At 47.3% G+C, this 230,686-nt stretch carries 209 protein-coding genes, 4 tRNA genes and 1 pseudogene (1 of these 214 cut by a window edge); 139 read left to right on the top strand and 75 right to left on the bottom strand.

What is annotated here, in order from left to right; all coding sequences use genetic code 11:
- From BMW65_RS17120 to BMW65_RS17100, 5 genes are all read right to left on the bottom strand, one after another.
- Positions 1–2,935, bottom strand: the 5' portion of a protein-coding gene (locus BMW65_RS17120; RefSeq protein ID WP_177181184.1) for a sensor histidine kinase. The gene continues 833 nt to the left of window position 1, outside the view; the window shows 2,935 of its 3,768 coding nt (coding positions 1–2,935); it begins with the start codon at positions 2,933–2,935; its stop codon lies off the left edge, out of view.
- 138 nt (positions 2,936–3,073) lie between these two features.
- Positions 3,074–3,844 (bottom strand): succinate dehydrogenase/fumarate reductase iron-sulfur subunit, encoded by a 771-nt coding sequence (locus BMW65_RS17115; protein WP_218145443.1) that lies wholly within the window; start codon positions 3,842–3,844, stop codon positions 3,074–3,076.
- Positions 3,845–3,947: 103 nt separating this feature from the next.
- Positions 3,948–5,879, bottom strand: a complete 1,932-nt coding sequence (locus BMW65_RS17110) for a fumarate reductase/succinate dehydrogenase flavoprotein subunit (RefSeq protein ID WP_090607204.1) — start codon at positions 5,877–5,879, stop codon at positions 3,948–3,950.
- Positions 5,880–5,940: 61 nt separating this feature from the next.
- A complete protein-coding gene (locus tag BMW65_RS17105; protein ID WP_090607203.1) occupies positions 5,941–6,714 on the bottom strand; it encodes a succinate dehydrogenase cytochrome b subunit in 774 nt (257 codons plus the stop codon).
- A 173-nt stretch (positions 6,715–6,887) separates the two neighbouring features.
- Complete coding sequence (locus tag BMW65_RS17100) at positions 6,888–7,484, bottom strand: porin family protein (RefSeq protein WP_090607346.1); 597 nt, start codon at positions 7,482–7,484, stop codon at positions 6,888–6,890.
- A 151-nt stretch (positions 7,485–7,635) separates the two neighbouring features.
- Between BMW65_RS17100 and BMW65_RS17095 the strand changes: the two genes are divergently transcribed.
- From BMW65_RS17095 to msrA, 6 genes are all read left to right on the top strand, one after another.
- A complete protein-coding gene (locus tag BMW65_RS17095; RefSeq protein ID WP_090607201.1) occupies positions 7,636–7,851 on the top strand; it encodes a hypothetical protein in 216 nt (71 codons plus the stop codon).
- A 5-nt stretch (positions 7,852–7,856) separates the two neighbouring features.
- Positions 7,857–8,195 carry a tRNA-binding protein gene (locus tag BMW65_RS17090; protein ID WP_090607200.1) on the top strand — a complete coding sequence of 113 codons (339 nt, stop codon included), beginning with the start codon at positions 7,857–7,859 and terminating at the stop codon, positions 8,193–8,195.
- A gap of 7 nt (positions 8,196–8,202) precedes the next feature.
- Entirely contained in the window at positions 8,203–8,676 is a 474-nt protein-coding gene (locus BMW65_RS17085; RefSeq protein ID WP_090607198.1) for a nucleoside deaminase, read from the top strand.
- 94 nt (positions 8,677–8,770) lie between these two features.
- Positions 8,771–9,379 carry a superoxide dismutase gene (locus BMW65_RS17080; protein WP_090607196.1) on the top strand — a complete coding sequence of 203 codons (609 nt, stop codon included), beginning with the start codon at positions 8,771–8,773 and terminating at the stop codon, positions 9,377–9,379.
- Between the two features lie 145 nt (positions 9,380–9,524).
- Positions 9,525–10,523 (top strand): alcohol dehydrogenase catalytic domain-containing protein, encoded by a 999-nt coding sequence (locus tag BMW65_RS17075; protein WP_090607195.1) that lies wholly within the window; start codon positions 9,525–9,527, stop codon positions 10,521–10,523.
- Positions 10,524–10,621: 98 nt separating this feature from the next.
- A complete protein-coding gene (gene msrA / locus BMW65_RS17070) occupies positions 10,622–11,269 on the top strand; it encodes a peptide-methionine (S)-S-oxide reductase MsrA (RefSeq protein ID WP_090607193.1) in 648 nt (215 codons plus the stop codon).
- A 33-nt stretch (positions 11,270–11,302) separates the two neighbouring features.
- Here msrA and BMW65_RS17065 read toward each other — a convergent pair whose 3' ends face one another.
- From BMW65_RS17065 to BMW65_RS17050, 4 genes are all read right to left on the bottom strand, one after another.
- Positions 11,303–13,942, bottom strand: coding sequence for a carboxypeptidase-like regulatory domain-containing protein (locus BMW65_RS17065; RefSeq protein WP_177181183.1), 2,640 nt, complete (start codon positions 13,940–13,942; stop codon positions 11,303–11,305).
- A 64-nt stretch (positions 13,943–14,006) separates the two neighbouring features.
- Positions 14,007–14,924 (bottom strand): GLPGLI family protein, encoded by a 918-nt coding sequence (locus BMW65_RS17060; RefSeq protein ID WP_177181182.1) that lies wholly within the window; start codon positions 14,922–14,924, stop codon positions 14,007–14,009.
- Between the two features lie 15 nt (positions 14,925–14,939).
- Positions 14,940–15,275 (bottom strand): hypothetical protein, encoded by a 336-nt coding sequence (locus BMW65_RS17055; RefSeq protein WP_177181181.1) that lies wholly within the window; start codon positions 15,273–15,275, stop codon positions 14,940–14,942.
- Positions 15,276–15,369: 94 nt separating this feature from the next.
- Positions 15,370–16,461, bottom strand: a complete 1,092-nt coding sequence (locus BMW65_RS17050; protein WP_177181180.1) for a DUF4221 family protein — start codon at positions 16,459–16,461, stop codon at positions 15,370–15,372.
- 194 nt (positions 16,462–16,655) lie between these two features.
- Between BMW65_RS17050 and BMW65_RS24270 the strand changes: the two genes are divergently transcribed.
- Complete coding sequence (locus BMW65_RS24270) at positions 16,656–16,811, top strand: hypothetical protein (protein WP_177181179.1); 156 nt, start codon at positions 16,656–16,658, stop codon at positions 16,809–16,811.
- A gap of 611 nt (positions 16,812–17,422) precedes the next feature.
- On the opposite strand, the gene BMW65_RS24705 is transcribed toward BMW65_RS24270, so the two are convergent.
- Both BMW65_RS24705 and BMW65_RS17045 read right to left on the bottom strand, forming a co-directional pair.
- Positions 17,423–17,548 carry a hypothetical protein gene (locus tag BMW65_RS24705; protein ID WP_262497337.1) on the bottom strand — a complete coding sequence of 42 codons (126 nt, stop codon included), beginning with the start codon at positions 17,546–17,548 and terminating at the stop codon, positions 17,423–17,425.
- Positions 17,549–17,923: 375 nt separating this feature from the next.
- Entirely contained in the window at positions 17,924–18,373 is a 450-nt protein-coding gene (locus BMW65_RS17045) for a GNAT family N-acetyltransferase (RefSeq protein ID WP_090607185.1), read from the bottom strand.
- Between the two features lie 187 nt (positions 18,374–18,560).
- Between BMW65_RS17045 and pruA the strand changes: the two genes are divergently transcribed.
- Entirely contained in the window at positions 18,561–20,195 is a 1,635-nt protein-coding gene (gene pruA, locus BMW65_RS17040) for an L-glutamate gamma-semialdehyde dehydrogenase (RefSeq protein WP_090607183.1), read from the top strand.
- Positions 20,196–20,256: 61 nt separating this feature from the next.
- Here the strand turns inward: pruA and BMW65_RS17035 are convergent, their stop codons facing one another.
- From BMW65_RS17035 to BMW65_RS17025, 3 genes are all read right to left on the bottom strand, one after another.
- Positions 20,257–20,919: a carbonic anhydrase gene (locus tag BMW65_RS17035; protein ID WP_177181178.1), complete on the bottom strand. Its 663-nt coding sequence runs from the start codon at positions 20,917–20,919 to the stop codon at positions 20,257–20,259.
- Positions 20,920–20,926: 7 nt separating this feature from the next.
- The gene (locus tag BMW65_RS17030; protein ID WP_090607182.1) at positions 20,927–22,570 is read right to left on the bottom strand and encodes a SulP family inorganic anion transporter; all 1,644 of its coding nucleotides are present in this window, start codon (positions 22,568–22,570) and stop codon (positions 20,927–20,929) included.
- Between the two features lie 163 nt (positions 22,571–22,733).
- Entirely contained in the window at positions 22,734–23,006 is a 273-nt protein-coding gene (locus BMW65_RS17025; protein WP_143053912.1) for a hypothetical protein, read from the bottom strand.
- Between the two features lie 311 nt (positions 23,007–23,317).
- Here BMW65_RS17025 and BMW65_RS17020 point away from each other — a divergent pair, with 311 nt between their 5' ends.
- The gene (locus BMW65_RS17020; protein ID WP_090607179.1) at positions 23,318–25,186 is read left to right on the top strand and encodes a glycoside hydrolase family 2 protein; all 1,869 of its coding nucleotides are present in this window, start codon (positions 23,318–23,320) and stop codon (positions 25,184–25,186) included.
- A 24-nt stretch (positions 25,187–25,210) separates the two neighbouring features.
- Here BMW65_RS17020 and BMW65_RS17015 read toward each other — a convergent pair whose 3' ends face one another.
- From BMW65_RS17015 to BMW65_RS24265, 3 genes are all read right to left on the bottom strand, one after another.
- A complete protein-coding gene (locus BMW65_RS17015) occupies positions 25,211–25,996 on the bottom strand; it encodes a response regulator transcription factor (RefSeq protein ID WP_090607178.1) in 786 nt (261 codons plus the stop codon).
- Positions 25,971–29,120 carry a two-component regulator propeller domain-containing protein gene (locus BMW65_RS17010; RefSeq protein ID WP_090607177.1) on the bottom strand — a complete coding sequence of 1,050 codons (3,150 nt, stop codon included), beginning with the start codon at positions 29,118–29,120 and terminating at the stop codon, positions 25,971–25,973. Before BMW65_RS17010 ends, BMW65_RS17015 begins: the two co-directional genes overlap by 26 nt.
- A 189-nt stretch (positions 29,121–29,309) precedes the next feature.
- Complete coding sequence (locus tag BMW65_RS24265) at positions 29,310–29,474, bottom strand: hypothetical protein (RefSeq protein ID WP_177181177.1); 165 nt, start codon at positions 29,472–29,474, stop codon at positions 29,310–29,312.
- Between the two features lie 232 nt (positions 29,475–29,706).
- On the opposite strand from BMW65_RS24265, the gene BMW65_RS17005 reads away from it, so the two are divergent.
- Together BMW65_RS17005 and BMW65_RS24470 are read left to right on the top strand one after the other, a co-directional pair.
- Entirely contained in the window at positions 29,707–30,870 is a 1,164-nt protein-coding gene (locus tag BMW65_RS17005; protein ID WP_245747673.1) for a glycosyl hydrolase, read from the top strand.
- A complete protein-coding gene (locus BMW65_RS24470; protein WP_218145442.1) occupies positions 30,867–32,852 on the top strand; it encodes a family 43 glycosylhydrolase in 1,986 nt (661 codons plus the stop codon). The genes BMW65_RS17005 and BMW65_RS24470 overlap by 4 nt, the downstream gene beginning before the upstream one ends.
- Here the strand turns inward: BMW65_RS24470 and BMW65_RS16995 are convergent.
- Positions 32,846–33,748 carry an AraC family transcriptional regulator gene (locus BMW65_RS16995; protein ID WP_090607175.1) on the bottom strand — a complete coding sequence of 301 codons (903 nt, stop codon included), beginning with the start codon at positions 33,746–33,748 and terminating at the stop codon, positions 32,846–32,848. The two genes, BMW65_RS24470 and BMW65_RS16995, sit on opposite strands and share 7 nt — an antisense overlap.
- Before the next feature lie 130 nt (positions 33,749–33,878).
- On the opposite strand from BMW65_RS16995, the gene BMW65_RS16990 reads away from it, so the two are divergent.
- The 13 genes from BMW65_RS16990 to BMW65_RS16930 all read left to right on the top strand — a co-directional run bounded on the left by BMW65_RS16990 (position 33,879) and on the right by BMW65_RS16930 (position 53,888).
- Positions 33,879–37,259 carry a PVC-type heme-binding CxxCH protein gene (locus tag BMW65_RS16990; protein WP_177181176.1) on the top strand — a complete coding sequence of 1,127 codons (3,381 nt, stop codon included), beginning with the start codon at positions 33,879–33,881 and terminating at the stop codon, positions 37,257–37,259.
- A 17-nt stretch (positions 37,260–37,276) separates the two neighbouring features.
- Complete coding sequence (locus BMW65_RS16985; protein ID WP_218145441.1) at positions 37,277–37,993, top strand: ThuA domain-containing protein; 717 nt, start codon at positions 37,277–37,279, stop codon at positions 37,991–37,993.
- A gap of 38 nt (positions 37,994–38,031) precedes the next feature.
- Positions 38,032–39,141 carry a Gfo/Idh/MocA family protein gene (locus tag BMW65_RS16980; RefSeq protein ID WP_090607172.1) on the top strand — a complete coding sequence of 370 codons (1,110 nt, stop codon included), beginning with the start codon at positions 38,032–38,034 and terminating at the stop codon, positions 39,139–39,141.
- A gap of 20 nt (positions 39,142–39,161) precedes the next feature.
- On the top strand, positions 39,162–40,004 hold the full coding sequence (locus BMW65_RS16975) for a sugar phosphate isomerase/epimerase family protein (protein WP_090607171.1): 843 nt from the start codon (positions 39,162–39,164) through the stop codon (positions 40,002–40,004).
- 8 nt (positions 40,005–40,012) lie between these two features.
- Entirely contained in the window at positions 40,013–41,557 is a 1,545-nt protein-coding gene (locus BMW65_RS16970; RefSeq protein ID WP_090607169.1) for an MFS transporter, read from the top strand.
- Positions 41,558–41,602: 45 nt separating this feature from the next.
- Positions 41,603–42,811 (top strand): enolase C-terminal domain-like protein, encoded by a 1,209-nt coding sequence (locus tag BMW65_RS16965; RefSeq protein WP_218145440.1) that lies wholly within the window; start codon positions 41,603–41,605, stop codon positions 42,809–42,811.
- A gap of 92 nt (positions 42,812–42,903) precedes the next feature.
- On the top strand, positions 42,904–46,044 hold the full coding sequence (locus tag BMW65_RS16960) for a SusC/RagA family TonB-linked outer membrane protein (protein WP_090607168.1): 3,141 nt from the start codon (positions 42,904–42,906) through the stop codon (positions 46,042–46,044).
- A gap of 32 nt (positions 46,045–46,076) precedes the next feature.
- On the top strand, positions 46,077–47,909 hold the full coding sequence (locus tag BMW65_RS16955) for a RagB/SusD family nutrient uptake outer membrane protein (protein ID WP_090607167.1): 1,833 nt from the start codon (positions 46,077–46,079) through the stop codon (positions 47,907–47,909).
- 17 nt (positions 47,910–47,926) lie between these two features.
- The gene (locus BMW65_RS16950; protein ID WP_090607165.1) at positions 47,927–48,601 is read left to right on the top strand and encodes a DUF3823 domain-containing protein; all 675 of its coding nucleotides are present in this window, start codon (positions 47,927–47,929) and stop codon (positions 48,599–48,601) included.
- 91 nt (positions 48,602–48,692) lie between these two features.
- Positions 48,693–50,246, top strand: coding sequence for a TlpA family protein disulfide reductase (locus tag BMW65_RS16945; protein WP_090607164.1), 1,554 nt, complete (start codon positions 48,693–48,695; stop codon positions 50,244–50,246).
- Positions 50,247–50,324: 78 nt separating this feature from the next.
- A complete protein-coding gene (locus BMW65_RS16940; RefSeq protein ID WP_090607162.1) occupies positions 50,325–51,869 on the top strand; it encodes a sulfatase in 1,545 nt (514 codons plus the stop codon).
- Positions 51,870–51,941: 72 nt separating this feature from the next.
- Complete coding sequence (locus BMW65_RS16935) at positions 51,942–52,787, top strand: alpha/beta hydrolase (protein ID WP_090607161.1); 846 nt, start codon at positions 51,942–51,944, stop codon at positions 52,785–52,787.
- Positions 52,788–52,790: 3 nt separating this feature from the next.
- A complete protein-coding gene (locus tag BMW65_RS16930) occupies positions 52,791–53,888 on the top strand; it encodes a glycoside hydrolase family 43 protein (RefSeq protein ID WP_218145439.1) in 1,098 nt (365 codons plus the stop codon).
- Here the strand turns inward: BMW65_RS16930 and BMW65_RS16925 are convergent.
- Positions 53,885–54,205, bottom strand: a complete 321-nt coding sequence (locus BMW65_RS16925; RefSeq protein ID WP_090607159.1) for a hypothetical protein — start codon at positions 54,203–54,205, stop codon at positions 53,885–53,887. The two genes, BMW65_RS16930 and BMW65_RS16925, sit on opposite strands and share 4 nt — an antisense overlap.
- Before the next feature lie 16 nt (positions 54,206–54,221).
- Here BMW65_RS16925 and BMW65_RS16920 point away from each other — a divergent pair, with 16 nt between their 5' ends.
- A complete protein-coding gene (locus tag BMW65_RS16920; protein WP_090607158.1) occupies positions 54,222–55,769 on the top strand; it encodes a helicase HerA-like domain-containing protein in 1,548 nt (515 codons plus the stop codon).
- A 70-nt stretch (positions 55,770–55,839) separates the two neighbouring features.
- Positions 55,840–56,751, top strand: coding sequence for a nucleotidyltransferase family protein (locus tag BMW65_RS16915; protein ID WP_090607156.1), 912 nt, complete (start codon positions 55,840–55,842; stop codon positions 56,749–56,751).
- A 77-nt stretch (positions 56,752–56,828) separates the two neighbouring features.
- On the opposite strand, the gene dnaK is transcribed toward BMW65_RS16915, so the two are convergent.
- Positions 56,829–58,745 (bottom strand): molecular chaperone DnaK, encoded by a 1,917-nt coding sequence (gene dnaK / locus BMW65_RS16910; RefSeq protein ID WP_090607155.1) that lies wholly within the window; start codon positions 58,743–58,745, stop codon positions 56,829–56,831.
- 235 nt (positions 58,746–58,980) lie between these two features.
- On the opposite strand from dnaK, the gene BMW65_RS16905 reads away from it, so the two are divergent.
- The gene (locus BMW65_RS16905) at positions 58,981–59,343 is read left to right on the top strand and encodes an MmcQ/YjbR family DNA-binding protein (protein ID WP_090607153.1); all 363 of its coding nucleotides are present in this window, start codon (positions 58,981–58,983) and stop codon (positions 59,341–59,343) included.
- Positions 59,344–59,421: 78 nt separating this feature from the next.
- Positions 59,422–60,000, top strand: a complete 579-nt coding sequence (locus tag BMW65_RS16900; RefSeq protein WP_090607152.1) for a thioredoxin family protein — start codon at positions 59,422–59,424, stop codon at positions 59,998–60,000.
- Here the strand turns inward: BMW65_RS16900 and BMW65_RS16895 are convergent.
- Positions 59,975–60,904 carry an isopenicillin N synthase family dioxygenase gene (locus BMW65_RS16895; protein WP_090607150.1) on the bottom strand — a complete coding sequence of 310 codons (930 nt, stop codon included), beginning with the start codon at positions 60,902–60,904 and terminating at the stop codon, positions 59,975–59,977. The two genes, BMW65_RS16900 and BMW65_RS16895, sit on opposite strands and share 26 nt — an antisense overlap.
- A 150-nt stretch (positions 60,905–61,054) precedes the next feature.
- Here BMW65_RS16895 and BMW65_RS16890 point away from each other — a divergent pair, with 150 nt between their 5' ends.
- Genes BMW65_RS16890 through BMW65_RS16875 form a run of 4 tightly spaced genes read left to right on the top strand, consistent with a single transcriptional unit; the run spans position 61,055 to position 66,902 of the window.
- Positions 61,055–61,489 carry a MarR family winged helix-turn-helix transcriptional regulator gene (locus BMW65_RS16890; protein WP_090607148.1) on the top strand — a complete coding sequence of 145 codons (435 nt, stop codon included), beginning with the start codon at positions 61,055–61,057 and terminating at the stop codon, positions 61,487–61,489.
- 3 nt (positions 61,490–61,492) lie between these two features.
- Positions 61,493–63,922, top strand: coding sequence for a 3-hydroxyacyl-CoA dehydrogenase/enoyl-CoA hydratase family protein (locus BMW65_RS16885; RefSeq protein ID WP_090607146.1), 2,430 nt, complete (start codon positions 61,493–61,495; stop codon positions 63,920–63,922).
- A 3-nt stretch (positions 63,923–63,925) separates the two neighbouring features.
- Positions 63,926–65,101: an acetyl-CoA C-acyltransferase gene (locus BMW65_RS16880; RefSeq protein WP_090607145.1), complete on the top strand. Its 1,176-nt coding sequence runs from the start codon at positions 63,926–63,928 to the stop codon at positions 65,099–65,101.
- Between the two features lie 10 nt (positions 65,102–65,111).
- Positions 65,112–66,902, top strand: a complete 1,791-nt coding sequence (locus BMW65_RS16875; protein ID WP_090607143.1) for an acyl-CoA dehydrogenase family protein — start codon at positions 65,112–65,114, stop codon at positions 66,900–66,902.
- Position 66,903: 1 nt separating this feature from the next.
- On the opposite strand, the gene BMW65_RS16870 is transcribed toward BMW65_RS16875, so the two are convergent.
- The 3 genes from BMW65_RS16870 to BMW65_RS16860 all read right to left on the bottom strand — a co-directional run bounded on the left by BMW65_RS16870 (position 66,904) and on the right by BMW65_RS16860 (position 69,639).
- Complete coding sequence (locus tag BMW65_RS16870; protein ID WP_090607142.1) at positions 66,904–67,539, bottom strand: YceI family protein; 636 nt, start codon at positions 67,537–67,539, stop codon at positions 66,904–66,906.
- Between the two features lie 78 nt (positions 67,540–67,617).
- Complete coding sequence (locus tag BMW65_RS16865; protein WP_090607336.1) at positions 67,618–69,003, bottom strand: hypothetical protein; 1,386 nt, start codon at positions 69,001–69,003, stop codon at positions 67,618–67,620.
- Positions 69,004–69,042: 39 nt separating this feature from the next.
- Entirely contained in the window at positions 69,043–69,639 is a 597-nt protein-coding gene (locus tag BMW65_RS16860; RefSeq protein ID WP_177181175.1) for a YceI family protein, read from the bottom strand.
- 299 nt (positions 69,640–69,938) lie between these two features.
- On the opposite strand from BMW65_RS16860, the gene BMW65_RS16855 reads away from it, so the two are divergent.
- Positions 69,939–70,535 (top strand): RNA polymerase sigma factor, encoded by a 597-nt coding sequence (locus tag BMW65_RS16855; protein ID WP_245747672.1) that lies wholly within the window; start codon positions 69,939–69,941, stop codon positions 70,533–70,535.
- Positions 70,532–71,185 (top strand): hypothetical protein, encoded by a 654-nt coding sequence (locus BMW65_RS16850; RefSeq protein WP_090607139.1) that lies wholly within the window; start codon positions 70,532–70,534, stop codon positions 71,183–71,185. Before BMW65_RS16855 ends, BMW65_RS16850 begins: the two co-directional genes overlap by 4 nt.
- Positions 71,186–71,209: 24 nt before the next feature.
- Here the strand turns inward: BMW65_RS16850 and BMW65_RS16845 are convergent, their stop codons facing one another.
- From BMW65_RS16845 to BMW65_RS16820, 6 genes are all read right to left on the bottom strand, one after another.
- On the bottom strand, positions 71,210–71,779 hold the full coding sequence (locus tag BMW65_RS16845) for a nitroreductase family protein (RefSeq protein WP_090607137.1): 570 nt from the start codon (positions 71,777–71,779) through the stop codon (positions 71,210–71,212).
- A gap of 62 nt (positions 71,780–71,841) precedes the next feature.
- Positions 71,842–73,104 carry a peptidase T gene (gene pepT, locus BMW65_RS16840; protein ID WP_090607136.1) on the bottom strand — a complete coding sequence of 421 codons (1,263 nt, stop codon included), beginning with the start codon at positions 73,102–73,104 and terminating at the stop codon, positions 71,842–71,844.
- Between the two features lie 130 nt (positions 73,105–73,234).
- Positions 73,235–74,065, bottom strand: coding sequence for a universal stress protein (locus BMW65_RS16835; protein WP_090607134.1), 831 nt, complete (start codon positions 74,063–74,065; stop codon positions 73,235–73,237).
- Positions 74,066–74,069: 4 nt separating this feature from the next.
- Positions 74,070–74,831, bottom strand: a complete 762-nt coding sequence (locus BMW65_RS16830) for a DUF4197 domain-containing protein (RefSeq protein WP_090607132.1) — start codon at positions 74,829–74,831, stop codon at positions 74,070–74,072.
- Between the two features lie 88 nt (positions 74,832–74,919).
- Entirely contained in the window at positions 74,920–75,756 is an 837-nt protein-coding gene (locus tag BMW65_RS16825; RefSeq protein ID WP_090607131.1) for an endonuclease/exonuclease/phosphatase family protein, read from the bottom strand.
- Between the two features lie 4 nt (positions 75,757–75,760).
- Positions 75,761–76,546, bottom strand: a complete 786-nt coding sequence (locus tag BMW65_RS16820; protein WP_090607129.1) for a glycerophosphodiester phosphodiesterase — start codon at positions 76,544–76,546, stop codon at positions 75,761–75,763.
- A gap of 161 nt (positions 76,547–76,707) precedes the next feature.
- Here BMW65_RS16820 and BMW65_RS16815 point away from each other — a divergent pair, with 161 nt between their 5' ends.
- From BMW65_RS16815 to BMW65_RS16805, 3 genes are all read left to right on the top strand, one after another.
- Complete coding sequence (locus BMW65_RS16815; protein WP_090607127.1) at positions 76,708–77,289, top strand: HdeD family acid-resistance protein; 582 nt, start codon at positions 76,708–76,710, stop codon at positions 77,287–77,289.
- 62 nt (positions 77,290–77,351) lie between these two features.
- On the top strand, positions 77,352–77,702 hold the full coding sequence (locus BMW65_RS16810) for a DUF2752 domain-containing protein (protein ID WP_090607126.1): 351 nt from the start codon (positions 77,352–77,354) through the stop codon (positions 77,700–77,702).
- Positions 77,671–78,030, top strand: a complete 360-nt coding sequence (locus BMW65_RS16805; RefSeq protein WP_090607124.1) for a TM2 domain-containing protein — start codon at positions 77,671–77,673, stop codon at positions 78,028–78,030. Before BMW65_RS16810 ends, BMW65_RS16805 begins: the two co-directional genes overlap by 32 nt.
- Here the strand turns inward: BMW65_RS16805 and BMW65_RS16800 are convergent.
- Positions 78,027–78,680 carry an HD domain-containing protein gene (locus BMW65_RS16800; protein WP_090607333.1) on the bottom strand — a complete coding sequence of 218 codons (654 nt, stop codon included), beginning with the start codon at positions 78,678–78,680 and terminating at the stop codon, positions 78,027–78,029. The two genes, BMW65_RS16805 and BMW65_RS16800, sit on opposite strands and share 4 nt — an antisense overlap.
- Positions 78,667–79,848: a THUMP domain-containing class I SAM-dependent RNA methyltransferase gene (locus BMW65_RS16795; protein ID WP_090607123.1), complete on the bottom strand. Its 1,182-nt coding sequence runs from the start codon at positions 79,846–79,848 to the stop codon at positions 78,667–78,669. The genes BMW65_RS16800 and BMW65_RS16795 overlap by 14 nt, the downstream gene beginning before the upstream one ends.
- Positions 79,849–79,924: 76 nt before the next feature.
- Here BMW65_RS16795 and BMW65_RS16790 point away from each other — a divergent pair, with 76 nt between their 5' ends.
- Positions 79,925–80,314: a DUF3127 domain-containing protein gene (locus BMW65_RS16790; RefSeq protein WP_090607121.1), complete on the top strand. Its 390-nt coding sequence runs from the start codon at positions 79,925–79,927 to the stop codon at positions 80,312–80,314.
- 74 nt (positions 80,315–80,388) lie between these two features.
- On the opposite strand, the gene BMW65_RS16785 is transcribed toward BMW65_RS16790, so the two are convergent.
- The 4 genes from BMW65_RS16785 to BMW65_RS16765 are packed head-to-tail and all read right to left on the bottom strand — an operon-like array spanning position 80,389 to position 84,257.
- Positions 80,389–80,922, bottom strand: a complete 534-nt coding sequence (locus BMW65_RS16785; RefSeq protein ID WP_090607120.1) for a fumarate hydratase — start codon at positions 80,920–80,922, stop codon at positions 80,389–80,391.
- A gap of 5 nt (positions 80,923–80,927) precedes the next feature.
- Positions 80,928–82,325 (bottom strand): class II fumarate hydratase, encoded by a 1,398-nt coding sequence (gene fumC, locus BMW65_RS16780; RefSeq protein ID WP_090607118.1) that lies wholly within the window; start codon positions 82,323–82,325, stop codon positions 80,928–80,930.
- Between the two features lie 31 nt (positions 82,326–82,356).
- A complete protein-coding gene (locus tag BMW65_RS16775; RefSeq protein ID WP_177181174.1) occupies positions 82,357–83,604 on the bottom strand; it encodes a hypothetical protein in 1,248 nt (415 codons plus the stop codon).
- 44 nt (positions 83,605–83,648) lie between these two features.
- Positions 83,649–84,257 (bottom strand): Crp/Fnr family transcriptional regulator, encoded by a 609-nt coding sequence (locus BMW65_RS16765; protein ID WP_090607113.1) that lies wholly within the window; start codon positions 84,255–84,257, stop codon positions 83,649–83,651.
- A gap of 299 nt (positions 84,258–84,556) precedes the next feature.
- Between BMW65_RS16765 and BMW65_RS16760 the strand changes: the two genes are divergently transcribed.
- The 15 genes from BMW65_RS16760 (at position 84,557) to BMW65_RS16690 (ending at position 98,905) form a co-directional block, all read left to right on the top strand.
- Positions 84,557–85,045 (top strand): c-type cytochrome, encoded by a 489-nt coding sequence (locus tag BMW65_RS16760; RefSeq protein ID WP_090607111.1) that lies wholly within the window; start codon positions 84,557–84,559, stop codon positions 85,043–85,045.
- Positions 85,046–85,090: 45 nt separating this feature from the next.
- Positions 85,091–87,073 carry a Sec-dependent nitrous-oxide reductase gene (gene nosZ, locus BMW65_RS16755; RefSeq protein ID WP_090607109.1) on the top strand — a complete coding sequence of 661 codons (1,983 nt, stop codon included), beginning with the start codon at positions 85,091–85,093 and terminating at the stop codon, positions 87,071–87,073.
- A gap of 11 nt (positions 87,074–87,084) precedes the next feature.
- A complete protein-coding gene (locus tag BMW65_RS16750; RefSeq protein WP_177181173.1) occupies positions 87,085–87,681 on the top strand; it encodes a hypothetical protein in 597 nt (198 codons plus the stop codon).
- A complete protein-coding gene (locus tag BMW65_RS16745; protein WP_090607108.1) occupies positions 87,678–88,124 on the top strand; it encodes a nitrous oxide reductase accessory protein NosL in 447 nt (148 codons plus the stop codon). The genes BMW65_RS16750 and BMW65_RS16745 overlap by 4 nt, the downstream gene beginning before the upstream one ends.
- 8 nt (positions 88,125–88,132) lie before the next feature.
- Positions 88,133–89,383 carry a nitrous oxide reductase family maturation protein NosD gene (locus BMW65_RS16740; RefSeq protein ID WP_090607106.1) on the top strand — a complete coding sequence of 417 codons (1,251 nt, stop codon included), beginning with the start codon at positions 88,133–88,135 and terminating at the stop codon, positions 89,381–89,383.
- The gene (locus BMW65_RS16735) at positions 89,380–90,108 is read left to right on the top strand and encodes an ABC transporter ATP-binding protein (protein ID WP_090607105.1); all 729 of its coding nucleotides are present in this window, start codon (positions 89,380–89,382) and stop codon (positions 90,106–90,108) included. The genes BMW65_RS16740 and BMW65_RS16735 overlap by 4 nt, the downstream gene beginning before the upstream one ends.
- Positions 90,105–90,872 carry an ABC transporter permease subunit gene (locus BMW65_RS16730; protein WP_090607103.1) on the top strand — a complete coding sequence of 256 codons (768 nt, stop codon included), beginning with the start codon at positions 90,105–90,107 and terminating at the stop codon, positions 90,870–90,872. Before BMW65_RS16735 ends, BMW65_RS16730 begins: the two co-directional genes overlap by 4 nt.
- Before the next feature lie 103 nt (positions 90,873–90,975).
- Positions 90,976–91,917, top strand: coding sequence for an iron-sulfur cluster repair di-iron protein (gene ric / locus BMW65_RS16725; protein ID WP_090607101.1), 942 nt, complete (start codon positions 90,976–90,978; stop codon positions 91,915–91,917).
- Between the two features lies 1 nt (position 91,918).
- Positions 91,919–92,764, top strand: a complete 846-nt coding sequence (locus tag BMW65_RS16720; RefSeq protein ID WP_090607100.1) for a DUF2249 domain-containing protein — start codon at positions 91,919–91,921, stop codon at positions 92,762–92,764.
- Positions 92,765–92,778: 14 nt separating this feature from the next.
- Positions 92,779–94,056, top strand: coding sequence for a hypothetical protein (locus BMW65_RS16715; protein WP_090607099.1), 1,278 nt, complete (start codon positions 92,779–92,781; stop codon positions 94,054–94,056).
- The gene (locus BMW65_RS16710) at positions 94,040–94,369 is read left to right on the top strand and encodes a metal-sulfur cluster assembly factor (RefSeq protein ID WP_090607098.1); all 330 of its coding nucleotides are present in this window, start codon (positions 94,040–94,042) and stop codon (positions 94,367–94,369) included. The genes BMW65_RS16715 and BMW65_RS16710 overlap by 17 nt, the downstream gene beginning before the upstream one ends.
- Positions 94,370–94,532: 163 nt before the next feature.
- A complete protein-coding gene (locus BMW65_RS16705) occupies positions 94,533–96,656 on the top strand; it encodes a ribonucleoside triphosphate reductase (protein WP_090607097.1) in 2,124 nt (707 codons plus the stop codon).
- Complete coding sequence (gene nrdD, locus BMW65_RS24700) at positions 96,634–96,816, top strand: anaerobic ribonucleoside-triphosphate reductase (protein ID WP_090607095.1); 183 nt, start codon at positions 96,634–96,636, stop codon at positions 96,814–96,816. The genes BMW65_RS16705 and nrdD overlap by 23 nt, the downstream gene beginning before the upstream one ends.
- Positions 96,797–97,474, top strand: coding sequence for an anaerobic ribonucleoside-triphosphate reductase activating protein (locus BMW65_RS16695; RefSeq protein ID WP_090607094.1), 678 nt, complete (start codon positions 96,797–96,799; stop codon positions 97,472–97,474). The genes nrdD and BMW65_RS16695 overlap by 20 nt, the downstream gene beginning before the upstream one ends.
- 396 nt (positions 97,475–97,870) lie before the next feature.
- Positions 97,871–98,905, top strand: coding sequence for a zinc-dependent alcohol dehydrogenase family protein (locus tag BMW65_RS16690; protein ID WP_090607092.1), 1,035 nt, complete (start codon positions 97,871–97,873; stop codon positions 98,903–98,905).
- Between the two features lie 68 nt (positions 98,906–98,973).
- Here the strand turns inward: BMW65_RS16690 and carB are convergent, their stop codons facing one another.
- On the bottom strand, positions 98,974–101,790 hold the full coding sequence (gene carB / locus BMW65_RS16685; RefSeq protein ID WP_090607091.1) for a carbamoyl-phosphate synthase large subunit: 2,817 nt from the start codon (positions 101,788–101,790) through the stop codon (positions 98,974–98,976).
- Positions 101,791–102,130: 340 nt separating this feature from the next.
- On the opposite strand from carB, the gene BMW65_RS16680 reads away from it, so the two are divergent.
- Positions 102,131–102,643 carry a hypothetical protein gene (locus BMW65_RS16680; protein ID WP_143053910.1) on the top strand — a complete coding sequence of 171 codons (513 nt, stop codon included), beginning with the start codon at positions 102,131–102,133 and terminating at the stop codon, positions 102,641–102,643.
- 84 nt (positions 102,644–102,727) lie between these two features.
- Positions 102,728–103,282: an AAA family ATPase gene (locus BMW65_RS16675; RefSeq protein WP_090607088.1), complete on the top strand. Its 555-nt coding sequence runs from the start codon at positions 102,728–102,730 to the stop codon at positions 103,280–103,282.
- Positions 103,283–103,344: 62 nt separating this feature from the next.
- On the opposite strand, the gene ahcY is transcribed toward BMW65_RS16675, so the two are convergent.
- Entirely contained in the window at positions 103,345–104,658 is a 1,314-nt protein-coding gene (gene ahcY, locus BMW65_RS16670) for an adenosylhomocysteinase (RefSeq protein ID WP_090607086.1), read from the bottom strand.
- A gap of 205 nt (positions 104,659–104,863) precedes the next feature.
- On the opposite strand from ahcY, the gene BMW65_RS16665 reads away from it, so the two are divergent.
- On the top strand, positions 104,864–105,274 hold the full coding sequence (locus BMW65_RS16665; RefSeq protein WP_090607085.1) for a BrxA/BrxB family bacilliredoxin: 411 nt from the start codon (positions 104,864–104,866) through the stop codon (positions 105,272–105,274).
- 93 nt (positions 105,275–105,367) lie between these two features.
- Here the strand turns inward: BMW65_RS16665 and BMW65_RS16660 are convergent, their stop codons facing one another.
- Entirely contained in the window at positions 105,368–106,933 is a 1,566-nt protein-coding gene (locus tag BMW65_RS16660; protein ID WP_177181172.1) for a Do family serine endopeptidase, read from the bottom strand.
- A gap of 199 nt (positions 106,934–107,132) precedes the next feature.
- On the opposite strand from BMW65_RS16660, the gene dapF reads away from it, so the two are divergent.
- From dapF to BMW65_RS16615, 9 genes are all read left to right on the top strand, one after another.
- Positions 107,133–107,924, top strand: coding sequence for a diaminopimelate epimerase (gene dapF / locus BMW65_RS16655; RefSeq protein WP_090607083.1), 792 nt, complete (start codon positions 107,133–107,135; stop codon positions 107,922–107,924).
- 1 nt (position 107,925) lies between these two features.
- Positions 107,926–108,315 carry a hypothetical protein gene (locus tag BMW65_RS16650; RefSeq protein ID WP_090607082.1) on the top strand — a complete coding sequence of 130 codons (390 nt, stop codon included), beginning with the start codon at positions 107,926–107,928 and terminating at the stop codon, positions 108,313–108,315.
- Positions 108,316–108,329: 14 nt separating this feature from the next.
- Positions 108,330–109,415, top strand: a complete 1,086-nt coding sequence (atpB, locus tag BMW65_RS16645) for a F0F1 ATP synthase subunit A (RefSeq protein ID WP_090607080.1) — start codon at positions 108,330–108,332, stop codon at positions 109,413–109,415.
- Positions 109,416–109,458: 43 nt separating this feature from the next.
- Positions 109,459–109,668: an ATP synthase F0 subunit C gene (gene atpE, locus BMW65_RS16640; protein WP_090607078.1), complete on the top strand. Its 210-nt coding sequence runs from the start codon at positions 109,459–109,461 to the stop codon at positions 109,666–109,668.
- A gap of 94 nt (positions 109,669–109,762) precedes the next feature.
- Positions 109,763–110,263, top strand: a complete 501-nt coding sequence (locus BMW65_RS16635; RefSeq protein ID WP_090607077.1) for a F0F1 ATP synthase subunit B — start codon at positions 109,763–109,765, stop codon at positions 110,261–110,263.
- Positions 110,264–110,293: 30 nt separating this feature from the next.
- Positions 110,294–110,842, top strand: a complete 549-nt coding sequence (gene atpH, locus BMW65_RS16630) for an ATP synthase F1 subunit delta (RefSeq protein WP_090607075.1) — start codon at positions 110,294–110,296, stop codon at positions 110,840–110,842.
- A gap of 117 nt (positions 110,843–110,959) precedes the next feature.
- The gene (gene atpA / locus BMW65_RS16625; protein WP_090607073.1) at positions 110,960–112,534 is read left to right on the top strand and encodes a F0F1 ATP synthase subunit alpha; all 1,575 of its coding nucleotides are present in this window, start codon (positions 110,960–110,962) and stop codon (positions 112,532–112,534) included.
- A gap of 33 nt (positions 112,535–112,567) precedes the next feature.
- The gene (atpG, locus tag BMW65_RS16620) at positions 112,568–113,452 is read left to right on the top strand and encodes an ATP synthase F1 subunit gamma (protein WP_090607072.1); all 885 of its coding nucleotides are present in this window, start codon (positions 112,568–112,570) and stop codon (positions 113,450–113,452) included.
- Between the two features lie 313 nt (positions 113,453–113,765).
- Positions 113,766–115,706: a polysaccharide biosynthesis protein gene (locus BMW65_RS16615; protein WP_090607070.1), complete on the top strand. Its 1,941-nt coding sequence runs from the start codon at positions 113,766–113,768 to the stop codon at positions 115,704–115,706.
- Between the two features lie 7 nt (positions 115,707–115,713).
- Here the strand turns inward: BMW65_RS16615 and BMW65_RS16610 are convergent, their stop codons facing one another.
- Complete coding sequence (locus BMW65_RS16610; protein ID WP_177181171.1) at positions 115,714–116,760, bottom strand: 3-oxoacyl-ACP synthase III family protein; 1,047 nt, start codon at positions 116,758–116,760, stop codon at positions 115,714–115,716.
- A 77-nt stretch (positions 116,761–116,837) separates the two neighbouring features.
- Here BMW65_RS16610 and BMW65_RS16605 point away from each other — a divergent pair, with 77 nt between their 5' ends.
- Both BMW65_RS16605 and BMW65_RS16600 read left to right on the top strand, forming a co-directional pair.
- Positions 116,838–117,119, top strand: a complete 282-nt coding sequence (locus BMW65_RS16605; RefSeq protein WP_090607067.1) for an ATP-dependent Clp protease adaptor ClpS — start codon at positions 116,838–116,840, stop codon at positions 117,117–117,119.
- A gap of 196 nt (positions 117,120–117,315) precedes the next feature.
- Positions 117,316–119,730: a TonB-dependent receptor gene (locus BMW65_RS16600; RefSeq protein ID WP_245747671.1), complete on the top strand. Its 2,415-nt coding sequence runs from the start codon at positions 117,316–117,318 to the stop codon at positions 119,728–119,730.
- A gap of 25 nt (positions 119,731–119,755) precedes the next feature.
- Here BMW65_RS16600 and BMW65_RS16595 read toward each other — a convergent pair whose 3' ends face one another.
- Complete coding sequence (locus BMW65_RS16595; RefSeq protein WP_090607330.1) at positions 119,756–120,448, bottom strand: YjjG family noncanonical pyrimidine nucleotidase; 693 nt, start codon at positions 120,446–120,448, stop codon at positions 119,756–119,758.
- A gap of 160 nt (positions 120,449–120,608) precedes the next feature.
- Between BMW65_RS16595 and BMW65_RS16590 the strand changes: the two genes are divergently transcribed.
- From BMW65_RS16590 to BMW65_RS16570, 5 genes are read left to right on the top strand one after another with little or no spacing between them, the layout of a single operon-like run.
- Positions 120,609–121,490, top strand: coding sequence for a sensor histidine kinase (locus BMW65_RS16590; RefSeq protein WP_090607064.1), 882 nt, complete (start codon positions 120,609–120,611; stop codon positions 121,488–121,490).
- Entirely contained in the window at positions 121,477–122,193 is a 717-nt protein-coding gene (locus BMW65_RS16585; RefSeq protein WP_090607063.1) for a response regulator transcription factor, read from the top strand. The genes BMW65_RS16590 and BMW65_RS16585 overlap by 14 nt, the downstream gene beginning before the upstream one ends.
- Positions 122,190–122,705 (top strand): hypothetical protein, encoded by a 516-nt coding sequence (locus BMW65_RS16580; protein WP_245747670.1) that lies wholly within the window; start codon positions 122,190–122,192, stop codon positions 122,703–122,705. The genes BMW65_RS16585 and BMW65_RS16580 overlap by 4 nt, the downstream gene beginning before the upstream one ends.
- A 3-nt stretch (positions 122,706–122,708) precedes the next feature.
- Positions 122,709–123,746, top strand: coding sequence for a uroporphyrinogen decarboxylase (gene hemE / locus BMW65_RS16575; RefSeq protein WP_245747669.1), 1,038 nt, complete (start codon positions 122,709–122,711; stop codon positions 123,744–123,746).
- Positions 123,746–124,282, top strand: a complete 537-nt coding sequence (locus tag BMW65_RS16570) for a CopD family protein (RefSeq protein ID WP_090607059.1) — start codon at positions 123,746–123,748, stop codon at positions 124,280–124,282. The genes hemE and BMW65_RS16570 overlap by 1 nt, the downstream gene beginning before the upstream one ends.
- Here the strand turns inward: BMW65_RS16570 and BMW65_RS16565 are convergent.
- Positions 124,279–125,709 carry an NAD-dependent succinate-semialdehyde dehydrogenase gene (locus BMW65_RS16565; protein WP_090607057.1) on the bottom strand — a complete coding sequence of 477 codons (1,431 nt, stop codon included), beginning with the start codon at positions 125,707–125,709 and terminating at the stop codon, positions 124,279–124,281. The two genes, BMW65_RS16570 and BMW65_RS16565, sit on opposite strands and share 4 nt — an antisense overlap.
- A gap of 197 nt (positions 125,710–125,906) precedes the next feature.
- On the opposite strand from BMW65_RS16565, the gene BMW65_RS16560 reads away from it, so the two are divergent.
- From BMW65_RS16560 to BMW65_RS16515, 10 genes are all read left to right on the top strand, one after another.
- On the top strand, positions 125,907–127,373 hold the full coding sequence (locus BMW65_RS16560) for a flippase (RefSeq protein WP_090607056.1): 1,467 nt from the start codon (positions 125,907–125,909) through the stop codon (positions 127,371–127,373).
- Complete coding sequence (locus tag BMW65_RS16555; protein WP_090607054.1) at positions 127,363–128,319, top strand: glycosyltransferase family 2 protein; 957 nt, start codon at positions 127,363–127,365, stop codon at positions 128,317–128,319. Before BMW65_RS16560 ends, BMW65_RS16555 begins: the two co-directional genes overlap by 11 nt.
- Positions 128,320–128,331: 12 nt before the next feature.
- Positions 128,332–129,450 (top strand): EpsG family protein, encoded by a 1,119-nt coding sequence (locus tag BMW65_RS16550; RefSeq protein ID WP_177181170.1) that lies wholly within the window; start codon positions 128,332–128,334, stop codon positions 129,448–129,450.
- Between the two features lie 2 nt (positions 129,451–129,452).
- On the top strand, positions 129,453–130,637 hold the full coding sequence (locus BMW65_RS16545; RefSeq protein WP_090607051.1) for a glycosyltransferase family protein: 1,185 nt from the start codon (positions 129,453–129,455) through the stop codon (positions 130,635–130,637).
- Positions 130,634–131,512, top strand: a complete 879-nt coding sequence (locus BMW65_RS16540) for a glycosyltransferase family 2 protein (RefSeq protein ID WP_090607050.1) — start codon at positions 130,634–130,636, stop codon at positions 131,510–131,512. Before BMW65_RS16545 ends, BMW65_RS16540 begins: the two co-directional genes overlap by 4 nt.
- 2 nt (positions 131,513–131,514) lie before the next feature.
- Positions 131,515–132,666, top strand: coding sequence for a glycosyltransferase family 4 protein (locus BMW65_RS16535; protein WP_090607048.1), 1,152 nt, complete (start codon positions 131,515–131,517; stop codon positions 132,664–132,666).
- A 58-nt stretch (positions 132,667–132,724) separates the two neighbouring features.
- Positions 132,725–134,455 carry a capsule assembly Wzi family protein gene (locus BMW65_RS16530; RefSeq protein ID WP_177181169.1) on the top strand — a complete coding sequence of 577 codons (1,731 nt, stop codon included), beginning with the start codon at positions 132,725–132,727 and terminating at the stop codon, positions 134,453–134,455.
- Positions 134,456–134,480: 25 nt separating this feature from the next.
- A complete protein-coding gene (locus tag BMW65_RS16525; RefSeq protein ID WP_090607045.1) occupies positions 134,481–136,184 on the top strand; it encodes a capsule assembly Wzi family protein in 1,704 nt (567 codons plus the stop codon).
- A gap of 156 nt (positions 136,185–136,340) precedes the next feature.
- Positions 136,341–138,866: a polysaccharide biosynthesis/export family protein gene (locus tag BMW65_RS16520; protein ID WP_090607044.1), complete on the top strand. Its 2,526-nt coding sequence runs from the start codon at positions 136,341–136,343 to the stop codon at positions 138,864–138,866.
- 79 nt (positions 138,867–138,945) lie between these two features.
- Positions 138,946–140,037: a GumC domain-containing protein gene (locus tag BMW65_RS16515; protein WP_090607042.1), complete on the top strand. Its 1,092-nt coding sequence runs from the start codon at positions 138,946–138,948 to the stop codon at positions 140,035–140,037.
- Here BMW65_RS16515 and BMW65_RS16510 read toward each other — a convergent pair.
- Genes BMW65_RS16510 through BMW65_RS16500 form a run of 3 tightly spaced genes read right to left on the bottom strand, consistent with a single transcriptional unit; the run spans position 140,015 to position 143,206 of the window.
- Positions 140,015–141,235, bottom strand: coding sequence for a bifunctional 3,4-dihydroxy-2-butanone-4-phosphate synthase/GTP cyclohydrolase II (locus BMW65_RS16510; RefSeq protein ID WP_090607041.1), 1,221 nt, complete (start codon positions 141,233–141,235; stop codon positions 140,015–140,017). The genes BMW65_RS16515 and BMW65_RS16510 overlap by 23 nt on opposite strands.
- A 39-nt stretch (positions 141,236–141,274) precedes the next feature.
- Positions 141,275–142,786: an LptF/LptG family permease gene (locus BMW65_RS16505; RefSeq protein ID WP_090607039.1), complete on the bottom strand. Its 1,512-nt coding sequence runs from the start codon at positions 142,784–142,786 to the stop codon at positions 141,275–141,277.
- A 42-nt stretch (positions 142,787–142,828) separates the two neighbouring features.
- Positions 142,829–143,206, bottom strand: a complete 378-nt coding sequence (locus BMW65_RS16500; protein WP_090607037.1) for an START-like domain-containing protein — start codon at positions 143,204–143,206, stop codon at positions 142,829–142,831.
- Between the two features lie 100 nt (positions 143,207–143,306).
- On the opposite strand from BMW65_RS16500, the gene BMW65_RS16495 reads away from it, so the two are divergent.
- From BMW65_RS16495 to BMW65_RS16475, 5 genes are all read left to right on the top strand, one after another.
- Positions 143,307–143,380 (top strand) — tRNA-Met (locus BMW65_RS16495).
- Between the two features lie 367 nt (positions 143,381–143,747).
- A complete protein-coding gene (locus BMW65_RS16490; RefSeq protein ID WP_090607036.1) occupies positions 143,748–144,560 on the top strand; it encodes a hypothetical protein in 813 nt (270 codons plus the stop codon).
- A 1-nt stretch (position 144,561) separates the two neighbouring features.
- Positions 144,562–145,662 (top strand): Rv1355c family protein, encoded by a 1,101-nt coding sequence (locus BMW65_RS16485; protein ID WP_090607034.1) that lies wholly within the window; start codon positions 144,562–144,564, stop codon positions 145,660–145,662.
- An 11-nt stretch (positions 145,663–145,673) separates the two neighbouring features.
- The gene (locus BMW65_RS16480) at positions 145,674–147,827 is read left to right on the top strand and encodes a sensor histidine kinase (RefSeq protein ID WP_177181168.1); all 2,154 of its coding nucleotides are present in this window, start codon (positions 145,674–145,676) and stop codon (positions 147,825–147,827) included.
- Between the two features lie 78 nt (positions 147,828–147,905).
- The gene (locus tag BMW65_RS16475; protein WP_090607031.1) at positions 147,906–148,991 is read left to right on the top strand and encodes a hybrid sensor histidine kinase/response regulator; all 1,086 of its coding nucleotides are present in this window, start codon (positions 147,906–147,908) and stop codon (positions 148,989–148,991) included.
- 16 nt (positions 148,992–149,007) lie between these two features.
- On the opposite strand, the gene BMW65_RS16470 is transcribed toward BMW65_RS16475, so the two are convergent.
- The 5 genes from BMW65_RS16470 to rplM all read right to left on the bottom strand — a co-directional run bounded on the left by BMW65_RS16470 (position 149,008) and on the right by rplM (position 152,535).
- Complete coding sequence (locus BMW65_RS16470) at positions 149,008–149,469, bottom strand: response regulator (RefSeq protein ID WP_090607030.1); 462 nt, start codon at positions 149,467–149,469, stop codon at positions 149,008–149,010.
- Positions 149,470–149,827: 358 nt separating this feature from the next.
- Complete coding sequence (gene tsf / locus BMW65_RS16465) at positions 149,828–150,667, bottom strand: translation elongation factor Ts (RefSeq protein ID WP_090607029.1); 840 nt, start codon at positions 150,665–150,667, stop codon at positions 149,828–149,830.
- Positions 150,668–150,800: 133 nt separating this feature from the next.
- The gene (rpsB, locus tag BMW65_RS16460; protein ID WP_090607027.1) at positions 150,801–151,673 is read right to left on the bottom strand and encodes a 30S ribosomal protein S2; all 873 of its coding nucleotides are present in this window, start codon (positions 151,671–151,673) and stop codon (positions 150,801–150,803) included.
- Positions 151,674–151,693: 20 nt separating this feature from the next.
- On the bottom strand, positions 151,694–152,080 hold the full coding sequence (gene rpsI, locus BMW65_RS16455; RefSeq protein WP_090607026.1) for a 30S ribosomal protein S9: 387 nt from the start codon (positions 152,078–152,080) through the stop codon (positions 151,694–151,696).
- Between the two features lie 11 nt (positions 152,081–152,091).
- Positions 152,092–152,535: a 50S ribosomal protein L13 gene (gene rplM, locus BMW65_RS16450; RefSeq protein ID WP_090607024.1), complete on the bottom strand. Its 444-nt coding sequence runs from the start codon at positions 152,533–152,535 to the stop codon at positions 152,092–152,094.
- A 156-nt stretch (positions 152,536–152,691) separates the two neighbouring features.
- Here rplM and BMW65_RS16445 point away from each other — a divergent pair, with 156 nt between their 5' ends.
- The 5 genes from BMW65_RS16445 to BMW65_RS16425 all read left to right on the top strand — a co-directional run bounded on the left by BMW65_RS16445 (position 152,692) and on the right by BMW65_RS16425 (position 158,514).
- Complete coding sequence (locus BMW65_RS16445; protein WP_177181167.1) at positions 152,692–154,383, top strand: tetratricopeptide repeat protein; 1,692 nt, start codon at positions 152,692–152,694, stop codon at positions 154,381–154,383.
- Positions 154,361–155,152, top strand: a complete 792-nt coding sequence (locus tag BMW65_RS16440; protein ID WP_177181166.1) for a lipoprotein insertase outer membrane protein LolB1 — start codon at positions 154,361–154,363, stop codon at positions 155,150–155,152. The genes BMW65_RS16445 and BMW65_RS16440 overlap by 23 nt, the downstream gene beginning before the upstream one ends.
- 129 nt (positions 155,153–155,281) lie before the next feature.
- Positions 155,282–156,526, top strand: a complete 1,245-nt coding sequence (locus BMW65_RS16435) for a murein hydrolase activator EnvC family protein (protein WP_245747668.1) — start codon at positions 155,282–155,284, stop codon at positions 156,524–156,526.
- Positions 156,527–156,662: 136 nt separating this feature from the next.
- Positions 156,663–156,845, top strand: coding sequence for a twin-arginine translocase TatA/TatE family subunit (gene tatA, locus BMW65_RS16430; RefSeq protein WP_090607020.1), 183 nt, complete (start codon positions 156,663–156,665; stop codon positions 156,843–156,845).
- A gap of 244 nt (positions 156,846–157,089) precedes the next feature.
- Positions 157,090–158,514, top strand: coding sequence for a LysM peptidoglycan-binding domain-containing protein (locus tag BMW65_RS16425; protein ID WP_090607018.1), 1,425 nt, complete (start codon positions 157,090–157,092; stop codon positions 158,512–158,514).
- Positions 158,515–158,570: 56 nt separating this feature from the next.
- Here the strand turns inward: BMW65_RS16425 and BMW65_RS16420 are convergent, their stop codons facing one another.
- Entirely contained in the window at positions 158,571–159,083 is a 513-nt protein-coding gene (locus BMW65_RS16420; protein ID WP_090607016.1) for a phosphoribosyltransferase family protein, read from the bottom strand.
- Positions 159,084–159,265: 182 nt separating this feature from the next.
- Positions 159,266–159,850: a C40 family peptidase gene (locus tag BMW65_RS16415; protein ID WP_090607014.1), complete on the bottom strand. Its 585-nt coding sequence runs from the start codon at positions 159,848–159,850 to the stop codon at positions 159,266–159,268.
- A gap of 434 nt (positions 159,851–160,284) precedes the next feature.
- On the opposite strand from BMW65_RS16415, the gene thrA reads away from it, so the two are divergent.
- Genes thrA through thrC form a run of 3 tightly spaced genes read left to right on the top strand, consistent with a single transcriptional unit; the run spans position 160,285 to position 165,045 of the window.
- Positions 160,285–162,732 (top strand): bifunctional aspartate kinase/homoserine dehydrogenase I, encoded by a 2,448-nt coding sequence (thrA, locus tag BMW65_RS16410; protein WP_090607012.1) that lies wholly within the window; start codon positions 160,285–160,287, stop codon positions 162,730–162,732.
- Between the two features lie 44 nt (positions 162,733–162,776).
- Positions 162,777–163,733, top strand: coding sequence for a homoserine kinase (locus BMW65_RS16405; protein ID WP_245747667.1), 957 nt, complete (start codon positions 162,777–162,779; stop codon positions 163,731–163,733).
- A 4-nt stretch (positions 163,734–163,737) separates the two neighbouring features.
- Positions 163,738–165,045 (top strand): threonine synthase, encoded by a 1,308-nt coding sequence (gene thrC / locus BMW65_RS16400; RefSeq protein ID WP_090607009.1) that lies wholly within the window; start codon positions 163,738–163,740, stop codon positions 165,043–165,045.
- 4 nt (positions 165,046–165,049) lie between these two features.
- Here the strand turns inward: thrC and BMW65_RS16395 are convergent, their stop codons facing one another.
- Positions 165,050–165,691 carry an ABC transporter substrate-binding protein gene (locus BMW65_RS16395; protein WP_090607008.1) on the bottom strand — a complete coding sequence of 214 codons (642 nt, stop codon included), beginning with the start codon at positions 165,689–165,691 and terminating at the stop codon, positions 165,050–165,052.
- 27 nt (positions 165,692–165,718) lie between these two features.
- Positions 165,719–165,898 (bottom strand): hypothetical protein, encoded by a 180-nt coding sequence (locus BMW65_RS16390; RefSeq protein ID WP_090607007.1) that lies wholly within the window; start codon positions 165,896–165,898, stop codon positions 165,719–165,721.
- 222 nt (positions 165,899–166,120) lie between these two features.
- Between BMW65_RS16390 and BMW65_RS16385 the strand changes: the two genes are divergently transcribed.
- The 4 genes from BMW65_RS16385 to BMW65_RS16365 all read left to right on the top strand — a co-directional run bounded on the left by BMW65_RS16385 (position 166,121) and on the right by BMW65_RS16365 (position 171,194).
- Positions 166,121–167,137, top strand: coding sequence for a sensor histidine kinase (locus BMW65_RS16385; protein ID WP_090607006.1), 1,017 nt, complete (start codon positions 166,121–166,123; stop codon positions 167,135–167,137).
- 18 nt (positions 167,138–167,155) lie between these two features.
- The gene (locus BMW65_RS16380) at positions 167,156–167,872 is read left to right on the top strand and encodes a LytR/AlgR family response regulator transcription factor (protein ID WP_090607005.1); all 717 of its coding nucleotides are present in this window, start codon (positions 167,156–167,158) and stop codon (positions 167,870–167,872) included.
- Positions 167,873–167,975: 103 nt separating this feature from the next.
- Positions 167,976–168,052: transfer RNA gene (locus tag BMW65_RS16375), tRNA-Pro, on the top strand.
- A gap of 619 nt (positions 168,053–168,671) precedes the next feature.
- Positions 168,672–171,194 (top strand): tetratricopeptide repeat protein, encoded by a 2,523-nt coding sequence (locus BMW65_RS16365; protein ID WP_090607003.1) that lies wholly within the window; start codon positions 168,672–168,674, stop codon positions 171,192–171,194.
- A 249-nt stretch (positions 171,195–171,443) separates the two neighbouring features.
- On the opposite strand, the gene BMW65_RS16360 is transcribed toward BMW65_RS16365, so the two are convergent.
- A complete protein-coding gene (locus BMW65_RS16360; RefSeq protein ID WP_090607002.1) occupies positions 171,444–171,887 on the bottom strand; it encodes a hypothetical protein in 444 nt (147 codons plus the stop codon).
- A 2-nt stretch (positions 171,888–171,889) separates the two neighbouring features.
- On the opposite strand from BMW65_RS16360, the gene BMW65_RS16355 reads away from it, so the two are divergent.
- From BMW65_RS16355 to BMW65_RS16290, 13 genes are all read left to right on the top strand, one after another.
- A complete protein-coding gene (locus BMW65_RS16355) occupies positions 171,890–172,879 on the top strand; it encodes a bacteriophage abortive infection AbiH family protein (RefSeq protein ID WP_090607000.1) in 990 nt (329 codons plus the stop codon).
- 85 nt (positions 172,880–172,964) lie between these two features.
- The gene (locus BMW65_RS16350) at positions 172,965–173,891 is read left to right on the top strand and encodes a bifunctional helix-turn-helix transcriptional regulator/GNAT family N-acetyltransferase (RefSeq protein WP_090607327.1); all 927 of its coding nucleotides are present in this window, start codon (positions 172,965–172,967) and stop codon (positions 173,889–173,891) included.
- Between the two features lie 149 nt (positions 173,892–174,040).
- Positions 174,041–174,114, top strand: a tRNA-Pro gene (locus tag BMW65_RS16345).
- A gap of 451 nt (positions 174,115–174,565) precedes the next feature.
- Positions 174,566–174,886, top strand: a complete 321-nt coding sequence (locus tag BMW65_RS16340) for an ArsR/SmtB family transcription factor (protein WP_090606999.1) — start codon at positions 174,566–174,568, stop codon at positions 174,884–174,886.
- A 1-nt stretch (position 174,887) separates the two neighbouring features.
- Entirely contained in the window at positions 174,888–175,391 is a 504-nt protein-coding gene (locus BMW65_RS16335; RefSeq protein ID WP_090606997.1) for an SRPBCC family protein, read from the top strand.
- Positions 175,392–175,459: 68 nt separating this feature from the next.
- Positions 175,460–175,810 (top strand): cupin domain-containing protein, encoded by a 351-nt coding sequence (locus BMW65_RS16330; protein WP_090606996.1) that lies wholly within the window; start codon positions 175,460–175,462, stop codon positions 175,808–175,810.
- 675 nt (positions 175,811–176,485) lie between these two features.
- Positions 176,486–177,790: an ethanolamine permease gene (gene eat, locus BMW65_RS16320; RefSeq protein ID WP_090606994.1), complete on the top strand. Its 1,305-nt coding sequence runs from the start codon at positions 176,486–176,488 to the stop codon at positions 177,788–177,790.
- Entirely contained in the window at positions 177,787–179,145 is a 1,359-nt protein-coding gene (locus BMW65_RS16315) for a glutamine synthetase family protein (protein ID WP_090606993.1), read from the top strand. Before eat ends, BMW65_RS16315 begins: the two co-directional genes overlap by 4 nt.
- 15 nt (positions 179,146–179,160) lie before the next feature.
- Complete coding sequence (locus tag BMW65_RS16310; RefSeq protein ID WP_090606992.1) at positions 179,161–180,309, top strand: iron-containing alcohol dehydrogenase; 1,149 nt, start codon at positions 179,161–179,163, stop codon at positions 180,307–180,309.
- Positions 180,306–181,025, top strand: coding sequence for a gamma-glutamyl-gamma-aminobutyrate hydrolase family protein (locus tag BMW65_RS16305; protein WP_090606990.1), 720 nt, complete (start codon positions 180,306–180,308; stop codon positions 181,023–181,025). The genes BMW65_RS16310 and BMW65_RS16305 overlap by 4 nt, the downstream gene beginning before the upstream one ends.
- Positions 181,012–182,382 carry an aldehyde dehydrogenase family protein gene (locus BMW65_RS16300; protein ID WP_090606989.1) on the top strand — a complete coding sequence of 457 codons (1,371 nt, stop codon included), beginning with the start codon at positions 181,012–181,014 and terminating at the stop codon, positions 182,380–182,382. The genes BMW65_RS16305 and BMW65_RS16300 overlap by 14 nt, the downstream gene beginning before the upstream one ends.
- Before the next feature lie 65 nt (positions 182,383–182,447).
- Positions 182,448–184,088, top strand: a complete 1,641-nt coding sequence (locus BMW65_RS16295; protein WP_090606987.1) for a TldD/PmbA family protein — start codon at positions 182,448–182,450, stop codon at positions 184,086–184,088.
- A 28-nt stretch (positions 184,089–184,116) separates the two neighbouring features.
- Positions 184,117–185,454 carry a TldD/PmbA family protein gene (locus BMW65_RS16290; protein ID WP_090606986.1) on the top strand — a complete coding sequence of 446 codons (1,338 nt, stop codon included), beginning with the start codon at positions 184,117–184,119 and terminating at the stop codon, positions 185,452–185,454.
- On the opposite strand, the gene BMW65_RS16285 is transcribed toward BMW65_RS16290, so the two are convergent.
- Together BMW65_RS16285 and abc-f are read right to left on the bottom strand one after the other, a co-directional pair.
- Entirely contained in the window at positions 185,429–186,520 is a 1,092-nt protein-coding gene (locus tag BMW65_RS16285; protein WP_177181165.1) for a radical SAM protein, read from the bottom strand. The two genes, BMW65_RS16290 and BMW65_RS16285, sit on opposite strands and share 26 nt — an antisense overlap.
- Positions 186,521–186,540: 20 nt before the next feature.
- On the bottom strand, positions 186,541–188,130 hold the full coding sequence (gene abc-f, locus BMW65_RS16280) for a ribosomal protection-like ABC-F family protein (protein WP_090606984.1): 1,590 nt from the start codon (positions 188,128–188,130) through the stop codon (positions 186,541–186,543).
- 201 nt (positions 188,131–188,331) lie between these two features.
- Here abc-f and BMW65_RS16275 point away from each other — a divergent pair, with 201 nt between their 5' ends.
- The 5 genes from BMW65_RS16275 (at position 188,332) to BMW65_RS16255 (ending at position 191,702) form a co-directional block, all read left to right on the top strand.
- Entirely contained in the window at positions 188,332–189,036 is a 705-nt protein-coding gene (locus BMW65_RS16275; protein WP_245747666.1) for an O-methyltransferase, read from the top strand.
- Between the two features lie 93 nt (positions 189,037–189,129).
- Positions 189,130–190,059: a hypothetical protein gene (locus BMW65_RS16270; protein ID WP_143053909.1), complete on the top strand. Its 930-nt coding sequence runs from the start codon at positions 189,130–189,132 to the stop codon at positions 190,057–190,059.
- A gap of 12 nt (positions 190,060–190,071) precedes the next feature.
- Positions 190,072–190,542 (top strand): DUF4199 domain-containing protein, encoded by a 471-nt coding sequence (locus BMW65_RS16265; protein WP_090606982.1) that lies wholly within the window; start codon positions 190,072–190,074, stop codon positions 190,540–190,542.
- Between the two features lie 133 nt (positions 190,543–190,675).
- Positions 190,676–190,984: a YbaB/EbfC family nucleoid-associated protein gene (locus BMW65_RS16260; protein ID WP_090606980.1), complete on the top strand. Its 309-nt coding sequence runs from the start codon at positions 190,676–190,678 to the stop codon at positions 190,982–190,984.
- Positions 190,985–191,018: 34 nt separating this feature from the next.
- Positions 191,019–191,702, top strand: a complete 684-nt coding sequence (locus BMW65_RS16255) for a metal-dependent hydrolase (protein ID WP_090606979.1) — start codon at positions 191,019–191,021, stop codon at positions 191,700–191,702.
- 249 nt (positions 191,703–191,951) lie between these two features.
- On the opposite strand, the pseudogene BMW65_RS16250 reads toward BMW65_RS16255, so the two are convergent.
- From BMW65_RS16250 to BMW65_RS16240, 3 genes and pseudogenes are all read right to left on the bottom strand, one after another.
- Positions 191,952–193,472 (bottom strand): annotated as a pseudogene (locus tag BMW65_RS16250) (IS1182 family transposase); the annotation flags it as partial.
- 129 nt (positions 193,473–193,601) lie between these two features.
- Positions 193,602–194,456 (bottom strand): N-acetylglucosamine kinase, encoded by an 855-nt coding sequence (locus tag BMW65_RS16245; protein WP_090606977.1) that lies wholly within the window; start codon positions 194,454–194,456, stop codon positions 193,602–193,604.
- Between the two features lie 148 nt (positions 194,457–194,604).
- Positions 194,605–196,227, bottom strand: a complete 1,623-nt coding sequence (locus BMW65_RS16240; protein WP_090606976.1) for an MFS transporter — start codon at positions 196,225–196,227, stop codon at positions 194,605–194,607.
- 418 nt (positions 196,228–196,645) lie between these two features.
- Between BMW65_RS16240 and rho the strand changes: the two genes are divergently transcribed.
- From rho to purS, 3 genes are all read left to right on the top strand, one after another.
- A complete protein-coding gene (gene rho / locus BMW65_RS16235) occupies positions 196,646–198,145 on the top strand; it encodes a transcription termination factor Rho (protein ID WP_090606974.1) in 1,500 nt (499 codons plus the stop codon).
- Positions 198,146–198,190: 45 nt separating this feature from the next.
- Complete coding sequence (gene pssA, locus BMW65_RS16230; RefSeq protein ID WP_090606973.1) at positions 198,191–198,868, top strand: CDP-diacylglycerol--serine O-phosphatidyltransferase; 678 nt, start codon at positions 198,191–198,193, stop codon at positions 198,866–198,868.
- A gap of 70 nt (positions 198,869–198,938) precedes the next feature.
- On the top strand, positions 198,939–199,190 hold the full coding sequence (gene purS, locus BMW65_RS16225) for a phosphoribosylformylglycinamidine synthase subunit PurS (protein ID WP_090606971.1): 252 nt from the start codon (positions 198,939–198,941) through the stop codon (positions 199,188–199,190).
- Here the strand turns inward: purS and BMW65_RS16220 are convergent, their stop codons facing one another.
- Positions 199,191–199,553 (bottom strand): Hpt domain-containing protein, encoded by a 363-nt coding sequence (locus BMW65_RS16220; RefSeq protein ID WP_090606969.1) that lies wholly within the window; start codon positions 199,551–199,553, stop codon positions 199,191–199,193. It lies immediately after the preceding gene.
- Positions 199,550–200,059 (bottom strand): 2-amino-4-hydroxy-6-hydroxymethyldihydropteridine diphosphokinase, encoded by a 510-nt coding sequence (gene folK, locus BMW65_RS16215; protein WP_090606968.1) that lies wholly within the window; start codon positions 200,057–200,059, stop codon positions 199,550–199,552. Before folK ends, BMW65_RS16220 begins: the two co-directional genes overlap by 4 nt.
- A 162-nt stretch (positions 200,060–200,221) precedes the next feature.
- Here folK and sppA point away from each other — a divergent pair, with 162 nt between their 5' ends.
- The 3 genes from sppA (at position 200,222) to BMW65_RS16200 (ending at position 204,115) form a co-directional block, all read left to right on the top strand.
- Complete coding sequence (gene sppA, locus BMW65_RS16210) at positions 200,222–201,994, top strand: signal peptide peptidase SppA (RefSeq protein ID WP_090606966.1); 1,773 nt, start codon at positions 200,222–200,224, stop codon at positions 201,992–201,994.
- Complete coding sequence (locus BMW65_RS16205; protein ID WP_090606965.1) at positions 201,994–202,848, top strand: hydroxymethylglutaryl-CoA lyase; 855 nt, start codon at positions 201,994–201,996, stop codon at positions 202,846–202,848. Before sppA ends, BMW65_RS16205 begins: the two co-directional genes overlap by 1 nt.
- A gap of 76 nt (positions 202,849–202,924) precedes the next feature.
- Entirely contained in the window at positions 202,925–204,115 is a 1,191-nt protein-coding gene (locus BMW65_RS16200) for a phosphoglycerate kinase (protein WP_090606963.1), read from the top strand.
- A 24-nt stretch (positions 204,116–204,139) separates the two neighbouring features.
- Here the strand turns inward: BMW65_RS16200 and BMW65_RS16195 are convergent, their stop codons facing one another.
- Positions 204,140–206,815 carry a hypothetical protein gene (locus BMW65_RS16195; protein WP_143053908.1) on the bottom strand — a complete coding sequence of 892 codons (2,676 nt, stop codon included), beginning with the start codon at positions 206,813–206,815 and terminating at the stop codon, positions 204,140–204,142.
- A gap of 779 nt (positions 206,816–207,594) precedes the next feature.
- Here BMW65_RS16195 and mgtE point away from each other — a divergent pair.
- From mgtE to pstB, 9 genes are all read left to right on the top strand, one after another.
- Positions 207,595–208,971 (top strand): magnesium transporter, encoded by a 1,377-nt coding sequence (gene mgtE / locus BMW65_RS16190; protein WP_090606960.1) that lies wholly within the window; start codon positions 207,595–207,597, stop codon positions 208,969–208,971.
- A complete protein-coding gene (locus BMW65_RS16185; protein ID WP_090606959.1) occupies positions 208,968–209,618 on the top strand; it encodes a hypothetical protein in 651 nt (216 codons plus the stop codon). The genes mgtE and BMW65_RS16185 overlap by 4 nt, the downstream gene beginning before the upstream one ends.
- Positions 209,615–210,697 carry a WD40/YVTN/BNR-like repeat-containing protein gene (locus tag BMW65_RS16180; RefSeq protein ID WP_090606957.1) on the top strand — a complete coding sequence of 361 codons (1,083 nt, stop codon included), beginning with the start codon at positions 209,615–209,617 and terminating at the stop codon, positions 210,695–210,697. The genes BMW65_RS16185 and BMW65_RS16180 overlap by 4 nt, the downstream gene beginning before the upstream one ends.
- A gap of 140 nt (positions 210,698–210,837) precedes the next feature.
- Positions 210,838–210,911 (top strand) — tRNA-Asn (locus tag BMW65_RS16175).
- A 226-nt stretch (positions 210,912–211,137) separates the two neighbouring features.
- On the top strand, positions 211,138–211,314 hold the full coding sequence (locus tag BMW65_RS16170; protein WP_090606956.1) for a histone H1: 177 nt from the start codon (positions 211,138–211,140) through the stop codon (positions 211,312–211,314).
- A gap of 738 nt (positions 211,315–212,052) precedes the next feature.
- Positions 212,053–212,883, top strand: a complete 831-nt coding sequence (locus BMW65_RS16165) for a substrate-binding domain-containing protein (RefSeq protein ID WP_090606954.1) — start codon at positions 212,053–212,055, stop codon at positions 212,881–212,883.
- Between the two features lie 15 nt (positions 212,884–212,898).
- Positions 212,899–213,789 carry a phosphate ABC transporter permease subunit PstC gene (pstC, locus tag BMW65_RS16160; protein ID WP_090606953.1) on the top strand — a complete coding sequence of 297 codons (891 nt, stop codon included), beginning with the start codon at positions 212,899–212,901 and terminating at the stop codon, positions 213,787–213,789.
- Positions 213,786–214,628, top strand: coding sequence for a phosphate ABC transporter permease PstA (gene pstA, locus BMW65_RS16155; protein ID WP_090606951.1), 843 nt, complete (start codon positions 213,786–213,788; stop codon positions 214,626–214,628). Before pstC ends, pstA begins: the two co-directional genes overlap by 4 nt.
- Complete coding sequence (gene pstB / locus BMW65_RS16150; protein ID WP_090606950.1) at positions 214,625–215,386, top strand: phosphate ABC transporter ATP-binding protein PstB; 762 nt, start codon at positions 214,625–214,627, stop codon at positions 215,384–215,386. The genes pstA and pstB overlap by 4 nt, the downstream gene beginning before the upstream one ends.
- Here pstB and BMW65_RS24255 read toward each other — a convergent pair.
- The 9 genes from BMW65_RS24255 to BMW65_RS16110 form a co-directional block, all read right to left on the bottom strand.
- The gene (locus BMW65_RS24255) at positions 215,383–215,544 is read right to left on the bottom strand and encodes a hypothetical protein (protein WP_177181164.1); all 162 of its coding nucleotides are present in this window, start codon (positions 215,542–215,544) and stop codon (positions 215,383–215,385) included. The genes pstB and BMW65_RS24255 overlap by 4 nt on opposite strands.
- An 11-nt stretch (positions 215,545–215,555) precedes the next feature.
- The gene (locus tag BMW65_RS16145; RefSeq protein WP_090606948.1) at positions 215,556–216,389 is read right to left on the bottom strand and encodes a universal stress protein; all 834 of its coding nucleotides are present in this window, start codon (positions 216,387–216,389) and stop codon (positions 215,556–215,558) included.
- A gap of 280 nt (positions 216,390–216,669) precedes the next feature.
- The gene (locus BMW65_RS16140) at positions 216,670–216,942 is read right to left on the bottom strand and encodes a Txe/YoeB family addiction module toxin (protein WP_090606947.1); all 273 of its coding nucleotides are present in this window, start codon (positions 216,940–216,942) and stop codon (positions 216,670–216,672) included.
- The gene (locus BMW65_RS16135) at positions 216,933–217,139 is read right to left on the bottom strand and encodes a DUF2683 family protein (protein WP_090606945.1); all 207 of its coding nucleotides are present in this window, start codon (positions 217,137–217,139) and stop codon (positions 216,933–216,935) included. Before BMW65_RS16135 ends, BMW65_RS16140 begins: the two co-directional genes overlap by 10 nt.
- A gap of 103 nt (positions 217,140–217,242) precedes the next feature.
- The gene (locus BMW65_RS16130) at positions 217,243–217,497 is read right to left on the bottom strand and encodes a DUF2442 domain-containing protein (protein WP_090606943.1); all 255 of its coding nucleotides are present in this window, start codon (positions 217,495–217,497) and stop codon (positions 217,243–217,245) included.
- A gap of 19 nt (positions 217,498–217,516) precedes the next feature.
- Complete coding sequence (locus BMW65_RS16125; protein ID WP_090606941.1) at positions 217,517–217,789, bottom strand: type II toxin-antitoxin system RelE family toxin; 273 nt, start codon at positions 217,787–217,789, stop codon at positions 217,517–217,519.
- Positions 217,779–217,979, bottom strand: a complete 201-nt coding sequence (locus tag BMW65_RS16120) for a hypothetical protein (protein WP_090606940.1) — start codon at positions 217,977–217,979, stop codon at positions 217,779–217,781. The genes BMW65_RS16125 and BMW65_RS16120 overlap by 11 nt, the downstream gene beginning before the upstream one ends.
- A gap of 339 nt (positions 217,980–218,318) precedes the next feature.
- On the bottom strand, positions 218,319–218,975 hold the full coding sequence (locus tag BMW65_RS16115; RefSeq protein WP_090606938.1) for a hypothetical protein: 657 nt from the start codon (positions 218,973–218,975) through the stop codon (positions 218,319–218,321).
- A 40-nt stretch (positions 218,976–219,015) separates the two neighbouring features.
- Positions 219,016–219,591 carry a hypothetical protein gene (locus BMW65_RS16110; RefSeq protein ID WP_090606936.1) on the bottom strand — a complete coding sequence of 192 codons (576 nt, stop codon included), beginning with the start codon at positions 219,589–219,591 and terminating at the stop codon, positions 219,016–219,018.
- Positions 219,592–220,139: 548 nt separating this feature from the next.
- Between BMW65_RS16110 and BMW65_RS23925 the strand changes: the two genes are divergently transcribed.
- Genes BMW65_RS23925 through BMW65_RS16095 form a run of 4 tightly spaced genes read left to right on the top strand, consistent with a single transcriptional unit; the run spans position 220,140 to position 226,133 of the window.
- Positions 220,140–220,508: a hypothetical protein gene (locus tag BMW65_RS23925; protein ID WP_143053906.1), complete on the top strand. Its 369-nt coding sequence runs from the start codon at positions 220,140–220,142 to the stop codon at positions 220,506–220,508.
- Positions 220,463–221,503 carry a TlpA family protein disulfide reductase gene (locus tag BMW65_RS16105; RefSeq protein WP_090606935.1) on the top strand — a complete coding sequence of 347 codons (1,041 nt, stop codon included), beginning with the start codon at positions 220,463–220,465 and terminating at the stop codon, positions 221,501–221,503. The genes BMW65_RS23925 and BMW65_RS16105 overlap by 46 nt, the downstream gene beginning before the upstream one ends.
- Before the next feature lie 18 nt (positions 221,504–221,521).
- The gene (locus BMW65_RS16100) at positions 221,522–224,713 is read left to right on the top strand and encodes a SusC/RagA family TonB-linked outer membrane protein (protein ID WP_090606933.1); all 3,192 of its coding nucleotides are present in this window, start codon (positions 221,522–221,524) and stop codon (positions 224,711–224,713) included.
- Between the two features lie 28 nt (positions 224,714–224,741).
- On the top strand, positions 224,742–226,133 hold the full coding sequence (locus tag BMW65_RS16095; protein WP_090606932.1) for a RagB/SusD family nutrient uptake outer membrane protein: 1,392 nt from the start codon (positions 224,742–224,744) through the stop codon (positions 226,131–226,133).
- Between the two features lie 94 nt (positions 226,134–226,227).
- Here the strand turns inward: BMW65_RS16095 and BMW65_RS16090 are convergent, their stop codons facing one another.
- From BMW65_RS16090 to BMW65_RS24695, 3 genes are all read right to left on the bottom strand, one after another.
- Positions 226,228–226,554 carry a hypothetical protein gene (locus BMW65_RS16090; protein ID WP_090606930.1) on the bottom strand — a complete coding sequence of 109 codons (327 nt, stop codon included), beginning with the start codon at positions 226,552–226,554 and terminating at the stop codon, positions 226,228–226,230.
- A gap of 155 nt (positions 226,555–226,709) precedes the next feature.
- Positions 226,710–227,174 carry a MauE/DoxX family redox-associated membrane protein gene (locus BMW65_RS16085; RefSeq protein ID WP_090606929.1) on the bottom strand — a complete coding sequence of 155 codons (465 nt, stop codon included), beginning with the start codon at positions 227,172–227,174 and terminating at the stop codon, positions 226,710–226,712.
- A gap of 15 nt (positions 227,175–227,189) precedes the next feature.
- Entirely contained in the window at positions 227,190–227,318 is a 129-nt protein-coding gene (locus BMW65_RS24695; protein WP_262497335.1) for a hypothetical protein, read from the bottom strand.
- A 280-nt stretch (positions 227,319–227,598) separates the two neighbouring features.
- On the opposite strand from BMW65_RS24695, the gene BMW65_RS16080 reads away from it, so the two are divergent.
- From BMW65_RS16080 to cas6, 3 genes are all read left to right on the top strand, one after another.
- Positions 227,599–228,177: an RNA polymerase sigma factor gene (locus BMW65_RS16080; RefSeq protein WP_177181163.1), complete on the top strand. Its 579-nt coding sequence runs from the start codon at positions 227,599–227,601 to the stop codon at positions 228,175–228,177.
- Between the two features lie 38 nt (positions 228,178–228,215).
- Positions 228,216–229,526: a FecR domain-containing protein gene (locus BMW65_RS16075; protein WP_090606926.1), complete on the top strand. Its 1,311-nt coding sequence runs from the start codon at positions 228,216–228,218 to the stop codon at positions 229,524–229,526.
- Between the two features lie 162 nt (positions 229,527–229,688).
- A complete protein-coding gene (cas6, locus tag BMW65_RS16070) occupies positions 229,689–230,492 on the top strand; it encodes a CRISPR-associated endoribonuclease Cas6 (RefSeq protein WP_090606924.1) in 804 nt (267 codons plus the stop codon).
- Positions 230,493–230,686 lie beyond the last annotated feature (194 nt).

The following is a 230,686-nucleotide window of genomic DNA, read 5'->3' as shown; positions in this document are numbered from 1 at the left end:
TTTTTGCAAGGCTACGTTGCACCAGTGCGAGTGGAGCTGTGATTTTGTTGGCCACGAATACCGCAAATAAACCCAGCACCAAGATAATCAAAGCATAAATATTGACCAGCGTATTAAGCAGCAGCCCTACGTTTTGGTCAAATTCTTTTTGATAGCTGTAGTGGGGCAAGCTCAAAAAGGCCACCGGCTGGTATTCATCGTTTCTGATGGGGGCGTAAGCCGCAATGAAGTTTAAACCACCGATATGCTCGTGTTGCAAAAACTCCGATCGCTGATATCGTGCAATGTGCAGCCATGCCTGCGGATTGATGTAGCGGGATGTCAATTGGAGATCATATATGCGTGGCTGCGTGGAATAAATCAGCTGGCCATCAGTGCCGTAAAGGTTCAAATCAGAAGCAATGGACTCTGCAATAATGTTGAATTGCTCGTCCGTGGATATCCCACGGTTGGTATTGGATTCCTTAAGTATCCTTGACTCGTATCTTCCCGCAATATCCACTACATATTTCAGCACACCATTTTCTTGCTGTTTTTTAAACTGGCTGCTTATACTAAAGAAAGTGATGACACCTACGACAATCAAGGTAAATATTACGGCTACGACGATAAATGTTTGGATGCGCGTGCTGTATAAGACTTTATTTGTGAGGATCAAGAAACTCCATTTAAGATTCCTCAAACTGAAGTCGTTGCTGTTTAGCGTCAAGACCAACCACCGGGAAATAAAGGCCAGCATGGCGAACAGCAAGAAAACGAGAAAAATGAAGGACAACGCTGCCAATTGCATCCAACTGTTCTGCTGGCGCTGGCTGAGCACAATCAACGTTCGGCTGTTTGGACGGTACATCATGTGTTCAAATCCACCCTCGTCGCCAAGTGCGATATATTTGCGTTGTTCCGTAGGATAAGTCTCGCCGGACAATGGATACACATAATCACCGTACTGGCTTACCAAGTTGCCGTCCCGATAAAATGCATAAGCATACCGAGTGATCAATTCTGTTTGTTGCTGGTCTATCCTGCTGTCTGCAAGAATATCGGGGTATGCAGCCAATTGGCTGAATGATCGGTTTTGCAGTTCGATAAGCAAGGTGCCTAATGGATTTCCATCTTCTTCCACAGGAAGCTGGGCGAAATATTCAAAATTTCCGAATCGACTATTGCCGCGATAGAAATTTTCTGATACTTTGATGGCACCTGATATCACTTTTTCACGATAAGCTTCCCGTTTACTTGTAGAGCTTGCCCCGATGGGGAACCAATTGGTATCGTATTCATTGGCTACAAATTCATACCTGGAGAGGTAGCCACTTAGATAAGTACGTTTTAGATGTTCATTAAGCAGTTCTTGGTTTTCGCCTTTCGGTTGCTTGAAATAATCAATGAGAACGGGATCTTTGACAATTTCCTTTTCCAAATCATGGAACAACGAAAGCGCATTGGCATCATCCACCGCCTCCAGTTTCGAAATGGCTATCTTTTGTTCTTCTTCTTTTTTATATTGCTGAAATTCGCCATGTTTTATAGCTGTTATTGCCGCAAGTAATAGCAATGTGGAGATGAAGATGGCTAAGTCGAATTGGCCTTTTCGTTTGAAATACCAAGCGCGTAGCCCAATTAATATGCTGAGTAAAACGAACGTTATTGGAAAATCAACAAGTGAAAGCGCACCGAAGTAAACATAGATCCCTGCTGAGCAAAAGACAATAGCCGCCCCAATGAAAAGTAGCCTGCGCGAATCGGGAATCAGGGTGTGGGCAAGCTCTACCAATAGGTCGATAAGCAAGAGGAGAGACATGATACTCAGACACAAAGCAACTATTCCTATCCAGCTATATGCGCTGAGGCTCAGGATATTCGTTACGTCAAAATTAATGTCTGAGTTGGTGACAAGGCCAGAAAATACTTCGGATATGGCATGGCTCACAAAATAAATCAGCAAACCAAATAGGAATATAATGGCAAAGCTCCCTGTTTTGGAATAACCAATGGTCGGGATCTTCAGTCGGTACCTGAAGGTGTATAAATATCCCGTGAACCAAGTGAAAGCAATGATATTGAGCAGGAAGCCACCTAAATGTGGGAAAAGAAAGCTGGAAGCAAAATTCCTCGGATCAAAGATTCCAGTATAAAAATGGGAAGCCAATAAGCCATAGTGCAGATCCAGGTAACGGACGCCAACCAGACAGCACGCAAGGAACAGGACAGAAGACCAAACCCATCCCTGTTTGGCAAGCCAGATACAGATGATGTTGAACAAGAGGATGACCGAAAATCCTGCAAGCATCCACATAGCCAGTTCCAGTTTGGAAAAAAACGTGTCGTGATGCCCATCACGGAGTTTGACGGAAAGCAGGTATTCCCCCGTCACGCTTCTGATGTTGTAGATGAGCTGATCAGCATATTCGGCTATCTCGAGGTTATTCGTTTCGATGAGGTCTTTCGAAAACGTATTCTGTAGGTATTCATTATTCTTCTGGAAATCTGACTTGATTGGGATTAAAAATAGCGCAGAAAAATTGCCGACGTTTTTTTTAATCGATTCGTACCAGCCATTGTCGGCTTTAATGATATCAACACCGTTGCGTATGCCCGCGTCGGTCTTGGGGACGAACTTATCTGTCCCCCAAATCACCAATTCATTATTTATATAAACGAATGGGTAAATTTCATGCTTGTTGACGAGGTAGTTGAGCATATACTCGGTATGCTTAACGTCCGTGTCCAATGTTTTAAGCGCTTCGAAAAGAGCTGTGTCATTAAGGAAATTGTAAACGATTTGCTCCTTTTTGTGCAGGTTGCTTTGGAGTGTGTGAGCATCGAGGAGAAGGACTTCTTCGTCATTGAACGTGAGGTTAATGGTGATGGCCGTGCCTATGAAGCATAACGTCAACACCATCAACAACAACCTTATTTTGACAACTGTACTCACGAGTTACACGATGATTCCCACGTAAAAATAGAAAATATCCCCGATACCGGGGGTGCTTCCGCACCGGATAATAAAAAAAACCTCCCACAATTGTGCCATTGTGAGAGGTACATTAGAAGAAGATGGGCCGTATTTATATCAGTGGGCTTCCTCTTCTTTAAAAAGTTTAGCTGTGAGATACTCGCGGTTCATCCGGGCAATATTCGTCAGCTTGATACCTACTGGGCATTCTGCTTCGCATGCACCGGTATTGGTGCAGCTGCCGAACCCTTCGGTATCCATTTGGGCCACCATAGCCTGTGCTCGGCTGTAGCGCTCGGTTTGTCCTTGGGGTAGCAATGCGTATTGCGAAATCTTGGCCGATACGAACAACATGGCCGATGCATTTTTGCATGCCGCCACGCAGGCGCCGCAACCAATGCATGTTGCGGATTCAAATGCTTCGTCAGCCACCACTTTGGGAATAGGAATCCCGTTGGCATCCGGTACACCGCCGGTGTTTACATTGACGTATCCACCAGCCTGTTGGATGCGATCAAATGCCGTACGATCTACCGCGAGATCTTTAATTACAGGAAATGCAGCAGCGCGCCAGGGCTCAATGACGATGGTCTGCCCATCATGGAAGCTGCGCATGTGTAATTGGCAGGTAGTCGTGCCTTGTTTCGGGCCGTGCGGTCTCCCATTGATATGCAGCGAGCACATACCGCAAATGCCTTCCCGGCAATCATGGTCAAAGTGGATGGGATCCTCGCCCTTACGTACCAGTCCTTCATTGACAACATCCAGCATCTCCAAAAAAGACATATCCGGTGATATGCCGTTGGCCTGATAGGTGATGAATTTACCCCTGGTTTTGTCATTCTTTTGACGCCATACTTTCAACGTCAGGTTCATGTTTCCACTCATGATTATATTCCATTTACGATGTTAGCTATATGATTTACGATGTTGCGTAAATCCGCTGATTTGTATCGACCAAAGTCAGCAATCTAAAATCTACAATCTAAAATTACTTATAGCTCCGTTGTGTCAATTTCACGTTTTCAAATTCCAACGCTTCCTTGTGGAGCGTTTCGGGCTGATCTTCACCCTGATACTCCCAGGCGGCCACATAACGGAAATTTTCGTCGTCACGCTTAGCCTCGCCCTCATCCGTTTGGCTTTCTTCGCGGAAATGCCCGCCGCAGGATTCACGGCGGTTAAGCGCATCGTCCACCATCAGTTCACCCAATTCCAGGAAATCGGCCACACGGCCAGCTTTTTCAAGCGATTGGTTCATTTCCTCATTCTCACCCAGTACGGTCACGTCGCTCCAAAACTCTTTCTTAAGCGCTTGGATAAGCCCTTTGGCTTTTATCAGCCCGGCTTCATTACGCGCCATACCGCAGTACTCCCACATGATGTGGCCGAGTTTTTTATGGATATCATCCACTGTTTTGCTTCCCTTAAGGGAAAGCAGCTTATGCACGTTGTCTTCCACCTGCTTGCGCGTCTTTTCAAAGTTGGGGTGGTTTTTGTCTACCGGGTCGAAGCCCAGTCCGGCAAGGTAATCGCCTACGGTATAAGGAATCACGAAATACCCATCGGCAAGTCCCTGCATCAGCGCTGACGCACCCAAGCGGTTGGCACCATGGTCAGAGAAGTTGCACTCACCTAATGCATATAACCCGGGTACCGTAGTCATCAAGTTGTAATCAACCCAAAGACCGCCCATGGTATAGTGTACCGCAGGGTAGATGCGCATGGGTTGCTTATAGGGATTTTCGTCCGTGATTTGATAATACATGTCGAAGAGGTTGCCGTACTTGGCCCGTACTGCGTCTTCGCCCAGCCGTTTGATGGCATCTTCGAAATCGAGGAATACGGCAATACCGGAGGCACCGACCCCGCGGCCTTCATCTACGACCTCCTTGGCGTTGCGTGATGCCACATCGCGCGGCACCAAGTTGCCAAATGAAGGGTATTTGCGTTCCAGATAATAGTCGCGATCTGCTTCCTTGATATCGGATATTTTTAGCTCTCCCTTGCGCAGCTTCTGCGCCAGCTCAACGGTCTTCGGTACCCATACACGCCCGTCATTGCGGAGCGATTCGGACATCAGCGTCAGTTTTGACTGGTGGTCGCCCGTTACGGGAATACACGTAGGGTGTATTTGCGTGTAGCACGGATTGCCGAAGAAAGCACCCCGTTTGTGCGCGCGCCAAGCGGCGGTAACGTTACAGCCCATGGCATTGGTAGAAAGGAAGAAGACGTTGCCGTAGCCACCTGTGCAAAGCAGCACGGCATGGCCTTCATGGGATTCGATGGCGCCGGTTACCATATTGCGGGTGATGATGCCCCGGGCATGCCCATCAATGGTCACCAGATCCAGCATTTCATGCCGGTTGTACATTTTCACCTTACCATTGTTGATTTGGCGGTTCAATGCCGAATAGGCACCAAGTAGCAGTTGTTGCCCCGTCTGCCCACGGGCATAAAATGTACGGGATACCTGTGCACCACCGAATGAACGGTTATCCAGCAAGCCTCCATATTCCCTCGCAAATGGGACCCCTTGCGCAACACACTGGTCAATGATGTTTACCGATACTTCGGCAAGGCGGTGCACGTTGGCTTCGCGAGCGCGGTAATCGCCCCCTTTGATGGTATCATAGAACAGCCGAAATACACTGTCACCATCATTTTGATAGTTTTTGGCAGCGTTGATCCCCCCTTGGGCAGCAATGGAGTGTGCGCGCCTTGGGCTATCCTGATAGCAAAACGCCTTGACGTTGTAGCCCAATTCGGCAAGGGATGCGGCGGCGGAAGATCCGGCCAATCCGGTACCTACCACGATGATGGTGTATTTCCGCTTATTGGCAGGGTTGACCAATTTGAGGTTAAACTTATGTTTCGACCACTTTTCGGCCAACGGCCCTGCTGGTACTTTTGAATCTAACATACAAATAAATCTCTGTTGTATCATGAAGCTTCCGCGAAAGCGCGGCAGCGTCGTAAATAGCTTAGCTGAAAAAATAAAAATAAATGGGCATAGCTGCAAACCCGATGGGAATGGCTATCCCGAAAAACCAGATACCGACAAACCGGATAAGGGGGGCATACCGCTTATGGTCAAAGCCCAATGTCTGGAATGCACTTTTGAATCCGTGGATGAGGTGGAACGAAAGGGCCGCCATTGAGATTACATATAATGCCACCAACCCCCAGTTTTTAAAAGCAAACTGGACTTGCCGGTATAAATCCCTTGCTTTGGTGATTTCGACGCCGTTGTCCGTATATTTGGTATATTCGCTGAATCCGTCGGCAGTCAATTCGGTGGCTGTCGTTTCCTGCGTGGACAAGTCGGTACGGTATTCGATGTAAGGCACATCATCATTATGGTATTTCCACCAGAAGTTGCTCATGTGTGTCACGATGAATACCAGCAATACCGTGCCGAGTATTCCCATGTTGCGTGAGTTCCAGGCACTGTTTGCAGCGCCGTTGGTCATGGCGTATCGCACAGGACGTGATTTCCGGTTGTGGATGGTCAGTATCAGGGCGTAAATCGCATGTATGATAATCGAAGCATACAATAAATAGGAGACGGCCTTGATAGGTGTGAAATGGGTCATGAAATAAGCATAGTCATTGAAAGCCTTGCCCTGATCATGGTAAAATAGCTGTAAATTACCAATCAAATGGACAATTAAGAACGTACACAAAAACAGACCTGTTAAACTCATTATCAACTTCTTCCCCAGTGATGAAGAAAGCAGATGTTTGGACTTACTCATTCTCCTCGATTATTTTAAATTTGGTAAGCAAATCTACCAATAGATTTAATATCGGTGAAAACAAACAAGGAAAATCGGTAATTTAGAACTGTTCTAAGTTTTGGCTGGATAATAAAATGCCATGCCGTTTATCGGCATGGCGTAGATGGAGTAATGGGATACTTTTCTGTTCGTCAGAACAAGCGGTATCCAATTCCGATAGTCCAAAGGTTGAGCTTTTGGGGAGCGGCGTCATTTTTGCTCAGTTCGCTTAGCCCATGCTCATAGCGCAAGTCTGCGCGGAAGTTGCTGATATCGAGCCCTAAGCCTCCCGTGACTGCCCAAGCCTGGTTTTTATACTCGCTGAATTCGGTCACTTGTCCCAATGATTCACCAATACTTTTATCCACGACAAACGAAACCACCGGGCCGGCATGAATACGTAGCCCAACAGGGCCCAAGCCAATGCGCGTGCCCAATAATAGCGGCAAATCCAACGAAGTAAACGTTACTTTGCCCTCTTCGTCCGTGCCTACCAATTTGGCTTCCGAACTTTTGCCCGTGACGTAAAGCTCCGGTTGGAAATGCACGCCGGCACCACCAATCCGTGCCCAAATACCGGCTTGGTAACCCGTACGTGTGCTTGCGTCCAGCCAACCGCCGTCTTCCGACTTCAGGCTCGAGAAATTGAGCCCTGCCTTAAGACCAAATTGGACACTTGGCAGCAATTGCGCGTTAGCACCCAAAATTGTCGATGTCAAAAAGAAAACAAGAATAAAACACTTTTTCATAACTTCAATCATTTTAGTTCATATCAAGGCAATTCTTAAATCACCTGACTGAAATGAAGGTTAGCAAAATTCAAGCCGAAAATGATTCGTACATAACAAACTTGGTCAGGACAGACGGAATCCCTACTTTTGTGGGAAAAACAACTAAGATATGGCAGCTATCAAAATAACACGGGAAGAATGGGACGTATTGAAGAAAAAATTCCTTCGTAAATACAATCACCTATCTGATGAAGACCTGGCTTTCGAAGAAGGCAAAGAGGATGAGTTAGTCAATCGGTTGGCCAACCGCGTGCGGCGCAATCGGGATTATGTGTTGTTCACCCTTCAGAAAGGCTTAGCGGATTTGAAAAGCAATCGGTTATAAGCATTATGGAAGAAATAGCTTGGCAGGACTTTGAGAAAGTGGAGCTGCGTGTGGGTACTATCATCGATGTTGCAGATTTTCCAAAAGCAAGGAAACCAGCTTACAAACTTCGCGTTGATTTTGGCGAGGTGATAGGTGTCCGCCAAAGCAGCGCACAAATTACGAAACATTACAGCAAAGACGAATTGATTGGCAAGCAAATAATCGGCGTGGTCAATTTTCCGAAGAAGCAGATTGCTGATTTTATGTCAGAATGTTTGATTACCGGCTTTGCCGATGAAAACGGTGATATTGTACTCAGTGCCATCGAGCGCCGGGTACCCAATGGAACCAAGTTGATTTAACTATCAAATGAAATACATCAACTTTGAAGATGCGAGCGACGCCGTCTCTGACGAGATCTACATGAAAGAAGCATTAAAAGAGGCACAGAAGGCCCTGGATCAGGACGAAGTGCCCATCGGCGCCGTGATTGTATGCAACGGAAAAATCATCGGACGCGGGCATAATCTGACGGAGCGGTTGAATGATGTCACCGCGCATGCAGAGATGCAAGCCTTTACGGCAGCAGCCAATTACATTGGTGGGAAATATTTGCAAGATTGTACATTGTATGTGACCATCGAGCCTTGTGTGATGTGCGCAGGGGCGGCCTACTGGACGCAGATTACCCGTATCGTTTTTGGAGCGAACGATCGAAAAAGGGGATTTTCAATTCATGGTAATGACTTATTACACCCCAAAACAACAGTGATAAGCGGCGTTTTGGAAAACGAATGCGCAGCACTTGTAACGTCATTTTTCCGTAATAAACGGAATAAGTAATCAAGCGTTAATATTTCGGTAAACAAAATTGGGTTGATAATCGTTATATTTGTCCAACACATTAACTAATTTTTAATTTAAAACAATACATATTATGGCTTTTGAATTACCGGCGTTACCTTACGCCACCGATGCATTGGAACCTCATATCGATAAGGAAACCATGGAAATCCATCATGGTAAACACCACCAAGCTTATGTAGACAATTTGAATAAAGCCATTGCGGGCACGGATGCGGAAAACCTTTCCATTGAAGAAATCTGTGCAACCATTTCAAAATATCCCGCTGCGGTACGCAACAATGGAGGTGGGCACTATAACCACTCTTTATTTTGGACCATCCTGTCGTCGAATGGCGGGGGAGCCCCCACCGGCGATTTGGCGGCCGCTATCGATGAAGCTTTCGGTTCATTTGACGAACTGAAAAAGAAATTGCAGGAAGCTGGTGCCACCCGTTTCGGCTCGGGCTGGGCTTGGTTAGTGGTAGATGGTTCCGGCAAATTGCAGGTAACCTCCACTGCCAATCAGGATAACCCATTGTTTGATATCGCCGAGGTGAAGGGCACGCCGATATTGGGTATTGATGTGTGGGAACATGCTTATTACCTGAATTATCAAAATAAGCGCCCCGCCTATTTGGAGGCTATTTTCAATGTCATCGACTGGAATGCAGTAGCCAAGCGCTACGCAGATGCGAAATAAAAGCTGAATATCACATGTCCGGTGACTACGGCAGACATGACGAGATGTAGCAGCTGTAGTGCGGGGCAATATTAGCAAAAAAGCGGCCATATGTATATGCATAAGCCGCTTTTTTGCTGGCATCTGGTGTCTCAAATCTCAACTAATGAAAGCAATCGTTCTGAATGGAGTCAAAGAACCATTGGTATTAAAAGAAGTGCCCATTCCCAAGCTGGAAAAAGGAGAGGCGTTGGTACGTATCAGAGCCGCTGCATTCAACAGGCGGGATTGGTGGATACAGCAGGGCCAATATGCGGGGTTAAAATTTCCCATCATACTGGGTTCGGATGGAGCGGGCGTCGTTGAAACGGTAGAAGAGGAAGCCGATCAGGCGTGGGTAGGCAGGGCGGTGGTCATCAACCCCTCGATTGCGTGGGGCGAGCACGGGTCGTTTCAAGAAAAGACATTTCATATCTTGGGGTTGCCCCAAGATGGTACATTTGCGCAATACGTACGTGTGCCAGTCGCCAATCTATATGAAAAGCCATCGCATCTTTCCTTTGAGGAGGCTGCGGCGTTGCCCCTTGGCGGTCTTACGGCATACCGTGCACTTTTTACCCGTGCACATCTGAAAGCCGGAGATAAGGTATTGGTGGCGGGAGCGGGAGGAGGTGTAGCCACGTTGGCTTTGCAATTGGCATTGTATGCCGGTTCGGAGGTGTATGTGACATCCAGCAAGGTACCAAAGATCGAGCAAGCCGTTGCATTAGGCGCCAGAGGGGGAGCGCTGTATACTGATGGCAATTGGGCCCAGCAGCTTGTAGAAAAAGCAGGGGGCTTTGATATCATCATCGATAGCGCCTTGGGCGAAGGGTTTGCCCATCACCTTGATTTGGCCAATCCCGGAGGACGCATTGTTTTTTTCGGTGGCACGGCAGGCAATATTCCCGAACTCAATGGACGCAAGCTATTTTGGAAGCAGCTGTCCTTATTGGGTACGACCATGGGATCGCCCGCCGACTTCCACGATATGCTGGCGTTCGTTAAAAACCATCGCATCAAACCGGTTATTGATAGCATCCACTCCGTGCAGGAAGCGCAGCATGCGTTACAGAAAATGAGCGGTTCAACACAGTTTGGGAAAATTGTGTTAAAGCTGGAGTAATTCTTTGCTATGGAGAAAATACCTAGTTTGGTGTATTTTGGGGATTATTCGTGAAAAAGCCAATAGCCTTTGTACTTTTGTAGTGAAGGAAATTCAAAATGAAGATATTATTCTTTCTTAGTAGTGCCATATTGTATGTGGCCTGCCTACAGTCTACAGGTACCCATACTTCCCAAGCCTATGTCCGGCCGATCGGCGGGAATGCAGGTGGAGCGGTGGATACGGCCACATTCGCGGGCGGATGTTTTTGGTGCACGGAAGCGCAATTCCAGCAATTAGCAGGGGTTGATACGGTGATTTCAGGTTATACAGGCGGGTCGGTAGCCAACCCTTCCTATAAGCAGGTTACGACAGGGAGGACGGGCCATGCGGAAGCTGTCAATGTGATTTATCGGCCGGATGTCATTACCTATGATGAATTGCTCGAAGCATTTTTTATCGCCCATGATCCGACACAACTCAACAGGCAGGGCAATGATATCGGCCCACAATACCGTTCAGCCATTTTCTACCATGATGAAGGAGAGCGAGAAAAAGCTGAATACTACATCCGGCGGTTGAATGAAGAGAAGGTGTATAATCAGCCGATCGTAACGACCTTGGAACCCTATACAGCCTTTTACATAGCCGAGGATTATCACCAGAATTATTTTAACCTAAATCCCAATCAAGCCTATTGCCAATACGTCATCGTGCCTAAGTTGGAGAAGTTTAAAAAAGTATTCAAAGAGCGGCTTAAGCAATGAGCATTGTGCTGTATGCCAGCCTTTTTACGGGCGTCAAAATGTAAAGGCTGCCTTGACGAGTGCCATACGGCCACGGATTTGATAGCGATTATTATGCCGTGAGTTCGTTGTCAACGCGATGTACTCAAATGTCTTGATGTTTGCGATATTGAAAAGGTCAAATTCAAGCACTATCCGCCACGTTGGGATTTTATAACGAGCATTGGCATCCATGAAAAAATAATTGTAGTTGGCCTGTTCTCTTTGTTTGGTGTATAACTGCTGGCCTTTAAGCCCGATATCCAACATTGCTGATGGAGAATAGTAGAGTTGGACGGACTGGCTGAACGTTACTAATCGCTGTGAAAAAGGGAGCCCCCGCTGCCGGGGTTCATTGTGTAGCCAAGACCAATTACCTATGTACGCTACGTTTATACGCCCGAGGAGCTTTGCATTCAAATCAGGGCTCAACGAAAACATGCGATTCCGGTAGGGTAGCAGCGCATCGTTGACAAGTTGGTTGTCGTTTGTTAATGACCATTTGGCTGTTATACCCGATTTAACGCCCAAGAAAAACAAAAATTTACTGATACCTGCGACGGCGTTGTGCTGGGTTTGTCTATTGGTGAGCGGAAGTGCCACCACACTTGTCAATTGTTCGGTGACCTGATAAGACATCATCACATTGGACGCTACATGAGCGTAGTCATACCCCAGATTAACAAATAGCATATCCGGAGCGTTTGCCAGCTTAACCGCAAAACCTGCATGGTGGCCACGGTTTCGCTGCAATACCGTGTCGTTGGCAAGCAGTGTCCGGTAGTTGGTCATGATGGCACCCTGATAGATATTTTGCATGTTACCAAACGTGTTGCTATAGCCGTAGTGTCCCGCCACTTCATGTTGTTGCCCTATTTTTTTGCTTATCTCGAGTGATGGATCAAATAACCAGTCGACCTGTCCGCGATTCAACGCAAACTGCGCATCATCGTAGCTGATTTGCTGCAAACGCAGGGGTAAGGTAGCAGAAAGCGTGAAATTACTTCGTTTGATCTCATATGTGCTTCCTAGGAGTGCATATGACCTTCGCCATTGCAAGGCATTTCCAGTAGTTATTTCGTCAAGAACCTGTTCACCTTCGATTGGGTTCAGTGAAGAGTGCAAAGACTGCCATTCGCTAAATGCCTGCAAATTGTAGCGGTGGGAAAACCACGTAGGTTTCAATAAGTATTCGATATTTAGTTCGGCATGGGTCGTTCTCGTGGTGACCCGTTGTCGCAGCCATGATAAGGACATCGAAGGGACGTCAACAATCGGCTTCTGCGGAGAAGCCAACACCAGTTGCTCGGGAGCCTTATTGGTTGCAACCCTTCCCGAAAACTTCAGCACGTCCTTGCCCTTCAACATGGGGAAGTATTGGAAATGATTGTCAAAGAACCACTGCTGTTGTTTTAAACGTTGGTCAATCAACTGCTCATCACCACTAAGTTCTGCTGCTGAGTAGTCTCTGGAATAATTGAATTTCAGCAAATTATTCAGGTAAGTCTTTTTGGTGTTTTTATGTACACGTAAGCTTCCCTCGGTTAAAAACGGCTTGTTGACCCGATACAGTTGTTCGGTAAAAGAAATTGAATCCATTTCGCCGAAAATCATGTTTTGATTGTCGTATATGAGTTTGTTCCGGTCGGCAAAAAGGTCTATGTTCGCACGGACTTGCCAATCAGCGTCCAGAGTTACCAGGTGGTGCGCAAATAAGCCCACGCTGTTATTCAGGTAGTGCCGGGCTTTGGGGAGGTTGGGCGCGCCGGCAGTGCCGGAAGACAGCAATGGCTGGCTATGGCGTTCGAGATTCGTAGCCGCTTGGCCTGTCAGGTCTTGAAGGTCTTCCCTAATGTCGATGCCCGCATTGTTACCCTTAAGCGCATCCAGCATCTTGATTTTGTCATTGAATACGATGGCGTTTAATTCGCTAACATATTGTTCAGGCCATCCCCCACCCAATTTTGCTTCGCCATTTAGCCGCATCTTCGCTTTATCCGCTATGACCAGGTTAATTGTAATGTCGCGCGACACAACCCGGTCTTGGAGCACTTTGATGTCTTGATGATTTTTATAGACTTCCACCCCCTGTACGATAGCATGCGGTATTGCCCGGGTACCGATTCCGTACTTCCCTTCCAATAAATCGTCGCCATCGATGTACAGGTGCGAAATAGCCTGCCCTTGGTAAAGAATACGCCCGTTTTGTTCGACCTCGAAGCCCGGCATACGTTTTAAGGCATCTCCTACACTACGGTCGAGCTGGGTGGCGAAAGAGTTGACGTCATAGCGGATGGTATCGCCCGAAGCGTTAATGCGCGGCTTTATACCTACGGATACCTCATCTAAGTGAACACGCTGCCGGCTCAGCCTGATTTCGTAAAAATTCTTGCCTTTTTCGAGTTCAATTTTTATCGTACGATAGGATACGTGGGTAACCTCCAAATAGAAGTAGGTAAGTATGGTTTCACTAGGTAGATTCAGGACAAAAGCGCCATTGTTATCCGTTGCTTTGAAGTAAAGGAGTTTTTCGTTTTTCCGTTGCTTGATGAGTACGTTGGCCAGCGGAACGGGGACTCCCTGCTCATCGCTAACCGTGCCTGCTAACGAGATTTGTTGCGCGGTGGCAGATATGGACAGCGACACTAGTAACATAACCTGTACGGTGACTAGTTGTAACAAGTAAGCAGACATGATCCGGCTGAACATGGATTGTGTGCTAGTCTATCAAAGCGATTGGATTGGTGATCGGTGGTCTGGATATCCATAACATGCCGAAAAAAGTTTTGTAATCAACAAACTTAAACCAGTTTTCTGGTAACGATGAGAGAAATGCCCTCGGGCTGGCTAACGCTTTTTGTTTCATTCGCTCGAAATTTTTTCGTTGTGTGGGTATGGCAATATCGGTCGGCAATTGGATGGTGGCGCCGACATACAAAGCCAGAGCCGGATCATTTGTAACGGCTTCAGCCGTATGGTGCTCAATAGCTTGCAAGGAGAACACGACCTCCCTGCTAAGGTCATTGGCTTCGACAATCAGGCCCGGCAGTCCATGCAGCAGCCAGGGGCCGGATTGCAACGGGATTTTGGGCGTATACCAAGCTACCCAATCCCGCCCACCGAATGTTGTTGTCGCTTTCAGGCACGGTAGTCCCAATATCTCCTTGCTTTCATCGGATATTGTCCAATTTTGAGTAGGATAATCGCTATTATACAAATAGACACCTTGTAGGTAGTCGACGACGTAACAGGTTTGGGCGCGATGATCAAGAAAATATTCATCGAGTGTACACTGACTTTGCGGGAGCTTTATCCTAAACGGTTCATCGCCAATTTTAGCGTTGCTTTGCTCCTCCGTCACTCGTTGCTGGTATTCGGCACCAAAGCATAGTTTGTCATAGCTTGTGTATCGACTCGCCCGTTGCCCCACGAGCAACAGCATGCGGTCTTTTAATATAAAATCTGGCTGGTCTTTATTCGTAATATGGTTTAGTTCATAATAGACCTGGTATAAGATGGAATCCGCTGGGATAGATTGTGCAGACACAGGGACATTCGATGTACATAAGACAATTATTTCCACTAACAGGCAACATTTGTGCAGTAGCATGAATGCTGAGGTCGTACGTTTAGTCATGATCATAGATTTTCGTCAAAACGGAACTAGGGCAATATATTCGTTGTCTTCACCTTTCAGGACACAGGGGTATTGTGAATGAAAGCCTAGTTTAGGCAATTGACCCCGTTGGTCAACAATCACATTGTCATTGCTGATGTAAGGGCCTATACGGCCCGATTCGAATAGCTTGATATCCGATATCAAGGTAAAGATAAAGAGAATTTTCTGGTCATTATACTGTTCCAGGAAAAAGGATTCGGCTCTGGAAATACAGCCGGTGCAGCCTGCGTTTGGGATCACCAAAATGCGGGTATAATCGGATTTAGACTTGCCGTTATCTTCTAAAAAGCTTTCAAAACTTGTTCTCACAATTTTTAAGGTATTCTCTGTACTAATCGAACCGTTGTTTTCGCATGCCACCAAGCTGAAAGCCAATACTAATACTAAAATTGATGTCCGCATTTCATTCAAATAAGAGTGTGTCAAATACGAGTTGGTCATAATTGTTCAAATACTTATCATAATCCAGTAAGTTCAAACCATGTTCATCGATAAACGCTCCATCCAATCGATATCGCATCGGTATCGTATGGGTCGACAACCGCTCCAAGTACTTATCGAGAACAATCAGTTTAGTTTCGTGTTGGCCGGCGCGATTTTTAGGTAAGATAAGAAAGCGGTAATATCGATCCCGGAAATGGTCGTACATAATACCAACAAATTGCGCATTGGTATAATAGTGCTTCAAGATTGCGGGGTCCTTTAATGAGATATATTTTTTCCAGCTTGCGATAGGCTGAATTAACTCGTTATATAACGTGTCTTTGATGTCTGGATAAAAATGATAGTTGTTTTTGAGATTGAGTACCAACAGTTCGGTGGAAAACGCAGGCGAGATGACCAAGTGGTCTTTTGCCCGTGCATAGCTGTACCGATTGATATACCCAAAATTGTGCTTTAGGCTTTTAATGGTATTAGTAGCGGCCCACGATACGTGATTGGATCGAGTGTCAAAAACGCGTACCATCCCTTGGTTTTGGAATCGGGACGACCTAGGTTCAACCTTTTGATCATAGATAAAAAGCGCGGAAACACAGTATATTCTGCCATCATAGAATGTTAGTGGATTGAATTGCCAATCAGGATAGGTCGCGGCTAGTTCACCATCGTACTCCTTATCCATTTCATCCACAGCTTTTATGATAGTTCCGCTGCTATCCACAAAAAGGTATCTTCTTTTATAGCTATCAAAAATCCACAGCCTATCGTCCGAAACCCTGACAAACGCACCTAGTTTTTGAGCCTGTACCGGAATGCGTTGTTTTAATTTCCCATCGTTTAAATTATAAATTTCTAAGCTCGGCCTTGGTAAGCTGATTGTCCGCAGATATTCACCGCGCTGGAGATCAACAGCGGAAGCGTTTGGTTGGAACCCACTTGATTTAGGCAAATAAAAGGTATAACTATTCTTTTTAACAAGCTGTTGAGCGGAAGTGGGAATCGATAGTTGGCTTAATAGGAAAGGCCATAGCAATAACAATTGGTATTTTAACATAGTATAGATCTTTTTGTCAAGGGATGACATTTCATTTGATATGAGAATATGACGGAAGAATGGCGTATCTTGAAGTAGATCGTATTGCCAGTACTTTCAGGCGTGCTAAATTCAATGAAAAGGAATAGGAAGAAAACCTAATTTTCGCTTCCCATTCCTCGGCTGATTCTAATAAGTGCCCCTTTGGCTAAACAATGGAAATTGGATTAATTTCCTTATATTATTCGGGATATATCGGTGTACTGACGTCTCCCGAGCAATTGTGGAAAGGGCCACTTGTGCACATCATTCCATCGTTAGGGAAATATGCCGGAACACACCAACCGCTGCTTCCGGGTATGCAAGCATAATAATCTTGTGCGCTCAAATAAGCTATTGGGAGGGTTGCTAACGCGATGCCAACCAACAAACAAAGTAGGCCTCTTTTTTTTCTTTGAATAGGTGATTTCATGATATGTGTTAGGTTAAATATACTATAAATATGTGAAAAATAATAAATTTAATTCCATGATATTGTTATATTTCAAGTGAATCCATATAAATATTTGATTTTCATGACTATTAAGTATTATTTATTGGTTTTTGTGATGTTTTGTATGGAATAACTGGTGTTATTTATTTGTGTTGATGTGTTTTTTTGTATAAACGTTGAGTAAATTTATGGATTTGTGTTGGTAAATGCAAATTTTTTAAGAAAAAAGTGGCGAATTGAAGTTGGTTTCATACTGAGTTATGGAGTGCTGGATGTGAGCTATAGATATTGGTTGTCTGAAGAAATATATATGAGGCCCTATACGACCTTCATGTAGGTGAAGTTTGCCCTACCCTTTGTAAAAAATATAATCCGTCAGTAACGGCGCTATTCCGTGCTGTCTGAACAGCAGGGCAATTTGTTCATGGACCACCTCGTTATATTTATATTAATATACTATCCTTTAGCCGATCCGGATTCGATTCGCCACTATCCAGCATGGATGGGAAGCATAGACATTCCCGGTAGCTTGTGAAAATACCGCATCGGCGGCAGCTTTATCATTGCGGTAGTTTCAGCGACGACGTATCCTTCCTTAGCCGCGAATAGTGCCATGGCAGATCCAATTCCTCAGCTTGCTCCTGTTATCAGGATGATTTTCATCTCGAAATGTATTGTTCAATGCAAATCTGTGCAAAAATATCTTTTCAATATAGATACAATTTCACTAGTGACCGGATAAATAAAAAGGGAGTAAGCCGGATTCTGCCCACCCCCAGGCAACCCTGGTGCGTATCCACCTGATCGGTCTGCTGGATGTGAATCAGCTGCTGAAAAGCGAAAACCGGCACTACAACGCTCACGACGGGCCGCCTGAAACAGGCCAACTGGCGCTGTTTTGAGTTGCCTCAGGGGGGAAGTCTTTTTTGATAAAGGAGAAAAAACGACCTTAAAGGCCAATTAAATGCTTAAATGTAAACAACCCCGACTTTAGATTCCTTTTTCAAAGCACACACTGTTTTCAATGCCCGCATATTGACCATAGTTCGGAATCAATTTGTACCGATGCTTTTTATATAGGCTGATGGCCTCAGGTTGTTTTTTGCCCGTTTCCAAAATACACTTTTTATAAGACAGCTCGGCCGCCCATGCTTCCAGCGCCGCCAATACCGTGCTTGCTACCCCTTTCCCGCGGCCTTCGGGGAGGGTATACATCCGTTTGATTTCCATTGTATCGGACGAATAGGCTTTCATTGCGCCGCAGCCGATTGGCGTACCGTTTCGATAAGCAACGATGGCATGTTTGATGTGGTCAATTTTGTTGAACTGGTTATAAAAAGCATGTTCATCACCATCCCTTTGTGCCAGGTCAGTATCAAGAAGCTTCACTAATGCGATAAAATCCACATCACTTGAATCGGTTTTTTTGATTGATACCATGATCCAATAAAATTAAATGCTGTTGTACTTGGTTAATATCCGGTTAAACTTAGTCAAAATTCGCAAACCTACGTAAAAAAATGGCTAAAGAAGGTGCCTGCGTACTGTTTTCATGTGAAATAAATTGCAGAGCCGTGGGGGTTTTGGTAGCTTTGTGCACGCAAAAGCAAAAGAAAGAAATAACGCTATGTTAAAAGGATTTTTCAAAGTACCAGAACCGGTAAACGAGCCGGTATTGTCATATGGAGCGGGGAGCCGCGAGCGGGAACTGCTGCGGGGAGCGCTGGAATCGGCGCTTTCGGCAGAGATTGACATCCCGATGTACATCGGGGGAGAGGAAGTCCGTACGGGGAGGAAGTTTGCCGTACGTCCGCCCCATCGGCACGGTGATGTACTGGGATATTACCATTATGGAGACAAAAGCCATGTTGAAGCAGCTATAGCAGCGGCGCTTTCGGCGAAGGCTGCTTGGGAAGATTTGGCGTGGGAGCAGCGCGCAGCGATATTTTTGAGGGCTGCGGATCTGATAGCTGGTCCATACCGGTATAAGCTGAATGCGGCGACGATGCTTGGCCAGTCCAAGAATGCCTACCAAGCTGAAATCGATTCAGCGTGCGAGATTGTGGATTTCCTGCGGTTCAACGTGAAATACATGGCCGAAATATATAGCCAGCAACCCCCCGTTTCACCGCGTGGCAACTGGAACCGTGTTGAGCAACGGCCGTTGGAAGGGTTTGTCTTCGCGCTGACGCCGTTTAATTTCACAGCGATAGCGGGAAACCTGCCAACGTCGGCGGCGATGATGGGTAATGTGGTGGTGTGGAAGCCGGCCAATACGCAGGTTTATTCGGCGCACGTGCTGATGGAAGTGTTCCGTGAGGCAGGCGTTCCGGCGGGGGTCATCAACCTGGTTTTCGTAGATGGCCCGGAAGCCGGGGATGTGATATTCAAGCACCCGGACTTCGCGGGGATACACTTCACAGGTTCGACGGCGGTCTTCCAGAACATCTGGAAGACGATAGGGGAAAATATCCACCGTTACCGCTCCTACCCGCGCATCGTAGGCGAGACGGGCGGTAAGGATTTCATCCTGGTGCATGCATCAGCAGATGTGAAGGCTGCAAGTACGGCCATTGTTCGAGGAGCGTTTGAATACCAGGGGCAGAAATGCTCAGCGGCATCGCGGGTTTATATCCCCAGCTCCCTATGGCCAGCGCTGAAGGCACAGATTATAAAAGATGTTTCATCATTCAAGGTAGGTCCGGTAGAGGATTTTGGCAATTTCATCAATGCAGTGATAGACGAAAAATCGTTCGATAAGCTTGCCAAATACATCGATGCAGCGCAGTCGGATCCCGATGCGGAAATCATCGTAGGTGGCACATACGACAAGAGCGAAGGCTATTACATCCAGCCCACGGTCATCGTGGCCCAGCGCCCGGACTATGTGACGATGTGCGAGGAGCTTTTCGGGCCGGTACTTACGGTATATGTATACGAAGATGAAAAGTGGAAGGAGACATTGGATGTCATCGATAGCACATCCATCTATGCGCTTACGGGGGCGGTCATTGCACGGGATCGTTACGCCATCGGCGAAGCTACGCAAGCGCTGCGCCATGCCGCGGGCAACTTCTACATCAATGACAAGTGTACAGGAGCGGTTGTAGGCCAGCAGCCATTTGGCGGCGCGCGCGGATCGGGTACAAATGACAAGGCGGGCTCGATGATCAACCTGCTTCGGTGGGTATCACCACGGACCATTAAGGAGACGTTTGACCCACCGACGGACTACAAGTATCCATTCTTGGAACAGGAATAAAAAAAGCCGTCCCGATGCATATCGGGACGGCTTTTTTTATTCCATTATGCCTTCGGGTGCGCTACGCGAATGCCAAGACCTTTCCCAATCCTTCCGAGTCGGTGAATGTGATGTCAAGGTCTATGATTTGTCCGGTGGCAATGTCAATCACAACGCCATGCACGGCCAGATCGTCCCGTTCTTTCCAGGCGTTTTGGATAATTGATGTGGCACATAAGTTGGACACCTGCTCAGCCACATTGAGCTCAACAAGCCTGTTTACCTTTTGCTCTTCATTCTCAATAGCGTCTATCTCTTCGCTGTGGAAGCGATATACATCTTTGATATGGCCGAGCCAATTATCGATAAGGCCATATTGTTTGCGGCTGAGCGCCGCGGCGACACCGCCGCAACCATAATGGCCCGCTACGATGACATGTTTTACCTTCAGTACATTTACGGCGTAGTCCAGCACACTCAGCATGTTCATGTCCGAGTGCACACATAGATTGGCAATGTTACGGTGCACAAACACTTCGCCCGGCAGCGTATTCGTAATCTGGTTTGCGGGCACGCGGCTATCCGCGCAACCGATCCATAGGATTTCCGGGCTTTGTCCCTTTGCCAATTGCTGGAATCTGCCGGTGGTATCTTCTGAGACCAACTTTACCCATGCTTTATTTCCTTCTAATATTTTTTCGAATCCTGCTTGCAGGTCCTGATTTTCGATGTGTTTCTTATACATATGCTTTCTATTTTGCTATTGTTTCAGATGGTTGTTTTATTGGTTTCCGTTTTAATGAATCGTTTTTCAGAATACTCTGTGTAAAACGTTTAATGTTCGGTACATTCTTTTTGTTTACAATACCCACCAATTCGATGGTTTTTCCTTTGCTCACCGCGTTCTGCTCGAAATCCTTGATGACCTCGATGACGTCTTTATCAATAAACCGGCTATGCGAGCCATCGATGACAATTTCATTGATGCGTCTCGGAAGGCTATATAGCGCTTTCTGTATGGCCGCTTTGTTGAGGAACGTTACTTCTTCTGCTAAGGTAAAAGTTATTTTGGCTCCATCCTCATTTTCCTCCACATCATATTCAAAAGCATTGGACAGGCTGTTCCGGAGAATATAGAACATAGCGACCAATAAACCTATCCCTACACCGGTGAGCAAATCGGTGAGCACCACAGCGACAATGGTCACAATGAACGGGATGAATTGATCGAGACCCTTGTGCCACATTTGCTTGAAAATTTCGCCTTTGGCCAGCTTATAGCCCGTATGGAGCAAGATGGCAGCCAGGCAAGACAGCGGAATCAGGTTGATGATGCCGGGAATAATTATCACTGCGAGCAATAGCCATATGCCATGCAAGATGGCGCTTTGCCGGGTCCTTCCCCCGGAATTGACGTTGGCAGACGAACGGACAATCACGGAAGTCATCGGAATGCCTCCGAGGAGTCCGCTTGTGGTATTGCCAATGCCCTGGGCCAACAGCTCCCGGTTGGTGGGAGAATTCCGTTTAAACGGGTCTATTTTATCCACGGCTTCAATGCTCAGTAGTGTCTCCAAGCTGGCAATAATGGCAATTGTAAAGGCTATTACCCAGACATCTTTGTTTAAAATTTGTGTGAAATCGGGAAACGTAAACAAGCCCACAAATTCGCCGAAAGATTGGACTACCGGGATGGTTACCAAATGGTCGCTTCCCAATGCCAGATCGGATCCCAAAAACGCTTGGCTTAGCGCCACGCCAACGACGACGACCACCAAAGGAGCAGGCACCGATTTCAGCTTTTTGAATTTCGGCCATAAAATAAGTATGGCCAGCGATACTGCGCAGATGATGAATGCCCCATAGTTGATCGCGTCAAAGGCCTTCTGCAAGGCCGTAAACGTATTATCTTGGTCACGTTGGGCGAAGCTTTCCTCACCGAAGAAAGCCGAATCATACCCTACTGCGTGGGGGAGCTGCTTGAGAATAATGGTAATCCCGATCGCCGCCAACATACCGATGATAACGGCCGAAGGGAAATAATTACCAATCATCCCTGCTTTAATGATTCCCAATACTACTTGGATTAAGCCAGCGATCACTACAGCCAATAAAAACGTTTCATAAGCTCCTAATTGCTCAATAGCGCCCAGTACAATAACGGTAAGTCCCGCGGCAGGACCACTCACACTCAATTGCGAGCCACTGAATGAGGCTACGACAATGCCACCGATAATTCCTGTTAACAATCCTGCGAATAAGGGGGCTCCAGAAGCCATCGCAATTCCCAAACACAACGGCAAGGCTACAAGAAAAACCACCACACTTGCCGGTAAATCATATTTTAAATCCCGTTTTGATAGCTTCAAAAACGCAGATACACGTGTACCAAACATATTGATAAATGTTATGAACTGACTATGTTAAGTTATTTTATTAGCCATTGACATATTAGTAATTGCCAGATGTGCCCATGTACACCTTGGTCAAATAAGATCAACAATATGCTAATGACTAAAAGGCCAATAGGATGCTATTGGCATAAAGTAGATCGGCAAGCTAACAATTAGGAGGCGGGGTAGGTACTGCGGGATAGAATGCACGGAAGTGCCGTTCGTCGTCTGCAATATAATTCGTCTGGATAGTAAACTCGGTCGGTGGCTGGAGAAAACTGAAATAGCTTATCGCCTTCGTGTAATCCTTTGCAAAGCAATCCTGATCGCCAAGACCTGATTTACCATTATTATTTTCAATCTCAAGCTGCATCACCACTTGCAGTAATGCTGCCCGGTCAAACCCATGCATAAAAATAGGCGCAGTGGAAATAAACATCTTCGAAAAAAAGATGGCAAAAAACAATTTTGCGTATATTTCCCTTTTTATCCTGGTCGACATAATTGATACCGTCTGACTGCGTTGCACAAAAATATGTAAAAATTTGCGTGTAATTGTAACTATCAATTGAAAATGTTACAAAAACCATACACAACATAACACTGCATTAACAAATTGACATTTTGATGATTTAGTAGCCGAAATAAGGGGCCGATAAGACAATATGAAGAAATAATGAGACAAAAAGCAGAAATGAAATCAATTATTATCAGTTGTTTTACCCAGTTATAAACGTTTAAAAACACCGTATGGAAAAGCCGAAAAGAATAAAAAACGCATTGATTTTGTTATGCTTATATGGATTACAACTTGGACAGCTTGATGCACAGGAATCCAGCCTTTGGCAACCCGTTGGCGACAAAATAAAATCGCCATGGGCCGACCAAATAACCGCCACCACGCCGCTTCCCGAATACCCACGCCCACAGCTGGTGCGCGGGGGCTGGCAAAACCTGAATGGCCTATGGGATTATGCAATCGTGCCCGGGAAATTGGATGAGGTGCCTGCCGCTTATCAGGGCAAGTTATTGGTGCCCTATGCCGTGGAGTCGGCACTTTCCGGCATAGGAAAGACCGTAGGCAAAGACAGTTCATTATGGTATCACAGGCGCATCGCCATTGATAAAAAAATACGCAAACAGCGTATACTCCTGCATTTCGGCGCGGTAGATTGGCAGTGCAAGGTGTATGTCAATGGCCAATTGGCGGGGGAGCATGAAGGGGGGTTCGATCCCTTCACGATTGACGTCACCCCCTATTTAGGGAAAGGAGTTGATCAAGAGATTGTGATAGGCGTATGGGATCCCACGGATGAAGGCCCTCAGCCCAATGGCAAGCAAGTGGTAAAGCCGCGCGGGATATGGTACACGCCCGTCACCGGTATCTGGCAGACGGTGTGGCTGGAGGGCGTGCCCGAGACCTATATTGCATCGACCAAGCATACACCAGATATTGACAAGGGCTCATTAGCCGTGGAGACAGTCATCCAGGGGCTTATGGAAGGCGACGAAGTGCGCGTTTCCGCATGGAAAGGAGCCGAGAAAGTTGCGGAAACGACGGGCGAAGCCGGGGCTGCCGTAGCACTGCAACTGGACAACCCCGAGTTATGGTCGCCCACCAATCCGTTTCTGTACGATTTGAAAGTGACCGTATTGCGCAAAGGAAAGATCGTGGATGAAGTATCTTCTTATTTCGCCATGCGTAAGATTGCCGCGGGCAAAGATGCCAAGGGCATCCAACGCATGCTGCTCAATAACAAGTTTGTTTTCCAGTATGGACCGCTTGATCAGGGCTGGTGGCCAGATGGCCTATATACGGCACCTACGGATGAAGCATTGCGGTTTGATGTAGAAAAGACGAAAGCCATGGGCTTCAATATGATTCGCAAGCACATCAAGGTAGAGCCCGCCCGGTGGTATTACTATTGCGATAGCATCGGATTGCTCGTGTGGCAGGACATGCCGAGCGGCGATTTAGGGGGCAACCATTGGGATATGCGGCCCGGCATCACTTCCGGAAAGCAGCATGACAAAGACCGTTCCGCCGCGTCGGAAGCCATCTACCGCAAAGAGTGGAAGGCCATTATGGACGCCCTGCACAACTTTCCGAGCATCGTGGTATGGGTGCCATTCAATGAAGCATGGGGACAGTTCAAAACCAAGGACATCACCGAGTGGACCGCAGGCTATGACGCATCCCGTCTGGTCAATAGTGCGAGCGGAGGCAATTTCTTTCCGGTAGGGCACATCCTGGATATCCACAACTATCCCGATGCCGTGATGCCACGGCCTGAGCTGTTCGGGGCCGACCGAATCCTCGTACTCGGCGAGTTTGGCGGATTGGGTTTGCCTGTAGAGGGACACACCTGGCAGAATAAGGACAATTGGGGGTACCAAAGTTTCAAGAATGCAGGCGAACTGAAAAACCGTTACCAAGGATTGGTGAATGATTTGGCGCGTTTGATACCATTGGGGCTGTCTGCTGCGGTATATACCCAGACTACGGATGTGGAGGTAGAGACCAATGGGCTCATGACTTACGACCGGAAGGTAGTAAAGATGCCCGAAGCCGAGTTGAAAGGGTGGCACCAGCGCCTATACGATATCCGGGTGGATTGAGCAAGGGGGCGATAAGCCCCTTTTTTATTGCCGATGCTGCGCGAGGTATTCGCTTGGCGGCATCCCAAATTGCTTCTGGAAATTCCGCCCGAAATGAGTCTGCGAGCTGTAGCCCACCTGATCCGATATTTCATAAATTTTGAGCTGCCCTTCACGGAGCAGCTCGGCAGCCTTTTTCAGGCGGGCCACGTTGATAAGGTCATTGGGTGTCAAATCAGATATGGCCTTGATTTTCCGGTATAGTGTAGGACGGCTCATATTCAGCTGTTCGGCCAAGTGCTCCACATCAAAGTTTACCTCGGCCATATGGTCATGGATTACCGCATTTAATCGTTCCAGGAAGCGTTCATCAGCCTTGGTATGGGCCATGGATTTGATATGCACCAGCGGCGAGCTGGCAAAGTACTCGCGTACTTTGTTCCTGTTTGATAGGAGGCTATTGATTTGTGCATGCAGGTGATCCGGCGAAAAAGGCTTTTCGATATAAGCATCGGCGCCTTGCTCCAGTCCCTGTATTTTTGATTGCAACGTATTCTTCGCCGTCAATAGGATTACGGGAATGTGGCTGTGTGCCACATCCGACTTGATGAGGCGGCAGAGCTCGTACCCATCCAGTTCGGGCATCATGATGTCACTTACCACGAGCTGCACGGCGTTGCCCGCCAATGTTTCGAGGGCAAGCTGGCCGTTTTCAGCTGTCAAGACCTCATAATCTTCGGCCAGATCATCGGCGATGAAATCGAGGATCTCCGGATGGTCATCCACCACCAGTATCACTGGTTTTTCAGTCCTTGGTAATTCCTGCGCCATAGCAAGGTTGTTGAAATTGTTGTTCAAGAGGCAATGTCAGTATAAATACATTCATCCCATTTTCGGGTATGGCCAGCTGGAGGTTGCCCTTATGCAATTGGGCGAGCGATCGGGCAAGGGCCAAGCCCAGCCCCACCCCTTGCTGCGTTTCTGTCGCTTTTAGCCGCACAAACGTTTCGAAGATCTTTTCCCGCATATCCGCAGGAATGAGGTAGCCGTCATTTTTGACCGATATGGTACACACCCGGTCGTCGGATGCGCAGACCAGCAACGCCACCTCGATATGCCGCTTGGCATATTTGAGCGCATTACCCAGCAGGTTGCTGATGATCTGTGTCACGGCCTCCTTATCCACTGTAGCTATGCAAGGTGTATCGGGCAGCGTATAGCGGAGCCGTATGTTTTTCGGGGCGGTCAGCAGCTTAAAACCAAGGAGGCTCTCGCGGAGCAGCCTGTTGATATCCAAAGGCATGAAGCGTAGCTGATACCCGGTGACCTCCGCTTTCCGGAAGTCAAGTAGCTGGTTGGTCAGTTCCAGCAATCGCTCGGTATTGCGTTCCATCGTTTGTAGGTGGCGCTTTACTGTCGGCAGTTCTTCCGCTTTTTTCATTACCTTCTCCAGCGGAGCCTTGATGAGGGTGAGCGGAGTGCGGATTTCATGTGTCACGTTGGTGAAAAAATCAATTTTGGCCCGGTATAGCTCTTCTTCCTTCCGGTGCCGTATCAATTCCAGTTTCCGTTTATTTTTTTCCCTGACACGACGGTGGTAGCTCCGGATGGCATACCAAGCCGTGGCAGACACCAGCAGTATATACAGCACGTAGGCAGGCTGGCTGGCCCAAAATGGCGGCAGGATGCTAATGCGCAATTGTGTTTCTTTTCCTATGAATCCGCCATGGCTGCCTGCTACATTCACCCTGAAGAGGTAATCCCCCGGAGGTAGTTCGGTAAAATAAACTTTCCGGTTGGTACGGATATGCGTCCATGCCTTGTCCAGTCCTTCCATCTTATAAGCGTATTCCGTCATGCCGGGCGAGACAAAGCTCAGCGCGGCAAAGTCGATGCTGAAGGAAGATTGGTTGTGGTTGAGTTCGATATGATCCGTAAATGTGATTGATTGGAGCAGGGGTGATCCCTTCTTGCTGATTTCCAGTTCGTGGTTATATACCTGCAATCCGGTGATGTATACCGGTGGCTGGAAAGTACTTTCCCGGTAATTGGCCGGATTGAACTTTACCAAGCCCTTTACGCTGCCGAAATAAAGCGTTCCATCCGGCGATTTGTAAGCCGAGTTATAGTTGAATTGGTCACTCAGCAGGCCGTTGGCTTGGGTAAAGACGTTGATTTCCCCGGTGGCCGTGTCGAAGCGTACGAGGCCCTTGGAAGTCGTCACCCAGAGCCTGCCGTCGTTGTCTTCAAGGATGGTCAGTATCAGGTTGCTTGGCATACCCTGCCGTGTACCATACCTACGGAAGGAGCCCGGCGCATCGAGCCTGCATAGCCCGCCTTCGGTAGCTACCCAGATGGTGCCCCGGCTGTCTTCGTATATCCGGTTTACGCGGTTGCTGCTCAGGCTGTTCGCTATATGTACATGATGAGAAAATGACCCCTTTTCGCCTGTTTCAGGGCGGGCATAATACAGGCCATCACGCCAAGTGCCGGCCCATATCGTCCCGTTGCTGTCTTCAAAGAGCGTGGTATAGAAAATATGGGCCGGAAATTCACGTACGATCCGGAACCGTTGGGTTGCCCATACATATTCATATAGCCCCCTTCCGGTTGCCAGCAGTATCCGTCCGTTGCTGGTTCTGTAGATATTGAAGATAAAATTGTTTTGTAATGTCCCGTCCTTACCTTCTGCATCGTAGTGGCGCATTACCTTGGAGGTATTTACATTCAGGAGGTCGAGCCCATGTTGGAAGGTGCCCACCCAGAGCGTGTCACCGGTGAGTAGCAGGCCATGGATGTTTGAATAGGCCAAGCCATGCGCATTGCTGGTGGGCTGGTAGCTGGTCATCCGGCCTGTGGAAATGTCCATTTTATTCAGCCCTGCGTCTTCCGTGCCAATCCATAAATCCCCCCGCTCATCTGCGCAAATCTCCCTTACCGCATTGCCCGAAATGGTATTGGTGTCATCACCCAATGGAAAAAACTTTTCGAAAAATGCATTGTCCAGCGCGTAGTGATTGATCCCCCCGAAGTAGGTGCCTGCCCAGATGCCGTGCTCCTTGTCTTTGCAAAAGGTATAGACCGCATTGTCCGATAATGCCCAGGGATTGCCCCGTTGCTTCCTGAGGTTGGTGCACTGTCCGGTGCCATAGTGGTAGATGAAAATACCCGACTCCGTGGCAAACCAGTATTCGTCCTTTTTATTTTCAATGATATCCCTTACGAAGATGTCCGTTCCATATTCATCATGGGTCAGCAGATCCCGGTACGTGCCCGTGCCCGTATCGAAAGCCTTCACGCCCTGCTTGGTGGTACCCACCAGGAGGATCCCCCTATCGCTGCAATATACATTTTCGATCCGTTGAGAAACCACGCGTGGCGAATGGTCGAATAATGCATATCGGCCTTTTGTACCTTGGGTAGGGTGGTATTGAATCAACTCACCATTGACCGTACCTATCCAGAGGTCACCGCTTGCAGCTATGCCAAACGAGCTTGCCTGGGATTGTACATCGGTGATTGGCGTCAATTGGTCTGCCTTGGCGGCATACCGGTACAACGTACGGTTGTCAATAAACCAGACATTGCCCGCCCGATCGCCTTGTATATGCAAGATTTCATTGGTGATAGAGAGGTGAAACAGCGAAAACGTTTCGGATTTCGGGTTGAAGATGTAGATACCCTGGTCAGTGCCCACCCAGATGCGATCGGTTTGGTCTACAAACAATGCCCGGATAAAATTGCTTCCCAGCCCATTGGAATTGTCGGGATCACTGTGGAAGGCCTTGAAGGAATATCCATCGAAGCGGTTGAGGCCATCCTTGGTGCCAAACCAGATAAACCCCATCCCATCCTGCGCACTGCATAGCACGGCATTGTTCGACAGACCGTTTTCCACCTGATAGTGGGTGAAATAGTAAGGTCGATCCTGCGAATAGCCAACTAGTGCAAGCAAACACAAAACCGATATAAACAAAGCCAGTCTCACTGCAAAGGCACCTTGGTGAGCCAAAGATAGGGGGAAAATTTAAGAAAAACCTCACGTTTCCGCGGTTTTATGGAAATACCTAAAGACCTACCGGATTCAGAGTTGAATACCTTGCTAAATCAAGATAGCCAAGCTGCATTTACGGAGATCCGTGCGCTATTGGGATAAGTTGTTTGCCGTGGCAGTAAATCGTTTGGGCGCGATGAGCAGGATCATCGGCCGCAGTGTATCGCGCAAGCGCTTGGCAGCCGCTACGCCCGCGCCAAATTCGGCATTGTTTTCACGCGTGCGCTGGTAGTTCGGATCCGTGGCGATACGCATAGAGTCTACGCCCTATCCCGAGCATATCCCGTATATCGTCGGTATAACGCCGTGAAAGCAATCCAAACACGGTGTTTTGCCGGGATAATATCGGCAAGGCATCGGGCAGGAATAGGCGGCCTATGGTGGTTTGAGACAAAATAAAGAAAGATTGAAACAAAATGGTATCGCTTGCAACAATCCTAATGCCGTCCTTTGCAATAGGGAAGGCCTCGCGCTGATTTGATGACCAATGATGAAACCAATAGCTATGCGGATTTTCAACACCTCTTTGTTTTGTAGTGCATTACTTCTTTTTTTATGGTACGGCTGCGATAGCCACCGGGCAGCAGAAACCGGCGCCACCGACCCAAAACGAAACACCTGGACAGCGGAAGAAGCCAATGCCTGGTATGCCCGGCAGGGATGGCTTGTAGGCTCGAACTACATTCCGGCTACGGCCATCAACCAACTGGAGATGTGGCAGGAAGATACCTTTGATCCGGAGACCATCGATAAGGAACTGGGCTGGGCTGCAGCACTGGGCATGAATACCGCCCGCGTGTACCTGCATGATTTGCCGTACGGGCAAGATTCATCGGGCTTCTTAAACAGGGTAGACCAATTTTTAGGGCTAGCCGAAAAACATGGCATACGGCCGCTGTTTGTAATTTTCGATTCCTGCTGGGATCCGTTTCCGGCATTGGGCAAACAACGTGCGCCCAAACCGCATGTACACAATTCCGGATGGGTGCAGAGCCCGGGGCAGCGAGCGCTGAAAGACAGCACACAGTATCCCCGGTTGGAGCGCTATGTCAAGGGCGTAATCGGACATTTCGCCGACGACGGCCGGATTTTGGGCTGGGATGTATGGAACGAGCCGGATAACATGACGGGGCCGTCATATGAGGCCGTCGAAATCAAGGACAAGGTGTCCTATGTATTGCCGTTGTTGGCCGAGGCATTCGAGTGGGCAAGGTCGGCCAATCCAGTGCAGCCGCTTACTTCCGGCATATGGGCGGGCGACTGGTCGGCAGACAGCACGTTGAAACCCATCGAACGCCTGCAAATCGAGCAGTCGGACATCATCAGTTTTCACAATTACGATACACCGGAAGACTTTGAAAAGCGCATCCAGCAGCTTCAGCGGTACGGTAAGCCCCTGTGGTGCACCGAATACATGGCACGGCCTAATGGAAGCACCTTCGCGGGATTCCTGCCCATCGCCAAAAAATACAACATAGCGATGTTCAACTGGGGGTTTGTGGATGGCAAAACGCAGACCATCTATCCGTGGGATAGCTGGACGAAGACCTATACTGCCGAGCCTCCGGTGTGGTTCCATGATATTTTCAGGGGCGATGGCACGCCATACAGGCAAGAGGAAGTGGATGTGATTAAGAGCCTGGCACGATGATACGGCGTATTACCTGTTCTTTGCTCCTTGTGGGCCTGCATGTGCTGCATTTGCCTGCGCAGGAAAAGCGGGAGCTATTTTTTGCAGACCCAACGATATACGTTGCCGATGGTAAATATTACCTGACCGGGACGGGAGGGAACAGCCGGGAGGCACCGGGTTTTTTCGTGTTGGTATCCGACGACCTGAAAACCTGGGCGCCACCTGCTGGAGCAAGGGACTCGGCATACCTGATCCTGGCCAAGGGGGATCAGGCCTTTGGCACCGAGGGCTTCTGGGCACCGCAGCTACTCAAGGCAAAAGATACGTACTACCTCACGTATACCGCCAATGAGCAAACCGTACTCGCGCAGTCATCGGCTTTGCCGGGGCCCTATCGGCAAAAGGAAGTTGCCCCCATTGACGGTGCTGAAAAAAATATAGACTCCTACATTTTCAACGATGATGATGGCAAGTATTATCTTTACCATGTGCGGTTTGATGATGGCAATTACTTGTGGGTAGCCGAGTTTGATTTGGAGAAAGGGAAGATCAAGCCTGAAACGCTCAAGAAATGCTTCGGCCAAACCGAGCCTTGGGAGGCTACCCCTGCTTATGAGTCGTCACCGATCATGGAGGGGCCCACCGTTATCAAATTAAAAGGCAAATACTACCTGTTTTATTCGGCCAACCACTTCCGGAATATCGACTATGCGGTTGGCTATGCGGTTGCTGACTCGCCATATGGGCCTTGGATCAAGCAAAAAGGTAGCCCAATCCTTCATCGTACTATCGTTGGCGAAAATGGCTCCGGGCATGGCGATTTATTCGAAGGATTGGACGGCCAATTGTATTATGTATATCACGTCCACTTTGGCCAGCAACAGGTAAGTCCGAGGAAGACGCGCATCGTCCCGATTACGATGCAGTGGGATCCGGAGGCTGGCCTGTATACATTCAGTGTGAATAGCGAGGAAATCATTGAGCCCGTACTGGCCGATGCCGGACGCGGGGTATCACCGCCCGCCCGTAAGGAGGGCACCTACACCAACCCTGTTTTCGAGCCTATCCTCGCCGACCCGTCGGTCATCCGCGATCCGCAATCCGGGCTTTTTTATGCCTATGGCACACAGGACGATTGGGGTGATGGGCAAGGTAGCCGCTTGGTTCCCATTTTGCAATCGGCCAACCTGGTCGACTGGCAAGTCGTGGGGCAGGCATTTTCCAGCAAGCCGGCATGGAAAAGCAGTGGCGGCATCTGGGCACCCGATGCCAACTACGTAGATGGCCGGTACTACCTCTACTATGCTTATTCTACATGGGGAGATCCCAATCCCGGCGTGGGCGTGGCAGTAGCGGATAAACCGATAGGCCCGTTTGCCGACCGGGGCAAATTGTTTACCAGCGAGGAGGTAGATGTACCTAATTCCATCGATCCGTTCTTCATGGAAGAAGCGGGCGAAAAACACGTGTTTTGGGGTAGTTTCAGCGACGCACCGACGCAGGGCACGTATGGCATCAGGCTGGCTGATGATGGCTTGTCCGTGCCTGACTTATCCCGGAAAGTGAAGATAGCCGCTGGCGATTATGAAGCGGTGATGATCCATAAACGGGATGGGTATTACTATTTCTTCGGCTCCAAAGGCAGCTGCTGCGAGGGAGCCAATAGCCAATACCACGTGCTGGTGGCCCGATCCGCGCACTTGATGGGCCCTTACCTCGATAAGGAGGGGAGAGCGATTACGGAGCGCGGCAATGGGACGTTGTTTATCAAAGGCAACGAGCTGTTCGTGGGGCCGGGGCACAACGCACGGCTGATTGCCGATGACGAGGGAACGGACTGGTTTATCTACCATGGGATTGATCGTTCCAAAGGAACGGTGCCGACCGGCGCCAGCCGGCGGATGCTGATGCTTGATAGGGTGATCTGGCGGGATGGCTGGCCGGAACTGGCTGACGGGACACCCAGTGCCAAACCGCAGCAAGCACCGGTATTTCAATGATAATGGTGATAAGCATCCAGCGCCACCTTCTGGTATTCATTTCGGTATTGGTGCGGTTGTTTGCCGACGACCGCCTTAAACTGCTTGTTGAAATTGGTCAGGGATTGGAATCCGCATTCGTAGCCAATGCGGTCGATATTCATCTTGCCTTCTTTCAGGAGCTTGCAGGCATATTCAATGCGGATCTCCTTCAGGAAGTCTGAGAAAGATTGGTTGACACGCGATTTGAAATACCGACTGAATGATGTGCAGGTCATGCTGGCAATGGAAGCAACTTCCTCCAAATGGATTTTGCGATGAAAATTTTTCATGATAAATGCGTAGACTTTGTTCATCCGGTCTGTCTCGGCCTCGGTATTGTAGGATTTCGAGTGGGTGCCCGTTATTAAGTGGCATTCCTCCGAGAGCGCAATCGTATTTAATATCTTCAGCAGTTGGATGATGCTGTCCGTACCCTTTAGTTCCAATAGTTCCACCATCAATTGGCTTACGCGCCTCTGCGTGTCACCGGCAATCTCGATGCCGCACTGTGATCGCTGAAACAGGTGTTTGATGCTTTCAAATTCCGCTTTCTCGTGAATGGTCTCACCCAGGAAATGATCATGGAAGTAGATGACAATGACGGTCGTGCTTAATGGGCTGTCTTTTTCAAAATAAGCATTGTCATTGCGCCATACATGGGGCAGATTGGGGCCTATTAAGACCAAATCATTTGCTTTAAAGGGCTTGATACTATCTCCTACAAACCGGTTTCCTTCCCCTTCCATGACATAGGAAATCTGGAATTCGGGGTGCAAGTGGAAGGTCGGATCGAAGTAAGGTTCAATTTGTTTACGCACGACGAAGGATCGGTTTTCCGGGATGAGCGCCTTGGGAATGATATGGGTTTTCTTCATGATTTATCTTTTGTTGTCTGTAAATATAATAAATGGTGATATAATTTGACTATAAAGGGATAACATATCGTGGTTTTCCTGTGGCTTTGCGACCTACTTTTGTATGTCGACAATTATAGAACTATATTTTATGAGAATAATTTCCTACTTGTATATTGTCTTTTTTTGCCTGTTTCTTATCCAATGTACCCATGACAATCGCGACTATCCGCGGCGAGCTGAGGTCTTGTTTTTCGAAAGCGCCGACTCATCTGATGCATTGGGGGCGTCCGGCAAGTACGCGTCTTGGTTGGCTATTGAACTTTTCAAAAGTGGTATCAACCTGACCTACACAACGGATGCCGCTGACTTGAACGAGAAAAACCTCCGCTTATATGACGGATTGGTGTTATTTACGGTGCCAGACGCCATTTTATCTGGTCAGGAAAGCGCGTTAGCGGGATTCGTGGATGGTGGCAAAGGGTTGATCGTACTCGGCGCACAGCCTTCGGGCACCAGCCCGGCGTGGTTTGCAAAGACACTCGAAGGCGGCACGCCTGTCACAGACACCTTAGCGACTGACTTGGCACACCGGCTTAACAAGGGGAAAGGCCGTGTATTTTATACGGAGCACGGTAGCGATGAATCAACCTGGAAAAACCTGGATTTTCTGCGATCCATCAATAAAGGCGTGCAATGGGCAATAGGTGACCGGGTGATGGGATTGGTCGCGCAATTGAAGATTCCAAGTGTGAGCATCTATGAAGATACCATCGCTGATTTCACTGCACGGCATTTTGTGCCGAAAATGCAGGAGCCGCTCTCACCGGAAGAATCAGCGAAACTGATACAAGTTCCCGTTGGTTTCGAGTTGAAGCTATTTGCTTCTGAACCAGATATCGTTAATCCCATAGCGATGAGCTGGGACGAAAAAGGGCGACTGTGGATCATCGAGACCGTCGACTATCCCAATAATTTCGTGGAGTTGAAAGGGGAGGCAAATGACCGGATCAAGATATGTGAAGATACCGACGGGGACGGCGTGGCGGATAAGTTTACGGTATTTGCCGACAGACTGAATATCGCCACCAGCCTTACGTTTGCCAATGATGGCGTAATTGTGGCCATGGCACCGCATTTCATCTTTATGAAAGACACGGACGGAGATAACGTCGTTGATGTGCGGGATACGATAATGACAGGCTGGAATAAGAATGATACGCACGCTGGGCCTTCCAATCTGCAGTATGGGTTTGACAACAAGATTTGGGGTGTCACCGGTTATGCAGGATTTAATGGACACATCAATGGCAAACGGCTGGCTTTTGGCCAGGGTGTGTATCGCTTCAGGCCGGACGGCACAGATTTCGAATACCTGGCGACCACCAGCAATAACACGTGGGGGTTGGGCATGACTGAAGACAACAACGTCTTTATTTCTACAGCCAACAATACCCATAGTGCGTATTACTCGATGCCTGAACAATTGGTACAGCGCCAGTTCAAGGAGGACGATCAGAGGCCCGCTATCAATGCCGTTCAGAAAATCGATGGACATTATGACGTGCATGCCATGACACCCAACCTCCGGCAGGTGGATGTGGTCGGCGGCTTCACATCGGCCGCAGGGCATCAGCTCTATACCGCACGTGACTATCCCCAAACATATTGGAATAAGGTCGCCTTTGTAACCGAACCGACGGTACGCTTGATACACAATGCCGTCATCGAACCTGACGGCGCCGGCTTCAAGGAGCACGATGGCTGGAACCTGGCAGCTAGTTCAGACGAATGGTTCGGCCCGATCCACGCTGAAGTCGGTCCTGACGGTGCCGTTTGGATACTCGACTGGTATAATTTCATCATTCAACACAATGTATTCGTACCGGCGCAGGCCCCTTCGGACAAGGTATTGCCGTTCATTGAGCAACCGCATGGCCCAGGAAATGCATTTGAGAGCGACCTACGCGATAAAAAATACGGCCGTGTTTACCGGTTAGTATATACCGATGCAAAACATAAAACCTCCCATAAGCTTTCCAAGGACGACACAGGCGGCCTGTTAAAGGCGCTGAAAAGCGACAATAAATTCTGGCGGATGCATGCCCAGCGGCTGCTGGTGGAGCGGCAACAGGACGATGTTGCGGATGAACTAATCCGGATTGCATCGGACCAAAAGGTTGATAAAATCGGACTGAATGCTCCGGCTATCCATGCCCTTTGGACGTTGCAGGGGCTAAACCTGATCGCCGAGCGGCAGGACGTATTCGACGCCGTCGTAAAAGGTTTCAAGCATCCCTCGGCAGGTGTGCGGAAAGCAACTGCCCAAGCGCTTCCGGTAGACGACCGCTCCCGCGATGCATTGCTGAACAGCGGTATCTTGGCCGATACCAACCTGAATACCCGTATGGCAGCTTTCGTGAAGCTTGCCGAGTATCCGGCGTCGGAAGCTGTTGCCAAAGCCCTGCTTGAAGCGACCGGTGACCCAGCCAACGAAAACGACAGGTGGCTATCGCAAGCCCTGTTCGCAGCGATTGCACGTCACGAAGACGCATTTTTTAAGTTAGCGTCTACGCGAACTACGGGCAACTTCGCCCGGCGTATCCTCGAATCGTTGGCCAATGAACAGTATACGCTCGGCCGCCGTAGTCGTTTCCCCTTCTCACCGGATGTCTCAAACAAGAAAATCCATATCCAGACGGAAGTCCGCAGGCGGGATAACCAACCCTACAACGGATTGATTGTGGGGCAGGGTGACAAAACTGCTGGCTACGCACTTTACACCAAAAATAATCGGCTATTTTTTGAAGTCTACCAGCATGGCCAGACGGCCACCGTCTCCTCGCGTGGCAACCTACCCAGTGAATTTGTGGCCGACGCGCGGGTGACGGTGGATGCTTCAATTGAGCTATCCATAAATGGTACCAGCCAAGGCAAAGCCAAGATCATGCACTTGTTTGCCGAGCCGTTGGCGCTTAACCTACGTTCGGGCGAGGACTTCGATGAGACCTATGCGTTCACGGACTACGGTGGCGCATCTGGATTCACGGGTAATATCAATAACACTGTCGTGAGGTTGTCCAAAGCGCACCAATCTGCCGCATTTGCCCATGGCGGGGCAGCAATGGTGGCGGATCCCAAGAGCAGCGTGCCATCGGAGCGCATTGAACTGAAAGCGGTCAAAGACATCATGCAATATGATAAAAAGTTGATTACCGTACCCGCTGGCAAGCGAATTACACTTGTCTTTGAAAATCCGGACGGTATGCAGCACAACCTGTTAATCATCCAGCCCGGAACGTTGGATATTGTCGGCAAGGCGGCTGATGATATGTTGCGATCGTCGGAAGCATTCGAGCGCCAGTATGTGCCTGCGATTCCTGAGGTATTGCACCACACGCCGCTGGTAAACCCGGGCGAAAGTTTTACGCTGGAGTTTACCGCGCCCGAGCAACCAGGTGACTATACGTATGTCTGTACGTTTCCCGGCCACTGGCGGGGGATGAACGGGACCATGCGCGTTGTCAGGTAACGATGAAACTTAATTATATGAAGATGAAATACACGATGAAGTTATTTGCAGGCCTTATCCTGGGGGTAATGGTTATTGGCACAGCGCTCGGCCAAACCAAACCGGTTCGAATATTGATGGTAGGCGGCGGCGGATCCCATGATTTCGGCCGGTGGTACGGTCAGGAAGATACGAAGACGCTTGAATCGACCGGGTCTTACCGTGTCATGTATACCGAGCGGCCGGATTCCATACCGGCCTATCTGAAAAATACCGACCTCCTGATCCTGGCCAACAATCAGCCCATCGACTCGAAAGGACAGGCTGCCATTACCAAATTTGTTGAAAAGGGGAAGGGCTTACTGCTGCTTCATGCCGCAGTATGGTACAATTGGGCGGATTGGCCGGCTTACAACCTGAATTATGTAGGGGGCGGCAGCAAGAGCCACGAAAAATTTCAGGAATTCAAAAACTATGTGGTCAATCCCGCACATCCCATCACGCAGGGAGTAGCTGCAACATTCGAGTTCAAGGATGAGTTTTATCGTCAGATTCCCGACCCAGCTGCAAGGGGAATTGAAGTGCTGGTCATCGGCCAGTCCAAAGAAACCGATGCGGTTTACCCGGTCGTATTTACCGTGAAGCATCCGAAAGCGAAAATCGTGGGAATTACCCTGGGACATGACGAGCACAGCCATCAGCATGAGGCCTACAAGGCCTTGCTTATCAATGCGGTGAATTGGGCGGCAAATTAATAAATCGAAAAAATATAACTAGCTAATAAGAATAGAACATGTCAAAAATCACTGTCGTTATTGTTGGTATGGGATTTGGAAAAGAGTTCATTCCCATTTATCAGAAGCATCCGGATATCAAAGCAGTCGGCATCTGCACGCGAAACGAAAACACACTTAATGAATTGAAAGCCAAGTTTAACTTGGATGAAAACCTGGTCTTTACCGATTTCGAAGACGTGGTGAAGCGGGAGGATGTGGATGCCATCCACGTTGTGACCCCCGTTCCTGAACATGCCCGCATGACCTTAGCGTCACTGAACGCGAACAAACACACGGCCTGTACCATACCGATGGCGATGACTGTGGAAGACTGCAAAGCGATTGTGGAGGCTAAGCGTCGCGCCGGGAAGGTGTACATGATGATGGAAACGGCACTTTATACCCGGGAATTTCTATATGGATTGAAGCTGGCGGAAAGCGGCCAACTGGGTAAAATCCAATTTGTTCGCGGATCGCATATCCAGGACATGAGCATGGAAGGGTGGGCCGAGTACTGGAAGGGATATCCGCCGATGCTAAACGGTACCCACGCGATATCCCCGTTGTTGCGCATCAATAACACGATCGCGGAATCGGTGGTTTGCCACGGATCAGGCCGGCTATCCGATGACTTGGCCAGCCGGTATAATGCACCCTATGCCGTAGAAACTGCAACATTTAAGTTAAAGGATTCGGATGTAGTGGCAGAAGCGACCCGCTCATTGTTTGACGTGGTACGCCAGTACCGGGAAAGCTACGATGTCTACGGCACCAAGATGTCCTTTGAATGGGAACAACTGCAAGACGAAGAACACGTCATCTTTGACGGTGGTGAAAATGCCCGGCGCATCGATGTGCCCGATACGGACGAGCTACTCATACCGGAAATCGCAGATTTTACGAAACGCGAGCGGATAGACGATCCGAACCACGTGTCTTTCCTGCAAGGTGCTGGCCATGGTGGTTCGCATCCCCACCTCGTGCAGGAATTTGTGGCGGCTATCGTGGAAGGGCGCGATTCGGCGGTGGACGCAGCATTGGCCGCCAACTACACCTGTGCGGGAATATGTGCCCATGAATCAGCCATGAAAGGCGGAATTCGTATTGAAATACCAAGTTTTGAATAAGTTAATGTTGATTGGTTGCGATGAATATAGGAATAAGCACGTTTGTTTGGGTTTCGCCGTTTTCAACGGCTTCTTTTGACGTCTTGCGCAAAGTCAAAGATATAGGCTATGACGTGGTTGAGATTGCTGTGGAATACCGGGACTTGATTGATTGGGCTGCTTTAAAGCGAATTTGCCGGGATCTGGCGCTGAACATAACGGTTAGCGGTGCCTTCGGCATGGATCGGGATATTTCCAGTGAGCGGCCTGAAATCCGGGCCAACGGGCTTTCCTATATCATCGACTGCCTCGAAATTGCCAGCGAACTGGAAAGCCCCGTGTTCGGGGGGCCGCTCTACTCCGCAGTAGGCAAGACGCGGTTGGTTTCCGAAGCGCAGAAACGTCAGGAACGCCAGTGGTGCCTTGAAAACCTGCATCAAGCGGCGAGGCGTGCGGAAGCGTTAGGCGTGACCTTAGCGTTGGAACCGCTAAATCGATTTGAAACCGATATGGTCAATACGGTTGACCAGGCTATTGAATTGGTGGATGAGGTGGGGAGTGAGCGGCTGAAGATCCTGCTGGATACCTTCCACAGCAATATCGAAGAAAAAAACATTCCCAAAAGCATTACCAAATTGGGGGGGCGACTGGTCCATGTTCAAGCCAATGAAAACGATCGGGGAACGCCCGGTACGGGACATCTCGACTGGATTGGTATCTGCGATGCCCTTCGGGCGATTGGCTATCGGGGAAGCTTGGTCATTGAAACATTCGGTGAACCCTCCAAAGAATTGGCGCGGGCGGCCAGTATATGGCGACCATTGGCAGCCAGTGCCGACGAACTGGCCGAGGAAGGCTTTGCCTTCCTGAAGAAGACATTTTAGCTTAACGTATGAACGCCACTATACAAATCACCCAGCACCCCGAAGCACCCAGTAAAAAACTTTTCTGGGGATGTTTCGTCGTGTTGGTCGCTTCGGCCTTCGGATTCGTGTTCCGGTCTTACCTGATGCACGAATGGGGCATCCGCTTTGACCTGAGCAAGACCCAGCAAGGACAGATTTTCGGGGTTAGTTTCTGGCCGTTTGCGTTGAGCATTGTACTGTTCAGCTTGGTAATCGATCAGATCGGCTATAAAAAATCGATGATTTTTGCCTTTATCTGCCATGCGGCTTCCGTGTTGCTGACCATTTTCGCCGACGGCTACTGGATGCTTTATTTCGGGACGTTCCTGTTTGCGTTGGGCAACGGGGCTGCCGAGGCCGTCATCAACCCGGTGGTGGCCAGTATGTATCCGCGGGAAAAAACCAAGTGGCTGAATATCCTGCATGCCGGATGGCCGATGGGTATCGCCATCGCCGGACTATTTGGTATTACGCTACTCCATTTCGAGGTTGACTGGCGGATCATGATGCTATTTATTCTATTGCCCACGATTGCGTACGGTGCATTGATATTCAACGCGCATTTTCCGGTCAATGAGCGTGTGAAAGCGGGGGTGAAGTACGTAGACATGCTTCGCGAAGTGGGCGTGTTGGGTTTCCTCATTATCACGAGCCTCTGTGCCTTCGAGCTGGGCAATTTGCTGGGTTGGGGCACACCGGTCAGCATCCTGGTCATCGTGGCCGTGGTAGCTTTTGTAGCGTTTTACCTCAAAGCACTGGGCAGGCCGCTGTTTGTTTTGTTGCTACTCGTGATGGTGCCCTTGGCTACCATGGAACTGGGCACGGATAGCTGGATCACAGACCTCATGACGCCCGAAATGCAGAAACTCGGTTTTCAAGGAGGATGGGTGTTGGTGTTTACCGCCATCATCATGACGGTACTGCGCTTATATACGGGAGTAGTTACAAAACGCATTTCGCCGCTGGGTATCCTTGCGTTCAGTGCATTGATATCAGCCATAGGCTTGCAGTGGCTGTCTTTTTCTGCCGGGGCGACCATTTTGCTGGCGGCCGGATTTTATGCCCTGGGTAAGACCTACCTGTGGGGCACGATGCTGGGCGTGGTATCCGAGCAGTTTCCCCGGGGCGGGGCCTTGGCGCTGAACATCACCAGTGCGGTAGGGCAACTGGGTGTAGGCATTATCGGCGCCGTCTTTTTAGGAGCCGTGCAGGACAGCGAAATCGATTCGAAATTACAGGTATACGATCTGGAACACCATACCACGTATCACGGTGAATATGTTACGGAAGTCAAGCGGAGCATCTTTGGCGAATACAACGCCCTGAATCAGGACAAACTTTTGCTGGCGGATGCCGAGACACTGGGCGTCATCGCTGGGGTCGAAAATGAAGCAAAAAAATCCGCACTGTCTACCGTGTCGATACTGCCGATGGGTATGTTTTTGTTTTTCCTCGGGCTCATCCTGTATTTCAGGGCAAAAGGGGGGTATAAGCCTGTCGTCCTTGAAGGTGCACCGGAAAGCCTCCATTAGGAAAAACCGATAATTAGTACAAACCAATGATAAAAACAACCAATTATGATGAAAAGAAGGGAATTTATTTACACACTCAATGCTGGTGCCGCGTTGGGTTTGATGTCGAAGACGGCGTTTGCCGGATGGTTTCCAGACGGCCGGACCGCGCGTATGCAGAACGAACTGGCTTATCACACCATCCGGTCGGTGACGTTTGAAGACGTACGGCTGCAATATCCGCGTTTTGTTGGCAAAAATGCCCGGTTGGATGTGCATGGATTCGGGCCACGTTTGACCATTTGCAAGATTGCCACCGATAAAGGAGCCAGCGGTTGGGCGTCATTGCGGAGCAGTCGTGGTGAAGCGCAACGCATCGTCCCGGAGTTGGTGGGAAAGAAATTGTCCGATGTATTTCAAGTATCGGTAGGCATTACGGATGAGCGGTATCTCCCGTTCGATATCGCGCTGCATGATTTGGCTGGGGTAGCGCTGAATAAGCCCGTATATGCATTGCTGGGACGCGAAGAGCCGTTTACCACCAAATACTACAGTGGCATGATCTACTTCGACGATCTGGAGCCTGCTCATGCACCGGGAGGTATCGACAAGGTCCTTGCCAACTGCCGTTACGATTACGAATACGGATACCGGCAATTTAAGCTGAAAATCGGTCGCGGCAACCGCTGGATGTCACAGCAGGATGGATTGGCGAGGGATATCGAGGTGACCAAGGCCGTAGCGGCGGCGTTCCCGGACTGCGATATATTGGTAGACGGCAACAATGGCTTCACCGTAAATGAGTTCACGGCTTACCTGAAGGGAATAGGCGATACGCCGCTATTCTGGATCGAAGAGCCTTTTCACGAAACGGTAGAAGACTACCGGAAGCTGCGGGATTGGATGCAGCATGCTGGTGTAAGCAGTTTGCTTGCCGATGGCGAGGCTGACCCCGATCCCGCGTTGCTGGACGAATTGATGGAGCAGAAGCTTATGGATGTGCATCTTACCGACATTGAGGGGCTTGGATTTACCAACTGGCGGAAACTTATGCCAAAGCTGGTCCAATACAATGTGCAAGCATCACCTCATGCCTGGGGTTCGTTGCTGAAATCTTACTATACGGCTCATTTGGCGGGAGGTCTTGGAAATACGGTGACGATTGAGGGTGTCACGAGTACGTCAGATGATGTAGACCTTAGCGGCTACACGATCAAAGACGGGCGTTTGGTTCCACCAAATGCGCCGGGATTTGGCATGGCATTGTTGCGTTGAGGTAACTAAAAATCTTCATTTTTCGGATTTCGGATAGCGTGTCCGAAATCCAGTTAACCAATACAGTTATAAACAATTAAAACAAAACAATTATGAGTAAAGCTTTACTTGTAGCGTTGCTATGGTGCGTTGGACTATCCATAGCAATGGCCCAAACCCGTTCCATCACGGGGACGGTAAGGGATGCAGCGGATCAATCACCGATCGGCGGGGCTACTATCCGAGTGTTGAGTAGCCAGCGAACCACCTCATCCGGGGCGGATGGGATGTTTTCCATTGAAGTGGCTTCGGGGAGCGACTCCCTGCTGGTCTTTTTTCTCGGATATGAGGACGCACGGGTTGCTGTGGGATCCACGCAGAATACGGTGTCAATTGCCCTTACGCCTTCGTCCGAATCGCTGGATGAAGTGGTGGTGACGGGGTTTGGTTTGACACAGAAGAAAGAGTCGTTGACCGGTTCGATCTCGGTCATTGGTGCGGAGGATATTAGCCGTTCATTGGCGTCTACCACTTCGGGTGCCTTGGTCGGAAAGATCCCCGGCTTAAACTTTCGCCAAAACGATGGGAGACCCGGAGCGACGACCAACATCCAAATCCGTAACATGGGCACTCCCCTATACGTTATTGATGGGGTGCAAAAAGACGCCGAGCAATTCAATAACTTGGATTTCAATGATATAGAATCCATTTCCGTATTGAAAGACGCCTCGGCGGCGATTTACGGGGTACGTGCGGCAAATGGCGTTATCGTCGTAACCACCAAGCGTGGACGGCAAAATACGAAGAATACCATCAGTTTGACTTCTAATTATGGGTTTCAAAATTTATCGACATTTCCGAAGCCTGCAGATGCGGCAACCTATGTCGAAAATTACATCCAATCTGAAACCGTTCAGGGAGCGACTAATTACCGATATGATGCGGATGATCTGGCGAAATGGCGTCAAGGGACAGAAAGGGGTTATGTGCCGTTTGATTGGTATGATTACATTTGGGAGACTTCTCCCCAGGTTTATCTCAATGCAAATGTGTCGGGTGGATCCGACAAAATTAATTACTATTTCAGTCTGGGCCACCTCAACCAGAACGACGTCATTGTGAACTACGGTGGTTTCAAACGAACAAATGTGCAAATGGGCATCACATCTGATATTTCCGATCGTTTTCGTGTAGGGGTTACTTTTAACGCCCGGCACCAACAAAAATTGAACCCTGGAGTACCTGGCGGAGACGATTTATGGCTTCCCCGGTTCGGTACGTTCCGCAACTTGCCCACAGTACGTCCGTTTGCAAACGATAACCCTGAATATCCAACACTAACGTCGAATGACCCTGGTACAAACTTCGGCTGGCTAACCTACGACTTGTCAGGTAAATTTCAGGATACTAAGCGTGTGGCCCAGTTAAACTTTGACGCTTCATACGACATTATTGATGGATTGACCGCGAGGGCGTTGGTTGGCTACTTTTTTGAAAACCAGCGATTGGATAATCACGAATTTACCTATAAATTGTACAACTATGACGAGGCTACGGATACCTATCCCGTAATCTTCGAAAACAATAACCCGTGGCGGGAACGTCGCATGGGGCATAAGGAAGAGATGACGTCCAATGTACAATTGAACTACGTCAAGTCATTCGGCGATCATAATCTTGCCTTGGTTGGTGGTGTGGAGACTATATTGAGGAAGGAGCCTACCACGTGGGTACACTCTATACCGACTTCCAATGCGTTAGGCTTGATCGACTACGAAACGATGGATACCTATGATGATGTCGGGGAGAATCCGCAGGCTCGCGTTGGTTACATTGGAAAAGTCAACTATGATTATGCGGGTAAATACCTAATAGAGTTTATCGGACGGTATGATGGTTCCTGGAAATTCCCGCCCAATGATCGTTGGGGCTTCTTCCCCGGCGTGACAGGTGGTTGGGTGGCTTCCGAAGAGTCATTCTGGAAAGATAGCAAGCTTGGAAGCGTAGTCAATTATTTGAAGTTGAGGGGATCATATGGCCTGGTGGGAGATGACAACACGCCAGGTTATAATCCGTTCGACTACATGAGCGGTTATAATTACAAACGATACCGTAATGCCAATGGCGATTGGGTAAACGTCGCCTCTTCGGTAATTGATGGTGCATATGTTGTTGGTACACAGCCTCGGGGACTTCCGGTTACCACGCTATCTTGGTTACGTGCCAGAATGGCCAATATTGGTTTTGATGCCGGCTTTCTCCGTAATCGATTGACCACAACAGTTGAGTTTTTCCAACGTAAACGTACAGGCCTTCCAGCGGCACGGTATGACGTTTTGTTGCCCAATGAAGTCGGTTTTGGTTTGCCGAATGAAAACCTCAATTCTGATATGCATCGTGGTTATGAAGTGGCGGTGCGTTGGAATGACCGTGCGGGGGAATTGACCTATTCATTGGCAGGCAACGTTACATTTTCCCGTTTTTATGATTGGGAAAGATACAAGCCCCGCTTCAGCAACTCATGGGATGTGTATCGTAATTCGATTGTGGAAAGATTTGGCTACCTAAACTGGGGACTCCAATCCGATGGACAATTCCAAAGCTGGGAAGAAATTGCCAGTTGGCCGATCGATAACGACCGCCAAGGTAACCGCACGTTGCGCCCCGGTGATGTCAAGTATAAAGACTTAAATGGCGATGGTGTGATCAACGGACTGGACGAACGTCCAATTGGATATCGCCAAGATTCTACTCCGGCACTCAATTTTGGTTTAAATTTTTCATTCGCTTATAAGGGATTCGATTTGTCACTCGATTTTTCCGGCGGAGGTATGTTTACTTTCTACAAAGAATGGGAAATGCGTAACCCCTTCCACGATGGAGGGAACAACCCGCAATATTACTTCGATGATGCCTGGGGATTATCCGATATCTGGGATGCCAATAGTGAGTTGATCCCGGGTAAATATCCTATGCCCCTGATTGGTAACAGCGCGCACAGCAACTATTGGAATAGCGATTTTTGGAAACAGAGTATTCGGTATATTAAACTCCGAAACTTGGATTTTGGCTACTCGTTGCCCGCGCGTATTCTTGAGCCACTTTCAATTACTGGCGTAAGAGTATATTTCTCTGGCCAAAATCTATATACGTTGACGAACCTGATTGGCATCGATCCAGAAATGGATTCCACAAACGGATTGGGATATCCCACGTATCGGATTATGAATTTTGGACTCAACGTCAGGTTTTAGTAGGTTGAACATATTTAAAGAAAGAAAGCATTATGAAAAAGTCAAGCATATTCAAAGTGTTGTTGTTGGCCGGAGGACTGTCGTGCTTTAGCAGCTGTTCGGAATTCCTTGAACGCGAACCCGACGAAATTCTAACGGATGATCAGGTGTTTAGCGATGCCGTCATGATCGAATCCGTGTTGGCTAACTTCTATGGTCGTGTGACCTGGAGTCAACATATTGGTGACTGGATTCAGTACACTGTATTGGACGAAGCTGGCAAATCCGATGGAGGGCCAGATAATATTCAGAATTACAGCAATGAGCAATGGCGGGTATATGATTATACTTTAATCCGTAACATCAATCAGTTTCTTCAAAGCCTTCGTGCCACTACGGTGATTACTGACATTGAGAAGCAGGTATATGAGGGAGAAGTCCGATTCCTTCGGGCATGGACCTATTTCAACATGGCCCGTGGATTAGGGGGGATGCCCATTGTAGGCGACGAGGTGTTCGATTATGAAAGCGGTATGGATATTACCACATTGCAGTATCCGCGTTCCACAGAGGCGGGGATATATGACTATATCATTGAAGAATGCGAGGCGGTGTCAGCCATGCTCGACGATGTGAAGACTGTCAATTCTGCAAGAGCCAATAAATGGGCAGCGCTGATGTTGAAAGCCCGTGCGGCCATTTATGCAGGATCATTGGCAAATTATAACAACAAAATGAATAGCCCGATTCGTACTGCGGGCGGTGAAGTTGGTATTCCCGCAGAGCGAGCCAACGGGTATTATGAACAAGCGTTAGCCACAGCACAGGACATTATCAATAACAGCCCTTATGAACTACAGCTAAACAAGCCTGATGATTTGGAACGTAATTTTTACGAGGCTTTGAGTGTAAAGGACAATAATACGGAGGTAATATGGGCAAGGGATTATCGTTATCCGGGCCAAACCGTTGGTTTTACCACACAAAATATCCCAGGATCACATGCAGAGGATATTGATCGTGCTGCTGCGGGACCAATACTCAATCTGGTCGAGGACTTCGAATACGTAAACGACAGGGATGGTTCGATTCACATTCGGGATAATCAGGGAAATTATGTTTTCTATGACGATCCGGCTGATGCGTTCGCCAATAAGGATGCGAGGCTGGGCGGGTCAGTAATCACGCCTAATGCGATATTCAAAGGAACTCCTGTTGTATTGCAAGCTGGCCAGAAAGTTTGGACGAATGGCGCTTGGCAGACGATTACCGGACAGCCCGGTGAGCGGGATAGCCAAGGCAGGCTGATTACCTCATCTAATGGTCCGAATCGTTCTAATGAGCAGTATATTAATAAAACAGGCTTTTTCTTCCGTAAGTTTTTGGACGAGGCCGCTGGGGCATCCACCCGTGGTCGTAACAGCGAAATGTGGTTCCCCCGCTTCCGTTTTGCCGAAGCGGTATTGATTGCTGCCGAAGCCGCGATGGAATTAGGCCAGCAATCTGTAGCGGTTGGTTACATCAACCAAGTGCGCGAGCGTGCTGGGATACAGCCGCTGACCTCCGTGACGTTGGACGATATCGTGCAAGAACGCCGGGTGGAATTTGCATTTGAAGATCACCGCTATTGGGATTTGAAACGTTTCCGTTTGGCCCACATTGTATGGAATGGTGTAGTGAATAGCCCAACGGCCCAACAATGGGCTTTATTCCCCTACTTGGTGGTCGCTCCCGGCACACCGAATGATGGGAAATATGTGTTCGATAGGCTAACATTTAGCAATTCCTTGCATCCCCGGTTCTTTGAGTTGAGGAACTATTATAACTTCATCGATTTGGCGTGGCAGAATGCAAATCCGAAGATTGTGTTGAATCCGTTTCAGTAAATTTTAGTTGAAAGAAAATGAGAAAATATTTGAATATGTTGCTGTTTCCAGCGGTAGTTGTGGTAAGCAGTTGCGGATTGGATAATTATGACGCTCCAGAATCGACCATATATGGACGCGTCGTCTACAATGGTGAGCCGGTCGGCGTGCGGGGTACGGGAGAGGCGGTACAGCTTCAACTATATCAAGATGGTTACGAATTACGTAATCCCATCCCGGTCTACGTAGGGCAGGATGGCACCTTTGAGGCGAAAGTATTTGACGGTGAGTACAAACTGGTCACTCGCGACAACAATGGCCCGTGGGTAAACGATCGGGATACTACCGTGATTAACCTGAGCGGTACAACCAATGTAGATGTCGAAGTTACGCCGTTCTATACCTTGTCGAATGTACAGCTGTCACTGAGTGGCAATAGTGCTAACGCCTCGTTTCAGATCAACGAAGTGGCGGGTGGTAGGGATATCGAGTATGTAATGATTTTGGTGGGCAAAACGTCCTTCGTCGATGATGTGTCATATACCGCTCGGCTCGATATCAATGGCGTGACCGCAGGAAATACCGTCACAGGGGCACTTGACCTCACGAATAATGCCGACTTCAACTCAGGTAGAGCCTTGTTCGCCCGTGTGGGATTACGCCCAGCAGGTAAGGATCAGGCAATTTATTCGCAGGTAGTGAAGTTGCGATAACTTGTTTGTTTCTTATAATTTTACCGCTATCGTCGATTGGGGCGGTAGCGGTTATTTTTATAGTTGAAGAGGTGGTGTCAAGTCATATTTTATGAAAGTCTTTTTTATTATCTTGTCGATTTCCTCCTTAATGTTTGTTTCCTGTTTTTCACGGGAGGAATCAAAACATTCCAAGACGGAAAATCATGAACAAGACATACTTCAAGCGTCACTTTCCATATCCTTAAAGCCCGGCGAAAGGGCCATATTCAATGTCTTCGATGTGTACCGCCGTAGCATTGCCCTTAAAAATGCTACGACAAAGGACTCCTTATTCGAAGAAAAAATATGGATTGATAAGCCGTTGCTTTTGGTTTCTGGAAATGTTTTGGTCGTCCCGGACGGCGATCCGATACTTCGGATATATGGCCTGCTACTAAGTCCCGGCGACAGTGTGGTATTGGATAGGCACGATGACGGTGCGCTTTCCATGCACTATTCGTCCGGGTTGCCAAACTTCGTTGATAGCTTGATTGTCGTACCGAAAGATTTTTACGAACACGATGGTAAGCGACAGCAAAAACGCCTTGCGGAAATAGGTGTAGCGGGTATAACGCAAGATATTGACGCAGCGTTTCAGAAAAACGAAACCGCTATTGCCGCCCTCGCTATGCCCGAAGTAAAAGCCCGCTTATTAAGTAGCCTGAACAGCAACATCAAATATACGGCCATCGCGCATTTGTTAGCCGATCCGGCTGTAGCCAGCTCCGGATTGACGGATAGTTTATACGAAGATCTATTCCAACACATGGATGAAATCCGCTCGATTGACGCAACAACCAAGGGAACTATTTTTGGGGCACTCATTGCGTACAATGCCAAGAAACAACATGGAGACGTGGATAAAACCGATATGTGGGAAGCTGCTGCTTATGCGGACCAGCAGTTGAAACAAACTGATATGTATAAGCAACACCTTGTTTCCGCCGTCGCCGGAACCTTTGTTCATTCGCCTAAAGAGATAACAGCTATCAATAAGGAGCTTCAATCCATACATACACAAGATCCATTTTTAGATACGCTCTATCAACTGACAAACATTTTGTCAGCAACCTTTACCGATTTCAGCCAGGCAAAAGCAGCGTTAAAAGCTTTTGCGGGTGGCCGCTATCGCTTTATCATTGAAGATAATGAGCAGTCGGCGAACCACGAAATGAAAGTCATAACTGATTTGCCTCCGGTTGAGTTGCATGATTTCGCAGGAAACAAATCTGATTTCAAGCGTATTGTCATGAACAAGGACTATATGTTAACGTTGGTTGATCTCTGGGCAAGCTGGTGCGTACCCTGTATTATGGAGATGCCCGATTTGAAAAAAACAGCGGAAAAGTTCCGGGATAAGCCTATCCGATTTCTGGCAATCAGCATAGACAAGGAAGAAGATGTTGATAAATGGGTTGCAGTTGCAAAAAAGAACGCAATTTATAACAAACCTAATCAATATCGATTAGCGAACTTTAGGGAATCCCCATTAACCAAATTATTGAACATACGGAATATTCCCCGGTATTTGGTGATCAATAATGAAGGGAGGGTATTGGATGAGGATTTTTACAGGCCGAGCGAAAGCAGTTTTGAATTGGAATTGCTGAAGCTTTTGGATTAATCGCAATACAATTATAATGTTAATCGTTTGTAGCTTTAGGACCGCTTTTGAATGGCAAAATCAAGATATAAAACAGTAATGACCAGACGTAACCATAAACCAAGACACAGACAGACCAAATGGACGACGGTATATGTCCTTGTTGGGCTTTGGGTTGGCATTTCTTGTACTACGGCGCACAAACCGGACAAGCCCAATGTATTACTGATCCTGGTCGACGATCTGCGTCCCGCAATCGGTGCCTATGGAGACTCCATAGCCATTACGCCCAATATGGATAAGTTGGCTGCAAAAGGCCTGCTGTTTAAGCGAGCATATTCCAATCAAGCCGTTTGTGGCCCTTCCCGGTATAACCTGTTGCTCGGCAGCCGGTCCACGTCATCAGGAATCTATAACTTCGGGAGTGATTTCCGCGACCATTACCCCGATGCGGTGACACTGCCGCAATATTTTAAGCAACACGGCTATCATGCGGAATCGATGGGCAAGGTGTTTCATGTGGGGCACAACACGTATGACGATACGGCCTCTTGGAGCGTACCGCACTACAAAGATCGGGTTATCGAGTATGTGGATTCGGCCAGTAAAAAAGAAGGATTTACCCGCGAAGAGGCGTTGTTTTCCAATATGGAGTGGGGATACGCGCGATCGCTGCCCAGGGGATTGGCCTGGGAATCACCGGATGTCGCCGACGATGCGTATGCAGATGGGCGTATTTCAAATCGGGCCATCGAGCGGCTTAGGAACTTGAAATCGAATCCGGATCGCCCATTTTTCCTTGCCGTAGGTTTTGCTCGGCCACACCTTCCCTTTTCGGTGCCGAAAAAATATTGGGATATGTATGACGAAAGTGCACTCCCGTTGCCGCAACATACCCGCCGACCGGAGGGGGCACCGTCGTATGCCGTGAAATATGGCGACGAAATCGATCAGTATATTCCGATCCCAACGACCGTGACCGAAGCGCCATTTCCGGATAGCCTCTCCCGTAAGTTGATTCATGGTTATTATGCCGGAGTCAGCTATGTCGATGTCCAAATTGGTAAGGTGTTGAATGAATTGGCCGCGCTTGGACTCGACGATAACACGATCGTGGTGCTTTGGGGCGACCATGGTTATATGCTCGGAGAGATGGGTATGTGGACCAAACACGTCAATTATGAGCTGGCTAACCGTATCCCGTTGATCATCGCAGCGCCGGATATGGGTTCTAAGGGGGCGCATACCACGCAGCTGGCTGAGACCGTGGATATCTATCCTACCTTGGCGGATCTCGCCGGTCTTCCTGCTCCCGAGGTAACGCAGTCGCTTGACGGATTAAGCATGGTATCGGTGCTCAACAATCCGGAGGCACGGATACGCGACCATGCTTACCATAGTTTTCCAAGGGGTGGTCGATTGGGAAGGGCTATCCGCACCGACCGCTACCGCTTGGTGGAGTGGACGAAAATCGATGACCCGGCGGAAGCCGCAGCATATGAATTGTATGACTATCAAAATGGCCCGATGGAGATAACGAACATCGCCGATGAACAGCCGGAGGTAAGGGCTACGCTTCAGTCAATTCTTGGACGACACCCGGCAGCGATGCCCCCGCGGCCACAAAGTCCGCGACGAGAGTAGGTTTTCCATTTTCGGCAGCATTGTGTACCTTAGCAATTCGATATCGAAAAGTTAGAATCAACATAGTTAGGTATGACTATAAATAGAAAAAGGTACTATCCCTTAGTAATAGGCTGGTGCTTGGTCGCTTTTGTGCTTGCCGCATATGCACAACAAGGTACTACGCCCGTTACCTATCAGCTCGTGCAGAACATCAACTACCGTCCGGATGTCGCCGATGACGACTATATCCGCGAGCGTTGCGTGCTCGATATCTACTATCCCGAGCAAGCGAAAGATTTCCCCACGGTGGTATGGTTCCATGGCGGCGGCTTGACCGGGGGCGAGAAATTTATTCCCGAAGAACTTCAGGAAAAAGGCATTGCCGTGGTAGCCGTTAATTACCGATTTAGTCCGAAAGTCAAAAACCCGGCCTATATCGATGACGCTGCCGCAGCGATAGCTTGGGTATTTCAGCACATCGGCGAATATGGGGGAGATCCGGGCAAGATATTCGCTACCGGACATTCCGCCGGAGGTTACCTCGCGGCGATGGTCGGATTGGACAAGTCTTGGTTGCAACGGTATGGCGTGGATGCCGACCAGCTGGCAGGTATCATCGATTTCAGCGGCCATGCCATTACGCATATGACTATCCGAGCAGAACGTGGCATAAAAGATACGCAACCCATCGTGGACGAATATGCCCCACTGTACCACGTGCGCAGCGATGCACCGCCACTGGTGTTGGTGTCGGGCGACCGCGAGCTGGAAATGCTCGGTAGGTATGAGGAGAGCGCCTATTTCTACCGAATGATGAAGGTTGCAGGCCACCAACAGGTGTATTTGTACGAGCTGGATGGCTTTGACCATGGCGCCATGGCCGCACCCGGATTTCACATCCTGTTGCATCATGTAAACGAATTGACAAAGAAATAGAATATGATGAAATTCAGTATAATTATTGCCGCCGTTTTATTCGCAATGCCGCACGTCGGTAATACACAGGAAGCCCTGTCGCTACCCAATAACCCACTGGATGTTGCCTTCGGCGATCCGTACGTCATTTATGACGATGCGACGGATCGCTATTACATGTATGGTACCGGAGGAGGTGCCAAGAACGGTTTCGCGGTCTATTCCGCTGTTGATCTGGCGAACTGGAAGAACGAAGGTCAAGTTTATGATGCCAGCAACGAAAATGGCTGGAGTGATTCCACCGCTGCATGGGGTGGAGCATACTGGGCACCTGAAGTATATGCGCATAAGGACAAATTTTATATGTTCTATAGCGCGCAATGGAAAGACAATCCCGGTAAGGAACTGGAAAACTTCCGTATTGGCGTTGCCGTGGCCGACAAGCCCACAGGACCTTTTATCGACCTGCAAAACCACCCGATATTCGACCCCGGGTATCCCATTATTGACGCCAATGTTTATTTCGCCGAAGATGGGAAGCTCTACCTGTACTATTCCCGTTGCTGCTACAAACATCCCGTGGAGAGCGAAGTGGCTGATTGGGCACGCAACAAAGGGTGGTTTGAGGAAATCGAAGAAAGTTGGGTGTATGGTGTGGAGCTCAAACCGGACTTTTCAGGCGTCATCGGGGAGCCTGTATTGCTCTTACGTCCGCCTGTCACGATGGACGATGCCCAGGCCGAATGGGAGAGCCGCTCGGTGACTAGCCGCGAGGTCAACCGCCGCTGGACGGAAGGCTCCTTTACGTTCAAACAGGACGACACGTACTACCTGATGTATTCGGCCAACCACTTTGCGGGGGAAAATTATGCGGTGGGTTACGCCACTGCAAAACATCCCTTGGGACCGTATACCAAGGCGGCCAATAATCCGGTGCTGGAGAAAAATACAGCAAAGGGTGGTGATGTGACGGGTACGGGCCACAATAGTGTGGTATTCCTGCCGGATGGCCGGATGTGGTGTGTATATCACGGCCGTACCAAAAAGACCGGCGACGACCGGATGGTTTTCATCAATGAAATGGAAATAAACGACAAGGGAATATTGCGTGTATTGCCTTAAATCTTTTCATAACCCCATTCCTGATCTTCCCTTAGCTCCGGCCCATCATAGTGGCCATAGCGGATGATGGTATATACCATCCAGATTACCAGCAATGGGGATAATGAATACATGGCGAACAATAAGGAAGGATCGGGGTACAGCCTGGTCATTGCCACAAAAATTATCAAGTAAGCCGTTACTGCTATTATGGCGAATGTAGGGTTCTTCAACATGACTTTTATTTTGATAACCCCTAAGGGATAATTTTGTTCGATTTCAGCAAAGTCTTCCTTAATTTGGATTTCCCCGAGGAAGTATGTACTTTCACCCATCATATTCGTGGTACGCTTTATGGGAACTCAAGCCGAATTTATTGAAAAAATAGTTGCCTCCTACAATCCAAAGGGGGCTTTTATTTTCCTTGGGGCGGGATTACTCGACGGAAAAGTTGTGGCCCAGGCAAAAGTAAACCTCGCCTTAAAAATGATGAACCGCCACGGCTTGATTGCGGGGGCTACAGGTACGGGCAAAACCCGTACGCTGCAACTGATTGCCGAACAACTTTCTGATGCGGGCGTGCCGGTATTCTTGCTGGACGTAAAGGGCGACCTATCCGGCTTGCATCAGCCCGGCGAATCCAACCCTGCGTTGGTGGAGCGGGGGGAGGCTTTGGCATGGCCTTTTGCACCATCGGGCTTCCCCATAGAACTATTTTCGCTATCTGGCAAAATAGGTAACCCCATGCGGCTCACGGTGGAAGATTTCGGGCCGGTGATGCTGGCGCGCATCTTGGAGCTGAACGATACGCAAACGGGTGTACTGGCTGCGCTGTTTAAGTATGCGGAAGATACCCAACTGCCGTTGGTGGATTTTGCAGATTTGAAGAAGCTGCTCAGCTACCTCACGGACGGGCCGGGTGCCGAGGAAATCAAAGATAGTTATGGCCGTATCAGCGGAAGTACATCAGGAACAATATTGCGTAAGCTGGTCGCGCTGGAACAACAGGGGGTATCCGATATCTTTGGTGAAAAAGAATTTGATATCAACGACCTGTTTGAACGGGTGGATGGCAAAGGGGTCATCAGCTTGCTGAACATCTCGGATATTCAAGACCAACCGGTATTGTTTTCGACATTTTTGCTGAGCTTGCTGGCGCAGCTATTTAAACAGCTGCCCGAAGTGGGCGACTTGGATAAACCGAAGTTGGTTTTTTTCTTTGAGGAGGCCCACCTGCTATTCAAGGATGCATCCAAAGCATTCCTCACCCAGGTAGAACAGATCGTGCGGCTCATCCGCTCTAAAGGCGTGGGGGTCTTTTTCTGCACGCAGGCCCCCACTGATATTCCCGAAAGTGTGCTGGGACAGTTGGGCAACCGCGTGCAGCATGCATTGCGGGCGTTTACGCCGAATGATGCTGATGCATTGCGAAAAACCGTCAAGACGTATCCGAAATCAGATTTTTATGAGATAGACCGGGTGCTGACGGCAATCGGTACAGGGCAAGCCCTCATCACGGTACTCAATGACAAGGGGATCCCTACGGAGGTGGTGGCCACGCACCTTATTCCACCACGTGCTGTAATGGGCCCTGTGGATGCACACACGTATACGCAATTGGTGAATAGCTCGCCTTTTTATGCCAAATACCACCAGCCTGTGGATAGGCGGAGCGCGGCCGAAATATTGGAAGATAAGCTGCAGGCGCATGCTGCGCAGCAGGCTAGGGAGGAAATTGACCGGAAAAAGACAACAACTCGCACCGGCCGGACAAGTACCCGGCAAACACCCCTCGAAGCGGCGCAAAAAGCGGCCACGACAACGCTGGCAAGGGAAGGCGTGAAACTATTGGGTAAGATTGCCAGCGGGATATTGGCTGCCATGTTTCGAAGAAAACGTTGAGATAACATAGAAGTCGTATATTTGGCCGTATCGAGCATTTATTTCAGTAACTATAAATTATTTTCCAACGATGAGTAAACCCACCTTGTTGATTCTCGCGGCCGGAATGGCCAGCCGCTATGGAAGTATGAAACAAATTGACCCTTTTGGGCCCAATGGCGAAACAATTATTGACTATTCCATCTATGATGCCATTCGGGCAGGGTTTGGAAAAGTAAGTTTCATCATTCGCGAAGAATTTGCTGATAAGTTCAAGTCGATTTTTGAACCAAAGCTGGCAGGGAAGATAGCTACGGATTATGTGTTCCAAAGTTATGACCTTTCACCGTTTGGCATCGACCGGGAGATCGAACGCTCCAAACCCTGGGGTACGGCGCATGCGGTATTGGCTGCTCGCAACCAGGTAAATGAACCGTTTTGTGTGATCAATGCGGATGATTTTTATGGTTATGAGGCATTCGAAAAGATGGCGGAGTTTCTCAACGAAGAGGTTACGGACAATAAATTCTCGTTGATGGGCTACCAAATCGACAAAACGTTGTCAGAACATGGGTCTGTGTCGCGCGGTGTGTGTAAGGTGGATGACAATGGCAACATGACCGAGATTAATGAGCGGTTGAAAGTGTATTTCAAGGAGGTAGCGGGCGAGAAACGTATTTTCTTCGAAGAAGATGGCGTGGAAACGGAATTGCCGCAGAGCAGCCGTGTTTCCATGAATTTCTGGGGGTTCACACCGGCTATTTTTGAAGTAAGTGAGGAGCTGTTTAAGGCTTTCGTGCCAGCGAACGAAAACAACCCGAAAGCTGAATTCTTGATCCCCAAGGTAGCAGACGAACTCATCAAACTGGGTAAGGCTGAGTTTAAGGTCATTCCTACGTCGCAGAAATGGTTTGGCGTCACCTACCCGGAAGACAAGCCCATTGTGCAGGAAAATATTGCCCAATTGGTAAAAGGCGGGGTGTATCCTGAAAAACTATTTTAATAAGTAAGTTATACAGTAAATAAAAAAACCTCGGCGGATCACCCGCCGAGGTTTTTCATTTTAGTCTTTCGGACTCTTTACTTCTTATCGTCTTTCACTTCTTCGTATTCCACGTCAGTCACGTCGTCGCCTCCAGTGCTGCCAGCCGATTGGCCTGTATCTCCGGCTTGCGGTCCGGCCGATCCTTCTTGTGAAGCTTTATACATGTCTTCAGAAGCCGCATTCCAAGCTGTTTGCAATTGGGCTTGTGCTGCATCGATAGCAGCGAAGTCTTTAGCTGCATAGGCTTCTTTCAGCTTCTTCAAGCCTTCTTCGATTGGAGCCTTTTTCTCAGCACTGATCTTGTCGCCATATTCGTTCAACTGTTTCTCGGTAGAGAAAATCAGGGCATCCGCAGCATTGAATTTTTCGATTTCTTCTTTTGCCCGTTTATCAGCTTCGGCATTGACTTCCGCTTCTTGCTTCATCTTCTTGATTTCATCTTCGGTCAAGCCGGAAGAAGCCTCGATACGGATTTTTTGTTCTTTGCCGGTAGCTTTATCTTTTGCAGATACATGGAGAATACCGTTGGCGTCGATATCAAACGTCACCTCGATTTGTGGCACACCGCGCGGTGCGGGTGGGATGCCATCCAAATGGAAGCGTCCGATGGTCCTGTTTTGGGCAGCCATGGGCCGTTCGCCTTGCAGGATGTGGATTTCTACGGACGGCTGATTGTCTGAAGCCGTAGAGAATACTTCCGATTTCTTGGTCGGGATGGTTGTGTTGGCTTCAATGAGCCTGGTCATCACGCCGCCCATGGTTTCGATACCCAACGAAAGCGGGGTGACGTCCAAAAGCAACACGTCTTTTACCTCGCCGGTCAATACACCACCTTGTATGGCAGCGCCCAAGGCAACGACCTCATCCGGATTGACACCTTTTGAAGGGTCTTTGCCGAAGAACTTTTTCACCGCATCCTGGATAGCCGGAATACGGGTAGAACCACCCACCAAAATAATTTCGTCGATATCCGAAGCGGAGTAACCTGCATTTTTCAATGCCGATTTGCAGGGTTCGATGGTACGTTTAATCAAACTGTCAGCCAATTGTTCGAATTTGGCGCGGCTCAGCGTACGTACCAAGTGCTTCGGCCCGGTTTGGTCTGCCGTAATATAGGGCAGGTTGATTTCGGTGGATGAAGCGCTTGAAAGTTCAATCTTAGCTTTCTCGGCCGCTTCTTTCAACCGTTGCAAGGCCATGGGATCTTTGCTCAGATCAAATCCATTGTTGTCGGTTTTAAATTCGTCGTTCAACCAATCGATAATCACTTGGTCAAAATCGTCACCACCGAGGTGCGTATCGCCATCTGTAGACTTTACTTCGAAGACACCGTCTCCCAAATCCAGTACAGATACGTCATGTGTACCACCACCGCAGTCGAATACGACAATTTTCATGTCTCTATTGGATTTATCCAATCCATAGGCCAACGCAGCCGCGGTTGGCTCGTTGATGATGCGTTTTACATTCAGGCCCGCGATTTCGCCGGCTTCTTTGGTAGCCTGGCGTTGCGCGTCGTTGAAGTATGCTGGCACCGTAATAACGGCTTCTGTGACTTCGTGACCCAAAAAATCTTCTGCGGTCTTTTTCATTTTCTGCAGAATCATTGCAGAAATTTCCTGCGGTGTATATTTACGGTCGTCAATTTCTACCCGGGGGGTATTGTTGTCGCCTTTTACAACGGAATAGGGTACGCGTTCAATTTCTTTACGGGCTTCGTCGTAGTTTGTGCCCATAAACCGTTTGATGGAATAAACGGTTTTCTTTGGATTGGTGATGGCTTGGCGTTTCGCAGGGTCACCTACTTTGCGCTCGCCATTCTCCACAAAAGCCACAATCGAAGGCGTAGTTCGCTTTCCTTCGTTGTTCGTGATGACTACCGGCTCGTTACCCTCCATCACGGCTACGCAGGAGTTGGTAGTTCCTAAGTCGATTCCAATAATTTTTGCCATATCTATGTTCCTTTTTCTACGTTGATGATAAATCAATATGTTCATAGTTGTTTAACAAGCCTTGTGCCAATCGTTTTCCTGACACTAATTAGCACGGGATAACGGGAAATACGTCATTTATCTATGACGTCGTCATGACAATGTGTCATTTTTGTGTGCTTCGATTTAAGTTTTGTTTTTTTAATTTCGACTTTTGATACTTAGCTTTTAATGATAGTCTTTTACTTTTAATTATATGCACATCGAACAATTACGCAATTACTGCTTAAATAAACCTGGGGTGACTGAGGGCTGTCCTTTCGGTCCGGATACCTTGGTGTTTAAGGTGGCAGGCAAAATGTTTCTGCTTACGGGGTTGGATAGCCAACCGTTGTCTTTCAGTGCGAAATGCGATCCGGAATATGCGGTCGAACTCCGCGAACAACATCCACATACCATAAAGGGAGCTTATCACATGAATAAGCGGCATTGGAATGAGGTGATCTGCAACGGTGAATTAAGTGACCGGGCATTGGAAGATCTCATTAGCCATAGTTATGAATTGGTTGTGGCGGGTTTGCGTAAACAAGACAGGGAAGCATTGCGGGGCGACTGGTAAAGCGATGGTGTTATGACATTTGCCCGACCGATTTCTTTTACTATTCCATTACATTTGCCGACTAATTTTTCGATTGTTATGGATTTTGCTCGTTATTTGGTTGAATTTGAATACATTTTGAATAGCCCTTCGCCCGCAGCGCCTTATGACAATCCGGCGTATTTGGAGTATGCCAAGCTGAATTGGTCACGTATGCATCGCTGGTTGAAAAAGGGGGAATTGAGGACGGAAACAAAGGCAATGCTTGAACGGATTGCTAAACCGTTGCATTGGATCGTCATCACCGAACCGTGGTGCGGGGATGCAGCCCATTCCGTGCCGTTCATCCAGTTGATGGCTCAGCATAATGCCGCGATCACTGTTGAGTATGAACTGCGGGATTCACTCCCCTTCACGATCAACGAGTACCTGACAAATGGAAGCAAATCCATTCCAAAACTCATCATCCGCGATGAGGAAGGGAATGATTTGGCCGTGTGGGGCCCGAGGCCGGTCGGCTGCCAACAGTTGTATGATCGCCTGAAAGCCGAAGGTGCGGATTTCGAAATCCAGAAAGTAGCACTTCAGAATTGGTACAATACCGATAAGGGGAGCGCCATACAGCAGGAGTTGATGTTGCTGCTGAGCGACGTTACATCTTCAGTCCAATCTCTCTGAGCCGCTCATCCAGGTATTCTCCTGCCGTTGTATCGGTATAAGCCTTGGGATGGCCTGCGTCAATACAGGATTCCAATGCAGCCAGGCTCATGTCGGCTTTGGGATGCAGGAAGAAGGGCACGGAGTAGCGGGAAGTCTTCATGAGTTCGCGTGGCGGATTGACCACCCGGTGGGTGGTCGATTTCAACTTGTTGTTGGTAAGCCGTTGCAGCATGTCGCCTACATTCACCACGATATCCTCGCCATGGGCTTTGACGGGATACCATGTGCCTTCGCGGGTAAGCACTTCCAACCCGTCGGCACTGGCTCCGATAAGTAGCGTGATCAGGTTGATATCTTCATGTGCCCCTGCGCGGACGGCATCGTCGGGCAGGCTATCGGGATCTTCAATGGGGAAGTAATGGATAGCCCGCAGAATGGAATTTCCTTGAATCACGTTGGGCTCAAAATAATCTTCCGGCAATTGCAGGTAAACGGCAATGGCTTTAAGTAGCTCCCGCCCGGCGGTTTCAAGGTGCCGGAATACCGTCCCTGTAACCTCGTCAAAACGGGGAAGCTCCTCCACGCTGGGATTTTCATGCTGTCCCCGCTGCCAAAACTCCTTCAGATCAGGTACCTTGGCATCCTTGGCCTTTTCCCTGCCCTTTGATGTGTAGCCGCGTTGTCCGGCAAGCCCGGGGATTTCGTATTTCAATTTTGCGGCTTCCGGCAGGGCAAAAAAGGCCTCCACTACCTTGTACAGCTCGTCAATCAAAGCCTTGTCCATTCCATGATTGGCAATGGTGACAAAACCGGTTTCGTTAAAAGCTTTGCCAATAGCTTCTGAAAATTGATGGCGTTGCTCAGGAGTTCCTTGGGTATAATGGTACAAATCCAGTCGGGGAATGTTTATCATGGACGTCATAAGCGTGCTTAATTTTCAGGTAAAGATAAGGGTTTGGGAAGGATTTGCAAAAAAGCAAATCATGACGTTTATTTCCATAAAAAATTTGCAACTGCAATTATTATCCCATAAATTTGCTATGCATGCATAATAATTTGTGTGCTGGCCAATATGAATGATGACAATACCATTGATTACTATTTAAAGGCAGCGTGGCAATCCGCAGCTAATAAGTATAACCAGATTGCCGCCCGTTTCGGGATTACCCAGGCAACGGGCTATGTGCTCATCCATATCCATAAGGAAGGGACGCCGGTATCGCAGATTGCCAACCTCTTGGGGGTGAAGACCACCAGTTTATCGCGTATCCTCAACAACTTGGAAGTTTTGGGGTTGATCTACCGGGAGACCAATAGTGCCGACAAGCGTTCGGTAAAGGTTTTTCTTACGGAATTGGGGAAAGTAAAAAGGGAACAGGCTAAAGATGTGGTTCGGAAATTCAATGCGTACTTGGATGAGCACCTATCGCAGGAAGAGCGGGCTGCGGCTATTTATACACTGAAACGCATCAACCAATTGGCAATACAATATAAACCAGAAGAATAAGACATGATTAGGAGACGCATCAAAAAAGTAGCGGTATTGGGCTCGGGCGTAATGGGTTCGCGCATAGCTTGCCATTTTGCGAACATCGGTGTAGATGTACTGCTGCTGGACATCGTACCCCGCGAGTTACTGCCTGCCGAAGAAGCGAAGGGATTGACCTTGGAAAGCAAAGCCGTGCGTAACCGCATGGTGAACCGATCGCTTGAAACCGCCGTCAGCAGCAACCCATCACCCGTATTCAGCAAACAGGCCATCAAACGGATAGCCACGGGGAACTTTGACGATGATATGGCCGCCATTGCATCTGCGGACTGGGTCATCGAAGTGGTGGTGGAGCGGCTGGACATTAAAAAACAGATCTTCGATAGGGTAGAACAGTACCGCAAGCCCGGTACGCTTATCACTTCCAATACTTCGGGTATCCCTATCCACTTGATGGCGGAAGGGCGGAGCGACGATTTCAGGGCTCACTTCTGCGGCACGCACTTCTTCAACCCGCCCCGTTACCTGCGGTTGCTCGAAATCATCCCTACGGCAGAGACCAAGCCGGAAGTTGTGCAGTTCCTCATGCATTACGGTGATAAGTTTTTGGGAAAGACTACCGTGCTCTGCAAGGATACGCCGGCATTCATCGGCAATCGCGTCGGCGTGTATTCCATGCTGGCCCTTACCCACCTGGTCGAGCGGCTTGGCCTCACGGTAGAGGAGGTCGATAAGTTTACCGGCCCGGCGATGGGTCATCCCAAATCCGCGACATTCCGCACGGCTGATGTGGTGGGACTGGATACGCTGGTCAATGTGGCCAATGGACTCGCCGAAAATGCAAAAGATGACGAGGCCAGTGGCGTATTCCAGTTGCCAACCTACCTCCGGCAGATGGTGGAGAAAAAATGGCTGGGCGAAAAAAACGGCCAGGGTTTCTACAAGAAAATAAAAGACAACAAGGGGAATAGCGAAATATTGGCACTCGACCTGAAGACGTTGGAATACCACCAGCAAGGGAAGGTAAAGTTCGCCACGCTGGAGGCAACCAAGCCGGTAGACGACATCCGAAAGCGCATGAAAGTATATGAGCAAGGGACGGATAAAGCCGGTGCGTTTTTCCGGGCCATGCATTATCCACTGTTCGAATACGTATCGCGGCGCGTGCCGGAAATCACGGACGAATTTTTCCGTATCGACGATGCCATGCGTGCCGGATTCGGCTGGGAGCTCGGCCCCTTTGAGGTGTGGGACGCCTTGGGCGTGAAGGAAACGCTTGAAAAAATAAAGGTCGAGGAGAAACGGATACCGGGCCAAAGCGGCGAGGTGGCAGCGTGGGTGCAGGAAATGCTGGAAGGGGGATACGATTCATTTTATAAGGTAGATGCGGGCATCAGGCATTATTATGACATCCCAAGCAAGTCATACAAGCCTGTTCCCGGTACGGAAGGGTTCATTATCCTCGACAACATCCGCGCACAGCAGACGGTATGGAAGAATGGCGGGGTCACCATCACCGACCTTGGCGACGGTATCCTCAATGCCGAGTTTCATACCAAGATGAATACGATAGGCGGGGACGTCATCCAGGGGCTGCATAAGGCCATCGACTTGGCTGAAAAAGATTTCCGGGGGTTGGTCATCGGCAACGACGGGGCCAACTTCTCCGCGGGGGCGAATATCGGCATGATATTCATGATGGCGGTGGAGCAGGATTATGATGAGCTGAATACGGCCGTAAAGACCTTTCAGGATACATCCATGCGCCTACGCTACTCAGCTATTCCGGTAGTTGCAGCACCGTTTGCACTGGCCCTGGGCGGGGGCTGCGAATTTTCCATGCATGCTGATTTCGTGCAGCTGCATGCTGAAACCTATATGGGGCTGGTGGAGTTTGGTGTGGGCGTCATCCCCGGCGGCGGCGGTTCCAAGGAGTTTGCGTTACGCGCGTCTGACGAATTCAAGGAGGGACAGATTGAGCAGAATGTACTGCGCGACCGTTTCCTCACTATCGGGCAGGCCAAAGTCTCCACCTCGGCCGCAGAAGCTTTCGAACTGGGGTACCTACAGGCGGGTAAATACGCCATTAGCATGAACAGGAGCCGCCTGCTGGCCGACGCCAAGGCCAAAGCCGTTGAACTGGCCGAGGCAGGTTATACGCAACCTGTACCACGTAAGGATATTAAGGTGCTGGGCAAACAGGGACTGGGCATCGTCTATGCGGGAGCCAACTCGATGCGCGCCGGCAACTACATCTCCGAACATGACCAGAAAATTTCGGAAAAATTGGGCTGGGTGCTGTGCGGTGGAGACTTATCTGCACCGACGGAGGTGTCCGAACAGTATCTACTGGACTTAGAGCGCGAAGCGTTTTTGTCGTTATGTGGAGAACGGAAAACATTAGAGCGTATTCAACACATGTTAACCAAAGGTAAACCATTAAGAAACTAAGATATGGAGGCGTATATCATAGCAGGGTTTCGTACAGCCGTAGGCAAAGCGCCGCGTGGGGTCTTCCGTTTTACGCGGGCAGATGACCTCGCAGCGGCAGTCATCAAGCATTTGGTGGCTTCAGTGCCTAACTTGGATAACGAACAGATAGACGACGTGATCGTGGGCAATGCTACGCCCGAGGCCGAGCAGGGGCTGAATGTCGGTCGGCTGATTTCGCTGATGGGCTTGGATACCGATAAGGTGCCGGGAGTGACGGTAAACCGGTACTGTGCCTCAGGTTTGGAGACCATTGCTACGGCGGTCGCCAAAATCAAAGCGGGCATGGCGGATACCATCATTGCTGGCGGCGTGGAAGTCATGTCGGGCATGCCCATGGGCGGATGGAAGCTGGTGCCCAATCCGGAGGTGGCCAAGCATCACCCCGATTGGTATTGGAATATGGGACTTACCGCAGAAGCGGTGGCGAAGGAGTATAAGGTGAGCCGGGAAGACCAGGACGCGTTTGCTTTCCAGTCGCATCAAAAAGCCATCACAGGCATCCAGAACGGAAATCTTAAAGATGGCGTGGTGCCGATTACGGTAGCAGAGCGCTATCTGGAGGATGGGAAGAAAATAAAAACCCGCGAATACGTGGTGGATACCGACGAAGGGCCCCGGGCGGATACCAGCCCTGAAGCGCTGGCCAAGTTGAGGCCGGTCTTTGCGGCTGGGGGCAGCGTGACCGCGGGCAATTCTTCGCAAACATCAGATGGGGCTGCATTCGTGCTGGTGGTATCTGAGCGGAAGCTGAAGGAACTTGGCGTGCAACCCATTGCTCGCCTGGTAAGCTATGGCGTAGCCGGTGTACCGCCCCGCATTATGGGTATCGGGCCTATCTTCGCTATCCCGAAAGCGCTGGGAATGGCCGGAATGAAGTTGGATGAGATCGACCTTATTGAATTGAACGAAGCTTTCGCTTCCCAGTCGCTGGCGGTGGTGAGGAAACTGGGCATCAACCCGGATATCCTCAACGTAAACGGCGGTGCCATTGCGCTCGGCCATCCATTGGGGTGCACCGGGGCTAAACTATCCGTGCAACTGTTCCACGAATTGAAGCGCAGGAACCAGAAATATGGCATGGTGACCATGTGTGTGGGTACGGGGCAGGGCGCAGCAGGAATCTTTGAATTGTTATAACCAAAATAGTATGCAAACGACAAATCAGCCAGCGATAAAGGGTGGAGGGTTCATCATCAAGGAGACACCTTTTGAAGCAATATTCATTCCTGAGGAATTTGATGAAGAGCAAATCATGATCCGGCAAACCTGCCAGGACTTCCTTGAAGCGGAGGTTTTCCCGAATCTTGAACGCATCGATGCGCAAGAAGAAGGGTTGATGCAGTCCCTGTTGGATAAGGCGGGCGAACTGGGACTGCTCGGTGTATCCATCCCTGAGCAATATGGCGGGTTTGGTAAAAATTTCAACACCTCCATGCTGGTGGCCGACGTGATTGGCGCGGGTCACTCTTTTGCTGTGGCGCTTTCAGCGCATACGGGCATCGGTACATTGCCCATCCTATACTACGGCAACGATGCGCAAAAGGAAAAATATATTCCCCGGTTGGCTACTGGCGAATGGAAAGCTGCCTACTGCCTGACGGAACCCAACGCGGGCTCCGATGCCAACTCCGGCCGTACCCGTGCCGTGCTCAATGCCGAGGGCACCCATTACCTGCTCAATGGGCAGAAGATGTGGATCACCAATGGCGGCTTTGCCGATGTGTTCATCGTGTTTGCCAAGATCGATGGTGATAAAAACCATACGGCCTTTATCGTCGAACGGGAGTTTGGCGGTATCACCATGAACCCGGAGGAACATAAGCTGGGCATCAAAGGATCTTCTACCCGGCAGGTGTTTTTCAACGATTGCCCCGTGCCGGCGGAGAATATGCTGTCCGAACGTGAAAACGGATTCAAGATTGCGGTAAATATCCTCAATGTAGGCCGTATCAAGCTTGGCGCCGCTACCATCGGCTCCTCACGCCGCGTCATCAATCAGGCGATTAACTATGCCAATGAGCGCGTGCAGTTTGGCTTGCCGATTTCCAAATTTGGTGCGATACGCTACAAATTGGCTGAGATGGCGGTGCGCAATTTTGCGGTGGAGAGCGCGGCTTACCGTGCCGGACAAAACATTGATGATGCTCATGAGGCCTTGCTTGCCGGGGGTATGGATGCAGCGAAGGCGAAGCTGAAAGCTACCGAACAGTTTGCCGTTGAATGCGCCATCCTGAAAGTATGGGGCTCGGAGATGTTGGATTATGTGGTGGATGAAGGCGTGCAAATCTATGGTGGAATGGGCTATTCGGCCGATGCACCTATGGAACGTGCTTACCGCGATTCGCGTATCAACCGCATTTTTGAGGGCACCAACGAGGTAAACCGCCTGCTCATTGTGGACATGCTGCTCAAGCGGGCACTCAAGGGGGAGCTTGACCTCATGGGGCCAGCCCAGGCCGTGGCGGCCGAACTCATGGCAATTCCTGATTTCGGGGAGACGGATGAAACGTTATTTGCCTACGAAAAGAAAACCCTTGCCAACCTTAAAAAAGCGGGGCTACTGGTGGCAGGGGCAGCGGTTCAAAAGCTGATGATGACCTTGCAGAAAGAACAGGAAATATTGATGAATATTGCGGATATCATCGGCTATGTCTACCTGGCTGAGTCTGCCTTGCTGCGTGTGGAAAAACTGGTGCATCAGCAAGGTGAAGAAGCGGTAAAAGGACAATTGGATTTGATGCGGATATATTTGTATACGGCCACCGACAGCATATACCTTGCGGGCAAGGAAGCGCTCAACGCTTTTGCCGAGGGTGACGAACTGAAGATGATGTTGATGGGCCTAAGGCGCTTTACCAAAGCCGAACCTTATAATGCCAAGGACGCACGGCAACGGGTGGCGAAGCAATTGATTGAGGCAAATGGATGGTGTTTTTGAATTATTTGCAATTATCCAGGAGCAGGGTGAACGCCACGTCGAACTCGTCTTTCACTTTGACCAAGCCGCCAATCTTCTTGGGTGGGGTAAGATTGAAATCTGCGAACGAAAATCCCCTGCTGCCTTCCAGCTTATAACCTGTATTGGTCTTTGAGAAAGCATAGCGAAGATTGAAGGGTTTGCGTTGGCCTGCCAGCTCGATAATAACCCCGCCCGATATAAAGTCTTCTCCACCATCGCATAGTGGCATCCGTTCTAAGGAGACGAAACGAATGGTCATCTGTGGATATTCATCTGCTTTCAGGGTTTTCCTGAGATCGGCATTGAGCATCCGATTGTGGCAATCAAACTGGTTGATGGCGATGGTAATCGCGCCTTTCATCGTGACGCTTTTGCCGTCTTTTGCCAGGCTGCCATGCAATGGCTCCGCTTTGAAGGTGCCGGAGGCATCGCACCCGAAGGTATTAATGTTGGAACGGCCGTTGATGGTAATGAAACTATTGGGCAACACCGTCCAATGCAGTTCGCCGGTATGTGTGGTATATTGAGGATTGGCATACTTGAAAGAAACAAACGTACACAGTATGCCAAGGCACAGGAGGATAGCGTGTCGTCTTATGTAACTTGTTGCTTTCATGATACAATCTTATCTGTTATTGGGAACGCCCAGAAAACCTTCCCCCACCAAGGCTTTCTGGACGACTTCTTTTACTGGTTAGAAGCTGATTGCGGCCTCTAATACGACCCCGTTGAACTTGCCGTTGTGACGGAAGTCGGTATTGGGGAAGTCTTTGTAGCTTTGTGTCACATATTCAGCTTTCACCAGAATGTTTCTGCTGATAAACCAACCACCGGCCACGGCAAAGCGGTCGATTTTCACATCCTCGATAGTCGTAGCACCATAAGGCATCTCAGCATTGACGGCATTATAGCGTAAGCCACCGTAGAGGTTTTCGTTCTTTCCGAAGCGGTATAGTCCTTCTATCGCATATTGTGAAGCCACCCGGCTTTCGGTTTGGTTTTTCGAATACCCTGTGGCATATTCATAGGTACCGAAGAATTCCAATCCTTGTACTTTGGCAAATCCGTTAATCATTACGGCATCTATCTTGCCATTGAAGTTCGGGTCGAAGCGTCCGGATGAACGCATCTCTGTGTAGCCTTTGAGGGCGCCAGCTGCATTGTACCCTTGTTCCATGATATTTTGGTAGTTGGATCCGGTACGGTCGCCGCTGTATAAGGTAAGCCCGCTGCCATTGGTACCGCCGTTGTGGTACCAGCTGCCCGTAAGGCGAAGCCGTACATCTTGGGTTACTTGCTTATCATATCCGCCCTTGAGGTAGATGGAAGGGGCCCGGTTTTCGGTGCCGTCGGCATTGGCGGCGGCAGAGTCTACATGTCCTTTGATCATCCCGTTGCTCAAACCAATCATCCCCATCCAGCCGTCTTTCTTCAAGTATACTTCCGCACCGATTTCAGTAGCAAAGGCATCCATGATGTTGCCTTCCATAAAGGGGCTATAGAACGTTTGGCCACCATCAGGCCTGCGGAAATGCGCATCACCGTAGTTGATTTCCATGTGGCCCGCTTTGATGGTCATTACTTTGCTCAATTCATCCCAAAACTGTCCTTCAAAGGGGAATTTATCGATTTGCAGGTATCCTCCTTTTACCCAAAATTCATTGTGGTGACGTGAAGACATGTAGTTTGATAAGTTCATGGTGATGCCTTCCATCAGCTGAACGTCAAAGTACAGGTTTGCTTGGGACGTCATGAAGCCCGGTTTTATGGGGTACAGGTGGTTGGCCAGCTTACTGTGGTTGTTCAATGCACCGGGATTCTCGTGTTCAAGTGATTGGAATTGCATGGTAAAGCCTGCACCGATATTGATACGGCGGCCGGTGTACGGCTTATTGAGGTCATCCTTTGTCGTCTCGAAAACATGGAGACCTTTTTTATCGTAATCTCTGAAAAAATCAGGTTTTCCATAGGTAATGATTGCATCTTTATCATCCTCGCTTGTTTGGGCGAATGTGATTGCTGGAATGGTCGAGGCCATAAATGCAGCTATGGTCGCGAGGGTTGTAAATGTCGTTTTCATGATAATTATATAGTTAAAAGGTAAGGACTTGTTATCCATTTATTGTGCAGCCAGTTTTGCGCTGTAATCGACGGTAATCTCATCACCGGTTTTGATGGTACCCATCATGACCGTTGGTGGCTTTACATTGTAGCCGGTCATGTTGAATGTGGTAGCACCTTTTATGGAAATGCTTTTATCAGCAGGGTTGAACTGTCCGTTTGCTGTAATGGTTGTCTGCTTGGCCGTGCCGGCAATCGTCAGGTTTCCCGTAGCCTTTACCTGAAAGGTGTTTTTGCCTGTTGATGTGACCGTGCCGGAGGTCAAGGTAAAACCGATGTTTTTGTGTTTATCGGTATTCAAGGCCTTATAGGCATTTTTATCCAATCCACTTCTGTCGCTTTTTAAGGATTCTGCAAGTACTGCAAACGTCAGTGCGGTTATTCCGGTCACTTGATCACCTTCAACCTTAAAGGTGGCTTTGGTTTGCCCTTTGGTAGACGTCATGTCCCAATCGTGCAAAGTGGATGTTCCTTTTATGGTGGTTTGTGTCGCATTAGACTGGTACGTTGTCTGTGCTTTCAATAGGCCAAAAGGTGCGGCGGCGATCAAAAGAGCGACAGCTCCCAAGGTTGCCAGTTTCATTGTTGCTTTCATTGTCGTTATTTTTACGGTGTTCATCTATTACGCTTCGTAACCCTTTTGATTACACCACAAAACTATGGCGTAGCTTTAGTGTGCCACATGGCTTTAAACAGCCAAAAAAGTAATCTTCGTTAAGTTTTTCATATTCAGATTTGGTGTGCTAAATGCATTTTTTTGCTTATTGGAGGCAGGTAATGGGTTTGGAGCCACGGCGATTTGTGACGCTGATCACATTCGGGCCATCACGGCATTGTGGAAATGGGTAGTATCGTGCATCCATTTTAGGGCAAACCGTAAAGAATTTTGTATGTTTGGTACGAGTAAGCGATAGGGTAATACTTAAAGATAAATCTACATTGGTGTCAGACGAGCAGCGTCTTTTGGAGGAATACCGAAAAACAGGGGATCTACAACTGTTAGGCAGGCTGTACGAACCCTATATGCCGCTGGTTTATGGATTGTGTTTTAAGTACTACAAAGACGAGGTGAAAAGCGAAGATGCCGTGATGCAGATTTTTGAGTCGCTGATTGCTAAGCTGCGCATACATGAAGTGACAAACTTCAAAAGTTGGTTGTACACCTTGGCACGAAACCACTGTTTGATGGATTTGCGCGCAGCCAACCGCATCAATACCGTGGATATCGATGACTACATTGTGGAAAGTGACCTTTTTTTGCATCAACATCATAGTGGAGAACAAATCCCGGAAGAACGGCTTGCATTGATGGAGTCATGCTTAAAGGAACTCAATGAAGAGCAACAGCGCTGCATCCGGTTATTTTACTTGGAGCAGAAATGCTATCGGGAGGTCGCAGAACTTACGGGGTATGATCTCAACAAGGTTAAAAGCTATATCCAAAACGGCAAACGTAACCTGAAAATTTGTATGGAGAGAAATCAGCAATGAATACTAATTACAGCATTATACGTATACAGCAGTATTTAAATGGCGAACTGGGCAAGGACGAAATGTACCAGCTGGAAAGGGAAGCCCTTGACGACCCTTTGTTGCAGGATGCCATTGACGGGTATCGGATGCAAAAAGAAGTCAGCCACCGCCAATTAAGCCTATTGCAGCAACGTCTTGCTGCCCGTATAGCTGGGCAGGCTAATGAACGCAACGCGTTTTATTTCGGCTGGCAGCGGTTAGCTATCGCGGCCACGGCCTGCGTGCTGATGGTGCTTGTGCTGGTCTTGCTGTGGATGCGCAACTACCACATGCAGCCAAAAGCGACGGAGAAGGAAGTGAAGGTGGAATTGGCCCCTTCCGAAGAAGTAACACATATACATGCCGAGGACGTTGGTGAAGCCGGTTTTGATGCGCAACCGGAAGGTGGATGGAACCTGTTCAATGCCTACCTTGCTGAAAGCACCGATAAGCTCACAGTGGCGGGGAAAGCAGAGTTGACCTTTGAGATTGATGCAGAAGGAAAGCCTGCCGCTATCCAAAGCATAGGGACGACCGATGCATTATTGTTAACCGAAATGCAACAGCTATTGGAGGAAGGGCCAGCCTGGAAGGGTACCAAAGCAAAAATAACCATTGCTGTGGAATAACCTACGGCATTGTTTACTCGCCCGCTAATCTTCCCAACTGATTTTTTCTGTTACCGGCTTCCGATTCCCGGTACGTGGTGGCTCGTCGTGGTAGCCCATGTAAAAGAAACCAAGGCATTCTTCGTTGCCTGCGAGCGCTAAGAAGTCGCCGACGTGCTTGATGGCACCGGGGCTGCTCCAATAGCCACCAATACCTGCGGCTGAAGCTGCTAACCAAAGGTTCTGCACGGCACAGGCGGTAGCGGCAAGTTCTTCCCATTGTGGCACAGCACCGCTATAAGATGCCACAATAGCAATGACGGCTCCAGACTGCAAAATCTTTTCGCGTGTATTCTCGTACTTTTTTTGCAGGAACTGCTCGGCAGGCGTAAGCGCCTTGTATAGATCCGCCAACTGGTTTGCCAGCCGCGTAAGGCCCTCTTCCCGAAATACGACGAATCGCCAAGGTTGGGTAAGCTTGTGCGTTGGCGCAGTGTTGGCGCATTCCAGCAACTGGATTAAGGTGTCTTTGGTTATTTCCTTTTTTGTATAGCTCACCGGAAAGATGCTTCTCCGGTGCTGCATGATGTGCTGGATGGTTTGAAAATCGTTCATTGGATATTAGACGTTAGATATTAGATGATAGACGTTAGACAATAGATATTGAACTTCCGACTTTAAACCTGTTCTTCCCACAGCGTTGCGATATGTAAGATGGTTCTGACGGCTTTTTCCATATCTTGTACAGATACCCATTCCTGCTTGCCATGGAATGCATGGCCACCGGCAAAAATATTCGGGCAGGGAAGCCCCATGAAAGAAAGCCGGGAACCATCGGTGCCTCCCCGTATGCTCCGCTGGATAGGTTGCATGCCAGCCCGCCTGATAGCCTCCAAGCCGATAGCAATCACTTGGGGATGCTTGTCCAGCACTTGCTTCATGTTGCGATACTGCTCATGCACGCTGAAATGGTAGCTGCACCCTGCATAACGGGCGACGACGCTTTTCACGATACGCTCAAGCTCGGCTTCATGGGCGCTTAGCTTGTCATCCGTAAAATCGCGCACGATAAATTCAATGATCGCTTGTTCGACGCTTCCTTTTATGGACACGGGATGTATAAATCCTTCCCGGTCACTGGTGCTTTCGGGGCTCAGCCGATCGGCTGGCAACGAATTGATGATATCGGCGGCAATTTTGATGGCACTCTGGAGCTTGTTTTTGGCAAATCCGGGATGCACACTGATGCCGTGGATGGTCACCGTCACACCGTCAGCGGAAAACGTTTCGTCTTCGATGGAACCCGCAGTTTCCCCGTCAATGGTATAGGCATAGTCAGCACCCAATTTGTCCAGATCGACGCGATCTACACCACGGCCGATTTCCTCGTCAGGTGTAAAAAGTATTTTGATCGTACCGTGCTTGATTTCGGGGTAATCCATCAATAGCTGGGCGGCCGCCATAATTTCCGCTACGCCCGCCTTGTCATCAGCACCCAACAGGGTGGTGCCACTTGCTGTGATGATGTCGTTGCCGAGCTGGTTTTGTAAGTCGGGATGTTCAGCAGGTTTGATGACGATCAATGGATCATCGGGAAGGGTAATGTCTTTGCCCTGGTAATCGCGATGGACAATGGGCTTCACATTCGTGCCCGAGCAATCGGGTGAGGTATCCATATGCGAACAGAAGCAAATTACCGGTACTTCTTTTGGGCTGTTTGACGGAATGGTTGCATAGACATATCCCTGATCGTCGATTGTCGCATCGGTAACACCCATGGCTGCCAGCTCTTCGACCAACACCTTGCCGAGGTTTTTTTGTTTTCCGGTCGACGGGCATGTTGGCGACAACGGGTCGGATTGTGTATCTACCTGTACATAGCGCAAAAATCGCTGTGCTGCAGTGAACGTAGTGATGGCATTTATTGTCGAAGTACGCATAGTTGAGCCAAAGATAGGAATTATTGATTGTTTGCCATCGGCTGGTAAGTTCCTCGATGTATGGGGGACAATTTTTTCGAAGCTTATGGTTGAATATCGATTGGAAACCGCTGTGGAATAGCCGGGAGGATTAATTAACAGGTTTGTTTTTCAATAGCACGACGGGCACATCGGCGATATTCAAGAGTTTTTTGCTGACGCTACTGTGAAAGAGTTTCTCAAAAAAACCGTAATTCTTTGATGCCATCAGGATAAGATCGATGTGATGTTTCTTGACATAATCAAATATTCCGCTTGCCTTATCCTTCAATTCACTGATTACTTCAAACTCCGGGTTCAGCGGTTCCAGCATGCGGAGCACTTCCTGCTTGCCTAAAATTTTTTCGGGGGTCTGCCCCTGGGTCGCTGGATCTACGTGTACGACGTGGGTTTCAGCCCCCAATTGGCCAGCAAGCCGAATAATGCTTGCTGCTGGTGTGATGTGTCCTACATCCTTTAAATCAGTGGCATATACTACTTTTCGTATCGGCTTAAACCCATGGTTTCGAGGCACGATGAGTAACGGTGCGGCACCGGATTTTGCCACATCCATGGTGTTTCGGCCAATGAGTGTATTCTCGATATCGGAAAGCCCTGCAATGCCCATGACAATCAGCGATACGGCATGATCGGCTACAATAGCTTCAACACCAACTTTTACGGGACTGTCATCAGCCACGAACACGAACTGATCGGGAGAGAAAAAGGAAGGGATGTGTAGCTTACGTACCATTTTCTCCAAATGCCTGTGTGTTGCTTGTTTGTATTCGGTATGTTCGTCATACCCATCAGATGGCCTATGGGCAAAAGAATGGTAAAATATGAGCTTGCTGGCGTGAAGGTACGTGGCCATATCTACCGCATACTGGGCTGCGGTATAGGATACATCAGAAAAATCTACCGGTATCAGAAATGTCTTCATATGCCTATCCTTTCTGTTTATCGGCGTATCCGAATACTTTTTGCAGCAATGGCGTAGTACGCGTACCACCTAAATTATTCCGTATTTTGAGTTCTTCTTGTGCCACTTGGTAAAAAAGCCCATCGATGGCTTTCTGGGTAACGTACTTGTTTAAATCCGTTTCTATTTTCTCGTTGACCAGTGGAATTTGATTGTAGCGCGTCACCACAGTGCTCCAGTATTTTGCCACGTTGTGTTTGCCAAGTGCACTTTCCACAATGGGGCTAAACCGTTTTGTCAGCTCGCTGGTGGTTGTCCGCTTGAAAAAATCAGTGGCAGCATCTTGCTGGCCGCCAAGTAGGATATTGGTCGCATCGCGGATAGTCAGCTGGGATAGCGCTGATACAAACACCGGGGCCGCTTCGCTTACGGCACTTTCGGCCGCGCGGTTGAGGCTTTGGATGAGGTTATCGCAGAGCGAACCCAGCCCAATACCACGGAGGGCACTTTCTACTTTTTGCGCTTCCGGTGGCATCAATATCTTCACAGCGGCGTTGCCCAAAAAACCGTCCTGAACGGCCAATGATTTGATGCTGCGATCCAATCCCTGGCTGAGTGCCTGTTTGATTCCAGAAGCAGCTTCACTTGAACTGATGGAAGTGGAGGACGGTGTAGTAGATGATCCTGGCCCGTTCGCCCCGCCCGTAGCAGCCACCTGATTAAGTGTATCACATTGGGTAAATAATAACAGGCATAAAGCCACGGGCAGTATTTTTAGACAGCTCATAATGGATGATCGTTATATATCCAAAAACGAATATTATTCAAACTTAGGTAACTTGCCCTTTATATGCAAGTTTTAAAACCGTTCGCTACTATTGATACCGTACTTCTGCCATTACCGGAAAATGGTCAGATGGTGCTTTCCCTTGATAACTATCCGTCAGGATACCATAACGGACGACGCTGAATGGCTTTGACAGGAAGATATGGTCGATACGGCTGTCTCCCGTTCTTTTAATGTCAAAACCGTTATAGGTATTGTTCGGTGCATATTTCAGCGGCGACAATTCATACGCATCAGTCACCTCCCCGCTATTGTTGAGCACTTGGTAGCTTTCATTCCGTTGGTCTACATTGAAGTCGCCGGTGATGATCATCGGGACACCGCTGCCCAGTTCGTGGGCTTTTTTCACAATAAGCTTGGCACTTTCTTTACGCGCTTCGACACCCACGTGATCAAAGTGGGCATTGAAAAGGAAAAATTCGAAACCTGTACGCTTATCTTTGAAGAGCCCCCACGTACAGATGCGGGGGAGCGCGGCGTCCCACCCTTTGTTGGGCGCTTCCGTGTTTTCAGCAAGCCAGAAATTACCCTGCTTGGTCACTTCAAATTTATCGACGTTATAGAATATCGCCGAATGCTCGCCCCCGTCCTTACCATCATCACGGCCCACGCCGATGTAAGTATAACCGGGCAGGTTTTTCTTGATATCCTCCAATTGATGTTTAAGGCCTTCCTGCGTACCGAAAATGTCGAATCCATGGAACCGGATGAGTTGTACGAGGTGCGGATGCCTGTCTTTCCAGAGGTTGCCCTCGTCGCCTGAGGCGTCATATCGGATGTTGTAGGTAGCCACGATAAATTGCTGTGCAAACCCAATGGCAACACACAGGAAAACAAAAACGACGGTGCTGAAAATCCGTTTCATAGCGCTATTTTTTATGTTTTTGGATGACGTCTAGAAGTAATGCGGGCTCGTCTGTCGTGATGAACTCTGCATTTTGGTTGAGCAACACAAGCATTTCATCTTCGGTATTTACCGTCCATGCATTGATGACGAGGCCGAGGCTCTTTGCTTCTTTTACCCAGGTCGGGTTTTTCTTGTAGATGCTGAAATGGTAATCCAAACCATATAACCCGTCTTGCTTGGCCTGCTCGGGGTCAATATCTCCATTGAGGTAATACACCTTGGCATTTGGGTCGCGTTCGGCGAGGCGTTTGCAGGCATCGTAATCGAATGCGATGTATTCCACCCATGCCTCAGCACCCAGCTTTTTGACAAGCTGTACAGCCAAATCGGCGGAATAAAGCGTACGTTCTTTTCCCAACTTGGATGTTTTGAGTTCAAAGATGAGCTTGGTTTTTTGCTGCTTCATCCCTTCGCGTAGGTATTCCTCGGCCGTGGGGATGGATTCTCCGTTGGGATGCTTCTTGGCCAGCAACTCGGCATAAGTGGCTGTGGCGATATCGATGCCGTAAAATTCAGCATCGTGGTTGACGACCAGTACGTCATCTTTGGTGATATGTACATCAAACTCGGAGCCGGCACATCCCAGCTCAATCGCGCGGTGCAGCGATGCCAGGGAGTTTTGGGGCAGTCCGTCTACTTTCCACGCCCCACGATGGGCGATAGCTTGGTTTTGGATGAATTGGGCAAAAGAGATGTGCGACATGGCGCATACCATTAAAGTGAAAAAAATACGTGTCAATGCTTTCATGTTCTCAATTTTGGCCGCTATTTAGCCTATTTGTGTTAGCGTATTGTTGGCTAAAGGTAGTCATTTTGTTAAAAAAGCGATACAAAGGTCAGTTTTTTAACTGCCTGCTGTCATTTATTCTGCTTAAAAAACTATGTAATTTTATTGAAAACTAATTTGTTATGGCTTCCATTATTTCCACATTGAAGAAGAGCATCAAGAATTGGTGGCTTTTCTTATTGGTAGGCATCCTTTTCATTGCTATAGGTGGCTACACATTTTCTCGTCCATTGGCGAGTTATTTGGCATTGTCGTTACTGTTTGGATGGTTGATTTTTATCACCGGTGTATTGCGTACAACATTCGCCATCAGCAACAGGAAGGCATTGGAGGGATGGGGTTGGACGTTGGCCACGGGTATTTTGGACATGGTATTGGGGTTTATTCTCTTTTTCCATCCGGACTTGTCCATGCTGGTATTGGCATTTGTAGTGGGGTTTTATGTGTTGTTGGCGGGAGCAGGGCTTATCACCTATGCCATTGACTTGCGCGCTTACGGGATAAAGGGCTGGGGCTGGCTTATCGTTGGTGGAGTCCTTGTCGGGCTTTTTGGGCTGCTGGTGATATTCAATCCATTAATCGGTGCCATCACATTGGTAGGCTGGACTGGATTTGCTTTCATTGTAGCGGGCGTTTTCCATTGCTTGCTTGCCTTCCAAGCACGGAAAGTAAAGCGGCGGATTGCCGAGATGGGCAAAGACTAACATCGTTTATTATATTTGTTTGGCAAATGTAACATCAGCATGGATAAATAGTCTTATTTTTGATGGGTTACGAAAGAGGAATATGGAGCAAATGGCACGCGGCGTTTCCAACGGAGCTGATATGTTGGGTAGCAGCACTCGTATTCCTTTACGTTTCCGGCGGGCACAATCCTCATTTTACACTGTGTCCATTGGAAAATGCAGGGTTTGATTGGTGTCCAGGATGCGGGTTAGGGCGTTCCATCGGCTTGTTTATGCATGGAGAGGTAGTAGCATCATTTCACATGCATTGGCTTGGCATACCGGCTTTTTTTATTATCGTCCATCGGATATATACCTTATTGATAAATGAATACAATAATCGATTAATAGATCAAAACCATGAGCAACCGCAATATATTGATGACCATTAGGGGCATTTCCCCGGAGGAACTGATGTACCTCGAACACGCAACACGCACATTTACGGAGGATCAGGTAAAACATTTCGTGTTCATCTATCACGGCAAGCGAAAGAATGCCCAGGATATTTTGCTGTTTACCTTGCTGGGATTTTTGGGGTTTGCCGGCATACAGCGGTTTATCCTCAATCAGGTGGCGATGGGAATCATCTATTTTCTTACCATGGGATTTTGTTTCATCGGCACCATTGTAGATTTGATCAATCACAAAAGCATGACGGACGAGTACAACCAGCGGATGGCGCGCGAATCGGCCATGATGGTGATGGGTGGGTTTTAATAGCCTTCCCATTCCCGGTAAAACTGCTCCAAATACCGCTCCATAAAGGCGTGCCGTTCCTCGGCAATCTGCTTGGCCGCGTTCGTATTCATCTTGTCTTTTAATAGGAGGAGTTTTTCGTAAAAATGATTGAGGGTAGGCGCTGTGCTGTTTTTGTAAGTTTCTTTATCCTGACGTAGGTTAGGTACGATTTCCGGATTGTACAGCTCCCGATTTTTAAACCCGCCATAGTGGAAGGCGCGGGCGATGCCAATGGCACCGATAGCATCCAAACGATCGGCATCCTGGACAATTTCAAGTTCTTTGGAATGAAAGGCCACATCACCTAAGCTTGCTTTATACGACATATGGAGGATGATGGCCTGGACATGCTGGATGGAATCTTCTTGCACATGGAGACGGCTTAAAAACTCGCCTGCAACTTTTGGTCCAAGAGACTCGTCTCCACCGTGAAATTTGCTGTCGGCGATATCGTGCAGGAGTGCAGCCAGTTCGCAGATTTGATGATCGGCCTGCTCATGCTGAAGGATAAGTTTCACATTGTTCCATACCCGATGGATATGCCACCAATCGTGGCCTGCTTCAGCTCCCGCAAGCTGTTGGCGCACGAATTCAGCCGTTTGTTCAATGAGCGGCTTATTGTACGTCATCAGGCCTATTTCCCCTTTTTGTTCCTGTATATAACTCATATACCAGCAAGCGGCAGTCCAGCTTGCCGTTATAAAATTCGATCCGCTGTGAAGTGTGAAGGCCAATTTTCTTTGCAAGGTCGGGATTGCCGGTAAAAACATAACCATGCTTGCCTGTGCACTGCTGCTTGAGGAAATTGCCGATACGGCTGTAGGTGGCTTCGAGACGGGTATGTATCCCCAATCGCTCTCCGTATTCGGGATTGAATACCACCACTCCCGGGCCGTCAGGCAACGGTGTGTCTGCAAAATCACAGACATGGAAGTCGATGAGTTGGTCTACCCCTGCGGTTTTGGCGTTCATGATGGCGATATCAACGGCTTCCCGCGATAGATCGGATGCGATGATCTGGATGGGTTTCTTTTTGTTGACCTGTTCTTTCAGCTGCCGCCGTTCGGAAAAAAAAACCTGCTCGTCATACCCCAGGATATGCATAAAACCATAGTTCATCCGGAAGAGGCCAGGTTTGCGGTTGGTCGCAATGAGTGCAGCCTCGATAGCCAATGTGCCCGATCCACACATGGGGTTGATAAAGGCCGACTGGCCGTCCCAGGCAGTAGCATATACGACGGCCGCGGCGAGTGCCTCCAACATCGGTGCCTTGCCGGGATGTTTGCGATAGCCATGCTTGGCCAGTGTTTCACCGGATGTGTCGAAGAAGATCTCGGCTTGGTCGTCCTGCCAATAAAGGTGTACGACTGTTTTATGTAAATCGGGGCCACTATCCGGCCGCAGGCCTTTCTTGCTTTTAATGCGGTCTGCAATCGCATCCTTTACCTTCAGGTTGGCAAACAAGGGCGTGGTGATGGTTGGATTGTTGACATTGGAGGTGACCGAAACGTACCCGTCGAACGCAATGAGATCTTCCCAGGGAATGGCTATCAGGGCGTCATAAAGATCCTCCGGATTGTTGGCTTTAAAGGTTTTCAATGAATAAAGCACCTGGCTGGCACAGTGCAGGTTGAGGTTCAGCCGGATGCAATTATTGATCGAGGCGATGAGTTCTACGCCAGTTGCAAAAGCCCGTTTGATATCGAAGCCAAGTTGCCTGACTTCCTGCTGTAAATAGGGCGACAGTCGTCTATTGCAGGTAATAATGATTTTGCTGGGGGTGTTGAAAACTTCCATAAGATTTTGGCAAAGTTAGTTATTATTGTTAGCTAAAAAATATGTAGTTTTACGGTTTTAATAAAAGAGGCAAGTAATGGAAATACGAGGAAAAGTACACGAAATTGGTGATGTGCAACAAGTTACCGATACATTCAAGAAAAGGGATTTGATTATTCAGTATGCAGAAAACCCCCAATTTGTCGAATATATCCGTTTTGAGGCTACCCAGGATCGGACGACATTGTTCGACAACCTGAGTGTAGGTGATGAGGTAGAAGTTTCATTCAATCTGCGTGGACGTCCTTGGACCAATAGGGATGGGGTAACAAGCTACTTCAATTCATTGGTCGCATGGCGTGTGGCCAAAGTGTCGGCTACCCCCGCGCAGGCTGGACAATCGACTCCCGGGCCGCAGGCGTTTGATGCGCCCCCCACAGTGGATATTTCGGCTGATGACGGAAAAGACGACGATTTACCATTCTAACTTGAATATAGTTTTAGTTGATAATAAATCAATAAAAGGTAGCGCGATGAGTGCTGCCTTTTTTGTTTCCTCCCTTATTCCCAGCGCTTCTTGGGTATACAGGTAATATCCGCAGTCTTACGTAGCAGGATTGGACGCTGGTCGTAGCGGTTTTCGAGCACAAGGGAGTCAACCGTATAATGGACAATCCTAAAACGTGGTAGGTATTGCCCGGTACGGTAGCAACCGGAGATTTTCTGCCGCCAATCAGGCTTTGTATATTGACCGTCTACCAACAGGCTATCACTTCTCACCACATAGACACCTTTGGCATATTCGGTCCACTGCCCTTCGTTATAGCAGGAATCGGCTACATTCTTGGCCTTGGAGGTGGTATGCAGTGTCGCATAGATGGAATCACAGGTAAATTTCAATTCATGCAGGGTGTATTGCAGGAGTGCATCCTGCATGGGAATGGTGTCCTGTACCCAGGTGCCTTGCAAGTAATCCGCTCCTCCGCTTTGGATATCGGGATTGAAACGGCAACCACCAGCGCATAGAAAAAGTATACCGGCCACAAATAGCCGGTATACCGTATCTTGTAATCGATATGGGATATGACGAATCACGTATATTATTTCAACCCGCCAATCATGTCCTCCGGGCGTACCCATTCGTCAAATTGCTCGTTGGTGAGCAAGCCCAATTCCAACGCGGCCCCGCGCAAGGATTTATTTTCCTTATGGGCTTTCTTGGCAATCTTCGCTGCATTTTCATAGCCGATATGCGGATTGAGTGCCGTGACGAGCATGAGCGAATTTTCAAGATGCTTCTTGATGCCATCGTAGCTGGGTTCAATGCCGATGGCGCAATGATCGTTGAATGACACGCAGGCATCACCAATCAATTGAGCAGATTGCAGGAAGTTGGCAGCCATGACAGGTTTGAACACGTTAAGCTCATAATGGCCGTTGGCACCGCCGAAGGAGATAGTCACGTCATTGCCGATAACCTGTGCAGCGACCATGGTAAGCGCCTCGCACTGCGTGGGGTTTACTTTGCCGGGCATGATGGACGAACCGGGTTCGTTCTCTGGAATTAGGATTTCGCCGATGCCAGAGCGTGGGCCGGAGGCCAGCATACGGATATCGTTAGCAATTTTATGCAACGATACGGCCAATTGCTTCAATGCGCCGTGGGTCTCCACGATGGCATCATGTGCCGCCAACGCCTCGAATTTGTTGGGGGCCGTGCGGAATGGCAATCCCGTAAAATCGGCAATGTATTTGGCTACGTTCTCCGCATAACCCTTGGGTGTGTTGATGCCTGTGCCGACAGCAGTACCGCCCAGAGCCAGCTCGGAAAGGTGTGCCAACGTGTTTTTAAGCGCTTTCAGACCGTAATCGAGTTGGGCTACATACCCCGAAAATTCCTGTCCCAGGGTCAGCGGCGTAGCATCCATGAGGTGGGTACGGCCGATTTTGACCACATTGGCGAATGCTTCGGACTTTGCCTTGAGCGTATCGCGCAGCTTTCCTACACCGGGGATGGTGGTTTCCACCACTTTCTTGTACGCCGCGATGTGCATGGCTGTGGGGTAGGTGTCGTTGGATGACTGCGATTTGTTTACGTCATCATTGGGATGGATGAAGGGCTTGCCTTCGCCCAAATTATTGCCTTGGATGACATGTGCACGGTTGGATACCACCTCATTCACGTTCATATTGGACTGTGTGCCCGAGCCAGTCTGCCAGATAACCAGTGGAAACTGATCGGCCAGTTGCCCGGCGAGGATCTCGTCGCACACCTGTGCAATCAGATCCCGTTTTTCTGCGGGCAGCACACCTGCGTCTGCATTGGTGTATGCTGCAGCCTTTTTGAGGTAAGCAAAGGCTTCGATAATTTCCTTGGGCATGGAAGCTGCCGGTCCGATTTTAAAGTTGTTGCGCGAACGTTCGGTCTGGGCACCCCAATACTTATCGGCAGGCACTTGCACCTCGCCCATGGTATCGTGTTCTATTCTATATGACATGGAATTGTTGTTTTTGATTATGCCCACAAAGTTAAGAAGATATGGGAGATGTGGAAATATATTGACTCCAAATCAACCCCGCTAATCCAACGACCATGATACCTGCTGCCCAGGCCAAAGCATAGGGGATATGGCCAATGAAAATACCCATTAACCCGGATACTCCCTGCAAAAACAGTAACACTTCATTCAAAACAATACCTGTTGCGAGCACCACCGTTGAGACAACCGCACGGCGGTTGATCAATAGACTTTCATTCATATAGGCATAGGCCATGATGAAAAGTGTGATGATGGCCAGCAAAACAAGGTGAAGGTAACCAATGACAATGGGACGGAAACCATAGACCAACTGGCTCAATGATGGGATGGCCGATAGCCCTTGGAGGAGGATTTTGATGGTAGCAGCGATGGCGGTCCCGATGAGCAATCCTTTTGCAACCGCAGCGGGGCGATGTGTATACCCTATCAGTTTCCCCGGCAACGAATGCAACCCGATGCCCCACGCGATGGCTTGCATGGCTGCCGCGCCAACCACAATGGTGTAAAGCCAGCCGGGCATATCCCACCAGGGTATCGAAAGGAAATAGGTGGGTATACAAGACCATGCAAAAGCCCAGAACACAAATGACGGATGCTTGGCGACGATTCCGCAGCGCCGTAGCCAATGGTGGAATAATCCCATGCAGGCAAAGAAAAACCAGCCATTGTATTGAAAGTGCAGAAAAAAGTATACAGCAGTCAGTTGCAGCTTGGAATCGGTGTTGTGGGAAGCCATCAGGTAGGCCAAAAAAAATGTGCCGACCGAGGAAAGCACCAAAAAAAACAATGCTGCCCGTAGCCAGCGCCGGGTATGGCTGTCGAGTATAGGCCGTGCGGTATCTCGCCAGCACCTCACGGCGAAAATATAGGAAAGCGCCACGGTAAGCGTGGATGCGCAAATCGAATAAAATCCATAGCCCTGAAGGAAAAAACTGACCAGCATGCCGTATGCGGCCAATAGGTTGGCAGCGATAAGCACCTGATATCTCCGCGGTAGGTTTTCGCGGCTTCCCGTGCCGCATACAGCCGCTGCGATGAGCACCATCAATGCGTGGGATATCCACCCCGAGAATGCAAAATGCGAATGGGCATGCAGCAGGAATTTTTGGTTGATTGCCGGCAGCGCGGTTAAAAATTTCATCCGCATCAACAATCCTGATGCTGCTACCAGCAGGAGGCTTAATGTGCCCAATACCATCCAATGGTGGACCGTTATTTTTTTTTGAAAATCAATCACGTGGCCAAAATATCACTTATTCTCCGAGGCTTTTATGAGCGGGCTCATAAGCCGTCGGCCGGCACAAAGACTTTTCCCTTGACGATGCTGAGCCGTTCTTCCTTTTCCATATGCTTGATGGCTCGGATGATGGTTTCTACACGCAGCCCGGTCATGTTGGCCAGTTGCTGGCGGGTAAGCATGAGCCGGTTGCAATCCTGGCAGATGAATTTCCCTTGCTGGTTGAAATGGCTAATCAGCTTGGCAATCACCGTTTCCGGGCTATTCTTTGACAATAGATCGGTCAGTAAAAACTTGAATCGTAAATGCTGCACCAATGACTTTGTGAATGCGAAGTGAATATCGGGATGCTCCCTGAGCAATTGATGGAAGGAAGATACGCACAGCCGCAGCATCAGGCAGGGTGTATCGGCAATGGCGCTGGCAGCATACGTCCCTCCATCAAACAGGGGAAACTCGCCAAAACTCTCCCCGGCTTCCACCACTTTGTGCAGGATTTCCCGTCCGTCGTCCGTGATGTTGCACCACCGCACACGGCCGGACACCAGTTGGTAATAATACGCTGCTGGTGCACCTTCATTAAAGATGATGTCTCCGGTTGTGGCCTTCCGGTAAGAAGCACCCCTTTGGATGAGCAAGTCTGTCGGAATCATAGCTGAAGCATGTTTAGCCAGGTTGCACAATTGCACACCTATCGCAAAGATACAAGTAACCTACGCTACCATAATGACGCACGTCACATGGCGAGGTGACAGGAATCACTGAAACCGTATTTTGTTTTTAAATAACTATAAAATAGGTGTTTATAATTGACAAAGGTATGCAAATAAGCTGAAAAATCCAAGATGGATTCGCTTTATGACTGTACGCATAAAAGGACGAGTCGGGCAAGGATAACTTTGCATAAACAAATCACATAAGTCACATACGCACCATAAAATAACAGATCGTCATGGCTAACAAAACACAACTAAACGAGAAGAAACTAATGCTATTGCTGATGCTTGGCATCGTGATTTATGCCTGCTCGCAGGGAGGTAAACAAAGCGCAGACAGCCAATCCGCACAGACAACGGCTGCACAGCCTTCAGACTATGACCCGAAACGGGGCTTGGGAAAGTTTGACAAGGTCGATGTGGGGAACACGCTGGATGCAGCACTGGCACAGGAAGGGAAACTCATCGCGGATGTCAAGTGCGCAAGCTGCCATAAATATACCAGCGAACGGCTGGTCGGGCCGGGCTGGTCGGGGGTGACCAAAAAACACCAGCCCGCGTGGATCATGAATTTCATCACCAATCCGGATCCGATGATTGATAAAGACCCTGAATTGCAGGCCCAGCTGGAAATCTGCTTGGTACGCATGCCCAACCAAAACCTTTCGGATGAGGACGCCCGCAAGATATTGGAATTTATGCGGGAAAATGACGGCGTGAATTAATAAAGACAACGGAATTGATTTTAATAACCTTAAACATCCATAACAATGAAACGAAGAAAACACCTATTATGGTTGCTGGCCGCAATGGTCGTGTCCATATCATTCAGCGCCTGCAAACCCCGGGGGGCAGGAAGTGCCGTGACCGGCAATGCCGCGGCACGAACGTATGTACCGCCGGGGCAGTACGACGAATTCTACAACTTCGTGTCGGGCGGATTCAGTGGGCAGATGAGCGTCTATGGCCTGCCAAGTGGCCGGCTGTTCCGTGTCATTCCTGTGTTTTCGGTAGATCCCGAAAAAGGGTGGGGATTCAGCGAAGAAACCAAACCCATGCTGGAGACATCGCATGGTTTTATCCCCTGGGACGACCTGCACCACATCGAAGCGTCGTTTACCGACGGGATGCCAGACGGCAAATGGATGTTTGCCAACTCCAACAATACCCCGCGGTTGGCAAGGATTGATCTGGCAACTCACCGCACGGCCGAAATCATCGAGATTCCCAATACCGGGGGCAACCACTGTTCGCCGTTTACAACCGAGAACTCGGAGTATGTGATAGCAGCAACCCGTTTTAGTGTTCCGCCCGACGGACCGGGCGGCGATGTGCCGATCAGCTCGTACAAGGAGAATTTCAAGGGACACATCAGCTTTGTGCGTGTAGACAAAGAAACCGGCGAGTTTGATATTGCCTTCCAGTTGAAGACCCCCGGATTGAATTTTGATTTGTCCAGCGCCGGAAAAGGTAAATCAAACGGTTGGCTTTTCCTCAGCTGCTACAATTCTGAACAGGCACATACGCTATTGGAAGTAAGCGCTTCCCAAAATGACAAGGATTTTATCCTGGCGATCAATTGGAAAAAAGCCGAAGAATATTTCAAGGCCGGCAGGGGCACGAAGCAAGCGGTCCGGTATGCCCACAATAAGTATAACGAGGAGACGCATTCGGCTACTTCCGAAATCAAGACGGAAGTGACAGTGCTTGATGTTGCCGATTTTGAAGACCTGGCATACTTGATTCCCTGTCCGAAATCGCCGCATGGTACCGACGTCAACCCCACGGGCGAGTATATCATCGGAAGCGGTAAACTGGCCGCCTTAATTCCTGTTTTCAGCTTCGATAAGTTGCAGAATGCTATTGCTAATAAAGATTTTGAAGCAGAGCAGTATGGTGGTATCCCTGTTGTAAAATACGAATCGGCATTGCACGGAGAGGTAGAGAAGCCGGGGTTGGGTCCTTTGCATACCGAGTTTGACGATAAGGGCAATGCCTATACTTCTTTCTTTGTTTCGTCAGAAATTGTAAAATGGAACATCGAAAAACTGGAAGTGATCGATCGGCAGCCGACCTATTACTCCGTTGGCCACTTGATGGTTGCCGGCGGTAACTCCAAAAAACCTTATGGCAAATACCTCGTGGCTTACAACAAAATTACGAAAGACCGCTTCCTGCCCACCGGCCCGGAGCTTTGCCACGCTGCGCAGCTGTTTGACATCAGCGGCGAAAAGATGGAACTGCTGCTGGATTTCCCGACCATCGGCGAACCGCACTATGCACAGGCAGTTCCGGCCGACCTGATTAAAGACAGGAGTGTGAAAATCTACGACATCAATGCCAACAAGCATCCTTATATCGCCAAGGGGGAATCCGAGGCCCGCGTAGAACGAAACGGTAATACCGTGCATGTTTACCTCACCACCATCCGGTCGCACTTTACGCCGGATAACATTGAGGGTATCCAGCTGGGGGATGAGGTGTATTTCCACGTGACCAACATCGAGCAGGACTGGGATATGCCGCATGGCTTCGCCATCAAGGGCGCGGGCAACAGCGAGCTGCTCGTGATGCCGGGCGAGACGCAGACGCTTAAATGGGTGCCCGACCGTACAGGGATATTCCCGATGTACTGCACCGACTTTTGCAGTGCGCTGCACCAGGAAATGTCGGGTTATGTGCGGGTATCGCCCAAAGGAAGTAATGTACAGCTTGCATTCAGTACCGGTGTGAACCCGTCTGCCGGGGAATAAACGAACAGACCGTGAAACGCAACGATGTCATCATCAAACTGCACAGAGCCCTACTGATTGTATGCGGTCTGGCCCTGTTTGCCGTGATTGCCCTGCCGATCTGGCGCATCGAGCTGGATGCCGCACAGTATCCCGAAGGGCTTGAACTACTCATTTACAGCTATAAGCTGGATGGGCAGGTGGATATCATCAACGGGCTCAACCATTACATCGGCATGCGGACGCTGCACGCCGATGATTTCATCGAGTTTACGGTATTGCCCTACATCATCGGTGCGTATGGGCTGGCATTTATCGCTGTGGGGGCCGTCGGGCGCAGGAAACTTGTCAACATGCTTTTTGTGGCATTCCTGCTTTTCGGCATTGTCGCCATGGTCGACTTCTGGATGTGGGAGTACGATTACGGCCACCACCTCGACCCCAATGCACCCATCAAGGTACCAGGCATGGCGTACCAACCCCCGCTGATTGGGTTCAAGCAGCTGCTCAACTTCGGTGCGTTTTCCATACCGGCCGTGGGCGGCTGGATATTCGTGGTCTGCGGTGTGCTGCTTGCCTATTGTGTCTTTGCCGAGTGGCGGCTGGCTAAAAATAGTTTGAAATCATGAGAAACAAGACGATGTTCGGTCCGATAAGGGCGGTGTTGTTGCTGGCCTTTGGGTTACTGGCCTGCGGCAGCGATGGTCCCAAACCCATCAACTTCGGCAAGGACCAGTGTGCACATTGCCGAATGACGGTGAGCGATGCACGGTTCGGTACCCAATTGGCCACCAAGAAAGGTCGTGCCTATATTTTTGACGATGCGCAGTGCATGGTTGCCTTTATACAGGCGGGGAGTGTATCCCGCGAAGATGTTGCGGCATTTTACCTGCCGGATTATACCAATGACGGCAAGCTGCTGCCGGCAGAACAGCTGTTTTTGCTGAAAAGCGAATCGCTTAAAAGTCCCATGCGGGGCGATATTGCCGCCTTTGTCAACGAGGTCGATTTGGAAGCTGCCCGTAGTGAATATGGGGGCGAGGTAATCGCTTGGGACGATTTGTGGAAATAAGAATAAACATGATGAACGGATGGGTTAACTATGTGTTGAGTTTGTGTGTTTGCCTGTTGGTAGTCGGCATGCCCCGTGCCGCTACCATCAAGGTAGGCAAGCAACATGCTGTGCACACCATCACCAAAGCCCTGGAGCTGGCAGCCGACGGCGATACCATTCAGGTAGACGGCGGCGTGTACCGCGAAGGCAACATCGGCATCCGCAAACGGCTGATGCTCGTGGGTGTGGGCAATCCGGTCATCGACGGGGAGCAAAAATACGAGCCGGTGTCCGTGCATGCCCCGTATGTTGTCATCAAAGGGTTTACCATCTGCCGTTCCGGCCATTCGTCGATGAAAGACATGGCGGGTGTCAAGATTTACGACACCCATCACGTGATGATAACGGACAATGTGCTGGACGATAATTTCTTCGGCATTTACCTGCAAAATGCCCGCAATTGCACCATCCGCAACAATCGGCTGGTGGCCTATGGCAAGGCCGAACAATTGATCGGCAACGGGATACACGGCTGGAAATGCGATCGCTTGGACATAGCAGGCAACACCATCACGGGGCACCGGGACGGCATCTACCTCGAATTTGTGACACATACCGATGTGCAGGGCAACCAATCGCACCGGAATGTCCGCTATGGGTTGCATTTCATGTTTTCGCATGACAACGGTTATTACCGCAATACGTTTACCGGCAATGGGGCCGGCGTGGCGGTGATGTACACCAAGCACGTGCGGATGGAGCACAACGTGTTCAACGAAAACTGGGGCGATGCTGCGTATGGACTGCTGCTCAAGGAGATTACCGACAGCCACATCGCGGACAATACATTTGCCAAGAATACGACGGGCATCCTCATGGAGGGGAGCAACCGTATCCGTATCCAGCGCAATCGATTTGAAAACAACGGATGGGCACTGAAAATACAGGCCAGTTGCATGGACAACACCGTGACACGGAATAATTTCATCCACAACACCTTTGACGTAGCCACCAATGGTTCGCTGGTGCTCAATACCTTTGAGCGCAACTATTGGGATAAATACGAAGGATACGACCTGGATAACGATAAAGAGGGCGACGTGCCTTACCGGCCCGTCAGCCTGTATTCGATGGTGGTGGAGAAATATCCCATGGCCATGCTGCTGTTCCGCAGCTTCATGGTCACGCTGCTCGACCGTACCGAGCGGGTATTGCCCAGCCTCACACCCGAAAACCTGAAAGACGACTATCCGTTGATGCAACCTGTGGCACTATGATTACCATCCAGCACCTGTCTAAGAAGTTCGGAAAGCTCCATGTGCTCGACGACGTTTCGCTTACGCTCGAAGGGGGGCAATGCATTGCGCTCATCGGGCCCAATGGTAGCGGCAAGACCACGCTGATTAAAGCCATACTGGGCATGATTGTGCCGCAGTCGGGCAACATTACCTTCAAAGGCAAGGACATCGCCCATGAGTGGCGGTACCGCAATCAGATCGGCTACATGCCGCAGATGGGCCGATACCCCGAAAACATGACCATCGGCCAGGTATTGAATATGATGAAGGACATCCGTAAAATGCCGGAATCGGCATTGGACAACCACCTTTTCATTGCCTTTGGGCTGGATGGCATGCTGGATAAACGGATGCGTACGCTCTCCGGCGGGACGCGTCAGAAGGTGAGCGCCTGCCTGGCTTTTATGTTCAACCCCGAGGTGCTCATCCTTGATGAGCCGACGGCCGGGCTGGATCCGCTTTCGACTGAATTGCTGAAAGATAAAATCCGTGCCGAGAAGCAACAGGATAAGTTGATTGTCATTACCTCGCATGTATTGAGCGATTTGGACGATCTGGTGACGGAGGTCATCTACATGCAGGACGGTAAGCCGCTGTTCCATAAATCGCTGCAAGCGCTCAAAGCGGAAACGGGGGCCGACCGGTTATCAAAGGCGATCGCGCAGGTGATGGCTACACACGAACTGATGGAGGGAACGCTATGAACAAGATTATCAAATATGTGATAGCCGACCTGCTGAGGAGCCGTACCATCATGGTGTACACGGCGGTGTTAGCGGTGCTATCGGTCAGTGTGTTTAGCATGGAAGACAGTGCCGGCAAGGGGGTGGTGAGCTTGCTGAACATCGTGCTCTTTGTGGTGCCGTTGGTAAGCCTCCTCTTTTCCACGGTGTATCTGTACAACAGCGCGGAGTTTATCGAACTGCTGGTGAGCCAGCCGTTGCGGCGGGATACGATATGGATCAGCATCTTCGTCGGACTGGCCGTGGCCATGTCGTTGGCGTTTATGGTGGGAGTCGGGATACCGGTGGTGCTTTATGCCGCCACCGCATCGGGTGTGATGCTGATGCTCTGCGGCGCTGCATTGTCACTGATTTTTGTGTCGGTGGCCCTGTGGGCCACTGTACGGGTGCGCGACAAAGCAAGGGGCATCGGGCTGTCCATCCTCCTGTGGCTGTATTTTGCGCTATTGTTTGATGCAGTGGTGCTGTTCCTGCTGTTCCAGTTTTCGGACTATCCCATCGAAAACGGCATGGTAGCGTTATCCATGCTCAACCCGATAGACACCAGCAGGATACTGATTCTATTGCAGGTGGATGTGTCGGCCATGATGGGCTATACGGGTGCGATATTCCGCAAGTTTTTTGGCACGGATGGGGGCATGGCGATTACGGCAACAATACTGGTATTATGGACCGTGCTGCCTTTTTGGTTTTCCATAAGGTTTTTTAAGCGGAAGGATTTGTGAGGTGAAACAGGAGATATTAAATGTTAAGCAACAGACAGTAGATAATAAATAAATCAGGGGGCTGAACGCTGATAGCTGACAGCCGAATTAAACAAATAACGTCATGATAAAAACAGCATTACTGAATGTCACCCGGATTGAACCCCGGCTGAAACATCCCACGATTTTCGAGCACTTCGATGCATTGGAGCCGGGAGAAGCGTTCGTCATCTTGAACGACCATGATCCCAAGCCGCTATACTACCAACTACTGGGTGAGCGGGGGAATTTTTTTACATGGGAATACCTGGAGGCCGGCCCGGAATGGTGGCGCGTGCGGATTGCCAAACCTGTAGCAGAAACCCATGAAGAAACCGTGGGCGAGATTGCCGCCAAGGACCTGCGGAAAGCGAAGGTGTTCAAGAAGCTGGGCATCGACTTCTGCTGCGGTGGGAAGCAAACACTGAAAGAGGCAACCGATGCGGTAGGACTGGACGAACAGTTGGTGCGGCAGGAACTGGAACATGCCGCCGAAATTAAAACGGAACAAGCCGGGCACGATTTCGACCGTTGGAATCCCGGTTTCCTCGCTGATTACATCTGCAATGTGCACCATCGCTATATTCGCGAGCAGGGTCCCATTATCGAACAACTCGCAGACAAGGTGGCTTTACGCCACGGCGTCGAACACCACGAGTTGCTGGCCTTGGCCGAAGGTGTGCATGCGTTCATGGCAGATTTATATAGCCATATCCAAAAGGAGGAACAGACGTTGTTTCCCATCATTAAAAAGCTTGAAGTGGGCGCGGAGGATGTATCATTGCAGGCGAGCGAAGTGGTAAAATGCATGGAAGATGAACATGAATCGGCAGGCGGTGAATTGCGCAGATTCCGTACGCTGACAAGGGACTACCAATTGCCGGCCAATGCGTGCAATTCGTATACTTACCTGTATGACCGCATTAAGGCGTTTGAGAACGATCTGTTTCAGCATATTCATTTGGAAAATAACATCCTGTTTCCCAAGACAATCACGCTGGAGAAGGAACGCTTAGCACACGGATAAGGTGATCATTAGCCAACATACTAGGATTTCGGAGCTTATCAGGGCCAATGATGCCAGCATTGAGGCCATTGCCGGACTGGCGAAACCATTGCGCAAGTTGAGAAACCCCATACTGCGCAGGTTGATGGCTCCGAGGGTGACGATAGCGGAAGCAGCCGCCATGGCGGGATGTTCGGTAGTGGATTTCAGGCAGGTATTGGAGCCTTTGGGATTTGCTTTCGTGGAGGACAGCACGGACGGTAACACGTCTCCCGCTGCCTTATTACAGGCATCCCAACTGTCGGAATGGCTTACGGCCGCCGATGATAACCACAAAGATTATTTCGATGTGCGGAAGCTTATCGACTCGGGCGACGACCCCTTAAAAGCGATCCTGCAACGGTACGGTGCCTTACCACCGGGCCATCTGTTGTGTATCATCAACTCGTTCGTCCCTTATCCCCTCATTCATCTGCTGGAGAAGAAAGGGGCGGAGTGCACTGTCGATACGAAAAGCAGCGATCTGCACTATACGTGGTTTTTCAAAGGCGTGTTAGGCAGGGAAACTGAACGTAAGCCAGCGACAAGCCCTGTGGTGATGCACGATGCTGATTCGTTTGTCCGGATAATCAACCTGTATCCTGAAAGCCGGTTGCAGCGCCTGGATGTACGGCACCTGCCCATGCCCCAGCCCATGCAAGCGGTTTTGGAGACGCTCCCGACGTTGGGATCGGATGAAGCGTTATACGTGCGGCACAAGCGCGTACCGCTCCACCTCTTGGACGCATTGGAGGGACAGCCCTATGCTATCCATATCCATGAGGTTGGGGAAGGGGACGTACAACTATTGGTAGTACGGACGGGATAAAAGGAAGAAAAGACATGACAAGTACCCCCATTGGCAAAATCCCGGCAGGCATTGCGGTGCTCCCATTTTACGGTACCGCGGCCGTGTTTTTTCTGGTCTTGTGTGTATTGATGCTGCTCGCTGCTGATGAGCTGACCAGGCATTATTTCAGTCCGCATGTACTGGCAATCGTGCATACAGCGGCATTGGGATGGGGTACGATGGTCATTTTCGGAGCAGCCTACCAGCTACTGCCTGTCATTTGTGAGCGCGACTTGTTCAGCATCCCAATGGCCGTGGCTTCCTATTGCTTGCTGACCGTGGGCACGTTGTTGATGGTATGGTCATTTTGGGGGTTCCGTGTGAGAGTAAGCCTGATTTGGGGTGGGGCCCTTGTAGTCGCTTCGACGCTGCTATATGGGATAAACGCTTGCGGCACGGCATTTTCGTCGCGGCAGCTCGGCATTCATCGACTTTTCATGATGGTTTCTGCCCTGTGGCTGCTTATTACGGCGGTCATCGGGCTTTTATTGGCCATTAATCTGTCACATACCTTTATCCCCCGGCCTCACGTGGATGTACTGAAGCTCCATGCCCATGCCGGGCTTGCCGGCTGGTTCCTGCAATTGATTACCGGAGTAAGCGCCAAGCTCGTCCCGATGTTTCTTTTGGGAAAATCGAAGAAGACCTGGCTGCTCTATGCTGCACTCCTGCTTCAAAACATGGGACTGGTGCTTTTCCTTGCGGATGGCTATTTCAATCCGATCACCGGTAAGATGCTGTGGTACGCCGGTATCGTGGGGCTTGGCACACTGGCTTGGCTTGGCTACTTGGTGGATACCTACTGCCATCGTCTACGCAAGAAGGTGGAGACGTTGATGCGGCATACGGCGGTTTCGTTTGGCTACCTGATTGCGGGGTTTATCCTGCTTCCCATGGCCTATCATGCAGCTGATGTCCGGTGGGCTACCCTGTATGGTACGTTTCTCTTTTTAGGCTGGATTACGGGTATCATACTGGGCAAGACGTTCAAGACATTGCCGTTTATCGTATGGAATATCCGCTATCAGCAGCTGCATGGCAAAGCGCATGTACCTTTACCAAAACAATTGTATAACGAGCGGCTCACCATTTATCAATTCTACTTATATTTAGGTGCGTTTTCGTCGTTGGTAATCGGAATGGTGACCAATGAAACGTGGGTGATACGCACGGCATTGTTCCTATGGCTGGCACTCGCGGTCATTTACCTTGTCAATGTGGTCAAGGTTCTTTTTCATAAACCGGTATTTCATCATGGAACTATCACTTAGCAGCCCTTATGTGGCAGAATACGTGAAGGCGCAGACCGCGCTGATGCAAGTCATCGATCCGGAGCTGTCCGTCAACATCATCGATCTGGGATTGTTGTACGGAATCGATTTTTCCGATGCCGGCAAGGCGGTGGTCACCATGACCTTATCCACACCCTATTGCCCGATGGGCGATGCCATCCAAAGCGGGGTGGTAAATGTATTGAAGGCTTGTTTTCCGGATAGGGAGGTCGAAATAAATCTGGTATGGGAACCCGAATGGAATTACGATCGGATTTCGGAATCGGGCAAGGCGCAATTGGGGTTGATTTGATTTGCCTGTGATATTGAAAGAAGTGCTGGATTTCTCCCGCGGACATATCCACATCTGATTCCTGATGTGGATATCTTTTTTCCATTAATTGTGAGCCTCGTCATAAAACGGCCCGTCAGTGAGGGGTACTTTTGTAGGTAAGATTTCATTTACCGGGTACATTATGGAAAAATACGTCATCAAACGAAACGGGGCTTACGAGCCATTCATGCCTTACAAAATCAGGGACGCGATAGAAAAGGGGTTCCAAAGTGTTTCCATGCCACCGGACAACGGTGTATTTGCAGCAGTGATGCACGTATTGGACGGTAAGGACACGTGGGCGGTGGAGGAGATACAAGACCATATCGAAAAGGTGCTTTATGAACGACAATATTTCGAAACCATGCGTTCGTTTATGCTGTACCGCCACACACGTAAACTCCAGCGCGAACACATCGGTGGCTTTAATGAGGATACGACGTATGTTGACAGCACGCAGGCCATCGAGGAATACATCCGGCAGACGGACTGGCGTATCAATGCCAATGCCAATACCTCGTATTCCAACGCTGGACTGGTAAACAACACGGCAGGGAAAATCATTGCCAACTATTGGCTGGATAATGTATATAGCAAGGAAGAGGGATATGCCCATCGCAATGGTGATATCCACATCCACGACCTCGACTGCCTCACGGGCTACTGCGCGGGGTGGAGCTTGCGTGTATTGCTCAACGAAGGCTTCAATGGCGTGCGTGGCAGGGTGGAAAGCCGGCCGCCGTCCCATTTCAGGGAGGCACTGGGCCAGATGGCCAATTTTCTGGGTATCCTGCAAAGCGAATGGGCCGGTGCGCAGGCATTCAGCTCATTTGACACGTACCTAGCGCCGTATGTATTTAAAGATCGTTTGCCCTACGTCGAAGTGCTGAAAGCCGTGCGCAGTTTTGTGTACAACCTCAATGTGCCTGCACGTTGGGGGCAGTCACCTTTCACCAACATTACGCTGGACTGGAACGTACCGGATGATTTGAAAGAGCAGATCCCAACCAAACAAGATAAGCACCTATTTGCCGATGCGCGGGATGCCGAACTGCTGCACCTGGCGCGCCGCAGGGGTGTGATGTCACTGGAAGATTTATGTTATAAGCATTTCCAACGGGAGATGGATATGATTAACAAGGCCTATTACACTGTGATGACGGAAGGCGACGCCAATGGCCAACCCTTTACATTTCCGATTCCTACCGTGAACATCACGGAACATTTCGACTGGGAGAGTGAAAACGCGACCTTGTTATTTGAGAATACGGCCAAAATAGGCTCTTCGTATTTCCAGAATTTCGTAGGGAGCCAGTACATGACGGATACATCGGGCAATCGGGTGGAAAACCCAGAGGCCTATAAGCCTAATGCCGTACGAAGCATGTGCTGCCGGCTGCAACTGGATTTGCGGGAGCTGCTCAAGCGCGGTAATGGCTTATTTGGCAGTGCCGAGATGACGGGCAGTATCGGTGTGGTAACCATCAATATGGCCCGCCTGGGCTACCTGTACCGTGGCGATAAGGAGGGGATCTACCGGAGACTGGATCATTGGCTGGACATCGCCAAATCCACTCTGGAGAAGAAACGACGGTTTATCCAAGAAATGTACGACAGGGGATTGTATCCTTATACCAAACGGTACCTTCCCCATTTCCGCAATCATTTTTCGACCATTGGCGTCAACGGCATGAATGAGATGATCCGGAATTTCACGGATGACAGGGATTGCATCACGTCGGACAGCGGCATCGCTTTTGCCGCCGCACTACTGGAGCATATACGTAGGCGTATGCGCGAATTTCAGGAAAGTACAGGCAATTTGTATAACCTGGAAGCTACACCTGCTGAGGGAACAACCTACCGCTTTGCCAAGGAAGATAAGAAGCGGTTCCCCGATATCCTGCAAGCGGGCTATGGCGAGCATATCTACTATACCAACAGTTCGCAGCTGCCGGTGGATTATACGGAAGATCCGTTTGAGGCGCTGCTGTTGCAGGACGATTTGCAATGCAAATACACCGGAGGTACGGTGCTGCACCTGTATATGAGCGAACGGGTCAGTTCGCCCGATGCCTGTCGCAATTTCGTGCGTGGAGTCATCTCCAACTTTAAATTGCCCTATATCACCGTGACACCGGTATTCAGCATCTGCCCGGTACACGGCTACCTCAACGGTGAACACGAATACTGTCCGAAATGTGACGAACTTATTTTAGCGACTCATCAAAAACAAATAACCCATGAACATACAACAGCAAGATGACCTGATTTTGCAACAAAACCAGGAAAGACGGAGTAAATGTTTGGTTTACACCCGCGTGATGGGCTACCATCGCCCCGTGGAAAGCTTCAACATCGGTAAAAAGGGCGAACACGGGCAACGCCGGCATTTTGCCGAGAAAGATGCCTACGCCCATCTATAGCATCACGCCCTTCACCTTGCTGGATTATCCCGGCAAGACCGCCTGCATCCTATGGTTTGCGGGGTGCAATATGCGCTGTGTCTATTGCTATAACCCGGATATTGTGCTGGGCAAGGGCCGCATAGGCATACCCGATGCCTTGCGGTTCCTGCGGGCACGGCAGGGATTGCTGCAAGGTGTAGTGCTGAGCGGCGGTGAGTGTACCTTGCATGCGGATATCGTGTCCCTGGCGCGGACGGCAAAGGAATATGGTTTTGACATAAAAATAGATACCAACGGTTCGCGGCCGGGCGTGCTGGCGGCACTGGCAAAGCAGGGATTGGTGGACTACGTGGCACTTGATTTCAAAGCACTTGCGGGCCGGTACCGTGCCATTACCCATTCGGATTTGTTTCCTGCATTTGAAGCGAGCTTGTCACTGCTTATGGCAGCCGGGGTGCCCTTTGAGGTGCGTACCACCGTGCACAGCGAGTTGATCAGTGTGGAAGATTTGCAGGCAATGGTCCAGTTTTTGCAACAGGCGGGTTACACCGGTTCGTATTACCTCCAGCATTATGTAAACGGTGTGCCGGTGCTGGGCATGTTGGGCCGATCCGTAAAAAACAAGTACCTATCGACGTTGTTTACCGATAGCATACAAGTGGTGGTGCGCGAGTGATCTGCTCCTTTCTGGTTACTAAGGAGCTATCTGCTTATGACCAGCACGCCTACTAATAGTGAATATATAGGGAAGTTATAAGAAGATTGTAGGGACTTTATAGGGGCAAATCCCTATAAACTACGAATAACCTATCTATTAGTTAACAATAACTATAAGAGTTGGTGACAATGTAATAGGACCTTGGAGAGCGGAAAGGGCAGATTGTGTCTTGATCAACTTTTGAAAATGATTCTCGTCACATCAGCTTAAATAAGGTGTCTTTGATTTCTGTATGCAGAAATGCTTGTGTAACTTAGTGTTATCAATTGCTGAGTGTTCCTCGGCATCAGGAAAGCAAACTTAATTGTTCACACCATTTCTTCACTAAGAGGGAATATTAAAAAACCAGTTATCATGAAAGCTCTCGTATTTCACGGCGACCACAACATTGCGTTGGAAGACAAACCGGTACCCGCCATTCAGAAACCAACTGACGTTATCGTCAAGATGCTGAAAACCACCATATGCGGAACGGATTTGGGCATTTATAAAGGAAAAAATCCGGAAGTGGAAGATGGCCGTATCCTGGGACATGAAGGGATCGGTATCGTGGAGGAAGTAGGTGAGGGGGTACGGCAGTATAAAAAGGGAGATAAAGTATTGATCTCGTGTATCACATCCTGCGGCTCCTGCGAAAGCTGTAAAAAGCAATTGTATGCGCATTGCAAAGATGGCGGTTGGATTTTGGGGCACCTTATCGACGGCACGCAGGCTGAGTATGTGCGTATACCTCATGCAGACAACAGTCTGTTTAAATTGCCTGCGGCAATTGATGATGAAATAGCGGTATTACTTAGCGATATCCTGCCCACCGGGCATGAGATTGGCGTACAATATGGCAATGTACGGCCCGGCGATACCATTGCCATCGTAGGGGGTGGCCCCATCGGTATGTCGGTGCTGTTGACTGCCCAGTTTTATTCACCTTCTACCATCATCGTGGTGGATATGGACGACAACCGCCTGGCCTTGGCGAAAGAAATGGGGGCTACTCATACCATCAATTCGGGGCAGGAAAATGCAGTGGACGCAATATTGGCTATTGCCGGCGAAGGCGTGGACGTAGCCATCGAAGCGGTGGGGCTACCGCAGACTTGGGATATCTGCCAGCGCATCGTCCGGCCGGGTGGACATATCGCCAACGTGGGCGTGCATGGCAAGAAAGTGGATTTCGAAATCCAGGAGCTTTGGATAAAGAACCTCACCATCACCACGGGTTTGGTCAATACCAACACCACCCCGATGCTTATCAAGGCGGTTTCGGCCAACCGGTTCGACTTGTCTAAGCTGATCACCCACCGGTTTGGGCTGGACGAGGTTGAAAAGGCCTATGATGTATTTTTGAACGCCTCCCGGGAAAAGGCGATGAAAATCATCGTGAATAATTAAGCGTGGAAAACAAAACCGCCCGAAGCCGGTCAGGCTTCAGGCGGTTTTGTTTGCTTCGGGAATATGCCCTACTTACTCAGATACATGGACTTCTTGGCATACATCTCCCGGAAAAACGGGTCGTCCAAGTCTTTGATGAAACGGATAGCCTCACCTGTCGACTTCATTTCAGGCCCCAATTGCTTGTCTACGTCGGGGAACTTATCGAAAGAGAAGATAGGTTCCTTGATGGCATAGCCGGTGAGCTTGCGTTCGATGTTGAAGTCTTTCAGTTTATTAACGCCCAACATGATCTTGGTGGCAATGTTAATATAGGGCACGTCGTACGCCTTGGCAATGAAGGGTACAGTGCGTGATGCCCGTGGATTGGCTTCGATGACATATACCTTTTCGTCCTTGACGGCAAACTGGATGTTGAGCAACCCCCGTACATGAAGTGCCTTGGCAAGCTTGATGGTGTATTCTTCCATCTGGCGTTGCACATTTTCGGAGAGGCTGAACGGCGGGAGCACGGCACTTGAATCGCCGGAGTGGATACCCGCAGGTTCAATGTGTTCCATCATGCCGATGATGTGCACATCTTCACCATCGCAGATGGAATCGGACTCGGCCTCCTCGGCACGGTCAAGGAAATGATCGATGAGTACACGGTTGCCGGGAAGGTTGCGCAGCAGCTTCACTACGGCCCTTTCGAGTTCCTCATCGTTGATGACGATGCTCATGCGCTCGCCGCCCAGCACATAACTCGGGCGAACAAGCACCGGATAGCCGACTTCTTTGGCTACTTTCAGGGCTTCTTCGGCGCTCTCCGCGACACCATACCTGGGATAGGGGATGTCCAGTGATTTGAGCAGGTCGGAGAAGCGACCGCGGTCTTCGGCCAAATCCATGTCCTTGAATGAGGTACCGATGATTTTGATGCCATTGGATTCCAGCTGCTCGGCCATTTTCAGGGCGGTCTGGCCGCCTAATTGCACGATTACGCCTTCGGGTTTCTCCAATTCAATGATTTCGCGGACATGCTCCCAATAGACGGGTTCAAAGTACAACTTGTCTGCCATGTTGAAATCCGTGGATACCGTCTCGGGATTGCAGTTTATCATGATGGACTCGTATCCGGCTTCCTTGGCCGCGAGTAGGCCGTGCACGCAGGAATAGTCAAATTCTATGCCCTGCCCAATGCGGTTGGGGCCTGAGCCGAGGACAATGATTTTCTTCTTGTCAGATACAACGGACTCATTCTCTTCTTCAAAAGTGGAGTAATAATAAGGTGTCTGTGCTTGAAATTCAGCAGCACAAGTATCCACCATTTTGTAAACCCGCCGTATGCCCAGTTCTTTGCGTCTGTCATAGACCTCATCTGCTGTGACATTGCCTAACAGCCAAGCAATCTGTTCGTCCGAGTATCCCTTTTGTTTGAGTGTAAGGAAGAAATCCTTAGGAATGTTATTCAATTGGTAACGACGCAACTCGGCTTCCAGGTGTACCAACTCTTGGATTTGCAGCAAAAACCACTTATCAATGTGGGTAGCTTTGCGGATAGACTCCAATGGGACACCCAGTTCAAAGGCGTCCTTAATGTGGAAGAGGCGATCGCTGCTGGGATGCTCAAGGCTATGCATGATTTCTTCCAGGTTGCGGAGCTGCTTGCCATCGGCACCAAGGCCATGGCGGCCGGTTTCCAAGCTCTGGCAGGCTTTCTGCAAGGCCTCAATGAAGGTGCGGCCGATGGCCATGACTTCACCCACTGATTTCATCTGCAGGCCAAGCTCACGGTTGGCACCCTTGAATTTAGCGAAGTTCCAGCGTGGCACCTTCACGATGACGTAATCCAGCGTAGGCTCGAAATATGCTGAGGTGGTCTTGGTGATCTGGTTTTCCAGTTCATCAAGGTTGTAACCAATGGCCAACTTCGACGCAATCTTGGCGATGGGATACCCAGTCGCTTTGGAAGCCAGTGCCGACGAACGTGACACGCGTGGGTTAATCTCGATAGCGATGATGTCTTCGTTTTCCGGATTCACCGAAAACTGCACGTTGCAGCCCCCGGCGAAGTTGCCGATGGCACGCATCATCCGGATAGCTTGGTTGCGCATTTGTTGGTAGCAACGGTCACTGAGCGTCATGCCGGGCGCTACCGTAATGGAGTCGCCGGTATGGATGCCCATCGGGTCGAAGTTTTCGATGGTACAGATGATGATGACGTTGTCATTTCCGTCACGCAACAATTCCAACTCAAACTCTTTCCAGCCCAGTACAGCTTGTTCGACCAGCACCTCATGGGTAGGAGAGGCCTGTAGCCCGCGACTGAGGGCAGCTTCAAATTCTTCTTTCTTATGTACAAAACCGCCCCCGGTGCCGCCTAAGGTATAAGATGGACGGATGACTAAGGGAAAACCGATTTCTTGGGCGGCTTCTTTTCCTTCCAAAAAGGAGTTGGCGATTTTTGACCGGGCAACGCCCACGCCGATTTCTACCATCAGTTTTCGGAATTCCTCCCGGTTTTCCGTTTTTTCAATGGCGGCTACATCTACACCGATGACCTGTACATTGTATTTTGTCCAAAGGCCACGCTCGTCCGCTTCGATACACAGGTTGAGTGCTGTCTGACCGCCCATGGTGGGTAATACGGCATCAATGTGCCGTTCTTGGAGAATCTTTTCAATGCTCTCACAGGTGAGTGGCAATAAATAGACATGGTCGGCAATGACTTTGTCCGTCATAATGGTGGCCGGATTGGAGTTGATAATGGATACTTCAATCCCCTCCTCTTTCAGTGAAAGCGCCGCCTGGGAGCCGGAATAGTCAAATTCGCAGGCTTGTCCGATGACAATGGGGCCTGAGCCGATAATCAAAACAGAATTGATGGAAGTGTTTCTGGGCATTATATGGTGAAAAACGTTAACAATGTTTCAACAATACTACGATGCCAAAACAGCGAGAATGCCTGGGATTATTCGGGTAGGATATTCCGACTGTTTTGTCGGAGTGCAAAGGTATACTTTTTTTGCGGAATAATCCGTGAATAATTTTCAATATCTCATACCGCTGGTCTATAGGTTTATTTTGCTGTTTCATTGGTTTAATTTTGGGGATTTGTTTTTCGTCATTAGTGTAATTTGGTATAATAGTTTACCTTTGGCGACAGGTATAAATAGGATTAAGATGAAACCGCCATGATTAAATCATGACAGCTTCATCGCCATTGAAGAAAAAATGAAACAGATGAAAATTAGATTGTTATTATCAGCTCTTTTTTTGGTTTGCGCGACGGCATCATTCGCACAAAGCGAGTATAATCGGTCGGTCGGGTTGCGATTCGGTTCTGGCCATTATGATTGGGTTGCGGCATCGTATAAGATGTTCATTGCCGAACCTGTGGCCTTGGAGTTTAATCTTGGGTTTAGCGGGGCTGATAGAAGATGGGGTGGGAATGACTGGGATTGGTCGTCGTTAGCGTTATCGGGTACTTATCAATATCATTTTGATATTCCGGAGGTGCCGGGACTAAAATGGTTTGTCGGTGGAGGGATGTCCCTTTATACAGCATTTTCTGATTTGGATGATTTCCAAGGGTTCGGTGCGGGCATCTACCCGACAGGTGGGGCCGATTATAAGTTTGATAACATCCCATTAAACCTGTCAGCTGATTTGAGACCGACGATTTATATTGACGGACTGAAGCAGCGGGGAAACTTTTTCCCGAACCTGGGAGTAGCTGCCCGATATACCTTTTAGCCATTTGGCAATCGAAGGTTTTTAATCGTATTGCCATTAGCATATAGCGCTGATGGCAATTTTTTTATCTTGTGCCGATAACAGATGAAGCATGATAGTGGCCAATTGATTAAAATAGCGGTAGTAGGCCCCGAGTCTACCGGCAAATCAACCATTGCCGAGCAATTGGCCAGGTATTATGGTACGGTATGCGTGCCGGAGTATGCAAGGGAATACTGCAAGTACCTGAATCGTGAATACACATTGCAGGACGAGTTGAATATGTTTTACGGGCAGCTGGCATTGGAACGTAGTTTGGTGCCGCTTGCTCAAAACAACCTATTGGTATGTGACACGATGATACTCACGATCAAAGTATGGTGCGACCACCTGTTTGACTACACACCGGACGCCGTACTTGAAGCGCTCCAAACCATGCAGTATGATTATTACCTGCTGATGGATATTGACTTGCCATGGGTGGATGATCCGTTGCGGGATTTTCCGAATCTACGGAAACATTTTATGGAAGTATGGCATACGGAGTTGCAAGCCATTCATGCAAACTATGTGGTGGTATCCGGCTTGGGCGTGGATAGGTTCGCGAATGCGTTGGCAGCAATTAATCACTACCTTAAATCGCACGAAGCCACGAAGTGAGTAATACACTTGCCTCTGTGGCTTCGTGCGATTTAAAGATGTTCTTTTGCGTGAAATACCCTTTAATAGCGGTAATGATCCGGCTTATACGGGCCTTCCACGGGCACACCGATGTATTCGGCTTGATGCTCATCAAGCGTTTCCAACTCCACGCCAATTTTAGCAAGGTGTAACCGGGCTACTTTTTCATCAAGGTGCTTGGGTAACGTATAAACTTGGTTTTCGTAGTTTTCACTGTTGGTCCACAACTCAATTTGAGCCAGTGTCTGGTTGGTGAATGAGTTGCTCATCACAAATGAAGGGTGCCCAGTGGCACAGCCCAGGTTGACCAGCCGCCCTTCGGCCAGCAGGATGATATCTTTACCGTCAATCGTGTATTTATCCACTTGCGGTTTAATTTCTACCTTGGTATCCCCATAGTTTGTGTTGAGCCAAGCGACGTCGATTTCATTATCGAAATGGCCAATGTTACAGACCACCGCTTTATCTTTCATGGTCTTGAAGTGTTCTGGGCGAACGATGTCACGATTGCCGGTGGCAGTCACGATGATATCCGCTTCTTGGACGGCATGGGCAAATTTCTTCACTTCATAGCCCTCCATGGCAGCTTGAAGGGCACAAATGGGATCAATTTCAGTGACGATAACCCGTACCCCTGCGCTGCGGAGTGACTCTGCGGAGCCCTTACCTACGTCGCCGTACCCGGCTACCACGGCTACTTTGCCAGCCAACATGAGGTCTGTGGCACGGCGGATGGCATCTACCAACGATTCGCGGCAGCCATATTTGTTGTCGAATTTGGATTTGGTAACGGAGTCATTGACGTTGATGGCTGGCAGGTGTAGGGTGCCATTTTTCATGCGTTCGTAAAGGCGGTGTACGCCTGTGGTGGTTTCCTCAGATAATCCTTTTATGCCACTAATCAATTCGGGATATTTATCGAAGACCATATTGGTAAGGTCACCGCCATCATCCAATATCATGTTGAGCGGCTTACGCTCCTCACCAAAAAATAACGTTTGCTCGATGCACCAGTTGAACTCTTCTTCCGTCATGCCTTTCCATGCATATACCGGTATACCTGTGGCGGCGATGGCAGCAGCGGCATGATCCTGGGTAGAGAAAATGTTGCAGGATGACCAAGTGACCTCAGCACCAAGTTCGATAAGCGTTTCGATAAGCACGGCCGTTTGAATGGTCATATGCAAGCATCCGGCGATGCGGGCGCCCTTCAGCGGCTTAGCAGCACCAAATTCTTCACGGAGCGCCATAAGGCCCGGCATTTCTGCCTCGGCGAGTTCGATTTCTTTGCGACCCCATTCGGCGAGATCGATATTCTTTACTTTATATGGGATGTATGTGGCGGCTACTGACATGGTATTGAAACGTTTACTTTTAATGATTATGATGAATAATAGCGGGCAAAGATAGCTGTTTTTAAAACGAATAACAAGCGGAGCCTGTGCACTGGCCTGCAAATTCTGACATTCATTTGAAGCTCGGGATTTGCTTAAGGAGTTACTGTGCCTTATCTTTGCATTTTAATTGGATTTACAAACTAAATAGAAAGGACTGAACACGATGTATCCCGAATACTTGGTAGCGCCGATGCGCAAAGAGCTGACCGATGTCGGCTTTGAAGAATTGAAAACCCCGGAAGAAGTTGATACGGCCATTAAGCAGGAAGGGACCGTATTTGTAGTGGTAAATTCCGTATGCGGTTGTGCAGCGGCTAACGCACGCCCAGCTGCTATCACTGCGGTTAAAAACGAAAAACGTCCTGGTAAAACGGTGACTGTGTTTGCTGGTATGGAAAAAGACGCGGTGGACAAAGCCCGTTCTTATATGTTGCCTTACCCGCCTTCCTCACCCGCCATGGCGCTGTTTAAAGATGGTAAGCTGGTACATATGATTGAAAGGCACCAGATTGAAGGCCGTCCGGCTCAGATGATTGCCGATAACCTGGTGGCAGCGTTCGACGAATATTGCTAATTTCTTTTGTTGCTTTTTTAAATTTTTGAATTATAAAAAAATCCCGGCATGCCAGCCGGGATTTTTTTGGTGTTTTATATCCCTATTTGTTGTTTAGTATTCGATTGGTACGTTCAGCTCTACGCGGCTGCCGCGCTGCGGTACACCCACAATGCGTACAATGCCTCTTTGGGAGTCGGCTAGTGCCGCTTCTACGTCATCTGCGCTGTTTACCGGTTTGCCATTGATGTGTGTAATAACCAAGCCGCGCTGTACGTTGAAATAGTCAAACAGTCCGCCTTGATGAACTTGGGTAACCACTACACCGGAAGAAATGCCCAATTCTTTTTTCTTGGCGTCGGTAGCGGGTACAAATCCAGCACCCAACTTATTGTAGATTTCAGTAGCGCTGCGTTTTGCCTCACTTTCTTCTTTTGCACTCTCCGTTGCACGGGTGTCTTCTTTAAGCGTCACGGTCACCTCGCGCTCCTTGTTATCCCGTTTGTAAGTAAGTCTGACCTTATCGCCAGGACGCAATCGGTATACGCGCTCTTGTAAATCGGAGGAAGAAGCGATGACACGACCGTCCAGCTTGGTAATGATGTCGCCTTTTTTAAGGCCGGCATCTTCCGCTGCGCCGCTTGGAACAACATCGTTGACATAAAGGCCGTTTACATCGCTTATTTCCAGTTCTTTGGCAGTTGCGGGATTAAGCTCCGTAAAGGAGATGCCTATTAAGCCCCGTTTCACCATGCCGAATTTGATAAAGTCGTCGGCAATTTTCTTAACGAGGTTGACAGGCACCGCAAAGCCATATCCAGCATAGGTGCCCGTTGGGGTCATAATGTTGGAGTTGATGCCGATAAGTTCGCCATTGGCATTGACCAAGGGGCCGCCACTATTTCCTTTGTTGATGACGGCATCAGTCTGTATGAACGATTCTACGGCTGTATTCAGCAGGGGCTCTTCGCTGGATTGCGGATAACCCCGTTGCTGGTACTGGCGTTGCTGCAATTCGCGGGCAATGATGCCGGTGGAGCGCCCGGTGGCGCTGACGATACCTGCCGTCACCGTTGATTCCAGCCCCAGCGGATAGCCTACAGCCAATACCCACTCGCCAATGCGCACATCATCTGAATCGCCGAAGCGTACAAAAGGAAGCCCTTTTTCGCTGATTTTGATCAAAGCGAGATCCGTGTTCGGATCACGGCCAATGATTTTTGCTTCTACTACGCGCTTGTCGGTTAGTTGTACCTCGATTTTGTTGGCATCTTCCACCACGTGGTTGTTGGTGACGATATAGCCATCCTCAGAGATAATCACGCCAGATCCGGTAGCTTGGGCAGGCGGTTGCGAACGCTGTTGCCGCTGTCGGGGCATGCCAAAAAATTCTTCGAATAAATCCATTGGGTCTTCTCCACCGCCAGATCCTCTTTGGCGTCCGGGGTACGTCGTTGTAATGTGTACGACCGCTGGTGCAACCATCGCTGCCGCTTGGGTGAAATCCGGATTTCCTGTAGACGAAACCACATTTGGGACCGGATTGCTGGCATAATGCAATTGTTGCCGTTCTTCAAATGACATCTTACTTTCCTGTTTGTGCTCAAACAGTTTATAACCGCCCACAGCTATCAAGCCTCCTACAAGTGCGGTTAAGAATGTTAATCCTAATTTTTTCATCTTAATTCCTATCGTTATAAGTCGAAATTTTGCTTTTCGTAAAAAGCTGTTCAAATGTAATACCATTTACGACTCTAAAGCAAACGGATGGCAGCACTTTTCTGTTAAATAATGTTAAAGCTAGAAAGCAGCTTGCTTTGTATAAAAGCCAGCATAATGTGGGGTGATATCCCTATCTTTGAATCGTCAATAAAAATACATGGAAACGCATACATTCTATAAATATCAGGGGGCAGGCAATGATTTTATTGTCTTTGACAATCGAAATGGACTATTTGACCGGAATAACGTGGATTTGGTACGCCGTCTATGCGATAGAAGATTCGGCATCGGGGCTGATGGGTTAATGTTATTGCAGGACGTGGCAGTGCATGATTTTGAAATGATTTACTACAACGCTGATGGCTATGAAGGAAGCATGTGTGGCAATGGCGGCCGCTGTATTGTAGCATTTGCGCAGGATTTGGGGGTGATTGGTAGTGAGACTGACTTTTTGGCAGCAGATGGCCTGCACCATGCCCGTATCCATGCCAACAACGTAGGTTGGATAAGCTTGCAAATGATAGATGTCGATGCGGTCAAACAAGACGGCGATGCCTATGTATTAAATACGGGATCGCCACACTACGTAAAATTAGTGCAGGATTTGGATGCTTTTCCCGTGTTTGATGAGGGGCGTAAGATACGCTATAGCGACACCTACCGCAACGAAGGTGTTAATGTGAACTTTGTACAAGCTGAAAACAATGGCTACTACGTGCGTACCTATGAGCGGGGGGTGGAGGATGAAACCTTGGCGTGTGGTACGGGTGCAACGGCCGTGGCATTGGCCATGGCATGGCATGAAGGACATAACGGGGAAATGGAAACACCCATTCGCGTAGCCGGGGGCAACCTAACCATCCGTTTCACCAAAACCGGCGAACATTTTACATATGTTTTTTTGGAAGGGCCTGCCGAGTTCGTTTTTAAGGGCGAGATTTCGTGGTAGCATGGGACTTGGGCGCTTTATCCTATATTACCACCTCTTTGCGTTGCTTATGGCAGTAGTGGCGCTGGCTTTGCAGCATACATTTGAAACAGGAGCGGTGCTTAGCCCGCATTTCTGGTTGCTTTTTTTCGTGGTATTCGCCTTTACACTGGCTGCTTACCTGCTGAGTGATTTGGGTATTCGTAAAGGCGGGGAATTATCCATTTACAGCCTTATTGGTGGCCTTTTTCTGAAGCTATTTGCATGCTTGACAATAGTTGCCATTCTGATAATTAAATTCCCTGAAAATAAGCTGCTTACAGCACTTAACTTTTTTTCGTTATATTTCTTGTTTACCCTCTTTGAAGTTATATGTTTGTTACGTAACTTGCGCGACCAAAATCAGACGTAAAAAATTGGGAATAGATGGATTTTAGGCACTTTTTCGATTCAAAAAAAATAAGCTTCATAGCAATATTTGCTGTTTTAACGACCTTTTCCGCTGTACAAGCTGCCGATACTGCTACTGCTGATACCATAGCTGCAACAAGCCATGGAGCGCATGCTGAAGAAGAATTTGAGCCTACCAATATGATTATGGAGCACATCAGTGATGCACATGATTGGCACCTTTGGGGACACACCTCGATTCCACTTCCCGTAATTTTGTATACCGATAAGGGATTTGAATTTTTCCTGTCTTCTGAGTTTCACCATGGCGAGCATGATTACCATGGAACGTATTATAACTACCGGCTGGTGGATAAGAAAAAAATCCAAGTGGTGAATACTGCAGGTGGAGTGGATGAGGAAGCATCCAAGAAGGTATGGGATTTCTCGATTACCAAAAACGTGGCCTCGATGTTTTTGTCTGTCATTCTTTTGCTGTTGGTGTTTACATCCGTCGCACAGGCTTATAAAAAACGAGGAGCCAAAGCACCAAAAGGGCTACAATCTTTTTTGGAGCCCGTCATCCTTTTCGTGCGGGATGATATTGCTCGCCCCAACATTGGGCATAAATATGCCCGTTTCATGCCCTTGCTGCTCACGATATTCTTTTTCATTTGGATCAATAATTTGTTGGGGTTGATACCGATTTTTCCGGGAGCGGCGAATGTAACGGGAAATATAGCGGTGACGTTTGTGCTGGCCTTGATTGTACTGGTAGTGGTCAATTTCAGCGGTAATAAATACTACTGGAAACACATCTTATTACCGGATGTACCCTGGTGGTTGTATCCCATCATGATTCCCGTGGAATTAGTCGGGGTCATCTCCAAGCCGTTTGCATTGATGATCCGTCTATTTGCCAACATCACGGCGGGTCATATCATCATCCTCAGTTTAATTTCACTAATTTTCGTATTCAAGTCGTTGGCCATCGCACCTGTTTCGCTTGCCTTTGTGCTATTTATGAATGTATTGGAATTGCTGGTGGCGGCATTGCAGGCTTTTATCTTTACGTTGCTTACCGCGCTGTTTATCGGTATGGCGGTAGAGGAGCATCATTGATTTGTGAATCCTTATATTAAATATACATTAAATTAAATTTGTTATGGTAGGTTCAATTGCGGCAATCGGTGCCGGGTTAGCAGTGATCGGTGCCGGGCTTGGTATCGGACAAGTAGGTGGTAAGGCGATGGAAGGTATTGCCCGCCAGCCTGAGGCTGCTTCAAAAATTCAGACTGCGATGATTATCGCTGCGGCCCTCATCGAAGGTGCTGCACTGTTTGCTATCGTAGTGTCTTTGATGGGATTGCAATAATCCTGTACGAAGGAACTGAATCAAAGGCCGGGCACCTGACGGTTGGTCCTGTGTCCGGCCTTCATTTAAAAGAAATCAAATTTAAAGACCCTATATGAGTTTTGATATTGGTAATCCGAGCATTGGATTGGTATTTTGGACATTTGTCGCATTTCTTTTATTATTATTGCTTTTGCGCAAATTTGCATGGAAGCCCATTATGGAAGCCATTGGCGAACGTGAAAAATCCATTGAAGACGCGCTGACGTCTGCTGAAAAGGCGAAAGCAGAAATGGCCCGCCTAACCAATGAGAATGAGCAATTACTGAAAGCGGCCCGTGCCGAACGTGATGTCATCCTGAAGGAAGCTAAGGAGTTGAAAGACCAGATTGTAGCGGATGCAAAGCACCTTGCCCAAGCGGAAGGGGCAAAACTGATTGAACAAGCCCGGAAAGAAATCGATGACCAGAAAAAACGGGCATTGGCCGAGGTGAAAAACCAAGTCTCTTCACTTTCGCTGGAAATCGCCCGTAAGGTACTCCAAAAAGAGTTTGAGGACGAACGCAAGCAGGAAGCATTGGTGTCTGATTTGCTCAAAGACGTGAAATTGAATTAAGAAGTAGCCCTGAGCTAACCGCATATCGATATGTCAGAGTTTAAAGTTGCATCACGGTACGCTAAGTCACTCATCGATTTAGCACAGGAACAGGGAAACCTGGAAACCGTGAAACGGGATATGGAGCAGTTTGTAGCCGTGTTGCGCACCAACAAGGAATTGCAAGCTGTACTCAAAAATCCCATCATGAAGCAGGATAAGAAAAGCAATATCCTGGACGCCCTGTTTGGCGATAAAATACATCCCTCAATCACTGCCTTTTTCCATATTATGGTGCGTAAAGGCCGTGCGGGTATTTTATATGCCACGGCACAGGAATTTATCCGCGAGTATAATGAAGTGAAGGGCATCGTCCATGCAACGGTTACTTCGGCAACGGCGTTGTCAACGAAAAACCTGGACACGTTGCAAAAGGTGATTGCCAGCGAAATCAATGCGGAAGTGATATTGCAAAACAATGTGGATCCTTCGTTGATTGGCGGTTTTGTGGTAAAAGTGGGTGATAGGCAGATTGATGCTAGCATCGCAGGTAAATTGAAGAAGTTGGAACGCCACTTCGATGCACAGGTTGTGAATTGAGTGTTGAGACGTTAGACAATAGACAACAGAGATTAGATTTTGGATACTCCTTGTTCTATTGATGTATTGGAAGTACAGTTATAGAAAATTAAAAGAGAAACCCCTAATAACATTAAAATGATAGAGGTAAGACCCGATGAAGTATCGGCAATTTTGAGAGAGCAATTGTCGGGCTTCAAATCAGAAGCCGAGCTTGAGGAAGTGGGTACCGTATTGCAGATTGGCGACGGTATTGCGCGGATATATGGCTTAACGAAAGTCCAGTCTGGCGAACTGGTTGAATTTGAAAATGGCTTGCAAGGCATTGTACTGAACCTTGAAGAAGATAACGTAGGTGTCGTGTTGCTTGGCCAGTCTGACGAGATCAAGGAAGGAGATACCATCAAACGTACACGTCGGATCGCATCCATCAAAGTAGGTGAAGGCATGCTGGGTCGTGTAGTAAATACCTTGGGTCAGCCGATTGACGGCAAAGGTCCAATCATCGGCGAAACCTACGAAATGCCCATTGAACGGAAAGCGCCGGGCGTTATTTACCGTCAACCGGTAAACGAGCCGCTACAAACCGGTATCAAGGCTATTGATGCGATGATTCCGATTGGCCGTGGCCAACGGGAATTGGTTATCGGCGATCGCCAGACCGGAAAGACAGCGGTATGTATCGATACGATTATCAACCAAAAAGAATTTTATGACGCAGGTGAGCCAGTATATTGTATTTATGTAGCGGTTGGTCAGAAAAATTCCACTGTGGCAAATATTGTCCGTACCTTGGAAGAGAATGGGGCAATGCCTTATACGATTGTGGTTTCCGCATCTGCTGCTGATCCGGCACCGATGCAGTTCTATGCGCCCATGGCTGGAGCGGCCATCGGTGAGTTTTTCCGGGACACCGGCCGTCCGGCATTGATCATCTATGATGACCTGTCCAAGCAGGCAGTAGCTTATCGTGAGGTGTCTTTATTGCTTCGTCGTCCACCGGGCCGCGAAGCCTATCCGGGTGACGTATTTTACCTGCACAGCCGACTGTTGGAACGGGCTGCTAAAATCACTTCATCTGACAGCATCGCGAGCCAGATGAACGACTTGCCCGAATCCATTAGGCCATTGGTCAAGGGCGGTGGGTCGCTTACAGCACTGCCAATCATCGAAACCCAAGCGGGTGACGTATCGGCTTATATCCCCACCAACGTGATATCCATTACGGATGGACAGATTTTCCTGGAGTCCAACCTGTTCAACGCAGGCGTACGCCCAGCCATCAACGTGGGTATCTCCGTATCACGCGTCGGCGGTAATGCCCAAATCAAATCGATGAAGAAGGTAGCCGGCACATTGAAGCTTGATCAAGCTCAATACCGGGAATTGGAAGCATTTTCTAAATTTGGATCGGATCTCGATGCGGCCACTAAAGCTGTGTTGGACAAAGGTGTGCGCAACGTAGAAATCCTAAAACAAGGCCAGTTTTCGCCGGTGGCTGTAGAAAAACAAGTAGCCATCATCTATGCTGGTACGAAAGGCTTATTCCGTAACGTTCCTGTAAACAAGGTGAAGGGTTTTGAGACGGAATACCTCCACCAGTTGGAATTGCGCCATCCCGAAGTGTTAAAAGCATTAAAAGAGGGGAAATTTACAGATGAGCTCACCGACGTATTGGAAAAGGTAGCTAAAGAGTTAGCGGATAAGTATTGAATAAGTTAGACATAACGTCTATAGTCTAAAAAAATGGCAAACTTAAAGGAAGTACGGAACCGGATCACATCGGTCACTTCTACACAGCAAATTACGAAGGCCATGAAAATGGTTTCAGCAGCTAAGTTGAAGCGGGCAACCAACGCCATCATACAACTACGCCCTTACGCAGAGAAGCTAAGGGAAATCCTGGCTAATGTATCTGCCAGTGTAGAAGGCGGGATCTCTCCTTATACAATGGACCGTAAGCCCAATAAGGTGTTGGTGGTCGTCATTGCCTCCAATAGGGGATTGGCAGGGGCGTTCAATGCCAATGCTATCAAGACGGCCAATCAATTGATCACTGAACGATACAGCGAGCAATTGCAAGCCGGGAATGTACGCATCATTGCTATTGGCAAGCGGGTTCAGGATTACTACTTGAAACGTAAATATCAGGTGGTGGGCGACCACAATGATTTATTTACAGCCCTGGATTTTGAAAACGCTTCGAAGATTGCTGATGTCATTATGAAAGGCTTTGCAGACGGTGAATATGACAAGGTGGATCTGGTGTATAACCGGTTTAAGAATGCGGCTGTCCAAATCCTGACTACCGAACAATTGCTACCCTTATTGCCCGGGTCTGTGAAATCGGGGAAACCAAAAGCAGAGGTGGACTATATTATTGAACCGTCCAAGGAGGAAATCATTGAAGGATTGATACCGAAAGCCATTAAGGTACAACTTTATAAAGCAATACTGGATTCACATGCGTCCGAACATGGCGCACGGATGACAGCGATGGACAAGGCTACTGATAATGCGGGAGAGCTATTGAAATCACTTAAATTATCGTATAATCAAGCGCGCCAAGCCGCGATTACCACCGAACTCACGGAAATCGTGAGCGGGGCAGCAGCATTGTCTAACGGATAACCGTCATTATCATATTTTGTAAAAGGGCACTTGTTGCCCTTTTTTGTTTTTACTGGATAATACAAAGAAAGAATACCTATTATTAGGTATATGTTTTGATAAACAATTCGTATACTTTTGCGTTATTAATTTTAAAAGAGGCTGATATGCCCTTTGGCAGGGTTATTGAGCAAATGGAAACTACGTGCTGGGAGATGTTTTTAGTCAGCTTTTTATTATTATTGTACACATGTTGTAGCAAAAAGTGGATTGCGATCGTTCGTTAAGCAAGTGAAGAGTAGGGGTTAGGAACGGCTACAATTATCAATCTTATATGAAAGAACTTATACTTCGCTTCAAAACCGTACCACGTTGGGCAATATTGTTGTTGGATCTTCTGGTGCTGACGTGGTCATTCATGCTTTCTTATTTTATTGCCAAGCAGTTTAATTTCCATGATATTATCCGGGGTCATTTTTTCGTGTATACGACGATTTACAGCGGTATCGCATTGCCGGTATTTTTCTTAATGCGGATACATACCGGGTTGATCCGGTATTCGGATACGCGGGATATGCTTAAGATCTTTTCCGCCATGCTCATCACGTCCGTAACCTATGTAGTCGTTGCCTATTTGATCCTTGCTACATTATGGAACATAAAGGATAGCGAATTGGGGTTAGTCATGCTAATTAACTTTTTCATCGCTACTTCTTTTCTTATCATGTTGCGCATCACTGTAAAGAGCATTTATTTCATGCTCATGCGAAAAGTGCGCGATGTGGACACCGTGAGGGTATTAATATATGGTGCTGATCAGAACGCGATTATGGCTAAACAGGCGCTTGAGAACAGTACAGAATCTAAATTTGTGATCATCGGTTTTATCGATACGAATAGGGGTAAGCTTAATAGCTATATTGAACGGAAACGTGTCTACCATGTAAAAGACCTTGCGGCATTGAAAGACCGCTACGCTATCGACCAAATGATTTTCGTAAAAGATCACTTAGGAACCAGGGATAAAAAGGTGATTGTAGAGCGTTGTTTGCGACTGGGCATCAAAGTGCTCACTATCCCACCTGCATCGGAGTGGATATCTGGCAGGTTGCGGTTGCAGCAAATAAAGAACCTGCGGATAGAGGATCTATTACAGCGCGCCCCCATCAAGATCAACAACGACAGGGTCTGTGACGACCTATGCGGTAAACGTATCTTGATCACCGGCGCGGCTGGTTCAATTGGCTCTGAAATAGTCCGTCAGGTATTGCGTTATGAACCCCAGATGCTTATCCTATGTGATCAAGCGGAATCTCCTATGCATGAGATACAATTGGAGATTGAGGAAAAATTCCCTTCGAGTAATGTAGTTGTGGCCATAGCAGATATCCGCAATTTGGAACGCATGCACCAAATCTTCAATGATTACCGGCCTGAATTGGTGTATCATGCTGCAGCATATAAGCATGTACCCATGATGGAGCGAAACCCCGGAGAGGCGGTAAGCACCAACGTAGGCGGAACGAAGAATGTCGCTGATTTGGCCGTGCTTTTCGGTGTGAAGAAATTTGTAATGATTTCTACGGATAAGGCAGTCAACCCAACGAATGTGATGGGGGCATCCAAACGTATTGCAGAAATTTACACACAAAGCCTGGATGGGCAACAATCGTTGCAATTGGTAGATACCGCTACCGGAATCACCCAGACGGTAAAGGGAACACGTTTTATCACTACGCGCTTTGGAAATGTCTTAGGCTCAAACGGCTCGGTTATTCCACGTTTTCGCGCACAGATCGAAAAAGGGGGGCCAATTACAGTGACACATCCTGAAATTACCCGGTATTTCATGACGATACCCGAAGCGGTGCAATTGGTATTGGAAGCAGGCACGATGGGGAATGGTGGGGAAATTTATGTGTTTGATATGGGTAAGCCTGTAAAAATCGTCGATTTGGCTCGTAAAATGGTTCAACTTGCCGGCCTGAAGCCCGATAAAGATGTCGAAATTGTTTATACAGGATTGCGCAGTGGCGAAAAGTTGTACGAAGAATTGTTAAACGACGGAGAGAAGGTTTTGCCTACGCATCACGATAAGATCCATATCGCTCGCGTAAATTCTATGGATTTTGAACAAGCTAAACGTGTCATCTATGAGCTAATCGCGATTAATGAACGTAAAAACAGCAGTGGTGTGGTTCGCAAAATGAAAGAGATTGTTCCCGAATTTGTTAGCAAAAATTCACCATTTGAAGCATTGGATTCAGTGGGATGATTCAATATCACCACTTAATTAATGAACTTGCCCACGTAAACCCCGATCCGAAAGCAGCAAGGCATACTAAATTCCCGTCCTTAATTTTCCCAGCTTCCCAAGCTTCGCATAAGGCGATAGGTACCGAAGCTGCTGTTGTATTGCCATATTTCTGAATGTTATTGAACACTTGGCTATCGTCTAATCCAAGGAGTTTCTGCACGTATTGACTGATGCGAAGATTTGCTTGGTGGGGTATGAGCAAATCGATGTCTCTTTCCGAAAGGTTGTTGGCGGCTAAAGCTTCCTTTATCACTTCCGGAAATTTAACCACCGCTTTTTTGAATACGGCCTGGCCATCCATATAAGGCAAGGCCGCGCCACTTTCCAATTGCTCCGTGGTAAGGAAAAGTCCACCGAGCTCCTGCTCTGGGAATGGCGGTTTATCTTTCACCCACTTGTTGGCGTGTGCGCCGGGATAGAACATAGCCAATTGTTCGGCTTCGGCTCCGTCGCTATGTAGATGCGTGCTTAAGATTCCTTTATTAGACTCGCTTGTGGGCTGGAGCACCACCGCGCCGGCACCATCCCCAAAAATAACCGATATGTTGCGGCTACGGGTTTGGAAATCCATAGCAAACGAATGCTTCTCACTTCCCACAACCAACACATTTTTATACATACCGGTCTTGACAAATTGGTCGGCCACGGACAGCGCGTATATAAATCCAGAACATTGATTTCGTACATCCAATGCACCGATTTCACGCATGTTCATTTCGCGTTGCAACAGTACACCGCAACCGGGGAAGTAATAATCGGGACTCAGTGTGGCAAACACAATGAAATCGATGTCTTGCGCCGTTGTGCCTGCCCGTTCGATAGCAATTTTAGCGGCCTCAATAGCCATGGTTGTGGTCGTTTCCCCAAATCGATCGGCAAAACGGCGTTCCTTTATGCCCGTTCGCTCCTGTATCCATTCATCACTTGTGTCCATGAAACGAGTCAGATCATGATTGGTGTATCTATGTTTAGGAACATAATATCCTACTCCGGCTATTCTTGATTGGTACATGTGCATCCCGTCTTCGCTTTTTAACTTACCTCATGCAATTGTACGGAAATTTTTATAAAAAGCCGTAGATTTGCATTATGACGGTTGAAACGCAAGAAGAAACCTATACGCTTGACGAGGTGTTGGCCGCTGTCACGCCAGCCCATCGGCTCATCCTTTGGAATGACGATACCAATACCTTCGAACATGTGATCAATTGTTTGATGAAACACTTGCAATATACAGAAACTGAAGCCGAGAAAATTGCGTGGAAGGTGCATAGCGAGGGGAAATGTGCCGTGTTGGAAGGCACGTACACGGAAGTAGATGTATATCGGAAAATTCTTAAATCGGAAGGGCTTACGGTAAGTATCGAGTGACTCCCTAATATAAGTAACAATGTAGCCGAAGCAGTTCCCACGCTGTAATAATACGGTTACTGTGCGCAGATGACAGCGATTAAAGCATAATCTTTGCGGCAAGAATCTTCAGATACTAATATGTTCAAACCGTATGGATTTTGCATATCGCATAAAAAACGCGTACATTTTTTTATTGGCTGTTTTTGCATCGCCTGTGGAAATAATAGCTCAAGTAAAAAACGCTGCCATATCGGCTGTCGTGATTGACAGTTCGTCCAACGAACCGGTGGGCTTTGCCAGTGCGGCGCTGTTGAGACAGGAATCAATGTCCTATGTTAAAGGGATGCAAACGGTTGATGACGGTAAAATCCAATTTACTGATGTAGCGCCGGGTACATATGCCGTCCGTATTACTTATATCGGGTATGAAGATTACCTGCGATCGGGTATTATCGTCCAAGCGGGTAGGGATATCAATTTGGGAAATATTTCGTTGAAGCCTTCCGGCGAATTGCTGGAAGAGGTAGTGGTGCAAGGTACGCCCCCGGCGATGGAATTGGGCATCGATCGGAAAATATTCAACGTCGCCCAAAGCACCATCAGTGTAGGAGGTACAGCATCAGATCTGTTGGCCAATGTACCATCCCTGCAGGTAGATGTGGATGGTAGTGTAAGCCTGAGGGGTTCAAGCAGTGTGCGTGTCTTGATCGACGGGCGGGAATCTGCCATGGCCGGGAGTGATATCACACAGCTTTTGCAAGCTATGCCAGCCAACTCTATAGAACGTATTGAAGTAGTGACCAATCCTTCATCGCGCTACGATGCCGAAGGCCAATCGGGTATTATTAATATTGTGTTGAAAAAAGAAGCGAGGGGTGGATTCAATGGTGGTGTAAACGCTTCTGCAGGCTCATATGACAATTACAATGCTGGGTTCAACCTGAATTTGCGGAATGAGAAATTCAATTATTTCGGCAACTATAATTTCAATCGCCGTAATAATGTGGGTGATGGGTTGAACAGTACCCGGCAGTTTTCGAACAATAGCCTAACGGAGAATTCGAGCGAAAGCAATCACTTGGGATTGAACCATAGTGTCCGGTTGGGCACGGATTACTACGTTACCGATAAAACATTAATCGGATTTTCCGGTAATTTGAGCCTTAGGGGTAATGCGCGCAACGACGATATGTTTTATTCCTATTTTGGCCACCCCGAGCTAAGCGGTACAAGCAGCCGGTTTTCAAGGCAAGACGAAGACGATATCGGATTTGATCTCAATTTTGATTTAAAACACGAGTTTGTTCGTGAAGGTGAGGAAATCGTGGCCAATGTCGCCTTCGGGCGGGACAGCGAAGAAGGCGTGAATGTATTTGATCAAACGTTTACAGATCCTTCAGCAGTACAAGATCTGCGAGTGAATAATACCAGTGAAGATGGTAGAAACCTCAACCTGCAATTGGACTATGTGCGCCCCTTTGGCGAAGACAATAAATTAGAGGCAGGCTATCGATCGATTATCCGGCGTTCTGACGATACCCAGCGTTCTGAATATCTTGACTCAGGAGCGGGGGAGATGCTTCCCGATTATGCGATTAGCAATGATTTCAATATGGAAAGCATCGTGCATGCATTATATACCAATTATCAACGCAAGCTAACAGAGCAGTTCGGCATTCAGGTAGGATTACGTGCGGAACAGGCTTACTTAAATACGGAATACCTATCGTTTGATCCAGATATTGCGCCTACCGATCGCTCCGCTACCGGGCGGTTGGATTATTTCCGGATTTATCCCAGTATTTTCCTTACGCAAGAGTTTGGGGAAGGCAACCAACTGCAGGCGAGCTACACACGGAGGGTCAGCAGACCCCGGGGCTGGCAAGTCAACCCTTTTATCGACGTGTCGGATCCGATGAATATCCAGCAGGGCAATCCCAACCTGTTGCCAGAAGATATTCATTCATTTGAACTGAGTTATGCTAAATTTTGGGATGCCGTGATGCTTACCACATCGGCATATTATCGGAGGGTGAATGATGTGGTACAACCCATCATTACCACCGTGGAGGGAATGGACGGTGTAACGTTTTCGCAATGGCAGAATATCAGCCGCAACGAAGCAGCCGGCCTGGAATTGATTTCGAAGGTCGATTTCAGTAAAAAAGTAGACGCAATGTTCAATGCTAATTTATTCCATACCCGGTTTCACGGCAGCGAAGCGTTCAACATCGACCCGACGGAAGGCTTCAACTGGAACGCGAATGTCACCGCGAACTACCGGATCATGTCGAGCCTGTCGGCCCAGGCACGGGCAGAATACCAAGCACCCCGCGTCATGGCACAGGGGAAGGGCATCGAACAGTTTGTCGTAAATGCAGGTGTCCGGTGGGATGTGCTGGACAGGAAAGCGAGTATCCTGTTTAACGTACGCGACCTATTCAATCAACGGCGATGGGGCGGATACACGCAAACACAACAGTTTTACCGTTATTTTGAAAATCGGGGCATGCGCCGTATGTTCATGGTCACACTTAACTATCGATTTGGACGGCAGGATTTTGAACGCGAAGAACGCCGGAATAATGGAATGGAGGATGATTTTAATGGTGGCGGAGAGCAGTTTTAATAGTGGAAAAGTAAGTTAATGTTGCTCAAAAAAGGGTTTTTAGCTCATCCAGTGCGGTAATACTTTGTTTAACGTCTTCAGGAACTTCGCTTTTATTGGGATTAAAATATATTGCATCCATCCCGACATTCTGTGCACCACGTACGTCAGCATCAAGACTATCGCCAATCATTACGCTTTGAGGAATAGCTGTTCTGGCGTTGGCAATGGCATGATGGAAAATTTTGGGATGGGGCTTATGGACACCCACGGCTTCAGAAATCACGATGGTCGAAAAATATTTTTTTAGATCACACTTGGTAACTTTGGTCTCTGCGGCATCGCCAAAACCATTTGAAATTAGGTGTAATGTGTATTTCTCCTGCAAATAACCCAATGTTTCATGCGCATGGGGAAAAAGGTTGGTCTTTTGCGGGCAAAGCCGCAGGTAGTCGATTTCAAAGGCCTTGGGAAATAGCGTAGGGTCTACCCCTAACTCCGTAAATGTATCGGCAAAACGTGCCTCACGAAGTTCTGCTTTGGTGATTTTGCCATGGTGGTATAGCGCCCAGAGCCGATGGTTGTTCCGGTTATAGGTTTCAATAAATACGGCTGCCGCCCCAAAACCGAAGGCATTGAAGCGATAGGTGTCAAATAATTCCAATAAGGTCTCTTCGGCATTTTTTTCGAAATCCCAGATGGTGTGGTCTAAATCAAAGAAGATATCCTTTTTGCTCATATTGTGCATGGACAAAGATACGGATTTTGTTTAAGTCAGAAGCCGGGAACCCGAAGGCCAGAGTTCCCCGGAGTTTCGTATTATTGTCATAATGTTGCCCTTGGTTTGTGATTAACGGATGTAAATCAATACTTTTGTGTTTGCTTTTCAGGAGTTTGCTATGCGAAAACCTTTAGTATTGTTTTATTTTCTTGTTTTTTATGCTACTGCACAGCTGATTTGGTGGGGAGTATTGCTTATTGAGGCCCAGCCCAGCCGGAAAATCATGATTATCGGCGAGGGGATTTTTTTTATGTTGATCTTCGTCGTCGGGGCACTCAAACTGAAAAAGGCATTTGTCCGTGAGCACAAAATACAGCAACAACAACAGAACTTTCTGCTGGCGGTGACCCATGAGCTCAAATCGCCGCTTGCAGCGATTAAGTTGGCTATCCAGACTATTGTAAAACGGGATCTCAGTAAAGAACAGCGGGATCAATTCCTTTCCAACTCCTTGAAGGATATCGAACGGCTTGATGATTTGGTTGGCAATGTGTTGATTGCAACCAAGTTGGAAGATTTGCGTTATAATTTTCCCAAAGAACAGATAGACCTTACGGAATTGGTCAAAAGCGTTGCCGGAAGACTTCAAATCCATTCGTGCACAACGCAGGTCATTAAAACGGAATTGCAATCGAATATCCGGATAGAAGGCGATCGGTTTGCCATTACCAATGTGGTGACCAATCTTATTGAGAACGCGGTGAAATATTCCCCGCCGTGCGCCCATGTGTTCGTGAAACTCGCCAAAGACGATGATCAGGTAATATTCAGTGTGGCTGATCATGGCATCGGAATAGCGGACAATGAAAAGCGGCTTATCTTTAATAAGTTCTACCGCGTAGGGAATGAAGATACCCGAAAAACTAAGGGCACCGGACTCGGATTATATATTGTAAAGACGGTGTTGGAGCGACACCGCGCGCAGATTAAAGTGAAAGATAATACCCCATCGGGAAGTATTTTTGAAGTTATATTTAGCAACCATTATGCAACAAACTAAGCATCGGATTTTATTGGTGGAAGACGAGGAGCACCTGCTGGATGCCATCAAGCTTAACCTGGAACTGGAAGGGTACCGGGTTTCGACGGCAGCGGACGGGAAAAAAGCCTTGAAAATATTCAAAGAAGAACGCTTCAACTTGGTGATACTAGACGTCATGATTCCTGAGATTGATGGGTTTCAGGTTGCCGAGACTATCCGGTTGCAGAATACAGAAGTACCTATCATGTTCCTTACGGCCAAGAACAGCAGCGAAGATCGGATCACCGGGCTTCGTAAGGGCGCGGACGACTACCTCGTGAAACCTTTCAACCTGGAAGAACTCATCCTGCGCGTAGGTATATTGGTGCGAAGAGGAATGAAGGGCGACGACTTGAAAGAACTCAATTCGTATACTATCGGTGATAAAACCATTTACTTCAATTCATTTGAATTGCACCATGCAGACGGTGCCGTGACGTCGCTTACGAAAAAGGAAACGATGCTGCTCAAGCTACTGATTGAACGGCGCAATGAGGCTGTCTCGCGCGAACAGATATTGGAGACGGTATGGAACTATGATGTATACCCATCTACACGTACCATCGACAACTTTATTCTTACCTTCCGGAAATATTTTGAGCCTGACCAAAAACATCCGATGTATTTCCACTCCATCCGTGGTGTGGGCTATAAATTCACCGACAATCCGCAGGCCTCATGATGACGTCCAAGGCACGTGCCGCGGTGTTGGTGATAGCATTTTTATTATTGGTCGGTGCAGTGTATATGCGTGCCATTCAACTTGCAGTGATGATTGCTGGGGTGATGGGTTACCTGACGTGGAGCCATTACCGGGAAGGTACGGTATTTATCGCTACCCAGGCGTTTCAAAATCAAGATTACGATAAGGCGAGGCGATTGCTCGCCGATATCAAAAAGCCTGAATACCTCCGTAAGGGAAGGCGTAATTACTACGAATTTATGAGCGGCAACCTTGCCTTGAAAGCCGAGGACTATGAGGCTGCCGAACGGCATTTCCAGATTGCCTCACGGCTGCCTTTCCGGCGGCCAAACGACAAGGCTATCATTTTGGTAAACTTGGCCAATATCAACCTCCGAAAGCACGATTTTGAACGGGTGAAAGCCTATGTGGCTTTGGCAAGGAAGCTGGAAGTGACTTCACGTGTCGCACAAATCATCAATAAAATCGAAAACGAAATACCCAAAGATTAACTTGTGACAACTGGTTTGCAAAACGATTTACTTATCCGGGCTGCTTTTTCGCAGCCTACCGAACGACCGCCCGTGTGGATAATGCGCCAAGCGGGCCGATTTATGAAGGAATACTGGGATATCAAGAATAGGTATTCCTTTCTTGAGATGTGTAAAACTCCCGAAATAGCGGCAGACGTGACAATGCTTCCCGTGGATTTGCTGGGAGTGGATGCTGCTATTTTGTTTTCAGATATTTTGGTTACCGCAGAAGCCATGGGCGGGCAGCTGAGCTTTGAACAGGGAGTAGGCCCCCAATTTGCCAATCCTGTACGCAACAGAGCCGATGCGGAAACATTGCGTACGGATGTGGTGGATAAACTACAGTATGTCGGAGATGCCATCCAAGTGATTCGGCAACGTTTGCAAGGCCGTATTCCGTTGATTGGTTTTGCGGGTGCGCCATTTACGGTATTGAGTTACCTCGTGGAGGGCGGCTCATCGAAAGATTTCAAACGTACGAAATTGTTGCTTCACAACGAACCCGAGCTGGCCCATTTCATCTTGCAAAAGATTGCCGATGTGACCGTCGATTACCTCAACCTGCAGATTGCCGCTGGGATAAATGCCTTGCAACTGTTTGACAGTTGGGCATTGGCGCTATCTTGGGATGACTACAAGACGTTTGCACATCATTATAATACGTATATCTTCTCGAAGTTAAACAGGGCTGGTGTGCCGGTAATTTCGTTTTGCAAGGGGAGTTCGGTATTCGCTCCGTTGATGGCTGAAGCGAAGCCGAATGTGGTTTCCGTAGACTGGAATGCGGACTTGAGGCACGTAAAAGATAGCCTACCGCACGGTGTGGCCGTGCAGGGCAATCTGGATCCGTTTGTGCTGTATGCCGACAAAAAGGTCATCCGGGAGAAAATCCTGCATCTATTCGAACGTATGCGCGGGCAAGATGGCTTCATCTTCAACCTGGGGCACGGTATCATGCCGGATATTCCGTTTGACAACGTGAAATACGCGATTGAGGTGGTGAAAGAATTTAGGTTTTAATGCTATACCTTTACGCTAAAGCGGTACACATTATTTTCGTCATTACTTGGATGGCGGGGTTGTTTTACATGGTCCGGCTGTTTATCTACCATACAGAGGCTAAACAGAAACCGACGCAGGAATACGATGTCTTGCATCGGCAATTTGTGGTAATGGAAAGTAAGCTATGGTGGATCATCACTACGCCATCTATGTACTTGGCCATTGTGGCCGGGCTAACCATGCTCTATGTAGTGCCGGGGCTGTTGCAGGCGGGATGGATGCACGTGAAACTGACTTTTGTCCTTGGCCTGGTGGCCTATCATTTCATCTGCCAACGCATCATGTTCAGGCTTAAGCATGAAACAAACCGATGGACATCGATACGGCTCCGCATGTGGAACGAGCTGGCGACGGTGATACTTTTTGCTATTGTTTTTGCAGTAGTGCTCAAGAGCGCAATCAACTGGATATACGGCGTGTTGGGACTGCTCTTGCTGTCTATCATGCTGATGCTGGCGGTGAAGATATACAAGAAAATCCGGGATCGCGATTAATCGCCAAAGCAGAGGTATTTGATTTCCGTATACTCGTCAAGCCCATGCTTTGAACCTTCTCGCCCGATACCGGATTGCTTGACACCACCAAAAGGTGCCGCTGCATTGGAAAGTAATCCGGTATTGATACCCACCATACCTGCTTCGAGTTGTTCGGCTACGCGCCAACAACGATTTACATCCTTACTATAAAAATAGGAAGCAAGGCCGAACTCCGTGTCGTTGGCCATAGCGATGCCTTCCTCTTCGGTGTTGAATCGGAACAGGGCACATACCGGACCGAACGTTTCTTCCCCAGCAATGAGGGAAGAAGGGCTGACATCCGCTAAAACGGTGGGATGATAGAAGAGTCCTTTCTTTGGTTTGCCGCCCGCCAGCAACTTCGCTCCCTTGTCAACGGCGTCTTTTACATGCTTTTTTACCTTTTCCAGCCCATCTTGGCTGATGAGCGGTCCTACCTGTACGCCTTCATCGAGGCCATTTCCCACTTTTAGTTTTTTGACGGCGGTTGTCAATTTCTTGGCAAAATCGTCAAATACCGCATCCTGCACGAAAAATCGGTTGATAGACACACAGGTTTGGCCGGAATTACGGAATTTGCCTGCAATGGCTCCTTGCACAGCTGCATCGACATCAGCGTCATCGAAGACAAGGAAAGGTGCATTACCACCAAGCTCGAAAGACACTTTTTTGATGGTTTCTGCTGCCTGGGCCATTAGTGAGCGACCTACTTCCGTTGAACCGGTGAATGATATTTTTCTTATTTTATCATTGGTGGCTAATTCCGTGCCCATGCCTTTGCTATCCTTGCCAGTGACGACATTGAATACCCCGGCAGGGAATCCAGCTTCATGTGCTAATTGAGCCATCGCTAAGGCGGTAAGTGGTGTTTGTGAGGCTGGACGGAGTACGACCGTGCATCCGCAGGCCAATGCCGGGGCCACCTTACGGGTAATCATGGCCAAAGGGAAATTCCAGGGGGTGATGGCTGCAACCACTCCCACGGGCTGCCGAATGGTAAGTAGTCGCTGCCCTGTTTTTGGGGCAGGGATGGTTTCACCATAGATACGTTTCGCTTCTTCGGCAAACCACTCCACAAAGGATGCTCCATAATCCACCTCAATGAGGCTTTCGGTGAAGGGTTTGCCACTTTCCATCGTCATGATGCGCGCAAGGTCCTGTTTATTGGCGATAATGAGCTCGTACCATTTACGTACCGTGTTGGCGCGTACGGTTGATTCCGTATCGCGCCATGATGGCCATGCGTCGTGCGCATGGTCAATGGTGGCATGGCAGTCCGCTATGGTGAGGTCGGGCACGGAAGCGATGATTTCACCGGTGGCAGGATTGATGACATCGAAGGATTTGCGGCCTTTGATGAATTTGCCGTTGATGTAGGCTTGTGTTATAATGAGTTTTTTGTTCATTTGGAATGTTATGATGTTTCTATTCTTGTTCTAATTCTAACACTCGGCCATGTTGAAGGTTTTTCGTTGCTTGCCGAGTTTTCGGCTAATGTAAGTACATTTGTCATCTTTCGCTTACTTTTGCAAAAGACCAAACAACGTGTAGTATGTTGGCCATACGATTAAATTGGTCGGAATGAAGTGATGAAATTAATCCAATGGCGGTGAATACTATAAAGAAAAACGCAGCTTATAATATTGTTTTGGCTGTTAGCCAGTTGTTATTCCCCATTTTTATATTTCCCTATGTATCTAGAATACTTGGGCCGGGGGGCATGGGGAGTATTGGTTTTGTGGAGAGTTTCACCCAATATTTTGTTATGATGGCAGCGTTGGGAATACCTGTTTATGGCGTGCGGGAAATTGCAAAGTATAAACATGACTATACAATTAGGTCTAAAATTTTCAGTGAAATCATACTTATCCATAGCCTTGCTACAGTGGTCTTAACCATCGTTTACATACTGATTTTTATGACTATTGGCGAACTAAATGCTTATCGTAGACTATTCACGATAAGTGTGGGAATTATGATTGTGCAGGTTTTTACTATGGAATGGCTGTTTCAAGGTGTAGAACAATTCAAGCTAATTACCATTAGAGGTGTATTTTCAAAATTATTGTCTATTATCTTGATTTACTTATTTGTGAATGAAGCAAATGATGTAACCATATACTATTTTATTGTTTTCTTTGGTGGGTTAGCATCAATGTTAATTAATATTTATTATGCACGCAACATCATAACGTTGACATTTTTCAATTTGAAGCTTAAACGGCATTTGAAGCCCATGTTGTTTATTTTCTCGTTTAGTTTGGTTATCCATGTTTATACCGTGTTCGATACCGTGATCCTCGGTTTTATTAAGGATGATGTCGAGGTAGGCTATTATTCAACCTCGATAAAATTATCTCGTTTAATCATTACTGTGCTAACTGCTGTTACGATGGTAATGATTCCCCAGCTTTCGAAACAGTTCCATGAACAGAATCACGGCCAAATAAAAGCTTTGCTTACTAAATCCTTTTCCTATGTGTCGTTATTCAGCATTCCCATCGTTACAGGGTTAATGCTTTATGCTGGTGAAATTATTATACTATTTGCGGGTAATGAATTTATGCCTGCAACGTATGCATTACAAATCATTGCGCCAACAGTAGCTGTTATCGGGTATAGCAATATTTTTGGCATGCAGATTCTCAATCCATCCAATAATGAGCGCCTTTTTTTCAAAGCGGCTGTGACGGGAATGATAGTCAGTTTAATTGCCAACTTTACATTAGTTCCCCGATTTGGGTACATTGGCTCTTCAATTGCTGCATTCGTCGCAGAATTTATCGTCTTAATCCTATTAGCTAGATTTGCTATTCGGATAATCAATTTTGCACCGGATTGGAGTTTGCCAATTAAGGCCTGGGTATCATCATTGATTTTTATACCGATATATTACTTAATTCGTTATGCTAATTTGAATGCGATTGTAGCCTTGTTTTCAGGAGTTCTGCTTTCTGCATTGTTTTATTTCTTTATTCAATACTGGATATGGAGAAACGCCATAATATTGGATATGTTAACGACAGTTTCCCGTATAATAAACCGTGTCAAGAGAAAGTATGAAGCATAAATTGGCCATTGTATTGCCGGCATATAAGCCTGAATTTTTGAGAGACACGCTTCAAAGTATCGCTGATCAGGATGATATACGTTTCAAATTATATATTGGAGATGACAATAGTCCTTTTGATTTAAAACATATTGTTAGTGAATTTACAGACAGGATCGACCTGGTTTACTATCGCTTTGAGAATAATCTAGGAAGTCAAGACTTAGTGGCACATTGGAAACGATGCGTGGATTTAATTCAGGATGAAGAATGGATTTGGTTGTTTTCGGATGATGATATTATGGATGTAAGTTGTGTTAGGACATTTTACAAGTATATCGAAAAAGATAAAAATTGTGATATTGTGCGTTTCAATGCTTCAATTATCGATCAGCATGGTTGGGTTCTGAAAAAACCAACCATCTTTCCCGCAACGCTTAATGTAGCGGATTTTTTTTTACAAAAGATAACGTATCAATTGAGCAGTTTTGCAATTGAGTGTATCTTTAAGAGGTCCGTTTATGAAAAAAAAGGAGGTTTTATCAATTTTGATTTGGGGTGGTGTTCGGACGATGCAAGTTGGATGAATTTTGGGCAGGAGACATCCATTAAAACGATTCCCGGGGCAATTGTTAAGTGGCGAAAAAGTAATTTGAATATAACAACATGGGATGATAAACCTATTCTTTTCAGGAAAGTCAATGCTCAGATTGATTTTGTCCAATGGGTAGTAAGGTTTTTTGATGCACACGATATCAAAGATAACAGCTCTACTTTCCAGAAATTGCGTTGGATATTGGATTTGCCATTCTGTTCGACGGCATTGACATTCAAAGAGAAAGTAAAAATTGGGAAAGAAGCACTACAAGCTATTGAAATAACGTTTTTGACGATATGGGTTTGGCTATATCTTAGCTACTGTGAGCTAAAATGCTGTCTCAAAAGAATCAAGATGAATCAACAATAAACTTAGATAGCTGTGGCCATTTACATCATCATATTCCTCCTGTTAGCTGTTTTTTGTGTGCTAGACTTGGTGGAAGTAGATGAACATCATAAAAAATTGTTATTTTCCTGTATAATCATATTGCTAATTATCGTTGGTGGGATTAGATGGGATACAGGGCCGGATTGGAACTCCTATTATACTTTTTATGACAACATCACCCATTTTGTTTACGGTTCGGAAGTGAATTTATTCGAGCCTGGATTTACTTATATAAATTTATTTATGTCGAGATTGGATTGGAGCTACACTGTGGTGTTGTTTTTTTGGGCTGTTGTTACCATCGGTCTCAAGGGGCTTGTTTTCAGTCGGCATACTCCTATCTTATTCATTTTATTATTTCTATATTACTGTTACTACTTGGCGGATATCTTATCTGTACGGCAGTTTACGGCAGTGTCCATTTGTTTGTGTGGATTGAAGTATATCGAAACGAAAAGGTTTTGGGCATTTGCAATATTAATCGTGTTGGCGAGCCTTATTCATGTGTCCTCTATTTTGTTTCTTATAGCCTATTGGCTTTATCATTTTAAATGGTCAGACCTGTGGCGTTACATCTTACTGATTGCGGGTTTTTTGATTGGTTTGGTTGGCATTTCAGGATGGGCAATCGAATTGGTAGTTCGATTGGTGGGCGTTGAAGCTTCCATGGCCGAAAAGCTGCTGCAATATGGGGACGAAGGATTAGAAACTAGCCATACTAATCCCTATTTATCGTATGCATTAGGAATTTTAAAACGAGCTTTTATATTGCCGCTATTAATTTATGGGAAAAAATATGTTTCAAAACGTATCCGATTCCGGTATGAGGGATTTTTAAATCTGCTTATTTTTGGAAACATGATTTATTTCATTTTTATTCTAAGTGTTCCTGTGGTTACGAGACTGGCGTTGCCTTTTTTATATTTGGAAATTTTCCTATTGGCCTATTTACTTACATCGCTTAACGATTTCAAGCTCAAAGCATTTTTTTTATTTCTGTTGACGATTTTTGGAGCCTTTCGGCTATATTTATTTATGTCTCCCTATATGGATTTATATGTGCCTTTTCATACTGTTTTCGATGAATTCTACGATCCGCTTCGTTATTAGCCATGATATATTTTTGTGAAACGAATAAAACGAAGGGTGAGCATGCGTTCATTAATAGTCAGTTGGTTCAACTCATTGCAAAAGCCTGCCCCTCACACAATATTCATTGCTATGCTTCTCTTTCACATTGGAAAGAACTATCAGAGGTCTTGAGCGAAAACACAAATTACTATTTTTCGCCGATAACTGTTTTGGAACCACAAGAAAAGCAAAAAATCAGGTGGATCATAAAAATTCTTTTAGAGTGTTTTGCAACCATTGGTTTAATAAGGAAAGCGACGAAAAAAAAGGTATCACTTATTTTTTTTTCATCAATGTCTCCTTTAACGAACGTTTTTGTTCACATTTGGTTAAAATGGTTTATTTCAAAAGATGTCAAAGTTATTATCACATTGCATGGAGAACTTCAACTAATAAAAGAAAGACCTGGTCGTAAATTAATAGATAAGATTTATAAATTGGCGCTTGATAAAGCACTTAGGATGCGGTTAGCAAATAGAAAATTCTTGGTGCTTAATGAATTAATAAAAAATGAACTGGTAGGCGGTACCCAGATTGAACCTGTTGCGGTATTAAGCATACCTCATCCTTATCACAAAAAACATATAAAATTTCCTAATCGGCCTACCGACAAAATTGTATTTGGCCATCTTGGAACAGCTAAATTGGCAAAGAATTCGCATCTGTTTTTTGCTCTAGCAAAGCAATATGCAAACAGTGTGTCAGCTGGAAAAGCTGCTTTCGTAATTAATGGCCAAGTGCTCCCAGAAATTTTGCCTTTTCAAAACAATTATGTTGAATATCAGCGCCAGTCAGTGTTTGTTGAGACGAAAAAATATGAAGAACAGTGTTCGGCTATGCACTATGCAATTTTTATGTATACTGATGATCAGTATAGCTTAGTCAGTAGCGGAGCTATCATGGATGCAATAGCCTTCGGATTACCTATCATATGTTTAAAGAATAAGTATTTTGAATATCTTTTTGGCTTATGTAAGGTGAAGCCGGGCATCTTATGTGAGCATTATGAAGAAATAGTGGATAATGTGCAGCGACTGATTCGAAAAAATGACGACGAATACGATAGATATCTCTTAGGAATGAACGAATTGCAAACCTATTTTTCAATTGAAAAGATCCAGCGCAAATTTGATGATCAAGTTCAACTTTTGAGGATTAAACCATGATAGCACCGTTGGTAACCATTGCCATTCCATTTTATAATAACAAGGAAACCCTACTCGACGCAATAAAGTCAGTTTATGCACAAACGTTTAATGATTGGGAGCTTCTTCTATTAAATGACGGCTCAACAGACGGTTCGTTGCAGTTGGTTGAACACATTAAAGATCCTAGAGTTCGATTAGTGGACGATCGAGAAAATAGAGGCCTAGTATACCGTTTAAACCAAGTAAGTGAACTGGCCAAAGGCCAATACATTGCCCGTATGGACGCGGATGATTTAATGATGCCAGATCGTATTGCGAAACAAGTGGCATTCATGGTTAGGTACCCAGAAACTGATTTAGTGGATACCGCGGCTTATACCATTGATACGTCAAATAAGCCTATAGGTAAACGAGGGGCCTTACCTATCCGTAATACTCCAAAAGATGTGCTTAAGCATGCATTGTTGTTACACGCATCAATTCTTGGCAGAAAAGAATGGTTTAGAAATAACCCATATGATCCGGCTTATGTTCGAGCAGAGGATTATGAATTGTGGTGTAGGACCTATAAATTTTCCAATTTTAAACGAATTCCCGAATATTTATACATTATTCGGGAAGGAAGGGTTAACATCAAAAACTACCTGTCCAGCATGCGTACATTAAGGATGATTTTTTCTGTTTATGGAAAAGGAAAATTGACTTACCCTGCTTTACAGTGGGAGATTGTAAAGACATATTTAAAATCTTACGCTTATATATTCATGGGGTGGTTAAATAAGCAAGATGTACTGACAGCGAATAGGAATACAGCGTTGGATTTGAAGGAACAGCAACATCTCAATGAGCAAATTATGAAGATCCAATCATTGAATATAATTACCCAAGCCTGAAAATGAAAAATCAGTTATTACAAGGGAAAAAAATTGGGTTTATAGCCAATACTGCTTGGAGTATGTACAACTTTAGGTTGGGAGTGATGAAAATGTTAGCAAGCTACGGTGCCGAAATTTATGTTGTTGCTCCATATGATGATTATGCGGATAAGTTCGCGGCTTTTAGTATCCAATTTAAACCTTTAACGTGTTTAAATGCTAAGGGCACTAATCCATTAGGTGATTATTTATTATATCGGGAGTTAAGGCAAATACTTAAGATTATACGTCCAGATTTTCTCTTTACTTACACAATAAAGCCCAATATTTATGGCCTTTTGGCGACTAAATCCCTTCAAATTCCCACGATAGCCGTTATTACTGGTTTAGGTCACGGGCTGGCCAAAAAAGGAATTTTGTCCGCTGTCATCAAAATGTTTTACCGATTTGCATTAAAGCATTCGGTGAAGACCTGGTTTTTAAATAACGATGATCTGACTTTTTTTATCAAGAATAACATTCTTACGGAGCAGAAAACACTATTATTGTCAGGTGAGGGGGTTGATATTGAGTATTTTAGAAGGTTTGTTCCTTATCCTGACGATAAGACCGTCAAATTTTTATACACAGGTCGGTTTCTTTACGAAAAAGGGGTTGAGGATTTTGTAAAGGCAATCGAACAGCTCAAACAAAGAGGATTACAAGTTGAGGGCGAACTACTTGGTTTTGCGAATGTCCTTAATCCATCAGCCATCAAAATAGAAACAATAAGATTATGGGAAAGTAAACAGATTATTCGATATTTGGGGGCAACGGATGACGTACGTCCTTATTTAGAAAATACGAATTGCCTGGTATTTCCCTCGTATTACAATGAAGGTATGCCGCGATGTTTATTGGAAGCGGCAAGCATGGAGGTTCCCGCAATTACAACCAATACAATAGGTTGTAGGGAAGTCGTAAAGGATGGTGAGACTGGTTATTTAACCGAGCCCAAGGACGTTTCCTCTTTAGTGGCAAAGATGGAAGCTTTTGTCAGGCTCCCTTTGGTATATAAAAAAGAAATGGGGAAAAATGCAAGGAAGAAGGTAGAAAAAGATTTTTCAGAAGTTAAGATTTTAGCAGTGTACCTTGAGCAGCTAATAAAGGTGATGCATGTGACGTCATCATAATTGAGGCTGACTTTGAGAATATTTATCCACATATCATAGCAAGCAGAAAGATATGCTTTTGACCAAGATTACATACCATCGTAGGTATTGCGTGAATTATGTGCTTAGCGCAATAATGCTTTCCGTCTTTTATGGCACTGGTTGGGCGCAGTCGTTGCCGGTTGGTACGCCATTATTGGAAGATTTTTATAGGCGGGAGCAATTGTTGGGCAGATTGGACTCCACTGTTTCATTTTCGATTCGTCCGTTAACCAATGCTGTTATTCAGCGATTGAATATTTATAAACCAAATGGTGTAGTAGCAGTTCGCGACAAAAGTATTTATAATTTCACCACAGGAGACACCTTGAAGGTGCATATTTTGCCCGTTCAATGGAGACACCAAATCAATACAACAATTCCCTACGGATGGAATGACGGAGCAATGATACCTTCAGCGGGTTATCAGACCATGGCTGCCGCTGGGATTTATATGCAATACAAGTTTTTGAGTATCCAGCTCAGGCCTGAATATGTGCTGGCACAAAACAAAGCCTATCAGGGATATAATGGAAAATCAGCTCGCGAGTGGTCGCAATGGTACGTTGCCATTGGCAACTCTATGGATAAACCTGAGCGGTTTGGCGAAGGGTGGTATTCCAAGTTTCTGCCTGGGCAGAGTAGCATCCGACTAAATTTCGATCCCGTGTCAATCGGTCTGTCATCTGAGAATCTTTGGTGGGGGCCGTCATTATATAATTCTTTAATGATGAGCAATACTGCACCTGGATTTGCTCACTTGACATTAAATACGACCCGACCGGTGAAGACGCCTATAGGAGCATTTGAAGGACAATTAATCGCTGGGCGATTGGAGGAATCCGGGTATCTGCCAACACCAAGCGGAAATCCAGACCATTTTGATAATTATTACCGGCCAAAATCGGATGATTGGCGATACCTGTCGGGGCTTGTACTTACGTATCAGCCCAAATGGCTTCCAGGGCTCTCCATAGGCTTTTCCCGGGCTTTCATGATGTATAGCGAATCATTGGAAGGTAAAATAGCGAATTATTTGCCCTTTTTTGCACCGACGTCTAAATCTTCGTATAGCGAAGAACAAGATAGTGCATTGAATGAAGGAGAAGGCATCGCGAGAGATGAGTTGTTGAACATGTTTGTGCGCTGGGTGATACCAGCAGCGAACGCAGAGGCGTATTTTGAGTACGGAAGAAATGATCATCCTTGGGACTCTCGGGATTTGGTTGTTCAACTGGAACATTCCAGATCATATATATTTGGGTTCAGGAAATTGACGCCATTGAATTGGCTTGGTACGGATTACCTGAATGTTAATTTAGAAGTGGCCCAAACGGAAGGTTCGAAGACCGAAGATATCCGAAGGGGGGGGCCATGGTATAGGCATGGTGGGGTACGCCATGGGTATACCCATCTTGGCCAGCTAATTGGCGCGGGTATCGACCCGGGGAGTAATCTGCAAACATTAAATTTCTCCTGGATTAGGGAGATGAAGCAACTGGGAGTACAGTTTCAGCGATATGTGCACAATAACGATTTTTTTTATCGAATTTCGGATGATATGCGTAGAAATTGGGTAGATATCAGCATGGCGTTATATGGTGAATGGGACTATAAAAATCTTTTGATAAGTAGCCAGCTTCATTTTATCAAGGCCATGAACTACCAATATGAGCTGGAAGAAAAGCCTGAGATTCGTAACTATTGGAGTTTTGACGAACAGGATAAATTCAATCTTCAGTTCCAAGTTGGATTGTTTTACCAGTTTTAACATTGTCAATTAAATATACCACGTCATGCATAGGGTTTTGCGGTATCTTGCCATCTATACATTAATAATAAGTGTAAGTAGTATACAACATCTTCAGGCGCAAGTCATGCCTGTGGGGTTTCCTGTGCTTGAAGAACAACTTAGAAGGGAGCAACTTTTGGGAATGGTTGATTCTTCGCTTTCTTTTTCCGTGAGACCGTTGACAAATAATGCACTTAAACGCGATGATATCTATTTCGAAACGTTGAGAGCAGGTAAAGCATCACCAACAAGCATTAAATACTTCTTTAATGGAAAGGGGAAGGTTCAATTGATGCCGATAGTATGGGAACAGCAAATAAACTCTAATTATCGTTATGGTTGGAACGATGGATCAATGATTCCTTCAAAAGGCTATCAAACATCGCTGAGTGTGGGAGTATATGCAGAGTATAAATGGTTTTCCATACAGCTGCGACCTGAATTTGTAACAGCAGCCAATAGCCAAAATCCGGGATATCGGGGCGATAACCAATTTATTTGGTCGATATGGTATGATTTGAATAATCACATTGACTTGCCGGAATACTATGGAAATGGGAGATATACAAAATTGTTTCCAGGCCAAAGTAGTATTCGATTTAATTACCAGTCGCTATCATTAGGTGTATCAACTGAAAATATCTGGTGGGGGCCGGGAAGACAAAATTCATTGTTGATGAGTAATAATGCCCCGGGTTTCTTTCACCTGACGTTAAATACCACACGGCCTATACAGACTGGAATTGGTTCGTTTGAAGGACAATTGATCGCGGGGAAATTGCCTTCCACAGGGTATACTCCTGCTCCAATGGATGAGATGCAGTTTGTGAACGAATATTATAATCCCAAACCTGATGATTGGCGCTACATCTCTGGTATTGTACTTGCGTATCAACCCAAATGGCTATCAGGATTATCTATAGGACTTACAAGAAGCTTTATTGTGTATAGTGAAAACTTGGGTGGTGGACTCAAAGGTTATTTGCCATTACTGGGGCCAGGCTCAAAGAGCGCATTCAATGATCCGGATAAGATGCAAGGGAGGGAAGATCGAATGAATAGGGATGTCTATGCGTCAATTTTTGCCCGGTGGGTAATGCCAAAAGGCAATGCTGAAATTTATTTTGAATATGGGCGCACAGATCCTCCTTGGAACCAGCGTGATTTGCTGGTAGAATTGGATCATTCACGCGCATACGTTGTTGGGTTCAGAAAATTAATTCCACTACAGACGCCTAATAGCGATATGATTCAGGTCGAGGTTGAAGGGACACAATTAGAAAAAACTCGAACTCAAAATGTGCGCAATAGCCCGTCTTGGTATACAGACTACCGTGTGAGAGACGGATATACAAACATGGGCCAAGTGCTGGGAGCTGGAATAGGTCCCGGGAGTAACATGCAGTCGGTAGGTATCAGCTGGCTGCGCGGATTAAAACAATTGGGATTGCAGGCGGAGCGCTTAACCAATAATAATGATTTATTTTATCGGGCATATCGAGATGTGAGAAGGCCTTGGGTAGATTTAGGCATTGCTGCTTTAGGTACGTGGGACTTTAATAAGTTTATTGTTTCAGGTAAATTGCGGTATTCAAATGCGTTTAACTATTTAAATCAATTGCAAGATTCAAATGAAGGGTTCTGGGCGTTTGAACGAATGGATAAATCAAACTGGCATTTTAGAACCAGTGTCATTTATAGATTTTAATAGATTGAAAAGTCAATTGAACAGTAGGCGAAAATAATGGGCTAGGCATTCAACTATGGAAAAAAATCAGTTTCTTTGTCGAATGCAAGTAAATGTAACTTTATAGGTTTTGGATTTTTGAAGATATAACCGATAAATCAAGTATTTAAGAAGAGTATGAAGGTGAATTACTGTCGTTTTTTGGGGATGATTATAGTGTTTTTTGCTATAGTTGTAGGGAGCAATCGCAGCTATGGTCAAGGGATTAATATGAACGACCTTTCAAGTGTAAATGTCGATGAGTTGTCTGATGCTCAGATTAGAGCTTATATGAAGCAAGCGGAGTCATCCGGACTGTCAGAGATGGAGATGGAACAGATGGCTGCTCAAAGAGGGATGCCGGCGAGCGAAATTCAAAAGTTAAGAACACGGATAGAAGAATTGAGGGGTGGGGCCAGCACTTCTCATACTCCCGTGAGCACGAGAGATAGCCAAAGGCTATATAAAGGAGATACCGTACTCACGGATAGCACGTTGCAACTAGCCGATTCCTCGGCATTAAGTGCAGAAGATAGTCTCCGTCTAAGAATATTTGGTGCTGAATTATTCAGTGCTGTGACACCTACGTTTGAGCCTAACCTTCAATTACCGACACCAAGGGGCTATATCATAGGGCCAGGTGATCAAATATTGGTTGATATTTATGGGCGATCTGAGCAAAGCCACAGCTTGGCGGTTTCGCCCGAAGGCAATATTAATATACCCTATGTCGGCATTGTTGCCGTTTCAGGCCTCAGTATTGATGAAGCAACAGATAAAATCAGCCGTGAATTGAGTAATGTGTATTCGGCAATACGCTCAGGTGCAACACGAGTGAATGTTTCCCTTGGTAATATACGAAGTATTAAAGTGATTCTTACGGGTGAAATTGAACGTCCTGGTACGTACACATTGCCATCTGTGGCAACGCCCTTCAATGCGTTGTATTTTTCGGGAGGCCCAACCGTTAATGGTTCATTTCGTGATATAAGGCTCATACGCAACGGGAAGGTCGTTGCTTATTTGGACATTTATGATATATTGATGAAGGGCACATTTGATAGCCATGTCATGCTACAAGATCAAGATGTCTTGATGGTGCCGCCTTATATCAACAGGGTCGAATTTGAAGGTGCGGTCAAAAGGCCGAACATTTTTGAAACCAAAGAAGGGGAAACTTTTGCAGACTTGTTGGCCTATGCCGGTGGCTTTAGGGAAGATGCCTACCAAGCTCGCATTAAAGTAGTAAAATATACGAATAGGGAACAGCGTATTGAGGATTTATTAGGCAGTCAGTTTTCCCAGTATTTACCCCAATCCGGGGATAAATACATCGTTGAGCGTGTTTTAAAACGGTTTGAGAATAGGGTAGCTATTCATGGCTCGGTATTTAGGCCGGGAGACTATGAGTTAAGTCCGGGATTGACATTATCCATGCTGATAAAGAAAGCTGAAGGACTAAGGGAAGATGCCTTTTTAAATCGGGGATATATCAGGCGTTTGAAAGACGATTTTCAAACTGAACAATTGTCATTTAGTGTATCGGGAATCTTGGCCGGTACCGAACCTGATATTGAATTAAGGCGGGAGGATGTCGTTACTATTTCTTCCATATTCGATTTGCGCGAAGCTTATATTGTCGAAATTGATGGTGAAGTCCGTATGCCGGGCCAATTTGCATATGCTGAGGGAATGACATTGCAAAGTTTAATCATGCAGGCCGGAGGTTTTCGTGAAAGTGCTACAGCTAATCGTATTGAGGTATCAAGGCAAGTAAAGAATGCAGATGCCTTATCGCAATCAGCACGGATAGCAGAGGTTTTTCAAATAGATGCAGACAAAGGACTAAGCAAGAGTGGACAGGATTTTGTACTCATGCCCTTTGATAAAGTCATTATCCGTACAGCGGCGGGTTATGAAACGCAACGAATGGTAAGAATTGAGGGAGAAGTTCTCTATCCAGGATTATATACAATTACTCGAAAGGATGAGCGGGTTTCAGATATAATTAAACGTGCCGGTGGATTTACGCCGTATGCCCATATTGATGGAGCTTCGTTAAAGCGGGGCGGACTAATAGCATCAGGTGATTCGACCCTGATGACGACAACAGCGACAGAAAGAATTGAGCGGGAGTCTCAAATACGAGAAGAACGTAGCCGAATGCAAGCGCTGCAGCAATTACAAAGTGATGTTGGTGTGGTTGGTCAAACAAATGCAAATAACAATATTGAAAATAATTACGTCGGCATTAACTTGGAACAAATTATTAAAAACCCAGGAAATCGGGGAGATTTGATCTTAGAAGATGGTGACATTATCCGTGTGCCTAAGGAATTGCAGACCGTTAAGATTTCAGGTGAAGTACTAGCTCCATCTACCGCTGTTTATTCACCGTCAAAAGGTTTTAAACAGTATATTTCACAGGCGGGTGGTTTCTCTTCGCGGGCTTTACGAAAAAGCTCTTACGTACTGTATGCCAATGGATCCGTGAAGAGTACCAATCGGTTTTTATTTTTTAATAACTATCCTCCTATTAAGCCGGGCGCGGAAATTTTTGTTCCTCAACGGGAAGTCAAACCCCCGATGACGCCACAACAATGGTTAGGTATGGGGACTGGTCTTGCATCTTTGGGGGCGATTATTATTAGCCTGTTCAGATAATATGATTTCTTTGTTTCATATGAAAGAGGAATCCTACGACATCATTCAATAGTTGGATACCCGTTGGAAAGGATAGCCTATGCATGAGAACGATCAGCAAAAACCTACACGGGACAATGATACCAATCTGAAGGATATCATTTTAGCGGTTGGTAGTTACTTCCAATTAATGATCAGGAATTGGTTGGTAATATTGCTTGGTTTATTTGTCGGTTCAACAGCATTTCTGCTATATACCATATATGGCCCAACAAAATATAAAGCTCAAATTTATTTTGTAGTAGATGAGGACAGAGGAGGGGGCATGGGATTGGGTGCGGCTTCAGGAATATTATCCCAGTTGGGGCTGGCATTGGGAGATTTGGGTAGCTCTGGAGGCTTTTTTCAAGGTGACAACATTATTGAATTTCTTCGGTCGCGGTCAATGATAGACAAAACGTTGCTCTCTGAAGTTCATCTAAGTGGCAAAACGGATTTGTTGATTAATCACTATATTAGAATTAATGATTTGTCTAAAAAGTGGGCAAAAAATCCGCGACTTAATGCTTTTGTGTTTAAAGATACCGTCGGAATATATCTTCAAGACAGCTTGATGGCTGGATTTTATGACAAAATCAACAAGCGACACTTAAAGATATCCAAGAAAGATAAACGATTAAATATTATTGGTGTTACTTTTGAGAGTACAGACGAGGCTTTTGCGAAAGCATTTGCGGAGACATTAATACAGAATGCGTCTGATTTTTATATTCAAACCAAGACTTTACGCTCTACAGAGAACCTGGAAGTACTTACCCATCAGGTTGATTCCGTGAGAGCCGAATTAAATGCAGCTATTGAGGGGGTTGCTGATGCTACGGATGCTAACCCAAGCCCTAATCGTGCATTTCAAAGGCTGCGTGTCGGTTCGCAGAAGCGTACAGTCGATGTACAGGCAAATACGGAAATATTAAAAGAATTAGTTAAAAATCAGGAATTGGCCAAAATTACGTTAAGGAACGAAAAGCCAATTATTCAAATATTAGATCGGCCGATTTTGCCACTTGAAGATAATAAAGTGGGCAAAGTTATGGCCATCATCATCGGCGGCTTCCTTGGTGGTTTTTTGACATGTCTGGTTTTACTGATCAGGCGGGTATACCGCCAGATTATGGAAGCGGATCCTTCATGATGGTATGCCCCATCCTATCTCGCTTGGCACGTAAATACCGTTCATTATAAGGGTTCGCCTCGATTTCTATGGGGACATTTTCCACAATCTCCAAGCCGTAGCCGATAAGGCCTGCGCGTTTCGTGGGATTATTGCTCATTAAACGCATCTTGGTAACACCTAAGTCCCTTAATATCTGGGCTCCAACACCATAATCCCGATGGTCGGGTTTGAAGCCCAGTTCGAGGTTGGCATCTACCGTGTCTAAGCCATTTTCTTGCAGGTTGTAAGCGTGCAATTTATTGATAAGCCCGATGCCCCTGCCTTCCTGATTCATGTATACAACCACCCCTCGTCCTTCTTCTTCGATCATCTGCATGGCACGGTGAAGTTGCGGCCCGCAATCACAGCGGCACGATCCGAAGATATCTCCGGTGACACAAGAGCTGTGTACGCGCACTAAAATGGGTTCATCAGGCGTCCACTCACCCTTATAGAGCGCGATATGTTGCTCTCCGGTATTTTTCTGCGTATAAGCCATCAGATTAAACTGGCCCCATTGGGTAGGCAGGTTTACAGAGACTTCACGGGTAATGAGGCTGTCTTTCTCCAGTCGATATTCAATTAAATCCTTAATCGAAATAATCTTCAGATCAAAATGATTAGCTACTTGAATCAGGTCAGGCAGCCGGGCCATTTCGCCGTCATCTTTGAGAATTTCGACCAATACACCAGCAGGTTCAAATCCCGCAAGGCGGGCTAAATCAATAGCAGCCTCGGTATGCCCGGCACGTCGTAGTACGCCGCCGTCTTTTGCGATTAAGGGAAAAATATGCCCGGGTCGGCCAAATTCTTCGGGCTTTATGTCCGGATTAATTAGCGCTTTTATTGTTTTGGAGCGGTCGGAGGCCGAAATCCCTGTCGTGCAACCATAGCCTTGCAAATCGACGGAGACAGTAAAATTAGTCTCATAGACTGCCGTATTATTCCCAACCATCAGGTTCAAGTTAAGCGCTTTACATCGCTCCTCGGTAAGGGGTACACACACCAATCCCCGGCCGTGGGTAGCCATGAAATTAATTATTTCAGGTGTAGCATTGCGTGCTGCTGTGATGAAATCTCCCTCATTTTCACGATCCTCGTCATCTACTACGACTACTACTTTTCCTAACTTGATATCGCTAATTGCTTCTTCAATCGTATTTAACCTAATGCTCATTGGGTCTCCTTAAATAAAAACCTGACAAAAATACGTTACTTATGAAGATAATGTATAATCATCATGTAAAGATTTGCCGGTATGCATGGCTTCTCGACGACGGATGCCTATCCGGCGTTTTATCCAAGATAGCATTTTTTCTGCCTTTAGCCGGTATTGTTCAATATCAAATAAAGCAGAATCCGTGGCTGCTTTGTAAGCAAGGAAAGCAGCAAGCGGAGACAAGACAAAAATGGCCATCCACATGCCCCAAAAGGTGTCGATATTGCCCTCTTTGGCTGATTTTTCGCTTACCGTGGAGATGATGTGGTAAATAAGGAAAAAAATGATAGCCATCACTACGGGAAGTCCAAGGCCGCCCTTTCGAATAATTGCTCCCAAAGGAGCCCCGATGCAAAACAGCAATAGACAGGAGACAGCTAATGTGAATTTGCGCTGAAACTCAATGTTGTAGCGAATGTCTTTGTCACGATAAAAGGTATCCTCATTGGCTTTAATATTAAGTACATCCTTAATGTACCGCACTTGGTTCATGGCACTATTGATTGCCATATTGCGCTTATCAGAAGGGATAGTTTCAATGAATCCGTGTTCGTACTTAATAATAGGGGGTATTAGCGACGAACTATCTTTGGCCTTATAATAATCATTGAAATGATAATAATACGATTGTATCTCCTTAAATACGGTATTCCGTAAGCTATCCATTTGCACGACATTGGAGTCTGTGTATTGCTTTAGCTGCTTTAAATTGAGCATCATATGGTGACTTCTAAACAGATTTTCGTCCGTGCGCTTCATTTGGAAAGCGGACATGTCAAATTTCTGTTCGGTTTCATCAAAGTGAAACCGTGTGAATTGCTGACGAGGGTTATATACCTTCGAATTCCTTGCCCTGCTATCTTCATAGCGTATACCATCCTTAAGTTTTAGAATCATGGTATTATTGTCGGGAGAATTATAAATGTACCCCTCTTTAGCCAAGAGGACATTGCTTGCCGTGGTACTTGACTTATGATCGTATATCATCAGATCATATAGCATTTTCCCATCCTTACTTTTTCCTTTTGCGCGAATGGAGTACCCGGGAATAGTATTATTGAAGATGCCGGGTTTAATAAGGAAGTCAGCTTGTTTGATACGGACATCGTATAGCAGGGCCCCCATTTTTAGGTTTACTACGGGCAATATATAATCACTGAATAGAAAAGCACCCCCACTGAATAGCCCTACCAAGATGAACAGTGGCGTCATCGCTTTCCGAAGTGAGATTCCTGCCGCTTTGATGGCTACCAGTTCATAACTTTCCCCCAAATTGCCAAAAGTCATGATGGAGGAGAGCAACATGGAGAGCGGCATGGCCATGGAAATCTGTACGGCCGATTGATAGGCCAATAATTCAAGGATGACATACCACTCAAACCCCTTTCCAATCAAATCGTCAATGTATTTAAAAAGGAATAGCATCAGCAGAACAAACATCACGATAAAAAAAGTCACGATGAATGGCCTGATAAACGCTTTAAGGATAAGAAGATGGATTTTTTTCATTGACAAGCGCCCCCAATAACCGCTTTACAAAGGTAACACTTTTTAGGCACCTATTACACTTTGGAGGTATTCAATTTGGTTATTCCAAATCAATTTGCGGTCGTTGAGATTTTCTTCCCATGCAAAATCAGTGATGGCAAGAGCCACGTCATTGGTGAGTTCATCCTGTACGATTTCCATTTCGAAATGGTACGGTTCGTCATCTATCCATTTGTATTTTACTAGCTTATTTTCTTTAAGGCTGATGAGCTTGGCAGTGTGTTGTTCGTCGTCCCAACTGAATTCATAGACCCCGTCCTTGTATGTTACATCATCAGCAAACCATTGTGACAGTGCATTAGGCTCATGTAAGAAGGAGAATAAGATTTTTGGTGAAGACTTGATTTCGTATTCCAGCTGGAATTTGATTTTTTCTGTCATGCCAATGATGATAATTATGCGTTTACTTGACGTATTTGTACTTTCTCAACTTTTTTTCTAAAGAAAAGGAAAATAAACTATATTTGCAAACTAATTTTTTGGCGGGGTAGCTCAGATGGTTAGAGCGTAGGATTCATAACCCTAAGGTCGGCAGTTCGATCCTGCTCCCCGCTACTCAAAGACTTTTTATGGTTACTAATAAAAATAGAGCGCCCCGTGCGCTCTATTTTTATTAACGGTAAGTAGCCCAAGTAATCCCGGTTCATATAGATTGGAACTGGGTTATTTAGGATTAGGAACTTAATGTTCTTTGGTTTAAGGTATTATCGTCATTTCTTTTATTTTCACTTACAAAGCATTTTATTTTTTTATTTTTAATGCTACCTTTAGTCCGTTGGAAAGTTGCTTGGGAAGGAGATAACTGTTTTTTATCTTATGAGAAACAATTTGTCATCTAAACTTTTAATTAAAGTATAAATAGCATAACAACTGACTTTATTCATTATTTTTGTTTGTTGGAGAATAAGCTGCAATTTACTTCATGTCTTTAGTTTTAAATAAGGAACACCCCGTTGTGAGGTTGAGAGCCTTCCGGGCTATTGATGATCCCAAGACGTGTGAACTTTTTATTGAGGGGCATACGCGTGTGCTCACCAATATTGGAGTTACAAAAGTGACGTCATCCAAGAATGATTGGATGTATAATCCGGCGGCTTTCGTGCTTATTGTTGAATCACTTGACGGTGAAAAAGTCTATGGAGGTGCTCGTATCCATGTAGCGGGAGGAAGCCAGCCTTTACCCATTGAGCAAGCAACGGGGGCAATGGATCCCGCAGTTTACGATTTGGTTTGGAAGTATGCACAGCAAGGAACAGGGGAGGGGTGCGGATTGTGGAACTCCCGCGAAATTGCCGGTTATGGTGTAGGAAGTATTTTTCTCACCAGGGCAGCTATTGCGATTTCTCAACAGATTGGTATTACATCACTGTTTGCGCTTTGCGCGCCCTATACCGTTAAGCTGACGGAAAGTGTTGGTTACCAGATTGAAACTAGCATAGGCAACAAGGGTACATTTTATTACCCTAAACTTGATTTGCTTGCAACCACGATGATTCTGAAAGATTTGAATACCCTGCGACATGCAAGTGAAGAAAATGTAAATGCGATAATGCAACTGCGGGAAAATAGGGATGTCGTACGAATAGAAGAATTAAGGAATAAGCGAATCGAAATCCATTACCAGACTAATATACCAAACCTGGATAAATGGGATTTAGAAAAGGTCATCATGAACTTAAAGAAACCGACCAAAGATCCGGTTAGCTTTAATGAAGATGATATCCAAATCATGTGAAATGTCAAAACAGGACGAGACTTCAGGTGTTTCCAATGCGATGCATACGTACAGGCCATCGTTTTTCAGGACCCAATATACGGAAGACCGGGTTAAGCTTGAAAGCCTACGAAGCGGGGGGGGAATGGTCTTTGAAAGTGATGAGATCAAACGACAATTGAAGGAACTTGTCCGATGCCGGTATCCATCGGGCCAGCTCTCCGAAGTGGAGTATGACTTTCATATTCACGAGTTGCTGGCGGGGAGATCGATGACAGAATATGGTGTTTGGGTCTATTACCCCTGGCGAAAAACCTTGGTGCATTTACTTGATGAGGCAGAATTCATTGAGGTAAGGACAAACCGGAATCAATATAAGATCACTCAAGCCGAACGTGATACACTCGCGACCAAAAAGCTTGGCATTGTTGGGTTGTCTGTAGGGCAATCCATCGCGTTGACGATAGCCATGGAGCGAATCTGCGGAGAGTTGCGTCTTGCAGATTTTGATGAACTGGATTTGAGCAACTTGAATAGGATACGATCCGGCGTATTTAACTTGTCGGTACCCAAGGTCATCATTGCCGCGCGAGAGATTGCGGAAATAGATCCCTACTTAGAGGTGTCAATCTTCCCTAGCGGCCTGAATACGACGAACTACACATCCTTTTTTACCGATGGTGGCCAACTCGATTTGCTTATCGAAGTATGTGATAGCTTTGAAGTGAAAATTGAAAGCAGGTTCAAGGCACGTGAGCTGGGAATCCCTGTGGTGATGGATACCAACGATAGGGGTATGCTTGATATCGAAAGGTTTGACCTAAATCCGGATAGGCCGATCCTCCATGGGCTAGCGGATGATTTGACCCCGGAAAAACTTCGAGAGCTTTCGGAAATTGAAAGACTAAAATACCTCATGAAGATTGTGGATGCGGACAAATTATCTGAACGAATGAAAAGATCAATTCCGGAAATAAAACGGACAATATCATCTTGGCCGCAATTGGCGTCTGCTGTTGTTTTGGGAGGAGCTATCACAACGGATGTATGCAGGCGCATATTGCTAAACGAATTTACTTCGTCAGGGAGATATTATATGGATATGGAGCAATATATAGCATAAGTGTTACGACCATGTGCAGCAACTTATTATCAACATTCCTCTTAATAATCAGTTCTATCCCCTCCGTTTTTTCCCAAAGCGCAATTCAGTTTACAGAGAACGGACAAAATCAATATATTGGAAAATACCTTTCCATATTTCAGGATTCTACCAGGCAGCTGACATTGGGAGATATCCAGTCGAACCCAACGTTATTTAAACCGATAAATAGGTCTGTACCCAATTTGGGTACGGGAAGTGCAAATAATTGGGTGAAGTTTGTGCTGCAAAACAATACGGATGCAGACAACCTTATTGTCAGCCTGTCCCATACAGCGATCGATGAGGTGACGTTTTATAGGGTTAATAATGGACAAGTCGATAGTTTGCATATTAAATCGGGCGATCCGTTGCGGACAAGGGCCTATCGGCACCAATTTTTTTTGTTTGATGTACCATTGGCGCATGGCGCATCGGCTACTTGCTACCTCAAGTTATATAGCAACAAGCAATTACAGGTTCCCATAGCCATCCATACACCCAAGAATCTTGTAGAAATATTATCGACGGTCGATATTTTATCGGCCGCCTATATTGGGGTCATGCTGTCTATGATCTTATATAATCTTTTTTTGTTTTTCTCAACGAGGGAAACCCATTATTTCGTATATGTAAATTATATCTTTTGGGTGACAATAGCCCAAGCTGCTATCATGGGCTTTATCGGTCGTATTCTGCCGATTGAGAACGATTGGTTATCTGCCAATATGATTACATTTTCTGGCGCAATGTCCGGGATTGGCGCAATATTTTTTGTTAAGTCTTTTTTACAAACTGCGCAGGACTCACCTAAGTTCAATAAGTTATTGAACCTGTTTCTGGCTGGTTACTTATTGGCAATTGTTATTTTGATTATTGGTTTCCCTTTGATTGCCTATCGTATTGTCAATGTTGTCGCAGGGTTCGGTTCGATGATAGTAGTGATATTAGCCTTTCAATTGTCCAGGCATAAGTACGAGCAAACGAAGTATTTTCTTTTTGCGTGGTGTGTTTTTTTGATTAGTGTTATTGTATATGTACTTAAGGATTACGATATTTTGCCGTATAATTTTTTCACATTGCGATCCGTGCAGATAGGTTCGGCCATTGAAGCTGTGTTATTGTCCTTTGCTTTGGCTGCAAAGATCAATACATATCGGAAGGAAAAAGAAGAGTCACAGACGCAAGCGCTATTGATCTCCAAGGAAAATGAAAAGCTGATACGCGAGCAGAACATCATACTCGAACAGCGGGTCGAGGAGCGCACATATGCCTTGAAGGAGTCAAATGAATCGTTGCAAAAGACCTTGACACATTTGAAGGAGACACAGGCACAATTGGTCGAGGCGGAAAAAATGGCCTCTCTTGGCCAACTCACCGCTGGGGTTGCGCACGAGATCAACAACCCGATTAATTTCGTGACTTCCAATGTGGCGCCGTTGAGACGCGATATCAATATGATTTGGAATACATTGGACGAGATTGAAAAAATTGCATTATCGGATTCCCCTGTCGAGGAGAAAGAACGGTACATTAATGCACACAAAGATGAACTGGATTTTGATTACCTTAAAGAAGAAATTGATTTTCTGCTAAAAGGCATGCATGAAGGAGCAAATAGGACGGCTGAAATTGTAAAAAGCCTACGCATTTTTTCAAGGGTTGATGAAGATTCGTTGAAGTTTGCGGATATCAATGAAGGATTGGAATCGACACTGGTCATTTTAAACAGTGTCGTTAAGGAAGGGGTACGGGTGGCTAAGCATTATGCCGAATTGCCTTTCGTTGAATGTTATCCTGGAAAGCTAAACCAGGTATTTTTAAATATTATTACCAATGCACTGTATGCCATTAATAAGAAATTTGATGGGAAATCGGGTGGCCTTTTGGAGATTAAAACGGAGGTAGATTCAGTGAACGTATACATATCAATCAAGGACAATGGGACAGGGATGCCTGCTGGGGTACGCGAAAAAATATTTGAACCTTTTTTCACAACCAAAGAAGTTGGTGAGGGAACGGGATTGGGTATGTCCATTGCATATAACACGATTAAGAAGCATCAAGGTGAGATAAAGATTGAATCGGAGGTGGGTGAAGGGACAAATTTTATATTGGTAATCCCACTTAAGCAACAATTGCACTAAGTGTTTTTCTTTATTCAAACCATTTATGTTTATTTTTGTTTTTTAGCTTCATTGGCCATATAAACTTTCCATAGCTTTATGCTTAAGTCCCCGGAAATACTTTACATTGATGACGAGGCCAACAACCTAATCAGTTTTAAAGCCACGTTTAGGTACCGTTATCCAATATACACGGCAATCAATACCGAAGAGGCCCGTGAAATATTGCGTTCAAACCCAGACATTCGAATTATCTTTTGCGACCAACGGATGCCCGGCGAAATGGGGATTGACTTTTTATACAAAATGAAGCATGAGTTTCCAAGACCCATTCGGATCTTATTGACCGCCTATGCAGATATGGAAACTGTGGTAGACGCTGTAAACAAAGGACATATCTTTAGGTTTGTGCGGAAGCCATGGCTAGAGGAAGAGATCATTTCTTCAATCGAGGAAGCCAACAAATTTTATATCGCTAACTCGATGCTGGACATCAGGAATGAAGAACTCCAGAAAGCTTATGACGAGCTAGACAAATTCGCCTACAGCGTGAGTCATGACCTTAGGGATCCATTGACAGGGGTGTTGTCGGCGATAAAATTGGCTTTGGAGTTTGATTCTGTGGAGCGGATCCACGAAATCCTCGCATTGATGGAAAGCTCGGTATTGAAGCTAAACTCCTACATAAATAGCCTCCATGATTATTACTTGTTGAAACGTGGCGAGCTTACCATTACCGAAATTAACTTTGAGGCATTATTCGAATACCTGCAAAATTTCTACAGCATTTATACACGGAATAATAATGTCGAATTTAAGATTAGCAGCAGCCAAAATGAAGTGTTTAAAAACGACGAAACAGCGCTGAAACTTATTTTGCATAATTTGCTGTCCAACGCATTTAAATATCAAAAGCGGGACAATGATTATAAACTGGTGCAATTGTCGGTTGTCGTGGAAGACAACAAGGCAGCTATACAAGTAAGTGATACCGGAATTGGTATCGCAGAACAAGATATTGGCGATATTTTTAAGCTATTTTTCAGGGGAAATGACCAAGCGGAGGGGACAGGCTTTGGGCTTTACAATGTCAAAAGCGCGTTGGCCAAACTTCAAGGCGAAATAGAAGTGACTTCTATCGAGGGGCAGGGAACCACATTTACGGCGATTATTCCAAGTAAGTAAAGTTGCAAAATAGCTGCTAAGAAAGAAGTTTTTGCCTAAGTAAAAATTCGAGTTGTTCGTTGGTCACTTCAAGTTTGGAAAAAGACTCTTTTATTTTTTCTCTTTCGGAGTAAATTTCATAAGCCCGTTGGATGGTTTCGTCCAATTCTTCTTCACTCCAAGGCTTACTGAGGTAGTGGAAAATCTTACCTTTATTGACTGCATCTACCACTGCACTCATATCCGCATAACCGGTGAGCAGGATTCGCATCGGATTTGGGTTGACCTTGATGACCTCTTCCAGAAATTCAACTCCGGTCATTTGTGGCATGCGTTGGTCAGTAATGACCACATCGATCGGACGTTCTTTAATTAATTGAATGGCTTCGATACCACCCAATGCCGTATATACCTTATATCTCAGGCGAAATGTAGCCTTGAAAGAAATCAAATTATTCTCCTCGTCATCCACATATAAAACTGAAATTTTTTTATCCATGTTTATCAGATTTTAATCTAATGGAATTTATTTTTATTAAACACAGTTTTCTCCGTTACTACTATTTGTTTTTTTAACTCAACGTTAATAAGAATCCATATAATTCCCATTCCAAGTTAGCAAACTTTATTGTTAAAGTAGTAACAATAATTGATAAATTGACTTTAATATGTAGAAAAAAAGATTTTTTGCAACATAACCCACGGTATCGACGGGTCGGCTATCTTATTAGCATGATTTATTGCTCAATAAGTAATTTGAAGCAAAGCGGTTGCAAGTCAAACAGAAACACCTCCTTAAAACGAGTAGTTATAAAGGAGGTGTTTGTTTATCCAATAGGTGGAAAGCAACAGGAGAATCAAGCACCCAATTGCACCCTTTTAAAGGCGGTCACCGTTAATCCTTTGGAAACACTGTCCAAAAATTGGGCAATGTTTTTGGAGGAGTCCTTCACAAATTCTTGATTGAGCAAAGTGGACTCTTTGTAGAATTTATTCAGTTTTCCTTGCGCAATTTTTTCCACCATATCCTCTGGCTTGCCTTCAGCGCGGATTTGTTCTTTAGCAATTTCCAATTCACGTTCAATGGTACGGGCATCTACATCGCCCTTATCGATGGCTACAGGATTCATGGCTGCAATCTGCATTGCTACGTCCTTGCCTGCTTCGTCAGCACCTTCAGCGGTATGATTAAGACCGACCAGCACGCCTAAGCGGTAATTACCGTGTATATAGGCTACTACCTTTTCAGCTTCGGCGGTTTCATATTTGGAAACATCTATTTTTTCGCCGATTTTTCCTGTTTGGTCAAGCAATAAATCGGAAATCCTTATGCCGTTTATCTCCAACTGCTTCAATGCATCAAGCGACTCGGGGGCTTGGTTTACGGCTGTGTTGGCAATGCTTTCCGCAAAAGCGATGAAATCAGCGTTTTTAGCTACGAAATCTGTTTCACAATTCAACTCGATGATGATTCCTTTCTTGCCATCATCGGTTGTTTTTGCGATGACCACACCTTCATTCGAATCGCGATCTTGACGGCTTGCGGCCACTTTAGCACCTTTTTTACGCAAATAATCGATAGCTGCTTCAAAATCACCGTTGGCTTCGATTAAGGCTTTTTTGCAATCCATCATACCCGCGCCGGTCTGTTGGCGCAGTTTATTTACATCCGATGCTGAAATTTGTACTGTGGACATGTTATTTTTTCTTATTTGTGTTTACGAATATATTTGACTCCTGCAAAGTACCTATAAAAAAGCCGGAAGGCAATTGGTTAACGGAAAAATAATGCTTCCGAAACCCCCTGTTTACCATCCGGCTTCCGTAGGATTATTCTCCGTCTTGCGTATCGTCGTCTGCTTCGGCTGTAGCTTCTATTTTTGTTTTACGCGGACGTTTTCCCGAAGCATCAGCGTCAGCCTTTGGCTCCTTGGTATCGGCTTCCGGCTCTTCACCGCTATCAATTTTGGCCTTAGCTGTTGCAGCTTCCCGTTCAGCCTCTTCCTCTTTGTCGCGCTTCCGTTCTTCAAGTCCTTCCTGAATCGCTTTTCCAATAATTTCCGTAATGAGACTAATGGATTTCGTAGCATCATCATTGGAAGGTATGGGGAAATCGATATTTGTCGGATCCGAATTGGTATCCACCATGGCGAATGTAGGAATGTTCAATTTCAAGGCTTCGCTTACAGCGATGTGTTCTTTCTTGACATCGATAATAAAGAGTGCTGCCGGCAAGCGATTCAAGTCGGCAATACCGCCCAACAGGTTTTCCAATTTGATACGCTCACGTTGGATCATCAGTTTTTCTTTCTTTGATAATACATCGTACGTGCCATCCTTGGTCATCTTATCGATATTGGACATTTTTTTAATGGACTTGCGTACCGTAGCAAAATTGGTAAGCATGCCACCTAGCCAACGTTCGGTCACAAAAGGCATGTTTACGGCTTTAGCCTGGGCAGCAACGATGTCTTTGGCTTGCTTCTTCGTTGCTACAAACAATACTTTCCGTCCTGATTTGACCACTTGCTTGATTGCGGAAGCAGCTTCCTCCAACTTGCTGAGGGTCTTATTTAAATCAATAATGTGGATGCCGTTGCGTTCCATGAAAATGTACTTAGCCATTTTCGGATCCCACTTGCGGGTAAGGTGGCCAAAGTGCACACCTGCATCCAATAACTCTTGATATGTTGTTCTTGCCATTTTTTGTTCTCCTTAAAAAATTAACGTTTACTGAATTGGAATTTCCTGCGTGCTTTGCGACGTCCGGGTTTCTTACGTTCTACCATCCGGTCATCACGGGTTACCAAACCTTTCGCGCGCAATGCAGGTTTCACCTCGGGATTGAGCTCAATGAGCGCTTTGGCTATCGCCAGGCGAACAGCTTCCGCTTGCCCTTTGATACCCCCTCCGGCTACGTTAACTTTCACATCGTAATTACCTGTCGCACCGGCTACTTCCGTGCTTTGGGTGACGATGTATTGCAATGGCAATGTGGGGAAATACTCTTTATAGTCTTTACCGTTTACGGTAATGTTGCCGCTGCCAGCTGATAAGTAAATGCGGGCAACTGCAGTTTTCCTTCTTCCTGAAGTGTTAGTTGTTGACATTTCTTTGCTCCTTAGAATTTAACAGTTTTTGGATTTTGCGCTGCATGGGGATGTTCGTTGCCTGCATATACATACAGGTTTTTGAACAAGGCGCGTCCCAAGCGATTTTTGGGTAGCATACCGCGTATGGCTTTTTCCAGAATGCGTTCGGGATGCTTCGCCAGCAGCTGCTTCGGAGAATTGAAACGCTGGCCGCCCGGGTAACCGGTGTAACGGCTATACACCTTCTCTTCGAGCTTGTTGCCAGTCAACCTAACTTTGTCTGCATTGATCACGATCACGTTATCGCCGCAGTCTACGTGTGGGGTGAACGAAGGCTTGTGTTTTCCCCGGATTACCTTGGCAATCTCAGATGACAAGCGCCCCAAAATCTCGCCTTCAGCGTCAACAACAATCCACTCCTTATTGACGGTGCTTTTGTTGGCAGAGACAGTTTTGTAACTTAACGTATTCACTTGCTTTGTTTTGAAATAATTAATAAATATATTTAGCCCCTCATTTAAGGGTTTGCAAAGGTACGATAATAAAATTGATTTTTCAAAGTTATGGGGCAAGTAATAATAAAGGTGTGTGTTTTTCGACGGATAGTGGTAATTGGATGGCTGGTGTTCATGGGAAGTGTTGTTTGTGCCCAAGAGGAAGTTGCTGTGCCCAAAGTCCTCAGTGTAGGCGATAGCCTGTTGATTAAGGAATTATACTTCCAAGGTATACAACAGAAGTCTTCCGGTCAGTTAGCTGCTGCAGAAAATACATTTGATAAACTGGTGCGCTTGCAGCCAGACAACGATGCGGCCCATTTCGAATTGGCAAGAATTTATTTTGAAAACAAAGATTATGCGGCTGCCGAACGTGCGGCAAAGCGTGCTGCAGAACTCCATCCGGAGAATGAGTGGTATTGGACGATGTTGTTAGATGTCTATAAAAAGACTGCAAATGTGAAGGGAATGCCGCCCGTATTTGACAAACTCATTACACTTAATCCCAATAAAGCATCCAATTATCATGACAAGGCTTATACGTTATACCTGGATAAACAGTACGAAGATGCGTTGGCGACGTGGGATACGATAGCCGGTAAGTTTGGGGAAACGAACGATCAATACCTGGCTAAACACCAAATTTATTTGGCGCAGGGCGATACGCTATCGGCAATCAAGGAATTGGAACTGCTTGCTGCTAAAAAGCCTGCGGAGAGCAAAGGCTATATTCTGCTTGCCGAATTGTATACTGATATTGAAGAACCTAAAAAAGCCCTTGCTTTATTAGATAGTGTTGCAGGAATCTTTCCGAATGAGCCGCTTGTCTTGTTGAGTAAATCCGACACTTATTTGGCCATGGGCAAGCAGCGGCAGGCCTACGATTTCCTGCGGCAGGCTTTCCTGAGTGACAAGTTGGATATCGATGCCAAAGCCGGTATACTTTATACCGCCATTAACGAGCACGATCATCCAATCGATGCCAAGTATTTGACGGGCTTAGCGGATTTATTGGCCGAGACTTACCCACGGGAGGCCAAGGCACATGCAGTAAAGGGAGATATTTACGTGCAACTGCAGCAGCCGGAACAGGGACGTCAGGCGTACCTGGACGCGCTGGATAAAAACAGGTATATTGAAGGTGTTTGGCAGCAACTGCTGCAAGTGGAGCTCCAAATGGGCCGGTATGATGATGTAGAAGCACACGGGAAAGAGGCGTTACAATTGTTTGCCAATCATCCATTGATGTTGTTTTTCACCGGCCATGGTTTTCTTGGGAATAAGAACTATCAGGAAGCCCGTGCGTATTTAGAAGCGGCATTAAACAACGCCGATGAAACGCATACGCCCTTACTAACTCAAGTTTACAGTAACCTTGGTGATATTTACAACGCGTTATCAATGCACGCGGAATCTGACGTTGCCTATCAAGAGGCTATTACATTGGACAGCACGAATGCCTATGCGCTCAATAACTACGCCTACTACTTAGCGATGCGTAAGGAAAAGCTGGCGATGGCTGCCGATATGTCAAAAAAGTCAAACGAAATCATGCCCGATTACGCCTCCTATGAAGATACTTATGCGTGGGTGTTGTTCCAGCAAGGAAAATATAATGAGGCATTGGTTTGGATAGAAAGGGCCATCAAACACTCCGAGGTAGTATCTGATACTTTACTGGAGCACTACGGTGATATACTGGCCCAGCTTGGAAATACCAATGGTGCAATCACGCAATGGAAAAAGGCGCGAACCATTTCTCAATCGGTTGGCAAGGATATTGATAAACTATCCAAAAAGATTGATGCGAAACAGTACATTGATTAGGGGAACAATTTTCTTCATTGCTTTGGTCGCTGTGGTTTCCTGTGCTCCCAAAAAGCGATTGGTTACAGTTGGAGAAAAGAACGAAAGGCGCGTATCCCGCGCCGAACGGACAAACATCCTTGACAACGTGGTTCAACGCGAATTGTATTTTACAACATTCAGCGGTCGTGCTAAAAGCCAAATAGTTATTAACAAGGACAACTATGATGTTACCGCGAATGTGCGTATCGAACGAGACAAGGCCATTTGGATTTCCGTTACAGCGCTAATGGGAATTGAAGCGGGCAGGGTGCTGATTACACCGGACAGTGTCCAAATCATCAACCGCTTGCAGTCCGAATACATGAAAAAACCATTCGATTACCTCCATAATTTTACCAGCGACGAATTGGATTTTTCAAATTTGCAGCGACTGTTGATAGGCAATGTGATTAAGCAGGCTGTCGGCCACGATACTGAGGTTTGGGCGATAGATGGAAACCATTTGTTGCGTGGGCAGATCAATAATTTAATGTATGCGGTACAGGTAGACGCGAGTTATCGAACAATGAGCAATTCATTAAATGAAGTTGCGCGCCGCCAACGGTTGGAAGCACATTATGCCAACTACCAGGAATCCGGCCAATTGACATTTCCTTATCAGGTGAATATTTCCGTCACGGCAGAAGGGCTTAAGTTACAGTCGGCGATGAATTATACACGGGTAGCATATGATGAAGTATTGTCCATGCCTTTTGACATTCCTTCCCGGTACAAGGAAATCCAATAGCGATTGCATGATTATCGGGCTAGTTTTATTACCTTCGCAAACGATATTTGGCTGAATGACACGATTTATGGAGGCAGGATGTTGATGAATTTTATTAGGAGTATTTTAAGCGTATTTGTTTTTTTCTTCATGGCGCAAGCGGTCTGTGTTGCGCAAAGCAGCGCCGAACTTAAAAAGCAACGGGAGCGCCTGAACCGGGAGATCGAGCAGATCAATCAAAGCTTAAAAACGACATCGAGCGATCGGAGTTTATCTCTTAAACAAGTGAATGCGCTAAATGTGCAGTTGCGGTTGCGTGAACAGAAAATAAGCACCATCAATAGCGAAATTAAATTGATTAATAACCAGATTGCTTCGCATAATAAAACTATTCAGAATCTGCGTAACCAATTGGCCAAATTGCGGAAAGATTATGAAAATATGGTGTTGTTTGCTTTCCGCAATAGGAATGCCCACAATAAAATGATGTTCATTTTTGCATCGAAAGACTTTAACCAAGCATTCAAGCGGGTAAAATATTTACAGCAGTTTAATGAATCCCGTAAAGAACGGGCAAAAGAAATAGACGATACGCAAAAAGCGATTGCATTGAAGGTAGCACAGCTGGAGGCGAATAAAAAAGAACAGGCATCCCTGCTTGCCGAACAGCAAGGGGAACGCAAAGTGATCGCCCAGGAGCAGGGAGCCGAATCCAAAATTTTGCAGGCACTTACGCAGCAGGAAAAGCAGTTTAAGCAGGAGTTGCAGAAGAAGCAGCAGGAGGATGAACGTCTGGCAAGGGCAATACGGACGGCCATTCAGCGCGAGATTGAAGAACAACGGAGATTGGAAGAAGAAGCACGGCAGGCGGCGCTGGCTCTCGAAGCCGAACGGACCGGAAAAACGGTAAAGGAGGTGGAGGCTGAAAATCCCGCAGTTCGTAAAAGTGACACGGAAGTGTTGGCCAACACGCCGGCAGCGGCAAAACTTTCAGCTGATTTTGCGGGCAATCGCGGCCGACTGCCCTGGCCGGTACAGCAGGGATTTATCACACAAGGGTTTGGACGGCATACCGTCGGTAGAAATGTCACGGTAAATAATTCAGGCATTAAGATTCGAACAAGTAATAATGCCCCCGTGCAGGCGATTTTTGATGGGACGGTACGTACCGTAGGAAACATGACCGGCGTTTATTTCGTCCTTGTACAGCATGGCAAGTATTTTTCGGTTTATCAGAACTTGGGCAGTTTAGCGGTTAAGCGTGGGCAAACCGTTCAACGGGGACAAACCCTGGGAACGGCTTCGATAGACCCAACTGACGGCACCTCGGAAGTACATTTTGAGCTTTGGGAAGGAACTGCTCCAATAAATCCGGAGCCTTGGTTGGCGAAATAATTTATGCAAATAAAGCCTGTATGACCCTGCCACTCTAATTAAAAATAAATTATTCGGATGAAAATATTTATACGTACATTTGTAAAATCCACTCTGCAAAGCAGGATGGATTAGGTAATTTAAATTGTTGACGATTATGTTAAATTCAGTATTGCTATTTCTTGGAACCCCAGAAATCATATTGATTGTGGTGGCGCTGCTTTTGTTGTTTGGTGGGCGTAAGCTTCCAGAGCTGATGAGGGGAATGGGACGTGGTATCCGTGAGTTCAAAGAAGGACAGAAGGAAAGCCCCAAGGAAAAAGTAGAGGAAAACAACTAAGGATATGTCCAATATGAGGTGAGACTTTATGCCAAGCGCGCGATGTTTTGGCATAAAGTCTCATTTTTTTTGGAATAGATTCGATATGATTGTGCCTTTTATTTTTCGGCTATACAATAAAAACCTAAATATGCGCGTTTTTCAACGTAGAATATACTTAACCAATGATACTTGATTGTTAAACTGAATGGCTATAAGCTAGTCTTAAGAAGACTTTATGGCGTAGATACCTACTAACGAAAACATGAAATTAAAACAAATTTCGGCAATCGCCGTAAGTGGTGTTTTATGTGCTCAGCTGGCACTTTCGAAAACAGCCCCCCTAGACTCACTTTCAGATACCTTAGCGCAAAATAATATTGCTAATTATATCAGCGATCAGCTTGATCTGATTGCGGATAGTGTACATTTCGTCCATCTTGAAGAGGAGTTTGATACGCCTCCAATCCTGAAGTTTGTGCCTACTACGGTTGAGGGACGATTAGCCTATTTGCAGAAAACGGTACCCCTTACATACAATACCCAGGTACAGTCTTACATAGACGTGTACAGTACCGATCGGTATAAAGGATACCTTTCCCGAATGATGGGGCTCGGCCAATATTACTTTCCGATTTACGAACAGGTTTTTGCAGAGGCCGGTGTGCCTGATGAAATTAAGTACCTATCCATTGTTGAATCAGCATTGAATCCCCATGCGGTATCTAGGGTAGGAGCTACGGGTTTGTGGCAATTTATGTATGCCACTGCTCGGGTGTATAATTTGGCTATGGATACTTATATCGACGAGCGAAAAGATCCGATAGCAGCAAGTTATGCGGCTGCTGCTTATTTATCGGATGCATACAACGAATTTGGCGATTGGTTGTTAGCTATCGCTTCTTACAATTGCGGTAAAGGAAATGTACTGCGGGCAATCCAGCGTTCCGGATTGACCAATCCGGACTATTGGGCGATTAGTGCTTATTTACCACGTGAAACGCGCAATTATGTGCCGGCATTTATTGCAATGACCTACATGTTGGGTTACCATAAAGAACATGGTATCGAGCCTGTTGAGGTAGACGATATCAGGTCGACTACGGAGACCGTCTGGGTACAGAAGTTTATCCCTTTTGGAGGTGTGGCCCAAGCGTTGGATATTGATGAAGACATCATAAAATCCCTGAATCCTGCATATAAACGAGGAATCGTAAATGGTAGCCCAGAATTTCCGAAAAGATTGATATTGCCGGAAGTGCAGCCTGAGGCATATTCGGCACTATATGCTGCATTAAATAACCCAAGTGGGACACCAACTTTGATGAATGCGGCGAATTCAACAAATGTCGGTCAAGAAACACTTACCCATCGGGTGCGCAAAGGTGAGACACTGGACGGCATTGCCAAACGCTATGGTGTCACGGTGCAGGATTTACGTGTGTGGAACAGCATCAAAAAGAATATTATAGTACCTGGCCAGCGGTTGGATGTCCATCGTCAGGCATCCCTGACTTCGGAAAAAGGGGACTTGCGGGAATATCTTTCCTATAAGGTGAGAAAAGGAGATACGCTGTCCGATATTGCCCAGCGACATCGGGGTGCCAGCGTGTCGGCTATCAAAGCGGCTAATGGTTTGAAAAATAATAAGATAAAGCCAGGTATGACACTGAAAATCAAAGTTGATTAAATATATTTTTTGGTAAACACCATTACATTAAGCTTGCTTAAGGGATAGGTTGTCTTCTATAGAAGCCACGCGGCGTCTTCACCGCCATCAAATTCGTGAAGCGTCACAGTGACGTGTTCCTTTAGGATAGTGGATAATTTTAATCCGGAAAAATCGCTGAAAATTGGGAATTTATGGTGGCTTCGATCAATCAATACTACTGTTCGCATCTTTTTGAGCGGTACATCAAAGAAGACACCCATACCATAGGCTAGCGTGCGGCCGCTGTTTAGCACGTCATCTACCAAAATAACAACCTTGTTTTTTGCCTGTTCAATAGGGATATCCGTTTGCGCAGCCAACGTGCTGCTCGTCTTATCCAATGTAACTTTGATGAGTTGGATATGAAGTGCGGAGATTTGTTCGAGTAATGCCTTAAGCCGTTGCGCAAATACATAACCACGGTCTGCTATACCCACCAGCACCAGGGAATCCTCTTCAAAATTGTCTTCAAGTAGTTGATAAGCAATACGGATAGTTTTTTTTTGTATTTGCTCTTGGTTGAGAATCAAAACTTTTTTTTCAGACATATGCTGGTTTTTACAGTGAAATAGCCCGGTAAAAATAGGGAATATTCATGAGGGCTTCAAACTGAAAGACGCTAAAAAAGCGGATTACTCATGCAAATAAAAAATCCGTACATAAAAGTGTGTGTACGGATGTTATAAATACGGTTTTTAAGGAATTAGCAATTGAGTATCGCGAGGTGCTTTTAGTTTATGGTCGGCTGCTGCGTGTCTCCCCCTTCAGAAGTTGGTTCAGCTGCTGCCGTAAGCATCCTGCCGCCATTATAATAGTAGCGTTTCCAATAGGCCTCATTCAGATCACTTATCATTACGCCGCGACTAGATGAAGCGTGGGCAAATTTATCATTGCCGATATATACACCGACGTGGGTGATGCTGCGGCTCCTTATTTTAAAAAATACCAGATCCCCCGGCTTCAATTCTTCCTTTCGGATGGGATCTACTTGCGTGTAGATGTTGCGGCTATTATGACCTAACGTGGTATTGAAAACCTTGTCATAAAGCTCATAAGCAAATTTAGAGCAATCAACACCCTTTTTTGTTTTACCACCCAAGCGGTAGGGGGTGCCTATCCATTCATAGATAAATTGGTATAGTTTTGTATTGGTCGTCGCCGAAACAGCTACACCCATTATTTGGGAGAAATAATCTTTCGCTAAGTTATCCGGATCCGACGGGTTTGCTACCGGCTGTTCGGTTAAGGTCTGTGCTTGCGATACGGCAAATAAGCAAGCAAATAGCATACAAGCTACTAATGTTTTTTTCTTCATTAAACTGCCTTTTTCTTAAACATGCAGACGTTGATTGTTCATCTTGGCACTGTACATTATGCCCGATGGTTCGCAAAGCTATGGTAAAAATTTCATTCGAGCAAGAGAAAAAATAAGATCTATGAATTTGTTTTAGATTTCTTAAAAAATGTAGGATTTTTAAAAAAATGACTTTTTTCTTGATAATTTGAAAATAAAGATTTTCCTTTGTCACGGAAATTATAAAACAATAATGAGATATACCGCGATTACGACATCCACGACCACTACCGGGGGGAAAACCCGGGGGAAGTGATTGCATGTGGTAATTGTTAGCCAATAAAGACATGAAGCGCCTTCCTCGAATACAGGGAGGCGCTTTTAATTTTAAGGGTTTTGAACGTACAAATTACTTATTAAAAAACAGCAGGTATTTTGCTTAAGCTGGCAATGAAATGAAGATACTTAAGTTTGGTGGTACATCCGTTGGTGCTGTTGATGGCATCCGAGCAGTACTCGAAATCGTGCGGAAATCCCATGAATCAGGCGAACGCCCATTAGTTGTGTTGTCAGCAATGGGCGGGATAACCAACCTGCTGACGCACCTGGCGACGGAGGCAGCCGAGGGCGGGAATTTTATCCAGGGATTACAGGAGATGGAAACACGCCATTTTGCGGTAGTCAAGCAGTTGATTGCGGTAAAGTCCCAAAATCCGGTATTCACCAAATTAAAGATTTATTTCAATGAACTGGAAGATCTTCTGCAAGGCATTTACAACCTCCGTGAGCTGAGTTTACAAAGTAAAGACCTAATATTGAGTTACGGTGAGCGGTGTTCAGCGTTTTTGGTCAGCAAAGTTGCCGAACAATATTTTCCCGAATCGCTGTTCGTAGATGCGACACAACTTATCCAGACGGACAGCCACTTTGGAAGCGCACATGTAGACCAAGTGCTATCTGAACAGCTTATACAGGCATTTGTTGCCGCAAATCCCGGTAAATTGCTCTTCGTGACCGGCTTTATTGCATCCAGTGAAAAAGGCAGGGTCACCACATTGGGTAGGGGGGGCAGCGATTACACCGCTGCCATTATCGGCGCGGCACTTGGCGCTGAAACTATCGAAATTTGGACCGACGTGGATGGCATGCTTACTGCTGATCCGCGCATCGTAAAAAAAGCTTTTTCGCTACCCATACTTTCCTATACCGAGGCCATGGAGTTATCCTATTTCGGTGCCAAGGTCATTTACCCGCCCACGATGATTCCAGCCTTCCTGAAGAAGATTCCCATTGTTATCCGCAATACATTCAATCCGGATTTTGCCGGTACGACCATCCAGCACGACAGTGGCAATACGGCATTGCCGATTAAAGGCATATCTTCCATTTCTGCCATTAGTGTCATCAATTTGGTAGGCAGCGGCATGATAGGCCGGGCGGGCTTCAGCGGGCGGCTATTTACGTTGCTGGCCAAGGAGCAGATCAATGTGGTGCTGATTACCCAATCATCATCCGAACACAGCATTACGTTTGCTGTACATCCGGCCGACGCGCAGCGTGCCGAATGGTTGATTTGCAGTGAGTTTGAGTTGGAATTAAAGGCCAACAAGCTATCGGCACCCGAGATTGAAGATGGTTTGTCCATACTGGCCATCGTTGGCGAAAACATGAAACATACCCCCGGTATGTCCGGCCGGCTTTTCCACGCGCTGGGTCGAAACGGTATTAATGTCCGGGCAATTGCCCAGGGCTCCTCCGAGTACAACATCTCAGTAATCATCAGCCAATCCGACCTTGCCAAAGCATTGAATGCCGTGCACGACGCTTTCTTTGCGCAATTGAATAAAACATTGCATGTTTTCAATGTCGGCACAGGAAACATTGGTTCCACTTTATTCCGGCAGATTCAAGAGCAGTATGGATTTCTGTTGGATAATAATGACATCGAGGTAAAAATAGTGGGGCTTAGCAATTCGCGCACAATGCTTTTCGACAGCGAGGGCATAAGCCTGGCAGAATGGAAAGAACAATTGCAAAATGCTGGTGAACAGGCTGATTTGGAGTTATTTGTGGCCAGGATGAAGCAAATGAACCTGCCAAATTGTGTGTTTATAGACAATACGGCAAGTGAGCAACCTGTCCGCTATTACGAGACCATATTCCAATCCAACATTTCCATCGTCACCTGCAACAAGATAGCCAATTCAGGCAGGTATAGCCAATATCGGATATTAAAGGATACCGCCCGTAGACATGGTGTGGATTTTTTTTATGAAACCAATGTCGGAGCGGGTTTGCCCATTGTTCGGGTACTGCGGGATTTAATGATGAGCGGTGATCGCATTGTGCGCATCGAAGCCATATTGTCAGGCACGATATCATACATCTTTAATAATTTCGCAGGTACGGTATCGTTCCACGATGTAGTGAAAACTGCGCAGCAATTGGGATATACAGAACCTGACCCGCGTGATGATCTTAAAGGTACAGATTTCATGCGTAAAATGTTGATACTGGCGAGGGATGCAGGGTATGCGCTTGAACCCGAAGATGTCCAATTAGGGGCTATACTGCCAGACGCTTGCATTCAAGCGGCTTCCGTGGACGAATTCTACCGCGAATTGAAAGCGGCAGATGAGCATTTTGGCAACCTGAGGGCGAAGGCTCTGCGAGAAAATAAAGTACTTCGCTACATTGGTAAACTGGAAAACGGACAGGTATCGATAGCATTGGAACTGGTCGATGCGAATCATCCATTTTTTGCACTGTCGGGAAGTGACAACATCATTTCCTTCACCACAGAAAGGTATAAGGATCGACCGCTTGTGGTAAAGGGCCCCGGAGCTGGGTCGGAAGTCACCGCAGCGGGGGTTTTTGCCGATTTGGTAAATGTGGGAGCATGAGTTTGCAGCAAGACGTTAAACGTAAATGATATCCTTATAAAGAAATGAAGACAGTCTCCATGGAACGGGATACCGTGCATGTGTTTGCACCGGCTACGGTAGCCAATATGGTTTGCGGATTTGATGTGCTGGGCTTTGCCTTGTACGATCCCGGTGATGAGGTGATTATACGGAGGGTTGAGGAGCCAGGTGTACGTTTGGTAAATATCACCGGTGACGATGGCCGATTACCCCGTCAAGTATCAAAGAATACAGTAAGCGCCAGTGTAGTGTCTTTTCTTCAACACATCGGGCGGACAAACATCGGTATAGACATGGAATTGCACAAGCGCATGCCGATTGGCAGCGGCCTAGGTTCGAGTGCGGCAAGCACTGTAGCGGGACTATATGCGATTAACACCCTGTTGGGCAGTCCCCTCTCGCGGCGGGAATTATTGCCTTTTGCCATGCAAGGCGAGGAGTTGGCCTGCGGCCATGGCCACGCAGACAATGTGGCACCCGCGTTATTGGGCGGCATTACGTTGATTAGGGGATATGACCCGGTAGACGTGGTGGCACTCCCAGTCCCTCCGGCATTGCATGCTTCGGTAGTATTCCCTCATGTTGATGTGCCCACGCGTGATGCACGCCAAATGATACGGACGAAAGTGGCCCTTAAAGACGCCGTGACACAGTGGGGCAATATTGCAGGATTGGTGGCCGGACTCTTTACCGACGACTACGCACTCATCGGGCGTAGCATGCAAGACGTACTCATTGAGCCTACGCGGGCTATCCTTATACCTGAATTTTATGAGATGCGCCGGTTGGCCATGGAAGCTGGGGCATTGAGCTTTGGCATTTCCGGGTCGGGGCCATCCGTATTCGCTTTTGCGCGGAGCGCGGAACAGGCAACATACGTCACGTCAATTATTCAGACTCATTTGACCGAGCAAGGTATTGGGAGCAACGGCTATGTATCGGGAATAAACATGGAAGGGCCAAGAGAACTAAGGGATTAAAAACATGCAATTATATAGCACAAACAACCGCGATCTACGCGTATCGTTCAAAGAGGCGGTTTTCAATAGCCTTCCAGTGGACAAGGGACTGTATATGCCCGAGGCGATTCCACAGTTAGGCGCTTACTTCATTAAAAATCTTCAGCAATATTCATTGCAGGATATTGCCTTTACTGTAGCCAAAGCATTGGTTGGTGATGACATTCCTGAAGCCGAGCTACGTAAGATCGTCGAAGATGCGATTGACTTCGAGGCACCCGTCCGCCCCTTGGATAGTGGCTTAGCCGTACTGGAATTGTTCCACGGCCCCTCTTTGGCCTTCAAGGATTTCGGTGCCCGTTTCATGAGCAGGGTAATGGCCTTTCTTTCGGCTGATGACGATCGCATATTGGATGTATTGGTAGCTACATCAGGCGACACGGGGGGAGCTGTAGCGTTAGGATTTCTGGGTGTACCGGGTACGCGGGTTACCATACTCTATCCAAAAGGAAAGGTAAGCCCCGTGCAGGAACTACAGTTGACGACTAATGGGCAAAACATCAGGGCTATCGAAGTAGATGGGACCTTCGACGATTGCCAAGCATTGGTCAAAGAGGCATTCAACGATCCATCGTTGAAATCGACACTTCGACTTACGTCAGCCAATTCCATCAATATTGCACGGCTTATCCCACAAACGTTTTACTATTTCCATGCCTATGCCCAGCTGTTGACGCAAGGCATTAAAGATGTGGTGTTTTCTGTGCCCAGTGGCAACTTTGGCAATATTGGCGCAGGCTTGTTGGCTTACAAGATGGGATTGCCTGTCAAGCGGTTTATTGCGGCTACTAACGTGAATGATACCGTCCCACGTTTTCTTGATACAGGTTGTTACGAGCCACAGCCATCCATTCAGACGTTGGCCAATGCAATGGACGTGGGCAACCCGAGCAATTGGGTGCGTATTATGGACTTATTTGGGCACGATAACCAAATGTTAAAACAAGTGGTCACTTCGTACGCTTTTACAGACACGGACACCCGATTGGCTATCCAGGCGATTTTTGATCGCTATCATTACGTCGCTTGCCCACATACTGCTATTGCTTGGCTGGCTGCCGAAGCCTATTGCCAGCAGTTTCCAGGTGAATACGCGGCCATCTTTCTATCCACGGCACATCCTTGCAAATTTCCCGAAGTGTTTCCCCAGGAGATTGCAGCCCGGATTGTCGTACCGCGTCAGGTTCAGCTATTGGAAGGAAGGCACAAGGAGGTGGTGGAATTGGATGTCGATTTTAAAGCGTTCAAAAGTTACTTGCTATCGAATCCTTGATGCATTACCATTCAAACTTCATCCAGGCATCTTCGTCACGTCCGAAAACGAAATATTTCGGGTAGCAGATTTCAGCCAGTATTTCAGTATCATCGGCGATTAGCGCTCCCGGCCGGCGCAGATAATCGCGGTGATGAATGATGTATACATTGTTGTTGGCTATGGCATTTACAGATGCCCATATGGAGTCAGAAAAAACCTTCGGCAATTCATCCAACAATTGCGACATGGGTTTGTCATTGATGATAATGATTACATCTGGATTCCATGTCACTAATGGCGTGTCTGTATGATAGTTGATACCGCCAGCAGTTTGAATGAGATTAGCCAGGTATTCGTCGGTTGCCACCTGCATAGGCGATACGTCATGGAGTATAAGTACCTTGGGCTTATTCTCGTCGGCGATAAATTTGAGTTTGTGAATAATAATATTGATGCGATCTTCGAGGCTCTCCGCCAGTTGATTGGCGGGTTGTTGTGCATTCAGGACATCACCAATGGTACGTATAGCGGAGAAGACGGCTTGGGGTGTGTTGGCACGAACAAGTTCGTCATATAGAGGAGCTTGTTCAAGCAAGGGAATACAAGCAACGTCAAGTTGCAGCGCTTCCAAGACACTGTGCAGCGATAAAAATGGGCTTTGCATGGAAGCAAAGGTAAGCAAGTCGCCACACTATCGCCATATCAATACCTTAAAAACATTCACATCCGGCAAAGAAATGAATGAAGCATTCAACTGTATGCGCTCTTGGATGACTTCTCTACCTGCTTGCCCAGCCACCAATAGCAAGGCTACAAAAAAGGGAATCACCAGTAGTAGAAAGGGCGAAATGTTGCCAATAAACTTTTTCATTTTCTTTTATGTTTGCAAGATTATACCATCACACCTGTCAAATACACGATACAAAGAAACCAATTCCTGTTTTTCGATAAAAAAGTTTTAGACCAACGGTCGGATTTTGTAGACCAACGGAATCAAGGCATTCGTCCTTTGGAATGGGGTGTTGGCCGATGCAAGCAGGGTGTTTGTCTATCTGTGTGGTGATATTGACAGGCTTACCTTATATTTGCGATTATGCTTAAAAATAGAGCTATTCTGATCCATGGGCTCGTTTGGGTGGTCACATTGGTCGTATTGTTTTTTATCAGTGCTAGGGAACACCCCGAGGAAACAGCTATTTTGATCTTGTTGTACGGTGCATTAAACATGGTTATCTTTTACGTCCACTACTTCTTTGTCAATCCGCTTTTTATAGGAGGCAATCACTATGGGCGTGCAGCATTTTATATCCTTATTATCCTATTGGTATCGATAACCCTGAAATACGCCATTGCCCTGCATTATGAAGATGTTATTTTGAAATACCGGAATCAAAAAAACGAAGAACAATTACTGACACCCGTACAATATACGGTAGCAGCATTAATTACTGGGTTGTTTTTCATGTTATTGAGTACGGCAGTGTTCATCATTTCTTCCAATTTCAAGCATCGGGAGCACCGTAAGAGTCTGGAAAACGAAAAACTCAATGCCGAATTAGCCTTTCTGAAATCACAAATCAATCCCCATTTTCTGTTCAATTCATTGAATAATATCTATTCCCTTGCTTACCAGAAGTCAGACAAAACCCCTGAAGCCATCCTCAAACTATCCGAAATCATGCGATACATGCTTTATGAAAGTAATGAGGAGACCGTATTATTGGAAGAAGAGATCAACTACCTGAAAAACTACATCGAACTGCAGAAGCTGCGGTTCAAAGAAAATGTTTATGTAGAGCTCCATGTAGCTATGGATGAAACCGACCATCGCATCATGCCATTGTTATTGATTTCATTTCTCGAAAATGCGTTTAAACATGGCGTGTCCACCGATGCCAATAAACCCATCCGTATCGATATCGAAGTGCACAATGGTCGCCTGCATTTCAAGGCTGAAAATGCCAAAAGCCAGCTCAACAAGGATCAAACCAAAGGTGTCGGGCTCACTAATCTGAAGCGTAGGCTCCAGCTGGGATATCCCGGCAGGCATACCATCAACATTATTGAGTCAGACACGTATTACAGTAGCGAACTTTTCATATATTTATAATCCCAAAATGATTGCCCCATGGTAAGATGTATAGCCGTAGACGACGAGCCGCTGGCACTGGACATCATCTCGGATTATGTAGCCAAAGTGCCCGAACTGACGCTGGTAGCCAGCACCACCAATGCGATTGAAGCACTCACCCTGGTACAGAATGGTGAAGTAGATCTGGTATTTTTGGATGTGCAGATGCCGGAATTGACAGGTATACAATTTCTTAAAATTATTAATGGCAAATGCGATGTCATCCTCACCACAGCCTATCCGCAATATGCATTGGATGGCTATGACCTCAACGTAGTGGATTATCTGTTAAAACCCATTGCCTTTGATCGATTCTATCGTTCGGTGCAGAAAATACTTAATAATAAACCAGCCAAGGTACAACAACCGGTAATGCCAGCTATGCCAAACGATGCGGTAGATTTTATCTTCGTCAAGACCGAACATAAAATCCAACGTGTCGATCTTGAGGACATTCTATATATAGAAGGACTAAAAGACTATATTTCCATTTATACACCCGATGAACGTATCGTGACGCTCCAAAACATGAAAAAAATGGAGGATATCCTGCCCGCCAACCGTTTTGTGCGTGTTCACCGCTCGTACATCGTGGCGCTTGATAAGATAGCCAGCATTGAGCGAGGTCGCATTTTCATTGAAGGCAAGATCATTCCGGTAGGTGATACTTATCGCGATACTTTTTATAAGTATATTGGTGATAAAAATAGTTGATACCGTTCTTCAGCAGTTGATGAGCTATCGATAAAAATTGTATTTATATTCAGTTTTTATAACTTGCATATAAATACAATTTTAGCTAAGTTTGCACCCCGTTCGGGATGTAGCGTAGCCAGGTATCGCGCCAGCATGGGGTGCTGGAGGTCGTGGGTTCGAATCCCGCCATCCCGACCAACTAAAATGAAGTTCCTGCGAAAGCAGGGAGACATTCCAATAAAAAGGGCCGCCAAGTTTGCTTGAGCGGCCCTTTTTATTGGAATGTTTAGGCACGTAGTGCTAGCTATTTTGGTTGAGACCTCACCCCGACAGGGATGGCTGCGGCCATTGCGTGCGGGTCTGCGGGACGCAGTCAATCCCGCCAACAAGAGTGTCATTTGGAATCAAAACCCTATAAATTAATCATTTATGGTTTTTTTGCCCTGTATCAGATCGTAAACCATGCTCTGAAAGTCCTAGCCAAATCCGCAGCCATACATTCTCCACCACGGTTACGCTGGAATACGGCTACCTATCGAAACGGTGAGCTACATGCTCGGACACGGCAGCGTCCGGACAATGCAGATTTATTCCAAAGTAAAAGTCAAAAAAGTAGCCAACGATATGAAAGCCCCGAAGGGGAAGACGCATCCCCGGGATTTACAGGCGGCGAGGTAGTAGTATATTTTTGAGTAGTACCTAAAAATCTCCCCTTAGTTTTTACCTTTTTGGGCCCACTTTTTGCTGACGATTTACATAATTGTATTATTCCCTCGGCGAAGGAACGTTTGGAAAAGTTCAGGAATACGGACGAATAATGATATTGAAAGAAAGGATCGGCCATAGCTACCTGAAATACCTGCTTACCGGGGTCTTTTCAGCCCTGCTGGTTATGGGGTATGCGCAGGAAGAAGGAGAACAGCAGCGACAACCCAGTGAGCGACGGGACGAAAGGCAACCTACGCTTATGGATTCCATCGATGTCGTACGTGATTACCGGCCGATGCTGGCCGATGCCGTAAAGATCCGCCGAAGCCCGGATATGCGTATCGACCGGGAAGCGCTTGAGATTGAGCTGCGCCAGATCGCCGCTGCTACGTATTTTACAAAGAACGAATTCAAACAAGCTTATTACGGTAGATTGCTGGCACGGCATCCGGACGCTTCACGCAGCAATATCGATAATTACCGGATTGGCTTCCTGGCCTACCAAGCAGGCGAATACGAAAGAGCGACTTCTATTCTGGAGAAGTTGGCGACTTCGGACGTCTTTTATCAGAGCTCGATAATTGCTTTAGGCCATATTGCCCTGGAAACCGGTGATAAACAAGGTGCGCGGAATGCGTTTGTCAAAGCGTCAAGACTGAATTTCGACCAGGCATTGAAAGCGGATGGGCTGTTTAACTATGCTAAAATCTTGTATGAATTGGATTCCCCCCAAGTTGCCCTGGAAGTCGCCAAAGAATATTTCACTAAGGAATATGCTGATCCTGACGCTAAAAAAACAGAGAATGCGGAAACACTATTGACCGAAGTCTTGTTGGGCACGAGCAATTTCCACGCAGGGGTAAATATGCTGGAATCGTTCAACAACAGGGACTGGGAAGCCGATAGGACCTATCAAAAAGTAACGTATTACCGCGGATTGGAGTTTTATAACGAGCGCGCTTTCGAAAACAGCATATCCATGTTCATGCGATCGGAAAAATTCCCGATCGATGCGGAAATGGCGGCGTTGGCCACGTATTGGAAAGCGGAGGCGATGTATGAAGTGCGCAAGTACAGGGAGGCGGTGGAAAACTTTTCCCGGTTCCTCCGGTTGCCTGTCGCACGAAACACCGATGTGTACAGTTATGCGAACTATGGCCTGGCGTATGCGGCGTTCCGCAACAACAGCTTTGGTATGGCTGCCGATTATTTTGAACGCTTTTTGGCTACCGAGGGAAGTTCGATGGAGGAAAATGTACGTTATGACGTGATCGCACGTTTGGGCGACTCGTATTTGTCCATACGCAATTACGACAGGGCCAACCAATACTATGACCAGCTGATCAACAGTAAAGCTTTCAATCAGGATTATGCATTATTCCAGCGCGGTATTATCCAGGGATTGCAGGGCGATAATGAAACCAAGCTCAGTACTCTGCGTTCGGTTATTGCGCAGTTCCCCGGTTCAAACTATGCCGATGACGTGGCGTTTGAAATCCCGTACACGTATTTCACTACGGATGATTACGATACGGCCATCCAAGGGCTGCAACAAATGATCGAGCAATACCCTCGCAGCAGCTATGTCCCCCGGGCGTTGATGACCATCGGGCTTGTCCAGTACAATAAAGATGATACCGGAGCGGCGAAGGCGACATTCCAGAAGGTGGTAGCGGAGCATGCCACAACCGATGAAGCGCGGCAAGCGCTCCGTTCCATTGAAAACATCTATTTGGACAGGGGAGATGCTTCAGGATATATCAACTACGCTACCAGTACCAATATCGCCGATTTGAGTATCGCCGAACAGGACAACCTCACTTTCCGGGCTGCCCATACCTTGTTTGCCAGGGGGGACTACGGACCTGCCGTGGAAGCGATCAACGCATATTTTGATAAATTTCCGAAACCCGTACAGGAAAAACATGCCCGTTATATCCGCGGGGTGAGTTTGTACCGCGCCGGGCACCCGAGGGAAGCGCTGCATGACCTGAACATCATCCTGAACGACTGGACGAGCGAGTATACGGAGAATACCTTGCTGACGGCGGCCGCATTGTACCTGAGCCTGGAAGAATACAACGAGGCCATCGTGCACCTCAAAAAACTGGAGCTTACTTCAGAATATAAAAAAAACTATGGCTATGCGGTAACTAACCTGATGATTTGTTATTTCGAAATCGGTGACTTGGAGCAGGTGGCCAAGTATGCGAAGTTGATAAAGAATTACGATCGGTCATCTGAGGAGGACATTGCCAAGGCACACTTGTACGGTGCGCGGGCCATGCTGCGGGAAGGGAACGTGGAGCCCGCCATGAAGGAACTGAATCTGGCGGCGCTGAGGAGCCAAACTGCAGTCGGCGCAGAGGCACGGTACCGCGTGGGGCAACTGCAGTATGAAGACAAGGAATACGACAAAGCCCAGGAAACGGCCTTTGATGTGATCAACAACATGGGGTCATATGATTATTGGGTGGCCAAGAGCTTCATCCTGCTTGCGGATGCTTATGCGGGCAAAGGCGATGACTTCCAGGCGAAGAGCACGTTGGAAAGTGTGATTGAAAATTATGAAGAAGATGATGACGTCATCCCTTCAGCAAAAGAACGGTTACAGAAATTGAATAATGAGTAACAGGAATTGACAGTCGAACAAATGATTTAAAGGCTACTTTTTTGCTATATTTATCTTCTATGATAAAACTGCAATTCATTAGAATATAAAAACTGTCAGAAATCTTTTAGGTGATTCTTGGAGATTGGAAACTTGTAGAGAAGATTACTACGGGTTTCATCGTTGATGCAAAATAACATCATTACAAATTATTCTTTCCATTTTTATCAATAAAATCCCCGATTACTTTCAAAATTTCCCGTAGGTGTTCTAATAGATTCTCATCGCCCCGACTGTTAAAGAAAGCCTTTGGCAGTAGCCAGAGGTTTTTGCTTTAGGGCGAAACAAGCTTACTGGCGCGACAAACGAAAACAGCACATCAGATTGGTTACACACGTCACATTCCAAAATAAAATTCAGACTATCGGATTTGCAAGCTGTCCTTTTGGGCTTGTTGTGCATTACCTCAACGTCCAATCCACTTAATTTTTGAAATTGTCGATAACCCCCATTGTTCTGAATAAACCAAGCCAGTTTCTTAGCATCGATTGCTATAAAATCATTTTTTGAAAAAACGAGCCTTTTTACTGATGGTATTACTAAGGCGATCTTACCTAATTTTAATAGTTCTGAACGTACCACAAATTTTTTGAGCTGAATGCAGCTATTTTTAACACAAATCCTCTTATACGCCAAATCCTTCAAATCTTTCAAAAATGATTCGAACTTTGTATAAAATCATGGTTGCAGGCACATTAAACAAATACCGTTCACAGCTTTACATTATTGGAAATGGTTTTGATTTGTATCACGGTATAGCTTCAACATATAGGACTTTTGAAAAGTATGTAGCGAAAAACAATCAAGCCCTATATAAACACCTACGTAAATACTTTGATTACAATTTTCTATGGTGTCAGTTTGAATCAACACTTGCTGAAATTGATATGGAATTAGTTAAAGAAGAATGCAGAAAATATATTGCGAATCTGGATTCAGATGATTTGATAAAACGTGGTTGGCATGCATACGCTGAAGAAATATGCCAACGGCTTGACTTGGTTACCGTTGAGCTCCGGGAAGCTTTCTTAAATTGGATTTTGGACTTAAAAATTCCTGATTGTCCAACAGTTAAGTTGCTCAATCTAAATAGTAGGGGGTTATTTCTTAATTTTAATTACACAGCAACGCTACAGAAATTATACTGCATAAAACCTGAAAATATCAACTACATCCATAAGCAGGCAATCGATATCTGTTCAGAAATTGTACTAGGCCACGGTGTAGATCCCAATAAGAGATTTAAACATTGTAATGCCTATAATGAATACAGCTATTATTACTTTTATGAATTGGGAAATGAAGAAATTGACGAGTATTATTACAAAACATTTAAACCTACAGCGCAGATAATAAAAGAACAGGAAGATTACTTTTCTACTTTAAAGAATATTTGTGAAGTGTTTGTCTTGGGACATTCCTTATCATTTGTTGACCAGCCATATTTTGAAAAAATTGCCAGCTCAATATGCAAAAATTCATTTTGGACAGTTAGTTATCATAACTTCGAGGATATAGCTAAGCATAAATCTTTTCTAAACAAGATAGGAATTGCTGATGATAATTTAAGTCTTATTCGGCTTAAAAATATGAAAAAAAACTACTTACAAGGAAATCCCACTCTCCGAAGCACGTGTACTTTATAAAAAATTGGTGAACATTGCGGCTATCTTATCAGAGTTTTAGTTGTAAATGGTTGCTTTTGTCAACTATTTAATGCAGTTTTGCCTTGTGAAGGAAAAAATTAAACAAGTAAGGTTATTCAATCGGTTCTATACCGCACAGCTTGGTCTCCTTGATGACCATTTCCTCGAAAGCCCCTATTCACTCTCCGAGGTACGCGTGCTTTACGAAGTCGGAACACATTGTACCGTCACGGCACAAGCATTAAGTGAATCACTCCAATTGGATAAAGGCTACTTGAGTAGAATGTTGAAAATGTACGAACGCGATGGGATTGTCCTAAAAACGCCGTCTGATACCGACCGTAGAGCATTCCATATTCGGCTGACAGATACGGGCAAGGCACTGCTGGCGGCACTCCAGACTAAACAGGATGAACGAATTGAGCAATTTATCAATTCGCTCAAGCCGGAAGAATCCGAGCGATTGGTGGGTGCGATGCAAACGATAGAATTGCTCTTGTCCTCGCGCTATGATAGTCAAGCGCTTGCCGAGCAGGTGGTTTTTCGGGATGAATTGTGTCCAGGAGACATCGGATATCTAATTTACCTACATGGCAAACTTTATGCGCAGGAGTCCGGCTATTCCCAATCGTTTGAGGGTTACGTAATCAAGACGTTCCAAGAGTTTCTTGAACAATACGACCCCGATAAAAATAAGATCTGGCTGGCCGTATATCGTGGCGAAATCGTTGGTTGCATTGCCATCGTTGAGCGGCCGCATAATGAGGCCCAATTACGTTGGTTCCTTGTGCATCCTATTTTTCGAGGCACAGGCATCGGTAGAAAATTATTGGAGATGGCGCTAGCGTATTGCAGGAGCAAACAATATAACCGGGTATACCTGTTGACTACAGACGTTCAACAACGCGCGATTGCTATGTATAAGCGGGTAGGTTTTCAGCCAACGGCTGCAGTAGAGGTAGAGCAGTGGGGCAAGGTGCTTTATGAAGAACGATACGATTTGATACTTTAGGTGTTTGAATAAACAAAGCAAAAGGAATGGAGTCTACAGGAGGCAACTTTCTTAAAATAGTTGATCTATTCGAAGATAAATGATACTTTTGCTCCGCGATTTGCCTGAGGCTAGTTTGCAAGCTTGTGAATAGCACAAATATAATGTAACGGGGTGTAGCGCAGCCCGGTAGCGCGCTTCGTTCGGGACGAAGAGGCCGTGGGTTCGAATCCCGCCACCCCGACACAGCAAATGGAAGCTCTTGCATCAGCAAGGGCTTTTTTTGTTTGAAGCTGGCCAAACTTGTTTGTGCGAGTGAGAAGACAAAAAAAGCCACAAGCATGTTGTGCCAGCTTCCATTTAGCTGAGCCCCCCTCACAGGATGGCTGCGGTAATTGGGTGTGGGGCCTGCGGAGCGCGGCCAATCCCGCCCCCCCGACCTGATGGGGGATCATCTAAAAAATCTGAGGGCTGCCCCAAAAGATCAGCTCTTTTTCTTTGACTATCTGTGAGTTATACCTGAGTTTTGGATTAACCCAGGTTGTTCTAAATATACCCTCTTTAAACGTGGAACCCTGTTTGAATACCTGTTTCAGGATAGCTTGCTGTTTGACAACCTATACAAGTTAAAAAAACCTTGAAAAATTTGTGAAACCAAATAATTGCATATATATTTGCAACTATATGTTTGCATAATGAAAACAAGACGAGATATTTTTCAAGCAATTGCAGACCCGACAAGACGGGGAATTGTCGCCTTAATTGCATTACAAGCAATGACACCAAATGCCATTGCCGAACACTTTGATACAACCCGACAAGCTGTATCTAAACATCTACGCATTTTGACAGCGTGCGAACTGATAAAACAGGAACGCAAAGGCAGGGAAATCTATTACCAACTTGAAATTGACAAAATGAAAGAAATAGATAAATGGTTAGACCAGTTCCGCAAAATTTGGGAAGACCGCTTTGATAACCTGGATAAATTATTACTAACACTAAAAAATAAGTAAAATGAACCCGACATTATTATTTGACTTCACCGTCAACAAAGAAAACAACACCATTCACATTACCCGTGAATTTGCCGCCAACCTTGAATTGGTTTGGCAGGCGTGGACAACACCTGAACTGCTCGATCAGTGGTGGGGACCGCAACCGTGGAGGGCCGAAACCACGACGATGGATTTCCGTGAAGGCGGTTTTTGGCATTACGCAATGGTAAGTCCCGAAGGTGAAAAACATTGGGCAAAAACCAATTTCATTGCTATCGTGAAAGAGAAATCTTTTGCCTCAAAAGGTGGATTTAGTGATGAAAACGGCACGATGAACCCTGCGCTTCCTCAAAATCTATGGGAGAACAACTTTACCCCGAAAAATAATAAAGTACAGGTGGATATGCTGCTGACTTACGATACGCTTGACGACCTCGAAAAAGAGCTGGCGATGGGCTTTAAAGAAGGCATGACCATCGATTTCCAGCAACTGGACGAATTGTTATTGACCTTTCAAAAGTAAAGGAGCTTGTCTTATTGCAGGCTGGAAGTCATTGTAAAGTGGTACTATCAAAATTTTATAAAGAAGAAATGGGAAAAATAATTGACAGAAATACAGCAGAACATTACTCATGGGGTGACCATTGCGACAGTTGGGTATTAGTTGATACAGCAGGATTATCCGTTAAACAAGAGCGTATGCCAAGTGGTACAAGAGAGCAATTACATTTTCATACGAACGCCCAGCAATTTTTCTTTATACTCAGCGGGACAGCGACTTTTTATTTAGCGGGAAACAGGATAATTGTAGCAGAACAAAAAGGAATATTAGTTCGACCAGAAACCAAACATTATATCGCAAACGAGACAGCCGAACAACTTGACTTTCTGGTAATTTCACAGCCTACCACGAATAACGACAGAATAATAATTGAAGGATGATATGATTATTCCGAGTAAGACCGGCAGAAAACAATTTTATTGAAATCCATATTGACAAACCTTATGAAATTCATCTCGTAGCGTTTCAAAATCAACAAGACTTTGAGCGTTTTTTGAAAGACGAAGAGCGAAAAAGGTTTTTACATTTGAAAGAACAGTCAATAAAGGCATCAATATTAATACAGGGGACAGCGCTTACGGGTTTTAAATGACTCCACTGGACAATATCGATATCGTTGTACAATACCTCGATGACGCTATCGCTTTTTTCACACAGCCGCCTCGAACTTTCACGATTTCCCACTCCACCGGTTATATCAGACAAAAGAGCTGCTCCCGTGAACGCCCTCGGTTATCTTTGTGTCATGTTCGTCGTTGAAGACATTGACGAAATGGTATCCAAACTCACCGGGCTGGGGGCTCGGTTCGTTGGAGAAGTGGTTCGGTATCTGCTGGCTGGCAGTCGTGTTTTTTGGTACGGCTGAAACGTCTTGACCATCCTTTGGAGGTGGTTGGTGCATATTCGACAATTGCGGGGTTAAATGCGATAAGTATTGATGCCTGATTACTATTGCGATGGATTTTTTCCTATCTTTAGCGCGAATGAACGCCATCGCTCAACCAATATAGCCGCTAATAAGCTGGGGAAGACAATACAGTTTTAGCAACACGCCAATGAGTACGGTTAAGTTACAAAAAACGCTCACACCTTTTGCGCTTTGGGCGTTAGGGGTAGGTTATGTGATCTCCGGCATGTATTTCGGCTGGAACCTCGGTTTGGAGAAAGGAGGAACTTTGGGCATGGGCATTGCCACGGTGGTGGTGATGGCGATGTATGTCACCTTCACGTTTAGCTATTCGGAGTTGGCTTGCGCGATTCCGAAAGCGGGTGGCGTGTTTGATTACGCTGAGCGTGCACTGGGCAAGGATGCTGCTTTTATAGCGGGTATTGCCCAGACCGTGGAATTCGTCTTTGCGCCTCCGGCGATCGCCTTTGCCATCGGCGCTTATTTCAATGCATTTTTTCCAGATATCCCGGTCATCACCAGTGCCGTGGTGGCATATCTCCTTTTCACGGGCCTGAATATCATTGGTATAAAAGCTGCTGCTACATTCGAAATGGTCATTACCGTATTGGCTGTGGGTGAGTTGTTGCTATTCGTAGGCGTCGTGTCACCCCATTTCGAGGCCGCAAACCTGGTGAGCAATGCTTTTCCCAATGGATGGGGCGGAGCTTTTGCAGCTATCCCGTTTGCCATTTGGTTTTTCTTGGGTATTGAAGGGATAGCCAACGTAGCCGAGGAGACCAAAAACCCGCAGCGCGACATCAAAAAAGGCTTTGGATGGGCGATATTTACGTTGGCGGTACTTTGCGTACTGGTTTTCATGTCAGCCGTGGGGGTAGCCGGGTGGGAGGCGATCGTCTACCAGCAGGGAAACGGGGGCGACACGTCCGATTCGCCTCTGCCGCTGGCACTCTCCAGGGTGACCGGCGACAACCACATCCTGTATCACCTCCTTATCACCGTGGGCCTTTTCGGGCTGGTGGCTTCGTTCCATGGCCTCATTCTGGCTGCGGGACGCTCTACCTATGAAATGGGAAAAGCCCGTCATTTTCCGTCTTTCCTGGGCTTGGTATCGCCCCGATTCCGCACGCCGGTATATGCGCTCCTTGCAAATACCCTGCTCGGGTTGTTGGCGCTATTTTCCGGGCGCACGGGAGAAATCATCACCTTATCGGTATTCGGGGCGCTCACCCTCTATGTAATCGCCATGGTGACCCTTATCAAGCTCCGAAATAAGGAACCCGAATTGCATCGGCCATTCCGAGTACCATTGTACCCTGCCTTCCCTGTGATCGTCATCGTTGTGGGTAGCATATCGCTGGTATCCATGCTGGTGTACAACTGGGGCATCGGACTGATTTATTTTTTGGTACTTTTGATATCCTTTTGCTTGTTTAAATTTTTCAGAAAATGACTATGCAGCAAGTGCTCGACTATGTAAAAAGCCACCCCGCGGCCAAGGTAAAATTAGCGGCGGCAGATATCGATGGTGTGCTGAGGGGCAAGTACATCTCGCTGGATAAATTCAATGCCGTGGCAGACGGGCACCTGGGCTTCTGCGATGTGGTATTCGGTTGGGATGCCAATGACTTGGCCTATGACAATGCATCGTTTACGGGATGGCATACCGGTTATCCCGATATGCCTTTGCGTTTAGATCTGGGCACGTTCCGTAAAATACCATGGGAAGATGGTGTACCCTTTTTCTTAGGGGAGTTTATAAGCACTGACGGTACCCCTGCACCAGTATGCCCTCGGCAATTACTGCGCAGCGTGGTCGACCAATGCAAGCAGGAGGGCTTTACGCCGTTCGTCTCGCAAGAGTTCGAGTGGTTCAACTTTTCGGAAACACCGGATAGCCTGCACCAAAAGGGCTTTCGGCAACTGGAACCGATGACTCCCGGGATGTTCGGTTATTCCATCTTGCGGAGTACGCTGAAAAATGCGTTCATCACGGATTTATTTCAATTGCTCACCCAATTCGGCATACCCATTGAGGGCTTACATACCGAGACCGGTCCGGGTGTTTACGAGGCGGCCATTGCCTACGCGGGCGCGCTGGAAGCAGCGGATCGGGCCATTCTATTCAAAACGGCGGTGAAGGAAATTGCCTACAAACACGGTATCATCGCTTCGTTCATGGCCAAATGGAACGAACAATTGCCGGGGTGCAGCGGCCATGTGCATCAAAGCCTGTGGGACGAAAATGCCCAGCACAACCTGTTTTTTGACGGGAATGACCCGCGAAACATCAGCCCGCTGATGGAACATTATATCGCAGGTCAACTGCATTGCCTTCCCCACTTGCTGCCCATGTATGCCCCTACCGTCAACAGCTATAAACGGCTGGTAGAAGGCGCATGGGCACCTACCACCTTGACTTGGGGGCTGGACAACCGGACGGTGGCGCTGCGCGTCATAGCGGGTGGCGCGAAATCCACGCGGCTGGAGACCCGTGTGGTGGGCGCCGATACCAATCCGTACTTGGCGATAGCGGCTTGCCTTGCGTCCGGCCTTTACGGTATCAGGCATGGTCTTGATCTCCAGCAGCCTGCTACGGTAGGCAATGGTTACCTCGACGATTCCAACGGCAGGTTACCGGCTAACTTATGGGAGGCTACCCAACAGATGAAACGGTCTGAGCTTGCCAGGGAATTGCTTGGCGAAGCCTTTGTTACCCATTTTTGCAGCACCCGTGAATGGGAATGGCAACAGTTTTCCAAGGCGGTGACCGATTGGGAGCTGAAACGATATTTTGAGATTATTTAATGCGATATAAAGCACATGGATCCCTATCAGATTGTACAATTTAATATTCCCACTACCATCCGGTTTGGCTGTGGGGCTGTGCAAGAATTGCCGGCCTACCTGCGGCAGCACCAGCTGCAGCGCCCTTTGCTGGTCACCGATCCGGTAATTGCCCAGTTGCCGTTTTTCAAGGCAATCGCATCCGGCCTTGATGCGCAGGGCATTCGTGTAGAGGTCTTTGCAGCCATTCACAAAAACCCCGTGAAATCAGACGTATATAAAGGTACGGCCGTATGGGATGATACGGATAGGGATGCAATTGTAGGTATCGGGGGCGGCGCGGCATTGGACGTGGCCAGGGCCATCGCACTGCGGGTGAATCATCGGGAAGATCTGTTCAAGTATGACGACCTCATCGGCGGCGATGTGTATGTGACGGGCGATGTGCCGCATTTCATCACCATACCCACCACGGCCGGCACCGGCAGTGAAGTGGGCAGAAGTGCCATCATCGCTGATGACGAAACTCATCAGAAGCGTATCCTCTTTTCCCCGAAGCTGATGGCCAAAGTCGTATTTGCCGATCCGCTGCTTACCATGGAACTACCTCCGCATGTCACTGCGGCGACGGGCATGGACGCACTCACCCACAATATGGAGGCCTTTCTCGCCAAAAATCCGAACCCCATATGTGATGGGATAGCTTTGGAAGGAATACGCCTGATTGCCCGGTCGCTGGAGAAGGCGGTCACAGAGCCCGATGAAACAGTACGGAGCAATATGCTCGTGGCTTCCATGATGGGAGCTATTGCCTTTCAGAAAGGGTTGGGCGTGGTACATTCCTTGGCGCATCCACTGTCATCACTTTTGGATACGCACCACGGCCTGGCCAATGCGGTAAACCTACCGTATGGCATGGCATTCAATATCGCTGGCAACGAGCAGCAGTTTAGACGGATGGCGCGTGCTATGGAGCTGACCGATGAGACAGGCAATGGCGTAGTACATTATCTCACCGAACTCAACGAACGGATTCAGATACCGAGCCGATTGTCGGCCATCGGTGTACTGCCCGATCACTTGGATACTTTGGCCGATATGGCCATTGCCGATTTTGCGCATCCCAATAACCCGAAGCCTGTGAGCCGTGATGATTTCAGGGCCTTATACGAAAAAGCGCTATGAGCAAGCTCACGATCGGGATGACGGATGGCAGGATGTACGCTGGCTATGCCGAATGGGTGGCAGGTGTCCGGGATGACGTGGTGATCATGCCGTTGAGCTACACACGGGATAACTTGATGGACGTAAACCGTTGCCACGGTGTGGTGTTTACCGGCGGGGAAGATGTGCATCCGTCCCGCTATGGCAAGCCCGAGTTTCTGGAATATTGTGTGCCCGCTGATTTTGATGAGCGGCGGGACGAATTTGAGCTGGAACTCATGCATCAGGTGCAGGCCAAGCAGTTGCCCGTATTGGGTATCTGCCGGGGACTCCAGTTGGCCAATGTGTACTTCGGCGGCACGCTGATACCGGACATCCCCACATGGGGCAAGTTCAACCACGCCAAGTTGCCCGGAGGAGGCGAACGGGATCACGCGATCCGTGTGGATCCCCATTCGTTGCTGTTTGCTATTACGGGCCACAAAGATGGATGGGTGAACAGCTTGCATCACCAAAGTGCTGACCGGATTGGAGAAGGTCTTGCAGCAGCCGCCTTATCGGATGATGGCATCGTTGAAGCGCTGGAACGAAAGGAAACCGGCATGGATCCTTTTTTACTGCTCGTGCAATGGCACCCCGAACGGATGGACGATGCCCGTAACCCATTCATGGGCGCTATCCGCGAACGGTTCATCAATGAAGTAAAAAATCACATCATAGCTTATGAAAATCATTAACCCGGCTACCGAAGAAGTGCTGGCGGTGCTCCAAGATGATACAGCCGATTCACTGGCAGCGAAATTTGATCGGCTGGCGGCTGCGCAGTCGTCGTGGGCGGCCGAGCCACTTTCCGTGCGGATAGGTGTCATGGAGCGATTCATGGTGCTGCTGGAACAGGATAAGTCCACGCTGGCAGCTACGCTGACCGCTGAAATGGGGAAGCCCCTTACCCAAGCATTAAACGAAATCAAGGGGGCTATCGCGCGCATAAAATGGCTGAGCGGGCATGCCGCGAAATACTTGGCCGATGAACGGATGGATGATGGGGGAGGCACCCTTGAAGAGCGCATCAGCTATGAACCATTGGGCGTTGTATGCAACATTTCGGCCTGGAACTATCCTTATTTGGTGGGTGTAAATGTATTTGTACCTGCATTGCTGGCGGGCAATGCGGTATTATACAAGCCATCGGAGTTTACAACGAATACTGGTCTCCGGATTGCCGAGCTACTGAAAGCGGCCGGTGTGCCCGAAGAAGTCTTTCAAGTTGCCATCGGAGCGGGTGATGTGGGCAAACACTTGCTGGGGCTATCGTTTGATGGGTATTTTTTTACGGGATCCTACGCCACGGGGCGATATATCCATGAGCAGGTGGCATCCAAGCTGGTGCCCTGCCAGTTGGAATTGGGGGGCAAGGATCCCATATATGTCACAGATGATGTACAAGATGTGGCTGCCGTGGCAGCGGCTACAGCGGATGGTGCGTTTTACAACAATGGGCAGAGCTGCTGTTCCGTGGAGCGGATCTACGTACACAAGACGATATATGATGCCTATGTAGCGGCATTCGTGGAGCAGGTAAAGGCCTGGAAAATAGGCGACCCCACCACCGAAGAAGATGTTTATTTCGGCCCGTTGGCGAGGAAGGATCAGCTTTCTGTATTGGCAACACAGGTAGCAGATGCCGTCGAGAAGGGAGCTACACTGCTGACGGGGGGTAAGCAACTGGAAGGGCGCGGGTATTATTTCGAACCCACCGTGTTGGTCAATGTAAACCACGATATGCTGGTCATGAAAGCAGAAAGTTTCGGCCCCATCATCGGCATCATGCAGGTCGATAATGACGAGGAGGCCGTGGCACTCATGCAAGACACGGCATATGGGCTGACGGCAGGGGTGTATACGCCCGACGGGGAACGGGCGACATCCATCCTACGACGGATGGATGTAGGCTCTGCTTACTGGAATTGCTGCGACCGGGTCAGTGCCGCCCTGCCATGGAGCGGGAGGCGGCATTCCGGGATAGGGGTCACGTTATCACACCAAGGGATAAGGGCATTCACCAAAACGAAAGCTTGGCACTTGAGGGGATGATGCTGCGCCTTCACCGGCTTTTGGCCGTTCTCATGAATTTCAAATAACTAACTATATAAAATGCCATGAAAAGAAGAAATTTTATCAAACTTTCAGGTTTAGGCCTTGGGGGCATGATGCTATCATCAGTTCCCATACTGGGCAACGCGGTTTCACCGGAATCCTTCTTGGATAGCGGAATGGACGTTGCCTTAAAAAAGCGCTTGGCCGATGCGGCCTTGAATGCCGCTAAGTCAAAGGGCGCGAGCTACACCGATATCCGGATAGGCAGGTACCTGAACCAATATGTGGTTACCCGCGAAGACAAGGTGCAAAATGTGGTCAATACGGAATCCTTTGGCGTGGGTATACGGGTGATCGCCGATGGGTGCTGGGGTTTTGCGGCCGTTGTAGATGCCAAGAGCGAAGCAGACACCGCTGCGGCGGCAGCAGAAGCGGTAGCCATAGCAAAAGCCAACGCTAAACTTATGAAACGTCCGGTGATTTTAGCGCCCCAACAAGGTTATGGCGAGGTAAGTTGGAAAGCACCCATCCAACGAAACGCTTTTGAAGTGACCATTGAGGAGAAAGTTGATTTGCTCCTCGGCGTTAATGACGCTGCGATAAAAAACGGAGCCAATTACGTCAATTCCATGCTGTTCATGGTCAATGAACAAAAATATTTCGCCTCATCGGATGGATCCTACATTGATCAGGACATTCACCGTATGTGGCCCGTTTTCATGGTGACGACCATCGATGCCAAAACCGGGAAATTCGAAACCCGGCAATCGCTTAGTGCACCGGTAGGCATGGGGTATGAATACTTACAGGCCAATCCGGCGGATAAGGTCGCAGGCATTACGACCAGGTACAACAAAGGCTATGATATGCTTGAAGATGTGATTGCAGCTGCCAAGCAAACCAAGGAAAAAATTGGTGCCAAGTCAGTGGAAGCGGGTAAATATGACCTTATCCTGGATCCGTCTCACCTTTGGCTGACCATACACGAGTCCATTGGGCATGCAACCGAGTTAGACCGCGTTTTGGGATATGAAGCCAATTTTGCAGGCACATCATTTGCAACACTGGACAAACTGCAATCCAAGGCATTCAATTATGGAAGCCCACAGGTCAATGTCGTCGCGGATAAAACCCAAGTGGGATCGTTAGGTGCCGTCGGATGGGACGATGAAGGCGTGAAAACAAAGCAGTGGGATCTGATTAAAGACGGGATATTGGTAAATTACCAAGCAATCCGTGATCAGGCACATATCATCGGTGAAAAAGAATCCCATGGCTGCTGTTATGCGGATAGCTGGTCTTCTGTACAATTCCAACGGATGCCCAATGTATCCCTATCTCCCGGTGTAGGGCCCCTTTCGGTGGAAGAGCTCATCAAAGATGTCAAAAGAGGTATCTATATCATCGGGGATGGGTCATTTTCCATCGATCAGCAACGCTACAATTTTCAGTTTGGCGGTCAATTGTTCTATGAAATCCAAGATGGGCAAATCATCGGTATGCTCAAAGACGTGGCATACCAATCAAACACGCAAGAGTTTTGGAACTCGTGCGTAAAGGTATGCGACGAACGTGACTATCGTTTGGGAGGCTCATTTTTTGATGGAAAAGGGCAGCCTTCGCAGGTCAGCGCAGTGTCCCACGGCAGTTCTACGGCGCGTTTTAATGGGGTGAATGTCATTAACACTGCGCGGAAAGTATAAGTTTAAAAATCCTTAACTCGAAAACATCATGTCTGTCATATTAACTGAAGCAGAAGCCAGAACATTATTGCAAAAAGTCCTTAGCTATTCCAAAGCAGATGAATGTGAAGCCAATCTGCTGGGCGAAATAAGAGGGAATATCCGTTATGCCCTGAACGAAGTATCCACCAGCGGTTCTTTAATCAATCAGAATTTAGCTGTTCAATCCGCATTTGGTAAAAAAGTAGGGGTCGCCACTATCGATGAGTTTGACGAAGCCTCCCTTGAAAAAGTCGTCCGTCGTTCTGAAGAACTTGCCTTGTTGGCTCCGGAAAATCCTGAATACATGGGTGTCCTGGAACCCCAGCAATACGTAGAATCGACTGGTTATTTTGAATCGACGGCCAAGATAACCCCTGAAACACGGGCAGTGGCCGTGGGAAAAAGCCTTGAATTGTCAGATAGTGAAAAACTAACGGCGGCAGGGTTCCTGGAAAATCACAATGGATATTCCGCAATGATGAATTCCAAGGGGCTTTTTGCCTATTACCCAAGCACAAACGTTAATTTTTCATTGACCGCCCGTACAGAAGACGGCACCGGATCGGGTTACGTGATCAAGGGCTATCATGATTTTGATAAGCTGGATGTTGCGGCTGCCACTAAAATTGCGGCACAAAAAGCACAAGGTTCGGTCGGCGCACGTGCCCTGGAACCGGGGAAATATACCGTCATACTGGAGCCCGCCGCCGCCGCGGTTTTATTGGAAAACCTTTATTTCGCCATGGATGCACGTTCTGCTGATGAAGGCCGATCCTTTTTTAGCAACCCTGGAGGGAAAACGAAAATTGGAGAAATCATTGTAGACGAACGGGTCACCATCTATTCCGATCCCGCGCACACTGATTTGCCCGCTTCTCCATGGTCAGGTGATGGGCAAGTGCAGAAAAAAACGATGTGGATAGAAAAGGGGGTAGTTAAAAACCTCTCTTATTCCCGTTATTGGGCCCAGCAAAAGGGAGTCAGCCCACTTCCTTCTCCCAATAATATGATCATGGAAGGTGGAACCGCCACATTAGAAGAGCTGATCAGCAATACGGAACGGGGGATCCTGGTGACCAAACTTTGGTACATTCGCCCCGTTGATCCCCAGACCTTATTGCTGACCGGCCTTACAAGGGACGGGACGTTTTACATCGAAAACGGTGAGATCAGGTATGCGGTCAAGAACTTCCGTTTCAATGAAAGCCCGGTAATTATGTTGAACAACCTTGATACCATGGGTTTACCCGAACGCACCGTCAGCACGGAATCCAACGTCAGTTATATCGTTCCTCCCCTTAAAATCAGGGAATTTACGTTTACTTCGCTTTCTGACGCGATATAAGAGATCCAGTGACTGCATGCAACTGCCCGCATGCAGCGGCTATTCCTTCACCAAACTGTGTCCTCCGTGTCGCATGAATGCCCTGTGCCTTTAGTTGTTCAACGAATGTTGAGACCTTGCTTGCCTCTGGCTGCCGATAGGATGGATCCGCGCCAAAAGCCGTGTTGTAACGAATCACATTTACATGGAAAAGCTCGGGCCGGCAACGGCGTTTTACCAATGCTATCAATGCGTTGAGGTGGTCGGTTGTGTCATTTACATGGTCAATAAGTAAGTAGGCGAGGTAAACTTTGCGATGGTGGTTCATGACATGACGGTCAAGGATAGTTAGGTTTTCGGCCAACGGGAATTTTCTTTCCAACGGTATCAACTGCGCACGTTGCTCCGGAAATGGTGAATGCACGGAAAGGGTTATGTTTACCTGCGGATGCTTTTGGGTCAGCTGTTCCAGGTTAGGGGCATGCCCAACGGTCGATACAGTCAGTCGACGCGGGGAAATGCCACCATGACCTTTAGCTATCATTGTGTCGATGGCCATAAAGACATCTGGGTTAGCCAATGCCTCACCCATGCCCATAAATGCAATGCTGTCGGGCAATTGTTTTTGCCAATATGGATGGAATACCTGTGCACAGATTTCGTCACATGTGAGATTTTTCATTAGTCCCATTGCACCAGTAGCGCAAAATGTACATCCCAGCCCGCAGCCTGCCTGCGAAGAAATACACATGGATGTCCATCCGGCTCGGTAGTGTGAGCGTACCGTTTCGATACGAGCACCCAATTGGGTTTCGAACAATACTTTTTCTACTTGCTTTGAAGCTTGTGAGGTAGCAATTTTAAGGGGTAATGGTGTTGGCCCGAAACGGGTAGATAGATTTTTCCTGATGGGTTTGGGAAGCTCCACCATATCGTCAAAGTTTTGAATACCTTGCTGTAAGGATTGCATAAGCTGTCGATAACGGAAAGCAGGATAACCTGCTTGACGCAAATACGCTTGGATGTTGGCTAAAATGCCTACGTTTGGTGGATTGGGATACATAGCAACTGTTTTTTTAAAGGTCATTATCGATTTTATATTAATGATTAATCCAGTGAAATCATGCGCTCGACACGGATTTGTTGTAGGAAATGGTCATCGTGGGACACCACGATGACAGTTCCTTCATATTCATTGATGGCGGCGGTTAATATTTCGATGTTCTGGATGTCCAGGTTATTCGTCGGCTCGTCCAGCACAATGATGTCCGGCGATTGGTTGCCAATAGTCAAGCAGCAAAGCATCAGCCGCATTTTTTCCCCGCCGCTCAATGCCCCACAGGGTTTATCCCAATCTGCTTTCGGAAATAGAAACCGGTTGAGCCTGATTTTTATTTCATGTTCCTGCAGGGCCGTGGCATTGAATCGCTGAGCCAGTTCGTAAACACGAGATCGATTGTCGATCAATGAATAATCCTGGTCAATATACACCGTCCGGCCAGTTGCCCGGGAAATGCTTCCTATTGCAGGTTCCAACTCACCCAGTATAAGTTTTATGAGGGTGGTTTTACCCGACCCATTTGGGCCGTTTAGCGCTATCCGCTCACCGCTTGTTAGTTGAAAACTTAAATTTTCTTGCCATAGCCATTGATGACCATAGTGGTAATTGATAGCAACGGCCGAGCATAGCACTTTGCCTTTGTGCAAGGAAGTGTTATCAAAGCCAAATCGCATTTTGTCCAGATCGGGCAATCCCGAACGAAGCTCGTGAAGCTCCTGCGTGATGCTTCCAATTCTTTCGGCATGCACGCCTTTGATTTTGGAAGTACTTTTTTCCGCGCTGTTCCTGAGCGTGTTCATCATAATGCGGGCAACGCCGGCCTTCTCCTGCTTCTGTTTACCCCGTGCGTCCAGCTTCTGCTGTCGTTCCAGCGTTTCCCGCTCTTTTTCCTTTGCTTTCCGTAGCGCTTTTTCTTTGCTTCTGATGTCCTGGCTCAACGCGTTGCTTGCATGCTCTTTCTGTTCGGCATAAAAATCATAATTGCCGCCATAAACGGTGATACCCTGCTTGCCTAATTCACAGACCGTGTCCAAGAGGCTTAATAGCTTCCGGTCATGGCTGACGATGAGCAACGTGCTGGAAGTGGTGCGGATAAAATGATAAAGCAATTGCCTCCCAGCCCGATCCAAATGATTGCTGGGTTCGTCCAGCAAAATCAAGGTGGGCCGATGGACGATGATCCCTGCAAGAAAAACCCTCGTTTTCTGTCCTCCGCTTAAGGTTTCCATCTTTTGCGCCAAGTCTACGCCCGTTAGTTGCCAATACGCAAGGGCCTCGTCACAACGTTCCCCAACCGTCCAGTCGTCATCCAATAGCTCCATGTTTTCTTCGGTAGCGTTGCCATTGAGGATCTCCTGTAAGGCACCCAACTTATCAGCTACCCGCAATGCTTGTGCTACGGTCATCTGATTGTACTGCCCGAAAACTTGAGGCACATAGTAGGGTTCCGTATCCAAAGACAGCCGTCCTCCGGCGGGTTGTAGTTCGCCTGCAATGATTTTTAGGAGCGTGGACTTACCGAAGCCATTGTTGCCAATTAAAGCTACTTTGTCGTGATTATTTACATAAAGATTGATGTTGTCAAACAGCAGATCTTTATTGGGATGAATGTATGATAGGTGTTGAAGAATAAGCATAATTTCTTTCTATGAACGATCAATAACTATCGCCGACCACCGTGGGGTCCGCTGGTTAATTTTGTCCGAAAGAAATGATATCTTACATAAAGGAATTTTATCTGTGCTGCAAAAATAAGTAAATTATTCCTTTTTTCACAACTGCTTATTTTCTCTTGTGCCGATGCCGGCCTCACCGATATATTCAAAAGTGGAAAAGACATGTCCGGCCAGCAAACAAATCCGGCACGTCAGGTGTTTTTGATGAAAACACCGATTACCATGAAGGCGCTTGTTCAAATCAATGTGGTCTTTTCGAGCATCCTGTTATTAGGTGTGGTGGCAGAATGTGCTGCCCAGGATACTAATCAACGTGAACGGGATAAAAGGGTAGCAATCTTTTTGGAAGAAAGCCGGCAACGGTGGCACGATCTCAATGTGCCCTACGAAGATGGTCAGGTGTTGCACGATCTTATCGTGGCGAATAATTATCAGTCAGCATTGGAAATAGGCACTTCTACGGGACATTCCACCATCTGGATAGCTTGGGCGCTCAGCAAAACAGGGGGCAAACTGGTCACCATCGAAATCGATGAAAACCGGCAAAAACAGGCGATAGAAAACATCAAAGCAGTCGGATTAGCCGATGTGGTAGACTTCAGACTGGGCGATGCACACCAGCTGGTCAAAACCGTGGAGGGACCTTTGGATTTTGCCTTTTCGGATGCGGATAAAGATTGGTATATCCAATATTTCCGGGATACAGACCCCAAGCTCAAGAGCGGGGGCCGTTTCGCTGCCCACAATGTGCTTCAAAACATTAGTGGAATACGGGAATATATGGAGTTCGTCAATAATCTTTCCGGTTATGAAACGGTGGTCGAGCGGTCGAGCGGTTCGGGCATCGCCATTAGCCAGAAAAAATAGGCCTGGTTTATCGTTTTTATGTATGCCTGCCAATGTAACAGTAAAATTTGTTGGATATTACTGGTATTTATAGTAGGTTAGCATCCCATGCGAATGACGAGTAGTTTATTACCAAGTGGCATCTTTTTTATTCTGATATGTTATTATTTTTGGAGTTGTTCTGGCGAAGTAGAAAGTGACGGTGATCCCAGAAGACCTTCTTTTGCCCCGATAGTTGGGATTGATTTTTATGAAGTGCGGCGGTCATTTGACAATGGATTGGCCTATGATTCTATTGGCTTCGTGCAGGAGCCTGAGTGGCATATCAAGTTTACCCGCGAGGACGCCGTCCAAATCTATGTGCCGGGCAGCGATTCCTCCTTTAACTTTCAGATTACCCATGATCACGATTCATTCTTTCATTTTGCAAGGGAGAGCTGGAAGGTGGTCGACTTGCATCCGGATAGCATCATGCTTCAGCGCCTAAGCCTCGATGGGCTTAAAGTGAATAAGATACGCTCCAATGTCTATATGCGGTTTTATTCAAAGGACTACCTTAGCCAATTGAAGACACCGTTGGCCGAACTGCGTAAGCCGCATAGGTACGACACCTTGTTTGTACAAAAAATGGTGCAGCGGGCCAATCGGAATCCTGAAAGTGTAGACAGTTCATATTCTTCCAAAAATTATCCCAAGTTGGTCAGCACAAGCCCAATGCTGGAGATCAAGCGCAAACAATATGATAGCCTTGAAATGATGAATCAGTCGTCGGCTTACGAATACCTGTACCCGGAATATGACATTGTCATCCATAAGGCGTATAAAGATTTTAGTTATACCTTCTCGATGTTGGTAGGGCCGGATGGAAAATTGCATTTAGGCAAGTTTTTCGTGATGCCCGAATTCGAGGAATCCAGACGGAGAGTCCTTTCCGGTGTCATTGATGTCTATCTTCAGAACCTTTTGGACATCACGCCGGCTAGTACCTTGGGTCTACCGCATAGCAGCGTGGTCTACCTACGGGTGCAGGGCAAGACGTCATAAAAGATCAGGGATATGATGCATGCGGTTCGGTACGGGATGCTTTTTGCATTGGCCATTTTCCTCTGGGCGATGGCCGAATGGCTGATTGGCCTCCATGACCGATATATCCGTTATTACGAATACCTGTCTTATTTCTTTGCTATACCATCGGTCTACATCATTTATCGAGGTATTTATGATGGCGTTGATTGGTCTGATGGCCGGGTGGGTTTTCGGAAAGCCTTTGAAAGAGGGCTAGGCATCACGTTGGTCGTCATGCTTTTATGTCCTTTGGTGTGGTATGTCTTCTGTACGTTTATCAATCCCGCTTTTTTAAGTAATATGGAACGTTTTTCCGTTGAAAACAAGGGGATGCAAGCCGCGCTGGCCGCACAGCGATTTTCATTGCCGGTATACGTGTTGATAGCCTCCCTATCTACAACGCTAGTCGGCATCGTAATTTCTTTGGTTATCGCCATCATCGCCGCACAGCAGAAAAGGTAAAACAAAACCTGCTTTATTTCCGTTTCCTTAAGTGGGTGGGTGCCGATACAGCGGGGTGTCCTGAGGGAAGCAACGTCGCCTTCTGTATTTATAGCGGATTCTGTATTTTAGCGGACACAAAAATCGGATAGCCATGTTTGACAAATTAGTTGAGGCTCGTCAGAAAGCCGAGGAAATCAAGAAGCGGTTGGACAATATTACCGTGATAGGGGAAGCCGAAGGAGGGCTAATCAAGGTTGTCGCCACGGCCAACAAGGAAGTCACTGAAGTGAACATTGATCAGGTATTCCTATCCAATGCCGGCAAAGAAGAACTGGAAGAACTGCTTGCCATAGCCATCAACCATGCCATGCGGCAAGCGGACAACATCAGCCAGACGGAGATGCAAGCGGCCACCAAAGACATGCTGGGCGGGCTTGGTGGATTGTTTGGCCAATCCTAACGCATTTATCAATCATTAATCAACAAGCATAATCATGAAAGCAATTTATTATGGACACTCCAGCGTAGCACTCCATTTGGATGCCACGACCGTACTGTTCGATCCCTTCATCAGCCCGAACCCGAAAGCCGAGAAAATCGACATCAAGAGCTTAAAACCAGATTACATTATCCTAAGCCATGCACATGAAGACCATGTGGCAGACGTGGCGGCTATACAGAAAAATAGTGGTGCCAAGGTAATGGCTGTGGTAGAAACGGCAATGTGGGCTAATCGCCAAGGTATCCCGGAACCGGACATTATCCCGTTCAATTTTGGTGGTACCGTGCAGACAGATTTTGGAAGCGTCAAGATGGTGTACGCTTTACATACCAATGCTGCTCCTGATGGGCAATACGCCGGTGTCCCGGCAGGTTATGTGCTCCGAAGCGGTGGAAAAAAGATATACTTCGCCGGAGATACCGGATTGACAATGGAGATGAAACTGCTGGAGCACGTGGGGCTTGATTGGGCTTTTTTACCAATTGGCGGGCATTTTACCATGGACGTAGACGACGCCATTGTAGCCAGCCAGTTCATCAATTGCAAAAACATCATTGGTATCCATTATAATACCTTCCCGCCCATTGCCATTGACACGGAAGCGGCCAAGCAGCAATTTGCAGATGCGGGGCTCAACCTTTATTTACTAGGCATAGGTGATGAGCTAGTGCTCTAATATTATATTAATAAGCTTTATATTGAGGGCAAATTAGATGTAAGCCCATCACGCAGAAGGGGCTGTCTAAAAAGGCAGCCTCTTTTTATTTTGTCGGACTTGGTGTTGACTTGGGCGGATATTTCGGGTTGGGATTATTTTCTATGCGGCCTGTCCAATCCTGGTGTTGTTATTCCACCATAGCGGATATATCCTTACGTAGGCCGGGTTAAAGGGGTTGTCCGGGCCGTTGTTTTCACTGTTTTTGGCCTTTGCCGCCATTTTCCTCAGGTTGTGCCCGATGGCCATGAGGGCAAACTCGATACCGACACCCGCGAGTCCTTTCAGGGTGAACCTGTTGAAGTTGTTGTTGCTTTTGAGCTGTGCGAAAGCGGCCTCCGGTTCGATGGGCCTTTTGCTCCGGTGCATCAGCCCGCGCTGGGATGTCAGCAGCTCCCGTGCTTTGTTCCTCAGTTCATTCAGCCTGTGGTTGACCATGATTATGCGGTCCTCCCCGCTGTCATGGCACATCCCCCGCAGCGGGCAGCCTTCGCACCTTTTTGCACGGTAAAAACTTATCTGCGACACATACCCGTTGCCGCTTACCTTTTTGCCCTGTCTGTACTTCTCCATCCGCTGTCCCATCGGGCATACATAGAAGTCTTCTTCCTTGTTGTAGAACAGGTTCGGCTGCAGAAACGGGTTGTTCCTGTGGCTTCGTTTCTGCTCCCTGTGGAAGTAATTGTATTTGACGAATGCCGTTATGCCCCTGGTTTCCAGCAGCTCGTAGTTTTCCTCGCTGCCGTATCCCGAATCGGCCACCACCTCTTTGCCCGGTGTGCCGTATTGCTGCCCGAAACCCTCCAGGTGGCCTTCCAGCGTGGTGGTGTCACCCGCCGTTTGGTGGATGCTGCAATGGGTGATGAACTGCTGCTCGGTACTGATCTGCGCATTGTAGGCCGGTTTCAGCTGCCCGTTCTGCATGTGGTCATCCTTGAGCCGCATGAAGGTGGCATCCGTATCGGTTTTGCTGTAGCTGTTGCGATCCCCGAGTGTTTCCAGCTGCTGTTCATACTTCTCAAGACGCGGGAGATGTTCTTCCTGTAGTTTCCTGAGCTGCTTTTGGGTGGTTTTCCCCGTGTCTTTCAGTTTATTGTTGAGCTCCGAGAGCTTCTCCTTCAGTTCCCTGCTGTCGATGGGCTTTGCCGTGCCGGGGTTGTTCATCGTCGAACCGTCAGCCTTGATCTGGCATTCGATATCGGCCAGCACCGAGGCGATCTTCGCTTCCAGCTTCGCCTTGTTCTTCTCCACCGAACCCTTCCATACGAACGTATAGCGGCCCGCCGCCGACTCGATCTTCGTGCCGTCTATGTACTGGATATCCAGACTGACATAGCCCAGTTCCTGCAGCATCCGTACCACATCCGCAAAAAGCGTTTGGATATGCCCCTTCAGCCGCTTGCCCCGGAAATAATTGATCGTCCGGAAATCCGGCGTGCTATTGCCCGACAACCACATGAAATGGATGTTCTCCTGTAGGGCTTTCTCTATCTTCCTGCATGAATAAATGTTGCTCAGGTAGCTGTAAAACAACACCTTAACCAACATCCTCGGATGAAAACTCGTCGCGCCCCCTCCCTTATACTGCGATATGAGGTGGGAAATGTCCAGTCCGTCAACAACCTGGTTAACGAGACGAACAGGATGGTCAGATGGTATCCTGTCGAAAATATCTTCCCGAAAAAGGCCCGGACTGTTGGACGGAAGCGGTTTGAATAGTATGTTTGCCATGTTGTTTGGGTGCACCTAAAGATAACAAATCTTCAGGACAAACAATAAAAATCCCCGCCTTATCGACGGGGATTTTCTTCAACGGGACTTTTTAGACAGCCCCTTCTGCGTGATAAGGTGATTTTGGATTTATTGTGCAGCGTGGTTGATGTGGTATTGTACCAAATCATCGATCGGTGAACGAACGATTCGGCCTACCGTCATACCATAATGAATGGCTTTTTCTTCCAATACATTGCGGAAATTGTATCCTACCGAACCAATACAGTTAAAGGTATAGCTTTGGTAGTCTGGATAGTGGGATACGAGGTTGCGGAAAAAGTCATCAAAAGAAGTTTGTACAATACCGCGTGCATAATTGATGTTCACAGTGACGTCATATACAAATTTGCTGAAGCTCGCACAAAAACGGTTTGCCAACGGTTTTGTATATACGGCATCCATTACTTCATCAGGCGTCAGTTTATAAGTATCCCAGAATATTTCGCGTACATCTTCGGGCATATATCCGCGGATATAGTCGGTGAGCAATTTTTTGCCAATATAACAACCACTGCCCTCGTCGCCCAAAATATAGGCAGCCGAATCGATATTTTGTACGATTTCTTTGCCATTATATATACACGTGTTGGTACCTGTACCCAAGATTGCTGCAAACCCAGCTTGGTCACCAAGCAAAGCCCTTGCAGCAGCCAACAAATCATGGCCTACAAATACGTGGGAATTGACAAATACCTGTTTGAGTGCTTCGACTACCACACTGGCTTTTTCTTCATTGTGTACGCCAGCGCCATAGTAATTTACTTCCGCTATTTGGTCATACGGTAAATCTTTTGGGAGTCCCTTTTTGAGCGAATTTACGATGTATTCGCTATTCACGAAATACGGGTTGTAGCCTTCTGTGTTAAAATACACTTTTTTTCCAGCGTTATCCAGCAAGCACCAATTGGTTTTGGTTGATCCTCCGTCTGCAATAATAATCATTTGTTGGGTCTTAGTTCGTTGGTATTTTTTAGTTAAATGATGTCCATCCAAAATTGTACGCGCCGAAAATACAGTTTTCCCTGAAAAAAAAAGATTATCGTCCTGCTTATTTCAAAAATCTTTTACTGTCGGCTTAATAAATTACGCTTTAATGACCACCTTCGGTATTAATATTTTCGATATCGTATCCCTGCTTCTTGAGTATGCCTGATACTTTCCAGGCAAAGAATGCCAAATAAGCAAAACAGGCTACCGGAACCCAGTATGACAAATGGATATTATGCAAGACATCGGCAATGCTGCCTTGTAATGGAGGGATAATGGCCCCGCCCAGAATCATCATGATGAGTAGCGCTGACCCCTGGCTGGTATACTTTCCAAGGCCCGTGATGCTGAGCGCGAAGATACTTGGCCACATGATAGAACAGACGAGCCCCCCGCTTATGAAGGCGAATATGCCGATTTTCCCATCGGTATGCAGGCCAATTAACATGGTCATAATACCCAGAATGCCCAGTGCCATCAGTAGTTTTGCTGGTTTTGCCTGCGCCCAGAAATTGGCGGCTATCATGACAGCGATGCAGATTGCATAAATATATAAATCGGATACATCGCGGCCACTGATGCGGTTTACTGTTAATATTGCCGCAAAGGCCAGGTAAGGAACGGCGACACTCAGTAGCGTGCGCATACGCTTGCTCATCTTAAAAACGGTGACGGCTCCCATCCAGCGGCCAATCATCAGGCTTCCCCAATATAGGGAAATGAAATGTGAAATCTGGGATTCGTCGTACCCCCCGAATTCAGGGGTCTTTAATAAGGCACCAAGGTTGCTTTGTATCGTTACTTCTACGCCTACGTAGACGAAAATAGCCAACATTCCTAAAGTAAGTTGCGGATATTTCATCGCTCCCCAACCGCTGCCATCTTTTTGCGCGGCATTGTTTGAGCGAAACAAGATGGTGACTACCATGAGCAAAGCGATGACGAGTAGCGCCAATGTGCTGCCATGTCCGAAGCTTTCCGGGAGTGTAAAACCGATGATGATCAATACGAGCAGTGAAATCGAAATGGCCAGCAACGCTTTGGTGAGTTTATTGCTGCGTTCAGGTTCTTCATCGGAAGTAACCCTGGGCATGTTTTTGATGGCAAAAAATCCAGCAACCAGTAGAAATACGCCAGCGAGGATGATGTATAAAATGTTGATGGAGCTAATAGGTGCATTGGCTACTTGGTCCGGTGTAGCGACCACGGTACCAAACAGGATAAGTGTGATGATGATAGGGCCGATGGTGGTGCCAAATGAATTGATCCCGCCAGCGAGGCTTAGGCGGTGCGCACCAGTAGCCGGATCTCCCAATGCTACCGCAAAGGGGTTTGCGGCCGTCTGTTGCAATGAAAATCCTAAAGCAATCACAAAGAAGGCCATCAATATGAAAATATATTGTGTGCTGTTTACGGCAGGAATCATGCCGACCGCGCCGACCACCGATATCAGTAGCCCATAGATGATGCCTTTTTTATACCCTATCCGGTTTAGGAAATCATATCCCACGCGGCTTGAGTAGAGGTACAGCAATAAGGAACCAATGTAGTAGGCGCCGTAAAATGATGAATCGATCAATTGTGATTCAAATTGCGTAAGGTTGAAATGCGATTTACAGAATGGAATAAATACGCCGTTGGCCCCAGCCAAAAATCCCCAAAAGAAAAATACCATCGTCAACGAATACAGTGCTGACGCATAGTTTTTATTGGATGCAGTTGTCATATATTAATAAGGTAAGCCGAAAATTTCGACTAACATAGGGGTTTTGCCAGCAATAATTCAAACTTTTTGAGTATTTTTATGTTATCACCTATACGAATTCATTTCACCCAATTGATAGACAGCATATTACTTTTTGTATCTATAGGGCGTGCGTCTGATGGCATAGGTGAGGGTGTTGCTTTTGGTTGGCGTTTTTTATTTTTAAATATTTTTTGAAAATCCAAATGTATTCCTTTACTTTGCGCTGTATTCTCAAAATTTATCCTAACACTTCATCGAAAATCTTTGATTTCTGAAGACCAAAATGCTGAATCATTGTTATTTAAAGATGCGCGGTTGGCGAGGTGGATAAATTTCTGTGTAAAACAGCAAAATCCTTATTTATTATAAAAATCCTTATATTATTATATTTTAGTTGATGAATATTAATGAATTGAACGCGAAGCTCGTATCCGAACTTCGTGAGATAGCGAGGCTAATTGGCATTCCAGATGCAGATAAACTTCGAAAACAAGAGCTGGTTAGCAAGATTGTAGAAACAGGTGAAGAGGAGGCCAGGAAGGCCTCGCAAGAAGAAGCCGAGGCTGCCAATGAAGAGAAAGAAGTGGACGATAGGCCGCGGAAACGTGTACGTACGGTGAAAGCCGTAGAACCCATCAGTGTCAGAAGCACAAAGGAAGAGTATTCAAGCGAGGTGCGGGAAAGCGCTGTGCCAGCAACCAACGAATCTCGCGTGGATCAATCCCAAGCACAGAAACCAACCAACGGAAGCAAAATCGAGGGGCCTACGACAAGCCTTGATTTTGATAATGTCATCGTGAATGAAGGCGTATTGGAAATCATGCCCGATGGCTATGGTTTTCTTCGTTCGTCCGATTACAACTACCTGACTTCTCCCGATGATATTTATGTTTCGCAGTCCCAAATTAAACTTTTTGGACTTAAAACAGGCGATACCGTCCGTGGGAGCATCCGCCCTCCGAAAGAAGGTGAAAAATATTTTCCTCTGGTAAGGGTAGAGGCCATCAATGGGCAAAATCCTGCAGACGTACGTGATCGCGTGCCTTTCGATTTCCTTACCCCGTTGTTTCCCACGGAGCGTTTGAAACTCTTTACAGGCACGGGTAATCACTCCACCCGAATCATGGATTTATTTACACCTATCGGTAAAGGACAACGCGGCTTGATCGTGGCCCAGCCTAAAACCGGTAAGACCATGTTGCTCAAAGATGTGGCCAATGCTATTGCCAAGAATCACCCCGAGGTCTACCTGATTATTCTCTTAATTGACGAGCGTCCGGAAGAGGTAACGGATATGGCGCGGAGCGTAAGGGCGGAAGTGGTATCCTCTACCTTTGACGAACCTGCCGAAAGACACGTTAAAATCGCCAACATCGTGTTGGAAAAAGCGAAACGTATGGTCGAGTGTGGGCACGATGTGGTCATCTTATTGGATTCCATCACGCGTTTGGCACGTGCCTACAACACGGTAGCACCAGCTTCGGGAAAAATCTTATCGGGTGGTGTGGATGCCAATGCACTTCACAAACCTAAACGTTTCTTTGGCGCGGCGCGTAATATTGAACACGGCGGATCGCTGACGATATTAGCCACAGCTTTGATTGATACCGGATCCAAAATGGACGAGGTGATTTTCGAAGAATTCAAGGGAACTGGCAATATGGAGCTGCAATTGGATCGCAAACTGTCCAACAAACGGATATTCCCAGCTATTGATCTTATCGCGTCAAGTACACGTAGGGACGATTTGCTCAATGACCGTGAAACCCTTCAGCGGATATGGGTATTGCGCAACCACCTTGCGGATATGAATTCGACCGAGGCGATGGAATTCCTGTTGGCTCAAATGCGGGGAACTAAATCCAACGAAGAGTTCCTGATCAGTATGAACGGTTAAACATACTAATGGCTGTAGCACCACAACATGTTACAGCCATCCACCATGAAAAAGCACCTGCCCAACTTCATTACCTGCCTGAATCTTTTCAGTGGTTGTGTTGGGGTTTCGTATGCGTTGGATGGCCAGCCTGAGGTGGCGGCATATTGTGTCATTCTATCGGGGATTTTCGATTTTTTTGATGGGTTGGTAGCGCGTGCATTACATGTAAAATCGCCCATGGGCAAAGAGCTGGATTCATTGGCAGATGTGGTGAGCTTCGGTCTTATACCCGGATCTGTACTCTACCACATGCTACATGTGGCGCTTCCGGCAAGTGGTTATTTTCCGTATCTTGGATTTATAGTCACGATATTTTCAGCGCTCCGCCTGGCCAAATTTAATATCGATGAGCGCCAATCAACTGATTTTGTTGGACTCAATACCCCAATGAATGCATTTTATGTGATATCGCTGCCATTTATCGGGACATCTTACAGCGATATCGTTTACCATCCTGTTTTTTTAATAAGCAGCATCGTGGTGACGAACCTGTTGCTGGTAAGCAATATCCGATTATTTTCCTTGAAATTAGATTCGTTGTCTTGGCAGAAGAATCGCTGGAAATTCATTTTTATTATTTTGAGCGCAGTATTGGTTGGTTTACTTAACTTTGCGGCTGTCCCGGCAGTGCTGGTACTGTATTTTTTATTTTCTTATATCCATTTTAAGCAAACGGCATGAAATCTCCGTAAATAGCTTGGTTTCACAAGTTTTTGCGGATGTGCGCATGGCCTTTAAATTAGTTACGTGTATGAATTTTTTGGCAGAAATCGATGTGATGCCCCTAAAGGAAATCTTGGATCCCCAAGGAAAAGCGGTAACCGGTAGCATGAAAAACTTGGGCCTTACCGAAATCAGCAATGTGAGAATTGGCAAGCATATCACGTTGGAAGTGGATGCGCCTGACGAAGAGGCCGCCCGTCAAAAGGTGGATGAGGCATGCAAAAAACTGCTGGCCAACTTGATTATGGAAAGTTATGATTTTGAAATCAAGGCGATATAATCAATCTAACGTTTTCAAATACGTTTTTAGTTCATTGTAGAGTGTTGCCAACCTGGGCAACAATACATCAAACTTTTCTGGTATCAAATCGAGGTCTTGCCCATTTTTGGCAAGACTTTCTATTTCCTGGAGTTCTTGGCGCATACCATTTGCACCTACATAGGCCAGTGTCGGTTTGATATGGTGTGCCTGCCTATAGACTTTCTCCCAGTCGTTCTGCTGGATATAAGACCCAAGGAGCTCAATGTCAGGGGGTGTTTGTTTGATGAAGAGCTCAAGAATTTCTTTGATGAGCTGGGTGTTGCCCCCGGATAGGTCTTCCAGGTAGTCCATATTGGCTTGCTCAAAATTCATGTTGTTCATATGTGTTTATGTTTATAAAGGTGTACGGGCAAATGGTCGGGGGTATGGTTCAGCATTTCGGTGACTGTTTTTTTTGACAGGGGATGGATGAGCAATGGCGCGATTTCCTGTAAGGGCATCAAGGCGAATCTGCGGTTGGGCAAGTGGGGATGGGGCACTTGTAGGTGGGCCTCATTAATGATTTGGTCGGCATACCACAAAATATCAATATCTATTGGTCTGGGTTCCCATTTCTTAATACGTTGGCGACCCATTTTTTTCTCGATGGCATTGATTTTTTCCAACAATGGGAGTGGTTGAAGCAGCGTGGCCACCGCCACGACTTGATTAAGGTAATCAGGCTGGTCTTTATTTCCCCAAGCTGCGGTCTCGTAGATGGAGGACATATTGATAATATCTCCGATATCGCCTGCAATTTCATGGTACGCCTGCTGCAATAGCGTGATCCTATCGCCCATATTCGTACCCAATAAAAGATATGCGTTTGCTACAACCGGTATTGACATGTTCAAAAACTGCTATTATTAGGCCCTACTTGGCAAAAGTAGTGAAAAGATCAGCAATTGTAACTATCTTTCCATTGGATGGTCAAATCAACAGTTTGCCAAAGGGCGCTGTTTGCATATGCGGCCAAGTTTGGCTAAGTTTGACACAAGAATAACGTGAAGATGAAATCATTTTTCAAATATGTACTTGCTACGGTGACGGGTATCATCCTGTCAGTTGTCCTGTTGTTTGTTGTCGGTTTAATTATTATCGGTGGGATTATCAATTCCATAAGCGCCGATAAGGACGTCGTCGTACCTGACAACGCATTGCTTATCATCGATTTAAAATATGAGCTTACCGAGCGTACAATCCCGGATCCCTTTGATGGAATCGACGTGCCGGGATTCGTTTTTACTAAAAACCTAGGATTGGATGACATACTGAAACGCATAAAAGCCGCTAAGGACGATGACCATATTAAGGGCATCTACCTGGATCTTTCTGTGATTTCAGCCAATTTTGCTTCGTTGCAGGAAATCCGTGATGCGTTGTTGGATTTCAAGGAATCGGGCAAGTTTGTTGTGGCTTACAGTGAGTTATATACACAGCGGGCGTATTATTTGGCCTCTACGGCAGACCGGGTTTACGTCAATCCTGAAGGGACGCTCGATTTCAGGGGGCTAGCTTCTCAGACCATGTTCCTGAAAGGGACATTTGATAAGTTGGGTATTGAAACTCAGGTGGTCAAGGTGGGTACGTATAAAAGTGCAGTGGAACCGTATACGCTGGGCAAGATGAGTGATGCCAACCGTGAGCAGGTGGCGTCGTTCATAGGCAGTATTTACGATCATTTCATCAGCGAGATTGCAGCAAGCCGGAAGCTGAACCCCGATTCGTTGCGTGCCATTGCTGATCAGTATGCCGTGCGCAACGCAGATGATGCCGTGAACCATGGATTGGCCGATGGCAAGAAATATAAGGATGAGATCCTCAGTGAGTTGAAGGGCTTGCTGGAAATCTCCCAGGATAAAGACATTAGTGCGATAACGCTTACCAAATATAAGCCAAAAACGCAACTGGCAGGATCGTCCATGCGTGACCGCATAGCCGTCGTCTATGCCGTAGGCGAAATAGTCGGCGGTGAGGGCGGTGACGAGATTATCGGTTCGGAACGGATTTCGCGCGAATTGCGCAGGGTGCGCCGCGATGACAAGGTGAAGGCGGTCGTATTCCGTGTCAATTCACCGGGTGGTAGTGCGCTGGCGTCCGACGTAATTTGGCGGGAGGTCGAATTGTTGAAGCAGGAAAAACCGATTATCGTCTCCATGGGCGATGTGGCTGCTTCGGGGGGCTACTACATTGCGGCGGCGGCCGATTCCATTTTTGCCCAACCCAATACGATAACGGGTTCTATCGGCGTCTTTGGTTTGATACCCAATCTGCAAGGCTTGTACAATGATAAGCTGGGCATTACCTACGACGGGGTGAAAACAAGTAAATACGCGGATATGCTGACGACGTTTGATCGTCCGCTCACTGCGGATGAGCGCAATATCCTTCAATTGGAAGTTGAGCGGATATATGATACGTTTTTGCAACGGGTGGCAGATGGCCGGGGTTTATCCAAGGCACAAGTGGATAGCATCGGGCAAGGGCGTGTCTGGAGCGGACAGCAGGCGTTGGCCATTGGATTGGTAGACCGCCTGGGGAGTATCGAAGATGCCATTGCTGCTGCGGCAAGCAAAGCGGGGTTGGGGGACTACCGGATAGTCACTTATCCGGCCATCAAAAATCCCTTTGAATCCCTGTTGGTCAATACCACCGACCGGGTTGGGACATGGTTTGGTAAACGTGAGCTTGGTGAACAGTACCGGTATTATGAGCAGGTGAAGGAAGCGATCCAACTACGGGGCATACAGGCCCGGCTTCCTTTTGAATTGGAAATCTATTGATGGGAAATGTCGCGATCACCGAATGCCCACGCGATGCCATGCAGGGAATGCACCGTTTCATTCCAACGGCTGTCAAAGCGAAGTATATCCAGCTGTTGCTGGATGTAGGTTTCCAGTGCTTGGATTTCGGTAGCTTCGTATCGCCCAAGGCCATTCCCCAATTGCGTGACACCGCTGAGGTGCTCGATCTGTTGGATACCGCATCCGGTACGACGCAACTGTTGGCAATCGTGGCTAATGTACGTGGGGCAGAGGCCGCGGTACGACATGAAACCATAGGTGTATTGGGGTTTCCCTTCGCTGTATCCGAGACCTTTCAGCTACGCAATACAAACAGTACCATCACCCAGGCATTGGCTACTGTAAAACAGGTAGTGGCAATATGTCACGTCAATGGAAAAATCCCACTTGCATACCTTTCCATGGGCTTCGGCAACCCCTACGGGGATGCCTGGAGTCCGGCTATTGTAGCCGATTATGCCGGCCAGCTGATCGCCTTGGGAATAAGGCACCTTGCCTTGGCCGATACCGTGGGCAGTTCCACGCCGGCAAGTATCGCAGCGTTATATACCTACCTTTCTGAAGCTTTTCCAGGCGTGGAGCTGGGGCTGCATTTGCATAGCACGCCAGCTGCCAGCCGCGATAAGCTACATGCCGCCTTGGATGTCGGCTGCAGACGGTTTGATACGGCGTTGCGTGGGTTGGGGGGATGCCCCATGGCAGCAGATAAGCTTACGGGCAACATTGCTACCGAGATGCTACTGCAAGTGTTGTACGAGCGAGGGATGGATAGCCGCTTGAATATGGACGCCTGGGCTGAGGCCATGCGGTATAGCACCGAGGTGTTTGGATGAAAAAACACATAAATTCTTTAACTTTTGCCAATACTTATAGTAGCTTTGTTACCCAAGTAACTCGAATAGTTAACATATGAAAACCATAGACAGTTTAGATTTTTCCGGTAAGAAAGCGCTTATACGGGTGGACTTCAACGTCCCACTTGATGAGCAGTACAACATCACTGATGACAATCGTATCCAAGGGGCAGCACCTACGATCAAAAAGATTTTGAACGATGGCGGCGCTGTGATTTTAATGTCGCATCTCGGCAGACCCAAGGATGGCCCCTCGGATAAATTCTCCCTGAAGCATATCGTTGGCCACCTCTCCGGCGTATTGGGTGTAGATGTGCAGTTTGCCAGCGATTGCATCGGTGAAGAAGCCTTTGCAAAAGCAGCGGCGCTGAAGCCGGGTGATGTACTGCTTTTAGAAAACCTGCGTTTTTATAAAGAGGAAGAAAAAGGGGATAAAGTCTTTGCAGAAAACCTGGCTAAACTCGGCGATGTATATGTCAACGATGCATTCGGTACGGCGCACCGTGCGCATGCTTCTACAGCGGTGATTGCGCAATTTTTCCCCGATGCCAAATATTTCGGATACTTGATGGCTGCCGAAGTAGGCAATGCCGAAAAAGTATTGAACAATCCCCAACGCCCATTTACCGCCATCATGGGCGGGGCTAAGGTGTCTGATAAACTTGAGCTCATTGAGGCGCTGCTGGACAAGGTGGATAACTTGATCATCGGTGGTGGCATGGCGTATACCTTCGTAAAAGCGCGTGGTGGCGAGATAGGCAAATCATTGGTGGAACTGGATAAGTTGGATTTGGCCAATGATTTGGTGAAGAAAGCACAGGAGAAGGGCGTCAATCTGGTGTTGCCCACGGATTCACAGATTGCAGATGAATTTGCGCCGGATTCCCCGGCTTATGACGGCCCCAATGACCAGATTCCGGCCGACAAAATGGGATTGGACATCGGGAAGGAATCGGGTGAACATTTTGCACAGGTCATCATGGCCTCCAACACGATTCTATGGAACGGCCCGATGGGCGTATTCGAAATGGATAAATTCGCCAAGGGCACTAAAGCAGTGGCGGATGCCGTAGTGGCGGCTACTGAGCGGGGTGCTTTCTCGCTGATTGGCGGTGGTGATTCAGCCGCAGCGGTTAGCAAATTCGGTATGACAGAGCATGTAAGCTATGTAAGCACCGGTGGCGGTGCATTATTGGAATATATGGAAGGCAAAGAACTTCCGGGCGTGAAGGCCATAAATGAATAATAAAAAACGGCGAAAGCCGTTTTTTTAGTAACTATACCCAATACTATAGGTCGCGAAAATGCGTTGCCTCGGGTTTGTTTCGTTGGCGTAGATTAGTTTGACGCCAATGTCAAAATTGGGCAAGTAGTAACGCAATAGGTTCATATCCGACCTGAATTCAATGCCGAATGTCCGTGGCTGGAAGGTATTCCCAGCCCGTACATTTTGGAAATCCGCAAAAAAACCACCTTTAAAGCGCTTGATATAGGCCAAGGGCCCAATGGACCAATCGGGATAAGCGATCGGAAACCGGTAATTGAATAACAACGTGTTGTCCACCGGTAGGGGATGTAATTGGTCATAGCCGCTTACCAAGGGGATGTCGTTTGCCATTTGGTATGTGCCATTGCGCAGCTGGTAATTGAACCTGGCAAGCAGCGAATGGTTGCGCCACAATCCCGGGAAATAGAACGCTGTGCGAAAAGACAGTAACTCCCCTGAAATCCGGCTATCAAAAGGGAAATGCCGATAGGTAACACTGAATTGCTGCCCCCAACGCGGGGCGAGATCCAGCGTGCCTTGCCGGGCGTTGTGATTAAAGTAAAGCTGGTAGTGCATCGGGAATTGAATGCGGTCGATGAAGCGGCTTTGAAACTGCGGGTCGCTTAAGCCATAACGCTGCGTATAGGAAGTGGCCGTGCTGAATCCGGTGGTCACCACGTGGTTGAGGCGGTAGAATACCAAAGGGATATCCATGGTCAACGTTGTGACGTTTTCACGCCATCGCAGGCCGACTATATTTTCCTGGCCATTTGATGTCACCCTTGCGGCGCCCACTTGCCCCCGATTGGAATGTTCCAACGAAAACTTTGGGAAAAAACGTTGGTAAGTTACCGAGGCGAGGTACTCGCTGCTGCGGATATCCCCGTCATAAATATAACCCAAACGAAGTTGTGTGGTATTCAAAAGGTCGTCCGAGAGCCAATATACACCGGGCTTAATGTCATCAAGATTGTCGAAATTGTCATTGTCTACTGATAAGCTGTGGAAGTTGATGATATTTTTCAGTCCTTTATAAGGCGTTGAAGCCCATTTCTCGGCTTGTATAGTGTCGTTGTTCGCAAAAACGTCCTCGGGGCGTTGTGGTGGCTTAAAATGGCTGTGGTACGAGGTGCCGGATTGCAGCCTACTGATTCGGTATCCATCCAGCTGATAATTATTGAACCAGACTTGGTTGTTCCGGGCATCAAATGATGGGTTGAATGCCCCGAAACGGACGTTGGTAAGTTGGTAGATGGTGTTGGCCGAGGTGTCCAGCGCATAAAGGTTGTCGATGCCATTGTAGTGCGCCTTGAAGATGATCCGATCGTTTGCATAGCTCGGTCGTTCGAGTTGCTGGGCCTGCCAGTTGAGTACCATGCGGTATGTGGCCGAAGAGATGTCCAATTCCATCAACGCTGCACCCTGGCGGGATATACCGGTCACGACAACCTTCGTGCCGGTCTCATCGAAAGCAGGTGTTTGCAACTGGATGTTTCCGGGAGACGGGAACCGGGCAATGGCGTGGCCAGTTTCGGTGTTGAGCAATACGAGGCTCATCGTGTTGTCTTCCGATACGGCCACGGTGACGACCTGCTTTGCGTCAGGATTTAGTGCGGGGGAGAAGTAGCGGCTTTTACGTGTGAGTTGTTTGTAAGATTGCGTCTCTAAATCATAGCAATTGATGACGTTGTAGGTACGCTTGCCATAACGGCTGTCCCGCCGTATCTCGTCCCACACGACCTTTCCGGCAGCATATGAAAAATGGGGCTCGGCCTGCCGCCCGGTTTTTACCACCTCGCGTTGCCAACCTGCGGTATCCAATATAACAATAGCAGGCACCCGCTGCACGTTTTGGTGAAGGGCGATAATACGGCCATCGGGCAACGCCCGTGGCAGCAGCCAGCTCATGGGTTTGCCCACATCCTTGCGTGGGAATACCGAGTAATCCACCGGGGCATTTTCAGCCAGCTGCTGCTCCCACTTCAGGGTTAGTTCTCCCTGGGTCTTTTCATGCCATTGACGGGTATTATAGCCGGTGAATTTCTTGAGCGAATTGCTAAAGTTATAGGGGCGGATGGGTAGCTTGGCCATGCGCGTCATGAGGCTGTCGACAATGGCTGGACCGTACTCCTTTTCGAGTTGCAATGTCAGGAAATAACCGAGTTCGTAGAAACCCGGTGTAACGTTTTTTAACGATCCCAAATAATCTTTCTGATAGCTGTATGTTGCACCACTGATAAGGTTTGTACGGAAAGGCATTTCCCAGGAGGGGAGGCGTCCTCGGCCAGCGTTGGATAGCTTGGTTTCCGTTACCACGGCGTCACCTTCAAAAAACCAAGAAGGCAGGTTGGCACCGTAGATGGCAAGCGCCAGCTGCTCGAAAAAAGGTGCGCGGAGATAGCCTGTCAATTTGTCAAACTGTACAACGTGCCGAAGCTCGTGAATGGCCAGGTTATTCAGCCAATCCTGGAAATCGCTTTGTTGCGGAGGGGTTGTATAAAACTCTGAACGGCGAGGAGCCAACTGTACATTTCCGTTGGATTCGACCGTTTGGTTTTGCAAGATGATGGAAATCTTGCGTGGTTTCTTTCTCAATGTTTCACTCACGCGCTCCCGCAAAGCCTCCAACTCACTGGCCAATTGCTGTGCCCCATTTTCAAAAACAGCAGGGTATATCAATTGAAAATTTTCCGTATTGATTTGCCTCCATTTTACACTTGGTGGATATTGGTCGGTATTGAAAACCTGTGAAAAAGTAATATGTGAATAAACACATAATATTATTGATATTAAATACTTGATTATAAGCATGTAATTGTGTGTATTCATACAGCAGTTAATAGTTTACTAATATTTTTGGCTAAAATGAATATTTGCTTGTTAGTTTTAAATAATGATAAAGTTTATATTAAATTAGTTAATAGCTGATTTTTAGTTGTTAATGATTCAACATATGTATGGATTTCTGTTAAATTTTTGTTGTGTAAACCCGTGTAAAAGCCCTTTAATTTACAAATCCATCTCTTATGACTCTTATGACATAAGGGGTACGCTAATGTACACGATCTTTTTGAGTTCCGTCAAATTTTGGGTAATATTATCGATAGTGTCCAAGTTGGGAAGAGGTAGTAAATGCTAGGAGGCAGCAAGTGGTATGAGATATCCCCCACCAGCAATTATCAGTGATCCTAAGCTATCCCTATGTTCCCAAGGCTGCCACGGTGGTTGCGGCCATCTGATTGGAAAACTCGAATAAATTTAGCGGGGATCAACTCGGGTTTACCGCGTATGACTGAGGCTGACAGGTTGTCGTATTTCTGGATTGTAAGGTGTTGTTTTGTGAGGTTTCTTTTATGGTTTTTTAACGCTTACTTGTTCGTTCTTTTCATTTAAAAAGCCGACTTTTGCAAGCAAATTTAATCACCGATGTAGGATATCGTTAAAACTGAGGAGGGCCCATGGACGAACTGGATACGCTGGTAGAACAAACCGAATTGCTTTTGGCCGAAGGCAGCGAACAGCAACTTAAAGAATATCTTGACGAGCTGAATATTTCGGAAGTAGAGGCACTGATTGACGAACTACCGGAGCATGGTGCGACGTTCATAGAAACACTGAGTATTAACCGTGCGGTAAATGTATTCCGCATCCTGGATTTTCCCACCCAAGAACGGATCCTGAAGAGGCTCCCTGGACCTAAGATTTCGGAAATTATCAATGAGATGCCGCCGGATGATCGGACGGCTTTTTTTAGTGAGTTGAAGGGCGACGTGGTGAAGCAATTGATTATCCTCCTGCCCCCAGCTGGCCGTAAAGAAGCACTGGCATTATTAGGATACCCGGAGGATAGTGTGGGGCGGCTAATGACACCGGATTACATTACGGTAAAACAGCATTGGGACATCACTCGTGTGCTGCACCACATCCGCAAATATGGGAAGGCGTCCGAGACTATTGATGTGCTCTACGTCATCGACAAGGATGGCAAGCTTATGGATGATATCCGGATTAAGGACATCCTGCTGGCCGACCCGGAAGCCACCGTGGAAGATCTAATAGACAACCGACTCATTGCTCTCAATGCCAATGACCCTCAGGAGGAAGCCATCAACGTATTCCGGATGAACAACCGCGTAGCGCTTCCTGTTATAGATGGACAAGGCATCATGCTGGGTATCGTCACGGTGGATGACATTCTTTGGGTGGCCAATGAAGAGTATACCGAGGACATGCAGCGCATAGGGGGTACCGAAGCACTGGATGAACCCTATTTGGACGTATCCATCTTGCACTTGGTGAAAAAGCGGGCCGGATGGCTGATTGTACTGTTTTTTGGTCAGCTTCTTACGGCCACCGTGCTCGAACATTATGAAAGCCAACTGGCGAGTGCCATCTTGATTTTGTTTATGCCATTGATTCTTTCCAGTGGGGGAAATAGCGGTTCGCAGGCCTCCACATTGATTATACAGGCCATGGCTTTGGGGGAGGTTACCTTGGTTGATTGGTGGCGGGTGATGCGGCGCGAAATATTTTCCGGCTTGCTGCTGGGGTTGATATTGGGCACACTGGGTTTTATTCGCGTGTGTACTTGGCAAGCGTTTTCACATGCATATGGGGAGTACTGGTTACTCGTAGGCACTGTGGTAAGCTTCTCGCTTATCGGCGTCGTATTATGGGGTTCATTGGTGGGATCAATGCTGCCCTTTATCCTTCGTAGGCTTGGTGCCGACCCTGCATCTTCATCGGCACCGTTTGTGTCTACGCTGGTTGATGTGACCGGCTTAATTATCTATTTTACCGTGGCTACCCTTGTCCTCACGGGGATTTTACTATGAGCCATTTCACCAAATATCGGCTAGCATGGGTATTGCTATTCTTTTCCATGGCCAAGCTTTCCGCGCAAGAGCGGTTGCCGGTTTTCCTGGAGATGGAAGGCGGTGTCGAAAGGTTCGGCGATGCGTCCCTGCGTTCCGTTTTTCCGGGCGGAATGAATTTGACGCTTGGCCCGGCATTTTCGCTTGCGGATCAGGGCCGACTTCGATTACGGCCACAGGCCGGATTCAAGCTGTTCTTTAATGAATTGGATGAGTGGACCACGGAGCATTTGCGTTTCATACGACTGGGTGGACAGGCGAGTTATGATGCGTTTTACATTGGTCAGACTACTTTTTTCCCTTTCTTTGCCATTGATTTCAATTGGGTGGCCAACTATGACGCGGAAAGTGAGGCCACGGGCGACAGCGAGAACGTTTCCTTTTCGGATAATTACCTGAAAGGATGGGGCTTTTCGCAGGTAGCGGGATTGCGAATACAATATCAGGAGTTTTACCTAAAAGTTGGCTATGAGTTTTTTAATCCCCGACTGAAGGCGACAAACGACGTCATTGATGGGGATCGGGTAGATGGTTATATCACGCCATCGTCTCGCCGCTTTAATTTCAATACCATCAATTTTTCCCTGGGTGCAACTGTGAGGTTATGAGAATAGCTAAGACGATAGGAATGGTCATGATAGGTTCCTTACTGGTAAGCTGTAAGGGTGATGGCACCTTGTTAGATTTGTATCCAAGGGAACCCATTGTGAACCCAGATGTCCGTACTTTGATACAGGGCAACCGGATTGTTTATGCACAGTTGGATGGCCGCAGCCAAATCCGCGGGATCACAGATGGGGGAAGATTTACGACATACAACAGGTTCAAATCCTTTGGCTTTGATCCGTATTCATGGCAAGGAGAGCAAGGTGTCACCGGGTTTGGCGAGGGTTTGGTGGTGCAAGCCATGCCAGAAGGGGCTTCATTTGTGTTGCGATATTCAAGTGACATGGGTGTCACGTGGGTTTCGTATGACACGCCTATTGTGGATGATGATGACATCGTACTTGGCGCTGTTCATGTCGTTCAATTGCTTGTTGGCGCAGACGGCTCAGTATGGCTACTAGCGCAGCAAAACATTGGAATGGACAGGCGGATGCTGCTTTACCACGTGGATTTGTGGGAGGAAAAGAGTGTGCTGCTGCTGAGACGGGATAAGGCCATTGCGCTGACAGCTGATTTTGCCAATCATGATGACGGCTGGCTGCTTTATTCGGATCAAGATGGAGAAACCAAGGGCGTTCATGTGTTGAAGACCGTAAACGGGGGGCAAGTATGGTCAGCTGGGGCAACATTAGGTAATCTTAATCAGCCATCCATCGAAGCGATAGCTGATGACAGATTGTTGGTGTATCCACAAACCGGACAAGCCTTGCTTTCCGCTGATGGTGGGGATTCATTCACACCAGTGTCAATCGGAGACAATGGCATCAGCATATGCCATGCAGCATCTCCGGATGTGGTATATGCCTTGTTGGTAAACGGGGTAGCAAAAAGTATCGATGGTGGCCAAACTTGGCTACGGTTGGATGCACAAGCGTACGACGTAGATATTTCGGGCATGGCCATGGACTTTTACAATGAGCGGCAAGGAATTGTATATGATTGGAATAAGTTATTCATTACGGATGATGGTGGAGCCAGTTGGGATATCCTCATTTATCCCTACGATTACCTGTTGGAATAATGAGTCGCGCAGCATGGTGTATTGTTTATAAATGAGTGCTGGTTGATAGTTAGTGAGTTATATAATTTTTAAAATATTTTTTGTTTATTCGAGGGAAAGTTCCGAATATTGCAGTCCCGAAAACGGGGATACAGAAACACTCCTCAGTAGCTCAGTAGGTTAGAGCATCTGACTGTTAATCAGAGGGTCGCTGGTTCGAGCCCAGCCTGAGGAGCCCCAAGAAAGCCTCACAGTGATGTGGGGCTTTGCTGGTTTTATAGCATTCCTTTTTAAGCGGGTTTCCCTGCCCCTAAGTTAGTGCATGGTTTGTACAAATCTTATACCGGGCATGGTGGGATAAAAAGAAATCGTTGATTTTTCTTCACGGGAATGAATTTCGGCACAAAAAATGCTTATCCTTGTGACGTTAATACATTTTCTACCCTAAAATTAAATGTTAAATGGAAAAGTACAATGAATTAAAAGCCTTGATTGCATCCATTGATGAAGATGCATCTAAATTTTTTGAAAAAGGAAACAATGCGGCCGGCACACGCGTGCGTACAGGTCTGCAAAAAGTTAAAGCGTTGGCACAGGAAATCCGCAACGCCGTAACAGAAGCGAAGAACACGAAATAGTTTCGGCTTTCCGAAAACATTTGTGAAGCCCCGGGACCAGCTGGTTCCGGGGCTTTTATGTTTTGACGTTCTTTCTTATCCAACGTCAATGAAATGAGTGTGTGGCGATGTCTACCTTTGTGTCCAAATCAATGGAAAGGTCTCTGATGTATACACTTCGGATATTTGCATATGTTGCTGGCTGTTCGCTATTGGCTATGGGTATAATTGGCGGTTTTGCGTACGGCTACATCTTCCAGCGCATGATTAGGCGAGTAAAAGGTCGGACCTGTTTTGCAGTAGGTAGCGGTATCGTTCTTCCGGTGGGGAAGTGATGAAGTTGGAAAGCGCATCTTATGTATCGCCCAAATCCCGTTCCAGCATCATTCTGGTTATCTGCTCCAATTTGGGGAATTTTCCATAGAGTTCCGCATCCCTTTTTGGTTCTCCAACGAGTAACAACGCATCTTCCACGCTGCACAAGTAGCTGTCGGCCGGCAATTGGTTTTATATAACTGGTAAAGAAGACAGTCGCTTGGTTTTCTGTAAAAAACCGGATTGTTTTTTCGATGACGTTGATGATTCGATACTGCCTGAGACAACCTTTCAGTACAAAAAAGCAGCTGTTGCAATGTTCTCCTTCACTTATGCGAAATTTTGCTGCAACAAATCTAATTGGATTGGCTAAGTAACGTTGTTTATGTTGACTTAACAATTAGGTAATGTTTGTTGCCTAAATTTGGAAGCAATCATTTCGGCATGAAATATCTCAATTGCTTATGGATAATCGTATTGATGGGGTGCAGCGACAATGAGCGGGCCATCAAGGTGAAAGGCTCCGACACGGAAGTAAACCTGGCCGTTAGGCTTGCCGAGCATTTTTACCTTGAAAACGACAGCCTCAGTGTGGCCATTTCCGGCGGAGGGTCAGGGCTGGGCATTGCTTCCCTGCTCAATGGGCAGGCAGATATTGCTAATTCGTCCCGGCCCTTGAATGCAGATGAAGAAGAAATGTTCAGGGATAGGGGGATTTCAGTACGTACCGTCGTGTTTGCAGAAGATGCCACGGCGTTTATCGTGCGTAAGGATTTTCCGATTGACAGTATCGATGTCGCTACGCTTGGGTACCTATTGAGCGGAAAGCTGAACTCCTGGGAATCCATTACCGGAGAGCATCGGCCAGTGAATATCTACGGAAGGCAGAGCAATTCGGGAACGCATTCTTTTGTCCGGCAGAAGCTGGGTATCCAATTCAGCCGTGATGCGAAGGAAATGAACGGCAACGCACAGATTATCGAAGGCATCAAAATGGATGGCACGGGTATCGGTTATGTAGGGGCGGGTTATATCATGCATGATAGCAAAGATCAGCCAGTAAAAGTGTTAAAAATTTCCCCTTCAGTCGGTAAGCCTGCTATTTCTCCACTGGATAGTCAGGCTATTTCGGAAGGGCGCTACCACTTTCAACGTCCGTTATATCAGTTTATACCTGAGACCTCATGGGAAAAAGTTTCGGCATTCATTGCCTTTGAGCGGGGTGAAGTAGGGCAGCGATTGATACAGGAATCGGGTTATTATATTGTTCATTGATAAACAGCTAAGAAAATGCAGCTACCGGTAAGGGAAAACATCGATAAGACAGTGCGGTTGCTTGTGCGGTCGACGGGTTTTTTAGCCATTGCGATTTTGGGCGGTATATTATTTATGTTGCTTTGGAATACGATGGCGTTTTTTCTACAAATAAAGCCACTTGATTTCATTACGGGTACGCAGTGGAATCCATCGGGTGATCCAGCGCTGTATGGGATATTACCGTTGCTGGTGAGTACGAGTCTGGTTACACTCGGGGCCATGGTTATCGCTATTCCATTGGGCATCGGTACGGCCGCTTTCCTCTCGGAATATGCTGGCAGCAAGCTGAAAGGTATTTTGAAGCCAGCTATTGAGATGTTGGCTGCCGTACCGTCGGTTGCCATTGGGTTTTTGGGTATCGTGTTATTGGGACCGGGTATAGCGGGGCTTACCGGACAGTCCAATGGGCTGAATGCACTGAATGGTGCCGTGTTGCTGGCCATCATGGCACTGCCTACCATCGTCACGGTAGCCGAAGATGCATTGCACGGTATTCCCGATTCGTACAAAGAAGCCAGCTACGGCGTTGGAGCCAACCGGTGGCAAACCCTCATACGGGTAACCATTCCTGCGGCTGCACCGGGTATTTTGGCTGCCGTAATGCTGGGCGTGGGAAGGGCTATCGGTGAGACGATGACTGTATTGATGGCTACGGGAAATGCGTCCGCTTTCCCGAAAGGCTTCTTCCATTCGGTGCGCACCATTACGGCTACCATTGCCATTGAGATGGGGGAGGTGCCCTACCAAACCACACACTATTATTCACTGTTTGCCATTGCTACGGTGTTGTTCTTGTTTACGTTAATCGTAAATATGTTGGGTGAATATTTCGTGAATAAGTATCGAAAATACCATTCCGCATGATAAAAAAACTTACGCCGGTCATTGAATGGGGCACGCTGTTGCTTACCACAGGTACTGTCTGCTTTTTCTTGGTAGCCATCCTTTGGGATCTGGTGAGCAAGGGTGCACCATCGCTTTCATGGGAGTTTGTAAGTTCCATCCCACGCGAGGGGATGACCAAAGGAGGTATCTTGCCCGCTATCACCGGCACGATATTGCTTACCCTGATTACCGCGGCTGCGGCAGTTCCTTTTGGCGTAAGCTGTGCGGTTTACCTCAATGAATACGCCACCGATAGTGCGCTAAACCGTTTGATCCGGGCTTCCATTCGTAACCTGGCCGGCGTGCCATCCATTATTTACGGCCTCTTTGGGCTTGCCCTTTTTGTGCAGGCCTTGCAAATGGGTACTTCCCTGCTGGCGGCGGGGTTGACCTTAGGGCTGCTTTCCTTGCCTTATATTATCACGACGACGGAAGAGGCACTGCGGCGTATTCCGGCAAGTACGCGCGAAGGGGCATTGGCCATTGGAGCCACCCAATTTGAATCCATCCGCGATGTGGTCATGCCGTCGGCTCTGCCGGGGATACTGACCGGCGTGGTGCTGTCGCTGTCACGCGCGGCAGGTGAAACTGCTCCAATCTTGTTTACAGGGGTTGCTTTTTACATCAATAGCCCTACCGGATCCCTTAATCAGGAATTCATGGCACTTCCTTATCACTTATATATGCTTTCTACGCAGCATCACGCCATAGAGGAAGTACGGCCATTGGCCTATAGTACGGCGTTGGTGCTTATTATCGTGGTATTCCTATTGAATCTCACCGCTTTTTATATTCGCTATAAACACAGTAAAAAATGACCGATCATCCGACCAAACTCTCCGCACATTCCGTAAACTTGTGGTTTGGCAATAAGCATGTACTGAAAGATGTCAGCGTCACATTTCCTCGCAATCAAATCACGGCCCTGATAGGACCCTCGGGTTGCGGCAAAAGTACGCTGCTTCGTTGCTTCAATCGCATGCACGATCTTTCTCCCGACGCCCGGATAACGGGTGAATTCCTGCTTGATAACCAAAACTTATACGATCATGGGATATCCGTAACGCAGGTGCGACGGCGGGTAGGTATGGTGTTTCAACGGGCAAACCCGTTCCCGAAAAGCATCTATGAAAACATCAACTATGGGTTGAAGATAAACCATATACCCAAGACGGAGCGGCAAGGAATTATTGAAAATGCCTTAAAGGAAAGTTATATCTGGGATGAGGTAAAAGATGAGCTGCAGAAGCCCGCCACCCGGCTATCCGGTGGGCAACAGCAACGGTTGTGTATCGCCCGCACAGTAGCACTGCGGCCCGAGGTCATCTTGATGGATGAGCCCTGTTCGGCACTGGATCCATTGAGCACGCTTAAAATAGAGGAATTAATTGTCAAGCTGAAGAAAGACTATACCATTGTGATTGTTACGCACAACATGCAGCAAGCGCAGCGTATTGCGGATAAGACGATCTTTATGTACTTGGGAGAAGTTGTTGAGGCGGGAGACACCAAAGCCTTGTTTGAGCATCCTCAACAGGAAATGACGGCCAACTATGTAAGAGGTCGGTTTGGTTAAATTTTTTCCTTATTGCTGTCTTTATCCGGATTCAGCGCGGACTCATTCAATGTCTTCGCGAAGTCTCGTTTATCTTTTTTATTCCTCCGAATCAGCCAGCCTATAAGTACGATTACGGCTACCAGGACAAGTGCAATAATACCGATGTTTACATCCATTGTTTAAAACATTATTCAGTCTTAAAAATCAGTAGCGGCAGACGGGAGTGATGGGCAAGTTTTTTCGTTACGCTTTTGTGGAATAGGTTGTCAAAAAAGCCATACCTTTTAGGGACGGTCATTACGAGATCGGCCTGTTGCGTTTCGGCGAAGTCCATGATACCTTCGACTACGTCACCATGCTCGATGTAATGATATTCCGGATGAAACCGGTCAAGTAGGCCATGGAGCTTGTATTGTTCGGGGATGACATCCGGATTAAACCGGGTTTCGGGTTTTTCGATGTTGAGTACCAGTAGCTTGAAAGCGAGGTTATCAACGAGTTGTGATAAAGTTTCGATCGGCATCGTGTGGTCTACCTTTTCCAGATCGCAGGCAAACACCGCTTTGGCAATGGGCTTGAACTCCACTTCTTCAGGCACTACCAGTACCGGAGCCGTGCAAGCGTCTGCTATGGCTATGGTATTGCTGCCCATGAGAAATTTTTCCAAATTGCTCTTACCTGTTATTCCGGTAACAACCAATCCAGCTTTGCGTTCGTCCAGCAAACGTTGGATACCTACCACTACCGGAAGATCGTTGGCAACGATTTCGATCGCTGTTTGCTTACTGAGGAAGGGTTCCATTTGGGATTCGGTGGCTTCCAATGCAGTCAGGCTGTGTTCATGCGCCAAGGCTGCGTCTTTAGACTCTGGCAGGGGTATTTCGGTTGCTTTAGGAGCAGCGTCATAAGAGTGGTATAGCAAGATGGTATCCACCCGTAACGGGCCGCTTAGGTAAGCCGCATATTGGGCAGCGTTGGTGGCTGATTCGGAAAAGTCGGTTGCAATGATGATCGTTTTCATTGGAAGGAATTGCGATTACTGGATATAAAGATATGGATACTCTTCTGAGAGAAACCGTGGGCATGAAAATTTAATACAATAATAACATACGGCAAAAAATTTTGTTCGGAGCAAATCCATTATGTGAATAACCGACGCAGCAATGCTGGGAAAAGTTCATCGCTCTTGCCGCCAGTCGGAGCAAATCCAGTTAGCGTTGTCATACTTAATTTCTCCTTATTTTGCCTTTGACCCAATATTCCTCACGTTTTCATCCTTTGCCGGGGTTTGGTCGCTTTTGTTATTTATAGTGCCCCCTAAGAGACTGAATCTCCAAAATTGTTGAAGTATCTTTTTCGTGCACCTCATAAACAAGCCGATGTTCTTGTGTAATTCTTCTCGAACAAGAGCCCGTTAGTTCGTGTTTTAGTGGTTCCGGTTTACCGATTCCTTCGAAAGGACTTTCCATAATCGCGACGATGAGTTGCTGGATTTTCTTTTGTACGACTTTATTGCCGGACTTTTTCCAATATTTCAAATCCTCAACTGCTTGTGGGGTATAGATTACTTCCATAGGTCTTCGACGGCTATCTTGACTCCTTTGCCGTTTTTGACATCTTCCCTGCCTTGCAGGATTTTCTCTACGAATTCCGGACGGTAAGGGCTTTCCGCTGTATCCGTCATTTCGAATTCCAACTTCAGTGCCTTCGCAAAGGCCTTTACCGCCGCAAGTTGTTCCTTAGTTTTTGGGTGTATAAGCACTGCTTCCATATTGCAAAAATACCAATTATCATTTAACCATTCACCCTGTATTCGCTCTCTTATTTCCCCTTAATTTTCCTCACATTCCCGTCCGTTGCCGCCGCCATTCAAATTATATACTGCCTTCATAAAGATCCCAAATAGGGAAACACAACTCGTAATCGTTCCAGACTATGTCGCCGTGCTCGATAGCGAAGTTTTTGAACAGTTTTGTGTCAAGATATTTTTTGGTCATCGGGTTTTTTGCAGTACGCAAAAACGGCCCGAAGTCTACGGTACGTACCAATCCGTCCGAAAACCTGAAGGTAATAAAGTATGGCTCATGGTAGGTAACCGTTTTAATCGAAATAACTGCTGTCTGCTTCATAAAGCATGTTCGATATTAACTAGGGAAAGTACCGGTAAACAATTTTCCTGGGCAAGACACGGACTAATTCGATGACATTGTCCTGAAAATAAAAACAGATGCGATATTCATCAATCCGCATCCGATAGGCATCGCGTGCAGCCTTACCACCCTTCATGGCCTTGACGTTATTGAGTTCAGTCAAGGATGCTGCGTTTGTCATTTCTCCGATGGCTTTTGCAATTGCTTCCTTTACTGTTTGTGTGCACTTTTTTGCATCGCGGCTAAAGGATTTACGGATTTCAATCTGCATGGGTCAACGATCTCAGAAACGAATCCTTTTCGTCCTTATCAAGCAGGGGGCTTTTCTCCCCCTCTTTCATGGCGTCTAAATAGTATCGATCGTCCTCAACTCCCTCGATAACTTCAATTTTAAGAGTCTTGGCTAATTCGTTTATTAATGCCAAATGCTTTTTCTGTACTTTATCAAGAATGATCTGCATGATATTTGATATTTAAAAATCAACCGTTTATTTACTCTTAATCTTCCTCACATTCTCGTTCATTGCCGAGGCTCTCGGATACAACGGAAATCAAGGATACACACAAAAATACGAAAAGTATTGGATAAAACGGATTGGCTATAGACTGCTTACTTGGATTTCAGTAGGTTGAGGATTTCGTCAACTTTGGATAATAGCTCGGATTGTAAATTTTTGACGGATGATTCCTTGTCTTCAAGTGTCGTTTTTAAAAAAGCTGATTAGCCTTTCCTTTTCTTCTTTTAATTCATATGCTCTCGCAAGGCAATCATTTCTAGTTTCAGTATGGATTTTAGTGGCTCACTTTGCCCGTAATAGTCCAAAAACAAACCGTCCATTCTCGTCCTTTTTCTTCGCCAATCTTGGAGCCTTTTTTCTCAAGGTGTAATCTTTCAACGCGTCGGCTAGAAACAAAGGGCGAATCGTGCTTTCCAGTTCCTTTTCACAGTCTTTCAGGATTTGCAACGCATTTTTGGCCACATCAAAGTAGCCGCTATTGAATTTGATGTTTACCCAATCTTTCACCTGCTGGTCAGTTATCCGGCTGGGAGATTTTAGCAATAATTCTTTTGGCTCCACGCTAAAAGTATCTATCAATTCCCAATTTCCACCTTCGATTTTTTTCTCGGCGCGATAAACGCTATTTCCTGATTCGTCGGTAGCTTCCAATATCCGAATCGAGTAATCAGGCTTTTTATTGATATCTGGAACGATGGCTTTGGTATCGCAACCGTAAATCTGACGGAAAATATTGGTGAAAGGAACGGCATAAATCAATGTGTGGTTGGGGTTTTCCGCGTCTCGGACGTAAAAATCGCGTTGCCCCATCAGGAAAGATAACTCAAATTGGCTGTAACCCTTTCTTTTTCTAAGGACAAGCACATTGAGCATTTTTTCCACTTCGATTTGCGGCATGGCTTTGATGTCTAATTCTTTGAACAGTAGATTGGGCTTCATAAGCAGCGGTCGCGGTTATTCCTCGATGACCGCAAATATACTAATCCTTTTTCTGCTTCTTGGCTAGGATATAGGTGTTCAGCCCATCTTTTAAAATGACATCAAGCTTTTTGTTTTTCGCTTTGGTGGCTCTATCTAACTGTTGGGTAAAGTCATTTGATACCCAATTCTGGTTTTGGATGTCATTACATTTTTCCACAATTTCATTCAAAGTGCGTGCTTTCTTGAAAAAGTTGCTCGATTCAATTAGTGCGTTGAGTGTGACAGAAGGCCCAAAGCCGGGAGGGATAGGGTCTACCTTTTTGATAACCTTTTCATCGCTAAGTATTTCGGTAGGATAGAAATCGTAAATAGTATAATGTGTTTTCCCTTTAATTTCAAGCTCACTATCTGGATAATTTTTGATTTTATTACTGATGTATTGAGCGATTTCTGTTAGAACAGTATCATTGTAGCTTCCTGAAATTTGTTCATTTTCCATGGTTCCAATATAATTTAGGCTCTTACCAATACCAAACGAAAGGTCTTGAGCCGAAATACCGTAATGAAGTCTGATGTGTCTAACAGCCGTTAAATTGTAAAGTTGAATGGGAGATATAAGGATAGCTTTTGCCATGAGGCAAACTGTTAAAACAGATGACAAATGACACTTATAATAAATAATTTGCTTTTATTGCAAGAGTTTTCTACCTTTGATTTAGATAGAAAGCAATAGTTGTTTTCTTTGGAGCTTAGGTGTTTAAACCAAGAGTCTTGCCGTCACAATTTCTCACGCCACGACGCAAGGCAGCAGATTAACACCCATGTCTATGCTTATTATGCTATATTTGCATATAAGGTAGATGTGGGCCTGCTGTAATCCCGTGTCGTGTAAGGCGTGAGAAACTTTATTGTGACGACGGTTTGCAGGCCCACATGTATCAATTGGACGCATGCCAACAAGACTCGTTACTGACCATAACGAGAAATGAAGCCACAACGAAATCCAATCGGAATTAAATCCGTTCCCACTATCCAAAATAGGAGGGGGGATGGTGGTTTTGTGGTATCCAAACCGTGGATGCTCTCGACGTCCAATCTTCACAAGAACATAATCAAAAACCCCGTTTGATAGCGTGTAAAGCCTGAGTTAGCCACAAATTTTACACCCAAATCAAACAATAAATGAAGCAAAATTTACGCTTAGGGGATAACTATGCCCTTTTGGCAACCAACTATACAAAACATAAACGAAAACGAACAGGCTGTTCTCCGCTAGACGTTCGCTCATCCTCCGCTGTTTCTCCGCTGCGGCTGGATACCCGCTGCGCAACTGCTCCGTACCTGACGCGCACTCGCTCCGCTATTTCTTCGGTGCTCCTCCGCTCGTTCTCCGCTTGTTCTCCGCTGCTCCTTCGGTGCTTCTCCGCTGCTCCTCCGCTTGAGAAGCGGAGAAGGAACGGAAAACATACGGACAATAAGGAGAAAAACGGCAGTACGGATATCAGGTGCGCAGCAGGTATAGCGCGGGTAATGACCTCCAGCGGAAGATAAACAGAGCAGAAGCGGGCAATCCCAACGGCCAATCCCCGTGGGGTGAAGCCGGGCTTGCCTTACCCCAAATCCCACCTTCCCTTACCCTTCCTTCGGGCTCCATCCGCGTATGTCCCGCATATACCTCGGTAAAAGTGCTCACCAGCGGCACTTTAGCGAAGGATAGGCGGCTATATAGCGGGATAGAGGCGTATAAGGAGGGGCATGGAATGGGCTGGGGCCGTCTCCGGAAAAACTTACTATGTGTGCAGACCCTTGCGCAGGCCCTCGCCCTCCCCGGGCGGGGCCGCGCAAATGGGGTATTGCTATGCCTGTTGTTTCTTTTTACCCAACCGGGCGTGCACGCCCAATCTATGCCCCGTGTAAGTCGCGAGGATGTAAACGATAGTGTGGAAATTAAACGGATACCACGCTTCATGCCGGAGGCTGACCTGGAACGGTTCCGGTTGGTAAAATATCATGTACAGGTAGACAGCGCATTCCGGGGAATCCGTATTGGTGACACTATTCCAGATGTGCTCTGGGACTTTCCGCTTTGGGTGGTAAACGATCCGGAAGGGAAGGACACCATCCGGTTGCGCGAGCATCAAGATACGGACCTGTTGGTACTTGACTTCTGGGCAAGCTGGTGTTCACCCTGTGTGGAGTCAATGCACAAATGGGAAGGATATACAGGGCAGCTTGGCAAGCGGGTTAAGCTGATAGGCGTACACATTGATTATGACTATAAGGCCCTGCCTTTCTCACGACGCAGGAATTGGAGGGTTATGTCGGTCATCGGGGCTGATGCCCGCATGCTGAATCGCTATTTCTTTGACCGAAGCACCGTAAGCCGCCTGATATGGATCAAAAATGGCAAGTTGGCCGCGATTACCGGCGGTAGCGGCTATGACCTGGATACGGTCAGGAGATTCGCAGACGGGGAGTCCGTAGCCATTCCCATTGATACCAACTGGACATATTCATCAAACGCCCAATCAACGGCAAACCGATAATCAAATTCAAAAACCGAAATGAAATACGTTTATATCCTGGCCCTCGCGCTATGGGCCTGCCCGTCGTTTGCCCAACTTGGCGGGCGCGTCTCCTCGCAATCCGGCCAGCCGTTGGCCGGGGCTACCTTAAGACTGCTGAATAGCGTTCATATGGCACAGTCCGGTAATGACGGCCGGTTTTCGCTCCCCATGCCCGCCACAAGCGATACCCTGCTGGTACGCTTTGTGGGCTATGCCGAGCAACGCCTGCCTGTTGGCCCATCCACGACAGGCCCCTTGGCCATTGTGCTTTTGCCCGACGATAACACACTTGAAGAGGTTGAAATCAATACGGGCTTCTACCGGGTGCCACCTGAACGGGTTACCGGAAGTTTTACCCATATAGACGGCAAGACACTCAACCGTGCGGTGGGCGGCAGCATTCTGCAACGCCTTGAAGGCATCGCCTCGGGCGTGCAGTTCACGGAGGCCAACGGCACCTCGGCATCCGATATCCGCATTCGGGGGCTGGCCACCATCCAGTCGGATGGAACGCCCCTCATCGTGGTGGATAACTTTCCTTATGAGGGCGATATCAATACCATCAACCCCAACGACGTCGAGAGCATCACGGTATTGAAGGACGCCGCTGCTGCAAGCATATGGGGTGCCCGTGCCGGCAACGGGGTCATCGTCATCACGACCAAACGGGGCGGCTATGGACAGCAGGCAAGGATATCACTCAATAGCAACGTATCTGTGGGGGAGAAACCCAACCTGTTTTATTCGCAGAACCGCCTGCCGAGTAATGTGGTCCTACAGCTTGAGAAAGATAAGTATGAGCACGGCGGATATTACCTCGAATCGGCCCAGCAACGCCCTTTTCCCCAGTACGTGGAGCTGCTCATCGCCCGCGACAGCGGTTGGATCAGCGAGGCTGATTTCCTGTTAAAGGAATCTTCCTTTCGTAATACGGAAGTGCGGGACGAAGCGTTGAAGTACCTCTACCAGCCTTCGGTGTACCAGCAGTACGCCCTTGGCGTGCAGGGCGGTGGACAGACGAATGTTTACTATTTATCGGCCGGATACGACAAAAACCGCAGCCACGTCATAGGCGACGGCAATAACCGGCTAAACCTCAGCCTGCAAAATACCTTCCGGCCGCTGAAAGGGATGGAGCTGACCGCAGGGGTGTGGTATACACAGCAACGGGCAGAAAACAACGGCCTCGCGCTTGGCGATTTGGCCGCCCGCGAGACGCAGTTGGGCTTGTCACCTTATACCCGCCTGAAAGACAATGCCGGCAACAACCTTCCCATTGTGAAAGATTACCGGCTGGCGTACGTCATCCGGGCTGACATCGACGGCTTGCTCGACTGGCAGTACCGGCCGCTGGATGAGGTGGCTTTGGCCGACAACCGTTCCGGCAGTAACGAAATGCGGCTCAACGGTGGACTACGCTACAGCTTCCTGCAACACTTCGATGTGAATGTCTCCTACCAGTATGTACGCGCGCGCAGCGAAGGCAGCAGCCTGTACCATGAAGACAGCTATTATGTGCGTGATATGGTAAACCGCTTCACGCAGGGAAACGGTTCGTACATCATCCCCCACGCAGCGATTTTCTCCATGGGCAACCCTGCAGAGGCAGTTAGCCATTCAGGTAGGGCGCAGCTCAACTTCGTCCGGTCCATTGGCGACCACGCCATCTCGGCACTTGGCGGCGGTGAAATCAGGGAATATGTACAGCATATTTTCCCGGGCTATACGATGTATGATTACGATCCCTCCCTACTCACCGGGACGGCCTATTATGATTACGTGGAGAATTACACCGTTCGCCCTACGGGGCGGGCACGAATCCCGCAGCCATCCAGCACGCGCAGGCGCTTCACGGATCGCTACCTTTCCTATTTTGGCAATGCGAGTTATACCTACCGCGACCGGTATGTTTTATCCGGCTCTGCCCGCTGGGACGGCAGTAACCTTTTCGGGGTAAAGACCAACCAGAAGGGCACACCGCTGTGGTCGCTGGGAGCAAGCTGGGAAGCCGGAAAGGAACCGTTCTACCGCATCGATTGGCTGCCCTACCTACGGATGAGGGCCACGTATGGCAGTAGCGGCAATGTCAATAAACAGGTGAGCGTGTTTCCTACAATCCGGCATTTTGGCAGCGATGCCAATTCGGGCCTCAATTGGGCAAATGTGATCAGCGCAGGCAACCCCTCCCTGCGCTGGGAACAGGTCAATACCCTGAACCTCGCTGTGGATTTTGCCACGAAGGGCCGCCGAATCAGCGGTACCATAGATTATTATGCAAAAGATGCCAAGGACCTTATCGGCGAAGACTACCTACCACCAAGTACCGGTATCATTACCGGTGGGACGGCCAGTGCCACCAACCTCATTAATTACGCCAACCTGCGCACACAAGGACTGGACGTACAGCTTGCTTCACATAACATACGCGGTGCTTTCCAATGGACCAGCACGCTGTTGCTCAACTACGTGCGTAATCGGGTGACAGGATACCATACTGCGGAGACCAGCCAAGTGTACCACTATACCAATAGCCCTTCGGTACCTGTACCCGGAAGAAGCCGGGACGCGGTCTACGCGTTCCCTTGGAACGGTTTGGAACACGATACCGGCATGCCGCTTATTTATGTTGATGGCGTGAAAAGCGACGACTATGGCACTTATTACAGCGTCGGTAACCTCATGGCAGCCGGTGTATCCGTACCGCCTTTTTACGGTTCGTTAAGGAATGATGTGTCATGGAAAGGCCTTTCGGTCTCTGTATTGCTGGCCTGGAAGACGGGCTATGTGTTCAGGCGTAAATCCTCGGTACCGGGTGCAGCGTATATATCCTCCCTGAATTACCACATGGATTACCTGAAGCGGTGGCAGCAGCCCGGGGATGAACAATGGACGAGTGTACCGGTGCATCATGCCCCACCGGTCGATAGTTACATGGCATCGGTTTATGAATTGTCCGAAACGTTGATTACAAACGCAGACCATATCCGCCTGCAAGATATAAACGTGGGCTTCACATTGCCGCAAAAATATATGGATCGCTTGCCCCTTCGGCACATTCGGTTATATGCCTATGCGCGCAACCTGGGTATCCTATGGCGGGCCAATAAAAACGGTATCGACCCGGACTACCCCAATGCCGACTTCGCCGCGCCGCGTACGTTTGCGATCGGCGTGCAAATGGATTTCTGACAACCGATGAACTGAAGAAAAAAAAACAATGAAACAGTTAAACAATATTGCCATACTTCTCATTACAGTGATACTGTGCTCCTGCGGCGAGGGTTTCCTTGATGTAAAGCGGGATGCTAATCAGGTCGTGCCCGCAACCATCGCGGATTATGCCGCAATCCTCGCCAGGGATGCGATGTACCATACTTCCGATGATCTGGCTTTTCTGGGTGCCGATGAATATTTCGTGGCGGATTACGCGAGCCTCGTTTCCGGTTCATTATATACCCCCTTTCATAAGAATGCCTATGTGTGGGCGGACGACGTGTATGAACATCAGGAAATCCGCGACTGGAATGAGGCCTACGAAAAGATTCTGTATGCCAACCTTGCGCTGGATGTGCAGCGCATCGAACCGTCTCCCGGTGAAACCAACCAATGGAACCTGGTGAAGGGGAGCGCCCTCTTCCACCGTGCTTGGAATTTTTACAAGCTGGCCCAGCTCTTTTGTCCAACCTATGATCCAACCACGGCCTCGACGGATTTGGGCGTGCCTTTACGCCTTGATTATGACGTGTCCACATCGTATGGCCGCCCGTCATTGGCGGCGGTCTACGACCGCATATTGACGGATCTGCATGATGCTTCCGGTCTGGAGTGGGACAATGGTGGAAACATATTCCTGCCCAGCAAAGCTGCCGTACATGCACTACTGGCGCGTGTTTACCTGCAGATGGCCGATTACGACCGGGCATTGGAGTTTGCTGACCGGGTATTGGAAGAACGGGGTGATCTTATTGACTATAACCAACTGGATACTGCGGTGTCCAGCCAGTATGAAAGTGTATTCCAACCCCATGCCGCCGGGAATCCAGCAGTCATATTCATTTCAAAGAAAGCCGTGGGGGGTATCATCGGCCCGAACCGTTTTGATGCGGATACCACGCTGCTGAAAGCGTTTGATGCGAATGATCTCCGCTTGAAGGTGTATTTTTTCAATGCTCCGGATGGCAAGCGGATTTTTGTCGGTTCATATATGGGTCAGGGACTGGCCAATTTTTTTACGGGTTTCAGTGCGGAGGAGGCGATGTTGATCAAAGCGGAATGCCTTGCAAGACAGGGTGCAGTCCAGCAGGCTATGGACGTGGTGTATAACCTGCGTTTGCACCGCTATAAAGCCGGGACCCTGCAACCCCTGACGGCCGGGACACCGGCTGAAGCGTTACAGGTTGTCTTGATGGAACGTAGAAAAGAACTTTACATGCGCGGCGTGCGCTGGGAAGATCTGCGGAGGCTGAACAGGGAACCGGAATTGGCCACCACGCTGGTCAGGCATATCGAGGGCGATCGGTACGAACTGCCTCCAATGGATAATAAATGGGTATGGCCCATTCCGGAAAACGAGGTGTCGCTGAACCATCTCGTGCAGAACGCGCGATGATGGGATAAACCAACAGCGCCGTCCTTCAAAGGATGGCGCTGCTGGTTAGCAAGGCTGACCCTGTTCAGGGGATACATACTATCCAATTCAGTTATTATTGCCGTTGGCGGCTGTTTCCGGTAGTGACGCCCATTTGCTGGGCTTCATGCACCGTTGAGGGAGGTGTTCCTCCATCGAGGTCCAATTCGATGGCACAGATAACACCGGGAAACGTATTACAATCACCGGTCGGTTCTTCATCCAGTGCCTCCCCAATTTGCTGGTTCTGGGGATTTCCGGGAGTGCTGCCAGTATCTTCCACGCCATACCACTGTGGTTGTTGCCGCATCGTCGGGGCCTTGAAACCCACAGCTACGAAGAAGGCAAGCAACAGCACCGCAACGCCGGTGAAGTCTACCTTGTTTTTAAGCATATTAATCATGATTGAAAAATTATTAAAAACGTTCGCATGCGCATGATTTCCGCAGGTCCTTGCACATGACCTGCCGGCATACTGCCCCTTCTGCCCGCAGCAGCCGGATTGCTCCGTTTTATCTTCACAGGGCAGGCTGGCGCCCTGCGCGGCTGGCTCATCTCCTAAATGTGCGCACCTCCTTCCTGCGGACATCGGGGCTTCGCGAAAGCCCTGTGTCTGCTTTTATGGGTCAGTACCATCGCGGTACATCCAAGGATGGTAAATAGGCTGTTGAATGCTAGGTGTTCGGCATGGCCCATACCGCTAAGGATGCCCCCGCAGGCGCATGGGATGGAGCCGAAAGCCCTGCCCAACACAAGGGCAAGGTATAGCGTAAATAGGGTGATTAATGCCAGGGAGGCCCTCAACCCCCATACCCGTAGCTTCGGGACGAGCAGCAAGGCCACGATGCCCAGCTCCGCGAACGGGATCGCCCAGAACAGGATGTCTGCAACCCATGCTGGGAAGGGTTGTTTATGCATTTCTGCCCGGCTCTGCACCCAATGGATGAGCTTGATGCTGCCTGCATAGCCCCACAGGGCGATGAAGGCGTAAGCGATGCATTGTAAGGTTCCGGTATGTTTCATTATCTTGTTACTTTGTCAAAAATGGCGGGCCGCCGTAGCCACCACGGCGACCGGCCATACCACGGGATCTGGGTCTACTTTAATCGTATCCCGGTAGCTTGTTATCGTGAAATAGAGGGCATGGCAATTCTCCCATGGCCGCATTGCACAGCCATCCAATGGACAATACGGTATAACCACTACGTTTTTTTTGTAATGTCCTCTAAATCATTTTGTTATTTGATTTTTTTGTTTGTTTTTTAGGATTTCTTTGCTATGTTTGCTCTGCTTTAACTTACAATCTACTTTTTCCTCCTTTCTATACCGAACTACCCAAAACGGGTATTCTGTACCATAGTAAATTAATTTTTTTATGTAAATAGCTGTAAAACAGAGTTATATTTTTTATTGATCTATGGCGGCTATCCCATTAAACCAGTTACTCATGAAAAGAAACACCGACCTAACGAAAACGGACCTCTTCAAACAATTGGGCGAACACCACAAACCAGCGCTGGATGCCATCTATGACCGCTACAAAGGGAAACTCGAACGCTATATCCTGAAGGTGGCGGCCAGTCCTGACCCTCGGGTGAATGAAATCATCTCCGAGGTATTGGAAGTAATGTGGGCAAGGCGGGAGGAAATTGCGAAGAAAGTAGACCCTGAACTGTGGATGTTTGGCATCACGCGAAACCGGATCCGAAAAAGCATCGCCAGCCAGCTAAAGGCTGCTGACTACAACGAGCCGCTGGCAGACCGTCACTACGAACTGCCAGGAGGGACGCCCGCAGATGCAAAAATCGAAATAGCGGAGCTGGAACAATACATGATGGAGGTCATCGACCAATTACCACCCCGGCAACGGGAGGTGGTACTGAAGCGCTGGCTCGGCGGGCTGGACAACCGTGAGATAGCCCAGCGGCACGGTACCACGCTGCAAACGGTAAAGAACCAGCTCACCAGCGCACTGAAGACCATTGCCAATAAATTGGTAAACCGGGTAAATTCACTGCTGATGTGACCAAAATGCAACAAAGACTTTAGCAACAACTAATCGCCATGATTCAAAACGCCGAATATGTAAAGGAGCTGATAAGGAAAGACATGGAGGGTACGCTCACCCAATCCGAGCATGCCCTATTGATGGTGGCCGAAAAGCTCCATGATGAAGATGAATGGTTCCGTATGACCGTGGATGTTCTCTGCGAGCTGGATGACCTTCCCGGCGTACGCTTGAAGGAATGGCGACCGGACTTTGCCAGCATCCGGGCGAAGGCGGACCGCTGGAGACGGCGGAAATCAGCCATGGTACTGTTGGGCAAAACCGCAGGCACAGTGGGTATACTGGCGCTTTTGGGATGCATCGTGTATTACACCATAGCCGAGCATCATGGCGCCCGATTAGGTGATTGCACCAGTATAACCGCGTCGGGCGATTTACCTGCATCCGAGTTTGCCTGCGTGGTGCAATGGGGCGACACGGCGAGCCTGACGGTAGACCGGAGCAGTAGGGGAAGGTTGGGCCGTATCCGAAACATCGAAGTCTGGCGCCAGCCGGATGGTGTGCTGGCGTTGATACCCACAAGGGAGGCAATGGCTTCGGACACGGTGGGCTACCCGGCTATACGCATCGTCACGGCAGCCCACCAGCAATGCGTGGTGCAACTGCCCGATGGGAGCCATATCCGGCTCAATGCGGGTTCGAGCCTCGACTATCCGCTATGGAACATGGACAAAGAGGTCACTTATGCACGGCTGATGGGGCAAGCCTGGGTGCAGCTACGGGAAAAGGAAAAGTCGCAGCGGCCGGTGCGGCTGGTTATCGAAACGGCAAACAGCCAGTTGCAGAGCAGCGAAGGGGAATACATGGTGTCGGCCACACGGCGGGATACCAAAACGGTATTGCTGAACGGGAGATTGGTGGCGTTTGCGCGGGAAGGAAGCGGGCCAAAAGAAGGTAGAGAGCTAATCATCCCGGGTGAATATGTCCACCATGAAAATTGCTGCACGCCCGCAGACGGAACTATCATGACCCGGACCCATGAGGGATGCACGGACATCGGGCAAGCGCTGGTATGGACGAAAGCGACCCGTCACTACCGAAATGCACCGCTGCGCGAATTCGTTGCCGATATGAGCCGCTGGTACGGCATCAAGGTGGAAAACCTGAATTGCGTCCCGGATGGCCCGCGTGTGACGGCTTCCGTTTGCTACCAAGCGCCGGTGGAGGAAATATATGGATACATCCACCAAGCGGGTGTCTTCATGTATGAGGGCGACGGAATGATTAGCTTCTGCGGGCCGAAGCTGAATCCGATGGAGCGGCCCGATGAACGGGGGCTGCTGGCGTATGGGCAAACCCATGACTAAAGTGTAGACACTTGAGGAATTGTAAAAATTATCAACATTGTTTTGAGTTGTCATCCAGAAACGTTTATCTTTAACGCTAACCAATAATAGCAGCCTAGACCGGATAAGCACTGATGATTTTCTTGGTCTTTTGTCATTTGCGGTTGCGTCAAAATACATTATATGCGTTTCAACCTATCACTACAGCATGTTGGAGGGAAAAAGGAGATCCCTTTTTCGTATCAGTATCTGCTTACAGGAGCAATATACAGCATACTGGCAAAAGCTGATGGCGAATACGCTACATTTTTGCACGATGAGGGTTATCCCGTTGGTAATAAGACGTTCAAACTGTTTACCTTTTCGGATTTCAAGGTGTCATTCAAGCCCCAAGGAGACTGTATGCTGCTTACCGGTATGGATGCTGGGTTACAGATAAGTTTCCATCTTCCGGTTGCGGCAGAAAATTTTATTAAGGGTCTGTTTCAGGATCAGGAACTGATGTTGTTTGATCGTCGGAGCCGCGCGGTGTTTCGGGTAATACAGGTGGAAAGCTTAGCCAGCCCGTTTGCTGGAAAGGATCCTGTGGTTATTTCAGAGATGGTCTTTTCACTATTGTCGCCCGTGGTGATCAGCAAAAAAGATGAAGTGGGTAAGCATTATTACTTATCGCCGTTGGATGCCGAGTTTATTCCAATCTTATTGGGTAATTGGAAGAGCAAGTATGCGGCTATTTATGGTACAGAGGGGGCCGAGGCTGCTTTTGGCGAAGCATCAGCTTCGGTGATTTTCACGGGCGGTGCTCCCAAGTCGAGGTTGGTGAAGATAAAAGCCAATTCTGCTGCGGAGACCTCCGTAAAGGGATGGTACAACTTCAAGCTGAAACTGAAAGGGCTAAATGACGCTTTGGAATTGGTGTACAACAGTGGAATAGGGAGTTATAACAGTTTGGGGCTAGGCTGTTTGGGGCCATATTCAGACAAATGATGGATAAAAACGGGATAGTACGGGAAACCGTAAAGTCAAGTTGCTTAGATAACCTAACTTTCCAAATAGAAAAGGATTAAACTGCAGGACTTAAATGTAATCGTTAGTTTGTACTCAGAAGAATAAAGACAAGCAATGAGAATAAGCCGTGAGTTATACCTTTGGCTAAAAAGCTCCATCTGCTGCCCTAACTT

It is taken from the genome of Parapedobacter koreensis (genome assembly GCF_900109365.1).
Lineage (GTDB): Bacteria > Bacteroidota > Bacteroidia > Sphingobacteriales > Sphingobacteriaceae > Parapedobacter > Parapedobacter koreensis.
Note: the sequence above shows the minus strand (reverse complement) of the source record. Positions and strands in the feature narration are given on the sequence as shown.

Bases quoted from the DNA above. Each gene is read 5' to 3' on its own strand.
- BMW65_RS17115 (WP_218145443.1), bottom strand. From the start codon at position 3,844: ATGAGTGGAAACATGAACCTGACGTTGAAAGTATGGCGTCAAAAGAAT.
- BMW65_RS17110 (WP_090607204.1), bottom strand. From the start codon at position 5,879: ATGTTAGATTCAAAAGTACCAGCAGGGCCGTTGGCCGAAAAGTGGTCG.
- BMW65_RS17105 (WP_090607203.1), bottom strand. From the start codon at position 6,714: ATGAGTAAGTCCAAACATCTGCTTTCTTCATCACTGGGGAAGAAGTTG.
- BMW65_RS17100 (WP_090607346.1), bottom strand. From the start codon at position 7,484: ATGAAAAAGTGTTTTATTCTTGTTTTCTTTTTGACATCGACAATTTTG.
- BMW65_RS17095 (WP_090607201.1), top strand. From the start codon at position 7,636: ATGGCAGCTATCAAAATAACACGGGAAGAATGGGACGTATTGAAGAAA.
- BMW65_RS17090 (WP_090607200.1), top strand. From the start codon at position 7,857: ATGGAAGAAATAGCTTGGCAGGACTTTGAGAAAGTGGAGCTGCGTGTG.
- BMW65_RS17085 (WP_090607198.1), top strand. From the start codon at position 8,203: ATGAAATACATCAACTTTGAAGATGCGAGCGACGCCGTCTCTGACGAG.
- BMW65_RS17080 (WP_090607196.1), top strand. From the start codon at position 8,771: ATGGCTTTTGAATTACCGGCGTTACCTTACGCCACCGATGCATTGGAA.
- BMW65_RS17075 (WP_090607195.1), top strand. From the start codon at position 9,525: ATGAAAGCAATCGTTCTGAATGGAGTCAAAGAACCATTGGTATTAAAA.
- msrA (WP_090607193.1), top strand. From the start codon at position 10,622: ATGAAGATATTATTCTTTCTTAGTAGTGCCATATTGTATGTGGCCTGC.
- BMW65_RS17065 (WP_177181183.1), bottom strand. From the start codon at position 13,942: ATGTTACTAGTGTCGCTGTCCATATCTGCCACCGCGCAACAAATCTCG.
- BMW65_RS17060 (WP_177181182.1), bottom strand. From the start codon at position 14,924: ATGACTAAACGTACGACCTCAGCATTCATGCTACTGCACAAATGTTGC.
- BMW65_RS17050 (WP_177181180.1), bottom strand. From the start codon at position 16,461: ATGTTAAAATACCAATTGTTATTGCTATGGCCTTTCCTATTAAGCCAA.
- BMW65_RS24270 (WP_177181179.1), top strand. From the start codon at position 16,656: ATGGAAATTGGATTAATTTCCTTATATTATTCGGGATATATCGGTGTA.
- BMW65_RS24705 (WP_262497337.1), bottom strand. From the start codon at position 17,548: ATGGCACTATTCGCGGCTAAGGAAGGATACGTCGTCGCTGAAACTACC.
- BMW65_RS17045 (WP_090607185.1), bottom strand. From the start codon at position 18,373: ATGGTATCAATCAAAAAAACCGATTCAAGTGATGTGGATTTTATCGCA.
- pruA (WP_090607183.1), top strand. From the start codon at position 18,561: ATGTTAAAAGGATTTTTCAAAGTACCAGAACCGGTAAACGAGCCGGTA.
- BMW65_RS17035 (WP_177181178.1), bottom strand. From the start codon at position 20,919: ATGTATAAGAAACACATCGAAAATCAGGACCTGCAAGCAGGATTCGAA.
- BMW65_RS17030 (WP_090607182.1), bottom strand. From the start codon at position 22,570: ATGTTTGGTACACGTGTATCTGCGTTTTTGAAGCTATCAAAACGGGAT.
- BMW65_RS17025 (WP_143053912.1), bottom strand. From the start codon at position 23,006: ATGTTTATTTCCACTGCGCCTATTTTTATGCATGGGTTTGACCGGGCA.
- BMW65_RS17020 (WP_090607179.1), top strand. From the start codon at position 23,318: ATGGAAAAGCCGAAAAGAATAAAAAACGCATTGATTTTGTTATGCTTA.
- BMW65_RS17015 (WP_090607178.1), bottom strand. From the start codon at position 25,996: ATGGCGCAGGAATTACCAAGGACTGAAAAACCAGTGATACTGGTGGTG.
- BMW65_RS24265 (WP_177181177.1), bottom strand. From the start codon at position 29,474: ATGCGTATCGCCACGGATCCGAACTACCAGCGCACGCGTGAAAACAAT.
- BMW65_RS17005 (WP_245747673.1), top strand. From the start codon at position 29,707: ATGATGAAACCAATAGCTATGCGGATTTTCAACACCTCTTTGTTTTGT.
- BMW65_RS24470 (WP_218145442.1), top strand. From the start codon at position 30,867: ATGATACGGCGTATTACCTGTTCTTTGCTCCTTGTGGGCCTGCATGTG.
- BMW65_RS16995 (WP_090607175.1), bottom strand. From the start codon at position 33,748: ATGAAGAAAACCCATATCATTCCCAAGGCGCTCATCCCGGAAAACCGA.
- BMW65_RS16990 (WP_177181176.1), top strand. From the start codon at position 33,879: ATGAGAATAATTTCCTACTTGTATATTGTCTTTTTTTGCCTGTTTCTT.
- BMW65_RS16985 (WP_218145441.1), top strand. From the start codon at position 37,277: ATGAAGATGAAATACACGATGAAGTTATTTGCAGGCCTTATCCTGGGG.
- BMW65_RS16980 (WP_090607172.1), top strand. From the start codon at position 38,032: ATGTCAAAAATCACTGTCGTTATTGTTGGTATGGGATTTGGAAAAGAG.
- BMW65_RS16975 (WP_090607171.1), top strand. From the start codon at position 39,162: ATGAATATAGGAATAAGCACGTTTGTTTGGGTTTCGCCGTTTTCAACG.
- BMW65_RS16970 (WP_090607169.1), top strand. From the start codon at position 40,013: ATGAACGCCACTATACAAATCACCCAGCACCCCGAAGCACCCAGTAAA.
- BMW65_RS16965 (WP_218145440.1), top strand. From the start codon at position 41,603: ATGATGAAAAGAAGGGAATTTATTTACACACTCAATGCTGGTGCCGCG.
- BMW65_RS16960 (WP_090607168.1), top strand. From the start codon at position 42,904: ATGAGTAAAGCTTTACTTGTAGCGTTGCTATGGTGCGTTGGACTATCC.
- BMW65_RS16955 (WP_090607167.1), top strand. From the start codon at position 46,077: ATGAAAAAGTCAAGCATATTCAAAGTGTTGTTGTTGGCCGGAGGACTG.
- BMW65_RS16950 (WP_090607165.1), top strand. From the start codon at position 47,927: ATGAGAAAATATTTGAATATGTTGCTGTTTCCAGCGGTAGTTGTGGTA.
- BMW65_RS16945 (WP_090607164.1), top strand. From the start codon at position 48,693: ATGAAAGTCTTTTTTATTATCTTGTCGATTTCCTCCTTAATGTTTGTT.
- BMW65_RS16940 (WP_090607162.1), top strand. From the start codon at position 50,325: ATGACCAGACGTAACCATAAACCAAGACACAGACAGACCAAATGGACG.
- BMW65_RS16935 (WP_090607161.1), top strand. From the start codon at position 51,942: ATGACTATAAATAGAAAAAGGTACTATCCCTTAGTAATAGGCTGGTGC.
- BMW65_RS16930 (WP_218145439.1), top strand. From the start codon at position 52,791: ATGATGAAATTCAGTATAATTATTGCCGCCGTTTTATTCGCAATGCCG.
- BMW65_RS16925 (WP_090607159.1), bottom strand. From the start codon at position 54,205: ATGATGGGTGAAAGTACATACTTCCTCGGGGAAATCCAAATTAAGGAA.
- BMW65_RS16920 (WP_090607158.1), top strand. From the start codon at position 54,222: ATGGGAACTCAAGCCGAATTTATTGAAAAAATAGTTGCCTCCTACAAT.
- BMW65_RS16915 (WP_090607156.1), top strand. From the start codon at position 55,840: ATGAGTAAACCCACCTTGTTGATTCTCGCGGCCGGAATGGCCAGCCGC.
- dnaK (WP_090607155.1), bottom strand. From the start codon at position 58,745: ATGGCAAAAATTATTGGAATCGACTTAGGAACTACCAACTCCTGCGTA.
- BMW65_RS16905 (WP_090607153.1), top strand. From the start codon at position 58,981: ATGCACATCGAACAATTACGCAATTACTGCTTAAATAAACCTGGGGTG.
- BMW65_RS16900 (WP_090607152.1), top strand. From the start codon at position 59,422: ATGGATTTTGCTCGTTATTTGGTTGAATTTGAATACATTTTGAATAGC.
- BMW65_RS16895 (WP_090607150.1), bottom strand. From the start codon at position 60,904: ATGACGTCCATGATAAACATTCCCCGACTGGATTTGTACCATTATACC.
- BMW65_RS16890 (WP_090607148.1), top strand. From the start codon at position 61,055: ATGAATGATGACAATACCATTGATTACTATTTAAAGGCAGCGTGGCAA.
- BMW65_RS16885 (WP_090607146.1), top strand. From the start codon at position 61,493: ATGATTAGGAGACGCATCAAAAAAGTAGCGGTATTGGGCTCGGGCGTA.
- BMW65_RS16880 (WP_090607145.1), top strand. From the start codon at position 63,926: ATGGAGGCGTATATCATAGCAGGGTTTCGTACAGCCGTAGGCAAAGCG.
- BMW65_RS16875 (WP_090607143.1), top strand. From the start codon at position 65,112: ATGCAAACGACAAATCAGCCAGCGATAAAGGGTGGAGGGTTCATCATC.
- BMW65_RS16870 (WP_090607142.1), bottom strand. From the start codon at position 67,539: ATGAAAGCAACAAGTTACATAAGACGACACGCTATCCTCCTGTGCCTT.
- BMW65_RS16865 (WP_090607336.1), bottom strand. From the start codon at position 69,003: ATGAAAACGACATTTACAACCCTCGCGACCATAGCTGCATTTATGGCC.
- BMW65_RS16860 (WP_177181175.1), bottom strand. From the start codon at position 69,639: ATGAAAGCAACAATGAAACTGGCAACCTTGGGAGCTGTCGCTCTTTTG.
- BMW65_RS16850 (WP_090607139.1), top strand. From the start codon at position 70,532: ATGAATACTAATTACAGCATTATACGTATACAGCAGTATTTAAATGGC.
- BMW65_RS16845 (WP_090607137.1), bottom strand. From the start codon at position 71,779: ATGAACGATTTTCAAACCATCCAGCACATCATGCAGCACCGGAGAAGC.
- pepT (WP_090607136.1), bottom strand. From the start codon at position 73,104: ATGCGTACTTCGACAATAAATGCCATCACTACGTTCACTGCAGCACAG.
- BMW65_RS16835 (WP_090607134.1), bottom strand. From the start codon at position 74,065: ATGAAGACATTTCTGATACCGGTAGATTTTTCTGATGTATCCTATACC.
- BMW65_RS16830 (WP_090607132.1), bottom strand. From the start codon at position 74,831: ATGAGCTGTCTAAAAATACTGCCCGTGGCTTTATGCCTGTTATTATTT.
- BMW65_RS16825 (WP_090607131.1), bottom strand. From the start codon at position 75,756: ATGAAACGGATTTTCAGCACCGTCGTTTTTGTTTTCCTGTGTGTTGCC.
- BMW65_RS16820 (WP_090607129.1), bottom strand. From the start codon at position 76,546: ATGAAAGCATTGACACGTATTTTTTTCACTTTAATGGTATGCGCCATG.
- BMW65_RS16815 (WP_090607127.1), top strand. From the start codon at position 76,708: ATGGCTTCCATTATTTCCACATTGAAGAAGAGCATCAAGAATTGGTGG.
- BMW65_RS16810 (WP_090607126.1), top strand. From the start codon at position 77,352: ATGGGTTACGAAAGAGGAATATGGAGCAAATGGCACGCGGCGTTTCCA.
- BMW65_RS16805 (WP_090607124.1), top strand. From the start codon at position 77,671: ATGAGCAACCGCAATATATTGATGACCATTAGGGGCATTTCCCCGGAG.
- BMW65_RS16800 (WP_090607333.1), bottom strand. From the start codon at position 78,680: ATGACGTACAATAAGCCGCTCATTGAACAAACGGCTGAATTCGTGCGC.
- BMW65_RS16795 (WP_090607123.1), bottom strand. From the start codon at position 79,848: ATGGAAGTTTTCAACACCCCCAGCAAAATCATTATTACCTGCAATAGA.
- BMW65_RS16790 (WP_090607121.1), top strand. From the start codon at position 79,925: ATGGAAATACGAGGAAAAGTACACGAAATTGGTGATGTGCAACAAGTT.
- fumC (WP_090607118.1), bottom strand. From the start codon at position 82,325: ATGTCATATAGAATAGAACACGATACCATGGGCGAGGTGCAAGTGCCT.
- BMW65_RS16765 (WP_090607113.1), bottom strand. From the start codon at position 84,257: ATGATTCCGACAGACTTGCTCATCCAAAGGGGTGCTTCTTACCGGAAG.
- BMW65_RS16760 (WP_090607111.1), top strand. From the start codon at position 84,557: ATGGCTAACAAAACACAACTAAACGAGAAGAAACTAATGCTATTGCTG.
- nosZ (WP_090607109.1), top strand. From the start codon at position 85,091: ATGAAACGAAGAAAACACCTATTATGGTTGCTGGCCGCAATGGTCGTG.
- BMW65_RS16745 (WP_090607108.1), top strand. From the start codon at position 87,678: ATGAGAAACAAGACGATGTTCGGTCCGATAAGGGCGGTGTTGTTGCTG.
- BMW65_RS16740 (WP_090607106.1), top strand. From the start codon at position 88,133: ATGATGAACGGATGGGTTAACTATGTGTTGAGTTTGTGTGTTTGCCTG.
- BMW65_RS16735 (WP_090607105.1), top strand. From the start codon at position 89,380: ATGATTACCATCCAGCACCTGTCTAAGAAGTTCGGAAAGCTCCATGTG.
- BMW65_RS16730 (WP_090607103.1), top strand. From the start codon at position 90,105: ATGAACAAGATTATCAAATATGTGATAGCCGACCTGCTGAGGAGCCGT.
- ric (WP_090607101.1), top strand. From the start codon at position 90,976: ATGATAAAAACAGCATTACTGAATGTCACCCGGATTGAACCCCGGCTG.
- BMW65_RS16715 (WP_090607099.1), top strand. From the start codon at position 92,779: ATGACAAGTACCCCCATTGGCAAAATCCCGGCAGGCATTGCGGTGCTC.
- BMW65_RS16710 (WP_090607098.1), top strand. From the start codon at position 94,040: ATGGAACTATCACTTAGCAGCCCTTATGTGGCAGAATACGTGAAGGCG.
- BMW65_RS16705 (WP_090607097.1), top strand. From the start codon at position 94,533: ATGGAAAAATACGTCATCAAACGAAACGGGGCTTACGAGCCATTCATG.
- nrdD (WP_090607095.1), top strand. From the start codon at position 96,634: ATGAACATACAACAGCAAGATGACCTGATTTTGCAACAAAACCAGGAA.
- BMW65_RS16695 (WP_090607094.1), top strand. From the start codon at position 96,797: ATGCCTACGCCCATCTATAGCATCACGCCCTTCACCTTGCTGGATTAT.
- BMW65_RS16690 (WP_090607092.1), top strand. From the start codon at position 97,871: ATGAAAGCTCTCGTATTTCACGGCGACCACAACATTGCGTTGGAAGAC.
- carB (WP_090607091.1), bottom strand. From the start codon at position 101,790: ATGCCCAGAAACACTTCCATCAATTCTGTTTTGATTATCGGCTCAGGC.
- BMW65_RS16680 (WP_143053910.1), top strand. From the start codon at position 102,131: ATGAAAATTAGATTGTTATTATCAGCTCTTTTTTTGGTTTGCGCGACG.
- BMW65_RS16675 (WP_090607088.1), top strand. From the start codon at position 102,728: ATGAAGCATGATAGTGGCCAATTGATTAAAATAGCGGTAGTAGGCCCC.
- ahcY (WP_090607086.1), bottom strand. From the start codon at position 104,658: ATGTCAGTAGCCGCCACATACATCCCATATAAAGTAAAGAATATCGAT.
- BMW65_RS16665 (WP_090607085.1), top strand. From the start codon at position 104,864: ATGTATCCCGAATACTTGGTAGCGCCGATGCGCAAAGAGCTGACCGAT.
- BMW65_RS16660 (WP_177181172.1), bottom strand. From the start codon at position 106,933: ATGAAAAAATTAGGATTAACATTCTTAACCGCACTTGTAGGAGGCTTG.
- dapF (WP_090607083.1), top strand. From the start codon at position 107,133: ATGGAAACGCATACATTCTATAAATATCAGGGGGCAGGCAATGATTTT.
- BMW65_RS16650 (WP_090607082.1), top strand. From the start codon at position 107,926: ATGGGACTTGGGCGCTTTATCCTATATTACCACCTCTTTGCGTTGCTT.
- atpB (WP_090607080.1), top strand. From the start codon at position 108,330: ATGGATTTTAGGCACTTTTTCGATTCAAAAAAAATAAGCTTCATAGCA.
- atpE (WP_090607078.1), top strand. From the start codon at position 109,459: ATGGTAGGTTCAATTGCGGCAATCGGTGCCGGGTTAGCAGTGATCGGT.
- BMW65_RS16635 (WP_090607077.1), top strand. From the start codon at position 109,763: ATGAGTTTTGATATTGGTAATCCGAGCATTGGATTGGTATTTTGGACA.
- atpH (WP_090607075.1), top strand. From the start codon at position 110,294: ATGTCAGAGTTTAAAGTTGCATCACGGTACGCTAAGTCACTCATCGAT.
- atpA (WP_090607073.1), top strand. From the start codon at position 110,960: ATGATAGAGGTAAGACCCGATGAAGTATCGGCAATTTTGAGAGAGCAA.
- atpG (WP_090607072.1), top strand. From the start codon at position 112,568: ATGGCAAACTTAAAGGAAGTACGGAACCGGATCACATCGGTCACTTCT.
- BMW65_RS16615 (WP_090607070.1), top strand. From the start codon at position 113,766: ATGAAAGAACTTATACTTCGCTTCAAAACCGTACCACGTTGGGCAATA.
- BMW65_RS16610 (WP_177181171.1), bottom strand. From the start codon at position 116,760: ATGTACCAATCAAGAATAGCCGGAGTAGGATATTATGTTCCTAAACAT.
- BMW65_RS16605 (WP_090607067.1), top strand. From the start codon at position 116,838: ATGACGGTTGAAACGCAAGAAGAAACCTATACGCTTGACGAGGTGTTG.
- BMW65_RS16595 (WP_090607330.1), bottom strand. From the start codon at position 120,448: ATGAGCAAAAAGGATATCTTCTTTGATTTAGACCACACCATCTGGGAT.
- BMW65_RS16590 (WP_090607064.1), top strand. From the start codon at position 120,609: ATGCGAAAACCTTTAGTATTGTTTTATTTTCTTGTTTTTTATGCTACT.
- BMW65_RS16585 (WP_090607063.1), top strand. From the start codon at position 121,477: ATGCAACAAACTAAGCATCGGATTTTATTGGTGGAAGACGAGGAGCAC.
- BMW65_RS16580 (WP_245747670.1), top strand. From the start codon at position 122,190: ATGATGACGTCCAAGGCACGTGCCGCGGTGTTGGTGATAGCATTTTTA.
- BMW65_RS16570 (WP_090607059.1), top strand. From the start codon at position 123,746: ATGCTATACCTTTACGCTAAAGCGGTACACATTATTTTCGTCATTACT.
- BMW65_RS16565 (WP_090607057.1), bottom strand. From the start codon at position 125,709: ATGAACAAAAAACTCATTATAACACAAGCCTACATCAACGGCAAATTC.
- BMW65_RS16560 (WP_090607056.1), top strand. From the start codon at position 125,907: ATGGCGGTGAATACTATAAAGAAAAACGCAGCTTATAATATTGTTTTG.
- BMW65_RS16555 (WP_090607054.1), top strand. From the start codon at position 127,363: ATGAAGCATAAATTGGCCATTGTATTGCCGGCATATAAGCCTGAATTT.
- BMW65_RS16545 (WP_090607051.1), top strand. From the start codon at position 129,453: ATGATATATTTTTGTGAAACGAATAAAACGAAGGGTGAGCATGCGTTC.
- BMW65_RS16540 (WP_090607050.1), top strand. From the start codon at position 130,634: ATGATAGCACCGTTGGTAACCATTGCCATTCCATTTTATAATAACAAG.
- BMW65_RS16535 (WP_090607048.1), top strand. From the start codon at position 131,515: ATGAAAAATCAGTTATTACAAGGGAAAAAAATTGGGTTTATAGCCAAT.
- BMW65_RS16525 (WP_090607045.1), top strand. From the start codon at position 134,481: ATGCATAGGGTTTTGCGGTATCTTGCCATCTATACATTAATAATAAGT.
- BMW65_RS16520 (WP_090607044.1), top strand. From the start codon at position 136,341: ATGAAGGTGAATTACTGTCGTTTTTTGGGGATGATTATAGTGTTTTTT.
- BMW65_RS16515 (WP_090607042.1), top strand. From the start codon at position 138,946: ATGCATGAGAACGATCAGCAAAAACCTACACGGGACAATGATACCAAT.
- BMW65_RS16510 (WP_090607041.1), bottom strand. From the start codon at position 141,235: ATGAGCATTAGGTTAAATACGATTGAAGAAGCAATTAGCGATATCAAG.
- BMW65_RS16505 (WP_090607039.1), bottom strand. From the start codon at position 142,786: ATGAAAAAAATCCATCTTCTTATCCTTAAAGCGTTTATCAGGCCATTC.
- BMW65_RS16500 (WP_090607037.1), bottom strand. From the start codon at position 143,206: ATGACAGAAAAAATCAAATTCCAGCTGGAATACGAAATCAAGTCTTCA.
- BMW65_RS16490 (WP_090607036.1), top strand. From the start codon at position 143,748: ATGTCTTTAGTTTTAAATAAGGAACACCCCGTTGTGAGGTTGAGAGCC.
- BMW65_RS16485 (WP_090607034.1), top strand. From the start codon at position 144,562: ATGTCAAAACAGGACGAGACTTCAGGTGTTTCCAATGCGATGCATACG.
- BMW65_RS16480 (WP_177181168.1), top strand. From the start codon at position 145,674: ATGTGCAGCAACTTATTATCAACATTCCTCTTAATAATCAGTTCTATC.
- BMW65_RS16475 (WP_090607031.1), top strand. From the start codon at position 147,906: ATGCTTAAGTCCCCGGAAATACTTTACATTGATGACGAGGCCAACAAC.
- BMW65_RS16470 (WP_090607030.1), bottom strand. From the start codon at position 149,469: ATGGATAAAAAAATTTCAGTTTTATATGTGGATGACGAGGAGAATAAT.
- tsf (WP_090607029.1), bottom strand. From the start codon at position 150,667: ATGTCCACAGTACAAATTTCAGCATCGGATGTAAATAAACTGCGCCAA.
- rpsB (WP_090607027.1), bottom strand. From the start codon at position 151,673: ATGGCAAGAACAACATATCAAGAGTTATTGGATGCAGGTGTGCACTTT.
- rpsI (WP_090607026.1), bottom strand. From the start codon at position 152,080: ATGTCAACAACTAACACTTCAGGAAGAAGGAAAACTGCAGTTGCCCGC.
- BMW65_RS16445 (WP_177181167.1), top strand. From the start codon at position 152,692: ATGGGAAGTGTTGTTTGTGCCCAAGAGGAAGTTGCTGTGCCCAAAGTC.
- BMW65_RS16440 (WP_177181166.1), top strand. From the start codon at position 154,361: ATGCGAAACAGTACATTGATTAGGGGAACAATTTTCTTCATTGCTTTG.
- BMW65_RS16435 (WP_245747668.1), top strand. From the start codon at position 155,282: ATGGCGCAAGCGGTCTGTGTTGCGCAAAGCAGCGCCGAACTTAAAAAG.
- tatA (WP_090607020.1), top strand. From the start codon at position 156,663: ATGTTAAATTCAGTATTGCTATTTCTTGGAACCCCAGAAATCATATTG.
- BMW65_RS16425 (WP_090607018.1), top strand. From the start codon at position 157,090: ATGAAATTAAAACAAATTTCGGCAATCGCCGTAAGTGGTGTTTTATGT.
- BMW65_RS16420 (WP_090607016.1), bottom strand. From the start codon at position 159,083: ATGTCTGAAAAAAAAGTTTTGATTCTCAACCAAGAGCAAATACAAAAA.
- BMW65_RS16415 (WP_090607014.1), bottom strand. From the start codon at position 159,850: ATGAAGAAAAAAACATTAGTAGCTTGTATGCTATTTGCTTGCTTATTT.
- thrA (WP_090607012.1), top strand. From the start codon at position 160,285: ATGAAGATACTTAAGTTTGGTGGTACATCCGTTGGTGCTGTTGATGGC.
- BMW65_RS16405 (WP_245747667.1), top strand. From the start codon at position 162,777: ATGAAGACAGTCTCCATGGAACGGGATACCGTGCATGTGTTTGCACCG.
- thrC (WP_090607009.1), top strand. From the start codon at position 163,738: ATGCAATTATATAGCACAAACAACCGCGATCTACGCGTATCGTTCAAA.
- BMW65_RS16395 (WP_090607008.1), bottom strand. From the start codon at position 165,691: ATGCAAAGCCCATTTTTATCGCTGCACAGTGTCTTGGAAGCGCTGCAA.
- BMW65_RS16390 (WP_090607007.1), bottom strand. From the start codon at position 165,898: ATGAAAAAGTTTATTGGCAACATTTCGCCCTTTCTACTACTGGTGATT.
- BMW65_RS16385 (WP_090607006.1), top strand. From the start codon at position 166,121: ATGCTTAAAAATAGAGCTATTCTGATCCATGGGCTCGTTTGGGTGGTC.
- BMW65_RS16380 (WP_090607005.1), top strand. From the start codon at position 167,156: ATGGTAAGATGTATAGCCGTAGACGACGAGCCGCTGGCACTGGACATC.
- BMW65_RS16365 (WP_090607003.1), top strand. From the start codon at position 168,672: ATGATATTGAAAGAAAGGATCGGCCATAGCTACCTGAAATACCTGCTT.
- BMW65_RS16355 (WP_090607000.1), top strand. From the start codon at position 171,890: ATGATTCGAACTTTGTATAAAATCATGGTTGCAGGCACATTAAACAAA.
- BMW65_RS16340 (WP_090606999.1), top strand. From the start codon at position 174,566: ATGAAAACAAGACGAGATATTTTTCAAGCAATTGCAGACCCGACAAGA.
- BMW65_RS16335 (WP_090606997.1), top strand. From the start codon at position 174,888: ATGAACCCGACATTATTATTTGACTTCACCGTCAACAAAGAAAACAAC.
- BMW65_RS16330 (WP_090606996.1), top strand. From the start codon at position 175,460: ATGGGAAAAATAATTGACAGAAATACAGCAGAACATTACTCATGGGGT.
- eat (WP_090606994.1), top strand. From the start codon at position 176,486: ATGAGTACGGTTAAGTTACAAAAAACGCTCACACCTTTTGCGCTTTGG.
- BMW65_RS16315 (WP_090606993.1), top strand. From the start codon at position 177,787: ATGACTATGCAGCAAGTGCTCGACTATGTAAAAAGCCACCCCGCGGCC.
- BMW65_RS16310 (WP_090606992.1), top strand. From the start codon at position 179,161: ATGGATCCCTATCAGATTGTACAATTTAATATTCCCACTACCATCCGG.
- BMW65_RS16305 (WP_090606990.1), top strand. From the start codon at position 180,306: ATGAGCAAGCTCACGATCGGGATGACGGATGGCAGGATGTACGCTGGC.
- BMW65_RS16300 (WP_090606989.1), top strand. From the start codon at position 181,012: ATGAAAATCATTAACCCGGCTACCGAAGAAGTGCTGGCGGTGCTCCAA.
- BMW65_RS16295 (WP_090606987.1), top strand. From the start codon at position 182,448: ATGAAAAGAAGAAATTTTATCAAACTTTCAGGTTTAGGCCTTGGGGGC.
- BMW65_RS16290 (WP_090606986.1), top strand. From the start codon at position 184,117: ATGTCTGTCATATTAACTGAAGCAGAAGCCAGAACATTATTGCAAAAA.
- BMW65_RS16285 (WP_177181165.1), bottom strand. From the start codon at position 186,520: ATGACCTTTAAAAAAACAGTTGCTATGTATCCCAATCCACCAAACGTA.
- abc-f (WP_090606984.1), bottom strand. From the start codon at position 188,130: ATGCTTATTCTTCAACACCTATCATACATTCATCCCAATAAAGATCTG.
- BMW65_RS16275 (WP_245747666.1), top strand. From the start codon at position 188,332: ATGTCCGGCCAGCAAACAAATCCGGCACGTCAGGTGTTTTTGATGAAA.
- BMW65_RS16270 (WP_143053909.1), top strand. From the start codon at position 189,130: ATGACGAGTAGTTTATTACCAAGTGGCATCTTTTTTATTCTGATATGT.
- BMW65_RS16265 (WP_090606982.1), top strand. From the start codon at position 190,072: ATGATGCATGCGGTTCGGTACGGGATGCTTTTTGCATTGGCCATTTTC.
- BMW65_RS16260 (WP_090606980.1), top strand. From the start codon at position 190,676: ATGTTTGACAAATTAGTTGAGGCTCGTCAGAAAGCCGAGGAAATCAAG.
- BMW65_RS16255 (WP_090606979.1), top strand. From the start codon at position 191,019: ATGAAAGCAATTTATTATGGACACTCCAGCGTAGCACTCCATTTGGAT.
- BMW65_RS16245 (WP_090606977.1), bottom strand. From the start codon at position 194,456: ATGATTATTATTGCAGACGGAGGATCAACCAAAACCAATTGGTGCTTG.
- BMW65_RS16240 (WP_090606976.1), bottom strand. From the start codon at position 196,227: ATGACAACTGCATCCAATAAAAACTATGCGTCAGCACTGTATTCGTTG.
- rho (WP_090606974.1), top strand. From the start codon at position 196,646: ATGAATATTAATGAATTGAACGCGAAGCTCGTATCCGAACTTCGTGAG.
- pssA (WP_090606973.1), top strand. From the start codon at position 198,191: ATGAAAAAGCACCTGCCCAACTTCATTACCTGCCTGAATCTTTTCAGT.
- purS (WP_090606971.1), top strand. From the start codon at position 198,939: ATGAATTTTTTGGCAGAAATCGATGTGATGCCCCTAAAGGAAATCTTG.
- BMW65_RS16220 (WP_090606969.1), bottom strand. From the start codon at position 199,553: ATGAACAACATGAATTTTGAGCAAGCCAATATGGACTACCTGGAAGAC.
- folK (WP_090606968.1), bottom strand. From the start codon at position 200,059: ATGTCAATACCGGTTGTAGCAAACGCATATCTTTTATTGGGTACGAAT.
- sppA (WP_090606966.1), top strand. From the start codon at position 200,222: ATGAAATCATTTTTCAAATATGTACTTGCTACGGTGACGGGTATCATC.
- BMW65_RS16205 (WP_090606965.1), top strand. From the start codon at position 201,994: ATGGGAAATGTCGCGATCACCGAATGCCCACGCGATGCCATGCAGGGA.
- BMW65_RS16200 (WP_090606963.1), top strand. From the start codon at position 202,925: ATGAAAACCATAGACAGTTTAGATTTTTCCGGTAAGAAAGCGCTTATA.
- mgtE (WP_090606960.1), top strand. From the start codon at position 207,595: ATGGACGAACTGGATACGCTGGTAGAACAAACCGAATTGCTTTTGGCC.
- BMW65_RS16185 (WP_090606959.1), top strand. From the start codon at position 208,968: ATGAGCCATTTCACCAAATATCGGCTAGCATGGGTATTGCTATTCTTT.
- BMW65_RS16180 (WP_090606957.1), top strand. From the start codon at position 209,615: ATGAGAATAGCTAAGACGATAGGAATGGTCATGATAGGTTCCTTACTG.
- BMW65_RS16170 (WP_090606956.1), top strand. From the start codon at position 211,138: ATGGAAAAGTACAATGAATTAAAAGCCTTGATTGCATCCATTGATGAA.
- BMW65_RS16165 (WP_090606954.1), top strand. From the start codon at position 212,053: ATGAAATATCTCAATTGCTTATGGATAATCGTATTGATGGGGTGCAGC.
- pstC (WP_090606953.1), top strand. From the start codon at position 212,899: ATGCAGCTACCGGTAAGGGAAAACATCGATAAGACAGTGCGGTTGCTT.
- pstA (WP_090606951.1), top strand. From the start codon at position 213,786: ATGATAAAAAAACTTACGCCGGTCATTGAATGGGGCACGCTGTTGCTT.
- pstB (WP_090606950.1), top strand. From the start codon at position 214,625: ATGACCGATCATCCGACCAAACTCTCCGCACATTCCGTAAACTTGTGG.
- BMW65_RS24255 (WP_177181164.1), bottom strand. From the start codon at position 215,544: ATGGATGTAAACATCGGTATTATTGCACTTGTCCTGGTAGCCGTAATC.
- BMW65_RS16145 (WP_090606948.1), bottom strand. From the start codon at position 216,389: ATGAAAACGATCATCATTGCAACCGACTTTTCCGAATCAGCCACCAAC.
- BMW65_RS16140 (WP_090606947.1), bottom strand. From the start codon at position 216,942: ATGGAAGTAATCTATACCCCACAAGCAGTTGAGGATTTGAAATATTGG.
- BMW65_RS16135 (WP_090606945.1), bottom strand. From the start codon at position 217,139: ATGGAAGCAGTGCTTATACACCCAAAAACTAAGGAACAACTTGCGGCG.
- BMW65_RS16130 (WP_090606943.1), bottom strand. From the start codon at position 217,497: ATGAAGCAGACAGCAGTTATTTCGATTAAAACGGTTACCTACCATGAG.
- BMW65_RS16125 (WP_090606941.1), bottom strand. From the start codon at position 217,789: ATGCAGATTGAAATCCGTAAATCCTTTAGCCGCGATGCAAAAAAGTGC.
- BMW65_RS16120 (WP_090606940.1), bottom strand. From the start codon at position 217,979: ATGCAGATCATTCTTGATAAAGTACAGAAAAAGCATTTGGCATTAATA.
- BMW65_RS16115 (WP_090606938.1), bottom strand. From the start codon at position 218,975: ATGAAGCCCAATCTACTGTTCAAAGAATTAGACATCAAAGCCATGCCG.
- BMW65_RS16110 (WP_090606936.1), bottom strand. From the start codon at position 219,591: ATGGCAAAAGCTATCCTTATATCTCCCATTCAACTTTACAATTTAACG.
- BMW65_RS23925 (WP_143053906.1), top strand. From the start codon at position 220,140: ATGAAGCAAAATTTACGCTTAGGGGATAACTATGCCCTTTTGGCAACC.
- BMW65_RS16100 (WP_090606933.1), top strand. From the start codon at position 221,522: ATGAAATACGTTTATATCCTGGCCCTCGCGCTATGGGCCTGCCCGTCG.
- BMW65_RS16095 (WP_090606932.1), top strand. From the start codon at position 224,742: ATGAAACAGTTAAACAATATTGCCATACTTCTCATTACAGTGATACTG.
- BMW65_RS16090 (WP_090606930.1), bottom strand. From the start codon at position 226,554: ATGATTAATATGCTTAAAAACAAGGTAGACTTCACCGGCGTTGCGGTG.
- BMW65_RS16085 (WP_090606929.1), bottom strand. From the start codon at position 227,174: ATGAAACATACCGGAACCTTACAATGCATCGCTTACGCCTTCATCGCC.
- BMW65_RS24695 (WP_262497335.1), bottom strand. From the start codon at position 227,318: ATGCGGCCATGGGAGAATTGCCATGCCCTCTATTTCACGATAACAAGC.
- BMW65_RS16080 (WP_177181163.1), top strand. From the start codon at position 227,599: ATGAAAAGAAACACCGACCTAACGAAAACGGACCTCTTCAAACAATTG.
- BMW65_RS16075 (WP_090606926.1), top strand. From the start codon at position 228,216: ATGATTCAAAACGCCGAATATGTAAAGGAGCTGATAAGGAAAGACATG.
- cas6 (WP_090606924.1), top strand. From the start codon at position 229,689: ATGCGTTTCAACCTATCACTACAGCATGTTGGAGGGAAAAAGGAGATC.